Below are 230,686 nucleotides of genomic sequence, written 5' to 3'. Positions count from 1 at the left end.
AAAGGATAAATTGGCCAATGCAAAAGATGGTGAAAAAGTATTGGTTGAAATTACAGATTGGCCAGATGATGTAGATTCTCCTTTTGGTAGAATTTCTCAAGTTTTAGGTATTCCTGGTGAACACGATACGGAAATTCACTCCATTTTGGCGGAGTACGGTTTGCCCTATTCTTTCCCGGAAGATGTACAAAAGTTTGCAGATGGTTTAGATACCAGTATTAAGGAGGAAGAGATTAGAAAGCGTAAAGATTTACGCAACGTACTTACTTTTACCATAGATCCTAAAGATGCTAAGGATTTTGACGATGCATTGTCGTTTCAAAAATTGGAAAATGGTAATTATGAAATAGGTATTCATATTGCAGATGTATCACATTACTTACAAAAAGATACCATTTTAGATGATGAAGCTTACGAACGTGCTACTTCGGTATATCTAGTGGATCGTGTAGTGCCTATGTTACCAGAGGTGTTGTCTAATAATGCTTGTTCTTTAAGGCCTAATGAAGAAAAATATACATTTTCAGCAATTTTTGAATTGGATGAAAATGCCACTATTAGAAATCAATGGTTTGGTAGAACGGTAATAGATTCCAATGAGCGTTTTGCTTATGAAGAGGCGCAACATATTATTGAATCAGGTAGTGGAGAAATACCGGAGGAAATTTCTATAAGAGAAACTGCATATAAGGTCTCTGATGAAGTTGTTGAAGCTACTTTAAAAATGGATGAACTTGCGAAGATCATGCGTGATAAACGTATGGATCAAGGTGCTTTATCTTTTGATAAGGTTGAAGTACGTTTTAATCTTGATGAAAATAACGAACCGGTAGGTGTATACTTTAAAGAATCTAAAGATGCCAACAAACTTATAGAAGAGTTTATGCTTTTAGCAAATAGGAAGGTTGCCGAATTTATTGGTAAACAAAAACCTAAAAAAACCTTTGTTTATAGAATTCATGATGATCCAGATCCAGATAAATTAATGGCTTTAAATAGTATTGTTTCAAGATTTGGACACAAATTGGATTTTAAGGATAAAAAGACCATTAGTTCTTCTTTGAACAAATTATTGGAAGATGTAAAAGGTAAAAGAGAGCAAAATATGGTGGATACACTTACCATACGTAGTATGAGCAAGGCTATTTATACCATTGATAATATTGGTCATTATGGATTGGCTTTCGATTATTATACACACTTTACTTCCCCTATTCGTAGATATCCAGATGTAATGGTGCATAGGTTATTACAACATTATTTAGATGGTGGTAAATCTGCAAATGCGGAAGAATTTGAGAAAAAATGTAAGCATTCTTCCGATATGGAATATTTAGCATCAAGTGCTGAGAGAGATTCTATTAAGTATATGCAGATCAAATTTATGCAAGACCATAAAGATGAAGAATTTAGAGGTGTTATAAGTGGGGTTACCGAATGGGGAATATATGTTGAAATTATTTCCAATAAATGTGAAGGTATGATTCGTATAAGGGACATCAAGGGAGATTATTTTATCTTTGATGAGAGAGAATACGCAATTATTGGTGAACGTACCAAGAAAAAATATACCTTAGGTGATGAAGTAACCGTTATGGTTAAGAATACGGATCTAATAAAAAGACATTTAGATTTTGCTTTAATTCCAGAGGACACTAAATAATTTGGAATAGATTTTGGTATTCATTGGCAGAATTGATAAAATGTATTGGACTTAATCAATGCATTTTATTTAAAAATTACATAAATAGGAATGAAACAAGTTTTATTAATAATGTTTCTCTTTGGATGTTTTATGGTCAATGGCCAAGATGTCAAAATAACTCAAAGTATAGAACCTTTTAAAGAAGTAAAAGGATTTGATGGTCTATCTATAAATCTTATTAAATCATCTGAAAATAAGGTGGTTATTTCTGGAGAGAATACGGATAAAGTTGCTGTTGTTAATAATGATGGTATCTTAAAAATAAGAATGCAAATTGGTAAAATCTTTAGTGGTTATAAAACCTTCGTGGATTTGCATTACGCTCAAGATATTTTGATTATAGATGTTAATGAAGATGCAAGAATTGTTACGGAGCAAATGATTGAGCAAGATGTACTGGAATTAAAAGCTCAAGAAGGTGGTGAGTTGGTTGTGAATGCAATAGTTGAACAAATGTTGATCAAATCCGTTTCTGGCGGAATTATAAAAACCAACGGTTCTTCAAACGTACAAGATGTGCAAATAAATACTGGTGGAGTCTATGAAGGTAAATCTTTTGAGACTAACTTTTCTACGATTAATGTAAACGCCGGTTCTCGTGCGGAAATTAATGTTAGAGACTATGTAAAGGCTACCGTAAAGGCAGGTGGAGAGGTATTGGTTTATGGTAATCCTAAAAAATTAGAAGAAAAGACCGTTTTTGGCGGTACTATAACTAGAATGTAATAGGTAATGTTAGAAGATATTCAAGCGGCAGTTCCTTTAGGATTTTTTCTAAGTTTTATGGTAGGTCCTGTGTTTTTTGTCCTTTTACAAACTAGTGCAGTTAAAGGTTTTAGAGCAGCAATTACCTTTGATTTAGGCGTGTTATTTGCAGATGTTCTATTTATTTTAGTAGCTTACTTTAGTAGTTTTCAGTTACTTGAAAATTTAAGTAATCAACCAGGACTTTATGTTTTTGGCGGTGTTATTTTATTGGTATATGGTTTGGTAACGTTTTTTAGAACTGAAAAGAAAGAAATTCCTATAGAGTCCAAAAAGATTAGAAAATCGGATTTTTTCGGACTTTTTATAAAAGGCTTTTTATTGAATTTTATCAATATTGGTGTGCTGGTATTTTGGCTTGGTATAATTATAATAGTAGGCCCTAGTTTAGATAATCAACCCAATAGGTTTTTTACTTTTTTTGCAACCGTACTACTCTCCTATTTTGTGACTGATGTTTTCAAAATTTTATTGGCTAAGCAATTAAAAAGAAAATTAACCCCAGAAAGAATTATTTGGGTGAAGAAAGTAATAGGAATTATTCTTATTATTTGTGGAGTTGTTCTAGTAGTAAAAGGCTTTTTACCCAAGGATCAATTTAATTTGGAACATGAATTAGAACGTTTTGAACCTAATTTAATAGAATAAAAAAAGCCGGGGTTACCGGCTTTTTTTAAAATAGAAATCTAATTTTATTTCTTGTATTTATCATTTAAGATTTTAACAATTTCATCGGTAAGATCATTTGCTTCTGTACCGTAAAGAACACTACCACCATCTCCTCCGCCTAAGATATAGGAGTAGCCGTTTGTTTTTCCGTATGCTTTAATTTCTTCTTTTACTTTAGAGACTATACTATCCATTTCAGTTTGTCCTTCCATTTGTAATTGTTGGTCTTGTTGTTGTAATTGCTGACCAATAATTTGTCCCTTTTGTTGCATAGCGGCATATTCTTCTTGTGCTTTAGATTGAGACATGGATTGTGCTTTAGTTTGAAAAGCTTGAGCTTCCATTTGAAATGCTTGCGATATGCTATCTCTTTTTTTTGCTAAAGCATCTGCCTTAACTTTGAATTTAGATTCAACATCAATTTTTTGTTGATACTCATCCATTAATTTAACGTTATCTACGTATCCAATTTTTTCTTGTTGGCAAGATGCTAATAATACAATAGCAAAAATTACAATTATGTTTTTCATTTTTTCATTTTTATGAGATGCAAAAGTAATAAAGCTTTTAGAAGGATTTTGTTTTTAAATTGATATTAATAATTTGATTTTTATAACTATAAGAATTACTTATTCTTTTTATATTTTTTATAGTTACAACTTATAATATTGACCTATTTTTAGTATGTTTTACTTCGTTTAAATTTATTTAAGGTCAAATAGTATCACTTGGTGATTAAAATACTTTAAATCGCTTTAAATTGGTAAATTATGCTTTTTGAAGTACATATATAAGTGAAGAATACTCTCCTGTACGTTTGGCCTTTAAATTTGAGAGCATTCCCCTATAGAATGCTTTAAGGTAGTTGGATTTTCCAGTTTTATATTTTTCTGATAATAGCGAAACGTAATAGGAATCATAATACATTGGTAATGTTCTTACCACTTTTAAATTATGGTTTTCGAATATTGTGGAAATTGATTTTTGGGAAAAATGCCATAGATGTCTAGGTGTATCATATGCTGCCCAATATTCTTTATAGTAGTTAGCGTCGTAAGATTTATAATTTGGCACTGCTATGATTAAGGTACCGTCAGTATCTAATAGACTGGATATTTTGGTTATAGTTCCATTTAAATCTTTAAGATGTTCTAGTACATGCCATAATGTTATTATATTAAATTGACTTGATTTTACTTCTTCTATAAATTTGTATGTTGTAATATTTTTCTTACTTGATTTATTTCTTGCCTCATCGTTTATTTCTACTCCAAGGGTATTCCAATTATTTTTTCTAGCGGTTATTAGAAATTCTCCAGTTCCGCAACCTATATCTAATATGGTTTTACTTGTATTAGCATACTTGTTTATGAGTTCTAGTTTACGTTTTAGGGCAATTTTTTTTACTGTTTGATATACCTTTTCAAGCAAGGTTTTTGCTTCATCTGTGTGTGATATATAATTATTAGATTCATAATAGTTGTATAGATTTTCGGGTATTGGTTGCGTAACCAACATATCGGTTTCTGTTAAATATTCAAGTCGAAACTTTTCCTTACTAACTAAATGGTCCGTAGTTTCTAGATAGATTTTATTGTTATTCATACTGTGATGTTGGATTTAGGTAGTGAACATTTTTAGTTGTTCCACGTGGAACAATTTGCCCTACCTTCCTAGAAAAACTAAAAGTACACTGATATCACTTGGGGTCACCCCACTTATTCTTGATGCTTGAGAAATGGTTACCGGTTGAATTTTAGTTAGTTTTTCCCTTGCTTCAAATGATAAAGATTTTAGTTTAGAATAGTCAAAGTTTTCAGGAATTTTAACGGCTTCCAATCTATGAAGTTTATCAGCGTTTAGTTTTTCCTTTGCGATATAACCAGAATATTTTATCTGTATTTCTGCCTGTTCCAAAATTTCATTATCAAAATTATTTTCTTCAACAAAGGTAGATACATCCTTCAATTGCAACATGTGATCCATAGTTACATTTGGTCTTGAAAATGCTTTATACATTTTATCTGATTGTTTTACTAAGGCAGAATCTACACTGGATAGTATAGGATTTATGTCTTTTGGTAAAACACTAGTTTCTTTGAAAAATTGAACTAATGATTCTGATTGTTCTAATTTCTCTTCCATTCTTTTCATTCGTGAATCCTTAGCTAATCCAATAGAATGACTTAAGGGAGTAAGACGTAAATCAGCATTATCTTGTCTTAATAATGTTCTATATTCTGCGCGGGAAGTAAACATTCTATAAGGTTCCTCTGTTCCTTTTGTAATTAAATCATCTATTAAAACACCAATATAAGCTTCATCTCTTTTTAGTATTAATGGTCCCTGTTCTTTAATTTTAAGATGTGCATTAATACCAGCCATCAATCCTTGGGAAGCAGCTTCTTCATAACCTGTGGTTCCGTTAATTTGACCAGCAAAATATAAATTATCAACTAACTTTGTTTCTAGTGTATGTTTCAATTGTGTAGGCGGAAAGTAGTCATATTCTATGGCGTAACCTGGTCTAAAAAATTTTACGTTTTCAAAACCTACGACTGAGCGCAATGCTTTAAATTGAACATCTTCCGGTAATGAAGTTGAAAATCCGTTTACGTAGACTTCTACGGTTTCCCATCCTTCTGGTTCAATAAACATTTGATGGCTATCCTTATCAGCAAACCTGTTTATCTTATCTTCTATAGATGGACAATATCTTGGTCCTAAACTTTTAATTCTTCCATTAAACATGGGTGATCTATCAAAACCTTCTCTTAGTAAATCATGAACCAGAGCACTTGTGTGAGTCATAAAACAATCACGTTGTTGCGCTAAGGGTTTTGTTTGGGAGTATGAAAATTTCTCTGGAATGGCATCTCCAGGTTGAACGATCATTTTGGAATAATCTAATGATCTTCCATCAACTCTTGGTGGCGTTCCGGTTTTCATTCTACCACTTTCAAATCCTAATTCTACAAGTTGTTCTGTAATGCCAGTAGCCGCTTTTTCTCCTGCCCTACCTCCGCCAAATTGTTTTTCACCAATATGAATTAAACCATTTAAGAAGGTTCCATTAGTTAAAACAACTGCTTTTGATTTTATCTCAATACCTAGGGAAGTTTTAACTCCGACAATTTTATTGTTTTCAACTAAGAGTCCAGAAACCATTTCTTGGTAGAAATCAACATTAGAAGTACGTTCTAACATTAATCGCCATTCCTCTGCAAACCGCATTCGGTCGTTTTGAGTTCTTGGACTCCACATTGCTGGTCCTTTGGATTTGTTCAGCATTTTAAATTGTATGGCAGATTTGTCAGAGACTATACCACTATATCCTCCAAGTGCATCAATCTCTCTTACAATTTGTCCTTTTGCAATACCTCCCATTGCTGGGTTGCAAGACATTTGACCAATGTTTTGCAAATTCATGGTTACTAATAGGGTTTTAGAACCCAAGTTTGCAGCTGCTGCTGCCGCTTCTGCACCGGCGTGTCCTCCGCCAACTACAATTACATCATATTCTTCTCCAAACATACCTTCTATTGTTCCACGTGGAACAGCTTTATTTTTTCTTCTTCTTTAGCGCGCATTTCGGCAGTAGCTGTTTCCGATTTATCCGAATAGCCCATTAAGTGTAAAACACCGTGAACCATTACACGCTTTAATTCATTTTCAAATGAGACATTAAAGTCTTCTGCATTTTCTTTTACGCGATCTATAGAGATGTACAAATCTCCAGATACATTTTTACCTGATACATAATCGAAGGTAATAATGTCTGTTAAATAATCGTGTTGTAAATAATCTTGATTGATTTTAAGCAAGTATTCATCATCACAAAAAATGTAGTTTAATTCTTGAACTGAAAAACCTTCGGTTTTGCAAGAATTAATAATCCATGAATCAAAATGTGTTTCTTCTACTAGCTTAAAATCGGTTAGGTAGTTGTAATTAATCATTTGCTTTGAAGTACTCTTTAACCTTTGTTTGAAAATTTTGCCGCAAAGGTAAGCTTTGCCTATTTAAAATTTCCACTTCATTATGATAATTCTCTAATAATGAGGGTTTAGTAGTAATAGGATTTGTGAAGTCTTTTGTATTTCTATTACTTTCTCGCTCAGATTTTTCTCCTTGCTTTAGTGCTGCGTTCTCCAGCTTCAATAATTCGTACTGTATAGTGTTGGCTTTGTTGATGGTACGTTCTGTAATTCCATTTTCAAGTAAATCATTCTCAAAATCCTCCATCTGCTTAATCAGCTTTTGACCCAATTTTTGGTCTCCGCTATTAATCATGTTTTCTAATTGTTTTTCTAACTCTTGACGAATTTTTTGTTGACTTTGATAAATTTCATAAATCTCTTTTAGTCCTGCTTCACTCATCTGTCCATTTCCTTGTCCTCCATTTCCGTTAGAGTTCCCTTTTCCGTTTCCTTGACCATTTTCTCCTTTTTGGCCACCATTACCATTTTTTCCATTCTGGCCATTTTCTCCTTCACTTCCGTTTTCTCCAGATTTTCCGTTTTGACCTTGCTCCCCATTCTCTCCTTGTTTTCCTCCTTCTCCTTGTTCGCCCTTACTTCCCTTTTCTCCTTCTCCACTTTTACCTTTTTTTCCGGATTGGCCTTGTTGACCCATTTTTTCCCCAAGTTGTTGTTGTCCTTTGATAATATCTGGTAGTTGAAAACCTCCTTCATTTTGACCGGAACCTTTACCCATTTGCATACTTTCTTGCATATTATCCATAACATTTGCTAAAAAATCTGCTAAGCTGTTTGAAGCGGTCAATACATATTTTTGATGTGAAATTCCTTGAAACAATTGTCCATCTGCCATTGTTTCTAAAGATTTATCAATGTTATAATATACTTCGGTAATTTGTTCATTTACAAATTCTGAAAGTTCTGCTTGTCGTAAAGACAAGGCAAAAAGACTATCGTCAACATGTTCAAATAACCCTCTTAATTCATTTTGGTCACGAACTGTTTGTGAGTATTGCGTTTGATCTTGGTCTTGTTTAGCCGATAGTTTATCAAATAAAGATTCTTGCTTAAATGAAAATATAATGAGGTTATCCAATATTTGTCTTAGCATTTCTGCATCTTCGGCTACTGATGATCCTCCACTACTACTGGAAGAAGATGAGCTGAGCTGCTCACTCATTTCTTTCATTTTCTGCGCAGCGGATTTTTGTTTCTTTGAAGCATTGTTTTGATCGCTTTCCGGGGTTGATTTTGATTCTGAATTTTCTTGTTTTTGTAGTTCGTCTAAAGCTTCATTCTGATCTTCTTTAATAGCTTCTTTTTTATTGGTATCTAAATTTAAATCAATTGGTTTTTTTAATTTTTTATTATCATTTTTTAGCCCATCCATTTCTTTGGACAATTCATTAAAAGCTTTATTTAATTGTTGCTGCTTAATTGAACTATTTTCTTCTTTATTCTTTTTAGAAAGTTCCTCTTGCTTTTTTGCCAGTTCTTCAAGATCACGTGCTAGCTGAGACGCTTTTTCTGTGACATAATAGCGCTTGGTCAATTCTAATAATTGTTCTAGGCTGCGTTCGCTATTTTGTTGCTTTTTACCTAATTCTTCAAGCTTTTTAGTAAGCTCTTCTTTTTTAATTTTATCTGCTACTTTATTAAGTTCTTCTAGCAGTTGCTGGTTTTTCTTGGCTTGTTGTTCTTGTCGCTCCAATCGTTCTTGTAACAATTGGTTTAATTTATCATCCTTGTTTCCTTTGTCTAGGTTTTCCTTTAACTCTTTGCTGAACTTTTGCATTAATTGCTCTTGTTGTTCTTGCTTTTTTAAATAGTCTTTAATTTGATTTTGATCATTAAAATTTAAACTACTTTTCTCTTTTTGATTTTGATTTATTTCCTCTAATGATTCTTTCTGTTGTTTTGCACGTTCTAAAGATTTGTCTAAATCCTTTATGAGTGATTGTTGAGATTCAAGATCTTTATTCTTGAGTTGATTTTCATTTAATAATACCTGTTGGAATATTTGACTTTTTATAGCCTTTCCATGGTGTATGGCATCGTTATCGGTTACTTGGAAATAGAAAGCATATTGTTTACCGGATTCTAATGCCAAACCTGATGGAAAGGTGTAGTAAAACTGTTCAAAATTTGAACTGGGTTTTGCAAGGTCTATTTTCTGCTCTTGATTCTCTTTACCAACTTCAAAGTAAACAAGTTCAATTTTTGAAAGACCATAATCGTCACTTGCATTTCCTGTATAGTACGAAACATTTGGATTCAAGGAATCTAAAACCTGGTTCACCTTTAATGTTGGATAAGCATCTTTAATTACTTTGAACGAGTATTCTAAACGTTCATAATTTTGGACATTTACATTGGTTGTGGTAAGTTCATAATCTAGGTCGTTGTATATTTTCCGTTGAATTGTAAAAGTGTTTTTTTCTTTTATAAAAGATTGAACGGTATCTTTTGTGTTTAGATTAATCTTTTCGGTATTTTCTCCTTCAATGTTCCATGTTACTTGGGTTCCTTCCGGTAAAATCGCATTACCCGTACTTTTGATTGTTTCATTTGGTTTGTTCAGGTAAGTAGGATATTTTAAATCCATTGAAAAATCTAATATTGAAGGAGTTTTCAATGCGATTAATGAGTAGGATTTTGAATTAACTTCATTGGCCAAAAACGTAAAATTTGTAGATTGTATGGGTGGTGAAAAGGTGTATTCATAAATCCCGTCCTGTTTTTGCATCAATATGGGTTTACCGTCTACTACGATGTACACATTTTCTGGTTTAACTTTACCATTTGTGGAAACTTGAATGGTGAATGATTCATTTTGCAAAGCACTTAATTGATCGGTAAGTACATGAAATTGAAACGGTGCAGGTTTTTCATATGCCATTTCATAATTTACAACTCTTTCATATGTACCAAAAAATGAACTCCAATTACCGGTGAGGTAAAGTAAACAGACAATAACAATCGGTATAATAGAATACTTTACATATTTGATGGCGTCTTTAAAATCAATTGCGCTTGAAAATGGAACGGAATCCATTTGTTTGGAACGCTGTGCAATACTAGCTAGTAATAATTCAGACTGTTCAGAATCTTCTGCTAAGTCCAACAAATTTGTGAGTTTATCCCCTACTTCTGGAAAATGCTTGCCAATCATATTTGCGGCTTCTTTATTTCCTATACCCTTTTTTAATTTAAGAAGATAGAAGACCGGTATTAAAATGTATTTATAAAGCAATAGAACTTCTACTGCTATGAACAAGGTAAATAATACCGTTCGGCCCAAAGAGTTTAACCAAAGAAAGTACTCTATAGCTAAGATGGTGAGGAAAAACAAAAATCCTAACGCTATAAAAAGCAAAATTCCCTTTAGAAGAATTTGAGAATAATGTTTTTTTATAAATTGATTTAACCGGTGTAATATGTGATTATAGTCTTGCAATTACCTTTTTTATACCAAGATAACGGATATTAAGATGGTTTGTTGGGAAATATTTGTTAAATCAAAATCCTTTAATGCTGTTTATTACAGTGAAAATGCGCTTTACTTAAGTGAAATCCTATTTCGTATTCTATATTTAAAAACACTTGGTTATGTATCTTTGCGCAATCAAATAATCATTATGTCGAAGAAAGTTCGTGTGCGTTTTGCACCAAGTCCTACAGGACCATTACATATTGGCGGTGTGCGCACGGCCCTTTTTAATTATTTATTTGCCAAAAAACATGGTGGCGATTTTATACTGCGTATAGAAGATACCGATCAAAATAGATATGTGGAAGGTGCGGAACAATATATAATTGATGCATTGAACTGGTGCGGAATTCCTTTTGATGAAGGTGTTGGTAAAGAAGGTAGTTTTGGACCGTATAGACAGAGCGAGCGTAAATCTTTATATAAGAAATACGCAGATGATCTAATTGCGAAAGGTAAGGCATATTATGCTTTTGATACTTCAGAAAGCTTAGATGCTCATAGAAAAGAGCATGAAGAAAAAGGTAAAACTTTTATATATAACTGGCATAACAGGTTAAAGTTGGATAATTCTCTTTCATTAATGCCAGAAGAAGTTAAAGAAAGGTTGGCCAATGGTGATGACTATGTTATTCGATTTTTAACGCCGCCAGATGAAAAATTGCAATTGCAAGATTTAATTCGTGGTACAATACAGATAGATACAAATGTGCTAGATGACAAAGTTCTTTTTAAGAGTGATGGTATGCCAACGTATCATTTGGCAAATATTGTTGATGACCATTTAATGGAAATTTCTCATGTAATTCGTGGCGAAGAATGGTTACCTTCTTTAGCATTACACAAACAGTTGTATGATGCATTTGAATGGAATGCTCCAGAATTTGCTCATTTACCATTGATTATGAAACCTGTTGGTAAAGGTAAATTGAGTAAGCGTGATGGTGAAAAAATGGGCTTTCCGGTTTTTCCTCTTTCTTGGAACGATTCTGTTGGTTATAAAGAATCAGGATATTTTCCTGAAGCAGTTGTTAATTTTTTGGCTTTATTAGGATGGAATCCTGGTACGGAACAAGAACTATTTTCTTTAGACGAGTTGGTGAAAACCTTTAGTTTAGATCGTGTAAATAAATCTGGAGCGCGTTTTGACCCAGAAAAGACCAAATGGTACAATCAACACTATTTACAGGAAACTGCCGATACAGAACTGGCTAATAGCTTCTTACCCATTGTGAAAGAGCATACTACTGATGAGGATAAGGTTAATCTGGAGTATGTAACCAAGGTGGTAAGTTTAATAAAAGAACGCGCAGTTTTTGTTTCCGATTTTTGGGATCTGTCAGATTATTTTTTCGTAGCTCCCACTGAGTATAATGCAAAGGCTGCCAAAAAGCAGTGGAAAGAAGATACTGCAGTCATCATGAATGAATTGATTTCTGTAATAGAATCCATTGAAGATTTTTCATCGGAGAATAGCGAAACCATGGTTAAAGCATGGATCGGTGAAAAAGAACTTTCTTTTGGTAAGGTTATGCCTCCCCTACGTTTGTTCTTAGTTGGTGATATGAAAGGTCCCCATATTTTTGATATAATGGCAATGGTTGGTAAAGAAGAAAGTATTGCCCGAATTAAAACAGCGCTAGAAAAACTGGGTTAAAGCTTATTTATTAGAAAATTCTTGCAGAATGCTCATGGCTTTAGTAGCGTCTTTTGTGGAGACAAAAATATGGTCATGATAAAATGCGGCAACCACGTTACAGCTAATATTATGTTTTGTCAACGCATTGGCAACTGCAGCGGTCAACCCAACCGCATCTAAAGCGGAGTGTACGGTCAATGTAATCCAAGAGGCAATGAATTCATAAGCTAGTTTATAATGCGCTGCTTTTTCTTTTGTCAATATTATGGTGATGCCTTCGGCTTCTTTAAATTCAAAAAGAATATCAGCTCTTGAAATATGGCCAATTTCGGGGAGACTTATAAAAACATAGTTCCCTTCGTTTAATTTAGGTTTTAAACTTTGTAAAAGAACTTCTAGATTGCTTTCTCCGGGCATAGTATCGATTTTAAGGGATTTAAAAATAAAAATCGACCCTTCGGGTCATATTTATCAAATAAAGGGTTTAATAAGCTACAAACGTATTATTATAAACCAGTCTTTACTTCAATAATTTTTAAAGTTGATATTTATTCGCTTTTCCAACGTTCGTTAGCCCATGCGTTCATTTCTACATCGGTCAAAAAAGTCCAAACAACCAACCTGCTCATTTTGTTGCCCTGTCCCATAGGTACGGTTTTATGGGCAGTTGCTCCAATTTTTTCCAGTCGGTCATAAAAGGATCTCAAATTTGATTGTTTACTTACCAAAGTAGAATACCAAGCAGAATTTTTTGAAAACTGTGCACTTTCATTAATCATGTTTAATACAAATCGTTTTTCACCACCATCGGTCCAAAGCTCTCCTCCTTGCCCTGCAAAATTAAGAGCCGGTTTTTTAATTCGCTTCTTTTTTAAATTGCTCAATTTACGCAAAGTTCCAGCTTCGGCCTCGGCTTGGTTCGCATGAAATGGCGGATTGCATATAGTGAAATCTACTTTTTCATCAGCCTTTAAAATTCCAGAAAATATATGCTCAGGTTTTTCTTGTAATCTAAATTTTACCTTACCAGTTAGATTGGCGTTGTTTTCTACAATTTTTTGTGCCGCCTCAATGGCTTTTGAGTCAATATCCGAACCTAAAAAAGACCAACCATAGACGCTGTTTCCAATTATTGGATATACACAATTTGCACCTACTCCAATATCTAGACACTTAATTTTATCACCTTTGACTAAAGTTCCATGATTACTGTCTGCCAAAACATCTGCAATATGGTGTATATAGTCTGCCCTACCAGGTATTGGCGGACATAAAAAACCATCTGGTATGTCCCAATATTCAATACCGTAATGTGCCATAAGTAATGCCTTGTTTAGCGCTTTTACGGCAATAGGGTTAAAAAAATCAATAGATAAATTACCGTGTTTATTTTTGGCTACAAATGGTTTTAAATCTGGATTGAGCAGCTTTAGTGCCTTAAGGTCATAACGACCGGTATGTTTATTTCTTGAGTGTAAACTAGGCTTTTGTAAGGCATCTTTTTTCTTGTATTCTGGCATGTCTTTATAGCTTATTGAAGATTTCAAAGCTAAGCCTAATTTTTAAGTACTTGCATTATTTTTACGCATTCGCTTAGGTCCATACCAAAGCCAAAAGCCTGTAATGGTAAAAAGTAAAAGGGCAAGACCCATTACCGTAGTATAGAATACCTTTATTTGATTATCACTTGTACCTAAATAATCATCTAAAATGGAACCATCATGAATATGTTCAATGATATCAGAATACCGGCGTTCGGTGTGTAAGACAGTACCTGTGGCCCCATCTAGTTGTAAACCCCAATAATGATCTTCATATACAAATTTTACGATACCTTTTTCTTTTCTAATATCTATGCGATCTATTTTGGTGGATAGTTCTGGCGATACATGTTCCAAGATATAGGTGTTGGCAATGCTATGTAAACTATCTACGGGTAGCCAATCTTTTAAATCAGTGGAAGTGCCTTTATACGTTTTAGACAGAATTACTCCTCCACTATGCTTTTTCCAACCTAAAAGAAGACCAGTAATAGAAATGAAAAAGAAAAAAATGAACAGAGCCGCACCAGTTGCACGATGTACTTTGCGAAATATTCGCAACCATTTTGCTTGGCGTTGTCTTTTGGTGATTTTAGGCATTTATTTGGTCTGGTGAACCTGCAATATAGCTAGTTTTAGAAGGTAGGATTATCAATGATTTGTTAAATTAATTTTTGAGTGTAGGCTTTGTTCAAAGGCATACAGGTGAATTTTTAGTGTAATCATTAACGTAATACAAGTACTATTTTATCTCAATGGTAGATTTTTGGTCCATCCCTCTTTATGCATTATACGTTGATAGTTCTTGTGACTTATAGCTTGGTTTACTAAACCATTAATTAATGGTTGTTTGGTATCAGATTATACTATTATCTTTTTATCTTTATGATATTCTAAGATTTAGTGGCTTTTATGAAGTGGTTCTGCAACCGAATTGAATAATTGCTAAACGTTTTATAATCGCATCATAGATATTTTCTATTGTAATTGAATTTTCGATAAATTAATTATTGATAATTTTACCACTGAAGAACTAAAAACAACAATTAAACTATTATAATCATGAGTAGTACTAACGGAAAAGGTGAAGCTTGGGACGTGAATGATTCGTCAGCAGCAAATTGTCCATTTTTAAATGGTGAAATGCATCAAGCAGCAGGTGGTGGAACCACTAATAAAGATTGGTGGCCAAATATGTTGAACCTTAATATACTGAGGTTACATTCTAAAATGGCAGATCCAATGGATGATGATTTTAACTATACTGAGGAATTTAAGTCTTTGGATTTAGCGGCTATAAAAAAGGATTTGACCGATTTAATGACCGATAGTCAAGATTGGTGGCCAGCAGATTATGGTCATTATGGTCCGTTTTTCATCCGTATGGCTTGGCACAGTGCTGGTACCTACCGTATCTCAGATGGTAGAGGTGGTGCAAGTTCAGGTAACCAACGTTTTGCTCCTTTAAATAGTTGGCCGGATAACGCCAACCTAGATAAGGCACGTTTGTTATTATGGCCTATTAAACAGAAATATGGTAAAAAAATATCTTGGGCAGATTTATTGATTTTAGCAGGTAACGTGGCCCATGAAAGTATGGGATTACCAATGTTTGGTTTTGCTGGTGGTCGTGAAGATATTTGGCAACCGGAAGAAGATGTGTATTGGGGTTCTGAAACAGAATGGCTGGGCAACAAACAAAGATATGATGAGGATGGAAATGAATTGGAGAATCCTTTAGGTGCTGCCCACATGGGATTGATCTATGTAAATCCTGAAGGCCATAATGCAAATCCTGATCCATTAGAAGCTGCTCACTATATAAGACAGACCTTTAAGAGAATGGCCATGGATGATTATGAAACTGTTGCATTGATTGCCGGTGGACACACTTTTGGTAAAACGCACGGAGCTGCAAGTCCTGATGATTATGTAGATGTTGAGCCAGCTGCAGCAGATATTACGGAACAAGGTCTTGGGTGGAAAAGTAGTTATGGCAGTGGTTTTGGTGCAGATACAATTACCAGTGGTCTAGAAGGTGCTTGGTCACAAACTCCTACAAAATGGAGCCATTACTTCTTTGAGAACCTATTTGGTTTTGAATGGGAGTTAACTAAAAGTCCCGCTGGTGCATGGCAATACAAACCAGTAGGTGATGCAGGCGCAGGTCAAATGCCAGATGCGCATATTCCAGGAAAAACTCACCAACCATTCATGTTGGTAACAGATATGTCTTTGCGTGTAGATCCGGAATTTGAAAAGATTTCAAGAAACTTTTTAGAGAATCCAGATGAGTTTAAGGATGCCTATGCTAGAGCTTGGTACAAATTAACACACCGTGATATGGGGCCTAAAGAGCGTTACTTAGGACCAGAGGTGCCACAAGAGGAATTGCTATGGCAAGATCCTGTACCAGCGGTAGATTTTGAATTGATCAATGATTCTGATATCGCCCAATTAAAGAAAACTATTTTGTCTTCTGGACTTTCAACGGCAGAGTTGGTTAGTGCAGCATGGGCTTCTGCTTCTACTTTTAGAGGTTCGGATAAAAGAGGTGGTGCAAATGGTGGTCGTGTTCGTTTAGCTCCTCAAAAAGATTGGGAAGTAAATAACCCTACTCAATTGGCCAAGGTTACAGCAACTTTAGAAAGAATTCAAAAAGAGTTTAATGAAGGCCAATCTGGCAATAAAAAGGTTTCTTTTGCAGATTTAGTTGTATTAGGTGGTACTGCTGCAGTAGAGAATGCCGCTAGTTTAGCAGGTTTTGCTACGAATGTGGAATTCAATGCAGGTCGTACCGATGCTACTCAGGAGATGACAGATGCCGAAGCGTTTGATGCATTAGAGCCTTTAGCGGACGGATTTAGAAATTATACTAGAAAAAAATTGTCTGTACAGGCCGAAGAATTATTGATCGATAGAGCTAATCTATTGACTTTGACTGCGCCAGAAATGACAGTTCTTATAGGTGGTCTACGTGTATTAGGTGCAAATTATGATGGTTCTAATAACGGCGTGTTCACAGACAAGCCAGGTGTATTGACCAATGATTTCTTCTTAAATCTTTTAGACATGGGCACAACATGGAAAGCTGCTTCTAACGATGATACTGTATTTGAAGGTAGCGATCGTAAATCTGGAGCGGTTAAGTGGACAGGTACAAGAGCAGATCTTATCTTTGGTTCCAACTCTGAACTACGTGCTTTAGCGGAAGTATATGGTACGGAAGATGCTAAAGAGAAATTCGTTAGAGATTTTGCGAAGACTTGGACAAAGGTTATGAATTTAGATCGTTATGATTTAAAGTAATAACACTTCAATATTAAATTAAAGGGCAGCATCCAACTTGGTTACTGCCCTTTTTTATGGTAGAATTTAAGTTGTAGATTCACCAAATGTCAATAGATTATTGTCTGGATCTAAAAGGGAAAATTCCGTTTGACCCCATGGTTTTACTTCTAGTTTACCATTAGGATGAATAGGAACTTTGTTATTTAATAATGATTGGTATAATATTTCTATGTCTTTGGTTCGTATATATACCTGGCCATAATTTTCCTTTACTTCAAGTGTTTTGAACAAGAAGAAATGAATTTCTACATGCTCTTTTACAAGCATTAAGTAATCCGGATACGTGGTAGTGCCCAACTCTTTAAAACCTAGCATATCTATATAATAAGCCTTGGTCTTAGACTTATTTCGCATAGGTAGTTTTGGTTGTATGGCTAATAGCATTGAAATAACTTTATAGCTTTAAATGTACAGATAGTTAGTTAATTATCAATACGGTGTAACGTTTGAATTACCCGTTATAAATTAAACAGGAAATTCATGTAACAAATGTGGCTATTTGACAACTAATGTTAAGAAGGCTTTTAGTATCTTCCATTATTAACTTAAAAATCAATTATTATGGGCTCATTTATTTGGATTCCAATTTTGTTTCTGGTCATTGTGACCATCTTATCCGGTGTGTTTATTGTTAAGCAGCAAACGGCGGTTTTAATAGAAACATTTGGAAAATTTACTAGTGTTAGACAATCGGGTATTCAGTTTAAAATTCCTTTTGTACAACGTATAGCAGCAAGAATAGGTTTAAAAATTCAGCAGCTAGATGTAATTATTGAAACTAAAACGTTGGATGATGTTTTTGTTAAGCTGAAAGTATCGGTACAATATGTAGTAATTAGAGAAAAAGTATATGATGCTTACTATAAGTTGGAGTATCCGCACGAGCAAATAACATCATATGTATTTGATGTCGTACGTGCAGAAGTGCCAAAAATGAAATTGGATGATGTCTTCGTTAAAAAAGATGATATAGCAATTGCGGTAAAATCAGAATTACAGGAGGCCATGTTGGATTATGGTTTTGATATCATAAAGACCTTGGTAACGGATATTGATCCAGATCCGCAGGTAAAAGAGGCCATGAATAGAATTAATGCTTCTGAGCGCCAAAAAACAGCTGCCCAGTTTGAAGGTGATGCTGCTCGTATATTAATAGTTGAAAAGGCAAAAGCCGAAGCGGAAAGTAAAAGGTTACAAGGACAGGGTATTGCTGATCAAAGAAGAGAAATTGCCCGTGGTCTAGAAGAATCTGTAGAGGTATTGAACAAGGTAGGTATAAACTCGCAAGAAGCTTCTGCATTGATCGTAGTAACACAGCATTATGATACACTTCAAAGTATAGGTGAAGAAACCAATACCAATTTAATTCTATTACCTAACTCACCACAAGCCGGTAGTGATATGTTGAATAATATGGTGGCAAGCTTTACGGCAAGTAACATGATCGGAGAAAGCATGAAAAAAACCAACAAGCCCAAACCAAAAGAATAATTTAAAGACCAATTTTAAAAAAGCTCGAAAAATTTTTTTCGGGCTTTTTTTATGTCCGGCTTTTTTTGATAGCAAAGGTTCTTACTTGTATAGGTTTTCGCTAAATACACTCTTTTAAAGGGGTTTTGTCGGCTAAACAATATCAATAGGTCTTTAATTTATAAAGCGCCGTTAGAACGTATATCTAACGGCGCTTTTGTATAAGACTTATTGATTAAACTGATGAGTCTTTATAAGCAATGATTATATTACTTTTTTTCCTGAATTTTAGCCCAAGAATCTCGTAAACCAACAGTTCTGTTGAAGACTAATTTATCTGTGGTGGTATCTGGATCAACACAAAAATATCCTAGTCGTTGAAATTGAAAACGATCACCTGGCTTCGCATCCTTTAACGCAGGCTCTACATATCCTGTTATTACGGTTAAAGAATCTGGATTAATAAACTCCAAGAAATCCTTGTCCTTGTGAGCATCTGGACTTTCATCTGTAAATAGCCTATCGTATAACCTAACTTCCGTCTTTAAGGCATGTGCTATTGAAACCCAATGTAAAGTCCCTTTTACCCTACGCAAACTTTCTTCCGTACCACTACCACTTTTACTTTTTGGGTCATATGTACATTGGACTTCTGTAATATTACCATCGGTATCTTTTGTGCAACTTTCAGCTTTTATGATATATCCGTTCTTTAAACGAACCTCTCCGCCCAATTTTAAACGAAAGAACTTTTTATTGGCAGACTCCCTAAAATCCTCTTGTTCTATATATAGTTCTCTTGAAAAAGGAACTTGTCTTGAACCTGCATTTTCATCTTCAGGGGAATTTTCTGCTTCTAGCCACTCGGTTTCTCCTTCTGGATAATTGGTAATAACCAGTTTTAATGGATTTAAAACACCCATTACTCTATGCGTGGTTTTATTTAAATGTTCACGTATGTTGAATTCCAATAAAGAAACATCAATTAAGTTGTCCCTTTTAGCAATTCCAATGGTATCCGCAAAATTACGGATAGACTCTGGCGTATATCCTCTTCTACGCAGACCTGATATGGTTGGCATTCTTGGGTCGTCCCACCCATTAACAATGCCCTTTTCTACCAGCTGGGCTAATTTTCTTTTACTAACTACGGTATGGCTTAAGTTACGACGGGCGAACTCACGTTGTTTAGGCCTTACCTTATCTTGATCATATACCTGATCTAAAAACCAGTTATACAATTCACGGTGCATGGCAAATTCTAACGTACAGAAGGAATGAGACACTTGTTCTATGTAATCACTTTCTCCGTGGGTCCAATCGTACATAGGATAAATACACCAATCGGTATTTGTTCTATGGTGCGCTTTATGCAGTATCCTGTACATAATAGGGTCGCGCATTAGCATATTTGAAGATGACATATCAATTTTTGCCCTAAGTACATGTGTCCCCTCTTCAAATTCGCCATTTTTCATTTTTTCAAAAAGCGCTAAATTCTCTTCTACCGATCTATTTCTAAATGGACTATTTGTACCGGGTTCTGTAGGCGTGCCTTTTTGTGCGGCCATTTCTTCAGAAGATTGATTGTCCACATATGCCTTTCCTTTTTTGATCAATTCAATTGCCCAGTCATATAATTGTTGGAAATAATCAGATGCATACCGTTCGGTATCCCACTTAAAACCTAACCATTCAACGTCCTTTTTAATGGCATCTACAAACTCTTGTTCTTCTTTTGCCGGGTTGGTGTCGTCAAAACGCAGATTTACAGGCGCATTATACCTTAAACCTAAACCAAAGTTTAAGCAAATGGAACTTGCATGACCTATATGAAGGTATCCATTAGGTTCTGGGGGAAAACGAAATCGTAATTGATCTTTGGTATAACCATTTACCAAGTCCTCTTCAACAATTTGTTCAATAAAATTCAAAGACTTTGTTGTCTCGCTCATGTCAATATATTTCAAGCTACAAAAGTAGCAAAATTGCCTTAAACGACAGGTTTAAATAAAGTACACCTTACATAAAATGAGTTTCACAACATAAATCTTCCTTCCGACAACAATAAATTCCTCTTCGTCGGATTAAATAACATATTTGTCTATGAAATGATGGAAAAGTAAAATAATTTATTAACCAACTTTTCAACCGTAGTGGCCCCCATAACTACAAATACTTATGAAAACCTTGACCAAAATTACCTTTTTTACCGCATTTTGTATGCTATTTAGTGCCTATCAATTATCGGCACAGGCAATAGTGCTCAATGCCCCAGAACCTGCAGACAATCCTAATCTGTCAGGAAGTACGCCATGGACCGCCGTTTGTGCGGGAAACTCTGGTTTCAATGAATATTTTGTGAATATCACGTGGATTGGTACCGCCAATGCAGGTAATGAGTTTATTCTCGAATTATCTGATGCCACTGGTAGCTTTGCTAATGCGCAAACTTTACAAACCATTAGTGATAAAAATACTGTAAAGGACTTTGATACCAGTTTTGCCATACCAACTGATACGCGTGGCGAAGGTTACAAAATGAGGGTTCGTAGTACCGATCCAGAAAAGATTGGTAACGAATCTCCCGCATATAACATGTATTACATGGATGTAACTTCTAACTTGAACATTAGTGAACAAGGTGATGGCGTGCCTCCAGGTACAGTGTGTAGCACCGGTCCTATTACCTTGCAAGTAGATAATATAAGCAACCCAGAAACCTACCAGTATATTTGGTTTAGAAGCGGAACTGAGTTAACAGGTGAAACAGGTCATACATTAAACGTAACCCAGTCTGGTATGTATAATGTTTATATTGATTACGGACCACGTTGTACAGGTTCCGGTAATACAGATTCTAATATTGTTGATGTAACGATTGGAGGTTCTGGTACGGGGATAGCTGTAACGGCACCAAGCAAAACTGCTTTGTGTAGTACAGATTCTGAAACACTTACTATAGATCAAACAGATGCTTCATGGAGCTATCAATGGTTTAAAAATGATGTGGCTATATTAGGTGCTACGGCAACTTCTTATACCGTTGATGCATCCGCTGCCGGATTTGAAGGTGACTATGCCATAGAAATTTCGGGTACGGGTATCTGTAATGAAAGATCTTCTGCGATTACTATAACAAATGCAGATGTATATACGGTAGATGTAGAAAACGAAATTAATATGGTGCTTTTGCCTACGCAGAGCCAAACCTTATCAATTAGTACAACGGCTAATACACCTAGTTATAAATGGTATAGAAATGGAATAGAAATAGCTGGCGAGACCAATAGTGCTATAACTATTTCACAAGACGGAGAGTATTACGCTGAGGTAACCCAAACAGGGGGGTCGTGTTCTGTATCCTCAAAAAATTCTGATGTGACTACGGTTGTGTCACCTGCTTCTTTTGAAATGACCATTAATTATACCGATGCGTATACTTCATGTGAATCAACAAGTACTATATTGGGTGTAGAACAAATTAATGCGGTTGCTACCGATGGTACTAAAACAGATGTTACCAGCGCCTTAGTAAATGGGTTCACCTATCAATGGACCAAAGATGGTACAGCTGTTAGTGGTGCAACAAGTAGTACTATTAGTTTGGCTTCTAATGCTGAAAATGGAACATACGATCTTAACGCATCGGTAGATAGTTTTACTGTAGATTCCAATTCGTTAACTGTTCAGTTATTAACTAGCGAGAGCATTTCTATAGCAAGTTCAGGTACTGTATTCTGTTCTGGTGGCGAAACGATAACTTTAAGTACCTCTAGTGATCTAGGTTCTTCCACTTTTGAATGGCAACTAGATGGAGCACCTGTAAATACAACAGATACATCACTAACGGTAACTACTGCAGGTAGCTATAGATTGGCAGTAAACCGAGATGGTTGTGCTTTATTATCCAATGAAATAGTCATTAGTCCTCTTGATGAAAACTTGATTACGCTTGATCCGGGAACTGAGATTGTAATGCCAGAAGGCACTACAAAATTAGTGACCGCAAGTGGAGGTACTGCATATAGATGGCTAGATGCCAATGCCGTTGAAATAGGCAATGTGGATAGTATAACTTTTACGGAAGCTGGTAGCTATACATTGATCGCTTCAATTGATAATTGTGAGATCATTAGACAAGTGGAAGTCTCGTACTTAGATACGTTTAAAGTACCTAATGTAATTACGGTAAACGGAGATGGAATCAATGATCAATGGGTAATCCCTAACTCATATTCTAATAAGGCCGATGTTAATATCATAATCTATAATGAACAAGGTCAGGAAATTGTAAACGAATTCGACTATAAAAATAATTGGCCGCAGTCAACTACGGCTTTCACCAAACAAAATATGGTATTCTATTATAAAATTAGGAATGCCAGTGAAGTACTAAAACAAGGTACGATCACAGTAATACGTTAAGCTCACCATGCTAAAGAAAAGTGTTTTATATCTATTGTTATTTGTGTTTGCTATCATGAAGGTTAGTGGGCAAGAGGAAAGTCCGTTTGTATCATATGATGTTCCTGCCCAAAACTTATTGAAGTATAACCGATTCTTAATTAACCCTACGTTTTCAACGGTTAGGGAAGATAAATCATATATCAATTTGTTACACAGAAACCAATCGGTACAATTTGATGATAACAATCAGAACTATTTCTTAAGCTATAGTGGACGTATTAGTGATAGAACCGGACTTGGTTTAAGTCTGTATTCACAAAGAGAAGGTATTCTAAGTAATTTTGGTGTACTTGCAAACTACGCTTATGGCGTTAAGTTGAACGATAAGAGTAATTTTACCTTTGGTGCTAACGTATCGTACTATCAAAGTGGATTTGATAACGGTAGGGCTTCAACGGTTGAAGAAGATCCTTTTTTGGCGGGTTTACAAGATCAAAGCCTATTATCGTTTCAACCTGGTTTTAACCTTTCTTATGGAAAGTTTGATGTAGGTATGTTTGCAGAAAACCTATTTGACTACAATTTAAAGAATAGCGAGTCGGTAACCGAATTTAAGGATAAAACATATTCTGCCCACTTACAATATACCCATCAGTTTGAAAATAAAAAAGGAATTTTTGAAGAAGCTAGATTAATGCCGTTGGCAAGGGTTAGAAAAGTAGGTGAAGAAGATGTTACCTTGGGTGGTAGTTTAATACTTGATCTTCCTAAATTAGGTTGGATCCAGGGTGGTTATGATAGTTTCTATGGAGCTGCGGCAGGTGTTGGTTTTAACTTGAATGAAAGAATATCATTAGGGTATACCATGGAAAAAGGCCTGTCCAATAATTTTGACAATTTTGGTCTTACGCATGAGATATCCGTTGCATATTCATTCTCTCCTAACCTAACCGAAGATAGGGTAATGTTAGAAGATGATTTTGAAGATGATCTGGTAAAGAACGATGAAGAGCCTGAGAACGTTGCAACCAATGAAGAAATTGAGGAACTTAAAATGAAGCTGGCCGAAAATGATGCTATAATTGAAGAGCTGATGTTTCGTCAGGATTCTTTGGAAGCTATTCGCCAGTCTGACCTAGAAAGACGTTTTGCCATGGTTATGCGAATGGTACGTAACGAGACCAACGGTGAAAGACCAGATTTAGAGCAAAGGGCAAAGGAACTTTTCTTAGATGAGAATAGTGATACTGAGATGGCATCTAGTTATAACCCTAGCAACACAGGACAACCCATAAATTCGAATAAAGTAGTAAATGAAAGTCAACAAGATAGAGTAGTTGTTGTAGCTAATAACACTAAAGAACCTGTTATTAAAAGCGAAGCGGTTGTGGCAACCAATACTACCGATAGATCATCCGTTGACCGCGAATATCAAAAGCAGATACAACCTAAAGATGCAGTTGTGGCAAGTAGAAGAAGAACAACTACCACAACACCGACTGCTACGACTACAGAGATTGTACAAGATGGAGTTAAGAGTAGAAGATTTAAAAATTTACCAGATGTTACCGATGGATATTACGTAGTAGCCAATGTGTATAAAGGTGGGCAGTACATGAACAACTTCATAGATGACCTTAATGCAAAAGGGATACAAGCCGATTATATTGATAACCCCAACACTGGTTTAAAATATGTGTATTTACAACGTTTTGAAACTTTTGAAGATGCTGTTGCCGCACATGACTCAAAATTAAATGGCGCTTATGATGGTGCCATGTGGATCATGAACGTTGATAATAAGTACTCTAATGAGGCCTACGCCAGTAATGTAAACAAACTAAAAGAGAAGTCTTCCAAATATGATTCTAATGTTTTAACCTCCAATGAGGTGGTGAGAGACAATGTAGATTCTAGAGAGATCGATTCTAAATCTTATGTGATAGAAGGAGCCGGTTCTGGTTACTACTTAATTGCAAATGTATTTGCAAACCCAAATAATGCTAAAAAGTTTGTGGCGTTGCTAAATTCATTTGGACTAAGCGCTAGCTACTTTATCAACCCTAAGAACAATTATAGATACGTATACCTTAAAAAGCACGACTCTTGGACCAATGCCCTTATATCCTATTACTCTAAGCTAAATGATGCCTATGATGACAAAATGTGGATTATGCGGGTCAATCAAGAGCAGATGGCATAGAACCACTATAAGATAATTCTACGATATTGAATCCCTTGTCATTACATTGACAAGGGATTTGTTGTTTTTACTTGTTTTTATTTTTAAATGACAATCTATCATATACCAATCGTTATATGTAGTATAGGTTATAATAAACCATTTTTACACAGAAACTCTATCTGTCATTTTTTTACAAAATATACACATGGGTATATTTAAATAGTTTGGATTAGAATGTAACTGTCTATACCGGTCATTTTTACTTCATAGTTAATTTCAAAAAAGTAGAATGGAGACCTGTGGAAAGTACTTACTTAACGTTGTATGCACAACATCCGTTTTCTTGGTAAATAACTCTATGTTCAGATAATAGCTGTGCTATTATTTCCCTTGTCTCCTCTTCTTCCAATTGAATCTTTTCTCCTAAATCAATCTCATTTAATTGACCACGGTTTTCAATGAGGGCTTTTAAGTATCTGTCTTTATTTTCCATGTGTTTCTTTTTTTACTGCTATCATCATATGTGGACTAAAAGGTAAAATGTAGCTGTCGTTTTCCGTGATTTTAAGTAACGCTATTAAAGTCTTTCTTTTTTTGACATTTTGAATGTTGACAAAAAAGTCTTTGTCAAGCCATGCCATACCTTCCACTGCATAGGTTTTTAAATAGGCTAAACCTTGATTTTCAAATTCTGATTTTAATTGATCTGGTTTATGGTAATAAGCCTCTGTCATGAGCCAAGGAAGATCATCTGGCGGATTGTGTAAGCCCGTTGTCAATTCACTTTTGCACATCTCAAAAAATGACCTTTTGTGAATGAGACCATTTAAAAGTCCTACCACGGTTGAAGCTGTATAGTTTATGGCAAAACCCAAAATGATTCCGCCATTTTTCAAGACACGTTTAGCTTCTATAATACTTGATGCTCTATCTTCTTTTCTTTGAAGATGGTAAAGTGGACCATGAATTATGATCAAGTCGGCAAAATTATCTGGAAAATTAAGACTTCTAGATTCTCCTAAATGCACTTTAAACTTGTTCTTAAGTCTTTTTGATCTTTGGTTTGCTAAGTGCACATGTTTTTCAACAGGCTCTATTAAATGAACCTTATGACCTTTTTTTGATAGCCACTCCGCGTATTTTCCTGTTCCTCCGCCAACATCTACTATTTGTAAGTTTGGTGCGGTTAGATATGCTTCAATTAGTAACTTATTTCTTTCAAATTCAAATAACCCCATTCCACTTTCAAGTCGGGTTTCCTCCGAGGCTTGATTGTAGAATGTTTCAATGGTTTTAGATATTAATTGTTTGTTCATTTCATACTACATGTTTTGGCACAAAAGGTTAAAATGCAAAATTATATAGTGCTTAAAACCTAAAGCTTCGTAATAAAAATTCTAATAAATAATTGGCTGTAATTAGCTAAGCCTTGAAAGGGCTCAAAGCTTTTTTACTCGCTTTAAGAGAAAGTCTTTTAGAAAGACATTGCTAATATGTAGTATGAATATAACAGGCTATAAATATAGTAATTCTTATCTCGTACTCATTTGAACTTCTAAAGAATTTTTGTTTGGGTACATTAAAATAGAGGTTCAAAGGCTCAGTTTTAATAGTAGATATACAATATAATAGTTGCTCATGGCAGTGCCTTTAAAGAATTTTGATTTTAAAATGTGGGGGAGCAGCACATGGTTTGTAGTTGTAGTAAAGTGCTTGAAAACTATTAGTGCCCTACAGCTTTATATAAGCTATTTTAAAGACTGTTTTTTTTGCAGAAGACCACATTGCTTTTAAAATTGTTTAAAGCGCTTTAATGCACTCCAAATAACATTTTTCATTTTGATTTTAAGCGCCTTTTAATATCAGAAAAACAGCTAAATGTCATTAAAAAATATCTTGAAATACAATTTTTGAAACGTTTGGTTCAGATGTTTTGTGTTCATTTTTAAACATAAAATAGCATTATTTTACTCATTTAAAATTGTTGTTAGTGCATTAAAATTGAGTTAGAAATCCATGAAAAATTTACTCTAAATATAGAAAAAATGACACCGATTTTTATCCCTGAAAAAGAGGTGTTTACATAAAAAATCTGACAAAATTTTTATTAGGATTACCTCAATCGATGCATTTTTAAAGTCGTGCCTATGTGTGTATTATCGTTGAAATGCACACTTTTAGACAAAAACAAACCCATTTTATTTGCTGTTTCACAACAGAAATCATCGTTACCACAACAATAAATTCTTCACGTTACTACTAAGGTTAATATTTGTTATTGGAGAATTCCACGTGGACCGATGGGTAATCGATGTCGAGTGAAAGGAATGCTTCAACAATTTTAGGACATGACAAAGCTGACCACATTTTTAGATTTCAACAAACACATTTCTCTTATGGGAAAACATTACTCAAAATGTTTATTTTTCATTTTATTCTTGGCACTTGGTTTACAAACTGCGGTTGCTCAGGTTAAAAATGATTTTGATGTTCGTTACGAAGCGGATATTCGAGGTGAACTTACATTCATTGCTAATAACATTGTAAATAGAAGAATACCAGAGACCACAAGTAGACAATGGGTTTATAGAAATGGCAGATGGAGACGCGAAACTGTAACAATTCCTGAAGTTTCACCTAATGAACCACTTAACGCTACCGGAAGTTCTTCAGATTATAATGATAATTACGACATGCAGTATATTGATGTCGATAATGATAACAGCACATTCAGTTCTAGTAGTGCTAACTTAGAAATACCGGATGTTGATTGTTCATTGGTACGTTATGCAGGTCTTTATTGGTCAGCCGTTTATGTAAATCCAGATAGAAGTACTATTGATGATATTAAGTTTAGAACTCCAGGAGGAACTTACCAAGATATTACTGCAGATGAAATAATTTTTGATGGTAATGGTGATGTAGATTTTGGGTATTACAGCCCGTATGCAGCATATAAAGATGTCACTTCTATAGTAGCTGGTTTAGGAAATCCAAATGGAGATTACTTTGTAGCCAATGTTAGAGCTAGTACAGGCAATAGTATTTCAGGTGGTATTTCCGGTGGATGGAAAATGGTCATTGTATATGAAAACCCAAATTTACCTGGTGATAAGTTCATCACCACTTTTGATGGTTATGCAGGTGTAAAATCCGGGGAAAGTATTGACATACCAGTAAACGGATTTACAACCTTGCCAGCACCTTTTCCTGTGTATGCAAATATGGGTGTTGCTGCCTTAGAAGGTGATAATAGAATTGGTGGTGATGCTTTGCAAATTAATGCCAACGGCTCTTTTACTACATTGTCAAATGGTCAAAACCCAGCAAATAACTTTTTTAATTCAAGTATTACTCAGTTCGATGCTCAGTATACCAATAGAAACCCTAATAGTGTAAATACACTGGGTTGGGATGTCGATCTTTTTGAAATACCTAATGGTGGTGCCAGTAATACCGTAATACCTAATGGTTCTACAAGTGCTATTTTAAGGGCAAGTTCTTCACAAGATAAGTATGATATCTTCTTTACTTCTTTTGATGTCGATATTATTGCGCCAAACATTGTTTTGGAAAAAAGAGTACAAACTCCAGGCGGTGTTGACATTACAGGTCAAGGGGTAAACTTAGGTCAAACATTGGATTATGTATTGACATTTGAAAATATTGGTAATGATGATGGGGTCAACTATACCATTAGAGACGTATTGCCAGTTAACGTTTCTCCACCAGACGGACGTAGCTTTTTTAATGATACTGATTTTTCATTTCCCGCACCTATATGTACGGGAACACCTAGAACATGTTATGAAATTACGTATACCTATGATCCAGCAAGTAGGGAAATAGTTTTTAATGTTCCTGATGTTTATGTTGAGGATGAAGATGGGGAATATTCAATTATTTTTAGAGTTCAAGTTGCTGAAAACTGTTTTGACTTTATAAACGCATGTTCAGATTTAATAGAGAACTTGGCTTATAGCTCATATAGAGGTGAAAACAACTCTGCCCAAGTTACAGATGACCCAAGTGTTACAGATTTTAATTCTTGTGGATTTGTTGTTCCGGGAGCTACCAATTTCCTATTGGATGATTTGTCCGACTGTAATTTTCAAAGAACCATAGAACTTTGTGGTACAAGTACTATTTTAAATGCAGGTGATGGTTTTGATTCCTACGTATGGTATAGAGATACAAATAGTAACGGTGAAATTGATGCTACCGATATTGAAATTAATGATGGTGATCCAGATAATGACCCAAGTACACAAGTAGTAACACTTGTTGGTCAATATATAGTAGATAAAATTGTTGCCGATCCATGTAAAGGGTTTAAAGAAATTATAAATGTAGAGCCATTTGGTTCGGGTAATTTACCAAACCCTGTTACGGAATACTTTAATGAAGTAAATGGTGATGCCGACCCTAGTAATGACATACCTGGCGAAATAGTTTTCTGTTCAGATGATAGCTCTTTTTTACCTAAAATTTTCTTGTGCGGTATTAACGATACCCAACCATTGGCTGTTAATATTGTTGATGCTCAAAGTGTCACTTGGGAGATTTTGGATGAAGGTAGTTGCGGTGTTACTGTTGGTGAGGATTGTGCCAACAGGGCCCTTACTTGTTCTTGGACAGAAGTAGGTACCGGTAGTAATTATTTATTAAATGCACCAGGTGAATATAGGCTATCCGTAGTGTATCAAAATGGATGTACTAGCAGTTTCTATTTCAAAGGTTTTCAGAACAATTTAGATATAGATTTTAATAATAGGGATATTGTTTGTGATACTGATGGTAATATTACCATTACAAATATTGGAGCGGGTTACGGTTATCAATTGGTAGATAATGACACTAATAATGTTATTGTTCCATTTAGTGCTAACAACGGTCCAAGTTTTGATTTTGCTTCTGGTGAGAACGGTTCTTATAGAGTTGAGGTTACTCAATTAGATACAAACGGTGATCCAATTCAAGATGCATGTATTTTTTCAACTCCGGTTATAGGTATTAGAGAAAGAGCGGTAACATATGACGTAAGTGTAACTCCAGAGACGTGTTTCAATTTAGGTACTATTACGCTTCAGATTACAGATGCTGATTCTCCATATGATTTTGAAATAAGACTAGATGATGGCACTAACGGTGGATTGGGTACATTAGTAGATAGCCAAAATGGTCATGCAGATAATAACTATCCTTTTACAGATGTAAGTGCCGGTAATTACATCGCCTATATTTCTACAGATGATGGATGTTCTTATAGTGAAGCGGTTATTGTTTTAGATGAGAACGATTTAGAACTTACCGCTAGTGTAGACCAACATATTACTTGTGAAGATGGTATTATTTCAATGAATGCTAGTGGTGGCAACCCAGATTACTCTTATGTAATTTGGAGCTATGTTGATGAGGGAGGAGCTACGGTTACTTCTTATTCTGATTTTGCGGATATTCCTGCAACCAATTTCCAAACAGAGACTACATTCAATGTTTCTGGAGCTGGAGATTATGTTTTCTTGGTATTGGATAGAACAGGCTGTTATGTAGAATCAAATACGGTCTCTATAGAATATCACCCAACTGCAGATTTTGACCCAACTACTGTTACAGATGTACTTTGTTTTGGTGAAACTACCGGTAGAATTCAGTTTAATGTAACCAACCCTAATGGCTATACTTTAGATTTCGCATTATTTGATGATACCGATCAACCATTAGCAGATAACAGTACAGGTAGTTTTCCAAACTTGGCAGCAGGAGACTATAGAGTTGAAATTACCCAAACAAGGGGTACGGCAACTTGTATTTCAGAAGAAAGTTTTAGTATTGACGCACCAACGGCTGCAATTAGTGGTGATGCTATTTTGGTTCAAGATTATACCTGTTTACAAGAGGGTATAATTGAGGCACAAAATGTAATAGGAGGTACCGCACCATATTCATACAGTATTGACGGTATTAACTTTGTTCCCGATACGACAGCAAATGCTAATCGTTTTGAAAACTTAACAGATGGTTCTTATACCATTACTATTAGAGATGCTAATAACTGTACTTTTGTAACCAATCAAATTGTTATTGATAGACCAAATCCACCAACGGATTTAACTATTACTGAATCTCAAATTACATGTCCTGCTGGAACATCTAACTTAACTGTTAACGCAATTAATGGTACAGCACCTTACGTATATTCCATTACTGCACCTTCTGCCATTGGCCCAACAAGTACCTCAGGAAATGAGGCTGTATTTGAAGATTTGTCTCCAGATACCTATACGGTTAGAGTTACTGATGCGGATGGCTGTTTCTATGAAGAAAATTATACGATAAATGCAATCAATCCAATATCGGCTAGTGGAGCAACCACACAGCCTATTAGTTGTTTTGGAGCTGCAGACGGGGTTATTAGGTTCAATGTAAATTTCCAAGCAGGTCAAAACTTTACTTATACAATCACTGGTCCTACAGGTGTTGTTAGAACTGGTGGTACAGAAGCTGTCATTGACAACATCAACAACTTGGTTGCCGGTGTTTATACCATAGACATTGTAGATACGGATACTAACTGTACCTATTCAGAAACACATGAATTGGAAGGTCCTGCCTCGGCGTTGACCATTTCTAACCTAACTGAAACACAACCTAGTTGTATAACAGATGGTAGTGTTAGTGTAACCGCAACTGGCGGATGGGGAAGCTATGTATATGAATTGAACAATCCAGATACTTCGGTTTTTGGGTCTAACTCAACAGGTTCTTTTACAGGATTAACCCAGTCTGGTACATATAACGGTACGGTAACAGATGCTAATAACTGTAGCGTTCCGTTTACTTTTGACCTTAATCCTGCAACTGCTCCGGTATTGGTTATTACACCAAATCAAGATTGTTTTGATGATGCCGTGTTATTGACCTTGACCGCAAGTGTTTCTTCTGGTGGTGACGGTACTTTTGAATATAGTTTAAATGGCGGTCCTTTTAGTACAACCAATGTATTTTCTGATCTTTCAGCAGGAACATATACGGTTGAGGTAAGAGATGGTAATAATTGTACAGACACTGAAAGTATTACTGTAAATCCTGCACTTACGGTAACTGCAAGCGCAAGTAACATTACTGCCTGCGGCACCGATACCGATATTACTATTAGTGGTGCAGGTGGCGATGGTAATTATGTATATGCAGTAGTTGCTGACGGGGTTACCCCAAATGCTGGAGACTTTGATCCAAGTACTACGGTGACGGTTACCGGCGCAGGTAATTATGATGTTTACATAAGAGATAATAACGGTAATGCTGATTTCTGTGAATCTAATTATGACATCACTATTGACCAAGATGATCCATTAGCATTATCTATTTCTAATACAGATATACTTTGTAGTGGAGAAAATCAATCTACTTTAACAATAGTTGCTTCTGGTGGTGAGGCACCATATACCTATAGTATTAATAATGGGGCAAATTATCAAACTCCGAATACTTTTAATAACCTTGGTGCAGGTTCATACAACATTAGGGTAAGAGATGCTAACCTTTGTGAGGTAAATCAGATTTATAGCATATCAGAACCATTAAATTTATCTGCTTCGGCTGCAGTTGCGGCTTTAGTTGAATGTAATCCATCTGATGGCGCTGAGGTACGTATTACAAATGCTCAAGGTGGTAGAGCACCGTATACATACAGTTTTGATGGCGGTAATACGTATGATACTAGTGCTATTGGTTACCTTTTAGCGGGATCGCACACCGTGTATATTCAAGATGCTAACAATTGTACCTTTCCAATGGATATTACTATTGAGCAAGCACCTACACCACCAAATGTAGAATTAACGCCTAGCGTAGATTATTTATGTGATGGTACGGGTATTGTTACCATATCTGCAGATAATCCTAATCTAGAATATACTTATAGTATTGACGGAGTAGAAAACATACCAGCTAATTCTAATGTTTTTGATGCCGTATCTGTTGGTACACATACAGTTTCTGTAGATTATATAAGTAGTACACCACCATCGGTTAGTACTTTATTAGAAGAAAACTTTGGGTCTGGTGTAAATACGAGTATTTCTCAAATTGACCCTTTATATTGTTATGAACCACAGGATGGTAGCGAAAGTCTTTGCGGATTTGGGACGGATACACATATTCAGGATGGAGAATACTCTGTTACCAGTGTTATTTCAAACCCATACGGAAGCTGGTTAAGTCCTAATGATCACACAGGAATAGCTAATGGTAGATTTTTAGCAATTAATGTTGGAGGTGCTGCTGGTGTTGGTGGTATTATCTATGCTAAAAGAGGAGTGGAAATTATTCCAAATAGAGATATTACCATCTCACTTTATGCATTTAACTTGTTGCGTAATGGAACTTCGGGAGGTGACCCCACGATTGAAATAGAACTTGTAGATGCTGGGGGTAATGTAATTGCTAGCACAGCAACCGGAAATATTCCTAAAAATAATGGAATAAATGATTGGCAAAATTATAGTGTAACTCTAGATCCTGGGTCTAATTCTAATTTAGATATTGTTATTAGAACAAATTCTGCAGTAGTTAATGGAAATGACATTGCCATTGATGATATTTCAGCAACACAAACTCCAGAACAGTGTTCGCAGACAGTTACTATAGATGTTACGGTAGAAGATGGTAATGCATTTGAAGCTAGTCTTCTTTCTTCTGAGGATTTAGATTGTAATGGTGATAATTCTGGATCAATTACTTTTGAAGTAGATAACTATGGCGCAAGCGGATTTGAATATAGCTTAGATAATTTTGCTAGTATTTTAGGTAGTACAACGGTATCGCCACAAACTATATCTGGACTCTCTGCAGGTACGTATAGAGTATATGTTAGAGACGCGGCGAGTTCTTTACCTGGTTGTACAACATTTTTTGATCATACTATTAATGAACCAACAGTTGTGGTTGCTGATGCTGACCTTTCACAAGAATTTACTTGTAATAATGGCGGAGCAGAAATAACAGCGAGTGCTACAGGTGGTACTCCAGGGTATGAGTACCAATTAGAAGATACTTCTGGCGGAACAATAACTGCATATCAAACGAATACAGTGTTTAATGGCTTATCGGCAGGAACATATAATATTCGTGCTAGAGATGCCAATGGTTGTTCAGATTTAATTGACACCCCAATTGTAGTTACGGCTCCGGAAACACCAGCTTTTACATTATTGGAAACAACGTGTTATAGTGGTAGTAATGATGCAACTATTGTTGTAGATGTTACCGCCGGTAATGGTGATTATCAGTTTAGAATCAATGGAGGAGCGTTTGTTACCCCTACACCAATTGATGCAACCACATATACATTTACAGGTCTTTCAAATGGAACGTACACTATTGAGGTTACCGATGCTTATGGTTGTGATGCTCCTGCCCAAACCGTAACCATTGAACAACAAGTAACGGTCAGCGCAAGTGCAAGTACTATAACAGCTTGCGGTACCGATAGTGAAATTAATATTACAGCAGCAGGTGGTGACGGAAATTATGTTTACGCAGTAGTTGCTGATGGTGTAACGCCTACAGCGAGCGATTATTCAGCTACCAATCCGGTTACCGTTAGTGGTGCTGGGGATTATGATGTTTATGTTTTGGATAACAATGGAGCGGCAGATGCATGTCCTGCCATGTACGACATCAATATTGATCAAGATGCTCCAGTAGCTGCTGTACCAACAGTAGTAGATGTAACTTGTTTTGGTGGAAATGACGGTAGTATTTCTTTAGCCCCTAGTGGTGGTGAGGCTCCGTATACTTTTAGTATAGATGGCGGTGCAAACTTCGGGTCTGTAAGTTTATTCAATAATCTAACTGCAGGCACATATGATGTTCGAGTTAGGGATGTAAATAATTGTGAGCTAACGTTGTCTGTTGACGTAGATCAATTACCCGAAATTGTCGCTGAGAGCCAACAAACACAAGATTATACCTGTAATCAACTGGCAGAAATTTCGGTAGGTAGCATTACACCTACTGTGGGCGGTTCTGGTTTTTATCAATATAGCTTAAACGGTGGTTCTTGGACAACTGCTACTACAGGTGGTACGGTTTTCACAGGATTAACCGATGGTGCGTATACTGTGCAGGTTAGAGATGCAAATAATACAGGTTGTGTTGTTGACCTTCCAAATATTGTTATAGCTCCATTACCAACGGAACCATCTTTAAGTAGTAGTGTTACTTATAATTGTGACGGTACAGGAAATATTACAGTTCTTCCTAATGATGCTACATATACATACAGTATTGATGGCAATACGCCACAGACAAGCAATGTATTTAACAACACATCTGTTGGTCAACATACGGTTACCGTGGATTATGGTAGTGACTGTACAACAGATATTATTGTTAATGTTCAAGACGGTAATGCTTTTGAAGCTGCAATTCTATCTTTTGAAGATTTGGATTGTAATACAGATAATAGTGGTACAATTACTTTTGAAGTCGATAATTTTGGAGCTGGTGGTTATGAATATAGCTATGATAGTTCTTTTGCAACTATAGTAGGTAGTGATACCGCAACAACACATCAAATTACGGGTCTAGCTGCCGGTACTTATACTATTTATGTTAGAGACGTAGATAACCCTATTGCAGGGTGTACGGTTCCTTTAACACAAACAATAACAGAACCTGCAGCACTTGTAGTTTCAAATACACCTGTTCAACCAACATGTGATGATGATGGTTCGGTAACTATTAATGTAACCGGCGGTACTTCAGCATATTCTTATGTAATAGAACTGCCAGACGGCTCCAATACGGCTGCACAAAGCACGGGGGTATTTACAGGTTTGGATCAATTAGGTTTACATACGATAACGGTTACCGATGCAAATGGCTGTACGGAAACGGATACATTTACATTAACCGCTCCTGTAGCCCCTGTAGCGAGTATTTTACCAAGTTCATATGTATGTTTTGATTCTTCGGTTACCGGATCAGCTACTATAGAGGTAGGCGCATCAGGTGGAATGGCACCTTACACTTACAGAATTGGAACGGGTGCATATAGAGCATCGAACAGTTTTACAAGTCTTACCCCAGGTAGTTATACTTTTGAGATTAGAGATGCCAATGGTTGTACAGATACGGTAACTTTTGATGTTGAACCTCAATTAACGGCGAACCTTACCCTAACAAAAGATTTGGATTGCTCGGTATCGCCAGATGCAACTATGGATTTACAGGTTGCTGGTGGTTATGCTCCTTATACTTATGAGTTAGATGTAAATAGTGGTGGTTATACCGTTTTTACGGGAACATTCCCATATACCACTTCTACAGCAGGTACGTATAGGTTTAGAATAACTGATAATCAAGGTTGTACAGCTGTTTCTAATATAGTTACGGTTACACCAACAGTAAACCCTGTTGCAACGGAAACCGTTACCAACCCTACGTGTTTTGGAGATACCAATGGTTTCGTTGAAATCAATGTGGATCCTAACTTTGGTTCATCACCTTATGAAATTAGTTTTGCCGGCAGTGCCTTTACAAGCCAAAGGGTTTACACAGGTCTGGCCGCTGGTACTTATAATTATATAGTTAGAGATTCTAAAGAATGTACGTATAATGGCAGTGCAACTGTTGTTGATCCAGTATTGTTTGATGCAAATGTTGTAGCTACAGACGTTAGTTGTGGTCCTTCTGGTGATATTCCAGGTAGTATTGAAATTACGATTACAAGTGGTGGGGTCCCTAATTTTACATACACCCTATATGATAATCTTAATAATGTTGTTCCTACGACAGGACCAAACCCTGTGGTAAATACGACAGCAACTACGGTAACTTTTGACGGATTAGCTTTCGGAGACTACTATGTTCGTGTATTGGATGCCAATGGTTGTGAGTATTACGAGAATCCGGTTAGGGTTTTGTCTAGTCCATATTTATCGGTTGACCCGGTTTTAATGCCAGTTAGTTGTATTGCTGGTGGTACCGCTGAACTTACCGCAAGTGGAGGTTCAGGAAATTACGATTTTACTATTTATGGTACAGGTACCGCACCAGATGCTGAGGCGGCGGGTGCTACAGCTGATGAGGAAGTTGCAACGTACAACGGTCTAAACCCTGGTGCCAGTTATGTTTTTCAAGTAATCGACACGACAACAGGATGTTCTAGTTTTGTTGAAGTTGATATTCCTAATGTATCTGCTATTGATGTAGTTGCAGATCCAACGGTAACAGATGTTTCTTGTTATGGAGATACAGATGGGTCTATTTCTTTCCAGTTTGAAGAATATGATCCTAATGTAACTACTATAAATTATGAAATAAGAGAAAGCATTAGTAATACACCATTAGGTGGTGCATATTCAGGTAGTGTTACAGGTCCAATAGGTCCTGGTCCAACACCGTTGGAAACGGTTTCAAACATTCCTCCTGGAGATTACGTACTATTTTTCCAAGAAGCAGCTAGTCCTGAGTGTACAAATACTTTCGAATTTAGAATTTTAGAGCCTAATCCGGTGACTTTGACCTTGGCGGATCAAAATAACGGATACTGTTCTGAAGATGCTAATGTAACCGTAATTGCAGGCGGTGGAAATGGCTCTTATACGTATGCCTACGTTGAAAATGGTGTTTCTCCTGTTGCTGGTGATTATGTTACTAGTAACTATGCGGAATTAGACCCTTCGGTTAATACAGAGTGGGATATTTATGTGATGGACGGTAACGGTTGTTCTACGCCACTACCATTGGATGTTACTATTGCAGATGACCCAACACCGGCTATTTCTGGTGTCGTAATCAACCAATGTACGGCAGATGAAGGTGACTTTATTATAGAAATTACCTTGGACGGAGAAGGTATTCAACCTTATACTTTGAGTATTAATAGCGGTTCTTACCAATCATCTACGTTGACCACTGCAGGCTCAACACATCAGTTTACAGATTTAAGTTCTGGAAATTACACCGTTCAAGTTCGTGATTTTAACGGTTGTGGAAATGTAGAGACGATCGAAATTTTTGCGCCTACTTCTATTTCGGCAGAAGTTACTACCCAACCTTCATGTATGGAAGGCGATGGAGAAATAGTAATTACGGCATATGGTGGATCTACATTCTATGAATATGAATTATTCGATAATGGCGGAGTTAGTGTAACTGGAAGCCCTCAACCTTCACCTATTTTTACAGGATTGGATTCAGGCATTTATACTGCTCATGTTTATGATACGGTTTTGGGTGGTTGTACTGCACAAACAGACGTAGAATTAGAGTTGGCAACCCCTGTTTTATTTACGACAGATATAACAGATGTAACTTGTTTTGGAGCAACAGATGGTTCTATAGTGGCCATTTTAGGTGCATCTATGGATAACCCACCGTACGTTTATCAATTATTTATTGAAACTGCACCTTCAGTGTTAACTCCTGCAAGTGCCCCTCAAACAACAGGAACATTTACCAATTTAGCTGCAAATGATGATTACGTGGTTAGGGTAACCTCTGGTCGTGGTTGTGAATTAGAGGTAGATAGTCCTGTAGGTACTCCGTTACAAATTGCAAATGTAAATGCAGACGTTGTTGAATTTGGTTGTACAGCTGGTAACAATTCAAATAATGCAACAATAACCGTGGATACGGCAGCAATTACAGGAGGTAGCAATACCTATGTAACTTACGAATTTATTGATAGCAGCTCTGCTGTTGTTCAGTCTGGATCATCTAATGTTTTAACGGTTACCGATAGAACGGGTGAAACATATACCATCAATGTTTATGATGATAATGGATGTTCCGGTAGCACTACGGCTACTGTGCTTCCGTATGACGAATTAACAGGAGCAACGGCCGCTGTGACCAATACGGTTACGTGTACGCCTGGTGCTGATGGTGAAATTACCGTAACGGTAACTTCTACAGCTAGTGATAGTTCTAAATACGAGTATAGTATTGATAATGGTGTTACATACCTTTCTACTAATGTTTTTGGCGGATTGTCTGCTGGAAACCATAACTTCTTGATAAGACATACAGATACGGGTTGTATTATAACTGCTTCGGCTAGAATTGAAGAGCCAAACACGTTTACGATTGATGTTGTTAAAACAAGTGATGTTATTTGCTTTGGAACAGATACCGGTGAAGTAACTTTTGAATTGATAGATGCTACATACAGCACAGGTTTTGATTGGGAAATCTTCCGTACTGATAATACTTCTGTTCTTAGTGGTTCTGAAGCTGCGAACGGTCCTACACCAATAATTAATTTAGGTGTTGGTGAATACTATGTTTCTATTTCACAAACCAACAATCCATTCTGTACCAATGTTGAATTTTTCAATATTGCAGGTCCAGATGCAGCTATTACGGGTAATACAGTAGTAACTGATATTACTTGTGTACCAGGAAATGATGGTACCATAACCATTACCGATGTTGATGGTGGATGGGGTGGCTACACCTATTATGTTGGCACAAGTGCTCCTGCAACTACAGATTTCGTAGCTAACGCTACTTTTGATTCGTTACCTGCTGGTACATACCAAGCTTGGGTTCGTGATGCTGAAGGTTGTGAGCAATTAATACAAGATAATATTGTGCTTGATGTTCCAGACCCAATTGCGGCAACATTAGCAGTAAACATAGAGAATTGTACAAACTTACAGGGAGAAATAGAAGTTAGTGTACCAACCGGCGGTCAAGGAAGTAACTATACCTACCAATTGGTAATGGATGGGTCTAATTTCCGTGCTCCGCAGAACACTAGAGTTTTCTCAGGTTTAGGAGCCGGAGCATATGAAGTGATCATTACAGATCAATGGGGATGTACATTTACAACTGCTCCAGTAGAATTATACGAACAGTTAAGTGCAACTACTACGGTAGACAAAGCTATTGATTGTACGGGTACACCAGGTGGTACTATCACTATCAATGTAACCGGTGGTTCATCAAACCTAGAGTTTATAATGACACCTCCAACAGGTGCTGCGGTTACGCAAACCAATAATGCAACATTTACGGACTTAACCATTGATGGAACGTATAGTTTCTTAATAAGAGATTTAGATACTACAAATCCTGTTTGTGAAATTACGGTAACGCAAGAGTTGGCTCCTGCTATTCAACCTGTTTTTACAGATTCGCATATAGATATTACTTGTTTTGGAGCTAACGATGGGTCAATCACTTTGACACAAGTTGAAAACGGAGTAAATCCGTTAACATTTACGATATCTCCAGTAGCAGGAACATTCAATGCAAGTAACAATACATTTGAAGGCTTACCTCCAAATACATACGTTGTAACGGCAACAGGAACTAACGGTTGTACTACGGCATCAGGTAACATTGTAATAGACGAACCTGCAGTAATATCGAACATAGATACTACAGTTGTAGAATTCGGTTGTACTGCTGGTAATAATCCTAACAATGCTACAATTACAGTTGACGAGACTGCCATTACCGGTGGTAGCGGTAACTATGTAATCTATGAATTTGTGGATAGCAGTTCGGCTGTGGTACAATCTGGTGCATCAAATGTATTAGTGGTTACAAATAGAGCTGGTGATACTTATACCATCAATGTTTATGATGACAAGGGTTGTTCTGGTAGCGCAACAGCTACTGTTCTTCCTTTTGATGAAATTACCGATATAGACGCTTCGGTTTCAAATACGGTTACATGTGCTCCTGGTAGCGATGGCGAAATTACGGTAGTGGTGACATCTACTTTAAGCGACCCAACTAGGTTTCAATATAGCATTGATAATGGTGCTAACTACCAAACTTCTAACGTTTTCGGTAGTTTGTCTGCGGGATCGTATACGATATTGGCAAGACATATTGATACGGGTTGTGTGGTTTCTGTTGCAGAAACTATAGAAGAGCCAAACACATTTACTATCGATGTTGTTAAAACAAGTGATGTAATTTGTTTTGGAACCAATACAGGTGCTGTGAACTTTGAATTAGTTGATGCAACCTACCCTGGCGGATTTACTTGGACTATTTATGACACTGAGGGAACATTAGCAGATACTAGTGATGATACGGTTGTTATTTCTGGTTCAGAAGCAACAACAAATGGACCTACAGCAGATATTGACTTATTTGCAGGTAGTTACTATGTTTCTATTACACAAGACAACAACCCGTTCTGTACAAATACAGAAGCGTTCACTATTAACGGTCCTACAGCTGATATCAGCGGATCTACGGTAGTAACTGATATTACATGTGTACCAGGAAATGATGGTTCAATTACCATTACCGATGTTGAAGGTGGTTGGGGTGGTTATACGTATTTTGTTGGTACAAGCGCTCCTGCAACTACAGATTTCGTAACTAACGCTACTTTTGATTTGTTACCTGCTGGTACTTACCAAGCATGGGCTCGTGACGCTGAAGGTTGTGAGCGATTAATTCAAGACAATATTGTACTTGATGTTCCAGACCCAATAGCAGCAACATTAGATGTAAACATAGAGAACTGCACCAACTTACAAGGAGAAATTGAAGTAAGTGTGCCTACTGGCGGTCAAGGAAGTAATTATACATACCAATTAAGATTAAACGGTACTGATTTCCGTGCACCACAAAACACTAGAGTATTCTCAGGTCTTGGTGCTGGTAGTTATGATGTTACTATTATAGACCAATGGGGCTGTACTTTTACAACTAATGCGGTGGTACTTTATGAACAAATGGATGTTTCTACGACAGTAGATAAGTCTATTGATTGTACGGTGACTCCGGGTGGAGAAATAACGGTTAATGTAACCGGTGGTTCAACAAACCTTGAGTTTGAAATGAATACTCCATTAGGTTCTGTGGTAACTCAAACAACAGGTGTGTTTACAAACTTAACAGAGGCTGGAACATATACTTTTGTGGTTAGGGATTTAGATACGACAAATCCAGTTTGTGAAAGAACGGTAACTCAAGTTCTAGATGCTCCAGTAGACCCTGTATTATTAGATGCAACTATTGTTAATGTAAGTTGTTTTGGGGATAGTAACGGTAGTATTAGAGCCAATATTGATCCGGCAACAGATGATAATCCTATTTATCAATATGAATTATATGATATTGCAGATTTGGTAACGCCAATTGTGCCAGCTCAAAACGATCCGTTGTTTACAGGTTTAGCTGCAGGAGAATACCAAGTAAGAGTAATTTCTAGTAGAGGCTGTGATGCTGTTAAGAATGAAACCATTACTCAACCAACGCAATTAACCGTTTCTGCAACAGCAACAGAATTTAGTTGTGCGGCAGATAATAGTGTAAATACTGCGACTATAACAGCTACGGCTGGTACAGGTACAGGAACCGCACCATACCTATACAGTATTGATAATGTTATTTTCCAAGCGTCAAATACATTCAATGTTACGGACGATGGAAGCGTACAAACCATAGATGTTTACGTAAAAGATGCCAATGGTTGTACCACTTTCGATACCGTTACAATTCAACCTATAAATACATTTACGGCTACAGTAGCTCAAGATGTCGTAATTACATGTACAAACGATGAGAGAATAACAATTTCAGTAGTTGATAATGGTTTGGCACATAACTATGGTTATGAATTGTTACCAATTGGTAATGCCACAGGTACTTTGGTTAGTACAACAGCAACATCTGCAACTTACGATTTAAATACTGTTGGTTCCTATGTATTTAGAGTTACAGATTTAGATACGGGTTGTTATGTTAATACGGAAAGTTATACGATTGCTCCGTTCGATTTTATAACTGCTACGGCAACGGCTATAACAGAAGTTACATGTTTTGGTGATACCAATGGAAGTTTGGAAATTGATATTGACGGGTATACCGGAAATTACACTTATGAAGTGTTCAACGCCGCAGGAGCATCGGTTATAGCAGCAACTGCTTCGGATACCAGTGTTAATCCAAGAACAATAACAGGATTATCCGGTGGTAGCTACTATGTTACCATTACAGAAACAGATGTTCCCTTTTGTTCTGAAGATACAAATATGGTGACAATAATTTCTCCGGATAGACCACTGAGCGGTGTGATAACGCCTTTGGCAGAAGCTACTTGTACAGATGATCAAGGGGTTATTAGAGTTGAAATAGAGGGCGGCTATAGTCCTTATGATATCGTATTGACCAACACTACAACTGGTGATGTTTATACCATGGACGATGTAAATGAAGGAGTCTTTACAGATTTAGCTGCGGGTGCTTTCACAATAAGCATTACCGATGATGCCGGATGTATTGTAAATTATACTGAAACATTAACGCCAGCAACACCTATAGTGGCTAATGCAACTCCGCTTGTAACAGACCTAGCTTGTTACGGTGATACAGGAGCGGTTGTAACTGCAAATGTAACAGGTGGCGGTAGTGGAAATTATAGCTATCAGTTGAATTTCTATAATGAAACCGGTACTACGATTACTACAACGACTGGTGTTCAAACCAATCCTAATTTTACGGATCTAGGCGCAGGTTTCTATAGCGTTACCGTAGTCGATGGGTGGAACTGTGATACCACAACAAATGTTGTTGAGGTAAGAGAGCCAACAGAAGTACAGGCAAGTTTAATTAGAACAGATGCATTGACCTGTACTACTGGTGCTGAGTTTGAACTTACTGCCACAGGTGGAAGCGGAACATATGAGTATAGCGTTGATAACGTCAACTTCTTGCCTATGACCAGTAATCCGTTAGGGCTACCTGAAACAGGTATGTATCCTGCCGGTAGATATCAATTCTATGTACGTGATGCTATTAACGGTTGTGAGTCTGCAGTTTCAAATGCAATTACAGAAAGTGAGATTCCTGCTTTAGAATTAACGGTTGATACCTCTGCTGCGGTACTGAACTGTACAGGTGAAAGCACGGCTATCATTTATGCAACTGCAGATGGCGGATTAGGTAACTACCAATATGAGTTGTTTACAGATAGTTCTTTAAGCGTAGCTTCTAGAATTGCCGGTCCACAATCTCAAGGTGTGTTTAGAGATTTGGGAGCAGGTACGTATTATGTAACTGTAGTTAGTGATGATTGTACAACAACACCAAAAGAGGTTATTATTGTAGAACCTACACCTCTTTCTTATACAGACAATGTTGTTGATATTACTTGTGAAGGAGAGAACAACGGTGAAATAACGGTTACATTATCTGGTGGAGCAGGTGGTTATCAATATGCAATTTCACCAAATCTGAACCAATTCTATGATGAAAACACGTTTACAGAATTGGGTCCTGGAGAGTATACTGTTATAGCTCAAGACCAAAATGGTTGTTTTGAATACTTAACGTATACTATTTCTGAACCATCAAGTTTGGTTGTTGAAGTAGAGACTACACCGGAAATTTGTGTTGATAGTCAAGATGGTACTATAATTCTTGATATCTCAGGAGGTACGGCACCATATAGTACAGCGTTGAATTCTAATAGCGATGAAGATTTTGTACTGAACAGAACTGAATTCTATGATATGGCAGCAGGTAATTACATCATTGTAATTAAAGATGCCAATGGTTGTGATACCAATGTTGTAGTTGATATTGAATCGGGAGTAAACCTTAATGCAACGGTAATTCCTGTTTACGAATGTTCGGGTAATGTGCCAGATAATTTTGTGAACATCACATTAGAAGATGATAGTGTAATTGGAGATGTGTTATACGCAATAGATTCTGTGGACCCTGCAGATCTTCAATTGAATCCTGATTTTAGAAACTCGGCACCGGGCAACCATTACATTACTATTGCCCATGCTAACGGGTGTTTTGTAACTATTGATTTTGTAATTGAGGATTTTGAGCCATTGACTCTAGCATTGGAACAAAATAACATGAACGAAATAACAGCTGTTGTTGAAGGTGGTAGAGAAGGTTACACCTATTATTTTGATGGAATAGATAATGGCGATAGCAATACCTTCTATATCACTAGAACAGATACCTATGAAGTTCGTGTAGTTGATGAGAATGGATGCTCAAGGGTAGCAAATATATTTATGGAGTTTATAGACGTGGAAATACCTAATTTCTTTACCCCAGATGGAGATGGGCAGAACGATTTATGGATCCCAAGAAATATTGAGCAATACCCAGAAATACTAATAAAAATATTTGATCGTTATGGTAGAGTGGTTTCTGAACAATCTGTTGATTCTGAAGGTTGGGACGGAACATATTTAGACAATGAATTGCCAACGGGAGACTACTGGTACGTAGTTAAACTAAATGGCGATAGAGACGAAAGAGAATTTGTTGGACACTTTACCCTATACCGTTAAAAACTTAACCTAAAAATGATGATGCGGAACAGTCTATTGACACTGGTATTATTTATAAGCGTGCTCACCGCAAGAGGGCAAGAGCTTACTATACCTCAATTATCTCAATATCTTGCCGATAACCCCTTTGTAATGTCCCCAACTTACGCAGGTATCGGTGACCATGTTAAAATAAGATTGAATGGTCTTACCCAATGGGTAGGTATTAAAGATGCGCCAGATACCCAATCTCTTGCAGCAGATATGCGAATAGGAGAAAAATCGGGTATTGGTATGGTCTTGTATAATGACAGTAATGGTGAAACCAAACAACAGGGTGCAAGATTATCATTTGCACACCATTTGACTTTAGATCGTTATGATGATGAGTTTTTATCTTTTGGATTGTCTTACAACTACAATCAATTTAGAATAGACAATTCTAATCCAGATTTAATTGCGGATCCGGCGTATGTTGGAGATAAGGCAACCACCAACCATAACTTTGATATTGGTGTATTGTACAGGTACGATAAGTTTTATTTCAGTGCCAACGCATCAAACATTTTAGATAAGGATCTAAGTAATTTTAATGAATTATATGAGCCTAATAGATTAAGAAACTACTATATCTATACCGGATATAGATATATGAAGAAAAGAACTAGTAAAGTAGAAGTTGAGCCTTCTGTATTGTTTCAGTTATTTGAGAGTGATGGTAGATCTGTTACGGATCTAAACTTAAAGTTCAGGTTTTATGATTTTGAAGATTACTTTTATGCTGGGGTGAACTATCGTTTCTTGAACGATCAAATAGGAAACCCACTTTACATAGCTCCTATTGCAGGTTTAAAGAAGAGTAATTTTTACTTCGGATATTCTTATCAGGTAATTTTAAACGAACTTCTTGGCTATAGTTCAGGTACACACGTAATCACCTTAGGGGTAGATTTATTTCAAGGGATCAGTAATTGTCGTTGTACATACTAAAGCTACAGGGAGATTCATTAAATTTGTACTCCAGAATATAAGTAATGGGTAAAGTACAATTAGAGAATATAAAAGCATACGCCCATCATGGGTGCTTGCCACAAGAAACTAATATTGGCAGTGATTATTTGGTCAACGTTTCCGTAGATACGAATTTATTAAAAGCTTCGGTCACAGATGAATTAAAGGACACGGTAGACTATGTTCATATCAACAGAATTGTAAAGCAAGAAATGGCAATACCATCAAAATTGTTGGAGCATGTTGCCAAAAGAATCATTGATAGAATTTTTATTGAATTGCCTACCGTAGACACTGCAATGGTTTCTGTTTCCAAAATCAATCCGCCCATTAACGGAGATGTAGAAAAGGTAACCGTATCATTGAATTTGCAACGTGGTCAATTGGTAAACTAGAATCATCCACCTTAAATATTATAATTTACTACAATTTCTTGGTTGTGAATGCAGCTTAGATTGGTATAAATTGTTTATTTTTGCTCTCGCTAAAAAAGGGCATCGTGGCCGAGTGGCTAGGCAGAGCTCTGCAAAAGCTTGTACAGCGGTTCGAATCCGCTCGATGCCTCAAAAAAACCCTCCAACTTGGAGGGTTTTGCTTTTTTAATAAATGAACCTTTTTTTTATAGGCTATACTTCCTTAAGATTGTAGCAAAAACACCAATAATATTGTAGGTATAAAATAAACGGCAATAGTTTTAGCTCCTTCGTAATCCTTGGCCACACGTTGCCCAAATAACAACATTAAAAGTGTTATACTTGATAATACTGCGCCATACATTGCAAAAGTGGTATTACCAGAACTCAAAATTTGGTAAGTGCCAATAACGCATAAAAGTCCTGCAATAACTTCTGTTACCAAAATTATCCCAACCAGCAGTGGAACACTATTTTTAAACGGGGTTTTAGAAAAATGCTCTTTAAGCCATGAGACATTTCCGTTCCAATCGGTAATTTTATCAAAACCACTTTGTAAAAAGGTAATGATTAAAAATAATAGCAATAAAACTTCTGTAGCGTTGTTCATTAATATCTCCATTTAGGTTTATTTAAGTTCGGTCTTTTTTTTGTGAAGTAACCGTGTAAGTTTAATAGATAGATCGGTAAATATAATTTTTGAGTTACCGTTACGCTCCACATGGTAAATGGCATCTTCCAATTCTTTGGTAATGTCAAGAATATTATTCTCGTGAACAAAGGGAGCAAATTTTTTCAATTGAAACCCTTCTGCATGTATTCTTAAATAAGCTAGTTCTTCTGCACCATAGTTGATCATTAGGGCTTGCCGCATAACAGTAATGCAATAACTTAAAAAGTTTTTCTGTGTTTCCCTACCTGTTTTCGCTACTTCTTCACTCCACAATAAAAGATCATGAATTGCAGCTTTATTACCTTTTGCCTTAAATGCAGTTCTAACCCATTGTACAAACCAATTTTCAAAAACCAGATCTTCAGAATCTTTATTTAAAAGATCTAGGGCCTTGTTGAAATTTCCATTCGCCTCATGTGCCAAAAGCATAGCTTCTGGTTTATTGGCTCCCTTTTCAACTAATGCCGTAGCAATGGCATCTTCTGCTAAAGGAGGAAAATGTACTACTTGACATCTAGATTTAATGGTCTGTATGATCTGTTCCTCATCTTCGCAAAGTAACAAGAAAATTGTTTTTTCTGGCGGCTCTTCAATAAGTTTCAATAATTTGTTGGATGCGGCGGTGTTCATCTTTTCTGCCATCCAAATGATCATGACTTTGTAGCCTCCTTCGTATGATTTTAAAGAAAGCTTTTTAACAATGTCCTGAGCTTCGTCTACTCCTATTTGCCCTTGTTTTTTTTCAATTTCTATATGTCTGTACCAATCGAATAAATTGCCATAAGGTTGCTCCATGATAAATTCACGCCACTCTTTCATATAGTGGTTGCTCACTGCATGTGATTTTACTTTGTTAGAATTGGAGACCGGAAAAGCAAAATGTACATCTGGGTGGGCAAATGATTTAAATTTTAGATTACACGCTTCATTACCACCATTGTTTTCGCCATTGGAGTTTTGACATATTATATATTGGGCGTAAGCCAAAGCCATAGGCAGCAGTCCGCAGCCTTCTGGACCCACAAATAGTTGCGCATGGGGTATTCTACCAGCATCTGTACTTGAAGACAGATGATTTTTGATATGGGAAAGCCCTAAAATTTCTTTGAATAACATAGATTCAAATATAGTTGTTTATAGCACAACAAATTTAAGGGTATTGAGTGTAAATTATCCTTATTAGCACTTTATCACAAACCTTTTAATCTTTACATTTGTTAACTAACAAAAGGATAAATAGATGAAAGTATTAAATGACTTTAATTTTGAAGATAAAAAGGCGTTAATAAGGGTAGATTTCAATGTACCACTTAACGAAAACTTTGAAGTAACCGATACCAATAGAATTGAGGCTGCAAAACCTACAATTATAAAAGTGTTGGAAGATGGTGGTAGTGCCGTTCTTATGAGCCATTTAGGTAGACCAAAAGGAGAACGCAATCCAGATTTATCATTGAGCCATATTGTAGATGCAGTGTCTGAAATTATTGGTGTTGCCGTTAAATTTGTTAGTGACTGTGTTGGTGATGAAGCTGAAAAAGCCGTTGCGGAATTAAAGAACGGAGAAGTACTTTTATTAGAAAACTTAAGATACTATAACGAAGAGGAAAAAGGTGATGAAGGTTTTGCTGAAAAACTTTCCAAACTTGGTGATGTTTATGTCAATGATGCTTTTGGTACTGCGCACCGTGCTCATGCATCAACTACAATTGTTGCTAAATTTTTCCCAGAAGCTAAATGTTTTGGCTATTTATTGGCAAAGGAAATAGATGCTATTGAGAAAGTTATGGCTACTGGTGAAAAACCTGTATTAGCTATTCTTGGTGGTGCAAAAGTATCTTCTAAGATTACGATTATAGAAAACATTTTAGATAAAGTAGATGATTTAATTATCGGTGGGGGTATGACTTATACCTTCATTAAGGCTCAAGGTGGTAAAGTTGGAGATTCTATTTGCGAGGACGATAAAATGGATCTTGCAATGGAAATTCTTGAAAAAGCAAAACAGAAAAATGTAAACGTCCATATTCCTGTAGATGTGCTTGCTGCCGATGATTTTGATGCAAATGCAAACACCCAAATAGTGGATGTAGACAAAATTCCTGATGGTTGGCAAGGTTTAGATGCCGGACCTAAAACCTTAGAGATATTTAAAAACGTCATTTTAAATTCTAAAACCATTCTTTGGAACGGACCGATCGGTGTGTTTGAAATGGAGAAATTTGCAGGTGGTACCATTGCAGTTGGTAATTATATTGCTGAAGCTACAAAAGCGGGAACATTCTCGTTAGTAGGTGGTGGAGATTCAGTTGCTGCCGTTAAACAATTTGGCTTTGAGGACAAAGTTAGCTATGTATCAACAGGCGGAGGGGCAATGTTAGAAAGTTTAGAAGGCAAAACCTTGCCAGGGATCGCTGCAATATTAGCGTAGTCAGGGCGTTATCGACAAACGGTATATAACGAAAATTTGTGCATTTTAAGAGAATATATTTTATTCTCAGTAAAAAATGTACGATTTTCGTTTGTTCCGTTAAGATATTTTTGCCCCATGATGAATAAAATAACCTATAATTGTTTTTGTTTTGGATTGGCACTGTTTCCTATTATAGGTGCTGCCCAACAAAAAGATACCGGCACTACGGTACAAGACTCTTTACAAAGTAATTTAATTGTAGCTCAAGATTCTACAGATAGTGTAGTACCATTAGAGCAACTGAAAATAGTTAAAAGCTCCAATACAGAGTCTTTGGCATTGTTTAAGCCAACGGAATCATCCACCTATAACCTTCAAGACAATGCACTTGCTGCAAAGTTTGATAGTCTTTGGATGAAAGAGCTTGTAGATGCCGCACCACTTTTCAACGAAATGTACCAAGAGGTACTAACGGAACCAGATACAACAACGACTTTTGTTTTGGACCTACCTACCGATACTTTGAGGATGCGGTTGGCTAGAATGAACGAAAGAACACCGTTCAACATTGAATATAACTCATCATTGGAAAGCGTAATAAAATCTTTTCTTACCAGAAAAAGAGATTTAATGGAACGCATGCTTACCATTAGCCAATTTTACTTTCCTTTATTTGAACAGGAATTTGACAATAATAATATTCCATTGGAGATGAAGTATTTGTCAATCGTAGAATCTGCATTGAACCCCAAAGCACGTTCTAGGGTAGGGGCAACGGGATTGTGGCAGTTTATGTACGGTACCGGTAAAGAAATGAAGCTTAATATCAATAGTTATGTTGATGAGCGTAGCGATCCTATTAAGTCTACCGCAGCTGCCGCCAATTATCTTAATAGATTGCATAGAATTTATGATGATTGGGATTTGGCTTTAGCAGCGTATAACTCTGGTCCAGGAAACGTAAACAAAGCTATTCGTAGAAGTGGCGGACAACGAAATTATTGGAATATTCGAAGAAATCTACCACGTGAAACGGCGGGGTATGTTCCTGCTTTTCAAGCTACCATGTATATATTTGAATATGCCGAGGAACATGGTTTAAGATCTAAAAAAGTGGATCGTGCCTATTTTGAAACAGATACTGTTCATGTTAAAAGCCTAATAACATTTGATCAAATTTCTGAATTGGCAGCTATTGACAAGGAGGAATTAAAAATACTTAACCCGCATTACAAATTAGATGTTATTCCTTTCGTAGAAGGAAAACCTAACGCATTGAGGTTACCCGTGCGAGAAATGGGAAAGTTTGTTGCTAATGAAGAAGCAATTTATGCCCATGTAAAAAATGAACTTAAAGAGAAAGAGAGTATTGTTGCTGAGATTCAAAAACAAGCAGAACAGAACAGTATTCGATATAGAGTAAGAGATGGCGATTTTCTTGGTAAAATAGCAGAACGCTACGGTGTTCGTGTAAGTCAACTAAAGCAATGGAACGGTTTGCGAAGTAATAATTTACGCATAGGCCAAAGATTGACCATTTACCCACGAAAAAAACCTACTTCATCTGTTAAACCTAGGGAAACCCCTACTAGAACTGCGGTTGCCAACAATTCAAAAATTCATGAAGTAAGAAGTGGAGACTCATTATGGACCATTTCTAGAAAATATCCTGGAGTTACTATTGAAAATTTGCGAAAATGGAACGGTATTAGTGGTAATAATTTAAAACCTGGCACAAAATTAAAACTGTGCGACTGTTCATCGTAAATTAAAACACCAAATGAAAAAAAGAATATTACTTTGTTTTTTAGCAACTTTAGGATTATCAATAGCTTGTAAAGAAGAAGGCAAGGCAGATTATTTACCAGAATCTGTAGGTGCCATGAATACCCTTACGGTTGTAATTGATAATGATTTGTGGAATAGTAACGTAGGCGATGCCATACGAGAAAATTATACGGCAGCGGCACAGGGCTTAACATGGGACGAGGCGCTTTTTAGCGTAACCCAAATTCCCCAACAGATATTTAGTGGCGCAATACGTAATACGAGTTCTGTATTATATGTTATGGAAGACACTCTGAACATTGCCCACATGAAATCTAACATGTATGCCAAACCGCAAAAGGTAGGTGTTATTAAGGGGCATAATAAAGAAGAGCTTATTGAGAACATCAATAAAACGGCAAAAGAATTTATAGCGGAATATAAAGCTCTGGAAATTGGTAAGGCTCAAAAACGTTTTGAGAAATCATTGAATAAGGAAAAGGCTCTTGAAGATAAGTTTAATATTTCAATGAAAATTCCTTCCATTTATAGAGTAGGTAGAGAAGAGGATAATTTTGTATGGATCGATCGCCAAATTCAAAAAGGGAACATGAATATTATTGCGTATACCATGCCTTGGGACAGCTTTAAGAACGATTCTACCTTTGTTCAAGACATTGTTAAGATGAGAGATTCAATAGGCGGTCTTTATATTGGCGGGGAAGATGTACCTGGTAAAAAGAACCACATGATAACGGAGAAGGCTTTTTCCCCATATGTCTTTCCTGCTGAGGTTTCTGGTAAAAAGGCAGCAGAGGTAAGGGGAATCTGGGAAATGTCTGCATACCCTATGGCAGGACCATTTTTGACCTATATTATAAATGATAAGGAGAACAACCGTAAGTTGGTCTTGGAAGGCTTTGTTTTTGCACCGGCAACTAAGAAAAGAGATTACATGTTCGAGTTAGAGGCGATATTGAAATCGGTTCAATTCAATGTAGGAGATCAAAAGAATTAATTTCCATTTCATTATGATATAATAAAAAAGGCTCAGGAAACTCCTGAGCCTTTTTTATGTGAATTAAGTTCAACTATTCAGAACCTAAAATTATACAGTCTTATAGATTACTAAATGTAAAACCGGTAGATACTCTGTATATCAATGCGTACATGGCAAAAGCAATCAACACAAAACATAACCAAGAGAATACTTTGAAGTAATGCTCTAAGATATAGCTTTTCCAATTTCTAAAAGCTTCAATGTATATTTCCTTCACTAGAGTAATTTTTTCCATAATCAATATATTAGTTGTTGCTGGGTGTAAAGTTCACCATAATAGAAAGTTATATGGAATAGTTTAGGTGAAAGGATAATTATTACTACCAACTGTACCCTTTTAAAACCAAAATCTATGAACGGTTATTAGATCAGATGAACGACCGGTGTCATTATTTTATTGGATCGATAGAATGTATATTAAATGGGTTAAAGTGGCTTTTAGAGAGATTAGAAAAGAGTTTAAAAACAAAAAACCCGCTATTTAGCGGGTTTTATTATTTTAGTTAAAGTTGTATTACATATTCACGATAATGAATTCTGATCTACGGTTTAGGTAGTGTTCCTCCTCTGTACAACGAACAGAACCATCACATTCATTGATTAAGCGTTCTTCTCCATAACCAATAGCACTTTCTATACGTTTTGGATCAATACCTTGAGCTATAATATAGTCTCTTGTAGATTTTGCACGTTTATCAGATAGGTATTTGTTGTATACGGCATCACCCCTGGAATCTGTATGAGATTCAATTTTAATGACCATGTTTGGTGAATCGTTCATAACGGCTATTAATTTATCAAGTTCTAGAGCAGCATCTTTACGAATGAATGATTTATCAAAGTTAAAGTGGATCATCTCTGTTTTGAGTTTCTTAATACCATTTTCAACAGCAATCATATCGTTCAGTTTTCTCATGGAAACATCTACATTAACAATTTCATTTTCTTTAGTAGCGGCTTCTCTGGTGTCATCAAAATAAGAACCCTTTGTTGTTCTTAATACATACCTAGTATCGGCATCCAAGTCTTCAAAAATGAAGTTACCATTCTCGTCGGTCTCCATTTCTTTTAGTTTAATATTGTTTTCATCTAGTAGTTCTACCAATGCGTTAGGCATTAAATCTCCAGTAATCAACTCCGTAACAATACCTGAGATAGCGTTAATACTGGTTGGTATTTTCTCAATCTGTAAGGTTTTAAATGAGTAGATATCATCATCTCCCTTACCGCCACTACGATTAGAAGCAAAGTATCCCTTTTGTGTTTCTTCATCAACAATGAATGAAAAGTCATCTTTTTTACTGTTGACCGGTTTACCAACGTTTCGTACTTCCAAGAAACCAACTTCATCATCAAAAGCTACTTCAAATACATCTAATCCGCCTAATCCTACATGACCATCTGATGAAAAATACAATTTCTTGTCATTAATAAATGGAAACATTTCTTTATGTTCGGTATTTATTTCTGGACCTAAATTTCTAGGCGAAGAAAAGCTGCCGTCTTCTAATACGTCTACTACGAAAATGTCAGTTTCCCCTATGCTACCAGGCATATCCGATACAAAGTATAATTGTTTTCCATCTGGACTCAATGCTGGGTGACCAGTGGAGTACTCATCACTATTAAATGAAACTTCTTCTGCCTCTAACCATTCGCCATTTACCTTCCTAGATCTATATATCTTTAAGTGATTAATGCCGTTTTTATCTCGTTTTAGTTTTTTACCGTAATTGTTTCTGGTAAAATACATAGTCTCATTATCCGGTGAAAAGGCAACTGAGGCTTCGTGATATTTAGTATTTATTTTTTTTGAAAATTTAAGTGCATTCTTAAAGTCTTGGGTTTCATCATTTACCTTAGCTACAAATAAATCTAAATAGGGCTGATTGTTCCATTTATACCTTCTGGTATTAAAAATGGATGAATCTTTTGCTGAGGCATATACCATCTGATCACCACCATAATACATTGGTGAGAATTCTGAATACTTTGAGTTTATACTAAGGTTATTTATATCAAATTTCTCTTCCATTCTAAGAAGTCCGTCCAACACAATTTCATTATGCTTGGTTTGCTGCTCCACTTCCTCACCGGCAAGTTTTCTATTGTATAACTTTAAAAGTCTTTTAGATCTTTTGTAGTTACCAATACCTTTTAGAGAATGAGCATACTTAAATAAATAATCTAAGCCCATGTCAGATTCATATTTGGTATAAAGTATATTGTACCACTTATATGCATTCTCCATGTCAGTATTGAAGTAATGCGCATCTCCTGCTTTTTTTAATACGTCATAAGAATATGATTTTTCTCCTTTTGATAATGCCTGTTCGTATAACTTAGCTGCTTCAGCATACCACATTTTATCAAAATATTCATCGGCTCTTTTAACAAGTTTGGTTTTAGATTCAGTATTTACCGTTGTAGTTTCTTTAAGCATATCATAAGTAACATCTTCAACAGGTACAGTTTCTATATTGAGCAAAGACTCCGTTTCTCCGTCTAGTATCTTAAGTACCCAAACTTGATCTTCATATCTGCCGCCAAATTTTGAAGAGCAGTCGTCCAAAGCGTCGCGCCAAGAGTCATAATGATTTAGATAAACGTAGTAAAGTTGATTTTCAGGATTTTGAAAGTAACCGGCATTAAACCCCTTCTTGTTAAGCTTTCTTACTTGAGACTTTAAATTTTTACTTTTTGAGAAGGTACCAGAGATAACGTAGTAGCCATTTTCTGTGTTCTCCACCTTATTAAAAGCTCTGTAGGGAACCGGTATTGCTTCTGCAGCTTTTTGAAATTCTTTCTTATCTTCCTCTTCAAAATCTGATACCATTCTTGTACCATATTCCTTTTCTTGAGATAAATCTGCTTCTATATTATCTCCAAAATTCTGAGCTTGGGCAAATAGAACAAATACTAGAAAAAATAAATTTAAAACACTTCTCATAAATATAAATCTAAGCTGAATGAATAATTCAACAGGGGGTTAAGTATAGTTCAAACGGTTAGCCATAGGTTTTTAGTACCGTTTGTTTAACGAAATTAGATTTATAGGGGTATTCTGAATACTAATTGTTGTGAAAGAGGTATTTTTTGTCGTGTATGTAGATTATTCAGTAGCTACCTACGTTGTAAGGGCGCTGTTAAACGCTTGATCAATAAACCCTTGTACAAATTAATTGAAGGTGTAGATTGAATATTAAAAATACAAAAAGCCCTGTTTAACAGGGCTTTATAATGATTGACAAGAAGTTTATTTTGTAATTACTCCTTATTCTTTTCTCCTAATTGTTCATCCTCTTTAGAGGCATCTTTAAATTCTTTGATTCCACTACCTAAACCTCTCATAAGTTCAGGAATCTTTTTTCCTCCGAATAATAGCAGAATTACGACTACCACTAATATTATTTGTGGAGCGCCTATGGCCAAAAATGTAGATAAGAATGTCATAAGACTATAATTTAAATATGGATTTCAAAGATACTAAAAACTACTGTAGAAATCTTCAGTATATCCAAATACGTTTAATGGTTTGTATATTTTAACTATAATTTGGGTATATACGAACAAAAAGCTATCGTAATTGCCGTTATATTTCTTAAGTGAATAGGTTTAAAATTAAATTCTAAGTTTATCTTTGTTAAGATGGCCAAAAAGAAAGTCAAAAAAAGAAAGGAGATAAAACGTAAATTGCTGCATAAGTACCGTTTGGTAATACTAAATGAAAGTACTTTTGAAGAAAAGATTTCTTTTAAATTAAGTAGGCTCAATGTATTTGTTACGGGATCTCTTTTTATGATCGGTCTAATAGGGCTTACCACCTTATTGATAGCCTTTACACCGTTAAGGGAATATATTCCAGGGTATTCATCTACCAGGCTAAAAAAGGAAGCCACTGAACTGACCTATAAAACGGATTCACTCATTAGAACCTTAAATTATACCAATAAGTATTTAGATAATATACGTATGGTTTTAAAGGGAGATATAGAGAATACCGTAGTTAATAGAGATTCACTATTTCAACAATATAAACTAGATCCGGCATCAGTAGATTTAAGTCCGATAAAGGAAGATTCCTTATTACGTGCCGAAGTTGCTTTAGAAGATAAATACAACTTGTTTGAGCGTACAATAGATAAAAAGAATTTGGTTTTGTTTACTCCGGTCACCGGATCAATATCTATGGGGTTTAACCCCAATGAAAAGCATTATGCAGTAGATGTTACTGCGGTTACCGATAGTCCTGTAAAAGCTGTAGCAAATGGAACCGTAATATTTTCAGAGTGGACCGCCGATACTGGTTATGTTATTATTATAGAACATGAAGGAGGACTGTTAAGTGTGTATAAGCATAATGGTTCTTTATCTAAATATCAAGGTAATATCGTAAGAGGGGGAGAGGTAATTGCCGCTGTTGGTAATACGGGAGAACTTACTACCGGACCACACTTACATTTTGAAATTTGGGACAATGGTACACCTATTGATCCAACCAATTATATTGACTTTAATTAAAAAAAAATGTCCTTAAAGACCATTGCTGCTAAAATATTTGCGCACCGTATTGCCAAAAGGACCAATAAATGGGTAAACAACCCCATTGAGACCCAAGAAAAGGTTTTTAAAAGTTTAATTGCCAAAGGAGCGGAAACAAAGTTTGGTAAAGACCATAATTTTAAAACCATTAAAAAACATAGCGACTTCATTGCCCAAGTACCCGTACGTGATTATGAAGAACTAAAGTCATATGTAAACTTGGCGGTAGAAGGACAAGAAAATATACTTTGGCCCGGTAAACCACTTTATTTTGCCAAAACCTCTGGTACCACTTCTGGTGCAAAATATATTCCTATTACTGAAGGGAGTATAAAAGAACAGGTTAAAGCCTCTAGGAATGCCATACTCAATTATATACATGAAACCGGGAATGCCGATTTTGTAACTGGCAAAATGATTTTTTTACAAGGAAGTCCTGTATTACAAGAAAAGAACGGTGTGAAGTTGGGTAGACTTTCAGGTATATCTGCACATTACGTTCCTAATTATTTACAGAAGAATAGAATGCCCAGTTGGGAAACTAATTGTATTGAAGATTGGGAAACAAAGGTTAATGCCATAGTAGAAGAAACCAAGAATGAGGATATGACCGTTATTGCGGGTATACCATCTTGGGTACAAATGTATTTTGAAAAACTTAAAGAAAATACCAATGAGTATGTTGGTGATCTTTTCAAAAATTTTGAACTCTTTATTTACGGCGGAGTCAATTATGAGCCTTATAGAAAGAAGTTTGAAGCCTTAATAGGTAGAAAAGTAGCCAGCATAGAACTTTTTCCGGCAAGCGAGGGTTTTTTTGCTTATCAAAATTCGCAGAAGGAAAGCGGAATGTTGCTACTCCTGGATGCGGGAATATTCTATGAATTCATAAAGTCAGATGAATTCTTTAATGAACACCCCAAGCGAATTACGTTAAAAGATGTAGAATTAGGTGTAGATTATGTAATGATTATTTCCACAAATGCGGGACTATGGGGCTACAATTTAGGAGATACCATTCGGTTTATTTCAAAGGACCCTTTTAAAATTGTAGTATCGGGACGTATTAAACATTTTATTTCAGCCTTTGGAGAACATGTAATCGCTAAAGAAGTTGAAGAAGCAATGTTGGTTGCTACGAATGCTACAGATGCAAGTGTAAGCGAATTTACGGTAGCTCCACAAATTGTTCCTCAACATGACGAATTGCCCTATCACGAATGGTTCATTGAATTTGAAAAGTTACCAAGTGACATGGAGAAATTCATTAATACGTTAGATGTGGCTTTGCAACAACAAAATAGCTATTACTACGATTTAATAGTAGGTAAGGTATTACAAACATTAAAAATCACACCTGTACAGCATGGGGCTTTTATGGAATATATGAAGTCCATAGGCAAACTTGGCGGACAAAATAAAGTACAAAGATTATCCAATGATAGAAAAGTTGCTGATGGTTTATCAAAATATAAGCTAAGCAATAGCTAACTTTTTAATAACAGATTATAAATCGTAATTTCGTTCGAAATATTCAATGGGAAAAGCAATTACAACTACTAGGGCGCAAGAGTCAACAAATGCAATTGAACGCATGTACATCACCATGCGCCATTTGTTCAATAGAGGTTTTTATAAACCGAACGGAGTATCGGGAGAAGCTTTAAAAAATGCACTCCTACAATTAAGACCTGAAATATATGGTTCCGTAGGTGAAGAAAAAGCAGAATTGAACGGACTCATTTATGTCCTAGAAAGATTGCCAGAAGGTATAGAACAGTGCTCATTTATTAATTTAACTTCAGATGAAGGGTATGGTATTTCACACATTAACCCAATAATACCACCAAAGAGAAGAAGAAATTGCTACCGAATAGATGAGGAGCAAATGAATATTGAAATTACTAGGGGGCGATCAGATATTTATGACATTCTAACTCACCTTACATTTTTGTTCATTGAATCTGAGAAAATATGTAAAAAGGTCCTTATAACAGATACAGATAAAACCATCAGGGATTGGACCAAGCTTGAAAATGCCGTACAAAAGGATGAATTGCCTCAATCTGAACGTGAAATTGCCATTATTCATACCGCTAATATCTTGGGCAGATCCTTTGAAGAGATATTGGAGGTGTATAAAAAATTCAGTACCAAAGACAATCCCGATCGTTTTTTAAAAGTAATTTATTGGTTAGGTAAATTAGCCTTAGATGAAGAAATAACAGGTGAAAAAAGAGCCATAACGTTCAGTGCATTGTTAAGAGAGCGTTTGGGGCATCATATTCATGGTGAACGATGGGCAAATAATATAAAAGAGGTACTGACCAAAAATAATTTATTGCAAAGACCAATTCATATTATCTCTGCCAATATGCACAGTGTAATGAATTCTTTATTTGCTAAAGTAGCCTTAAAGAGTGAATTTCCAAATACTGATTCTTTAGAGATTTTTGAAGCACTTAGTAGTTCTGGGAACACTGCTTTAAGAAAAAAGGTTATTGATTTGGCAGAAGAAAATGGTATGATCGCTATTGATGATACATCAGGAACCAATATTGATGTGCAAATTTTTGATACGGCGAAAATAAAAACCAATAACTGCTCGTACGAATTTTCAGAAAATCAAGATGATAAAAAACCTGTTATATTTGTAATGGATTACGCATTTGGCGAACAGGCTTATGAGACGATAGACGAGTTGTTGAAACCATATGTAACCAAGAAGGGAGGTTCGTCGTTGATTAACGTAGATTCTGTTTCCATTATGGGTAAGGCGGGTATACTAGAAGGCGGCAAGGGAGATTTAATGATTCCATCTGCACATATATTTGAAGGTACGGCAGATAATTACCCATTTAATAATGAACTTTGTGCCAAGGATTTTGAGGGTTATGGTCTAAAGGTTTTTGAAGGGACTATGGTAACCGTGTTGGGAACATCACTTCAGAACAAAGACATACTAAAGTTTTTTCACAAGTCTACATGGAACGTTATTGGACTGGAAATGGAGGGAGTACATTACCAAAAAGCAATACAGAGTGCTTCAAAAATTAGAAAGAGTATAGGAGAAGATGTAAAAGTACGTTATGCATATTATGCATCAGATAACCCTTTGGAAACCGGTAGTACATTGGCTTCTGGCGGATTAGGAACTACTGGGGTAAAACCAACATATCTTATTACAGATAAAATTTTAAAACAAATATTCAATACGTAAATGGCAAGCAATCAATCACCATCTACCCAGAACAATTCAGATGAAATTGACTTAGGGCAATTGTTTCAGTTAATAGGAAGGGGCTTTAATGCTGTTTTTTGTTGGTTTTTAAGAGTATTTCTTTATTTAAAAAAGAATCTACTCATACTTATTGGCCTGGTCGTTGTTGGTCTTGCAATTGGGTACGGTCTCAATCAAATTATATCTAAAAAGTATAAAACAGAGGTCATTGTTAAACCTCAATTGGAAAGCAAAAACTATTTATATGATGTTGTAACCGAAATACAATCTAATATACAAGCGAAAGATACTTTGTTTTTTAATACCATAGGTATAAATGAAGTTGATTTTACAGGTTTAAAAATTGAAATAGGTAGAGTCGCAGAGGTAAGCAATTCTGAAAGTGACTTAAAATATTTAGAACTGCTTCAAAGCTTTGAAAATACAGATGCTATTGCTGATATCGTTAGGGCCGAGTTACAAAACAAAAGCTCTTTCAACCATAGAATTACTTTTTATTATAACAATGCTGCATTTGGTAAGCAGTTTTCAAAAAAGGTTTTAGATTATATTAACTCCAATACCTATTTTAACGGGCTATTAGAAATATATAGAAACAATGCCCAAGATCGTATTGAACAAGACGAGAAATTATTAAAACAAGTAGATGAGATTATAGTTAATTATACAAGTGGTCTAGCTAACAAAGGTAATAGTACTGCAACTAATAAGATTATTCTTGATAACCAAGAGCAAGTTAACATTGCTGATATTTTTGAATACAAAACAGGACTGATCAGAGATATAGAATCCAAAAAAATAGAACTAGAAGAACGTACTGTGCCAGTAAGTGTTATCAACCTTGGGGAAACACAAGTAGAGCATAAGTCGTTTTTTGGGAAGAGTATTGTGTTGATTCCATTATTACTTCTTTCTGGCTTCTTCGTTTTTTCAGCACTCCTTTATTTGAATAAGAAGGCAAAATCTTTAATGTAGTGTATGATAGACCAGCTATCTGACAACACAATTTTAATCACTGGTGGTGCTGGTTTTATAGGGAGCAATTTTATTGTTTACTTTTTAACGAAATACCCTAATATTAGAGTAGTTAACTTAGACAAACTAACCTATGCTGGTGATATAAACAATTTGAGTGAATTAAGTAATAATCCTAATTACACTTTTATTGAAGGAGATATTTGCGATGCAACCTTAGTTTCAAAACTATTTCATAAGCATGAAATAAAAGGCGTAATCAATTTTGCCGCAGAGTCACATGTAGATAATTCAATTAACTCTCCAGGGCAATTCATAAAAACCAATATTGAAGGTACTTTTACGTTATTAGAGGCAGCTAGAAACTATTGGAAAGGTGAAAATTATAGATTCCATCATATTAGCACAGATGAAGTTTATGGGTCTTTAGGTGAAAATGGTTTTTTTACAGAAGGGTCAAATTACCAGCCAAATAGTCCTTACAGTGCATCTAAGGCTTCATCTGATTTTTTGGTTAGAAGTTATCATCATACTTATGGTATGAACGTAGTCACCAGTAATTGCTCAAATAATTATGGACCGAAACAGCATGATGAAAAATTAATTCCTACAATTATTAGATCAGCTATAAAAGGATTGAAAATTCCAATTTATGGTAATGGTAAGAATGTAAGGGATTGGTTATTTGTAGAGGATCATTGTAAAGGAATAGATCTTATCTATTTTAACGGCGTTGATGGTGAAACCTACCTTTTGGGAGGAAATAATGAATATGATAATTTAACGATAGCTGAAAAAATTTGTGAATTTATAGATTTAAAAATACCCAAAAGCAATGGAGGTTACAAAGACCAAATTAAGTTTGTTGATGATCGATTAGGTCATGATTTTAGGTATGCCATTGATGCATCCAAAATTAAAAAAGAACTAGGATGGAATGCTTTAGAAAGTTTCCATACTGGTTTAGAGAAGACAGTTGACTGGTATTTAAAAAAGTATCAATCCAAATAATTATGAAAGGAATTTTACTTGCAGGAGGTACGGGATCGCGACTTTGGCCTTTAACAAAAGCATTAAGTAAACAGTTAATGCCAATTTACGATAAGCCAATGATTTATTACCCGTTATCTACGCTAATGATTGCTGGAATAAGGGAAATTTTAATAATAACTACACCAGATGATTTACCGTTATTCAAAAAACTACTGTCAGACGGTAAACAATTGGGTTGTACATTTCAATATGCTATTCAGCCAGAACCAAAGGGTTTGGCAGAGGCTTTTATAATAGGTAAGGAATTTATTGGTAATAGTAAGGTTGCTCTAGTTTTAGGAGATAATATTTTCTACGGTAATGGTCTGGAAAAATTATTAAAAGAAAATTCTAAGCCAGAAGGTGGTATAATTTATGGGTATCATGTAAATAATCCAAATAGATATGGTGTTGTTGAATTTGATGAATTTGGAAAAGCTATTTCAATTGTTGAAAAACCTCAAATTCCTAAATCAAATTATGCTATACCGGGAATTTACTTTTACGATAATAATGTAGTAGAGATCGCAGAGCAAATAAAACCTAGCAAAAGAGGAGAACTGGAAATTACAGATGTAAATATCGCTTACTTAAATAAAGGTAACTTGAAAGTAAGTGTTCTTGATAAAGGAATTGCTTGGTTAGATACGGGCACCTTTAGTTCTTTAATGAACGCATCTCAGTTTGTGCAAGTAATAGAAGAACGTCAAGGATTAAAAATAGGTTGTATAGAAGAGGTAGCATATACCCAAGGCTTTATTGATGCAAAACAACTAGAAAAGTTAGCTGAGCCGTTATTAAAAAGTGGATACGGAGAATATTTAATGCGCCTGATTAAATGAAAATATCTGAATCAAAACTAAAAGGATGTTTAATCTTGGAACCCCAAATTTATTCAGATGAACGAGGGATGTTTTTTGAGGTTTTCAGAAAAAAGGAATTGGAGGCTTTTTTAGGCCATAATATTGACTTTGTCCAAGAAAATACCTCTATTTCCAAGAAAGGGGTTTTACGTGGTTTGCATTACCAAAAAGGACTAGGGGCACAGGCTAAATTAGTTTCCGTCCAAAGAGGAGAAGTATTAGATGTGGTGGTAGATTTAAGACCAAACAGTGAAACTTTTGGACAGCATATCAAGGTTAATCTATCTGATAAAAACCGCACAAGTCTTTTTATACCAAAAGGTATGGCCCATGGTTTTGTAACACTTACCAACGAAGTAATTTTCACTTATTTATGTGATAATTATTACGACCCTGAATTGGAATCGGGCATTTTATATAGTGATCTAGATTTAGGAATAGACTGGAGCTACCCGATTTCAGAACTGACCGTATCAAAGAAAGACATGCTTCTGCCTAGTTTCAAAGATTTAGAAAAATGAAGAAAGTATTAGTAACAGGAGCCAATGGGCAACTAGGTCAATGTTTGCAAAAAATAGCTCCATCATATAACGAATTGAATGTTATATTTAAAAGTTCCAAGGAGTTAGATATCACTGATATTTTAGGAATAGAGGAAGCATTTGTAAAGGGCAATTTTAATTATTGTATTAACTGCGCCGCATACACAAATGTAGAACAAGCCGAGAAAACACCAGATATTGCTTATAAGGTAAATGCAGAAGGTGTTAAGAATTTAGCCAATGTTTGTAAAAGTTATAATACGACCTTAATACACATTTCTACCGATTATGTATTTGATGGTGAAAAGGATGAACCGTATACCGTAAAGGATGTGCCTAACCCAATTAATGAATATGGTAAATCTAAATTACTAGGTGAAAAGCATATTCAAGAAATAATGGACAACTATTGTATTATAAGAACATCTTGGTTGTATTCTGAATTTGGCAAGAATTTTTATACTACTATTCTGAAGAAGGCTAAAACAGATGATATTCTTAGAATTTCTAATACTCAATTAGGATATCCCACAAATGCTATGAATTTGGGTGAATTTATCATTGGGGAAATAAAGTTGAATGAATTTAAATATAGAGTTTACCATTTTACCGATAAAATTGAAATGACTTGGTACCAGTTTGCAGTAAAGATAATAAATGACAAAAAGCTTTCAAATAAGGTCCTTATATTTGATAATAACACAGCTTATCTTGCTTCTAGACCAAAAAATAGTAGGATTAATTGATCTTTTTTAAGAGGGTTACAATGAAAAATTAATTAATGAAAAAGTTCAAAATTTTATTAGACAAATATAACAACATTGTCCAAAATTTTTCTTATTTAACCTTACTACAAATATTCAATGTTTTTTTTCCCATTATAATTTACCCTTTTTTAATTGATATGTTCGGGTTAGAATTATGGGGAAAAATAGTTCTAGCTCAATCTTTAGCGCTTTATTTGTCATTATTTATTGATTTTGGATTTGACCGATTTGCAGTAAAGGAAGTTTCTATTTATAGAGAAGATATAATAAAGTTATCTGAAATTGTTTCTTGCATTGTTCCAATTAGGCTATTTCTTGGTATAATAGTATTCTTTATTTATTTCATAGTGGTTATAAACGTTCCTTTCTTTAAAGGAGATGAAATCTTGTATTTATTATTTTACGCCTTGAATTTTAATTTCATTCTTTTTCCAAAGTGGTTTTTCCAAGGGATAGAAGAAATGAAATACATAGTTATCATCAATGTGTCAGTTAAAATTGTTTTCGTTGTTTTAATGTTTTTAACCATTAAAAGTGCTGCGGATTATTTGAACGTGCCTATTTTTTTCGGAATTGGTGCATTTGTTGGTGGTCTAATTGGGTTATATGTAATGTTTAATCATGAAAAAGTTACTTTAAAATTATACAGTTGGGATAAGTACTTTTTTTACTTAAAAAGTAGTTTTTATCTTTTTGCATCAACCTTTGTTATTTCTATTAAGGATCGTTTTAACGTATTTATTGTTGGATATTTTTTAGGAATGCAAGAAGTAGCTTTGTATGATATTTCGATTAAACTTATTTCCTTTATAACGCAGCCAATAGAGGCTATAAATGGAGCAATTTATCCAAAGGTTGCAAAAGATTTAAACATGGGTTTTGTTAAAAAGGTTGCTTTTTACAGCTTTTTGTTAGTATTATCAATGGTAGTAGTTACACAATTTTTTTTAACAGAGATTTTTCATTTTTTGAATATTGAAGAGTTGAATAATGAGAAAGAAATTCGGCTATTTTTATTTAGTTCATTATTTCTTACGTTATCTGTTTTTTTAGCGCGAAATTGTTTTATAGTATTTGATAAGTTTAAACTACTTTTTCATACAATGCTAATGTCATCTGTGTTTTATTTGATATTAATCGTTCTATTGTACTTCTTAAATCAAATAACTTTCAAGTATATTGTTCTAGTAGTGTTTATTGTTTATATTTTTGAATTTTTATATCGCTATTATCTAGCAATTAAATACAATCTTATATCCATGGGCATTAGATCAAAATTGGGCAAATATTATTATGGTGGAGGCTCTTTTAGCTACTTAGCAAAACCTTTAGTTTATCTGTTTGACTTTTATAGGCATAGAATTGTTAAAGAAAAGGCTTTTACCGAAAACCGTTTTAAAAGAAGAATGGGCTATGATTTGGATTTAAACAATCCAAGAACCTTAAATGAAAAAATACAGTGGCTAAAACTCTATAATAGAACACCCTTACATACTATATGTGCCGATAAAATTGCGGTTAGAGATTATGTGGCGGATAGGGTTGGTGCAGAGTATTTAGTTCCTTTAATTTTGGTTACAGAAAATGTCAATGATATAAATTATGAAAATTTACCAGAGGAGCCGTTTATTATAAAAACAAACCATGATTCTGGAAGTTATAAAATAGTAAAGGATAAAAATGATATTAATGATTGGAATGAACTTAGGCGTTTTTTTTCAAAAAGCTTAAAGTCTAATTTTTACTACAAATCAAAAGAATGGCAATACAAGAACATACCACCAAAAATTTTAGTTGAAAAGCTTTTAATTACAAAGAATGGAAGAATACCTGAAGATTATAAGATTCATTGTTTTAAAGGTGAACCCAAATATATACAGTTAGATGTAGACCGAGGTAAGCAGAATCATTCTAGAAATTGGTATGATATAAATTGGAAAAGAACACAGTTTCATTGGTCTACTAAGCTGAAGACGGGAGGAGAAACATTACCAAACAACTTAAATATTCCTCGACCCAGTACTTTAGACGTCATGATTGAATTAGCAAGAGTTTTAAGTGACGCATTTCCGTATGTAAGAGTTGATTTTTATTCATTAGATGATACTAAAGTATATTTTGGTGAGATTACTTTTAATCATGACTCTGGTTTTAGACCGATTATTCCTAAAGAGTGGGATTACAAGTTAGGTGAGTTGGTAACGTTGCCAGTTGATAATAGAAAATAATATAAATATGAAACTGAGAGTCGTTTTTTTACTACCATCACTTGGCGGAGGCGGTTCTGAAAGGGTTTTCATGAATTTGTGCAAGTATTTCAATAAAGATAAGTTTGAAGTTACTTTGTGTCTCTTAAAAAAAGAAGGTGAGTTTTTGCCTCAGATTGAGGAGGACCCAACTATTTCCATACATGATTTAAAAGTGTCAAGAGTTCGTTATTCGATTTATCCAATCATAAAATTTATCAGAAAGGAACAACCGGACATAGTTTTATCTACATTGGGTCACTTGAATGCAATGATATCAGCTGTTTCTTTTTTAATTCCAAGAAATGTTAAGGTAATTGGTAGAGAATCTAATATTGTAAGCAAAAGCAATCATAATAGAATCACGATTCTTTTTTATAAAATGTTTTATAAGAATTTTGACAAAATTATAGTTCAAAGTGATGATATGGAGATAGATCTAAAAAATCTTGTAAGAAATTTAAAAGAAAATCAAGTTGTAAAAATTAATAATCCAGTTGATTTAAAATATATACAAAGTCTTAAGCAATCTACAAGCGTTTTGCTTCCTCAAGACAAAATTAATTTAATATCTGTAGGTAGTTTAACTTATCAAAAAGGATATGATTTGCTTTTTAAATCTTTTGCGAAATTTGAGGATAAAGATAAATATCATATTTCTATTATTGGAAAAGGTAAGTTAAAGAATGAGTTAATTGAATTATTAAAAATATTAAACATTGAGAAACATGTTTCGTTACTTGGTTTTCAAGATAATCCTTATAAATACATATCACAATCATCAATATTCATTTCAAGTTCTAGATTTGAGGGTTTTCCAAACGTTGTTTTAGAATCTCTCATCTGTGATGTTCCGGTTATTGCAAACAATTATAAAGGCGGTATTAATGAAATTATAAATAAGCCAATTTTTGGTCAAATTATAGATATAGAAAATTCTGAATTATTAGAAAGAACTTGTAACAAGATACTTTCTAAAGACCATTCAAAAGATAAAATTAGCGAAGAAGTGAATCAAAGATATGGTATAACTTCTATTGTAAGCAGATATGAAGATTTAATACTGAACATGTAAATTATTGCACATGATAAATTACATTGTTCTTTACTTATATTTTTTTTCAAATTCTCTGCTCCAAACGATTTTAAATAAAAGAATTAAGGGATTAATATTCATTGCTTTTATAGCTATAGTTTTTGTGCTTACTATAAGAGGAAGCCATGGTGTTGATACTGAAATTTACTTGACATTTTTCAATGATATTGGCAAAAGGGTAAAGGGTTATGACGGTTTGGACTTGGGCTTTTTATATATTTCAACGTTGATTAAAAAAATTTATAATAATGAAATTTTCTTTTTATTCTGTATTGCTTTCATTTCAGTAAGTTTAAAATTAAAAGCGGCCCATAAATTATCCCCATTGCCTTTGGTCACAGCATTTGTGTTGTTTGGAACGTATTTTTTATCGCTTGAAGCAAATCAGATTAGACAAGCAATGGCACTTGGAATAGGTCTTTTTTCACTTCATTATGTGATAGAAAGAAAGAAGACTTCGTTTTTTATATGTATCATCTTAGCTGCAACATTTCATGTTTCGGTCATCATATTTTTACCGGTTTGGTGGTTATATGATTTAAAAATCAAAAGAACTACTCTTTTAGCAATACTTGGTATTTCATTTTTATTTGTCTTTATATCCTTAATTGAGGTATTTCAATTTGCTGTCAGGTTCAGCTTTTTTTGGGGAGAATTTATTTTTTCGAAACTTTTGAATTATGCTTCTAAAATGGAAAGAGTAGGTTTTTCTCCTATTCAAATTTGGTATATTTTAATATCTATTATTTTTATTACAGAAAAGAAAAAAATCAACGATCCCAAATATTCGTTTTTATTGAACTTGTTCATAATTGGAATATCGCTCAATTTTTTCTTAAATAGTTTTTCCTATATGATACGAATTACTTATTACTTCATAGCTGTTGAAGGTTTTTTGTTGGCATATTTAATTAAAAAATCTGAAATGGTAACCAGAATACTATTGTTTCTATTAGCTGCTATTATGCTAGCGCTAAAAAATTATAAGTACATAAATGCTAACTTAGAATATTTTCTATGAAGAAGGTACTTCATCTATTTCCTGCGTATAAAATAGGAGGCGCCCCGGTAAATGTTTTAAGATTCATTAAAGGAAGTAAAGATAAAATTCGCAATTATGCTGCTGCCTGCAATATTGATGGAAATTTGTTTAACAAATATGTTGAAGCTACTGATGATAGCTTTGATGTAAATTTAACTAGTATTAAACTAAGCTCGTATCTTAAATTGCTCCGAACAGTAAAAAATGTCAAGCCTGATATTATACATGCTAATGGTAAAGGCGGGGCATTTTATGCGTTTTTAATTTATATATTCTATAAGGTAGATATTTATTATACGTTTAGGGGATTTCATATTAAGTATTCTGGAATTAGACATACATTTCATATGCTTTTTGAAAAATTATTTTCTTATTGTTATGTAAAGGCTATTGCAGTTAGTCATTCTGAAAAAGAATTGTATTTAAAGACTACTGGGGTGAATGATATAAAGGTAACGGTAATCGGTAATGGAGTAGACATTTCTAAAATGCAATTACCAAGTGAATTACAAGGTGTTTTAGATAAATATAAAATTAACATTGTAAGCTTATCTAGAATAGACCCTGTCAAGGACATTGTTACAATGTTAAAGAGCTTTGCATTACTGAACAATCAAGATACGGCTTTGCATATTATGGGCGGATTTTTAGATGGTGATATATTGTATAAGGAAAAAGTGGAAAGTACAATTAAATCATTAAAATGTAGCGATAGGGTGTATTTGTGGGGGGATATGCCTAGTGCGGGTAATTATATACATAATTTTGATTTATATTTGTCAACCTCCTTGTCAGAAGGTTTGCCAACTTCAATAATAGAGGCTGGACTAAGCAAAATACCAGTAATTGCATCTAACTGTAATGGGAATATTGATTTAATTAAAGATTTTGAAACAGGATATTTGTTTTCTAAAAAAGATATAGCAGGTCTTGTTAGTAAACTTCAATTAGCTATAGATCAACTAGGATCTGTTGAACAATCAGAGATTTTAATTAAAAATTTGAATCAAATGCATTCATATTCTATAGATTCTCATGTTAATAAATTAATAGAATTATATATTAATAAAGGTATTGAAGGTTTTACAAGTAAATAAATATTATTATCCAGATATTGGGGGTGTGGAGACTGTAGTAAGTCAATACGCTCAAGCTTTAAAAAATCTACACAAGGTCAAGGTTTTGTGTATTCATAAAAATTTTACTTTTAAGACGGTAAAGGAAAATATTGATGGGGTTGAAATAGTGAGGTGTTCTTCTTTTGGAACTTTTATGTCTATGCCACTTTCAGTTTCTTTTTTTTATCATTTCTTCAAATTATATAAATCTCATGATTTATTTCATTTTCACGAACCGTTTCCATTGGCATCTTTACTTTCGTTGTTTATTAGTAGTAAGAGAAAGATTGTTGTTACATGGCACAGTGATATTATAAAGCAAAAATCTTTAAAACGACTTGTAGAGGTTTTTCAATCACATTTATGCAAGAAAGCATCTATTATAACTACAACGTCCCCTAATTTGCTTAAATTCTCGAAGGTTTTGAAAAAATTTGAGAATAAAGTATCAATATTACCTTTAGGGATTAATTTGAATCCAATAGATGAAAAGTTATCAAAAGGAGAGTATATTTTATGTTTAGGAAGACTCTCGTACTACAAAGGTATTGATGTCTTATTACAAGCCTATTTGAAAGCTAAAACAAGAAAAGAACTATTTATAGTAGGTGATGGAGATAAAGATATAGTGGAGTTGATCACAAAGTATCAAAATAAATCCACAAGAAAAATCAAGTTTATAAATCAATTTGTCAGTGAAGAAGAGAAACGGAATTTATTAAAAAAATGTTTGTTTTTCGTTTTTCCCTCAATTGCTGCTAGTGAAGCATTTGGGATTATTCAATTGGAGGCGATGTCTTATGGCAAACCTGTAATTAATACTAATTTGCCAACTGGGGTCCCTTTTGTGAGTCTTGATAATGTTACAGGAATTACAGTTGAACCTTCCAATATAATAGAATTAGCTCAGGCTATTGATAAATTGTCTTTTGATAATCAATTGGTTGATTTAATGGGAGAAAATGCAAAAAAAAGAGTAATCTCTCATTTTTCAAATGTAAAAATAATGACAAAACTGCTTAGAATCTATGATAGTTTATGAAGCTAGATAAGAACTTTATTGGGTTTTACATTTTTGCATTAGTTTTACCCTTGCCCTTACCTTTGATTGTATTGTCAATTGCTGCAGGTTTATTGATTTTAAACTGTTTTTTTTTAATAAAAAAACCAATTGGTATTGATTCTTTGTCTTTGTTGTTTCTTTTGTTTTTCCTGTCTGATTTATTGTCCTTGGTATTTTCTGGTAGGAGTTTTTTTGAAAACACTATTATAAATGATGTGAAGATTATTTGTTCTGTTCTTCCAATATTGATTTTTAATATTAAGGATAAATTAAAATTAAAGTCAATACAAAAATCTATTTTAGATATTTTTACAGGTGGTGTTTTAGTTTACATAGTATATTGTATACTTTATTATTTCTATTTTATTTATACGCACCCAAGGTATACGGTTCAAATTGACAATTATTTATTTTGGGCAATAGAAAATAATTTTCCTGGTACTTTTCATAGATCTTATATTGGTGCTTATATAGTTTTTTCATCTGTATATGTGTTAAGAAATTTTCTTAGGCTAAAGAATGTTAAGTTAAAAGCGCTATATGGTCTTATTTTTTTACTTGAATTATGTGCTATATTTTTTTTAGGTTCAAAATTAACCATGGGTATTTTTTTATTAGTTAATACGCTCTTGTTATTGAAAAACTACAGGGTCTTGGTAATCCCATTATTTTTAAGTGTTTTGGTTGGTTTCTTTCTTATTAAAGAATGGATTTTCAAATCACTAACAAAATCATATTATGACAGGACTGTGTTTTTTTCAAGATCTGTTGAAATAATAGACGAGAATTTTTTATTTGGAATAGGAGAAAAGAATATTTTAAAGCATACGGTTACAATAAACGATGTGGTTACAACACTAATTCCACATAATTCATTTTTAAAAGAACTTTTGTCGAACGGATTTTTAGGGTTTTCTATATTAACTAGTTTGTTGGGATATGTAATTTATTTAGCATTTAAAACCAACAATTCATTGTTTCAATATTTTTTAGTTTTAGTAATAAGTTTATGTTTAATTGAAGATTTTATGTATTTGCAAAGAGGTCTTTTCTTTTTTATTTTCTTTACTGTTTTCTTTTGCAATACAAGTATTAGGAAAAATTTAGTATAAATTGCGAATCTTTAATTAGTGTTATGCCCAATCCTTCAATTTTAAATTCAATAGAACGTAAGTTTATTCTCTTAGTTGGGGATTTGGTTATTATAATAGCAAGTCTAAATGTTTTTATCAATAATGCTATTGATATTGAATTTGCGTCTTTTAAATTAAAGGTTATAATAACTGTATTTGGAGTGTTTTCGTTTCTAACGCTTTCTTACATTTTGGATTTATATAATCTACAGAAAACCTTAAAAAGAAAGTATGTTGTTTCACAGGCACTGTATATTACTGCTTTATTTGTTTTCACTGTTTTTATATTTTCTGTATTGTTTTTTGACACTAGTTTTTGGAGAATTCCATTGCTGGTCTTCCTAATTCTAACACCAATAGAAGTTGCTCTTTGGAGATTGTTCTTTGTAAATGTTTTTAGAGTTATACCTACGACTAAAAATGTATTACTAATTTATGATAAGGAAACAGAAAAACATTTTAGGGAAGTAACCTCTTCTATTGATGGCGGCGATGTTGAAACTTTTTATAAGGTAAAACTGACATATAATCTTAATCAGCACAATGAAATAAGAAATAAGTTTTTTGTTGCAACAGAAAAAGTCGACTCTTGGATAGTGAATATTAAAAATTATAGTGATTTTCCGGATGATTTGGAAAAACTACTTTTAAAATCCATTTTAAAAGGCAAAGAGGTTATATCCTATACTTCTTTTTATGAAAATACTTATGAAGCATTACCTATACAATCTCATAATGACAGTTTTTATGAAATATTGCAATTAAGAAATAGAAAAATTAGGTATTTACATACAATATTTAGTTTTATTGTGAATCTTATTCTATCGATTTTTGTTGGTTTGGTCTTATTGTTCTGTATTCCGGTGGTTTTTATTTTGAATTTCTTTTTTAATAGAGGACCTTTATTTTATACTCAAAAAAGAGTTGGGCTTCATGGAAATGAGTTTAAAATTTATAAGTTTCGATCAATGGTAGTTAATGCTGAAAAGGAAGGGGCCAAGATGGCGGTAAAGAATGATGCTAGAATAACTCCATTTGGAAGAATATTGAGAGTATTTAGAATTGATGAGTTACCTCAAATATTATCGGTTATAAAGGGCGATATGCAATTTATTGGACCAAGACCTGAGAGAAGAGTTTTTGTTAACCAGTTGAATTCGTTAGTACCTTTTTACGGTACTCGTCACCTTATTAAGCCCGGTATTACAGGTTGGGCTCAAGTTAAGTATAAGTATGGAGAGAATCTTGAAGATTCTATCAAGAAGTTGGAATATGATTTATATTATATTAAAAACCGTTCGATAACTCTCGATTTAAGAATTATTTTTAAAACTGTAACTACAGTTCTTTTTTCAAGAGGTATATAACTAAAATAATATGAAAAAAATACTAATAACAGGCGCTGCAGGGTTTTTAGGTTCTCATTTATGCGACCGTTTCATTAGTGAAGGGTTTCATGTCATCGGGATGGACAACCTTATTACAGGTGATTTAAATAACATTTCTCATTTGTTTCCATTATCAAATTTTGAGTTTCATCATCATGATGTAACAAAGTTTGTTCATATTTCTGGTAAATTGGATTATATTTTGCATTTTGCCTCTCCAGCAAGCCCCATAGATTATTTAAAGATTCCAATTAAGACATTAAAGGTTGGTTCTTTAGGTACGCTAAACTTACTTGGACTTGCAAAGGAAAAGGATGCAAGAATTTTGGTGGCGTCAACTTCTGAAGTTTATGGAGATCCGTTAGTACACCCTCAGAACGAAGAATATTTTGGTAATGTAAACCCAATAGGACCGCGTGGAGTATATGATGAAGCCAAGCGCTTCATGGAGTCCATTACAATGGCTTATCATAGACATCATGGACTAGATACTCGTATTGTTCGCATATTTAATACCTATGGGTCTAGAATGCGTTTAAACGATGGTAGAGTGGTTCCAGCATTTATGGGTCAAGCGTTACGTGGAGAAGATTTAACGGTTTTTGGAGATGGTTCTCAAAGTCGTTCATTTTGCTATATCGATGACCAGGTAGAAGGAATATACCGATTGTTATTCAGTGATTATACAGATCCTATTAATATTGGAAACCCGCACGAAACTACCATTAAGGAATTCGCCGAAGAGATTATAGCATTAACAGGAACTAAACAAAAAGTTATCTATAAGCCTCTTCCTCAAGATGATCCTACGCAGAGGCAACCTGATATTAGTAAAGCTAAAGAAATCTTGGGGTGGGAACCAAAGGTACATAGGGCAGAAGGACTAAAAATCGTATACGATTATTTCAAATCGTTGTCTACAGAGGAATTACAGAAGAAAGAACATAGGGATTTTTCGACGACAAGATAAATTATGCAATAAACAAGGTTATTTATAAAATGAATATTTTAATATTAGGATCGGGAGGTCGCGAGCACACATTCGCATGGAAAATAGCACAAAGTGAAAAAATTTCTAAACTTTTTGTGGCGCCAGGAAATGCAGGAACTAATAAAATCGCAACGAATGTACCAATTGGTGTAAATAATTTTGAAGAAATCAAAAAATTGGTTTTAAAAGAAAATATTCAATTGGTGGTAGTTGGTCCAGAGGATCCTCTAGTTAATGGAATCCATGACTTCTTTTTAGATGATAACGAGTTAAAAAATATTGCTGTAATTGGTCCGGAAAAGTTGGCGGCTACTTTAGAGGGTAGTAAAGAATTCGCCAAAGAATTTATGATGCGCCATCAAATTCCTACCGCTCAGTATAAAAGTTTTACTTCAGAAACAGTTAAAGACGGATTCAAATTTTTAGAACAGCTTAATCCTCCTTATGTATTAAAAGCTGACGGACTTGCCGCTGGTAAAGGTGTAGTTATTTTAAATGATCTTGATGATGCCAAAAATGAACTTAAATCTATGTTAGTAGACAAAAAGTTTGGCTCAGCAAGTGCTACTGTAGTTATAGAGGAGTTTCTAGACGGAATTGAGTTAAGCGTTTTTGTGCTTACAGATGGCGATTCGTATAAAGTGTTACCTACTGCAAAAGACTATAAAAGAATAGGAGAGGGTGATACCGGATTGAATACGGGAGGTATGGGAGCTATTTCCCCTGTTCCTTTTGCTAATAAAGCTTTTATGGACAAGATAGAGCAGCGAATTGTAAAACCTACCGTAGAGGGGCTTAAAAAGGACAATATGCCGTACAAGGGTTTTATCTTCATAGGTCTTATAAAAGTTGGAGATGACCCTAAGGTTATTGAATACAACGTTAGAATGGGAGATCCTGAGACAGAGGTGGTATTGCCACGTATTCAAAATGATATGGTCGATTTATTAAAGGCCGTAGCCGACCAGAAACTATCTGACATAGAATTACAATTGGATGAAAGAACCGCTACAACGGTTATGACCGTTTCCGGTGGTTATCCAGGGTCTTACGAGAAAGGTAAAGAAATTTCTGGTATTGAATCTATTGAAGATTCCTTGGTTTTTCACGCCGGTACTACGCTTAAAGAAGGTAAGGTCGTAACCAATGGTGGTAGGGTAATGGCAATAACTTCTTTTGGAAGTGATTTTAAAACTGCACTATCTAAGTCTTACGAAAATGTAGCGAAGCTTTCCTTTGAAGGTATGAACTATAGAAAAGATCTTGGATTTGATCTTTAACAATTACTTATTTCATCGGATTTCAATTTATAAAATCCGATGAAATAAATGTATTTTATTTATAGGTAAGAGTGAGAAGTACTTGACTTGTCTTCTTCTCCCTTTTCATTGTATTTTTTCAACTCTAGCATCCAATACACAAATGCTACTGAACCTATTAGCATAAATATCCAATTAAGAATATTTGCTAATGCCCAACTATCAGTAAAACGCAAAAAATCCAACGGTGCAAACAATACATTTACGAACAAATCCGCGATACCTTCAAAAAATGATTTCATCTTATTACTATATTTACCAGCAAAAATATAAAAAGCTTAGATGATTTCAAGCATTTTTGAGAAAACAAAACCGGTGAATTTCATAATTCTTCTGGTTTTTTTGTTTCTATTTTATTGGTCGGTTCAATTTTACTTGTTTGATTTTGAAATAAGTGAAGTGGAAATCATGCCATCTATTGGTATTTTAGCCATTCTTCTTTTCAGTGTATTCGTTGTTGATTTCATTGTAAAACGCAATAAACTTACTGGTACGAATTCTTATGCCATATTATTTTTCACGTTACTTTTTGTGGTCTTTCCAGAAACTTTGGGTGATAGTAAGGCTATTTTAACCAGTTTTTTTCTTCTATTGGCCATGAGGCGTTTGCTGAGTATTAAATCCTTGAAGAATATTAAGCTAAAGATTTTTGATGCAGGTCTATGGATCTGTATTTCAAGTGTCTTTTACGAATGGGCACTGCTATATTTACTTTTAGTATTCGCGGCAATTTATATCTATGAGCCTAAGAATATTAGAAATTGGATGGTAATTTTATCTGTTGGTTTTTGTTTTTTTATGATTCTTTATGGAGTTGTCTTACTTCTTGATAAGCCTAATTTTATAGCTGAGCATTATGATTTTGCAATTGATTATGATGCCATTTTTCCAATAAAATGGTGGACCAGCTTAAAAATGACGCTTTATGCTCTATTGAATATGGCAATGGCATTTTCTGCATTTATTCACCTAAGTAAATCTGGTGTCGGTAAGGTTATTGTTATGAGGTTAATTGCATTTTCATTTATCATTGGTCTGGTAGTGAATATTTTAGTGACCTCAGATAACAACAATGCGGTCATAATAACTTTTTTCCCATCGGTTATCTTTATTGTAAATTATCTTCAATCTATTAAAAAACCTAAGTTTTTAGAGCTTGTAATCATTTCTAGCATTGTAGTTCCGTTAATAGTCTATCTGGTCAAATTATAGGTTACAACTATAAACTTTATCTTTGTAAAAAAGGCTCATATGTTTAGCGAATTCGCGTTTAAAATTTTTAATGACAGTATTGAAAAATATCATGTAAAAGATGATGTTTACCAAAGTTTTGAAAACCCCTATTCCAAGGAGGAGATTGAGCATTTATTATATAGAAAAAATTGGATCGATACGGTTCAATGGCATTATGAGGATATCATTAGAAATCCGGACATTGATCCTACCGATGCTTTGGTTTTAAAACGTAAAATTGATGCCAGCAATCAAGATAGAACAGATTTGGTAGAATTTATAGATAGTTATTTCTTGAAAAAATACCAATCGGTAGAAGTTAAGCCAAACGCTACTATCAATACAGAGAGTCCGGCTTGGGCAATTGATAGATTGTCCATATTGGCATTAAAGATCTATCACATGAAAGTAGAAGCAACAAGGTCAGATGCTGCTTTGGCACATAGAGAAAAATGCCAGGCCAAGTTAGAAGTTTTGTTGGAACAAAAAAGTGATCTTTCACAAGCTATAGACCAGTTACTTGCTGACATTGAAAGTGGCATTAAGTATATGAAGGTCTATAAACAAATGAAGATGTATAATGATGAGGAACTAAACCCCATCCTTCGTGGCAATAAATAGTCATAAACACATTTTGGTCATCCGACTCTCCGCTATGGGAGATGTTGCTATGTCGGTTCCTGTTATCACAGGTATTGTTAAAAAATATCCTCAGGTAAAAATCACTGTTCTAACAAAAGCATTTACTGTTCCTATATTCAATAATATATCTAATGTTTCAGTTTTTAAGGCAGATGTAAAAGGTAGGCATAAAGGAATTTTAGGTCTTTGGAAATTATACAGAGAGTTACAATTATTGCAGATTGATGCAGTTGCGGATATTCATAATGTTTTACGAAGTTCAATACTAAAACAGTTTTTTAGGTTATCAGGTATTCCATTTGTACAATTGGACAAGGGTAGGGCAGAAAAGAAAGCCTTGATAAATGCCGATAGAGATGTTTTTAAGCCGTTGAGATCCACTTTTGAAAGATATGCCGATGTATTCGGCAAACTGGGCTATCCCATTGGTAAAAACGAAATGGAGACCATGTCTAAAAAACCCATGTCTAACGATTTTGCCACTTTGCTTGAAAACCATACCCGGAAAGTTATAGGTATAGCCCCTTTTGCTGCTTTTAAAGGAAAAATGTATCCTTTAGACTTAATGAAAAAAGTGGTTTTACAATTGGATCGTTCAGAGAGCTATAAACTGGTGTTATTTGGCGGTGGTATCAGCGAAATAGAAATTCTTGCTTCATGGGAAAAACAGTTTAAAAATTGTATTAGCGCTGCGGGAAAGCTATCATTTTCAGAGGAACTCGGCTTCATATCCAATCTTGACCTTATGCTCGCCATGGATAGCGGAAATGCGCATTTGGCAGCCATGTATGCTGTGCCAACCGTAACAATTTGGGGGGTTACCCATCCTTATGCTGGTTTCTCACCTTTTAATCAGCCTCAGGAAAATGCCCTTTTATCCGACAGGAGTCTGTATCCTGCTATACCAACTTCTATTTATGGAAATAAGTACCCTGAAGGTTATGATAAGGTCATGGAAACCATAAAACCAGAAACCATCGTTCAGAAAATAGTTGATATTTTAAAACCTACAATTTAAGGGGTGGTAACCTTTGCTTCTATACTTTTAAAATATTGTCTTAATTGAGACATGAATCGGTATTTTTTAGCAGCAGGAGCAGAGCTGGTCATTAATGTGCGTACTCCAAAATAAGAACTCATTAAAAAGGTTGCAGCGGCTTCGCAATCTACATGTCTGTCCAAAAAACCGTTGAATTTTCCTTTTTGTAAGGTAGTTACCAAGTTAACTTCCCAAACCGTTACAATTTCATTTAAATGTTTCATGATGACTTCGTTCTTTCCATTGAATTCAGATAAGAAGTTACTTAGAATAAAACCATAATCCATTTCATTATGTACAGCGGTTTCCATAGCATCGTCAAAACATTTTGTAATCAGCGTTAAAGGGTTCTCATGACCTTCAATGGGCTCTATTAATGTGCTGTAAATTTTACGGGCCAATAAATTCTGTATGATTTGAACAAAGAAATCTTCCTTAGAATCAAAATGATAATAAAAAGCACCTTTAGAGAGGTCTAGTCTTTTTAGGATATCGTCTATACTTGTATTATAATATCCTTGGGAATAGAACAATTCTAATCCTGTAGTCTGCATACGTTGCATGGTAGCCATGCGCTTTAAGCTCTTGTTCATAATACTGAGATTTGGGTATTTAGACCATATGGTCTGTTTATAGAACTTGAGATTTATATAATTGAATGGAATTTATAGATGAGATGCATTTTTATTCGGTAAACGCACCGTTTACAATTGAAAAACAATACTATAGCGTTAATAAACATACTCCTTGGTTGGTTGTGGCTATAAAAATAAAAAGGTTTGTAAAAGAAAAACCGCTCAATGCATTCACTGAACGGTTCATTTATTATCGGTAATTGTTACTAAGCAACGGTACCTTGGCAGCTACTACCGGCACCCGCTGTACAGCCATAGCAATGTTGTGATATTATAATGTTTCTATCGTTTAAGATATCTTCATTATAATCTTTTATATGCTTTACCTTACTGGCTACTTTTAAATCTAACATTTGGTTAAAGTCACAATCGTACAACCAACCGTCCCAGCTAATGGAAATGGTATTGGTACACATTACATTTGCCACTGCAGACGGATTGTATGCTTCTACCAATGCATACATGTAATCTTCATAATTTTCGGATGCGATCAAATAATCCAAGAAACGCGCAATGGGTAAATTGGTTATTGCAAATAAGTTATGAAAGTCAATATTAAAATCTTCTTTAAGCGCTTTTTTAAAATCTTTCTCCATGGCAGCTTGATCTCCTGGTAAATATGCGCCAGACGGATTGTAGACTAAATCTAATTTTAGATCACTGTCAGGCATGCCATAACCCCTTTCGTTCAATTCCTGCAATGCTTTTATCGATTTGTCAAAAACACCGTCGCCTCTTTGTTTATCAGTTTTTCCACGAGTATAGTGGGGCATTGAAGAAATAACATGCACGTTGTGCTTTTTAAAGAAATCTGGTAGGTGATAATATTTCTTGTTAGCTCTAATTATAGTCAAGTTGGAACGTACAATAAAATCTTTAATACCGGCTTTAGCAGCTTCTTCTACGAACCACTCAAAATCAGGATTCATTTCTGGTGCACCACCAGTTAAATCTAAGGTGTGTGCTCCAGTATTTTTGATGACCTCTAAACATTGCTGCATGGTTTCACGGGTCATGATTTCTTTACGATCTGGACCAGCATCTACATGACAGTGTTCACAGACTTGATTGCACATATAGCCTACGTTTATCTGTAAGATCTCAAGTTTCTTGGGGCGTAATGGAAAATGCCCAATATCTGCGATTTTGTCTTTAAAATAAGGAAGCTCTCCATCAGCAAATATGCCTCCGTTCAATATTTCTAACTGCTTGTTGGAAACTGCTAAATCGTTTCCTTTTGCTTTTAATGATTTTGTAGCCATTTTTTAGTTGTTCGTTGTTCGTTGTTCGTTGTTGGCATTTTGTACAAATGCATTAAACTCTAACTTCACAACATTTAATTTCTTTTTTTGCATGGATATTCATAGCGAATATTCCATTTGCACTTTTTTTTAAACCAGCTTTAATTTCATTGTATTGCTTATTGAAGAAGGCTGTTACGAACATCCATCAACGCACAACCAACAACGAAATTTACATTGACAATTTGTTATACTTGTTCATCATTTGTACTCCATGCACCAAGGTGGCACCACCTTCAATAGCTGCTCCTACATGCACCGCCTCCATCATTTCTTCTTTGGTAATGCCTTTTTGTAAGCCGTCTTTAGTATAGGCGTCAATACAATATGGACATTTGACAACATGAGATACCGCCAATGCAATTAAAGACTTTTCTCTAGCACTTAGTGCGCCTTCTTCGAAAACCTTACCATAATAGTCAAAAAATTTGGTACCAAGCTCTTCGCTCCATTCTGTAATTTTTCCAAATTTTCTTAAATCTGCTGGGTCGTAGTACGTATTTGCCATTTTTTTCTGAGTTTTAGTTTGTATCGTATCTTTTTGTTCTTGGTTAAAATATATTGGAATTCCCTGTCCCATTTTTTCCAGTTCAGGAAGTATTTCCATATTATCCCATATACCAGATGTAAGCGTGTCTCCATATGCTTCAGGTAAATGGTTTTTGTACATTAATTTTTGAGCGGTTTCGGCATCATATTCAAATGAATGATGGGCATAAGCAACTTCACCATCTATAATATCCAATATCATATACCATACCCTTGGAGTACCATCATTTGCAGGCATACCTATTACACCTGGGTTTAGCCATACATTTTCCTTTAGAGTTTGATGAAAAGGTAACCCGCAATGACCGGCTATGATAATAGTACTATTAGTCTCTTTAAAACAGTTTTCTTTACTATCCGTGGCGTTCGACTTAAAAATGAATTCAGAGGTATTTCCATAATTTCCATGGACTACCGTTACTTTTTTACCACCATAATCAAAACTGATGTATTCAGGAATTTCATGCATCCATTCTAATGATTGCTGTGATAAATGCCCTTTGGTGTACGGAAACCACATTTTTGAAAAATCGTCGCATCGGCTACCGCTTTTAAAATCGCACCCACAATCTTCACTATCATTTGCCAATTGCAATTCTACATTGCCCGCAATACTTAAAGCGCCCCATTTTTGAAACAACTGTACCGTTTCTTCCGGTTGTGCGCAATAACCGGTAATATCACCGGTACTAATGCAGTTTTCTGGTGCAATACCGGCATCTTTGGATATGTAAATTAGTTTTTCCAAAGCTTGTAGGTTGCTGTACACACCTCCAAAAAGCAACAGCTTTCCTGTTTTAGTGCCCAAATGTTTTATTTCTTTATCCATGTAGGTATCATATAAACGAAAAGGCAGCATAAGATGCCCCAAAAATTAATCCATAATAAATTGGCATACTTGCCAGTGGTAAATATTAAGCTATCTGGAAACCAATTGAAAATCAATAAAAAACCGAATAACAATCCGCAGAAAACACTTAAATGAAAACTGATTTTAGGAGCACTACCTTTCCAAAATAAAAAAACGGGGGTTAAACCGATTACCATTGTACCGCTAATGGTGGTGGCAGATAATATTTCAGCATCTAAAAAGACCGGAACCGTACCCAATACTGCTACAGCGACCATTGACCAACGACCAAATTTAACCGTGTTGCCAAGGTTTAGGTCAAGAGCCAATAATTTGGAAAAAGATGAAAAGGTAGAGTCCAAGGTCGATGCTGCCGAAGTGATCATAATAAAATTGATGACCAATAGTATAACCGTACCAAATGCCTTACCTACTTGAACAGCTGCCTGGCCCTGCATACCCTGCGATTGTGCATAAACACCTATAATGCTGAATAGAACAATGCAAATAGCTCCAAGTACACTTGCCCACAGAAAACTTTTCAATGTTACTTTAGGACTGCTAATAAAACCTCTATCGGTCAACACGGGATCATGAAAAGGGTAGCTGAACGATTGCAACAAGGCAGCGAACAATAAATTCAGCCCGGTTTCAAAAGACCATATGCCAGAATTTACTACTTCGGATGTGGTTATAGCATTGTCTTTACCAAAGATGGTGAACAATATTACCGCTAATAGTATTGAAAATAGCCCCATTTGGACAACATCGGTAAAAATGGAACTGCTCATGCCGCCTTTTAGAACATAGGCAAGGGTTAAACCTGTAAATACTAAAATGGACCAATAGTAGGCGGTAGTGCCCATATCACCAAAGTAAGAACCTATGACCATGGTATTGCTCCATACTTCATTGAACAAACGAAAAGCAATCAATATGGAGAATATAGTTACGGCAGTTTTACCAAATTTTGAGGTTAAAAAATGATGTATGCTAGTATACTTACCGTGTAGCCTCATTTTATAAATGACAATACCTGCCACGGCAAATGATAAATAATAGCCTGCATAGGCTACACCACCAACAATACCAAAATCCAGACCTAAATTTGCAGCGTTGGTGATACTTTTGGCAAATATCCATGAGATGATAAGGCTGCCCATTAACATAAAGGTATTGGGCGCTTTCTTCTTTTGCACGGCTTTAAAAAACTGATTGGTATCTTTTGCCCACGGTGACAGTAAGAACAACACCAAACTAGATGTGATCACCAATCCCCATTGCCAAATTTGTACTTCAGTCATAAATTTAATTTATTCGTAATTTTAAGCTTCAGCAAAAAATTCCTTTTTTTCCTAACTCCTAACTCCTAACTCCTAACTCCTAACTCCTAACTCCTAACTCCTAACTCCTAACTCCTAACTCCTAACTCCTAACTCGGTTATTCATCCCACCACACAGGTACATTAATACTATTACCATCCGTGTTATTTGAAGCTTGGGTATAATTGGCATTATTTAATGCTTCTTCTTCAGATGGATAAGGCATACGGGTAGGTATCAAATTATTGTTTAAACTGGCCGATATTGTTTGCAATTGCGGAAAACCCGTTCTTCTATACTCTATCCAACCTTCATAACCGTTTATTGAATTTGCAATCCATTTTTGAGTAATGATGTTCTCTATAGTATTGCCGTTATCAAACGGGGCATCTTCTGTTAGGTAATTTTCAGGTAGTTCTACCTGCCAGTAGGCAAATGCCTGTGTTACGCCGGTATTGTATAAAGTTTGGGTATCTGCAGAAATGAATCCTCTTTCAGCAGCTTCGGCCAACAAAAAGTGGGTTTCCATACTGGTCATAAAATTCGCATCCAATAAACCGGTGTTTTCCCTAAAAATGGTACCTAATAATGAGTAGTCTGCCAATGATACCCCAACTGATGCATCTATACCGTTTAAAAGCCCATTGTATTCACCATCTGCACTGTTGGCAAAAGGTTGGTACAGACGACCAATACGAGGATCGTTCAAGTTGGTCAAAATTTCATCCATAGTTTCAGAAAGTACATAGTTGTTAAAGTCCCCAACCCTAAGTTGCGCAAGTCTAAAACTATTAGGTTCACCATCGGTAAAGTTGAAAATGGCATTTTCTTCATTATCATCAATGAAATTACCTTCACTTACTATGGTCTGTAATTGCGATGCAACATCTATTTTATTAGAAACCCTCATCAAGTATTTTATCTTCAATGAATTTGCAAAACGAATCCATCCATCTAAATCACCATTAAAGAGAATATCTCCCTCTAAAGCTATGGTACCTGAATAATTCTGAATGGCTAAAATCCCTTTGTCAAGATTGTCAAAAACACCACCTTCATCCATGTAAATTGACTCCTGAGTGTCATAGGACGGAGTAACCGTTTCTGTATCTCCTTGAAATGCTTCTGAATAGGGAGCATCACCAAATAAATCTGTTAACCCGGCCGCCATGTATGCCTTCATAATTCTTGCCGGACCTTCATAAACGGCATATGCAGCATTCTCTTGGGACAATTTTAATATGATTTCATTATCCCTTAAGTTTTGATAGAATATAGGCCACGGATTACCACCTAATTGGGGTGACTTTAAATCATGCCTGTCAAATAAGTTAAAGTCTAGAGCGGTACTATATTGTCCTAGTAGGTTACCGGCAGTAAAACCTTCATATGACATTTGTTCCCCATAGTCATAAATTACCTGTCTTAACAAAAGACTAGGTTGTACGGTTACGGGATCATTTGTGTTCGTATTAATTTCCTCAAAATCTTTTGTGCAGCCAATGACCAACAATAAGATTAAAATGCTATATATATGTTTCATCTTTTCTTTCTTAAAAATTAAATCCGGCTTTAAAACCTATACTTCTTGTTGTGGCATATGACATATCTTCAACACCACTAATAAATCCTTGTCCCTGTACTGCTAACTGCTCTGGGTCAAAATGCGGATTCTCTGTTATAGCAAATAAGTTCTTTCCTATTAATGATAAACTCAACGTAGCATCTTGGTTGAACAGGCTAAGGTTGTTAAACGTATAACCAATAGATAGTTGGCGTAGCTTTAAAAATGATGCATCATAGGTGTTGTTTTCCTCATGATTTCTATCATAAAACTGGCGATAGTAACTTTCTGCGGAAACCGCTACAGTATTTGCTTCATAAACCGGATTGTCATCGGTGCCTGTATTTACTACACCCTCTGGTACAATACCTGTTTCTGGTCTAAAGGCCGTTTCAGCCAACTGACCACCAACATTTCCTAATGCCCTTGTTCTAGAAACTATGATTCCACCTTGTCGCCAATCTAATAGAAAGCTCATATTCCAATTTTTATAATTGAATTGGTTGTTGAAACCCAGCATAAAATCAGGATTATAATTACCCAATTTTTGTAGTTCATTGTCCGGTATATATCTACCCTCATCGGTTAAAATGAAATCTCCATTTTCATTTTTTAAGTATCCGGTTCCATATAGATCTCCTACTCGACCACCTTCTTCTGCCTGTAAAAATACCGTTTGGTTTTGACTGTCGTAGATTCTAGAGTACGCCAATGTTAACCTACCTTCATCTTGCGGTAAACTTTCAACGGTTGATCTATTGGTACTAAAATTTAAGGTGCTGTTCCATTTAAAATTTTGACTTATTACAGGGGAAACACCTACTATGACCTCAAGTCCTTTAGAGCGAACTTCACCTCCATTGACCACTTGTTGTGTATATCCTGAAGAAATGCCTATAGGTAATGAGATAATTTGATCCTTCGTCAAAGCATTGTAATAGGAAACATCAAAGCGAAGTTGATCATTGAAAAAGCGTAGATCAGCACCCACTTCAAATGAGGATGTCAACTCAGGAACAAGATCGGCATTTGCAATAGTGTTTGAATTGCTGAATGTTGGTTGCCCATTAAATGGCGTTTGTGCAACAAATGCCCCTGTAGTTTGGTATGGGTCTGTGTCATTACCAACTTGTGCCCAACTTGCTCGTAACTTGGCAAACGAAATTACCTCAGGTAAATTGACCACTTTGGATACTATAAAACTACTGGATACCGATGGATAAAAGAAAGAGGTATTATCTACTGAAAAAGGGGTAGCCAATGCGCTAGACCAATCGTTTCTTCCGGTGACATCCAAAAATAGAAAATCCTTATATCCAATTTTTGCTAAGCCATAGAAGCTGTTGATTCTCTTGTTTGATTCAAATTCGAAAACTTCAATAGGTGATGCTGCGTTAGATAACCTAAAAATACCCGGTTGTGCCAAACTTGTAGTTTGCGATTGTGAGGTAAATGCTTTTTGGTCTAATCGGTTTCCACCTAAAGAGACATCTATATTAAAATCATTGAACTGATTGGTATAATTTAATAAAAAATCTGTGTTTACCTCCCTATAGAATACATCGTGCTCCGCATAACCACCATTTGCGAAACGATTAGAACTATAGGCTCTTCGCAATTGGCGTAGTTCACTGGAATAGTCCATCCCTGTTCTAACTGTTGCCGTTAAATGATCTGTGATATCATAGCTAGCGGAAATATTTCCGAATACCCTATCTCTATTGAACGAGTTTCTGTTTTCATTAAGAATGAAATATGGATTATCAAAAAAGGTATAGTTGTACGAGTATTGATGTATACCCTCTAAACCTGGTTGCCAGTAATTTTTTAGATTCTCTATATTCAGTGAGCGCGGTCCCCAAGCAACCAAAGAATAGTTTGCGTTTTCTGAACCATAACCGTTAGACGGTCTGTTGTCAGAATTAGAATTGATATAACTTATAGATGAATTGATGCGTAATTTACTTATTGGCTGAAAATTGAGTCGTGCACTCACCGTTTGCCGGTCTAAATCAACACCCGGTATAATTGATTCGCTTCGTAAATCTGTAAATGAAAGTCGGTAATTACCGGTATCAAAACCGTTGGAAATAGCAATATTATTAATTAACGTAGTACCGGTTTCATAGAAGTTCTTTAGGTTGTCCGGTTGTGATCTAAATTCTGTAGGGGTGATAGGTATACCACTGTAAAGAGCGGTGTCTCCACCTCTTACAACGGTACCGTCTGGCAAGGTAACCGGACTATCATATTGCGGAATAAGATTACCAACATCTAAACGTGGTCCCCAACTGTACGTAATAAGGTCATTGGTGCCACCACCTAATCCGTCTACAAAGGCGAACTCTCCTGAATTTCCTTGTCCGTATTCATTCTGAAAATCGGGCAGCTGAAAAGCTGAATCTACAAAAAAGCTGGTGTTGTAACTAATGCCCAATCCTTTTGAATTCTTGCCGCTTTTGGTTTCAATAATGATCACTCCGTTAGAAGCTCTAGTACCATATAATGCCGCAGCACTTGGTCCTTTTAAAACGGAAACCTCTGCAATATCATCTGGGTTTACCTCCATGGCTCCGTTTCCAAAATCGATTTCTTGAAATCCGGCTGCCGCTTCATTGGTGAAATTAAAGACCGAATTATTGTTGATAGGAACGCCATCTACAATAAATAAGGGATTATTGTTAGAGAAAGAAGCTTCTCCACGAATGGTAATTTTAGAGGAAGATCCTACACCCGTAGCACCTTGGTTGATGGTTACCCCTGCCAATTTACCCGAAAGGTTGTCTAGAAAATTGACCGATTTTACCTCGGTAACTCCTTTGGCATCTAAGCTTTGAACTACATAACCTAATTCTTTGGTTTCTCGTTTAAGACCTAAAGCCGTTAATACCACTTCATCTAAGACCTCGGAAGAGTCGCCTAGGACTATATCAATTGTTCGTCTGTTATTTATGGTAATTATTTTGGTTTCATACCCTAAAACGGAAAATTCAAGAGCACCGGAAAGATTGGGTACATCAATGGTATATATGCCGTTTTCGTTAGTGGTAGTGCCGTTTAGCGTGCCAGACAAAACAATGTTGACATAAGGTATGGTATTTCCATCGGTATCTTTTACAGTACCGGTAATTGTTTCTTGAGCATTGACCATAGTACATATAAACAAGGTCAACACTAGTAATAAGTGTTTCATATATAGTTTTTCGACTGGTTTTTCATTTATCCAACCATTGAATAAAGGGGGATCTAGATAAATGAAACCAAAGGCGAGCCCTTGTTGTATAGAAAACTGTTTGGAAATAGACGAAAGAAGTGCTGGTTAGTGTAGTATAGACTTCTGTTTACTCGTAATATTGCTATTATCACCAATAGCAGGGTAGTGGGTAAGTCTTTTGAGAATGATAAAATAGCCTTTAGATCTTTTTCAGTATCCAGATCCTGTAAAACGGGCAATTTTACCAATGCCGTTGATTCTTCTTGTAGCCACATGGTAATTTTGTGGTACAAGCCAAAGCGTTGCCAAGGTAGATCTTGAAATTCGCCTACCTCAAAATTCGATTTTTGTAAACCTAAAAGGTAAAACCCGCCATCAATTGATGGTCCAATAACGGACTTGCCCTTTGCCAATTGCTTGGCAGTATGTTTAAGTTGTTGTGTTTTTAAGTGAGGAGTATCGTTCCCTATGGTAATAACACTTGTAAAACCTTTTTCAAAAACGGAAGCTATGGCATTCGTGAAACGTTCGCCAAAACTGTTGCCAATTTGGTTTTCATCGGAAAAATGAAAAACGGGCAAACCTGTATTTTTTGCTTTACGAAGTGTGGCCGTGTTAAGAATGTTAAACAATTGTTCACCTTTGGCAATACCCTTATTGGCTAAATCTTCCTTAGCGGAATTAGCAAATACCAATATAGCAGTAGTACCTAGTGAATTCAATTCAATTTTCTTTCTCGTTGTTAAACTTACGTAAAAATATGGCAAAGGTTTTTTAACTATACATAAATTGTATCATTAAAATATAAGAATCGCCTTACTTTAAGTCAAAATGTCAGTTTTAGACCAAGCAGTTTGTTTCTCTAAAACATTTTAGGGTTTACAAATTGCAAAAGCCTATAAACAAGCTATAATATCAGTTGAAGAGCATAATTTTTATGCTTCAAGTAATGTAATTTTAAGGTTACAGACCACTTAGTCTAAAAAATCCCTTAAAATTTCAAAAACTTTTAATTTTTTTTTAGCAATGACATGGCTATACATGGCATAGCTATTGACACTAGGCAGTTAGAAGAATATTAAAATTTATATACATATGAAATCAAACACAAATTCTAGAGGAGCTTGGAAGGTATACTTCTTCTCAGCTATTATTGCCCTTGTCGTAAGTTACGGGGTAATTCATTTCAACAAAAAAGATGTAAAAGAGTCTAGCGGTGTAACCGTGGTAGAATCTATACCCGGGGCACAGGCATTATATACCAAAGACAACGATGGTAACATTAAACCATTGGATTTTACAGAAACTTCAGAGAAAGTTTTAGATGCCGTTGTACACATTAAATCTACACAAACGGGATCATCATATCAAAATCAAGGTGCTCGTGAACTGCCTGATCCGTTCAAAGAGTTTTTTGGTGATATGTTCAAGGGGCAGTCTCCACAAGGTTCCTCATCTAGACCTAGAGTAGGTACGGGATCTGGCGTGATCATCAATGATCAAGGATATATTGTTACCAATAACCATGTCATTGACAATGCGGATGAAGTTGAGGTAACTTTATATAATAATCAATCGTACAAGGCTACGGTAATTGGTACGGATCCTACTACAGATTTGGCGCTATTACAGATCAAAGCAGATAATTTAAAAACCATGTCTTTGGTAAATTCCGATGATGTTGAAGTAGGTGAGTGGGTATTGGCCGTTGGTAATCCTTTAGGGTTGAACTCTACGGTTACTGCAGGTATCGTTAGTGCCAAAGCAAGAAGTATACATATAAATACCGATAAGTTTGCGGTAGAAAGTTTTATTCAGACAGATGCTGCCATCAACCCAGGTAACAGTGGGGGTGCATTAGTAAATTTAGACGGAAACCTAGTAGGGATCAATACGGCCATTGCTAGTACAACGGGTACGTATACAGGGTACGGATTTGCAGTGCCTAGTAATATTGTCACCAAGGTAGTAGAAGACCTGTTAAAATTCGGTAATGTGCAACGTGGTATGTTGGGGGTAACCATTAGAACTATGGATAGCAACTTGGCAAAAGAAAAAGATGTTGATTTTACCAAAGGTGTTTGGGTAGAGCAAGTTGGTGAGGATAGCGGTGCAGATTTAGCGGGAATGGAATCTGGTGATATTATCGTAAGCGTTAATGGAAAGGAAACGGCAACATCACCTAGACTTCAAGAAATTATTGCCGGTAAAAGACCAGGTGATAAGGTAACTATTGTGGTAAATAGAAACGGAAAGGAAAAAGAGTTTGAGGTTGAGTTACATAATTCTCAAGGCGGGACCAATTTTATCAAAAAAGAAAAGAAAGAGGTATTTAACCTTTTAGGAGCGGATTTTGAGAATGTGGATAAGGAAATCGCTAAAAAACTGAAAATAGATGGCGGTGTTAAGGTTTCTAAACTTTACCCTGGTAAAATTAAGAAGGAAACCCAAATGCGAGAAGGGTTTATCATAACACATATAGATGGTAAACGTATCAATGATATTGAAGATGTAGCCGATGTTTTGGAAAACAAAAAAGGCGGAGTAATGTTAGAGGGCGTTTATGAAGACGGAAGTAAATATTATTATGCCTTCGGATTGGATTCTTAGTCCGTATTTATGATTAATTTTATGCCAAGCGAATAATAGTATTCGCTTGGCATTTTTTTTGAAATTAATTTTAGATAGATGCAAATAGGTTCTAAGTCCATAGGTTTGGTACTTTCGGGCGGAGGTATTAGAGGCATGGCGCATATAGGTGTGATTAAGGCAATGCAAGAATTCGGTCTTGAGGCCAATGTGGTTTCGGGTAGTAGTATAGGCGCCTTGGTAGGTGCTTTGTATGCTGCGGATAAGTCCGTAGAAGATATGCTTCGATTTTTTAAGGAAACGCCACTCTTTAAGTATAATTACTTTGCGGTTGCCAAACCCGGTTTGCTCAATAGTGAGAGTTATATTACTTCTTTTAAACAGTATTTTCCAGAGGATAGTTTTGCGGCCTTAAATAGGGAACTACATGTTGTGGCAACCAATTTACAGAAAGGTGAAGAGCTGTTTATTCATGAAGGCGAGCTTATAAAACCCTTGTTGGCCTCCGCTGCATTACCACCTGTTTTCAGTCCGGTGGAATATAAGGGAGAATTATATGCAGATGGAGGGATCATGAACAACTTTCCTTCTGAACCGGTTTTGCCCAAGGTAGATTTTGTTATTGGAAGTAATGTATCTGTCGTATCTCAATTGGAGAAAAAGCACTTAAACAACTCATTTCAATTAACGGGCAGGGTTACCGGATTGATGATCTATGCCATCAACCGACAAAAGATCAATAATTGTCATTTGGTGCTTGAATCTAAAGAATTGGAACATATTGGCTTGTTAGATAGAAGGGGTATAGAAAAAGCCTACGCCATTGGCTATGAAGCTGCTGTTAAAAAGTTCGAGGAGGTATTTACCAAATAGTTGATTACAACATAGCACTTAAAAGTAAGGTGCCCACGATCCAAAGCACTACGGATATAACCCCGCCGATTACTAAAAAGTGTTTGAATTTATAAATTCCCATACTGTAGATCAGCGCATTTGTTTGATATCCTAAGGGAGTAAAGAAACTGAAATTTGCCGCAAACATTACACAAAGAATAAATGGCTTGGGATCAAGACTTAATCCGCTGGCCAATGATATTCCAATAGGTGCCATTATAATTGCCGTAGCATTGTTTGATACTACACTACTGAGTATCATGGTCGTTAAAAACAACAATCCGATAATGAATATAGGTTGCTCACCGGACATTAATGCCAACAGTTCTTCCGTGATCCATGTATCTGCTTTGGCATTGCTCATTGCTATACCTAGTGGTATCATACCTGCCAATAAGAAAATAATTTGCCAATTGATCTTCTCATAAATACGATTTAACTCTACGCACTTAAAAAGGAGCATAGCTAAGGTTCCAGTAATTACACTCGTCATTACTTCAAAAACTCCGGTAGCTGCCATGGCAATGGTGGCAATTAATATAAGGATGGATAAGTTTCTTTTAAACGGCGTGGCAGGTACACGACCTTCATATTGGTTTAATACCGCTAGGTTATTGCTGTTTTCAAAATTAGATACGTACTCGGGCTTGGTTTGTATCAATAATCGATCTCCTACATGAAGCTTTGTAAACTCATGATTGCTTTGATGTAGTCGGTTCTGAAGAATACGTAGCTTCTTTCGCTTGTTTACCGCTAAAGGGATTGCCCTTGGTATCAACATGGTTTTTAATTCAGATAGGTTTCTGCCTAAAAATTTAGAACCGGGTAACAGCAATAATTCTAACAAAAGGCTTTCATCATCTTCCTCATTATTTTCATCATTCTTTACTTGGGCATCACTAACTTTTTTGATTTGGGTATTTTTAGTAGATGTAAAATGGTCTTTGTCTTCCGAATCCACTTCAAAATAACCTTCGGCACGCATTTTTTGAAGGTTTTCCAAACTACAGTGCAGAAGAATTACATCATTAGGTTGAATTAACAAATCATGATTCAATAAGTTTTGGTCAAAGCCTTTTCGTGTTAGTCGCAAAACGGTAATGTCAACTTCTTTGAACATGAAACTTTCACCTATTGGTTTATTTACCAAAGGAGAATCACTTTCTACCGACACCGTCAAGAGATATCGATCAAGGTCATAATTATCTGAAAGTTTACCAGTGTCTTTTGGCAAAAACCGATAAAAAAGGGCAATAATCCCCATTGAAATTCCTAAAAAAACAATGCCGGTCAATGTAAATTCAAAGAAACCCAATTTTTCACCGGTATACCTTGCGGCTATATTACTTACCAAAAGGTTGGTAGATGTTCCCATTAGGGTACAACTGCCCCCTAAAATACTTGCAAAAGATATAGGCAATAACAATTTGCCTGGGGGTAATTGATATTTTTCGCGTAGTTCTGCAACAATTTTAATAAAGACAATGACCACGGCAGTAGAGCTTACAAAGGCAGAAATACTTCCCGCAATCAGCATTATAGCGACCATGGCCAGGACAACCGGCCAGTTCTTTAGCACCTTTAAGCCTTTTGCGAGATAAGAAATGGCCCCATTTTCTTCAAGTCCGATCGCTAAGATCATTAAACATAGAATGGTGATTACGGCTTTGTTAGAAAATCCGCTGACGGCTTCTTCGGGTGAAACCAAGCCGGTCAATAGTAATGCGGCAATAATGCAGAAAGCGATTTTATCCATCGGAAAAACCTCAAAAGCAAATAAAATTATAACTACCGCAATGATGATAAAAACACCAATGATTTCTATAGACATACCTTTAGCGAATTGAAAATACTATTAAAGGTATTTTAACCCCCTAAAAACAATAACGCAATCCAATTTAATTTTACCTTTGAAAAGGTAGCCCAAGAAATAAAAAACGCCATTACTATGTTATAATAATGGCGTTTTTTAATTATACTAATATAGTTTTATACATCATCAAAATCTACCTTTATTGTAGGTGTGGTGGCATGGGCTTGACAGGTTAAAATAAATCCGTCCGCAATTTCCTTATCGGTCAAAATTTGGTTCATGACCATTTCAGCACTTCCTTCGGTTACTTTGGCTATACAACTGCTACATACCCCACCTTGGCAAGAATATGGTGCATCAATGTTTTCTTTAAGAACGGCATCAAGAATTATGTTTTTCTTGTCCATCGTAAACTGAAATTCCTCATCATCAACAAGTACGGTAACTGCTGTTTGACCATCGGCCTGTATAGGTAATTCCTCTTTTATTTCAGTGGGTGTAAAGAGCTCAAAATGGATTTTATCCTTATCTACTTCATTCTCTATTAAAGTATCTTGTACCAAACGGATCATCTCCTCTGGTCCACATAAATAGTATCCATCAAAATCAACGTCCTTATGCTTGTTCAATAGTGCATAATTTACCGTTGAGGTATCTATTCTACCGAATAAAGCCTTGTCTTCACGAGTTTGACTATTGGTAAAGTACACAAAAAACCGATTGGCATATTCTAATTCCAATTTCACCAAATCTGTATAGAACATAGTCTCTTCGTAAGATTTGTTTCCGTAAACTAAAACAAATTTGTTTTTTGGGTTACTATCTAAAACAGACTTTACAATACTCATAATAGGGGTAATACCACTACCTGCAGCAAATGCTGCTATGTTCTGTACTTCTTTAGTAGTATTAAAAACGAAACGACCTTCTGGTTCCATAACCTCTAATGTATCGCCTACTTTTAATTCTGAGTTGGCGTAATTTGAGAATCCACCATTATCTACTTTTTTGATCCCAATGGTGATACCATCTTTGTCCGTAGATGAACTAATAGAGTATGCTCTTCTAAGTTCTTTGCCCTTTATTTCTTTTTTTATGGTGATATACTGACCCGCCGTAAAGGTGAAAGTCTGTGCCAATTCTTTAGGAATTGAAAATGTAACGGCAACAGATGTTGGCGTTAATTTCTTAATATGTTTTACCGTTAATGGGTGAAATTGCGACATATGTTCATTTCTTTAAATCGATCTACAAAATTAAGCATGCTTTTGCGATATCATATGACATTTGTCAAAAAAGTCTAATGTTCAATGGTATTTGAAGGGTTTTTATCATATTAAATAATTCTTAACTTATCTTTTTTTGAAAAAAACCTATAAAAATTGTCCCTAATTTGATTTCGGTAACGTCATGGAGTAAACAATAAGAACTTAGAGTAAGTTCTATGAACAACTAAAACAGTTAAATTATGAAAGATTTTATGATGATTTTTATTGGTGCAGATTACCAGGAATTAGGTTTATCACCAGAACAATTACAGGAACGTATGGGGAAATGGTTTGCTTGGAACGAAAAAATGCAAAAACAAGGTATTGTTAAATCTGGCGATGCATTAATGCCCCAAGTAAAAAGAGTATCTGGACCAAACCGTACCGTTACCGATGCCCCTTTGATCGAAGGTAAAGAATTGATTGGAGGTTACTATATTGTACAGGCAGAAAGTGCAGAAGCTGTAGTTGAAATCGCTAAAGATTATCCAGATTATGATTTAGACGGTACTGTTGAGATTAGGGAAGTAATGGTTTTTGAGCAGTAAACTAAATGGAACATAAAGTAGTAGATCATCTTTTTAGACATCATTACGGAAAGATGGTCGCTATTTTAACCCGTTTTTTCGGGTTGTCATATATAGAAACCATTGAAGATGCGGTACAGGATACCTTTATAAAAGCAGCTTCGCAATGGCGGACTAAAATACCCGATAATCCAGAGGGGTGGTTGAACCGTGTCGCCAAAAACAGAACCATTGATATTCTTCGAAGTATACATGCAGAAAAGAATAGAAACCTTAGCATTACAACTGGAGCATCATCTTTACAAATTGAGGAACTGTTTTTAGATCATGAAATTGCAGACAGCCAGTTGCGAATGATTTTTGTTGCCTGTCACCCAAGTTTACACCCTAGCGAACAAATAGCCTTTGCACTTAAAACTATTTCCGGTTTTAGTATCAAAGAAATAGCCGCTGCCTTATTGACCAAAGAGGAAACTATCGCTAAGCGATTACTCCGAGCAAGAAAAACCATTCAGGATAAAAATATTCAGTTTCAATACCCAAGTCCTGAAACTGTTCATGAACGAATGGCACGGGTTATGGAAGTCATTTACTTAACCTTCAATGAAGGCTTTCATTCTACAAACAAGGAAAAGTTAATTAAAGAAGATTTATGTGGCGAAGCTATTCGCCTTTGTCAATTACTTTTAAAAAAGGAGCAATTTAGAAGTGGCAGTTTGTATGCACTTTTTGCATTGATATGTTTTCATATGTCACGTCTAGAAAGCAAAGTTTCTTCAGAAAATCAAATAGTTAATTTGCGGTGCCAAGACCGTACCAAATGGTATTTTCCATTGATAAAGATGGGAAACAGTGCCATGCTTAAAGCTACGGAATATGAAGATACCTCTGTGTATCATTATGAAGCTGCCATAGCCTCTGAGCATTTAAATGCCAAAACATTTAAAGATACCAATTGGAAAAACATCTCTTATTGGTACGAACAATTGTATATGTTTAAACCCAATATGTTTACGTTGTTAAATCATGCAACAGTATGTCTTCAGTTATCTGATTTTGAAAAAACACATCAATTGTTAAAGCACATTGATGCTGCAGAACTTGGTCAAAGGGCTTATTTATATTACGGTTGTTATGCGGAATATTATATGAAAATAGGAAAGAAACAATTAGCGATTTCTTTTTTAGATAAAGCATTGGCTGAGACTACGAATACGTTAGAGAGAGATTTTTTGATGGGGAAGAAAGAGGGATTAATATGATAGAAAGGTAAACAAACTAAATATAATAACAGCTTATCGAGGTTTTCAACACTATGAAGTATTTTACTTACGTTATGTGTTGTAATAGTTACATTAGCTTTAAATCAAATAACCTACTTGTACTTGAAAAAGTTACTTTCCTTATTCATCTTATTTATATCAGTATATACCTTACATGCCCAAAAAGAAGCCGCTATTTGGTATTTTGGCGAAAATGCGGGGCTTGATTTTAATAGTGGGGCACCGGTAACTTTACTAGATGGCGCCTTAAATACTAGGGAAGGTTGTGCAACCATTTCAGACTTTAACGGCAATCTTTTATTTTACACAGATGGTATTACGGTCTGGAACCGCAACCACTTACCTATGCCAAACGGCAATGGTTTATTGGGTGACCCGTCTGCAACACAATCGGCTATTATAGTTCCCAATCCCGGTGATCCTAATCTATATTACATTTTTACGGCAGACAAACTAAAGTTAGAAAATGGTATTAATTATAATGTTGTAGATATATCCCTTAATGGTGGACTAGGTGATGTCATTCAAAAAAACATACAATTGGTTACACCGGCATCAGAAAAACTTACTGCCGTTACCCATGCCAACGGTACCGATGTTTGGGTGCTTACCCACGATGCTTTTGGAGATGCATATTTGGCATACCTAGTTACAACGGCAGGAGTAAATTCTACTCCTGTTATCTCTAATCTAGGAATACACTTAACCAACTACTTTTATGAAGATGATTACCATGCCATAGGATATATAAAAGTTTCGCCTAATGGTGAAAAAGTTGCAGCTGCACACGCCGGTTTAAATGTTGACGTAATGGATTTTGATACCGCTACCGGTGTCCTAACTAATGCGGTTGCCATATTAGAAGCTAGCGAGGAATATAAAGGATTTTTTGGAATAGAATTTTCTCCCAATAGCAGATTTTTATATACAAGTAGCTCTAATTTTACTGAGTTATATCAATACGATTTGGAAGCGTTAGATATAATGAATTCAGTAGTTAGTTTAAATACAACAGAAATTACCTTTGGCGCACTTCAATTGGGAATAGATGGTAAAATTTATATAACGGAGTATCTAAGACCAACTTTAAGTGTAATTGAAAACCCTAATGAAAAAGGTGTTGCAAGTAACTTGAATTATAGTTCAATTGATTTAGGGGGTAGGTTAGGGGTTTTTGGTTTACCACCATTTATAACCAGTTACTTTTTAGTGGATATTGAGATTGATGGTTTTTGTGAAGGAAGCCCAACTACTTTTGAAAGCGCTATTAGTGCCAACCCAGTTTCTACTTTATGGGATTTTGGAGATGGTAACACATCTACCATAGAAAACCCAAGTCATACATATGCGGCTGCTGGAGACTACACGGTATCTGTAACAGTAACCACAGCATCCGAGACCAAAACGGAGACTAGGGACATCACAATTTTTGAAACTCCTATTACCACCACTCAACCAAATATTGAGGTATGTGTTACGGAGGATAGCTATATTTTAGATTTGACCACGCTAAATACTGCAATTTTAGGCACTCAAAATCCATCAGATTTTGATGTAACCTATTTTTCATCACAAATTGATGCAGATGCAAATAGTAATCCGTTAGCATTAAGTTATGATTTTCCACTAGGGAGTACGGCAGTATTTGCACGAGTATCTAATAGTAGCAATACAGCTTGTTATAATACAACCCAATTTAATGTTATTGCTCAGCAAGAACCAACATTAGGAACTGTAACCGATTGGACCATTTGCGACGATGACCTTGACGGATTTTACACATTTGATTTAACCGAAAAGAATACTGAAATTTTTAATGGTCAAGATGAAACTGTTTTTGATGTTGCCTATTTTGCTTCTCAAGCGGATGCCGATGCCAACATTAATCCCTTGCCATTCAACTATACCAATACTTTAGCCGTTGAAGAAATATTTTTTCGCTTTCAAAATAGCACTCATGCCAATTGTTATAAAACGGATAGTTTTACAATAGAGGTCAGTTCCGGTATTGTTGCAAACACCCCTAATAACTTAGAGGTTTGTGATGATAATAATGATGGTTATGCAGCATTTTTGTTAAGCGATACAGAAGCGGAAATCATTAGAACACAAAGCTCAACTAGTTTACTAGTAACATACCATACCACTATGGTAGATGCAGAAAATGGCACTGATGCACTAACCAATAGCTTTACAAATACTATAAGTTACAATCAAACAATATACGTTAGAGTGCAAAATGCTACTGATGCTAGCTGTTATGCCATTACCAATTTTGAATTACAAGTTTTTGATGCTCCAAACAATCCACCGGTCACAGATTGGAATGTGTGTGACAATGATAACAATGGTGTTGCCGTTTTCGACCTTACCGAAAAGAATGCGGAAATATTAGGAAGTCAAAATGCTGCTAATTTTACGGTGCGTTATTATGAGAATGCGGTAGATGCCAATTTGGCTCAAAATGAAATCAATGGTTTGTATCAAAACACAACAAATCCTCAAGCTATATTTTACAGTATTGAAAACAATAGAAATGCAACTTGTATTGTGACAAATAGTTTTGAGATTGAAGTGGATAACACGCCGTTTGCACAAGCTCCAACACCAATAATTCTATGTGATGATAACGAAACAGGTATTCAAACCATAGATTTGACCCAAAAAGATGTAGAGATTTTAGGTAATCAATCTGTCAATGATTTCAAGGTTACTTATTTCGCTTCCCCATCTGATGCTGAAAACAATATAAATACTTTAGATTCATCGGTATATACTAATGTATTGAATCAAGAAACTATTTACGCTCGGGTTCAACCAAATAATTTAGATAATTGCTACGCCACGACATCCTTTGAAATTACTATCAACTCTCTACCACAACCTAATATAGAAGAACGTTATGTTATTTGCCCAGATAGTCCTGCTTTGGTTATTGACGGAGGAGATTTTGAATCGTGGTCATGGCAAAATTCTGATGGTGTAGAATTAAGTACTAACAGAAATTTTAATGTTTCTAATTTAGGTTCATATCAATTAACCGTAAGCCAAACTACAAACAGGGTACGTTGTGAAAACTCCCGATTATTTGAAGTATTATCATCTGGTGCACCAGAAACAATGGAAGTTGAGGTTAACGGATTTTCAGATCAGATAGATATTACGATTAACGCGACAGGAACGGGACCTTTTGAATATTCGGTAGATGGTGAAAACTATCAAGCTAGTAATGCATTTGTGGTCTTCCCTGGAGAACATACAGTATTTGTTAGAGATTTATTGGAGTGCAGGGTTATATCGGAAGATGTTATTGCCATTGGTTATCAGCGATTTTTTACTCCCAATGGAGATGGAAATAATGAATTTTGGAATATCATAGGTGGTGAACTGTATCCAGATTCTCAACTATTTATTTACGATAGATATGGTAAATTTCTAAAACAGATGAATCCAAGCTCCAAAGGATGGGATGGTACCATAAACGGAATCTCATTGCCAGAATCGGATTATTGGTTTAAATATGTCTATTCAGATAATCAAAGAATTACAGGTCATTTTACTTTGAAAAGATAACTAGGTTTACTGCGGTTTTGAAGGTTTAGAAATATAAATTCGATTCATCTTGTAACAAACTCAAGATTTTTCTTACTTATATTTAGAATACTAAAACCAACCGAATGTTTAAACGATTTTCTTCCTTACAATGGAAATCTTTTTTTAGATCCTCTAACCTTGGAAAAAGTTTAGGGATAAAAATAGTCATGGGTTTTTTTGCGGTGTATATGTTGATATCGCTCGCCGTAACCGGTGGGGGTATGTATTTTTTACTCCGCAAGTTCTTTCCGGACCAAAGCCCGCTATGGATTGTTAGCCAATATTTTATCTACTGGATTTTGATGGAATTAATGCTCAGGTATTTTATGCAGAAATTACCGGTAATGGACATTAAACCTTTTTTGACCACACCGGTAAAGAAAAGCACCATTGCACATTATATTTTAGGTAGATCTGCCGCATCTATCTATAATTTACTCACATTATTTTTCATTGTGCCATTTGCCGTCGTTTTGCTGTTTAACGGTTACCCTGCATTAAATGTATTGTTATGGGTAGTTGCCATTATTGCAATTGTTTTGAGCATAAATTATGTAAACCTTTTGGTGAATAAAAACGATAAGGTTTTAATAGGTATTGTTAGCATACTTGTTTTAGGCTACGGATTGGATTATTTCGGTGTGTTTTCTGTAAAGGCCTTTTTTGCTCCTGTTTTTCATGCACTTTACGCATACCCAATTACGGTTTTGATTCCTATTGCGCTTGCAGTCGCTATGTACTATGTAAATTATAAATACTTAAAAGATAAAATTTACCTAGATGCAAAGCTCAAAGCAAAATCGGTACAGGCAAATACCTCAGATTTAGCTTGGACCAAACGCTTTGGCGAAATGGGCTCTTTTCTTCAGTTAGATCTTAAGATGATTTGGAGAAATAAAAGAACCAAGTCACAAGTGTATATTTCGCTATTGTTTGTCTTTTACGGTCTGGTATTCTATACCCAGGAGATATATAGTAGCATGATGCCTATGAAAGCCTTTGTGGGTATATTTATGACAGGTATTTTCTTAAGTAATTTCGGTCAGTTTATTCCGGCTTGGGATAGTAGTTACTATAGTATGATGATGTCGCAAAACATACCCATGCGAAAGTATCTGGAGTCAAAGGTTTCACTAATTACAGTGAGCATAGTAGCTATGTTTTTATTGACGATACCTTACGTTTACTTTGGTTGGGATGCCTTGGCAATTAATTTTGGATGTGCCTTATACAACTTGGGTGTAAACATACCCGTCATATTATATTTTGGTTCGTTTAATAAGAAAAGGATAGAGTTAGATCAGAGTCCGTTTGGTAACATGCAAGGTGCAAGTGCTACTCAGTTTTTGGTTATGCTTCCGGTATTAATTGTACCAATCATTATATTTTCCATCTTTTACTACATTTTTAATTTAGAAGTGGCGGTAGGAGTACTATCAGTGATGGGAATTATAGGCTTTGCCATGAAGAATTACTTATTAGGTTTAATTACCAAGCAATACAAGAAAAAGAAATATGGAATGATTGCAGGTTTTAAAGAAAAGGCGAGTTGATTGATAAGTACCGAGTATTAAGCAATAAGTACAAAGAAAAAAGCTTATTAGGAAAGCTTAAAGAATTCAGTAAGGAATATAAAGTTGCAGGAATAAGGACATTAAATGTCGGCTAGTTGTTAATAAGCTATTCAGACAGATAATTTGGATTTATTTCTTTTAACCAATAACGAACAAAACGGTTGCTGAGCGTAGCCAAAGTAAATAACACGATTATGATTACAATAGAAAATTTATCAAAAATATATGGTTCACAACAAGTATTGAATATAGAGAACCTAGAAATACCAACAGGACAAAGTTTTGGATTGGTAGGTAATAACGGTGCAGGTAAAACAACCCTTTTTAGTTTGTTGCTAGACCTAATACAACCAACTACCGGTCATATTATTAATAACGAGGTACAAGTAAACACCAGTGAAAATTGGAAACCGTTTACCTCTTCCTTTATTGATGAAACCTTTTTGATCGGGTATTTGACTCCAGAAGAATATTTTTATTTCATAGGGGACCTACGTGGACAAAATAAAGCCGATGTAGACGCACTCTTGGCACAATACCAAGACTTTTTTCATGGAGAAATATTAGGTCAAAAGAAATACTTGAGAGATTTATCTAAAGGAAACCAGAAGAAAGCCGGTATTGTAGCTTCATTTATTGGGAACCCCAAAGTTGTTATTTTAGACGAGCCGTTTGCAAATTTAGATCCCACAACACAAATACGTCTTAAACAGATCATTAAAGATTTGGCTGCACAGCAAGATGTAACGGTATTGGTTTCTAGTCATGATCTAATTCATGTAACCGAAGTATGTGAGCGTATTGTTGTACTGAACAAAGGTGAGGTAGTCAAAGACATTGAAACATCTGCCGAGACTTTGAAAGAATTAGAAGTCTTTTTTGGGTCTGAAAAGGCTGAGGTTGTTGTGGAATAATTTAAAAATATATGTCCGCGTAGAGCACAGTTAAGAACTACATATGGTAAAATTTAACTGGTTTTCAATAAGAAGTACTACAGTTAGTACAAAAACTTAAAACCGACCATTAGGTCGGTTTTTTTATATCTACATTTCGTCGCTGATCTTATAAAATCCGACGAAGTTGCATTGGATCAGATTATCTGCAGTAAACTCATAAGCTCTTGATCATTTTATTGTAAAACAAACTATATGGTCGGTAAAAATTTGGTATAGCGGTTCATAAATGGTGACACGGCTTAAAAATAAATATGCAGTTTACCGATTAACGGTATAATAATCTGGTTGTTTTTAAGTTAATCATACATACGTAGATTATCTATTTTGAATCTTAGAAACAAACTTATTTTATCCGGTGTTTTAACGAGTATGCTTTTTAATGCATGTTCCGTTAAGAAAGACAAGTTCGTAAACCGAAATTGGCACGCGCTCAATACCAAGTATAACACCTTGTATAATGGTAACATTGCTTTTGAACAAGGGCGAGAAACGTTGAACGATACTTATCAAGATGATTACTTTGAAGTGTTGCCCATAGAACGTTTAGAAGTTAGCGGCGAAATAAAATTAGATTCAGAAGACAACAATCCTAATTTTCTTATTGCAGAGGAAAAAGCTACAAAGGCTATTCAAAAGCATAGTATGGATATTAAGGATGAAGAACGCAACCCTCAAATAGATGAGGCTTTTCTATTGTTAGGTAAAGCCCGTTATTTTGATGAACGCTACATTCCTGCATTGGAATCCTTCAATTACATTCTTAATAAATATTCGGAAAGTGATAAGCTTAATGAAGCAAGTATTTGGAGAGAGAAGGTAAATATTAGATTAGAAAATGACGATTTAGCGATAAAAAATTTAAAGCGCTTAATGAAATATGAGCGTTTAAAAGATCAAGAGTATGCAGATGCAAGGGCTATGTTGGCTCAAGCTTATATAAATCTTAATGCTCCGGATACTGCGGTTCAAAACCTAAAAATTGCATCGCATTACACAAAAAAAAATCCTGAAAAAGGAAGGTACTATTATATTATTGGTCAGTTGTACAATCAATTGGGTTATAAGGACAGTGCCAATTATGCTTTTGATAAGGTGATTGAGTTGAATAGAAAGTCCCCTAGGATTTATATGATCAACGCCAAAATCGAAAAATTAAAGAATACCCAAGTCACTGGTGAGAATAAAGAAGAAATCTTGGAATATTTAACCAAGATGGAGCTAAATAGGGAGAACAGACCTTACTTAGATGGTATTTATAGACAATTGGCAGAGTTTCACTTAGAACAAGAATCCGATAGTTTGGCAATATTGTATTTCAACAAATCGCTCAGGGCATCGCAGAACAAGCCAAAATTGAATGCGCTCAACTATGAGAATTTAGCAGAATATAATTTTGATGAAAGCATTTATAAGCCCGCAGGTGCCTATTATGATAGTGTATTGACCAACCTTAACGAGAATACCAAGAAATTTAGGGCAATCAAGAAAAAAAGAGATAACCTTGAAGACGTTATTAAGTATGAGGATATTGTGCATTATGCAGATAGTGTAATTACGGTTTACCAAATGCCAAAAGATGAGCAATTGGCATATTTTGGTAAACATATTGAAGAGCTACAAAAAGCTAAGGAAGCTGCGCAGAAAAAAGAGAAGGAAAGAATTACAGATGGTTTTGCTGCTTTTAACAACAGCAAGGGCGGTAAAGAGAATAAAGGCAAATTCTATTTCTATAACATTACTAGTTTGGGCTATGGTCAAAACGACTTTAAAAACCGTTGGGGCAATAGAGAATTGACAGATGATTGGCGATGGTCAGACAAGTCGCTTATTAATAGTGAGAATATTGCATTACAGAATGCTCCGGGAGCAAATGATAGTATTAGTGTAGTTAGTGAAGATGAGAAATTCTCGTTAGACTATTACATGGATCGTTTACCTACAGATGTTGCTATTATAGATAGCTTAAAGACAGAACGTAATTTTGCCAACTATCAATTAGGGCTTATCTATAAGGAAAAGTTCAATGAAAATCTTTTAGCGGCAGAGAAATTGGAAAACGTTCTAGCCTCAAATGCCGAAGAGCGTTTGATCTTACCTTCTAAATATAACCTGTACAAGATATATGAAGAAGTAGATAGTCCGTTGAAAGAGACTATGAAAGCAGATATTATTGCCAACCACTCAAATTCTAGGTACGCGGAAATATTGTTAAACCCACAAGCGGTTCTGGCAGACAGTTCAGATAGTCCAGAGAAACGCTATGAGAATTTGTTCAAACAATATCAAGAACAACACTTTTTGCAGGTAATTACAGGTGCGGAGGAAAACATCAATAGATTTACAGGTGACCCTATTGTTCCAAAGTTTGAAATGTTGAAAGCAAATGCCATTGGTAGGCTGCAAGGTTTTGAGCTTTTTAAAGAAGCGTTGAACTATGTGGCTTTGACGTATCCTAATAATCCAGAAGGTAAAAAAGCCGAGCAAATGATAGCAGAGCAACTTCCTAAACTGGAGCAAAAAGAATTTTCACCGGAAACAGACTCCAAGGGAACCTCTAACTGGAAAGTTGTTTTTCCTTTTAAGAGAAGTAATAATGAAAAGGCGCTTAAGCTGATGGAACTGTTAGAGAAATCAATTACCGATCTTAAATACAAGAACAAGATTTCTAAAGATATTTATAACCTAGAAGATCAATTTGTAGTAGTTCATGGGTTTAAGTCAAAAGATTATGCACTTGGCTATGCAGAGCTATTAAAAAATAATAAGGATTACCGAGTTGCTGATGAGAATTTTGTAGTTTTATCAGAGAACTATAAGATTATACAAGTACACAAAAATATAATCGATTATAGAAATACGCTTTTAACCCCAAAACCGTGAACAATGTTTTCAGACAGACAAAAACCTAAAGCTATGAATGAAATAGGAGGACAACCCAACAGAATAGAGAAGAATACCAAAATCAAAGGAGATATCATCTCAGAAGCAGATTTTCGTATAGATGGAAAGTTAGATGGTAATGTAAAAACCTCTGGCAAAGTGGTCATTGGCAAAGACGGCTATATTCATGGTAAAGTAGAATGTGTAAATGCAGATATAGAAGGTAGTTTTAATGGCGAATTATTGGTATCTGATCTGTTATCCTTAAAATCATCTGCTGTAATAGAAGGTACGGTATCTGTAAGTAAGCTGGCAGTAGAACCAGGTGCTACTTTTAATGCTTCTTGTAACATGGGCGGTAAAAAAGGAGGAAGTAACCCTGCAGGTTTTAAAGCACCGAACAATGGAGCCGCAAAAGCCTCGTAAAGACAATGATAATTCTGAGCTTTTAAGAAACGCCGCAAGCTTATCTGGTGTTGCCATACAAATGGGTGTCACTATATTTTTGGGCAATCTTTTAGGAGAATGGTTAGATGAAAAATATGAAAAAACGTTTTTAGAAGATACATTTACTTTACTTGCAGTATTTTTGTCTATCTATTTGGTCATAAAAAAGGTTATGGCATTAAATAAATAAAACGTTGCTAAAAAATATCATTTTATATATAGTCGTGTTCACTGTTGTGGGCGCGACTTCTTTTTTTTTACAAGATCAGCTTTTAAGCAATGCTGAACCTTATTTTATTCCATTATTGAAAAAAGCCTATACATTTCATTATGTGTTTTCACTCGTATTGGTGATTGTCTTTTTCATTGCGGCTAAAAACAATTCATTTTTTCAGCAATTAGGGTTTCTATACATGGCGGCACTTGTATTTAAGATTACGTTGTTTGCTATGATCTTTTACCCATACTTACTTGGAGAACGTATTATGCCTCAGTTATATAGAGGAATGCTGTTGATTCCGATTTTAATTTTTCTATTTCTAGAGGTGTTTTTTATTGCCAAAATAATGGGGAATAAAAGTCTGTAAATTTTAAAGCTTTAAAATTGGGATGGTTATGTTATTATTGACTACTTTTGCGCAAAATTTCTAGGAGCTTAATTTTTTGATAAAGAACTAATGATGCAAGTTTCAAATACGATTAAAACCTTATTACAACTTCTAATACTTTGTTTTTCATTGCAAAGTTTCGCGGTATCAGACACAGCACCTGAAGGAGCGGTAAGTGGTAAGGAGCAGGTAGATGAGTATATTTTACATCACCTTAAGGATTCTCATGATTTTCATTTATTCTCCTATACCAATGATGCTGGAGAAAGAAAGCATGTTGGTTTTCCGCTTCCGGTAATACTTTGGTCAAGCAATGGTTTGGTGACTTTTATGTCATCAGAATTTCATCATGACGATAACGGACACGTAATTGTTGAAAAGAACGGTTCTAAATTTGTAAAACTTCACAGTAAAATTTATGAGTTGGAAGCTGGTGCTTCATCTGTAAATTTTGACGAAGAACATCACGCAACAAATGCGCATAAAGTTTTAGATTTTTCTATTACTAAAAGTGTTGTTGGTATCTTGTTGGTAGGTTTGTTATTGTTGTTTGCATTTTCTTCTTTAGCTAAACAATATACTAAGAAAAGTGTACCAACTGGTTTTGGTAGAGTGTTGGAGCCTCTTGTTTTATATGTTAGAGATGAGATTGCTAGACCTAACATTGGAGAAAAACATTACAGAAGATTTACAGGGTATCTTTTAACGGTATTCTTTTTTATATGGGTGTTGAACTTGTTGGGGCTTACTCCATTTGGGTTCAATGTAACTGGGCAAATAGCGGTTACAGCTTGTTTGGCAATATTTACCTTGATCATATATACGGTTAGCGGTAACAAAGATTACTGGATGCACATTTTGTGGATGCCAGGTGTACCGGTTTTCGTAAAACCAATTTTGGCGATTATAGAATTGGCAGGTGCTTTTATCATTAAGCCTTTTTCATTATTGGTACGTTTGTTCGCAAACATATCTGCAGGGCATATTGTTGTAATGAGCTTAATTGCGATTATGTTTACGCTAAAAGAAAGTTTAGGTGTGGCAGGTGCTACGGGTCTTTCATTGGTTTTATCATTCTTTATCACGCTTATTGAGGTGTTGGTGGCCTTTTTACAGGCATATATTTTTACGGCACTTTCAGCTTTGTTTATAGGTATGGCGGTAGCGGAACATGATCACGACCATGAGCATGATTCTCACGGTCATGAAGTGGCAGATGTAGAGGATGTTAGAGGGGATTTTATTTAACAAGAGTTTTTTTAATTTAATTATATAAATCAATTAGTATGGTAACTTACAATTTAATTGGAGCAGGTTTAATCGTTATCGGAGCAGGTTTAGGTCTTGGTCAAATCGGTGGTAAAGCAATGGAAGGTATTGCTCGTCAGCCAGAAGCGGCAGGAAAAATTCAAACTGCGATGATTATCGTAGCTGCACTTTTAGAAGGTTTAGCATTCGGTGCTTTGTTCTTAGGAAAATAAGAACACGAAAACCCAAAGACATCTTCCTGTAACGGTTGGTTACAGGAAATGTTTTTAATTATTGATTTAGATTTTAAAGATTAGAATATGGAAGTTTTATTGAATGATTTTTCACCAGGATTGTTTATCGTACAAACAATTCTATTATTAGGTTTAATTTTCTTAATGGTAAAATTTGCTTGGAAACCTATCTTGAACTCTTTGAACGAAAGGGAGACAGGTATTCAAGAAGCATTGGCCGCAGCTGAAAAAGCAAAAGCGGATATGCAAAACTTACAAGCGGATAATGATAGAATGTTGCAAGAGGCACGTGCTGAACGTGAATCTATGTTGAAAGAAGCTCGTGAGATCAAAGAAAAAATGATAGCTGATTCTAAAGAGCAGGCAAAAGCTGAAGGCGACAAAATGTTGAAACAAGCGCAAGCTGCTATAGAAAGTGAGAAAAAAGCTGCTGTTGCCGATATTAAAAGTCAAGTTGCAGAATTGTCTGTAGCAATAGCTGAGAAAGTTATAAAAGAGGAGTTATCTAGCAATGACAAGCAATTGAAGTTGGTAGATACCATGTTGAGCGATATAAAACTTAACTAAAAGAAATAATGAGCGAATCTAGAGCTGCATTACGTTACGCAAAGGCAATATTGGACATGGCCAAGGAAAACAAAGCCTTGGATGCTGTTGAGAAAGATATGCGTTCAATCGCCACTACTATTTCAGATAGTAAAGAATTAAAAGATGTATTGGCAAGTCCGGTGGTTTCCGGTACTTCTAAAAAGAGTGCATTACTTGAAATTTTCAAAGGATGTAATTCAATTACGGAAGGCGCTATAACAATGTTGGTAGACAACAAGCGTTTAGGTATGTTAAATGAGGTAGCCTTAAAATACATTATCCTAAATGAGCAATTAAAAGGTAAGAATGTTGCTTACGTAACAACCGCTGTACCTTTAAATGCCGCGATGGAGAAAAAAATATTAAAGCAGGTTGCTACTATTACTGGTGATGAGGTTACCATTAAAAGTAAAATTGACGAAAGTATTATTGGAGGTTTCATCTTAAGAGTTGGAGATTTACAGTATGATGCTAGCGTAAGCAACAAGCTTAATAACTTAAAAAGAGAATTTTCAAATAGTCTATAATAACAATATAAGACCACGAATGGTTACATTCATTGTCTAATATCTTATATCTAATTAAAAATGGCAGGAGTAAAAGCCGCTGAAGTATCAGCAATTTTAAAGAAACAATTATCAGGATTCGATGCTACCGCTACTTTAGACGAAGTAGGTACTGTATTACAGGTTGGTGATGGTATCGCTAGAGTTTTCGGACTAGCTAATGCTCAATATGGAGAATTGGTTGAATTCGAAGGCGGTCTTGAAGGTATCGTTTTGAACCTTGAAGAAGATAACGTTGGTGTGGTTCTTTTAGGACCTTCTAAATCTGTTGGTGAAGGAGATACGGTTAAGCGTACACAACGTATTGCTTCTGTAAAAGTTGGTGAAGGTATTGTTGGTCGTGTTGTGGATACCTTAGGTAACCCGATCGATGGTAAAGGACCTATTGCCGGTGATACTTATGAGATGCCACTTGAGCGTAAAGCTCCAGGTGTAATCTACAGAGAGCCTGTAACAGAGCCAATGCAATCTGGTATTAAGGCAATTGATGCGATGATCCCAGTTGGTAGAGGGCAGAGAGAGCTTGTTATTGGTGACCGTCAAACTGGTAAGACTACGGTTTGTATTGATACCATTCTAAACCAAAAAGAATTTTATGATGCTGGTGAGCCTGTTTACTGTATCTATGTTGCCATAGGTCAGAAAGCATCTACCGTTGCCGGTATTGCTCAAGTATTGGAAGATAAAGGTGCAATGGCATATACTACCATTGTAGCTGCTAATGCATCTGATCCTGCGCCAATGCAAGTATATGCACCGTTTACCGGAGCATCTATTGGTGAGTATTTCCGTGATACAGGTCGTCCTGCATTAATTATATATGATGATTTATCAAAACAAGCGGTTGCTTACCGTGAGGTGTCTCTTTTGTTAAGAAGACCACCAGGACGTGAGGCTTACCCAGGTGACGTTTTCTACCTACACTCTAGATTATTGGAGCGTGCTGCAAAAGTTATCAATGATGATGATATTGCAAAAGAAATGAACGATTTGCCAGAGGTGTTAAAACCAATGGTAAAAGGTGGTGGTTCTTTAACGGCTTTGCCAATTATTGAAACTCAAGCAGGTGATGTTTCTGCATATATCCCAACGAACGTAATTTCTATTACTGACGGACAGATATTCTTAGAGCAAGATTTATTCAACCAAGGTGTTAGACCAGCAATTAACGTAGGTATCTCTGTATCTCGTGTTGGTGGTAACGCTCAGATTAAATCAATGAAGAAAGTTGCCGGTACATTGAAACTGGATCAAGCACAGTTCCGTGAATTGGAAGCCTTTGCTAAATTTGGTTCAGATTTAGATGCTGCGACATTGAACGTAATTGAAAAAGGACGTAGAAACGTTGAAATATTAAAACAAGCTCAGAATGATCCATTTACGGTAGAAGATCAGGTAGCTATAATCTATGCAGGTTCTAAAAACTTGTTAAGAGATGTTCCTGTTGAGAAAGTAAAAGAATTCGAACGTGATTATTTGGAGTTTTTGAACGCTAAGCACAGAGATGTTCTAGATACCTTGAAGTCTGGTAAGCTTACAGATGAAGTAACAGATACCTTGACTTCTGTTTGTAAAGAGCTTTCTGCGAAATATAAGAACTAAAAAAGTACTGAGTACTGAGTAAAAAGTACAAAGTGTTGAAGCAACTTAATACTTTGTACTTTTTACTAAATACTGAATAAAATGGCAAATTTAAAGGAAATACGAAATAGGATTTCATCGGTTTCTTCAACGATGCAGATTACCAGTGCCATGAAAATGGTTTCTGCTGCAAAATTGAAAAAGGCGCAAGATGCCATTACGGCAATGAGACCTTATGCCGATAAACTGACCGAATTACTACAAAACCTAAGTGCTAGTTTAGAAGGTGATTCTGGTAGTGTTTATGCCGATAATCGTACGGTGAATAAAGTTTTGGTCGTATCGGTTACTTCTAACAGAGGTCTATGTGGGGCGTTTAATACCAACATCTTAAAGCAATCTGTTAACCTTGTTGAAAATGTTTATGCAGGTAAAGAAGTTGATTTTGTTGCGGTAGGCAAAAAAGCTAATGATTATTTAGGTAAACGCTATAATGTTATTGCTAACCATAGTGGTGTATTTGATGATCTAACCTTTGATAATGTTGCAGCAATAGCAGAGAACTTAATGGAATTGTTCACGGCTGGCGCATATGACCGTATTGATATTGTGTACAACAAATTCAAAAATGCGGCTACCCAAATTGTTATGACCGAGCAGTTTTTGCCAATTGTACCATTAGAGGTAGAAGAAACGGCAAGTGCAGATTATACTTTTGAGCCTTCTAAGGTTGAAATTATAGAGCAATTGATTCCTAAATCCTTAAAAACACAATTGTATAAAGGTATTAGAGATTCTTTTGCTAGTGAACATGGTGCTCGTATGACTGCAATGCACAAGGCTACAGATAATGCAACTGAGCTACGTGACCAATTGAAATTGACATATAACAAAGCAAGGCAAGCAGCAATTACTAATGAAATTTTAGAAATCGTTGGTGGTGCAGAGGCATTGAACAATTAAAAATGTTCACATATAGATGACTTCATGTTGTCTAAAGCTTAAACGCTTTAAACTATATATAAAAACCCCACTAACCAGTGGGGTTTTTGTTTTTATTGCTTTTATTTTCCTTTTTTTACCCGACTTTTGTCATCACCATGAAATCCAATAAAACCGCCTTACTTTTTATATTCATAACTATTCTTGTTGATGTCATTGGCATTGGTATAATTCTACCAATTATCCCTGATTTGATTATGGAATTAACGGGTGAAGGCAATCATATGGCTATTATCTATGGTATGTGGTTAACAACGGCTTTTGCAGGTATGCAATTTCTGTTTTCGCCTGTATTGGGTGAAATATCCGATAAATATGGTAGACGTCCCATATTGCTTATCGCCTTGTTAGGGTTAAGTATAGACTATTTAATCCACGCTTGGGCACCTTCTATTGTTTGGTTGTTTTTGGGTAGGTTTTTAGCGGGAATTACTGGTGCAAGTTTTACCGTGGCATCCGCCTATATTGCTGATGTAAGTACCAAAGAAAACAAAGCAAAGAACTTCGGATTAATAGGTGCTGCATTCGGAATAGGTTTTATTATAGGTCCGGGTATAGGTGGTTTTTTTGGTGAAATAGATATACGTTTGCCTTTTTATATAGCTGCAGGGTTAACATTTGCAAACTTTTTGTTCGGATATTTCTTTGTTCCAGAATCATTGACCATGGAGAACAGAAGACAAATTAACTATGCAAAGATGATTCCTGGGGTTTCATTGTTCGCATTGCGCAATTATAAGGGAATTCTACTGTTGATTTCTGCATTTTTCTTGGCAAACCTTGCTGGTCAGGCATTACCTTCTACATGGTCTTATTACGGGATAGAACGGTATGATTGGAACCCGAGACAAATAGGATTGTCTCTTATGGTAGTTGGCTTATTGGTTGCCGTTGTTCAAGGGTTTTTGGTTGGTAAATTAGTGACAAAATTTGGAAAACGTAAGGTTATCATCTATGGCTTTTTATTGTGGACAGTGGGTATGTTCTTGTTTTCTTTTGCCCATGAACCTTGGATGCTGTATGCATTCTTGATTCCATATGCATTGGGTGGTATTGCCGGACCTACCGTACAAGGTGTTATTTCTAATCAAGTATCGGAAAAAGAGCAGGGAATTTTACAGGGCTCTATAACCGGTCTGGTTAGCATAACGGCCATTTTAGGGCAATTTATATTTGCGCCCGTATTTTATTATTTTATTAGGCCTGAGACTTCAATTTATTTTCCTGGCGCTCCATATGCCCTTGCCGCGGTTCTTCTCTTAATTGCCTTTATTTTGGCTACAACGGCTATAAAAAGGATGGATGTAGAACCAGAATAATATTTTTTCAAATAAAAAGGTAACATTTTTTAATTCTTGAATCTAAAGGGTGAACAAAACAAAAACTCTTACGATGAAAACAATTAAATTATTAGTATTCGCATTATTTTTTATTTCCTCCTTTTCAATAACTGCTCAAGACAACCCTTTTAAAGTTGAAGTCATTGGTAAAGGTGAACCAATACTTTTATTTCCGGGCTTTGCCTGTACTGGTGATGTTTGGGAAGCTTCCGTTGCTGAGCTATCTAAAGATTATGAATGTCATGTATTTACGTTTGCCGGTTTTGGCGATGTGCCCGCTATAGAAAAACCTTGGCTACCAAAAATTAAAGATGAATTGGTTAAGTATATTTCTAGTAACAAATTAGATAATGCTGTTCTGCTTGGGCACAGTTTAGGCGGTGCATTAGCACTTTGGATGGCTACAGAAAATAGTGCTTTTAAAGAATTGATCATAATTGATGCTTTGCCCTCAACCGGTGCTTTAATGATGCCTAACTTTAAAAGTGAATATATGGTTTATGATTCACCTTATAATAAGAAAGTAATGGGCATGAACGATAAGGATTTTGAGTCTATGGTCAGTCAAATGGCAAGCGGAATGGCTTTAGATGCATCAAACCAAGAAATAATAAAAGATTGGATGATAAAAGCTGATCGAGAAACATATGTCTATGGTTATACTGATTTATTGAAATTGGATTTGCGTAACGACCTTTCTAAAATTGATATACCTGTAACCATTTTAGCGGCAACTGAACCTTATGGGATAGAAATGGCTAAAACCACATATAATAGTCAGTATAAAACCCTTAAAGAATATAACTTGGAATTTGCCATGGGATCTTCGCACTTTATAATGTTTGATCAACCAGATTGGTTCATTGAAAATGTACTTAAAGCATTAGAGGATTAATGACACCTAAGGAGACAACATATAAAAATATATATGAGATTAATTACCCTAAAGTAATGCGTTTATGCATGGGGTATACCGGAGGTAATGATGTACTGGCCAAAGATTTGACCCAGGAAACGTTCATTAAAGTTTGGAAAAACTTAGATACGTTTAGAAATGAAAGCGGAATAGCTACATGGATCTATAGAATTTGTGTGAATACTTGTTTGGCAGAAATACGTAGGGAGAAGAAAGAAGAGAAAAAACTACAAATTGATGATTTGCAAATAAGTGAGAGTAGTGAAGATTCTGTAGAAAAAGAAGATATGCTTTTTCAATTGTACAAATGCATCAACCAATTAAGTAACACTAACAAGGCTATAATTTTGTTGGAACTAGAAGATGTGCCACAAGTAGAGATCTCAGAAATCATAGGGATTAAGCATGACGCTATCAGAACTAGAATACATAGAATAAAACAACAACTTACAAAATGTGCAAATCATGAACAATTTTGAAGATTTACAAAATACATGGCAAAACCAATCTAAGATATCTGCAACTGAAGAGAGTTTTAAATCACTCTTGAAAAGTGTAAAATCCATTGAAAACAAACAAAGAACAGGGAATGCAGTTTTAACAATTACAATCATAACATTGTTCGCTTTTCTACTGTACGTTTCCGGCTATAAAAATGCGACATTTTTATTGGGGATCGCTTTAATGATCGGTAGTTTAATGGTTAGAATAGGTATTGAGCTCTTTAGTTTAAGAAGATTAAGATCTATCAATTTTAGTGCTGACTATAATACGTTTAAACAAGATTTGACTACATACTACTCCTTCAGAAGGTTTACACATTTTATAATTACTCCATTGGTGATTATTATTTATACCGTTGGGTTTATTATTCTGTTACCTCTGTTCAAAGCATCGCTGTCACCTGGTTTTTATGTATATATACTATGTTCATCCATAGTTTTTTTAACGGTTTTCTGTGTATTTATTTACAGGCAGGTAAAAAACGAGCTTAATAAATTAAGGCAATTGCAAAAGGCGGATTAGTGCATTAAATTGTGATAGCCATGTTAAATGACGTATTAAACCCATATTACTTATTATCTTTATAAGTATAATATGGTCTAATGAAATATCTTAATACTTATTTTTTACTTTTTTGTCTTTGTTTAACTAGTTGTACTTCTCAGAAAAAGTTGCAAGCAGAACCTTCATTTGATATAGGTAAAGCGTCTTGTCAGGAATATGTGAGTGGTCGTGAAGAAAGCGGTTCTGGTACAGAATTGAGAATTCCGGTTACGTTGATTGAGAATTCCGATATTCAAATGAATCATGTTTATTTTAGGGAAAAACAGGTAGATGCCATCGTCAATTCAGTGAATGGCGAAAATGTGATCGTTGTCAGAATACCTAATACTGCTTTAAAGTCTCCTGAAGCTATAGATTTAAACCTAGGTAAAGATGAGGCCGTTGTGAGTTACAGCGAAAATGGAAAGTTGAAATATGCAAAGGTATCAGACATAAAACAAAAACAACCCCTAATTTATAAAGGCGCACCCAAAAACTAACTTTGTAACTAGGCTTTTAATAGGTACTTTTATCGCCTTAATGTACAGTGCTTGAATCCACTCAAAAAACTTTTTAAACAAACTGCGATCTATGGCTTGGCAACTGTCTTGCCAAGGATGATTTCATTTTTACTTGTACCTATTTATACCGATGTAATGGCACCGGGCAAATATGGTGAGGTTACTTTGATATTTTCTTGGTTTGCAATTTTCAATGTTTTTTTGGCATACGGTATGGAAACGGCGTTTTTTCGTTTTTACAAGGAATCAGAAAATAGAAAAAAGGTAGTTAGCACTTCGTTATTATCTATAATGGGCTCAACCGCTTTATTAGTTTTAGTGGGCATATTATTTAAGACGCCATTGTCCACTGCGTTGAATATTGACTTGCCTTTTATGAATTATGTATTAGGGATATTGGCATTAGATGCTTTAGCTATTATTCCTTTTGCTTGGTTAAGGGCTAACGAAAAGCCAATGCGATACGCCATTGTTAAAATATTAAATGTATCTCTTAACCTAGGGCTCACCTTATTTTTCTTGATCTTTTTACCTAAGATAGCTACAGGCTCATCAACAGGTTTTTTCAACTCGTTATATAAACCAGATTATGAGATACCTTATATTTTAATTGCCAATTTAATTGCTAGTGGTGTTACATTATTATTGATGATTAGGGTTTACATCCGTAAGCCATATGTTTTCGATAAAGAACTCTGGAAAAGGATGGTCCGCTATGCTATGCCGGTTATGGTTGCCGGTATTGCTTTTACCATTAATGAGGTTTTTGACCGTTATCTGTTATCAGAGTTATTGCCAATAGATATTGCCAAAAGTGAAATGGGAAAATATTCAGCATGCTATAAACTTGCGCTGTTTATGACACTTTTTGCGACTGCTTTTAGAATGGGAATTGAACCTTTTTTCTTTAGTCATTCAGATACCAAAAATCCCCAGAAAGCATATGCTCAGATTACAAATTATTTCGTGGTTTTGGGCAGTATTATTTTATTGTCAGTTGTGGTTTTTTCTGATGTTCTAAAGCGTTTTCTTGTTCTAAATGAATCATATTGGGATGCCATGCCTATAGTTCCATTAATTGTTTTGGCAAGTTTCTTCTTAGGAATTTACCATAACCTGTCCGTTTGGTATAAAGTTACGGATCGCACCAAATTTGGCGCTTATATTTCAATGATAGGTGCCGTACTGACTATAATTATCAATTTGATTTTTATTCCGTATTTCGGCTATATGGCATCAGCAGTGGCTACATTAATGGCATATGGTACTATGATGATGCTTTCTTTTTATTTTGGGCGTATGTATTATCCCATTCCATATAATTTTAGAAAAATTATCTTTTATTTAGGAATGTCCATCTTGTTTTCTACGCTTTCATTTTACATTTTTGATAGGAACCTATTTATAGGTATACCTTTGTTATTAGTATTCTTGGGCTTGGTATATAAGCTGGAATTTGAAAATCTTAAAAAATTATATCTAAACAGATGAACATAAAAATTATCAATAAGTCAGGTCACGATTTACCCAATTATGAGACCAATGCGTCTGCTGGTATGGACTTAAGAGCTAATCTTGCCGAAGCGGTTACACTGCAACCTTTAGGAAGAGCTATTATACCAACTGGTCTTTTCATTGAATTACCTGTAGGTATTGAAGCTCAGGTAAGGCCAAGAAGTGGTTTGGCGGCTAAAAAGGGAATAACCGTACTTAATGCACCTGGCACAATTGATGCTGATTATAGAGGAGAAGTAGGTGTTATTTTAGTAAACCTGTCCAATGAAGATTTTGTAATTGAAAGCGGCGAACGTATTGCTCAAATGGTCATTGCAAAACACGAACGTGCAGAATGGAACCAAGTAGAAAGTTTGTCTGAAACTGCTAGGGGAGAAGGCGGTTTTGGTAGTACAGGTGTAAAATAGAAATCTGATAAATAGTATGGTAAAGGCGGTGTTTTTGGGTTTTGTTATCGGGGTTTTATGTACCCCCTTAACCATTTGTGCACAAGAAACGCCTGAATTGGATATTGAACAAAGTTCAGAAGTTTTCCTTGAAGAGTATTCCGATACTTTTCAAGAAAATTTTTTCGAAGGCTTAAAGCAGAAAGGCATTAGAAATTATGACCGTGCAATTACGTATTTCTTGGAATGTAAGCGTTTACAACCTCAAAATACCGTTGTTTCTTTTGAGTTGGCCAAATTTCATTTGTACGAGAAGCAATACATCAATGCACAAGAGTATGCTGTGGAGGCATTGAACGGAGAACCAGAAAATTATTGGTATGCAGAAACACTTGTAGATGTTATTAACGCCAAAAAAGCCGTAATAGGCGATGTTAGAGAAGAATTACCATGGAACAATGTTCAGATGAGGGTGAATTTAGCAGAGATCTATTATTTGAACGAAGATTATGTTACCGCACAAACGCTGTTAAAAGGTGTAAACATCTCTAAAAAGCAAGAGTATTTGGCAAAAAAGATTACGGATTCTATTGCTAACCAGAAAAGGACTTTTGTACATTCAGTTAGAGCCGTAAATACTGCACCTAATAAAGATTTAAACAGTATAGAAGGTTTTAAATCTAGAATAGAGGCAATGCTCAAAACAGATACGGGAAATGATATGTTGTTAAAAACTACGGAAGAAGCAATGGAGAGTTTTCCGTCGCAACCCTATTTTTATTATGCCAACGGAGCTGCTTTGAACAATTTACAAAAGCATAAAGATGCTATTGAAATATTAGAGGGTGCGTTAGATTATTTAATAGATGATATTCCTTTGGAAAATGCCATTTATAAAGAATTGGTCAAAGCCTATACCGCAACCAATAATACGTCTAAAGCAAATATGTACCTTAGTAAAATTAAATCTTGATGTATAGATGATGAAGTTTTTAAAAATAATAGAAATGAAATATGCCTTACCTATGGTCATGATAATTTTCATGGTATCTTGTAAAAGTACAAAGGTGATTTCTGGGGGTACGGTAGATGCTAAGCTATCATCCAAATCAGTTATAAAGGCACATTATCAAAATGAAGCTGGATTTAAAACATTGGCAGGTAGGGTAAAAATTAGTTATTCTGATGGTGAAACCTCACAGAACGTATCAGTGAGCCTACGTATGGAAAAGGACAAGGCAATATGGATGAGTGCTCCTCTTGGCATTGTTAAGGCATATATTACTCCAGATAGGGTGTCTTTTTATAATAAATTGGAAAATGAATATTTTGATGGCGACTTCTCGTATTTAAGTGATTTATTGGGTACAGAAGTAGACTTTTCCATTTTACAAAATTTGCTCACTGGGCAGGCAATTATAGATTTAAGACAAGGAAAATACGATATAGGCATCTCAAATGAGAGTTATCGTTTAACGCCTAAAGAGCAAGACGTTTTATACAAAACATTATTTCAGGTAGAGCCAAAGAACTTTAAGATGGCTTTACAGCAACTTTCGCAACCGCTGGAGAAAAGAGTTTTAGAGATTGCCTATAAAAATTATCAAAGTTTGGATAATGAAATTTTACCTAATGAAATTATGGTAAAAGCAATTACTAAGGATAGTGAAAATAATATAGACCTTGAATTTAGGAATTTGGAGTTGAACGGCACGGTCAATTTTCCATATTCAATTCCTAAGGGTTTTAATGAAATAGAGCTTTAAACAGATGTTGTTCAGATTTAAACCTAGTGTTTTGTTACTATTATTGTTTACTTCGGTAAACCTAATAGCGCAGACTAGCGAACAAAAAGCTTTAGAGGAAAAACGCGAACAACTTCAATCTGAAATACGCGATATCAATAGATTGCTATTTGCTGAGAAAAAGGAGAAAGGCAATGTTCTGGATCAGATGGAAGCCTTGGATAAAAAAATTACGGTGCGCCAACAATTAATTCGGGTAACCAATCAACAATCTAATTTGTTGAACAGGCAAATTAATACCAACATCAGAAATATTGGCAAATTAAAAACCGAACTACAAGAGGTAAAGGATGAATACGCTAAGATGATACAAAAGTCTTATCAGAATAAATCCAAACAAAATAGATTAATGTTCCTGCTATCTTCAGAAAGCTTCTTTCAAGCCTTTAAAAGGCTTCAATATATGAAGCAGTATACAGATTACAGAAAAGAACAGGGAGCTGAGATATTGGCTAAAACTGATGAGCTTTCACGGTTGAATGCCGACCTTAACGAGGAACGAAAAGTAAAAGAGGTATTATTGGCCCAGAACAAAAAAGCAAAGAATCAATTATTTGCCGAAATTCAATCTCAAAAAGCACTTCTAGGAACTATTCGTAAAAATGAAAGCAAGTATGCAAGTGCAATCGAAGCTAAAAAGAAAGAGGCAAGAAAGATCGATCAACAAATAGAAAAATTGATACGAAGTGCTATTGCTGCTTCTAACAAAAAATCTGGTAGCACTTCCAAGAATACCAGCAAATTTGTTCTTACCCCCGAAGCTTCTAGAATAGCCAGCAGTTTTTCAGCGAATAAGGGAAAGCTGATCTGGCCAGTTGAAAAGGGAATTAAGAGTCAGGGGTTTGGAGTGTATGCGGACCCGGTTTACCCAGGGATCAAGCACCAAAGTAATGGTGTGATCATTGCCACGGATGAAGGAGCCAAAGCCAGGGCGATTTTTGAAGGCGAGGTCATTGCAATTTTAGCAGTACCCGGTGGTAACAAAGGTGTTCAAATTAAGCATGGTAACTTTATAAGTACGTATTACAATCTATCTGAACTTTATGTGAAGAAAGGTGATAAGGTATCAAGCAAGGAAGAGTTGGGTATCGTATATACCAATAGGAACAATGGCCAGACCAGGTTAAAATTTTATTTATATCAAGATACGTCTCGTTTAAACCCAGAAGAATGGGTGTACCGTCTTTAAACTGTATTCAAATGGAAAAACACATCAATATTACCGATCTTACAGGGAGTTTTACATTACATAACGGAGTACAAATGCCGTATTTAGGCTTGGGTACTTATCAGTCAGATAATGATCAAGAAGTGGTTAATGCCGTTAAAAATGCACTTGAAATTGGTTATAGGCACATAGACACTGCTGCAATCTATAAAAACGAAGAAGGGGTTGGTAAGGGTATTCGAGAAAGTGGTATAGACAGGAAAGAAATATTTTTGGTTTCTAAAGTTTGGAATGAAGATCAAGGCTATGATGAAACGCTAAAAGCATTTGATGGGAGTTTAAAACGTTTGGGTGTAGATTATCTAGATCTTTACCTTATTCATTGGCCGGTTAGTGGTAAGTATAAAGAAACTTGGCGTGCTTTAGAGTATTTGTATGCTCAAAAAAAAATAAAGGCCATTGGGGTAAGTAACTTTCTTAAACATCATTTAGAAGATATTTTGCAGGATTGTAAGGTGGTGCCTATGGTAAACCAAATGGAGTTTCATCCACATTTGGTACAACAAGATCTTATTGATTTTTGTGCGGATAAAGGAATTCAATATGAATCTTGGTCTCCCTTTATGCAGGGTAAGGTTTTTGAGTTGGATATTTGTGCAGATTTGGCGAAAAAGTACAATAAGAGCGTAGCGCAGATTATTCTACGTTATAATCTTCAAAAAGGTATTGTCGCTATTCCAAAATCTGTTCATGCAAAACGTATAGCGGCTAATGCGGAAATTTTTGACTTTGAACTATCATCTGAAGACATATCCTTTTTAGATGGGTTGGAAACTGGTGAACGTATTGGTCCTGATCCCGATAACTTCAATTTTTGATACCCTATTTTGTGATAATGATTTTTATGTTATTTGAATAATACCATTTCTTTAAAAATTAGTTATTATACTGATTTACATATAGTTATGTTTAGATAATTTCATTTTTTTTGCGAAATTTGGTTAACTGATTAAAAGGAGACTATTATGGAAAATACCTTTACATTACATTCGACGACTACCGATAAAAATTATAATAAAAGAAGTACAAAGTTAAAAGCAGAAACCTATGAGGGTTTTAGATCATATATTCCTATGATGGTCTATGCCATATTTCTTATGGTAAGTTTAATGATTGCCCTATTTAGTTCATTGTTGCTCTCCAGTATTTTCTTTATAGTAGGCAGTATAGTCCTAGCAGCACTTTATGTTTGGGTCAATACAAAAGGTGCGGACATGGAAGTTTCTTTTCAAATTGATGTTGATCAGTCTGAATTGGAAAGGGAGTTATATGAACAAGTGGCTTAAAGTAATTATTTGGTAAATAGAGCCTTTAATTCTGTGGCATTGTCCGGTTTCATTTTACCTGCTAAAACCAAACTTAACTGTTTCCTGCGAAGGGCACCCTCAAAACGAGTGATCTCTAAGGGTGTTTCAGGAACCAACTCTGGTACCTCGGTGGGTTTACCGGTTTCATCTACGGCAACAAAGGTATAAATTGCTTCATTTGCCTTAGTTCGTTTTCCGTTATAGCGGTCTTCTATCCAAACATCTATATACACCTCCATAGAAGTATTGTAGGCTCTAGAAACGGCTGCTTCAACAGTAACTACACTTCCTAATGGAATGGCCAAATTAAAGGCAACGTGGTTTACAGATGCGGTAACCGTTATTCTACGGCTATGTCTTCCTGCGGCTATACTAGCGGCACGATCCATACGGGCCAATAATTCACCTCCAAATAAATTTTGTAGGGCATTGGTCTCACTAGGGAGTACCATATCTGTCATTGTAGTACGAGATGCTGAAGGCGATTTTGCTTCCATTAAATAGAAATTTTCCGCAAAGATACGGGCATCAATGATACTTATAAAATGTGTGCAGGTTTATTTTTCAGATAACAACCAAGCGTCTTTGGACTGTGTAAGCTTAATTTCACGCAGTGCTTTTAAAGCATCGTTTGCATTTGTAAAGCTATCGAATGTAACCATGTGCAATCCATAAGCATTAGTGCCATAATAGCCAGCATTAAAGCCAAGTGACTTTAGCTGTTCTATTTTTCTGTCCGCATTTCCTTTAACTCTAAAGGCACCAGCAACAATATAATGCATTTCTTCACCTTCGTTAACTGTTGGTCGTGTAGTTGAAGTAGAAGAGGCATCAATGGTTACCGTTGGTAATTCTAATGGTGAAAGATCAAAAAATGTAGCTTCCTGTATTTGCTTGTTAACATACTCTTGGGCATCTTGTCTTGCAACTTGCTCATTGGTACGTTGCTGCTGGTATGCTCTGTATCCTGTAATTCCTGTTGAAAAGGCCAACATTAAAATAGCAGCATATTTCAAGTATGGTCTAAAACGACCGCTTTCTCTACGCTCAGGACTAATAACGAACGGTATTTTTTCTTCAATTTCTATGATTTCCTCTTTTAGTTCTTCCCTTAAGACAGGAATTGAATTGAAATTGGAAAGTCCGAAAGAGGACGTTAAATAGTTGGTCTCGTTTGCAGGCTGAAACAATATTTTGTCTTCGTTGTTCCTAGTAAGAGATCCTATATTCTTTAAGTGCAATGACGTTTCTTGTATCAAGGCCTCTTGCCAAATTTTCACTTGGTTTTCTATTTCTACCAATGCAGTTTCATAAGAAACTTTCTCGGCATTGGATACATAAGAAACCAAAAGCCCGTCATTTGAAACCAGTAGTCTATTGAAAACAATGGACTTATTGGGTGCGCTGAACGTATTGGTAACTACGTTTAATTTCGCAGAATTTTTTTGGGTAAGGAACGCTCCAAACCCTGGGACAACAACACAGTTGTACCTATAAAGTAAATCGCTTATATAGTGTTCTAAAACCATAGTTGCGCAAATATGGAAAAAATAAAGAGGTATAAAAACCTCTTACGTAACTTTTTATTAACATATTTTTTCACCTAATTTGTGAACAAGAAATGAAAACTACACAACATACTGCCGATGAACTTGTTGCAATACTTCGTTTGCAACATGTCCCCAATATTGGAGATGTCCTCGCGAAAAAATTAATTTCACATTGCGGGAGTCCAACAGCAATTTTTGAAGACAAAAAGCAAAATTTATTAAAAATTGATGGTATAGGTACCCATACAATTAAACATCTTTTTGATCTTGAGCATTTGGTAGCTGCTGAGGCAGAATTCAATTATATTACTAAAAATGATATTGAATGCACATATTTTTTAGATGATCACTATCCTAAATATTTAAAGCATTGCATTGATGGACCTATATTATTATTCAAGAAAGGAAATATTGACCTAGCCCAACGAAAAATTATTAGCGTAGTAGGTACCCGTAAAATAACGAGTTATGGAACGGCTTTTTGTGAGCAGTTTATAGAAGATGTGGCACCACTGGATCCTGTAATCATAAGCGGTTTTGCGTACGGAGTGGATATTTGTATTCAAAGGGAAGCAATAAAACATGGGCTACAGACTGTAGGATGCCTAGCGCATGGTTTAAATCAAATCTACCCTAAAGTTCATGCAAAATATCAAGCTGAAGTGCTTAAAAATGGCGGATTCTACACTGAATTTTGGAGTACAAGTAATCCTGAACGAGAAAATTTTTTAAAAAGAAACCGTGTAATCGCTGGTATAAGTGAGGCTACAGTAGTTGTAGAATCTGCTGAAAAAGGTGGGAGCTTAGTTACAGCTGATATTGCCAATAGTTATAATAGGGATGTATTTGCTGTTCCTGGAAGAACTACGGACAAGTACAGTTTGGGTTGTAATAATTTAATAAAGCAGCAAAAGGCACATGTAATGACCGCAGCGGCAGATTTGATTTATTTGTTAGATTGGGATATAGGAAAAAAGGAAACCAAGCCTATTCAAAAACAATTGTTCATTGAGCTTGATGAAATTGAGCAAGGCATCTACACATATTTACAGAATAATGGCAAGCAGTTATTGGATAGTATTGCCTTAGATTGTAAACTGCCAATTTTTAGAACGTCATCTACCTTATTGACTATGGAAATGAAAGGGGTAATACGACCATTGCCAGGGAAATTGTTCGAGGCTATATGAAGTTATAGCAAACTACTGGGTCTGTTTTTCTAGGTTTGTTGCGTATTTTCTTTAGGTTCTTGTACTTTATCGTGAAATGACTTTATGATGACGATGATTTTAAGACATGGGATAAGTATATTAAAGACAAAAACCGACCATTTGGTCGGTTTTTGTCTTTTGTAGTTTTTTAAACTACTCGTTAATAACCTAACTTTTCACGAACCCTTTCTAGTACTCCGTCTGCAACTTTTCTGGCTTTTTCAGCTCCTAATGCCAATGCATCATCAATCTCATTAAGGTTGTTCATGTAGTATTCAAACTTCTCACGTGGTTCTTCAAACTTATTTACAATGACTTCATAAAGTGCTTGTTTGGCGTGCCCATAACCATAATTTCCTGCTAAATAATTAGCACTCATTTCTTCAATTTGAGGCTGACTAGCTAAAAGTTTATATAGCGCGAAAATGTTATCGTTAGCAGGATCTTTTGGTTCTTCCATGGGAGTGCTATCTGTTTGTATTCCCATAATCTGCTTGCGTAATTTCTTATCTGTCTGAAACAAGCTGATCAAGTTGCCCTTACTCTTACTCATTTTGGCACCATCTGTGCCAGGTATATACATGGTTTCTTCTTGTACTTTTCCTTCTGGTAATACAAAAGTTTCACCTAATTGTGCATGAAAACGAGATGCGACATCACGCGTCATTTCAATATGTTGCATTTGATCCTTACCTACCGGTACTATATTGGCGTCATATAATAGGATATCTGCCGCCATTAACATAGGGTAGGTAAAAAGTCCGGCATTTACATCGTCTAACCTATCTGCCTTATCTTTAAAGGAATGGGCAAGCGTTAAGCGTTGGTATGGAAAAAAGCAACTAAGGTACCAAGCTAATTCTGTGGTTTGCGGTACATCGCTCTGTCTGTAAAAAACGGTGTTTTCTATATCCAGACCAAATGCAAGCCATGTTGCTGCAACTGCATAAGTGTTATGGCGTAATTGTTCGCCATTTTTTATTTGCGTCAACGAATGCATATCCGCAATGAACAGAAAAGATTCGTTAGACGGATCATTGGCCATATCTATTGCCGGTTTGATCGCTCCTAGAATATTTCCTAAATGTGGTGTTCCCGTACTTTGAATACCTGTTAAAATTCTTGCCATTTTCTTTAATTGTATCAAGCAAAGGTAAAACAATACAAAAAAACTATCCTAAATAACTACTTTTGATTTATGCTTAAAGTCGTTAGACAAATTGGTCAAACCTTATATCGAATTTGGTTTTATATTCTAGTAGCCATACCTATCATTATATTTTTCCCTGTATTGGTCGTTTTTGCCTCAAAAGAGACTTGGTATCCGCAGTTTTTTTGGATGGCAAGAAACCTATGGGCAAAACCGATACTGTACGGTATGTTTTGTTTTCCAAAAGTGACTTATGAGCAACGTTTGATTAAGAAGAAGAGCTATATGTTGGTGGCCAACCACACCAGCATGTTAGATATAATGTTAATGCTTGTGGTTAGTAAAAATCCGTTTGTATTCGTTGGTAAAAAGGAGTTGGTGAAAATACCACTTTTCGGATTCTTCTATAAACGAGTTTGTATTATGGTAGATCGGGATAATACCCAAAGTAGGACAGGAGTGTACAGAAGAGCACAGAAAAGGCTTCAGCAAGGGTTAAGTATTTGTATTTTTCCAGAAGGCGGTGTTCCAGAAGAACATGTGTTGTTGGATAAATTTAAAGATGGGGCATTTAAAATGGCCATTGCCCATAAAATACCCGTAGTGCCTATGACATTTTATGATAACAAAGAGCGTTTTTCCTTTACGTTTTTTAGTGGTGGCCCTGGTAAATGTAGGGCTAGAGTGCACAAGTTTGTAGAGACCCACTCATTGTGCCCAGAAGATACGGCAAAGTTAAAAACAAATATTAGGGAGACAATACTTAACGACTTATCAACAAACAGCTAGAATCTGTAACCTAAATTTTTTCATATTTATTTTTAAAACTTGAAGGTTAGTCCACTATAAACGCCAACAGAATACGGTCTAAATGTTCCATTTACATCAGAAAATGTGTTGAGCTGGTATTTAAAAATGGGTTCAACATTAAAACGGACTTTTTGTGAAAAATTATAATTTAACCCTAGACCCATATTGGCACTAAAATTAAGGTCGTTAATATTGTTTGCCTCTCCAATTTCAGTAGTTAGATCTCCAGATGTTAACGATACGGCATTATCTATTAAGAAAAGTGAACTGACACCGCCAATAATGTTTACTCCGAATTTTTTATCCAATAGGGCATAATTCAATTCTACAGGAAGCTCTAAATAGCCAAACTGTTGAGACATAAACCCATCTCTTGTAGGGCTTTTTGCTGTAACATCTTGGGCTAAATTGGTAGTGGTATACTTTTCAGAAGTAACAATGTTACTTGCAATTGTCAATGTATTTGAGGTTTCGGCATAATTAATTGTGGATAATTGACCACCTTTAGAAGCTAAACTGGAAGAAGAGGAAAATGCTACATCTTCCGTGTCATAACCATAATCAACTTTATTGATCCCAGAACGAATAGTTAGTTTTTTAGTCACGGCATAAGCCACGGTTACACCGTAACTCATATTTATATTACCACTTTTGGTATTAGGAGTAAAAATAGAATTGACTGGAGAACCTTCACCAAGTGCATTAAAATATACTGGTGCAACATTTGGACCTGCGGACCATCTATTGGTCGCTACTTTTTCCTTTTTCAATTCTTCTTGGTGTTCTATTTCCTCAAAAATTGATTTTTTGTTGGGTTCAACCGTTTCAGTAGTTTCTTCAATAGGGGTGTTGGCAGTAACGGTATGTTCTTCTTTAAGATTATCCGTGTTTAGAGATTTAAAGGATTCTCTTTTATTGATTGCCATGGCTTCGCTTGAATTCAAATCTTCGTTTAGCAGATTTTCCGTGTTGTTTTGATCAAAGCCTTCTTTAGAGATGTTTTCGGCAATTAAAGTTTCTTGTGATGAAGCATTGGTTTCTTGGTCAATAGTATTGTTTTTGGCAATATGGTCTGTGGTTTGAGCCTTTTTATCGTTGATTTTTTTGATTAAAACTGTAGATGTATTGGTTTGTTTTTCCGGGTTTAATGAACTGTCTTCAGGATCATTTACAGATCCTTCATTAGTTATGCCTTGCTCAACAATGGCATTTGAATTGGTAGTTATGGAGTCGATAAAAACCTCATTTTTGGTGTTCGGTTGAATGTCATCAATGGTTGTAGGGGCATTGTCAGTTTCCACCAAAATCTCATTGGTAGTTGATTCTTCTGTAAGCGGATTAAAAATCAATAATCCGATCAATAAAGCTGCCGCTATTCCACTTAATGACCACCATATAGGTATAACCCTTCTCTTTTTTCTTTTGTCCAATGACGCATCAATCGCACGCCAGACCTTATTGTCCGGTGCTTGTTTGAAGTCCGAGAGTTTATCTCGAAAAAGTTCGTCTATATTTTTTCTCTGCATCTAGTACTATTTCAGTCTATAATCATGTTAGATTATAAAAAGTGATTTGATATTATGATAAGGACACTAATAATGGACTGTGTTACCTTTGTTTCTATTTTTTCTTTTAATAATGTGCGCGCCCTTGCGAGATTGGATTTTGAAGTACCTACCGAAGTACCCAGTATTTCGCTGATCTCTTTATGGGTGTATCCATCCAAAACATATAAATTGAATGTAGCTCTGTATTTGTTGGGCAATTCTTGTATGTAGCCCAAGAGGGTTTGTAGACTTATATCGCTAAAGGCGTCATCTACGGTTACTTCTTCTTCTGTGTTATCCGTAACTACATTTAAATACTCTTCTTTTCTATATTTTTGAAGAGCGGTATTGACCGTAATTCTTTTCATCCACCCTTCAAAAGAACCTTTGTTTTTAAACTGACCTATTTTGTCATAAATGGTCATAAAGCTATCATGTAGGGTGTCTTCTGCTTGAGATTTGGATTTTGAATATTTTAAACATATGCCAAAGAGGGTAGTTGCGTAGGCTCTATACAATAGTTCCTGCGCTTTGCGGTCTCCTTTTTTGCAATTATGTATGAGTTCTTCTAGACTCACAAATGGTCGGTTGTTTTTAAGGTTTGTTTACTGGAACTACAATTTCCATATATTCTGCCTCTCCGTCACTATTGTTTCCGGTATAAAATTTAAATGTATATGGTTTATCATAGATTACCTGAAAGTTAAAAGATGCAGTTTCCTGTATTAATTCTTCAGTGCAATCATCGAAATCTGTTCTTACGGTGCCTATGGCAACTACGCTTCTAACGGTCAAGGAATCCTTTACAACATCAAACCCTTCGTAATACGTACAGCTATCTGGTTTTAAATAATCTACAGATATTTTGTAGGTTTCGTTTAAATCAAACGATTCTGGTACTTCTGCTTCTACAATTTCCAGCGCTGTAAAATGGAAATTGGCGCCATCATCATCAATAGAACAACCATTGCATAGAAATGCCATGACAGTTGCCAGCAGCATTATCTTTTTTCTCATCATATAACAGTTTTGTTTATAAGATGAAAAGTAAGTGCAATGGTTGCGTTAAGTTACTTTTGCTAAAGTATTTTTATTGAATTTATGCATTTAAGGCTGCAATGGCTTCTCTGATCTTGCCATCTAATTCCTCAAATAATTCAGGATTATCCAATAATAGGTTTTTAACCGCATCACGACCTTGACCTAATTTTGTGTCGCCATAGCTAAACCAAGAACCACTCTTTTTTACTATTTCATATTCAACACCTAGGTCTATTACCTCGCCAACTTTAGAAATTCCTTCGCCATACATAATATCAAACTCTGTAGTACGGAAAGGTGGTGCAACCTTGTTCTTTACAACTTTAACCCTTGTTTTGTTTCCTTGTACGTTACCATCGGTATCTTTTATTTGAGTAGATCTTCTAATATCTAAACGAACGGAAGCATAAAATTTAAGAGCGTTACCACCAGTAGTGGTTTCTGGGTTACCGAACATAACACCAATTTTTTCACGTAATTGGTTAATGAAAATTACGGTACAATTTGTTTTGCTGATAGAACCGGTAAGTTTTCTAAGCGCTTGTGACATTAAACGTGCATGAAGCCCCATTTTAGAGTCACCCATTTCACCTTCGATCTCACTTTTTGGGGTTAATGCCGCAACGGAATCCACAACAACAATATCAATAGCCCCAGAACGTATTAGATTGTCTGCAATTTCTAGTGCTTGCTCCCCATTATCTGGTTGAGAAATAATTAAATTGTCAATATCTACCCCTAATTTTTGAGCGTAAAAACGGTCAAAGGCATGTTCTGCATCAATAAATGCCGCAATACCTCCATTTTTTTGAGCCTCGGCAATGGCATGTAGGGTCAAGGTGGTTTTACCAGAAGATTCCGGTCCGTAAATTTCAATTACCCTACCTCTTGGGTAACCGCCTACACCTAAGGCAATATCTAAACCTAATGAGCCAGAAGGAATCACTTCAACATCTGCAACAACACTATCCCCCATTTTCATTACAGCGCCCTTTCCGTAGGTCTTATCCATTTTGTCAAGGGTCAACTTTAATGCTTTTAATTTTGCTTCTTTTTCAGAACTCATTTTAATAATTTTTTGGAAAGCTAAATTACCAATTCTTTTTTGAACTATATAATATTGAAACCGTTTACGCAACCAATTTATGTATTTGACATCTATTTAAAAATAGAAGTTGCTTTATTGGTTATAGATCGCTGTTTAGTGTTGGCGATTATTGGTGGCTATTTCCTTTTGTACTCTCTAAGAATGTTATGAAAAAGAAAAAATGGGATAGCCTTTAAAGAGCCTTGTTTATAAACAGGGCTCTTTTTAATTTATATAAGGTGTTAAACCTTAATTAAATAGGGGTTTCTTCAGAATTATCGTTATTTTTGCCCTTCAAAAATTTTCTATAACCTTCTGCCTATGGGCAGGCTTAAATTATTAGTATAGCATGCAACTGTACAATACGTTAAGTGCAATAGAAAGAGCGGCTTTAATTGAAGAAGCGGGCAAGGAGCGCCTTACGATCTCTTTCTATACCTATGCACACATTGGTAATACCACTATTTTTAGAAATCACCTTTTTATCCATTGGAATGAAATGGACGTTCTTGGGCGAATTTATGTTGCCCATGAAGGTATAAACGCCCAACTTTCTGTTCCTGCAGAAAACTTCAGTGTTTTTAAGGCACATTTAGACAGTATTTCATTTTTGGAGAATGTAAGATTGAACATTGCCATAGAACAAGACAACCTTTCTTTCTTGAAACTAAAAGTAAAAGTGCGCAAGAAAATTGTAGCCGATGGATTAGAGGATAATTCTTTTGATGTAACCAACAAAGGTATTCACGTGGGAGCGGAACAGTTCAATGAGCTTATTGAAGATCCAGATACTGTGCTAGTGGATATGCGTAACCATTATGAAAGTGAAATAGGTCATTTTAAAAACGCCATAACTCCAGATGTTGATACGTTTAGAGATTCGTTGGATATCATTGAAAAGGACTTGGCAGATCATAAGAAAGACAAGAAACTTGTAATGTACTGTACCGGTGGCATTAGATGTGAAAAAGCCAGTGCTTATTATAAACATAAAGGTTTTGAGCAGGTTTATCAGTTAGAAGGGGGTATTATTGAATATACCAGACAAGTGGAACAAAAGAAACTTGAAAATAAATTTAGAGGTAAGAACTTTGTTTTTGACCACAGAAGGGGAGAGCGTATTAGTGATGACATCATTGCCAATTGCCACCAATGTGGCGCACCTTGTGATGATCACGTGAACTGTGCCAATGAAGCTTGCCACTTATTATTTATTCAATGTAAGTCTTGTGCGGAAAAGATGAATAATTGTTGTTCAGATGCTTGTAAGGAAGTACATGAGTTACCATATGAAGAGCAAAAGGGGCTAAGAAAAGGTAAGGTAGTCAGCAATAAGATATTCAAGAAAGGACGGTCTGAGGTATTGAAGTTTAAAAAATAGAGCTTCGTTTGTATAGTAAACGTCAGAGCTAAGGCTGTTTTAGGTGTTTAAAGCTTGCTTTTTGAACGCTCTTTTGTTGTGACAACCCTATGGGCGACTAATAATTATTGAAGCTTTTTAAAACGGTTAGAGAGAACTTAGCTTTTATTTCACATTAAAAAAACTGTATCTTTACCTATAAGTTTTTTATGAACCTTTTTTGGTGAATTTTAGAAAATTCGACCAAATCAATATATATAATATGGGTTGTAGTAGTTGTTCTACCGGTAAGGATGGACAACCAAAGGGATGCAAGAATAACGGTACTTGCGGTACAGATGGTTGCAATAAACTGACAGTTTTTGACTGGCTTTCAAATATGTCGCTCCCAAATGGGGAACGACCATTCGATTTTGTTGAGGTAAGATTTAAAAATAGTAGAAAAGAGTTTTTTAGGAATACTGAAAATCTCTCACTTTCCATTGGCGACATAGTTGCCACACAAGCACAGTCAGGTCATGATATTGGCATGGTTACCTTAACAGGTGAGCTTGTTCGTGTGCAAATGAAACGAAAAAAGGAATCCTTTAAAGAAGAAGAGGCTCCTAAAATCTATAGAAAAGCCAGCCAAAAAGACATTGATATTTGGCAAAAATGTAGAGATCGAGAAGAAGAAATTAAGAAAAGAGCACGGGAAATAGCTATTATCTTAAAACTTCAAATGAAAATTTCTGATGTTGAGTTTCAAGGTGATGGCTCTAAAGCTACGTTTTATTATACTGCAGATGAGCGTGTAGATTTTCGTCAGTTGATAAAAGACATGGCCAAGGCCTTTGGCATTAGAATAGAAATGCGTCAAATAGGCTATAGGCAAGAAGCCCAACGTCTTGGTGGTATAGGTTCTTGTGGTAGAGAATTATGTTGTTCTACTTGGTTGACCGATTTTAGATCGGTAAGTACCTCTGCGGCACGCTACCAACAATTATCATTGAACCCGCAAAAGTTGGCAGGTCAATGTGGTAAGCTTAAGTGCTGTTTAAATTATGAGCTAGATGTGTATTTAGATGCACTTAAAGACTTTCCTTCCCAAGATACAAAGTTGTTTACGGAGAAAGGTCTAGCTTTCTGTCAAAAAACGGATATTTTTAAAGAAATGCTTTGGTTTTCTTATAAAGATGATCCGGGCAATTGGCACGTGCTTTCTAAAGATCAGGTCAATGAGATCCTTCAAAAAAATAAAAAGAAGGAAAAGGTAGCTAGCCTTGAAATGTACGCAATGGAAATTGTGGTAGAGGAAAAAGTAGTTTTTGAGAATGTTGTTGGTCAAGATAGTCTTACCCGTTTTGATAAGCCTAAAGGCGGAGGAAACAGGAACAAGAACAGAAACAAGAACAAGAATCGAAACCGTAATAAGAACAAGAATAGAAATCGTAATAGAAATCAAAAGAAGAATGCGTAGTATATTTTGTTGTTTTTTAGCACTTGTGCTCTTTGCTTCTTGTGACAGCAATATTATAAAATCTGAATACCGAACATTGGAAGATGGTGTTTGGAACAAGGATAATGTTTTAGAGTTTTCTCTAAGTGAAATGGATACCGTTACGGAACATGATATCTTTATCAATGTAAGAAACGACAATACCTTTCCATATAGTAATTTATTTATTATTGCAGCTCTAACTACACCTGAAGGTGAGGTTACTAAAGACACACTTGAATATGCCATGTCTTTACCAGACGGTACATGGTTGGGCAAGGGTAATGGTAGTATAAAGGAAAGTAAATTGTGGTATAAGGAAAACATCGTTTTTTCCACTTCTGGCGTATATACTATTGAGGTATCCCAAGCAATGCGTAAAAACGGTAATGTTTCTGGTATTATTAACCTAGAAGGTATTACCGATGTAGGTATAGAAGTAACAAAAAGCACCCCTTAAAAAATGGCAAAAGCGGTAAAAAAGAAAACAACCAACAATTTTTCCAAATTCATCTTGTGGTTTTGGATCTTATTTGCATCTGGTATTGCCTTAGTGGCACTAATATTTTTATCTGCCTCATGGGGGCTGTTCGGTGAATTGCCACCCTATGAGTATTTGGAGAATCCACAAACCAATTTGGCATCACAGATTATATCTTCAGATGGTAAACTTTTGGGTAAGTTCTATTTAGATGATAACCGTACAGATGTAAAGTTTGAAGAACTTCCGGATAATTTGGTGAATGCACTTATTGCAACGGAAGATGCTCGTTTTAGAGACCATTCGGGTATTGATGCTCGTGGTACAGTAAGGGCATTCGCATATTTGGGAAGTAAAGGTGGTGCCAGTACCATTTCGCAGCAATTGGCGCGTCAGCTTTTCGTTGGGGTTCGTTCTAGAAGCAAGTTCGATGCTATAAAACAAAAAATAAAAGAATGGGTACTTGCTATTCGGCTAGAGCGTAGTTATACCAAAGAAGAAATCATAAGTATGTATTTCAATATCTATGATTTTGGTAACAACGCAGATGGTATTAGATCGGCTGCTCGTATATATTTTGGTAAAGAACCTAAGGATCTTAAAATTGAAGAATCTGCTATGTTGGTGGGTATGTTCAAGAACTCATCGCTTTTTAATCCATTGCGTAGAGAAGAAATGGTAAAGACCCGTAGGGATGTTGTTCTTGCCCAAATGGCAAAATATGATTACATCACCGAAGTGGAGAAAGATTCGCTTCAAGCTATGAAAATGGATATCAATTACAATCCTGAAACACATAGCGTAGGTCTAGCTACTTATTTTAGAATGTATTTGCAGCGTTTCATGAAAGATTGGATCGATAAAAATCCAAAGCCGGCCATTGGTGATGAACCGGACAAGTATAATTTGTATTTAGACGGACTTAAGATTTACACTACCATTGATTCAAAAATGCAGGCTAATGCAGAAGAAGCGGTCAATGAGCATATGACAAAATTGCAAGCGGAGTTCTTTCATCAAAATACACCGGATAGAAATAAAACCGCCCCTTTCTTGGATATTACACCAGAAGAAACGAAGGCAATTATGGAACGGGCTATGAAAAATTCCGATCGATGGAAGATTATGAAAAGCGAGGGTAAATCTGAAAAGGAGATTCGAGAGTCTTTTGATAAGAAAACAGAGATGACCGTTTTTGATTGGAAAAGTCCAACAAAAGAAAAAGATACTATTTTAACTCCGCGAGACTCTATTCGTTATTATAAAGCATTTTTAAGAACGGCAATGATGTCCATGGAACCACAAACGGGTCATGTTAAAGCATGGGTAGGTGGTATTAATTACAAGCATTTTCAATATGATAATGTAATTCAAGGAGCAAGACAAGCAGGTTCTACGTTTAAACCTTTTGTATATGCTGCCGCTATAGACCAGTTAAGGCTATCTCCTTGTGAAACTCGCCCAGATACACAATATTGTATAGAAGCGGGCAAACACGGTAACATGGAGCCTTGGTGCCCAAGAAACTCTAACCTTAAATATTCTGGTAATAGCTATTCTTTAAAGAAAGCCTTAGCAAATTCTGTAAACACCGTTACGGCACAATTGATTGATGAGGTGGGACCAAAATCTGTAGTGAGCATGGTACGTAATCTTGGTCTTACGGGAGATATTCTAGAAGTACCTTCAATTGCTTTAGGTACGTTAGATGTTAATGTATATGAAATGGTTGGTGCATATGGTGCCTTTGCAAATCAAGGTGTATATGTTAAACCTGTTATGGTTACACGTATTGAAAATAAAGATGGTACCGTATTATATGAGTATGTACCAGAAACAAAAGATGTTTTAAGTAAAGATGTTTCTTATGCTATTTTAGACCTAATGAAGGGTGTAACCCAAGGTGGTTCAGGTACACGTTTAAGAACAACTGGGTTTAATAAATGGAGACCGGAATATGATGAAATTATAACGGGCTACCCTTATAAGTTAACCAACCCTATTGCGGGAAAAACAGGTACTACTCAAAACAATAGTGATGGTTGGTTTATGGGTATGGTGCCTAATCTTGTAACCGGTGTTTGGGTTGGCGGTGAAGAAAGATCGGTTCACTTTAAAAGCATCACATATGGTCAAGGTGCCTCTATGGCTTTGCCTATATGGGGGCTATATATGACCAAGAATTATGCCGATGAGGAGTTGGGTATTTCAAAAGAAGACTTTGTTAAACCTGAAAATATGTCCATTGAAATTGATTGCGATAAATTTGTAGAAGGTACTAATACTGATTCGGACACAGATGATGATCTAGATGATTTGGATTTTTAAGAGATAATGTAAAGTACTTAAAAAAGGTCTTGGCGTACGCTAAGACCTTTTTTTATTTTATCCCATTTATATTCGGTATTTTAGTAACAAGATAATTAATAACGAAATGATACGTAAAACTGTAAATAATGTAACCGAAGCATTAACGGGTGTTAAAGATGGAATGACCTTTATGTTGGGCGGATTTGGTCTTTGCGGTATACCCGAAAATGCAATTACTGAACTAGTAAGATTGGGTGTAAAGGATATTACCTGTATATCCAATAACGCGGGAGTGGATGATTTTGGCTTGGGATTATTGTTGCATCAACATCAAATTAAGAAAATGGTATCTTCTTATGTTGGTGAAAACGATGAATTTGAAAGACAAATGTTAAGTGGTGAGTTAGAGGTAGAGTTGACACCACAGGGCACATTGGCTGAAAAATGTAGGGCTGCTCAGGCTGGTTTTCCCGCATTTTATACTCCTGCTGGATATGGTACAGAAGTAGCCGAAGGTAAGGAGGTTAGAGAATTCAATGGTAAAATGTACATTTTAGAAGAAGCATTTAAGGCAGATTATGCTTTTGTAAAAGCTTGGAAGGGAGATGCTGCCGGAAATTTAATTTTTAAGGGTACGGCACGTAATTTTAATCCTTGTATGTGTGGAGCCGCTAAAATTACCGTTGCGGAGGTAGAAGAGTTGGTGCCCGAAGGTGAGTTGGATCCAAACCAAATACATATACCTGGTATTTTTGTGCAACGCATATTTCAGGGTAAGGGTTATGAGAAAAGAATAGAACAAAGAACAGTACGTCAAAAATAAGCTCATGTTAGATAAAAACGGAATTGCAAAAAGAATTGCACAAGAAGTAGAAGACGGTTATTATGTTAATCTAGGTATTGGTATTCCTACCTTGGTCGCAAATTATGTACGAGATGATATTAGCGTGGAGTTTCAAAGTGAAAACGGAATTTTAGGTATGGGTCCCTTTCCAGTGGAAGGAGAAGAAGATGCAGATTTGATCAATGCAGGTAAACAAACGATAACAGCATTACCTGGAGCTTCTTTTTTCGACTCGGCCACAAGTTTTGCCATGATAAGGGGAAAGCATGTTGATTTGACTATTTTGGGGGCAATGGAAGTGGCTGAGAATGGCGATATAGCCAATTGGAAAATACCCGGTAAAATGGTGAAGGGAATGGGTGGCGCTATGGATCTTGTAGCTTCAGCGGAGAATATCATAGTTGCGATGATGCATACCAATAGAGCTGGGGATTCTAAACTGTTAAAACGTTGCAGTCTGCCATTAACGGGTGTGGGTTGCGTAAAAAAGATAGTTACCAACTTAGCTGTTCTAGAGGTAACCGAGAACGGATTTCTATTGTTAGAGCGCGCGCCCGGTGTTAGTGTTGATGAAATTAAGAAGGCTACGGAGGGTCAGTTAATTGTACCTGATCAGGTTAAAGAAATGGAGGTTTAGAATAATGTGAATTCATCGGTGAAATGTGCTTTTTATTTTTTTCACAACAGGTTATATTCTATACACAACAATTTTTGTTAGAATTGGGGGAAACAAATATATCTTTAGGTCTCAATAAAACCCTTAATCTATTAATTACTTAGCCACCATGAATTCTCAAACAAACAACATTACACCAGAACATAAGGTACAGGTTTACAGAAATGACTTTTTAAGCGGATTTCTTAGACTTACTAAAAAGCTGTTTATGCTATAAATAAACTGTAAAGAATTAAAAAAAGAGCGACATATTAGTCGCTCTTTTTTTTTGCACCATGTCCAGATATTTCTTTAAATATTATTACGGTGCTCAATTCATAAACCAATCAGTAAAAGTTCACAACAGTTTTGCGAAGTTTTACCACAAATATTATTTTGTAAGAAAAAGACTACATATATTTGTATGGTAATTAAGAGTGAATCCCAAATCGCTTTTGAAACTTAACCTAATATGAAGTATGTATTCAACTACCTGGTTCTGATGGTACTGGTTACCTCATGTTCCAAAATAGAGGAGAACAATGACCCCATAATCGGTATTTGGCAGCATACAGTGAAAACTGCTACCAATGAAAATAAAATGGTGGTTGATAATGAGGAATGGATTTTCAATGACGTCTATTTAGGTAGGTTTCATGGCTATAACAAGGGTCAAGTGGTTTACCTAACAGATTTCAGTTGGCGTGTTCACGACGGAATTTATATAGTAAGCTATCCAGGTACAGATTTCCCCGATGATTTTGTAAAAATGGAAGAAACCGACGATGGTACTATTTTAATGAGAACAGAAGGAAAATTATTTGCAGAAAAACAATAAAAGTTCGCATATGAAAAATGCCCGCGAATAATAATACCGCTTTTGTAGAGCGGTGTTAAAAACAGATAAGTTATCAAATCAACCTTTTTATAGAATTTCCCCCGATTAGGAGCAAAGTAATTTGCTCCTTTTTCTATTTTAGTAATATGGAACTCACATTTACCAAATGTTCTCTTCAAGATGCGGCACAATTAAGATTAATTTCTGAGCAGACCTTCGTAAATGCTTTTGAAAAAGATAACGACCCGGCAGATTTTAAAGATTATATAGAAAAGGCTTTTGCCTTTAATAAAATTAAATCTGAACTTTTAAATGCCAACAGCGAATTTTATTTCGTATTCAGAAATGATATGTTGGTGGGTTATTTTAAACTCAACGTGCTTTCTGCGCAATCAGACGTTAAAAGAGCTGATAGCATAGAGTTAGAACGCATCTATGTTTTAAAGAAGTATCAAAATTTAGGTTTAGGGAAACAATTTTTGCATCACATTAAAAATATAGCATTAATAAAAAATAAGAAAATGCTATGGTTAGGGGTATGGGAAGAAAATGTAAGGGCAATTAAATTTTATAAACGTCACGGTTTTATAAAATTTGATACCCACCCGTATTTCATAGGCTCAGATGAACAGACCGATTGGTTAATGCAATTCGATTTAAGTACCTTGTAACTTTAAACCAACATTTATGAAATATTCTCTTATCATCTTTTTGACTATTTTCTTAATTGGAAATATTCATGCTCAAGATTATTACTTTCCCAATGCGAACGCTTCTTGGGAACAGCGTGCTCCAAAAGATTTTAAAATTAAAGACGCATTATTGCAAGAAGCTATTGCTTTTGCAGAAGATAATGAATACTCTGGATCTAGAGATTTACGTATAGCAATTGTTAAGGGTTTTGAGCGCGAACCTTTTCATAAAATATTGGGACCTACAAAGAAAAGAGGCGGACCTGCTGGTATGATTTTAAAGAATGGCTATGTGGTTGCACAGTGGGGAGATACAAAGAGAGTGGATATGACCTTTAGTGTCACTAAAAGCTTTTTAAGCACCATGGCCGGTCTTGCAGAAGACCAAGGTCTCATTGAAGACACCAAAAATTTGGTGGGTGATTACGTATGGGACGGTACTTTTGATGGTGCCCATAATTCCAAAATTACATGGGAACATCTGCTACAGCAAAACTCGGCTTGGTCAGGTGAGCTATGGGGAGGTAAGGACTGGGCAGATAGACCGCCGAGTACTGGAAATATTGATGACTGGAAAATGGAAATGCCCAAAGAGCCCGGTACTGTTATGGAATATAATGATGTTCGTGTAAATGTTTTGGCATATTCCCTAACCCAGGTTTGGCGTAAACCAATGCCGTTGGTGCTAAAGGAAAATATTATGGATAATATTGGGGCATCTACTACATGGCGTTGGTATGGCTATGATAATGCATGGACAGAGATAGATGGTCTACAAATGAAATCGGTCACTGGAGGAGGTCATTCAGGGGCAGGAATGTTTATCAGTACCCAAGATATGGCACGTTTTGGTCTGTTGTTCTTAAATAATGGTAGGTGGGAAAATAAACAATTGATTTCCGAAGAATGGATTAAAAAGGCAACAACACCATCCATACCTAATAGTAACTATGGGTATATGTGGTGGTTGAATAAAAAGGGTGAAAGACATTGGGAAGGATTATCTGAAAACATTTATTACGCTGCCGGTTTTGGAGGTAATTTTATAGTTATAGATAAAGAAAATGATCTTGTAGTCGTTACACGTTGGTTAGAACCGAATAAAATTGGAGCATTTATGAAGAAAGTAAACGCTGCCTTATAAATTCTAGCTTATAGGCTGTTCAAAATCTCAATTGCCTTTTCAAGGGTAGCTGTCTTTTTTGCAAAGCAGAATCTGAGCATATGGTCATTTCTATTTTCAACATTGAATGATGAAATAGGAATTGAGGCTATACCGTTTTGTTTAATTAAGCGTTCACCCATAGCTTCATCAAATTCCGTGGATATAGCGGTGTAATCCAATAATTGAAAATACGTTCCTTGTGATGGCTTATATTTAAACTTGGACGATTTTATCCCATTAAGAAATAAATCTCGTTTTTCCTGGTAAAAATCATTCAAATGTAGATAATTAGAAGGGTTTTGTAAATAAGTTGCCAATGCACGTTGAACAGGATGATCTACACAAAATACCGCAAATTGATGCACCTTTCTAAATTCGGCCATTAGTTCATTTGGTGCTACGCAATACCCTACCTTCCAACCGGTAACATGAAAAGTTTTGCCAAAAGAGGCACACACAAAACTTCTATGGGCAAGTTCTGGATATCTTGATGCGCTTTCATGCTCTTGATCATCAAAAGTGATATGTTCATAAACTTCATCACTTAATAATATGATGTTGGTAGGTTTTAAAATGGTCTGTAGTTGCTCCATATCCCATTTAGATAAAACCGTTCCACTGGGGTTATGGGGTGTATTTAAAATCACCATTTTAGTTTTACTGGTAATTTTTTCCTGAAAGACTTCCCAATCTATGCTATAGTCTGGTGCATTGAGTTGTACATACACTGGAATGCCACCATTAAGAAGAATAGCGGGCTCATAACAGTCGTAAGCAGGTTTTATAACGATAACCTCATCACCTTTGTTAATAAAGGCTGTAATAGCCGTAAAAATAGCTTCAGTTGCACCTATGGTTACGGTTATTTCTTTTTCAGGGTTGTAATGTTTGTTATGTAGTGTGTTTATTTTATCGGAAATAATTTCTCTTAAGCCAAAATAACCAGGCATGGGTGCATATTGGTTATAGCCTTGATGTATAGCATGGCTTACCAAGGATTTTAGTTTCTCATCTGCCTCAAAATTTGGGAATCCTTGAGAAAGATCAATGGCATTATGCTTTCTTGCAAGATTGCCTATTGTTGTGAAAATCGTCGTCTTTACATCTGGTAATTTTGATGCGTTTATAAGATGTTCGTAGTTCATAGAAGTAAATGTATGAATTTTAACTACGGACATAAAAAAAGCCCAACCAAATGGCTGGGCTTCTACATTCCACTTCAGATGAATTATGCATGTTGCATTTCATGCTTTCCTTCTTTTATTTCTTCAATCAATTTAGAATTAAAAGCAGGTAAATCATCCGGATTTCTGCTTGTCACGAATCCTTCGTCAACAACAACTTCTTGGTCTACCCAATCAGCTCCTGCATTTATTAAGTCATCTTTAATGGAGTGAAATGAAGTCATTTTTCTTCCTTTTACAACACCTGCACTAATCAATGTCCAGGGTGCATGGCAAATAGCTGCTACAGGTTTTTTCAATTTAAAAAAGTCTCGTACAAAATCTAAAGCCGTTTCTTCCCTTCTAAGTAAATCTGGGTTAATTACTCCGCCAGGTAATACCAATGCGTTATAATCCTCAGCTCTAACTTCGTTCAAGGTTTTATCTACGGTGTAACTGTTAGACCAGTTGCCGTCTGCCCAACCTTTTATTTCTCCTTTTTCTAAACTTACAATGTCTACGTTAAAGCCTTCTTTCTCCATGGCTTCTTTTGGAGATTTTAATTCACTTTCCTCAAATCCATTTGTAGCTAATATTGCTATCCTCTTCATAATATATAGTTTTTAACGATTAATAATTTCTTTGATACTAAGTTACACACCAAAGGGAGTAATGTCCGTTAAAGCCTTACTAATAAAGGGATTTCAAGGGTTAAACATTTGCTAAATGAACTTTATACATTTTATTTTGTGCTCTTTTCAAAAGAATTTAGATGGCTTATAGTTATCTGTAGGCAGTTTTCAAGATCTTTTTTCACTTGGGTTTCCCAAAACCTAAAAACGGTGTATCCTAATCTTTTTAGTTCTTGGTTGACTTCTTGATCGCGTTGTATATTACGTTCAATTTTTGCAATCCAAAAATCACGATTGGTCTTAATTTTTGGTTTACGCTCTTCCCAATTTTTACCATGCCAATATTCACCATCAATGAATATTACTGTTTTGTACTTTGGCAGGGCTATATCTGGTTTGCCTATTAGCTTTTTATAATCAATGCGATATCTATATCCAGCGGCATAAAGGGCTTTTCTAAAGGCAAGTTCGGGTTTGGTGTTCTTACCCCGTATTTTGCTCATTATTTTAGAGCGTTGTGGAGTAGTGTAAAAACCAGATTCCTCATTGAATCGTGGTACTTTAATTCGCTCTTGTTTATAGTCTTTTGACATATCTTAAAAATAAAAAATCCCGAACCTTAATGGTCGGGATTTTTAAAATTTTATGATTTTTAAGTCTAACTTTTAACGTTAGCACTTAAATATTCGCGGTTCATTCTTGCAATATTCTCTAAAGAAATTCCTTTAGGACATTCAATTTCACAAGCACCGGTATTGGTACAGTTACCAAAACCTTCCAAATCCATTTGTGCTACCATGTTCTTCACACGATCTACGGCTTCTACTTGACCTTGAGGTAATAAAGCATATTGTGATACTTTTGCGCCAACAAATAACATTGCAGAGGCATTTTTGCAACTTGCTACACAAGCTCCACAACCAATACAAGTAGCGGCATCCATAGCTTCATCAGCTGCGTGCTTTGAAATAGGAATGGCATTTGCATCTTGGGTATTACCTGAAGTGTTTACAGAAATATATCCACCAGCGTGCTGAATACGATCAAAAGAACTTCTGTCTACCACTAAATCTTTAATTACAGGAAATGCCTTTGCTCTAAATGGTTCAATAGTGATAGTATCGCCATCTTTGAACATACGCATGTGTAATTGACATGTTGTAACACCTCTGTCAGGACCGTGGGCCTCACCATTGATGTACATTGAACACATACCACAAATACCTTCACGACAATCATGGTCAAAAGCTACTGGTTCTTCTCCTTGGTTGATCAATTGCTCGTTAAGAACATCCATCATTTCTAAGAAAGACATATGTTCAGATATATCCGTTACCTTATAATCGACCATAGAACCTTTATCTTTTGGTCCCTTTTGTCTCCAGATTTTTAATGTCAGATTCATAATTATTTCGTTTTTGGTTGTTCGTTGTTCGTTGTTGGTTCATTAAAACCAGCAACTAGCAACCATCAACTACTTATAACTTCTTTGTTTTAATTCTATTTCGTTGAACTCTAATTGCTCTTTATGCAAAACAGCATCACCAGGTTCTCCTTTATATTCCCAAGCCGAAACAAAGGCAAATTCAGCATCGTTACGTTTTGCCTCACCTGCTTGTTCCCCGCCAATTTCAACGGATTCTTCTCTAAAGTGTCCTCCACAAGATTCTTCTCTTACCAAGGCATCTTTTGCGAACAATTCACCCAACTCCAAGAAATCTGCAACACGACCCGCTTTTTCCAATTCAGGGTTCATTTCGTTGGCAGCACCTGGAACATTAACTTCTTTCCAGAAACTTTCTCTTAGTTCCTTAATTTCTTTTGCAGCTTCTTTTAAACCTTCCGCATTACGGGACATACCACATTTATCCCACATAATCTTACCTAGTCTCTTGTGGTAATAATCAACAGAATGTTGTCCCTTATTATTGATGAAGAAATCAATTCTATCTTTTACAGATTTTTCTGCTTCATCAAACTCAGGGGAATCAGTAGCAATTTTACCTGTTCTAATTTCATTGGATAAGTAATCGCCAATGGTATATGGTAAAACAAAATAACCGTCTGCAAGACCTTGCATTAACGCAGAGGCACCTAACCTGTTGGCACCGTGATCAGAGAAGTTAGCTTCGCCAATACAGTAAAGACCGTCAACAGTAGTCATTAAATTATAATCAACCCAAACACCACCCATGGTATAGTGTACTGCAGGGTAAATCATCATTGGTGTTTTGTACGGATCTTGATCTACGATTTTTTCGTACATCTGAAAAAGGTTACCGTATTTAGCTTTTACTATAGCGGCACCTAGTTCATATATTTTGTCAGCAGAAGCATTGTTGATGTTATGAATTTTAGCTTGCTCTTTACCATATCTTTCAATAGCAGAGGCAAAATCCAAATAAACAGCTTCACCGGTAGCATTTACACCATAACCGGCATCACAACGTTCTTTTGCTGCTCTTGATGCAACATCACGTGGTACTAGGTTACCAAATGCAGGATATCTTCTTTCTAAGTAATAATCTCTTTCGTCTTCAGATAGATCTGTAGGTTTCTTTTTGCCCTCGCGAATAGCAATTACATCGTCCATATTTTTAGGAACCCAAATACGACCATCATTACGTAAAGATTCTGACATCAAAGTCAGTTTAGACTGATAGTCACCTGAGCGTGGAATACAGGTTGGGTGAATTTGAGTATAGCAAGGGTTGGCAAAGAACGCTCCTTTTTTATGGATTTTCCAAGCAGCCGTTGCGTTAGATCCCATTGCGTTGGTCGACAGGAAATATACATTACCATATCCACCAGAGGCAATAACCACTGCATGTGCAGAGTGGCGCTCAATTTCACCGGTAACCAAGTTACGGGCAATAATACCACGAGCCTTACCATCAACTTTTACTACATCTAACATTTCATGACGATTGAACGGGGTAATTTTACCACGGGCAATCTGTCTGTTCATTGCAGAATAAGCACCTAATAATAATTGTTGTCCGGTTTGACCTTTGGCGTAAAAAGTTCTTGAAACCAATACACCACCAAATGAACGGTTGTCTAATAGTCCGCCATAATCACGTGCAAAAGGAACCCCTTGTGCCACACACTGGTCAATAATATTTGCAGAAACTTCTGCTAATCTATATACGTTTGCTTCTCTTGAACGGTAATCACCACCTTTTACGGTATCGTAAAATAAACGGTATGTAGAATCACCATCACCTTGGTAATTTTTTGCTGCGTTAATACCACCTTGTGCAGCAATAGAGTGTGCCCTTCTTGGAGAATCTTGATAGCAAAATGTTTTTACATTATAGCCTAATTCTGCTAAAGTTGCAGCAGCAGAACCACCCGCCAATCCTGTTCCAACTACAATAACATCTATATTACGTTTGTTGGCAGGGTTTACCAAATCTATATGGTTCTTATAATCGGTCCACTTCGTTTTCAACGGACCTTTAGGTACTTTTGAGTCTAATACAGACATAAGTAATAGGTATTAATGATGATTAAAATGATGAAAAAGTGCAATGAAAATAAATCCTAATGGAATTATTATAGCATACGCTTTACCAAACAATTGTAATTTTTCTTTTCTCATGCTCGTTGCACCGGCAGACTGAAATGCAGAACTAAAGCCATGCATTAGGTGTAACGATAAGAATACGAAGGCGATTACATAAGCGCCAACACGTAATGGGCTTTCAAACTTATGGGCAAGTTCCTCATAATAACGAAAGCCTTCACCGTTACCCAATAAACCAGACATATCGCCTTGAATATATTTTGTATTGATTTCTGGGATCCAGAAATCAATAAAGTGAAGTACCAAAAATGCCAAAATGCACAAACCGCTGTAAATCATATTACGGCTCATCCATGATGAATTGGCAGCACCATTGTTTTTTGCGTATTTTTTTACCCTAGCACTTCTGTTTTTGGCTTCTAAGATGAAACCCATCACAAAATGATAGATTACACCGAAAATTAAAACAGGCTGCAGAACATATTGTACGGCCCAAAATGTACCCATAAAGTGCGAAGCTTCATTGAAGGCATCTGGACTGAAAACCGATAAAATGTTAATTGCAAAATGCTGAAGTAGAAAAAACATTAAAAAGAAAGCAGAAAGTGCCATTGCGTACTTTCTACCAATCGAAGATTTAAAAAATCCGCTCATTAGTTGATAATTTTATATGCGAATTTACATCACAAGCTAGTTATTAACAAGAATTAACAGGATTTAGTATGTCTATTTAGACTGATTATAAAATCTATTTTGAAGATGTTTAAGATTTTTTTGTAAATAAGGCTTTCAAATAATTAATCTTTCAACAAAATTATAATATTAAATTACTGATTCTGTAGATTTTTCGGAAATTTCAGTTGCCCAAGCCACAGCTTTGTCTAAATCTACGAACCTTTTTATCCTTTTTGGGAAGATTAATTTTTTTAAGAACATGCTTAACGCATGACCTTTTAAAGGACCTACCGCAGCAATATGTTGCATATCGAACCTATTTTTGTAGAACTTGAACCAGTCAAAAGGAGCTACATGATATCTATTGATTCTATTGGCAATATAAATGAATGGAATATGATCGTCGTAAATTTCTTGAGCGGCATAAACGGCTTTTTTTGCATTATTCCATCTGAAGAGAACGCCTTCGTGCATTTCAGAAATAACAATACCGCCTTTAAAGAAATAGAATACGCCAAATTCAAACTCCCTTATTTCCCGTATTTGATTAATTAATTCGAGATCTCGAACTTTTTTCATGCCAATTAATTATCGGACGGCAAATATACTGGATATTAGTTAAATAGCTTATAAAAACATCGACGAACGGTAAGGTAATTAGTTTGGGGTTCTTTAAACAAGTAGCTCGATTAGTTCTCCATATCCTTTAGCTGAATTTCTAGTGCTTTTGTCGATAGCTGCACCTCGATCAAGGATAAAACCAAAGACACCATTAGCGCAAATAAACTAATGCTAAATATCAAATTTGCCCAAAATGTAAGTTCTACATAAATAAGGGTCATTGTAATTACTGCCAATAAAAAGCTGAAGATAGCAGTGGCTTGCATGTTTTTTATAATGGTGAGTCGTTTACGTAATTTTTGAACTTGTAGGCCAACGGATTGCGATGCAGTTTCTTGATATTTTTGATGTAATTGGCGTATTAATGCGGCAATAGCCAAGTATCTTGCATTGTATGCCAACATTGTCAATGAAATGGCAGGGAAAAGGAGCGCTGGTATGCCTAAAGTGAGTTCCATAAATAATAATTATTAATCCGTAGCTATCCCAAAATAGGTCCAAGTTACATTTTGGTCAAATGGGTTGTGTTGGGCATGTATTTCACCAGGGGCTATAGTAATGCATTTTCCAGGACCAACCTCATAATCCTTTCCTGAAATAGTAAATACGGCTTTACCGGTCTGTATATGAAAAACTTCAAACATCGTATCATGTTTATGAAGCTCAACTTTTTGACCAGGTTTAAAAACAGCGGTACCGTACATCATTAATTGTGGTATTTCACCACGATTTATCAATGTCTTTTTCTTAATACTTGGGTCATGACTGACACCTAGTTCCGGTAGCTCGTTCCAATCTACTATTTTCATTGTGCTATTCTATATCAAAAGTTGCTTTTTCAACAATTCCGTTTCCTTTGATTTCTATGGTATAGGTTCCTTTAGGTAGATAGGTGCTCCCATTATCAGCTTGGTTTAAAACAGTTTTGTGTTTTTTAAGGTAATTCATCTTGCCAATTTTAGAGAAAGCAACATCATAGGATAAAACATTTAAACCTTTGTCTGCAATAATTTCAGTTTCACTCACTACGATATCATCTGAAGATATTATTTTGGCTTCATACACATCATCACTATCAGAGTAGAAGGTGATGTCTAATCCTGGTGTTCTAGGTTTTGACCAAGAGCTCCAAGAATTACCCCAACGTGAAGAATGTTTAATATTTTCTAGCGCATATACGTGCAGTGCTTTGTTCTGAACTTCTGAATTCAAATTTTGAAGCGCGGCTATATTTGCGGTATAAATACTTCTACCATGCGTACCCACCACTAAATGTTTAGCATCTTGTTGTATGACTAAATCATGAATGGCAACATAGGGCATTCCATTTTGTAAAGACTGCCATGTTGTTCCCCTATCCAATGAAACGTATAAGCCATTATCCGTACCAACAAATAAAAGGTTTTCATTTTCCGGGTCTTCTACTATAACATTCACGGCAGATGTAGGTATGTTATTAGAAATGTTTTTCCAAGTAGACCCTTTGTCATCACTTACAAAAACATAGGGAGTAAAGTCGTCTGAACGGTATCCGTTTAATGTAGCATATACTCTATTTTCGTTATGTTTTGAAGCAATGACCCTGCTTACCCATAAATTTTGAGGTAGGTTATTAGATACGGTTATCCAACTACCACCACCGTTATCAGTTCGTTGAATTAAACCATCATCACTACCGGTATATAACAATCCGAATTTATAGGTAGATTCAGAAATTGTGGTCAAGGTACCATAGGCTACATTACCTTGTTTTCCTCCTTGGGTCAGGTCAGCTGAGATAGTTTCCCATGTGTCTCCTTTATTTAAGGAACGATGCATTTTATTACTGCCTATATATAAAATATCTTGGTTATGGGGAGAAAGTAAAATAGGAGTTTGCCAGTTGAAACGGTAAGGAGCCTCCCCTAGCTCATGTTTTGGTTGAATATAATTTCTTTGGTCTTTTTCTAAATCGATTCTAAAATAATTTCCGAATTGATATCCCGTGTAAACGATATTAGCGTTGCGATCGTCAATCTCTACCTGCATACCATCTCCGCCTAAAATAGATTTCCAAGGGTATTGCCCTGTTTGCTGCCATTCGCTGTTTTCCTCGGCATTGTGTGGTCCCATCCAAACTCCGTTATCTTGTAATCCACCATATATGTTATATGGTTTTTCATTATCTACGGCAATGGCATAAAATTGACCAACTGTGGGAGAGTTGTTCTTAAACCAATTTTTACCGTCATCGTAGCTCGTGTTAACTCCGCCATCATTCCCGTTAATGAGATGACCGGGTAATTTTGGATTGATCCATAATGCATGGTGATCTGCATGAACGTTATCACCATTTATTGACGTATATGTTTTGCCGCCATCTTTAGAAGCTATAATGGGTACACCGGCTAAGTAAATGGCATCAACATTATTAGGATCAACAGTAACCTGGGCAAAATAATACCCGTAGCTATAAAAAAGGTCGTCTATATAGTCTTCGTTTTGTTTTGACCAAGTTTTACCGCCATCATTACTTCGGTAGACTTCTGCACCAATAACCGGCGTATCGAACAACATACTGTTGGCATCTTCTAAATATAACGCCAAATCTGCCGGTTGTACGGCATTACTACGAACCATTTGCTTGACATTGGCAGCTCTATATTTTTCGTGAAAATTATTGGTTTTTAGAAATTCGTTCAGCTCTTTGTCGTTCAGCTTCAAGAACTGTTCTTTGGAGAGCGATTTAAAATCATCTTTTGTTAAGCCCGACTGTTTCTCTTTTTTTTCTTTGGATTTTTCTCTTCTAAATTGATTGTCATGAACGGCATAAAGAATGTTGTCATCAAAAACGGCCAAGCCAATTCTACCAACTCCTTCTCCTGTAGGAAAGCCACTTGAGGGTGTTGAAATTTTTGTCCAAGTGGTGCCGGCATCTGTACTTTTATATATGCCAGAACCTTCTCCGCTACCGCTAAAATTCCATGCTTTTCTATCTTTTTGCCATGCTGCCGCGTATTGCATCTGATAATTATTAGGGGAAACCGCAACATCGATGATGCCTGTATTGTCATCAATGAACAAAGTTTTTTTCCAAGTTTTACCACCATCTGTGGTTTTGTAAATGCCGCGTTCTTTGTTAGGAGAATATAAATGACCAGTTACGCCTACGGTTACTTCATTTGCATTATCAGGATTTACCACAATGCGCCCAATATGGTGCGAATCTGATAAGCCCATATGTTGCCAGGTTTTACCCTTATCGGTAGACTTTAAAATTCCGATACCGGCGTATGAGGAGCGCGATGAGTTATTTTCTCCCGTACCTGCCCAAATGGTTCCGCTTTGCCAATGAACTGCTATGTCACCAAGGTTTTGGGTTTGGGTTTCATCCATTACCGGAGTAAAGGTGTTACCGTTATTGTTGGTGTACCACAATCCGCCAGAAGCGTATGCTACGTAATATTCTGTTGGGTTGTTGTCGTTGACCGCTAAATCTACTACACGACCACTCATTACAGACGGACCTACATTTTTTAATGGAATATTTTTGACTAGTGAATTGGCATCCATAGCCTGTTTGGCAATCAATGATTCCTCTATTTTTTCAGATGTAGTTGGTTGAACCTGTGCCGATACTATAGAAATACCGGTTAGTAGTAGAAAGTATAATTGTTTCATTATAATGTTTTTGATGCTGCAGATGGTAAGTTACTGATTAGTTTTTAGAGCTGGTATTCAAGTTCTTGATCAATTCTTGTGATTTTAATGTTAGCCTTGTTTGTGATTCTTTTATGGCGTCTTTAATATTGCCGTTTGATTTTGAAACTACATCGTTGGTGGTTGAGATAGCTTTAACGTACCAATCTTCCCAAGCTTCTAGAATAGCCTTTTCATTCTCAATGGCGTTGCCATTTTTAATAGCGTTTACGCTTAACTGAAATTCGGTTTGTAAACGATCTATGGCTTTTTGTTCCAATAAAGATATTTGTTCTAAGGCAAATGCGGTATTTGAATTTACTAGGGTGAGTCCGCTCACTAGTGCCGCAGTACCCACATTTTTCATGGTTTCTTTTGAAACCTTGTCTATACGGTCATTATCGGTATGGTAAAATTGGTCTGTAAAATGCCAAAGTAAAAGTCCGGGTATATCAGCTTGTAAAAAAGGAGTGTGGTCACTTCCACCTTCAAACGGGTTGGTTTCTACCACCCAATTCGCAAAATTGCCCTGTTTTTTAAAGGTCGATGTTATAAAATCATTCAAATAGTGTGGTTTCATGTCTTCTAACTTTAAAACATCACCGCCCCATTCACTGTGTTTATCATTGCCACGAGTCCAAATAGCACTTGGGTCTGGCATTTTTTCAATCAAGAAAGTGCCGCCTGTTATTGTAGTATTTTCGCCTACCATATCAAGACTAATTCCCCATTTAATTCCTTTTGCACGTTCAGGATCTTCTTGAATATACCGGTTGGTAGAAACAATTTCATCGCCCCATAAAAAAGTCATGGTTCTTTTAAATGCTATTTTATTTTCGCCGAATAATTTGGCTGCGGTTTTAGCCATTTCTAATTGCGTGCCAACACCCGTTGCGTTGTCATTTGCGCCGGGTTCTTGAACATGTGCGCTGTACACCAAACGTTCATTGGGCAATTCACTTCCTTTAATATCAGCAACAATGGTCAGTTCTTCGGATGGATATCTTTTGGTTTCTATCTTTACTAGAACTTCAGTAGCACCTGTTTTAAGTTGCGCCACTAATTTTTCTTTTGCTTCATATGACAGGGCAATGCCCCAGAAATCACTATCAGATGGTGAAGGAAGACTTCTAAATTGAATTGAAGTGGTATTTTTCTCTGGTTGTAAATACCCAGGGTTGTCGTAGGTGAGAATTCCTATTGCCCCGTTTTTCATTGCGGTTTTGTACAATTTTCTAGCACTCATTTCTGCAAAAACTACTTTGCCTTTCATGGAGGCGGACTCCATATCTTCAACAGATGTTACCCATAGAACATCTGCCTTAATACCTTCTTTTGAGGTAGAAGCCGAATTTAAATAGGTCATGTTTCTATTGGTTTGCGAAAGTAGTAAGGGCATTTCTTGACCTACAATTTGTAATGATGCCGAAACAGGTTCCCAGGTTTGGCGGCTCATTGCTCGCTTTTCAATACGGTAGGTAAACCGGTCACCAGTTGTTGCTTCCTCTTCTAATACATAACCTGCTGCTTTTAGACGATCTGCAATAAGGTGAATTGTTTTATTAAAACCGGTGTTGCCCACAACACGCCAATAATCTTCTACAAAATCTGTAGTTTCATAGGCAAGCTTGCCAGTGAATTCTGGACGAACAAGCTCAAAATAATCTACTGGTTTTTCTTCAGGCTGCTGAGAGCATCCTGCTAAAAAAGAAAGGCAGAGTAATGCGGGTACAATGCCCTGCCTTAATAATATTCTTTTGATGGAGATTACTCTTCCCATTTCCATTCGTTGCCAATGATCAATTTCTCTTTTAAATCATTTTTGATCATGAATTCTTTGGTAGTTTCACTATCCATTTTTGTTGCTGGTAAAGTATCGGCATTTGCTAGAGCATACAGCATCATTGTGCCAAAACGTGCCGTATTTTTCATATGGTCTTCATTCACCAAATGAAAATCGTCACAATCAGAATGGTAACATCCGTAGATAGAACGGTCTAAATTACTATGTACCGATAAAATGGGCACACCTTCAAGCATAAATGGTTGGTGATCGCTATGTAGCCCAGATTTGTTGGAGAATTTGTTTTGATAAATAGTATCCTGTTTTTGAATGGCAGCACCTAAATCTTTAAAAAACTGTTCATTATCTAATTTACCGCCGGCATTCATACCTATTGGGTTACCGGACATATCTAGGTTCATCATATATTTAATGTTCTCAATGGTATTGTTTTCAACAGCTTGTTCTACCAAATATTTAGAACCTAGTAAACCTTGTTCCTCTCCCATGAACATAACAAACTTCACGGTTCTTTTTGGTTGTAGATTATTAGCCTTGAAGGCTCTTGCAATATCAAGCACCGCAAATGAACCAATACCGTTATCTATGGCACCGGTAGCCAGATCCCAAGAATCTAAATGACCACCAATGACAATTTCTTCTTGAGGTATTTCTGTACCTGGTAATGTTGCAACTACGTTTCTTGCCTTAATCATATCGCTTGTATTGGTCATATCAATTTTGGCGGTAGCTTTTTTGGTCTTCAACGTTTCTTTTAATGCCATGCCATCTTCCTTGCCAATACATACGGCAGGTATTGGAATTAACTCTCCGGTAACGGAAGCTGTACCTGTAAGTAAAACGCCATTATCCACTTGGTTAATGATAATAATGCCAATAGCACCATATTTTATGGCTAAAGCCGTTTTCTCGCTACGGTGTAAATTGCTTAACCCTTCTTCGCTACCTGGTAGAATATTAATATATACCAAAGCTATTTTTCCTTTTACGGCATCTGGGTTGGCAGCGTAGTCTGCATCCAGTCCATTGCCCATGTCTACAATTTCACCGGTAACGTGTGCCTCTACAGGTGCATGACCTAAGGTCACTACCTTAACATCATCCTCGTTGATGGTTAAAGAAACTTCGCCTCTTGCCCATGCCTCAACTTCAAAAGTTTGGTAAACAACATCTTCAAAGCCATATTCCTTGAATTTGTTATAGGTGTATTCTTCTGCCTGTGCACCGTTGGTTGATCCTGTTAACCTATGACCTATAGTTTCTGTAGCTTCCTTTAATGTGTTATAGCCTTTGGAATTTTGTTTTATTTCGGTATCAATACGGGCAAAAAGATCGGATTGTGTTTCTTCTTTTGGTGTTTCTGAACATGCCTGTAGGCATAGTGCACCTAAGATGAGGTAAGCAATTTTTCTCATGAGTTGTCTTTGTTTGGTTTAGGTATACAAGTTAGCCATTTTGTAGCTAAGAAGTTGTGCTAACATTCTTGTAAATTTTATAATTCCATGCCCTATTTTTTAAGGAAACAACACATAATGCGTAATTTTATATCAAAATATAAATTCATGAAATACGATCAAATACCTAACTCCCTATTTATAAAGAACCGTAAGAAGTTTATGGACCGCATGCAACCTAAAAGTATTGCAGTTTTTAACTCTAACGATATTTACCCGATAGGAGCCGATAGTGTTTTGCCTTTTGAGCAACATAGAGATATATTTTACCTATCTGGTGCTGATCAAGAAGAAACGATACTGGTGTTGTTTCCCGATGCCATTAATAAAAAACATCGCGAAGTTTTGTTTGTTCGTGAAACCAATGAGCATATTGCCATTTGGGAAGGTGAAAAATTAACCAAAGAAAAGGCTACGGAAGTGTCTGGTATAGAAACCATTTGTTGGTTGCAAGATTTTGATAAAATCTTCTTCGATCTCATGACCGAAGCCGAGACTATTTATTTCAATACAAACGAGCATTACAGGCAGGCGGTAGAAACACAGACTAGAGAAGATCGGTTTATTGAAAAATGTAAGCGTGAATATCCTGCTCATCGCGTAGCAAAGAGTAATCCTATTTTGCAGGAAATTAGAGGTGTAAAAGAGCCTGAGGAAATTGATATTATGCAAACGGCATGTAATATCACTGAAAAAGGATTTCGAAGACTACTAAGTTTTGTGAAACCAGGGGTGATGGAGTATGAAATTGAGGCAGAGTTGCTACATGAGTTCATAAGAAACAAATCTAAAGGTTTTGCTTATCCGCCAATTATTGCATCTGGTAATAATGCTAATGTGTTACATTATTTAGAGAATAACAAGGCATGTAATGCTGGTGATTTAATTTTGATGGATACTGCTGCAGAATATGCCAATTATTCTAGTGATCTTACTAGAACTATACCTGTAAGCGGAAAATTTACCAAACGCCAAAAAGAGGTGTACAATGCTGTTTTACGTGTAAAAGACGATGCTACCAAAATGTTGGTGCCGGGTACGCTTTGGGCAGAATATCACAAGGAATGTGGTAAAATAATGACCTCAGAACTTTTAGGTCTTGGTTTGTTGGATAAAGCCGATGTACAAAATGAAAATCCCGAATGGCCTGCATACAAGAAATACTTCATGCACGGTACAAGTCACCATATTGGTCTGAATACGCATGATTATGGGGCTTTGAAAACACCAATGACAGCCAATATGGTATTTACCGTAGAGCCGGGTATTTATATACCTGCAGAAAATATGGGTATTCGTTTAGAAGATGATGTGGTTATTCAAGAAAAAGGAGAACCTTTTAACTTAATGGCGAATATTCCGATTAAGGCAGATGAGATAGAGGAATTAATGAACAACTAAATAGCAAGCATGAAATTAGTATCGTGGAACGTTAATGGAATTAGGGCTTCGGTTAAAAAGGGATTTGAGGATATTGTAAAGGAATTTGATGCCGATGTGTTTTGTGTTCAAGAAACCAAGGCGCAAGATGATCAGGTTGCCGAAGCATTGAAAGAAATTACAGATTATGAACTGTTTAGTAATAGCGCCGAAAGAAAAGGATATTCTGGTACTGGAATTCTTTCTAAACAGAAACCCGTGGCGTTCAACAACAATATGGGGGTAGAAATTCATGATTTAGAAGGAAGGATTACCCATTCTGAATTTGAACACTTTCATTTGGTGAACGTCTATATTCCAAATAGTGGTAGTGGACTAAAAAGATTGGATTACCGTGCAGGATGGGATAAAGATTTTACCAATTACTTAAAAGAGCTTTCAAAATCAAAGCCGTTGATCATTACAGGTGATTTTAACGTGGCACATACTGAGAACGATTTAGCCAACCCCAAAAGTAATTACAACAAAACTTCTGGATTTACCCAAGTGGAGATAGATGGGTTTGACCATATGTTGAAAGAGGTCAATTTAGTTGATAGTTTTAGAAAACTACACCCTACTACGTTCAATAAATATACTTTTTGGAGTGCACGTGGTGGTGCAAGGGGTAGAAACGTGGGCTGGCGTTTAGACTACTTTTTGGTAAGTGAATCTATTTGGGACAAAGTAAAGTCCTCCGAAATTCATGATCAGATTATGGGCAGTGATCATTGCCCTATTAGTTTAGAAATAGATTTTTAAAAAAAGAACGGCCCATTTTTAATGGGCCGTTCCTATAAATTGGGGGAATATTAATTCTTACATACCTGGTAAAACCACGGCATCAATAACATGAATTATTCCATTTGATTGGTTTACATCTGCAATTGTCACAGTAGATAAATTACCCGCGGCATCTTTTAATTGAACCTTCTTTCCTTTTAGCATTGCAGTTAAAGTGCCACCGTTTACTGTAGTTAATTCAGCTTTTCCGTTACCATCTTTAATCATCTTCATTAAATCCATAGCGCTGACTTTTCCAGCAACTACATGGTATGTTAAAATCGATTGTAATTTCGCTTTGTTTTCAGCCATTAACAAGGTCTCAACAGTCCCTTTTGGTAATTTCTCAAATGCTTCATTTGTAGGAGCAAAAACTGTAAATGGACCTTCACCTTTTAAAGTTTCTACTAATTCTGCTGCTTTTACTGCTGCAACTAGAGTTGTGTGGTCTTTTGAGTTCACTGCATTTTCAATGATGTTTTTATTAGGGTACATTTCAGCGCCACCGACCATTTTGGTCTCCATCATCATTTTTTCCTTTTTCATCATTTTCTTGTCCTTCTTCATTTCCATAGCACCATCTTGAGCGAAGGATGAAGTAGTAAGTCCTAAAGTTAAGGCAAGAGTGGCAAGTTTAATCGTATTTGAAATTTTCATAATCTAATTTTTTAGTATACCTCACTTACGGAAACCAATTGACGAAGGTTTGGTTTTTGGGTATGAATTAGATGAAATAAGTTTTCAGTAATTTATTTTTTGTTGACGTTTATATAAATATTGAAAATTACGAACACAATCAAAGCTGGCAAGACCCAGCCTAAACTATACTGCTGAAGCGGAATCCACGAAAACGTATTTGCTTCAGGTGTTAATGCTCCAATACTTCCCAAGAAATCAGGAATACTAAATAGTATGGTGGCTATGGTTACCGCTCTAAATACCAAAGACGATGCATATTTATCTGGCACTACATTCAAAACAATGAGTATAATGGTAATGGGATAAATGAACATTAAAGAGGGTATGGCTACGGCAATAATATAAGCTACATTGAACTGGCCAACAAGAACACCTAATACACTACCAATAATAGCCATAATGGTATATGCCGATTTTGACTCATTAAATCTTGATGCTACAAAATCTGCCGTACCGGTTACGATACCTACTGCGGTGGTAAAACATGCTAAACCTACCAGTATACTTAAGAACAAATTGCCGATGTTACCTAAACTCTGTTTTGCTAAACCGGATAATATTTCGGTTCTGGTCGTTTCTGCATTAAAAACAGCATGAGACAAGGCTCCAGAAAGAATAAGACCCATATAAATTAAAAACAAGGCTAAACCGGCAAACCAGGCAGCATTTCTAATTAATGTTTTCTTTTCGTCATAGGTTGCATCAACATATTTTAGGTTGATGGATATGATGATTACCCCACCAACAACTACAGCGCCAATAGCATCAAATGTTTGGTAGCCTTCCAGTATTCCGTTGGCAAACGGACTGGCAATCGTAGTGCTTCCAAAATCAAAGGGAAAAGAGAAAATCGTTATTCCTATTACCAAAAGAAGAATTAAAATGATAGCCGGCGTCAATATCTTGCCCAGTATATTCAATATTTTAGAACGGTTAAGCGCAAACAATAACACTAATGCAAAATAGATGCTGCTGGTGTACCAAGAAGATATATCCCAAAATGGCTGAATGGCCATTTCATGCGTTACAGATGCTGTTCTAGGGCTGGGGAGTGCTATGGCAATAGCGTATATGAAAAATGCATATACTAAGCTGAAAATAGGTGAGACCTTATTGCCAAAGTCTATAAGGGAACCTTGTAATTTTGCATGAGCCAAAATTCCGAGAACGGGAATGGCCACGGCAGAGAGTCCAAAACCGATAGTAACTACCAACCATTGATTTCCAGAATTAAACCCTAATAGGGGAGGTAAAATAAGATTGCCCGCTCCAAAAAAAAGAGAGAATAGAGCAAAGGCGGTTACAAGGGTTTCCTTCTTTTTAAACATAGGTACAAATTAAGTGAAAGATTATTAAATAACAGGTAAGCCAAGCTTTTTCATTTTTTGAAACCGCAAAAAAAAGAGCATTGACAACAGCATAGGTGAAACTCACAACAATTAGTGGTTCAGTCCTTTAATATACTGTACTTTAACAAAAGTAAAATAAGCGTATGCTAATTTCCTTGAGTTTCAACCTAATATATTAACCGCATTTTCTCGATCACCCAAATCGGAATTCTTGCAATAAAACCTACAGCATGAAAAAAATATTCTGCAGCATCTTTGGCCATCACTATTCCATTTCTAAGAAAGTGACATCTCACATTAAGGAGTACAAATGTATTCATTGTCAAAAAGAAGTAACCACAGACGTAAGTGGCAACCTGTCTATATTGACACCTGAATTACAAGATATCAATAGAACATTAGAACATATTTACCAAAGAAGACATACGGCTACGCAACAACAGGTAGCATAGTCATAATAGGTATTTATTAGTCAAATGAATTCCAACCCTGCGCGGTTAACGGAATCTTCGTATTATTCCTAGAAATTAAGTAAGCCCCTTCGTCTTTTCCCGTGGTATGCCCTATGACGGTAAGGTTAGGATTGCCTTTAATTTTTGGGAATTCTTTTTGGTCAATAGTGAACAATAGCTCATAGTCTTCTCCACCGCTTAACGCTACAAGGGTACTGTCTATCTTGAATTCTTCACAAGCAGATATTACGGTAGGGTCTAACGGAATTTTGTCTTCGTACAAGTCAATTCCCAATCCGCTACTTTTACTCAAATGAAGAATTTCTGAGGATAGACCGTCGCTAATATCTATCATTGATGTAGGATGAACTTCCAATTTTTTTAATAACTCAGGTATATCCTTTCTTGCTTCAGGCTTCAACTGTCGCTCTACGATATAAGAATAAGGTTCTAAATCGGGTTGACTATTAGGGTTTACTTTAAAAACCTCTTTTTCCCTTTCTAGAACTTGCAAGCCCATATATGCCGCACCCAAATCACCGGATACAACCAATAAATCGTTTGGTTGTGCACCTGATCGGTAAGCAATATCTTCTTCATTGGCAATACCTATTGCGGTAACACTGATCATTAAACCTGTTTTGGAAGAGGTAGTGTCACCACCCACTAAATCAACATTATATGTTTTGCATGCCGTAGCTACGCCAGCATATAATTCTTCAAGAGCTTCTAGCGGAAATCTATTAGAGACTGCAATAGAAATGGTTACTTGGGTAGCCGTAGCGTTCATGGCATAAATATCGGATAGGTTTACCATGATAGATTTATACCCTAAATGCTTCAGTGGCATATAGGCAAGATCAAAATGAACGCCTTCAATTAAAAGATCGGTACTTATTACAGTCTTTTTATCCTTGAAATCTAAAACTGTGGCATCATCACCAATTCCTTTGAGTGTAGATGCTTGTTTTATTTCAAAACCCTTGGTAAGGTGTTCAATGAGCCCAAATTCGCCCAGTTTCTCCAATGATGTTCTTTCTTGTTCTTTATCTTCTAGCATGTTGCAAAAATAAGAAGTAAAATAAGATGTATGGCATAAAAAAGACCGAAGCTGAAAAGCATCGGTCTTAGTACTGAAATTATAAAGTTGTTGAGTGCTTATCCTAAAGAATAACCATCTCTGTATGTGCGTTTTACGTATTTATTTGCGGGTTCAAAATTAGTGATTTTCATATTTGCGGCATCCCATTGTAAGCGTTTTCTACCGTGGTATTGTTTACCACCGCCCCAAAAGCTTTGGTTCTCTACCGTAGGGTCTACTTCAAAATAAGATTTTAATGCTAAGTTACCAATTAGGATACTTTCTGTAAATGGTCCGGCATAATCAAAGGATGAACTGGTCTCTGCATTACCGTAACCGGCCATACAAGCGTTTACCCATTGTAAGTAGTGCCCTTCTGGTACACGAGCAATGGTTTGTTCAACTTCAAACTGTTCGTTAAGGCTCAGTGGAAGTAAACGCGGATTTGCACCATAACAATCTGCCATTAACTTTCCTTTGGTACCTATGAACAATACACCACCATCCCAGTTTCCTAAAGCTTCATCATCACCTAGTTCCTCTGGTCTTTCAGGTAATAGTCCGCCATCCATCCAGGTCACTTTTATTTTTCCTTTGCCATCCGTTCTTGGGTAGCTTAAATGTATTTTACTGGAATTTGGGAAACTTTTAGGGTAATCTTTATATTGGAAATTGCCACTGAAGGAGTCAGATACACTACACTCTACGGTATCAGGATATAAAATCGGAAGAATTCTATATACCGGATCCATAATATGGCAGGCCATATCACCTAGTGCACCTGTACCGAAATCTGACCAACCTCTCCAATCAAATGGTAGGTAGGCATTGTTATAATCTCGCATTTGTGCGGTACCTAACCAAAGATCCCAGTTTAGACCTTTAGGAATGCGATCTTTTTTAGTTGGTGTTTGTAATGCCTGTGGCCAAATTGCTCTGTTGGTCCAACATTTTACGGTATGTACCTCACCTATAATTCCGGTGTCATAAATTTCTTTCATGGTACGTACACCGTCACCAGAACCACCTTGGTTACCCATTTGAGTAACAACTTTGAATTTTTTGGCAGCCTCTGTTAACATTCTTGCTTCCCAAATATCATGGGTCAAAGGTTTTTGTACATACACGTGTTTGCCCATTGACATTGCCTGATAAGCTGCAACGGCGTGGTTGTGATCGGGTGTAGAAACAGAAACGGCATCAATGTTTTTACCTTCTTTATCTAACATTTCCCTAAAATCATTGTAATAACTGGCTTTTGGGAAGTTTTCTCTAGAAGTAACCGCTTGCCTATCATCTACATCACAAAGCGAAACAATGTTAACGTTGGGGCTCTCGGCAAACGATGCAATATCGCTTTGCCCTTTACCTCCTGCGCCAATACCTGCGATGTTAAGTTTATCGCTGGGAGCAATAAAGCCCGTTCCTCCAAGTACATGTCTTGGTACGATCATAAAACCGGCTGCCGCCATACCGGTATTCTTCATAAATTTTCGGCGGGTGTTCTTTTTGTCGTTGATTTTGTTGTTTGACATAAGTTGTTGTTGTTTGATTCGGTAATGAAGATAATCGAATTCTTTTGAAATTTAAATGGTTAACGGATTTAATACATTCTGTATGAATGCATTTAGTATCTTTAAGTGTTGACTATAAATTGATTGCATGAAAAAGGTGATTTGGTTTTTAACATTTTCTTTGCTTTTTAGCTGTTCTTCAGATGATAGCGCCAATTTAGAGCTAGACGATGAGGTAGAAAATGAAACGCCTTCCAACATACCTAACGAAATAGGAAGTTTACCATGCAATAATGGAATGGCAGGTATTTACCCTTGCAATGGCTATGATTTGGTAGCGCATATTTCTTTAGACGATTTTTCTGCTAGCGAGGCTAATGATATATGGGGGTGGACCGATGCCGAAACAGGTAAGGAGTATGCCATAATGGGCTTGGATAATGGTACGGTATTTATAGATATTTCCGATGCTGAAAACCCTATGTACTTAGGAAAACTACCAACAGCTACAACTGCCAGTTCCTGGAGAGATGTAAAAGTGTATGAAGATTTTGCTTATGTGGTCTCAGAGGCTAATGGTCATGGTGTTCAGGTGTTTGATCTAAAGCGGTTGCGAAATGTTGTTGGCCCTCCCCAAGAATTTACGGCGGACGGGCGTTATACCGGACTTGGAAATGCACATAACATCGTAATAAATGAAACCTCTGGTTTTGCCTATCCGGTCGGTACTGATAGGGATGATGAGTTTAACGGCGGAGTGCATTTTCTTGATCTACAAAATCCTATTGTTCCTGTACTTGCAGGTGGTTGGGGTTTAAATGGATATACGCATGATGCCCAGGTGATTACATATAATGGACCTGATGCTGATTATCAAGGGGCGGAAATATTTGTGGGTGCTAATGAAGACTTAGTGGTAGTCGTGGATATATCGGACAAGAGTGCACCGATAACCTTGGCTACATTGCCATATTCTAATATTGGATATACACACCAAGGTTGGTTTACGGAAGATCAGCGTTTTTTTATCCTAGGTGATGAATTGGATGAGGTGAGACAAGGTTTTCAAACACGTACGCTAATTTTTGATATGGCAGATTTAGAGAATCCCGTGTTGCATCACACGTATTTAGGTCCTACGAATGCCATAGATCATAATGGTTATGTATTGCAAGATGAGTTTTTCTTGGCCAATTATACTGCCGGTGTGCGAATTTTGGATATTTCTGAAATTGAGAACAGTGTGGTTGTTGAAACAGGGTATTTTGATACCTACCCTGAAAATGATAATACGCAGTTTTCAGGTGTTTGGAGTGTTTATCCTTATTTTGAAAGTGCCAATATTGTTGTAAGCGATATCAATAGCGGTTTCTTTATTATTAAAAAATCGAACTGATGATAAGACGAATTCTTTTGTTCTTGGTGCTGTGTGTTGTTTTTTCTTGTGCAAAAGAAGATGCAGAAGTTGCTTTTAACGGGCTAGAATCTGAATTTGTAGGGGAGTTGGTTTGGGTCAAAAATTTTGGCGGTAGTGGAAACGAAAGTGCTCAGGCAATTATTGGAACAAACGATGGGGGTTTTGCCGTTTTAGGATATACAGGTAGTATTGATGGTGATATTGCTGCAAAGTTTGAGGAAGAAAATGATTATTGGTTTTTAAAATTTGATGCCAACGGAGTTTTACAATGGAACAAAACTTATGGCGGTAGTATGGACGATATCGGTCAGAGTTTGGTTCAAACTACAGATGGTGGTTATGCGCTAACGGGTTATGCCATGAGTAGTGATGGTGATGCTACCAATAATCAAGGTTTTCATGACAACTGGATTTTAAAATTAGATGCACAAGGTGTTTTGGAATGGGAGAGCAGCTACGGCTTTTCTGGACATGATCATTCATACGATATTCTTGAGGCGTCACAAGGTGGGTACTTTTTTACGGGTTTTTTAGATATTACCTCGGCCAGGGCCGACGGCAATACTGAAAAAGGAAACGGTCTTACCAGCCATGGTGTGGGTGAATTTTGGGGCACCAAAATAGATGAAAATGGAAGTATTCAGTGGCGAGGTTATTTTGGTGGAACAAACAATGACCGTGCTCACAGCGTGGTTCAGAGTAATGATGGCGGTTTTGTAATGGCCGGTTTTACTGAAAGTGATGATTACGATGTTAGCAGCACCAATGGTAGTTATGAGTTCTGGGTAGTTAAGGTAGATGCATTTGGCAATCTGCTTTGGGAGCATTCATTTGGGGGCGATGGTATTGAGGTTGCATATGATATAGCAAAAACCTCAGATGATGGTTATGTTGTGGTAGGAAATACATTTAGTAACAATGGAGATGTATTGGTCAATCATGGAGGGTCTGATGTGTGGATGATCAAAATTGATGCCGAAGGCAACCTCGTATGGGAACAGACCTATGGCGGATCGGAGTTTGATCTGGCACAAGCTGTTTTGCAGAGTAAAGATGGCGGTTTCTACATTACCGGTAATTCAAAAAGTGATGATAAGGACAGTTCGTTTAATTATGGTGAAAATGATATTTGGCTGGTGAAAACCAATAGTGTAGGAGAATTGGTCTGGGAGAAATCCTATGGTGGGTCGGGACTGGATTTTGCATATGATCTCATTGAAAATGAGGACGGAAGTGTAATGGTGGTGGGAGAAACGGCAAGTACTGATTTTAATACCTTGACCTCTAAAGGAAATACAGACCTTGTACTTCTAAAAATTAAATAACCTTCAACAGTTGATCATAGGATTTCTCTATTGACTTATACGTTATAATAATGTAAGGTTCTATGGTAAAAACCTACTTATAACGTATATTTGTAAACTATTTTTAGATTAAATCGAGATATTATGATTCAAGTATCAGAAACGGCTAAACAGAAAGTCATCAGCCTCATGACAGAAGAGGGTTTTGATGCTTCTAAAGATTTTGTGCGTGTTGGTGTAAAGAGTGGCGGGTGTAGTGGATTATCTTACGAGTTAAACTTCGATAATAAGAAAGATGAAGCTGATAAAGTGTTCGAAGACAATAATGTACGAATTATCGTAGATAAGAAAAGCTTTTTATATTTAGTAGGAACTGTGCTGGAATACTCAGGTGGTCTAAACGGAAAAGGATTTGTTTTTAACAACCCTAACGCACAAAGAACCTGTGGTTGTGGCGAAAGTTTTTCATTATAAATTAAAGTAAAAAGAGAAAAAAGGAAATAAGTAAAGGTGTTTATGTATAGTTCTTTTGAAGATTTAGAAGTATACAAATTATCGATAACGTTTACAGGGAATATCTATAGTTTGCTAGAAAGGCAACCTCTGAAAAATGATTTTGCAATGGTTGATCAATTAAGAAGAGCAACAATTTCAATTTCAAATAATATTTCCGAAGGTTTTGAACGAGAAACGGATAAGGAATTGATTAGGTTCCTATATTTTGCGAAAGGATCTTCAGGAGAAGTGAGAAATATTTTCAATGTAATGGAGGAAATAGGATATTTTGATAAAAGGGAATTAATAGAGTATAGAGCGCAAATTGTGGTTATTTCAAGGCAGCTAGCAAACTATATTAAATATGTTAAGAAGAGATGTAGTTAGTTTTAACTCGTTATCTTTTAACTTATTAACTATAAATATATGGCATATACAGAAGAAGAATTAAAGAAAGAACTGGAAACCAAAGAATATGAATACGGTTTCTATACAGATATTGAGTCCGAAACGTTTCCCAATGGTTTAAACGAAGAGATCGTTATTGCTATTTCTAAGAAAAAAGGAGAGCCGGAATGGATGACGCTTTGGAGATTAGAGGCTTTTAAGTACTGGAAAGAAATGGAAGAGCCAGAATGGGCTAATGTACATTATCAAAAACCAGATTTTCAAGCGATATCGTACTACTCTGCCCCAAAGAAAGCAGATCCGAACAAAACTTTAGATGATGTTGATCCAGAGTTGTTGGAGATGTACAAAAAGTTGGGAATATCTGTAGATGAGCAAAAGAAACTTCAAAATGTAGCGGTAGATATTGTAATGGATTCGGTATCCGTAGCAACTACATTTAAGAAGACCTTGGCAGAAAAAGGTATTATTTTCTGTTCCATTTCTGAAGCTATTAAAGATCACCCAGAATTGGTGAAAAAGTATATTGGTTCTGTAGTTCCAAAAAGAGATAATTTTTACGCAGCCTTAAATTCTGCGGTTTTCTCTGATGGTAGTTTCTGTTACATTCCAAAAGGTGTTCGTTGCCCAATGGAACTTTCTACTTATTTTAGAATAAATCAAGCAGGTACAGGTCAGTTTGAGCGTACCTTGGTTATTGCGGATGAAGATAGTTATGTAAGTTACCTTGAAGGTTGTACTGCACCTTCTAGAGATGAAAACCAATTACATGCAGCCGTTGTAGAGCTTATTGCTTTAGATGGTGCGGAAATTAAATACTCAACGGTACAAAACTGGTTCCCTGGAGGAAAAGATGGTAAAGGCGGAGTATTCAATTTTGTTACCAAAAGAGCATTGGTAGAAAAGAACGCCAAAGTTTCTTGGACACAGGTAGAGACAGGATCTGCCGTTACCTGGAAATATCCTTCCTGTATCTTAAAAGGAGATAACTCCATAGGGGAATTCTATTCTATTGCAGTAACAAACAATTACCAACAAGCAGATACGGGAACTAAAATGGTTCATATTGGTAAGAACACCAAGAGTACTATTATTTCTAAAGGTATTTCTGCAGGTAAATCCCAAAATAGTTACCGTGGACTGGTACAGGTGAACAGCCGTGCAGAAGGTGCACGTAATTTCTCTCAATGCGATTCTTTGTTGATGGGTAACGAGTGTGGTGCACATACCTTCCCGTACATTGAGGCAAAGAACAAAAGCGCCATGATAGAGCACGAGGCTACAACAAGTAAAATTGGTGAAGATCAAATTTTCTACTGTAACCAAAGAGGTATAGATACTGAAAAGGCAATTGCATTGATCGTAAACGGTTTCAGTAAAGAGGTACTGAACAAACTACCGATGGAATTTGCTGTAGAAGCCCAAAAGCTATTGGAAATTAGTTTAGAAGGTTCTGTAGGATAAGAAAAGTCAATATTAAAAAAAAGCCATAGGCACCAGAATATTTAAAGTAACATATTATGTTGAAAATTAAAGATCTACATGCTAGTGTAGAGGATAAGGAAATATTAAAAGGAATTAATCTAGAAGTTAAAGCAGGAGAAGTTCATGCTATCATGGGACCAAATGGTTCAGGTAAGAGTACATTGGCTTCTGTAATTGCAGGTAATGAGAACTTTGAAGTTACCCAAGGTTCTATTGAACTAAGTGGAGAAGATTTAGAGGATGTATCTCCAGAAGAAAGAGCGCATAAAGGTGTTTTTCTTTCTTTTCAATACCCAGTGGAAATTCCAGGCGTTTCTGTAACCAACTTTATGAAAACTGCCATTAACGAATCTCGTAAGGCAAAAGGTTTAGAGGACATGCCTGCCAAGGATATGTTGAAATTAATTCGTGAGAAATCTGAATTATTGGAAATCGACCGTAAGTTCTTATCTAGATCTTTGAACGAAGGTTTCTCTGGTGGCGAGAAAAAGAGAAACGAAATTTTTCAAATGGCAATGTTAGAACCAAAGGTGGCTATCTTAGATGAAACCGATTCTGGTTTGGATATTGATGCCCTAAGAATTGTTGCTAGTGGTGTAAATAAGTTAAAGAGCAAAGACAATGCAGTTATCTTAATTACACACTACCAACGTTTGTTGGAATATATAGTGCCTGATTATGTACATGTATTGCATAATGGTAAAATCGTAAAATCTGGTGGTAAAGAACTTGCTTTAGAGCTAGAAGAGAAAGGATACGACTGGTTAAAGCAAGAAACAGCGGTTTAAAAAATTAGTACTAAGTACAAAGTACTTAGTATAGAGTACTTATTACTTTGTACTAAGGACTTAATACTAAAGATATATGGATTTAAAAGATAAATTGATTTCCTCTTTTATGGCGTTTGAGAACAACGTGGATGTAGAGCATCCGGTACACGATGTTCGTATGGCGGCTATAAAGAACTTTGAGGAAAAAGGGTTTCCTTCCAAAAAGGAGGAAGCATGGAAATATACTTCGCTTAATAGCTTACAGAAAATTGATTTTAGCATTTTTCCAAAGGAGGATAATGCGTTGGAATATAAAGATGTAAAGCGTTACTTTTTACACGAGATCGATTCTTATAAGATTGTTTTCGTAGATGGTATTTACAGTTCTTACCTTTCTGAGACCACGCATGACGGTGTAGATATCTGCTTAATGAGTGCTGCACTTACTAAACCAATGTACAAACCGGTTATAGATGTGTATTTCAATAAAATTGCATCTAAAGACGAGTCATTGACATCTTTGAATACTGCATTTAGTAGAGAAGGGGCATATATCTATATTCCTAAGAACAAGATGCCTAAAAAACCTATTGAAATTTTACATTTCTCCACAGGTAATGAGGCTTCACTAATGCTACAACCACGTAATTTGATCGTTGTTGAAGAAAATGCCGAAGTACAAATAATTGAACGTCACCAGAGTTTAACCTCAAACGAGGTACTTACCAATGCGGTTACGGAAATTTTTGCCGCTAAAAGTGCTATCGTAGATTTTTATAAGATTCAGAACGATGTTGAATCTGCGTCATTAATCGACAATACCTATATTGATCAAAAAGACAAGAGTGTTGTTAAGGTTCATACCTTCTCCTTTGGGGGTAAATTAACTCGTAACAACCTTAATTTTTATCAGAATGGGGAGTATATAGATTCTACCATGAAAGGTGTTACTATATTAGGTGAAAAGCAACATGTAGATCACCATACCTTAGTGCATCATATTGAACCTAATTGTGAAAGTCACCAAGATTACAAAGGTATTTATGGTGATAGTTCAACTGGGGTGTTTAATGGTAAAATTATCGTTGATAAAATTGCTCAAAAGACCAATGCTTTTCAGCAGAATAACAATATTTTAATCAGTGACAAGGCTAGCATCAATACAAAACCGCAATTAGAGATTTTTGCCGATGATGTAAAATGTTCTCACGGTTGTACTATTGGTCAGTTAGATGAAGATGCATTGTTTTACCTGCAATCTAGAGGTATTCCACAGAAAGAAGCAAGAGCATTATTAATGTATGCCTTTGCAAATAACGTATTGTCTTCTGTTCGTATTCCGGAATTAAAGATTAGAATAAATAAATTGATAGCAAAGAAGCTAGGGGTGAACCTTGGGTTTGATTTGTAATATATTTTCAATTCAAGATTATTTAAAATTAACGGTTCGTTAGGTTATTCTTAACGAGCCGTTGTATTTTCTTACACTGCTATTAAGCTATTTTCGTCTTATAAATATTTAACTGGAATTTTATGAAACGACTTTTACTTACCTCATTTTTAGCTTTTACCTGTATTGTTTTACATGCTCAAGATCAGAAATGGAGTGTTGAGGCTAATTACCCATTCACATTAGATGATGGTACATTTTCCAATAATGATGGAGCAATTGATTTAGGTATAAAATACCGCTTTTTTAGAACAGACTTAGTTCGTTTGGGTTTAGACCTTAATGGTGGTTTTGTATATGACAAAGCAGGTAATAATAATGAAGATACGTTCAAGTCTAAAACATATCTTTTTCAACCGAAGTTGTTTGCGGAGTTTAGTGTGCCATTTGCACCAAAATGGCATCCTATGGTCGGTGTTGGTTATTCTGTTGTGAGTAATAATTTTAGTGGATCAATTTCAGGTACAGATTTTTCAGATCGCAGTGGTGCTGATGGAGGATTCAATTTTGATATCGGAATCTCCTATGATATATCATCAAGATTCTTTTTACAATTAAAATATGATATGATTTTACTTCAAGTTAAAGATGAGGTTGTATTTGATAATGAAAGAATAAACATTGATTTTAGAGAAAATATAGATCGCCTAAAAATAGGAGTAGGATTTAGATTCTAAAATTACATATTACAATACCCTTCATACCCGATATGTTTTCATTATCGGGTATCTTTGTATATAAGAAGATTGACTATGTTAGATATTAAAAAGATAAGAGAAGATTTTCCAATTCTTAAGCGTGAGGTAAATGGTAAGCCATTGGTCTATTTGGACAATGCCGCTACATCGCAAACGCCACAACAGGTTATTGATGCTATTGTAGATTATTATCAGAACTATAATGCCAACATACATCGTGGGGTGCATACGCTTTCACAAGAGGCCACAGATAAATATGAGCAGGCTAGATTAAAGATTCAGAAGCATTTTAATGCCGCCAAATCTTATGAAATCATATTCACGTCCGGAACAACGCATAGTATAAATCTTGTTGCCAACGGATTCTCTGCATTGATCAAGAAAGGTGATGAGGTTATAGTTTCTGCCATGGAACATCATTCCAATATTGTGCCTTGGCAAATGTTATGCGAGCGTACTGGTGCAATTTTAAAAGTAATTCCAATGAATCAAGAAGGGGAATTACTGATGGATGTGTACGAAGAGCTGTTGTCCAATAAAACGAAATTGGTTTTCTGTAACCATATTTCAAATGCGTTAGGTACCATTAATTCTATTGAAGAAATAATAGAAAAGGCACATAAGGTTGGCGCTGCCGTATTAATTGATGGGGCACAGGCAGCTCCGCATTTAGTGGCAGATGTACAAGCTTTAGATGTTGACTTTTATACCTGCTCCGCTCATAAAATATGTGGACCAACGGGAGTTGGTATGCTATACGGTAAAGAAGAATGGTTGAATAAGTTACCACCATACCAAGGTGGTGGCGAAATGATCGCGGAGGTTACTTTTGAGAAAACTACCTATGCGGATTTGCCACATAAATTTGAAGCGGGTACGCCTAATATTTGTGGTGGTATTGCTTTTGGCGCGGCATTGGATTATATGAATGCCATAGGTTTTGAGGAAATTGCCAAGTATGAACAAGCATTATTAGAGTACGCTACGCAAGAACTATTGAAGATAGACGGACTTAAAATCTATGGTACAGCTAAGAACAAAACTTCTGTGATATCATTCAATATAGAAGGTATACACCCTTATGATATGGGTAGCATTTTAGATAAATTGGGTATTGCGGTACGTACAGGTCATCATTGTGCTCAACCCATAATGGACTTCTTTAAAATACCGGGCACGGTGCGTGCAAGTTTTGCATTTTATAATACCAGAGATGAAGTAGATGTGCTTATCGCCGGTGTTTTAAAAGCTAAAAGCATGTTGTTGTAACACAAAGTTTCATTGGTAATGTAAAGGTTTGAAATGCATCAATTGTTATCGTATTTTTGTATAAAATAAAGCAATGGAAATAAAAGAGATTCAAGAAGAGATAATAGACGAATTTTCCATGTTCGATGATTGGATGCAACGGTATGAATATATGATCGAGTTGGGCAAATCTTTGCCATTGATCAAAGAAGAATTCAAGACCGATGATAATATTATAAAGGGTTGTCAAAGCAAGGTTTGGGTACATGCGGAGCTTGAAGATAATAAGTTGGTTTTTACTGCGGATAGTGATGCCATTATTACAAAAGGTATTATTGCCATTTTAATTAGGGCGTTCAGCAATCAAAAGCCTCAAGATATTTTAGATGCGGACACAGAATTTATTGATGAAATTGGATTAAAAGAGCATTTATCGCCCACAAGGGCAAATGGTTTGGTGAGTATGATCAAACAACTGAAGTTATACGCAGTGGCGTATCAAACACAAATTGAAGAATAGAAATTATGAGTGACGAAAATATAGCAGAGGATAGTGCAGAATTAGGGGAGAAAATTGTTCGTATTTTAAAAACAATATATGATCCGGAAATTCCTGTGGACATCTATGAATTAGGCTTAATTTATGATGTATTGGTGAACGAGGACAATGAAGTAAAGATTTTAATGACCCTAACTTCTCCTAACTGCCCTGTAGCGGAAAGCTTGCCTGCAGAGGTTGAAGAGAAAGTAAAATCTTTGGATGCCATTAAAGATGCAGAGGTTGAAATTACTTTTGATCCACCTTGGACCCAAGATTTAATGAGCGAAGAGGCTAAATTAGAATTAGGTCTACTTTAATTAGACCAAGCAATTGATAATGTGCTTCTATGGAAGATGAAATTGTAAATAAAGTTGCCCAGAGCAAATTGATCACCTTTAATCTTGAGGATTACTATCCAAAAGGTGAAAGAATGGTTTTGGACATCAAAGATTGGCTGTATGAAGGCTTTATTCTCAAAGAAAAAGAATTTAGAGCCTTTGTTGATGCCCATGACTGGTCGCAATATAAAGATGCATACGTTGCCATGCATTGTTCCACAGATGCTATAATTCCTGGCTGGGCTTACTTATTGCTAAGTGTAAAGCTTAGCGGTATTGCCAAAAAGGCGGTACAGGGTTCATTGGTAGATCTGGAAACCAGTATATATCAATCCGTAATTGAAAATATAGATATATCAGAATATCAAGATAGATTAATTATTATAAAAGGTTGTAGTAAAAAACCTGTTCCTGCCAACGCATATCTTTTTCTGGCTGAGCGTTTAAAGCCTGTAGCAAAGTCTATCATGTACGGTGAGGCATGCTCTTCTGTGCCTTTATACAAAAGAAAATAACATTTTCATTTTTATAGATGGCGTCAATAATATTACCTTTGCGCCACTATAAACTATAAACATTAAGTATTATGAAGAAAATTGTATTAACCCTAGCTCTTGCTTTTGTAGCAACCGTTGGTTTTTCTCAAACGGAAGAGGAATTAAAAACGCAGTTAGGTGCAGCTAAAGATTCAATAGCGGCTATACAAGGTAGAGCAGATGCTATACAAGGTAAAATTGACGCCTTGCCAGGTTGGAAAAAAGGTGCCTTTGGTACTATTGGTGCAAACTTGAGCAGCTTTAACAACTGGTATGGTCAAGGAACTCCAGATTTAGCTTCTGGTAACATTGGTGTAACCGTAAATGCGTTTGCCAACTTAAAGGAAGAAAAATTCTTTTGGAGAAATTCTGCTAATGTAAACCTTGGATGGGTAAAGTTCGATGATAAGAACGACGATACCGATGATGATAGCTTTCAAAAAGGTACCGATGTATTTAACATCACATCTCTTTACGGTAGAAATATTAGCAAAACTTGGGCCATTTCTGGTTTAGGTGAATATAGAACAACTATATTAGATAACTTCAACGATCCAGGATACCTTGATTTAGGGGTTGGTGCTACTTGGAACCCTAATGCCAATTTGGTGGTTGTAATTCACCCATTAAACTACAACTTTGTATTTAGTGATAACGATGCAGTTTTTGAGTCTTCTTTAGGTGCTAAGATCGTTGCCGATTATACCAAAAAATTTGGAGCGATCAATTTCAAGTCTAACCTTTCTATGTTTCAAAGCTACAAGAGCGGAGACCTTTCTAACTTAACTTGGATCAATTCTTTTGGTTACACGTTATGGAACGGTATTGGTTTAGGTTTTGAATTTGGTTTACGTGATAACAAGCAAGAAGCTTTAAATTTCGCATTAGCTGACAACCCTGCTGAAACGTTTGATACTGTAGATAACAAGTTACAGACATACTTCTTGGTAGGTCTTAACTATGCGTTCTAAGTATAAGAAGTTTTAAGTGTACAAATTAAAAAAGCCCTCTGTTTAGAGGGCTTTTTTTGGTTAAGTAATTATCGTAAAATTTGGGGTTTTACTTTTTGTTTTCATAAGTAAAATATCGATTTGGGGTCAATACCTTTGCTTAAGTACACTGTAAAATTAATGCATAAGGTCTTGCTGAAAACAATTTATGTTGTGAACTGATCGCATTGTGTGGTGAGATTTACCATCGGTTTCATTTCATCGATGAACTACATCAATTCTATTAAAATTGGTATTTAGTATTCGTCCAAATGCTCTGGATAAAGAAAATTATTATAAGGAAAACGGGTTACATGAATGTCTCTTACCTCATCATAAACACGTTTTCTAAACTCATCTAAATTTTCTTTGTTCAATGCAGAGATAAAAATAGCACGGTCACCCACTTTTTCCATCCAGGTATGTTTCCAATCATTAATGGTAAAATGCCTTCCGGTACGCTCGGTAACTAAATCGTCTTCATCAATGGTTTCATGCTCATACTGATCAATTTTATTAAAGACCATGATAGTTTTTTTATCCGAACTTTTAATATCCGATAGAATATTGTTTACAGAGTCTATATGCTCTTCAAACTGTGGATGAGAGATATCTACAATATGTAAAAGCAAATCTGCTTCACGAACTTCATCTAAGGTACTTTTAAAGCTTTCTACCAATTGCGTAGGTAGTTTTCTAATAAATCCTACCGTATCACTTAAAAGAAAGGGTAAATTGCCCAGAACTACCTTTCTTACCGTGGTATCCAAGGTGGCAAACAGTTTGTTCTCGGCAAAAACATCGCTCTTACTAATAACGTTCATTAGGGTAGATTTGCCCACGTTGGTATACCCTACCAAAGCAACGCGTACCAAAGCGCCACGGTTACCTCTTTGGGTTTCCATTTGGCGGTCTATTTTCGCCAACTTCTTTTTAAGCAGTGTTATACGATCACGTACAATACGTCTATCCGTTTCAATTTCGGTTTCTCCGGGTCCACGCATACCTATACCACCTTTTTGTCGTTCAAGGTGAGTCCAAAGTCCGGTAAGTCTTGGCAGCAAATATTCATATTGTGCCAGCTCTACTTGGGTACGGGCATAACTGGTCTGTGCACGTTGTGCAAAAATGTCCAGGATTAAACTTGTTCTATCAATGATCTTACAGCGTAATATTTTTTCAATGTTACGTTGCTGTGCAGGTGATAGTTCGTCATCAAAAATAACAGAACCAATTTCGTTCTCTTGAACATAACGTTCTACCTCTTCCATTTTACCACTGCCGATCAGTGTTTTTGGATTAGGTACATCCATACGTTGTACAAACCTTTTGGTTACTTCTCCACCAGCGGTGTAGGTAAGGAACTCTAACTCATCTAAATACTCAGTTACCTTTTCCTCATTCTGTTCCTTATTGATAATACCAATAAGAACCGCTTTTTCATAATCTATACTCTTCTTTTCTATCATAATACCTTAAAGTGCAAAATTAAGCAATTACCCATAAGCTATTTCGTATTTTTATTGACTCGATAATCAAGAGTACGTGCTCGGAAGTAGTTTACTCATTAATATTATACATGCGATTACCATTTTTTAAGAAAAAGACTAAAAAACAGCGCTACACGGTTGCTTTCTACAATTTAGAAAATCTATTTGATCCAGAACGCAACGTGAACATTTTGGACAAGGATTTTACCCCTAATGGAGTAAAAAAATGGACCGTTGAAAAATACCAACGTAAACTTCAAAAACTTGCAAAAACTATTTTTAAGATAGGGGATGAGGAACACCCATACCCACCTGCCTTAATAGGTGTGGCAGAAGCAGAGAACAATAGTGTGCTCAAGGCATTGTTAGATACCGATCCTTTAGATGATGTGGACTATGGTTTTATACATTTTGATTCTCCCGATGAACGTGGTATAGATACTGGACTAATTTACCGTAAACGCTTTTTTAAAGTGTTGCATGCAGAACCATTGGCTTTGTTGGTAGATAATGTTGGGGGCGTAAGGGATACCACTAGGGATATACTATATGTAAAGGGAGAGTTGAATAAAGAGTTGGTGCATGTATTTGTAAATCATTGGCCGTCTAGAAGAGATGGCGGTGTTGAGACGGAATATAAACGCGTAATTGCGGCAAAGGAAATAATTCAGCGTATTGAAGCTATTAAAATGGAAGAATTGGACCCCAATATTATTGTCATGGGCGATTTTAATGATGATCCATCTTCTTTAAGTATGCAAACCTTAAAAGATGAAGCCGGACTATTTAACCCTATGGAAACTTTGCATATTCCAAATAGCCGAGGGTCTTCCGTGTATGGAAGCAAGTGGAATATGTTCGATCAAATTTTGGTCTCCAATTCATTTTTCAATTATGAAAAGAACACCCATAGTTTTGATAAGGCGGATATTTTTGACCATAAATCGCTTCGGGAAAAGAAGGGAAAATATAAAGGTACTCCGTATAGAACGTTCGTTTCTGACAAATATCTAGGGGGTTATAGCGATCACTTTCCGGTCTATGCTATGTTTACTTTCAACTCTTAGCAGGGAAATAATTAGAAAGAAAAATCTTACACATCAAAAAATAGCGTTTTCACAACAGGTTCGCTGTAATGTTTAGGTAATTCATCGAATAAAAGTGTTCATTCACCGAACACTGCCCATGGTTATTATATTTGTAGTCCAAATCTTACAATAATAACCTAACGATGACTACCTACAAATCTACCTACCGTGCTAGTAGTATACTTTTGCTACTATTATTTGTGTTCACTATGGGCCAAATGGCCATGGCACAAACCTCTCAACAACGTTTGCAAATTTCGGAAAACAATAAGAAAACGGCTTTGGCAAGTTTCAGGTCTAACTTAATTTCTGAATACGCTCTTGAAAGAACAAAATTAAAAGAGGTGGCCAAACTGAACAATTGGAAAATTAAAGAAACGTTGGCCAATGGTAAAAAAATTGAATTACAGGGTATAGGTGCTGATGGTAGTCCGCTATACTATGAAACATATTCAGATGAAGCAGGTTTGGTGTCAAGAGCAAGTACTTTAAATACAGATGGTGTAATGGGTTTGGATTTAAACGGTGATGGTATGAAGGTTGGGGTTTGGGATGCCGGTATTGCATTACAACATCATGTAGAGTATACTTCTAGAATTGCGATCGGAGATGAGAATTCTGAAGTAGATACCCATGCCACCCATGTTACGGGCAGTATTATCTCTACAGGTCTTAAAAAAGATGCTAGAGGTGTTGCCAATAAGGCCAATGTTATTTCTCACGATTGGACAAGAGATAAAATAGAGGTAGCAGAAGCAGCTGCCAATGGTCTTTTGCTTTCTAACCATTCTTACGGGATTAAGGCTGATCGTGTACCAGATTGGTATTTTGGTGCCTATACCAAAGTTGCTCAGGACTGGGATAAAATTATGTACAACGCTCCTTATTATTTAATGGTTACCGCAGCTGGAAATGCTCAAAAAAGCATGGATAATGACACACCTACATACGGTAAAACTGCAGACGGATTTGATGTGTTATTGGGTTTTACAATTTCTAAGAACAATATTACGGTTGCTGGTGCCAATTCTAAAATAGATAACAACGGAAACCTTAAAAGTGCCGATGTTTCCGCATACAGTAGCTTTGGTCCTGTTGATGATGGTAGAATTAAGCCAGATTTGGCAGGTAACGGTGGTGCTGTGTTGTCTACAGATGCTGCCAGCAATACTAGTTATGAAACATCTTCGGGTACGTCAATGGCTACACCTGGGGTTACGGGCTCGTTATTATTGTTGCAACAATATCATGAAGAGCTTTACGGTGCGTACATGAAAGCCGCTACATTAAAGGGTTTGGCTTTGCATACTGCAGATGATATAGATGCTGAAGGTCCTGATTACAAAATGGGATGGGGTATCATGAATGCTAAAAGTGCTGCCGAGTTATTGAACAATAAAGATTTTACAAGCTACGTGGCAGAAGAGTCTTTACAAAACGGCGATTCTTTTTCATTTGAGGTTACTGCCAATGGTGATGACACATTGATCGCTTCTATTTCTTGGACAGATGTACAATCTAGCGTTGTAAATACGGGTGAGCTGAACAGCACAACGGCTGCCTTGGTAAACGATCTTGATATAAGAGTTACAAAAAACGGACAAACCTTTTTACCTTGGAAATTGAACCCGGCTCAAGCCAATAGTGCAGCTACCAAAGGGGATAATAAAGTAGATCCTTTTGAAAGAATTGAAATCCCCAATGCAAGTGGTACGTATACCATTACGGTTACCCATAAAGGAGAACTTGTTAACGATGCTCAAGATTTTTCCTTGATAGTATCTGGCGTTTTAATGACTTCTTGTTCTATTGATGCCCCTGAAGTTGCTTTAGAACAAGCAGAAGCAGCTCAAGTAACATTAAATTGGAATGATAGTGATGATGCCTTATATGAAATTCAGTACAAAGAAATATATCAGGAAGAATGGACTACCAAGTATATTTCTGTCAATAGCTTTATTTGGAAGGGATTGTCATTAGATCAAACCTACTCTTTTAGATTAAGAACATTCTGCTCACAGAACATTGCTTCTGAATATAGTGATGTAGCTACGTTTACTTTTATGGGTGAGGAGACCCAATTGGAAACGTTAAGCGCTTTAAGTGCCGATTCTCAAATTCCTTTTAATGTTTACCCTAACCCTGCGGTAGATGAAATTCAGTTGAACGTAAAAACATCGGATACGGCGGTTTATAGAATAATGAGCACTAGCGGTGTGGAATTAAAAATGGATGCGGCCACAAACTCAAGAATCAATGTTTCAGACCTACCTTCTGGTCTTTACGTTTTACAGATTCAAGATTTTGATGTTAATAAGAGTACTAAGTTCTATAAGTACTAAATAGCTTTAGTTAATTCTTCTGGATTGTGTGGTAAACGAAAGTCCTTGTTGCCCAACAGTGGAATTCATTACGCCTTCAAATAATGGTTCTGGGGAATTTTTGGGTGCATGCCATTCAAAAATAAAATTAGAACCTGTACCGCCTTCAACATCCATTTCATCAATAATGATTTCTACGGTTTCAAGAGGTGCCAAATATATTGGGTGATTAAAGTAGTTGCGTAATGATACGCCATGGGTATCAAAATACTCGGCTTTGGTCAAGTATATGGTGTCTACATCACTGGTATTGCGTAAACTTACCATAGCCGTTAAATTATGGGTCTTATGTTCAGAGCTGCTATATATTTGGGAATAGATAGATAAGTAAGATTTACCATGTTCTAAAGAATCCACCGTTTTTATAGTCGCTTTTCTCTTGGTCCAGTTTTCAGGATTTATAGAGCTTATTTCCTTTTCTTGCACACAGCTTGCTACTAAGACAATTATCGAGAATAATAGGATGCACTTTTTCATAAATAAGTCGCTTTTAAAACAATGATGGTACAAACAAAATTACATCATTAGTCATGTATTTATATCGTTAGATGCTTTTTTTAACTCAAATCTATTATTTGGCTACTTTCTTTACTTCATCATCTTTTAATACCGGTTGGTTTCTTAGTCGTAAATAGACCTGGGCAGTAGTAAGCACATCTAATTCGCAATAGGTGATAATGCGGTTTAAATCGTTCTGTTCATAATAGACCACGCGTACCATACTGCCATCAATATCCTCTTTGGGTGATGGAATGCCCAGCACATGTGCCATTAATTTTAAGGAGGTATAATGCTTGTAATCACCAAACTTCCAAAGCTCCATGGTATCTATGTGTGGTACTTCCCAGGGTTTTTTGCCGAACAAGTCTAGTTTCTGGGGCAATGATATGCCGTGAATAATCATTCTACGGGCAATATAGGGGAAATCGAACTCTTTACCGTTATGGGCGCAAAGCACATGCTTGGCATGGTTAAAATGCTCGTCCAATAGGTCTTTAAAATCCTGTAGAAGCTTGTTTTCTTCACCGTAAAATGTGGTGATCCTAAAACTTCTTCGGTCACCTTGAATAATAAAATAACCTACCGAAATACAAATGATTTTACCAAACTCCGCCCAAATACCGGCACGTTCATAAAAATCCTCTGCCGTAATTTCGTCTTTTCGTTGGTATTGAGATTTATGAGCCCACAGTTCTTTGGTGGTATCATCCAACTGGTCAAAAGCACTTTTTTCTGGCACGGTCTCAATATCTAAAAACAAGATATTTTCAAGATGTATTTTATCGGGCATAGAAAGGTAAGATACTAATAAGTAAGAAATTATGGTAATTTCATGATCGTCTTACTTACAATAGCTGTTTTTTAATTCCGGTATAGGTTTAAAGCAAGTGTATAATAAGGTACTCCCTATATTTTTGCAATGGTATTGATATCATTGCCTTCCAATAATTTTAACTCTTGCGGGTGATCTATTAGATTGATCATGGCCTTACCTATTCTTGTGGTCGTGGTAACAGATTTCATTTTCCTGAACAATGGAAAAATAGGTCTAGTGATCACATACATGAGGTTATATATTTTGGTCTTTGATTTTACTCCGCGTTCCGGTAATATCATTCCGGGTCTAAAAGCATAGGCATCTTTAAAACCTTTGTTGAAAATCATGTTTTCGGTTTTGCCTTTTACTCTTGCCCACATGGTGGTACTTTTTTCACTGCTATCAGTGCCTTGTCCTGAGACATAGGTAAATAGTATGTTAGGGCTAGCATTATAGGTGGTATTCACCAATTCTTCGGTAATGGTATAAGTCAATTTATAATAGGCTTCATCACTTAATCCTGCAGATGAAACGCCCATACAATGAAAACAGGCACCGAGATTTTCAAACTCACTTTGAATAGGGCTAAAATCCGTAAAATTGTCATGTAACACTTCTTTGATTTTAGGATGATCTATAGTTATGGAGCTTCTATTGATCAAAAGAATTTCTTTAATGTTTTTATCATCCAAACATTCTAACAAAACCCCTTTACCTACCATTCCCGTAGACCCTGTTATCATTACTTTCATGATCTATTCGTTTTTATGTTCGGAAACTTCGACCATAACTACCCTAATAGAGCCTGGTTTAAAAAGGTTCTTTTCGTCTTCATTGATCTTTGCCTGAATTTCCGTGTTATTAATGTCTTCTAGAAATTGATTGAATGCTTCTGGGTTAGACCAAATAGATTCTGTTACCACGTCATATTCTAATTCACCTGAAAAGCCTTGAGGATAAATTATCTGGTTACCCAGAAGAAAATTTCTTCTTATTGTACATTTTTTTAAAATAGGAAGAAGTTCAACACATAGAGGTGTATGTTGATTTGCATAGTAGTTTGCAAAATCTTCGTGCGACATTCCGTCTTTTCGCTTTGCGAAGGTTAAATATTTTACCATTGTTTTTTTGCTTTAGAATTAATTTAATTGTCTGTATTTATTTGGTGACATACCAACTTTCTTTTTAAAAAGGGTTCCAAAAGACTGTGGATACTCAAAACCTAAATCGTAAGCAATACCACTTACGGATGCATTTGATGATAATAATAGATTTTTAGCTTTTTCAATAAGGTGAAAATGGATATGCTCTTGCGTATTCTTTCCTGTCTCTTTTTTCAGTAAATCACTCAAATAGTTTGGTGAAAGATTCACTTGGTCTGCACAAAATTTTACAGTTGGAATCCCTTGTTGTATGGAATTGTCCGTATTAAAGAAATTGACCAATAATTCTTCGATTTTTTCTACGACATCTTGTTGGTGTGTACTACGGGTATAAAATTGCCGGTCATAAAATCTATTGCAATAGTTAAGTAATAATTCCAAATTTGAAACAATTACGGTTTGACTATGCTTGTCTATATTTTGCTGACATTCGTCTTCTATTGCATCTATGCATCGTGAGATTTTTTCCTTTTCCTTTTCCGATAGATGTAAGGCTTCATTGGACTTATAAGAAAAGAATCCATAAGATTTTATGTTCTTGCCTAAATCAGATTTTTGAATTAAATCTGAATGAAAGTATAATGCCCAACCGTTTTCATTTAATGTTTCGGGTTGTTTTTTTGCTTCGAATACTTGTCCGGGAGAACTAAAGACCAACGTTCCTTCTTCAAAATCGTAGTATTGTCTGCCATACTGAAGTTCACAATTCTCGAATTTTAAAGAAATCATATAAAAATCCCAGATGTATTTTTGATTGAACAGCTCTTTAGAGAGTTTTACATCCTTCATATTTACTAATGAAATTGCCGGATGCATAGGCTTGTTCAATCCTAAAAGGTGATGCATCTGACTAATTGATTTTATTTCCCTAAATTCTTTCATCTTGTTAATATAATGATTTACACATCAGATTTCTTTGAATCAATTATCCGAAAAACACATCATTTGCGTGCATGGTATCCATATATTCCTTCCATGTACAAACCTTTCCGTCTTTAATTTCCATTAGAATATGAAAATGGTTGTTGTACGTTTTACCACTAATATGTTTTCCAAGAGATTCAGCTTCAATGGCAACCCGATTACCTTCTACGGTCATGGCTTTTGCAGTAAGAATTAGACCTTTAGGAAAACCTTCTCTTGTTCTTTTACCAGCTACGATTACAAAATCTTTGGTATGTGTACCTGAAATGGGCATACTACCAGCTACCCAGACCACAGCATCTTCTGCAAAAACTTCATTCACGTATTCCCAATTGTCATTACTAATTGCTGCTATGACTTTCTGTGCTAACACTCTATTAGCTTCAGTGTTTTTTAGATTTTCCATTTAGTTAGATTTTTATATTAAAAATTGTTCAATTGTAATTTTATAACCATTGTTTTAATGCCTTTACAGTAATTTGTTCAAGCTTTTCTCTTTTTGATTTTATTTGAGCTTCGCTATGTGGTGGCGTAATTTGGTCTTCTGTTACATATACTCCTGTAACATCTTTATATTCAGAAGATATGGCTAGTCTTACGATTCTGTCTGCTCCCACTTCGGTTGGTGATGCCATAATATTCATCATAAATTGCATTAGTTTCGCTCCTCCTTTCAGGTGTCGCAATAAGTTCGATTTAATGTAGCCTGGATAAAGATAATTTACCGTGACAGCAGTATTTTTAAGTCTTTCAGCTAGATCAATGGAGAACATATTCAATGATAATTTAGATGCGGAATAGTTATCGTCCGTATCAAAATCAGATTGTTTTTCAATGTCATCGAAGTTGATTTTTTCCAAAAAATCGGTGTTGGTAGTTACATTCACTATTCGGGCAGGTGCCGATTCTTTCAGCCTTTCTAAAAGCAGATTGCTCAAAAGGTATGGCGCTAAATAATTGATAGCCCAATTCAATTCAAAACCATCTTTACTAACTGATTTATCGGTAGAATTGATCCCTGCACAATTTACCAGAACATCTATGTTGCCGTATTTCTTTAAAATACGATGGGCACAATCTTTTACACTGCTCATAGATGCCAAATCACAAACTTCAAAATCTATTGTATTTTGCCTTTTTGGCAACTTCAATTCTTCAATTTGTTTTTGGACTTTCTTGCGATTCCTAGCTAACAATACAAGGTTAGCATTCATTTTATAAAGCATTTCAATGGCTACCCTTCCTATGCCGTCTGTTCCACCTGTGAGGACAATGGTTTTCCCGGACAGATTTTTATCTGACTCGGGAATTGCATATTTAGGATTGGCTTTTTTTCGCTGAGGAAGAAAAAGTTTGAGTAAAATTCGCGTCTTTGCGCTTATTAATTTCATGGTTGGCTATTTACATTGTGATATGCATTATATCCTTTCTCCCATACAGGAAGTTGTGATTTCATCCTGGATTTTAGAAACCATTTAAAAAACCAACCTGTACCAAAATATTTTGGCTCAAAGCTTCCTTTGTATTTCCATAACATACCGCCATTTTTGGATTCGTAGAAAAATTCTCCTCGGTATCTGTTTACGGGCATACCGCCTTCATGTACGGCATAACTGAAATAATTTGGTGGGTCAAAACCAACAATATCTTCGGTAAGATTTATATTTCCAATCAAAATTTTTCTAACGGCTCCCAATCCCTGTGGATGGTCTTTACCTTCTTTAACAACAACAACTTCTCCTGCCATAATATCAGATTGAGAATACCATCTATGGTCAACAAAGAACTCCCAGAATTTTTGAAGTTCTATATTTGGATAGAAGTGTGAAAGTTCGAAAGAAATTAACTTTGAATTTGCCATTTCAACTGTTTGTGATTTTATACCACAAAATTGCAGGCATTTTATTGAAAGGAATTAAGCAGATTACTGATTGTTTAAATCAATTTACTGTTTTTGACTTTATAGCGGTGCATACAATGGAACCGGGTATGGTATGTTTTGTGGATTAGTACGTAATTAGACAAACAAAAATTAAATAGAAAATACTAGATGATTTTCAGAAGTATACGAGAACTAGCTATATACGTTCTTGTACTTCCTTTATTCTTTCTCTTGCAGTTCAGATTCAATCAAATTCAATATCTCAGTGGAGTAATCTAACATTTTTAGATGTAGTTTAGATATTTTGTCCAGAATTATAAACTACAATGTCACAACTTATATCTTTTGGCTAGTAGAGTAATATTTTTTCTTTAAGTAAACATAAGTTGGCAAGGTCAGAACTAATAAAATCCCGATTACTTTAGTCAAATCGGTTATTATAAAACGTCCAGTTTTCCATTCTATGTTTTCTGATTTGCCCTCAGAGATTTCTATTCCGCTATACACAAATAATGAAAATAGAATTATAATTAAAATCAGAAATGCTAGATTAAAATTTGCTTTTTTCATAGGTTCCTCAAATGACGCTCAACGTGTTTGGCTATGGTTTGCTGCGTGGTTAAGTACCTAAATTAGAAAATAAAAACTGAATAGGCAATCTGTATGAATTTTGGTAAGTAGACTAGAACCAGCAATAAATTATTTACGTTGAAGGTAACTGGCTTTTTTTTAAAGTATTTGTTTTTCTTTAGGCCACTTCCAAGCATACCAAACAATTAATGCGGTAATGATACTTTCTAAAAATGCCAAGAACACATAGAAACTATACCACTCGGTATTTGAATTGAAGCCAATAAATAGCATCATTGTTGTAAACAATATTCCAAATACAATATTTAGAATACGATTTATTTTCGGTTTTAGGAGAATTGAAAGTGCAACCATTACTGATGAAGTTGCCAAAATCATTGAGGCTAATAATAATTTAGTGGGACTATCTAGAATATTTTCTCCGGTAAGTAAACTGTTTATTTTTCCTGGTGTGTAGAGTTCAAAATAATCTCCATATAAATAACAGAAAGTTGCTGAAGCCCATAAAGCAGCAAGTTTAATTTTGATATTCACCTTTGGGTTTTCTAACATGTCCTTTAAAGTTTTAGATTTCAAGTGCCTTTGTATATATAAAGACGCAAAATCTAATTAAATGGTTGCCTGAATTCTAAATCTTGTTAGGTTTTTAGCTTGTAGCCATCCGTTTGGTGAAGTTTAGTACATGGGCAAGGAAACCTTATGTTACCTTCTTAGCACGCAGCTAAAGCTTATTGTTTAGTTTTATTTTTTCTTATCCAAAGCTAAATCTATTCCCGACAGCTATCGGGGTAGCGACTTTATAAATATATACAGACTTTTCGATTAAGCTCTAAACTCTGCATTACGTTCAGACTTTGTTGTTTGCTGGCTTTTTTCATCCGATTATTCTTTCGGGAAACGATTCTAATTCTTTCGTCAATTCCTTCGCAACTTTTTTTAATTCCGCATTGTCCATTTCGCAGTCAACATAATATTCTTTATTATCATTTGCATTTTGCGGTCGAGATTCCAAGTCAAATATTAGTCGGACAGTTTTTAAATCTGATTGATTTTTTATTAATTCAAATTTCAAATTCGGTTCCATAAACACAAGCGAATCAGAATCCGTTTCAATGTCATTTGAAAGTTTTTCAAACCATTCGATTATTTCTTTTAAATCTTTTACCAAAAGTGAAGGATCAATCGTTTCCCAATTTCCATAATCACTTTTTACTTTTAAATAAACCAACAACCAATTTGAGTCATATTCGCAATCACTTATTTCAGGAAACTGGTAGTTAGTTATGCTAAATTCAACAGTTTGGTCATTAATTCCTTTAAATATCATTTATTTCAGATTGGTTTTTTTCAGTTAGCGTCTACGGTCTTGTATATGAAAAGTAGCGGATTTTAAGTACTAACTTTTCGGATTATAACTAACCTTTAATTTGTTCATTTTGTAATGATTAAGCGATTAAACCGCTATTTTTTATATACGTTTTTGTGCGTTCGTGTTTATTCTATATTTCAGGTGCTGACGAATAGTTTTCTCTATCTGGAAAATTCCCTCTGTGATGCCATTTGTCTCCTCCTTTATGAGTACTATATACCTTTGCTCCATGCTTTTTTAGACAATTGACTAAAGCTCTTCTCGGATGTTTATGTCCTCCTTTGGCTGAAACATAACATACATTAGGTGACATAGTTTCAATAAGTCTCGAGGATAGATTTCTTCTAGAACCATGGTGAGGAACATCTAACCAATGAATATTTTCCAGATTAAATCTATTTTCAACATCTTCAAATGCTTGTACTCCTGCATCTCCAGTAAATAAATATCGACTATTTTCTTTTGCGATTATTTCAAGTATAACACTTGAATTATTTGTAGCCGAAGTGGAATTTTCCTCATCAACTATTGGACATGGCGAATTTTTTTCTAAAGTTTCGTTAACTATCGCTGTTCCAAAAATTGAGTTGAATGCATAAGACGCTTCAGATGAAACGTAATTCTCTATATTTCCCATACCAGGAAGTAGCGAGTCATAAAATTCTTTCGAAGGTCCTAATATTTTTATTACACCGTTGAAAAGCGATTGACCATAAAGAGCATTTTCTCTAGTAATACCCTTGGAATCAACTAAATTGATAAAATCATCTACATTAGTTAAGGATTCAAGTATTACTTGATACTGTTTATTTGCAGATTTTAATTGAAAATGTTTTTTAAGAGTTTGATAGGTTGCTGAACTAACATGTTCCGCTGGATTATTTATCCATACTTGCTTTATCTTATTACCATAATGTTCAACAACTTTAATAAGTCCTCCAATATGGTCTTTATCGTGATGAGTGCAAATAACTAAATCTGGCGCAAACTTACCTGCATCTTTCAAAATGTATTTGTCCATATGGTCAATTACCTTATCACCATCGCTTTTATTTCCACCATCAATGAGAATTACAAAATTGTTATTATTATGGTCTTTGAGCCAAACAATTATTGAATCTGCATTCCCTAAAGAAAGCATATCTATACTTATATCTATCATACTTTATTAGATGTTTCAAGAGCAAGAACGTTACAAACGAATCTTTTTCCATGGTTCTGAGTCACAATAGCCAAAATGAAAAATTGAAAAATAGTAAAAAACAAATACCACCATTTGGTATTACTTGGCATCATAAATAATCCAATTATACCTCCAAAAATTAAAAACAATAAAGCGATTGAACACATATCTCTACCAAGTAAGAAGTCTTTATGACTCTTTTTTACTAAAGGTTCTTCTTGATAGGTTTTATAAATTTTATACCATAATGAGTTTTGTTCTTTTGCAAGTTGAGGAAGAGGACTATAATTTAATTCGAGGTTATTTAGGTCAATCCTATCATCTTTTTTGGAATAATGAGAAAATGCTCTACAGGCAGGTAAAGGATTTTTAATTCTCCAAAATGTAATTATAGCTTTCTGATTACTACTAATCAAGCCATTTATTATAAATAATAATAGTGGAGTTATTAAAAGCCAAATACCTTTGCCTGTAACAAATTCTTCCCAATCAAATTCATTTATTTCGAAGCTAGGTACAATAGCTAAAGTGTAAAATAATAAAGCATTGAAGGAAAAAAATGTCCAAATCAATTTTGCATTTTGTTCTTTTAATGTTTTTTGGTTATTCATCTATATTGGTTTTTCGACATGACGCACAACGGTCTCGGCTCGTATGTTTGATTTTCAGTTTGAATATACTATTAATTATATAAATAAGGAGAGAGATTAAGAGGTTGAGCTAGATACATTTTTCGATGATGTCGTTTCATAGATTGACAAATCTTCTTAAGCTACTACTTTTATAAAAGTAGTAGCTTGAATATTAACAACAGCTAAAATAGGAGGGACAGAGAGGTCTCGGCTAGATACACTTTAGGGTGATATCGTTTCATAGAAATCCCGCCCTTCTATAATTTTCTTGGAATCCGGACAGTACCTAGGTCCTTTGGATAGAGACCGAATCAAGTGCGAGCAAGGATGATAAAGGGAATTATAGCTTAAAAACCGAATAAATGGAAAAGCGTTTAAAACAGAGTCTTGGTATCGATGTTTCAAAGTTGAACCTGTCATTGTCACTAGGGTTTCTAAATGAAAGGCTGGTCAAGGAATTCAAGTCCCGTCCCGACGTTTCCAATGATCCAAAGGGTTATAAGATGCTCTTGAAATGGATAAAAACATCCGTAGATCCCGATGTGGAACTGTTGGTGGTGATGGAGGCGACGGGCGTGTATCATCAAGGTATAGCACATTATCTATACGAACATGGCCATAGCGTTTGTGTCATGCAGTCCGGTCGTGTAAAGCGCTATGCGCAGAGTTTGGACCAACGCTCCAAAACGGATGCGTTGGATAGTAGGATGCTCAGTATGCTGGGCCTGGAAAGAAACATTCGTCTATGGCACCCGCCCAGTGAAGAGTTGCAGGAGCTAAAAGGGCTGAGCAGGGAACGTAGTTCATTGCTCAACGACAGAACGATGGAGACCAATCGGCAAGGAGCGATCGCATCGAGCGTGCATAGCAATGTAAGAGCACTAAAAAGGCACAAGATCAGGTTAAAGCTTCTCAATACACAGATAGAGGCAGTTGAAGAAGAGATGCGGTCATTGATAGCGGACAACGAAGAATTGAAAAGGAAACTTGAATATTTGACAAGCATACCTGGTGTATCGTTCATATCTGCGGCTACGGTAATCGGGGAAACCTTAGGTTTTGAATCGATAGTCAACGCCAAGCAGTTGGCCAGCTACGCCGGTTACGATGTAGTATTGAGGGAGTCCGGCAACTACAAAGGGAAGACCAGGATCAGTAAAAAAGGGAACAGCCATATCAGGGCGGTACTACATATGCCCTCGATGACCTGTGTACGCTGTAACCCTACATTGAAACAGTTCTATAACAGACTAAAGCCAAACAAAGCAAAGCCTTTGGTGGCACTTGTAGCGGTACAGAGAAAATTATTGATATTGATGTACACCTTGTGGAAGAACGAACAGTTCTATGATGCTGAATTTGAAATAAAAAAGCAGCAAAAGCATGAAGCCCTTGCTGCGCGGGATAACAACTTGATAAATCAATCTGTTTCCTAAATTATTAAAGAAAAAACTTGTTTTTTGACACAGTACCTATGAACAGTTGCGTAGGTTAACACGGACTTTTGTAAGTATACTATATTCTGAAAATTCCTATGGAATTTTCAGAATATGCCTGTAATAGCAATTGTTAGCAACTGTTATTTTACTGGAAATCCAAATCCGCTTGCTGTTTCATCGTCACTATCTAACTTCGCTTTTCTTCTTTCTAAAAAAGTAGTTATTCCACTTGCTAATTGATTGTTGAACTGTTTAAAATCACTATCTAAAAAATCTAAATATTTCTCGATTGTAGCAAGATTGTTATCAAATTCCGCTCTCAATCCAGAACTATCTCGTCCATTTGGGACTTCGTAACTAATTGAGATTTCATTATTTCCAGCATTTCCATATGGTACAACACTCAAAAATTTTGTTGGTGTAATTCCAAAATAGTATGAGTCGCCTTTAAATGGGATAACAAACGTAAATTCAGTTCCATCTACTTTTGTTGTTCCTCCGCCATAAACACCTCTTCTTCCCACAGTTATTTTGATATCTTTTGGTTGTTTTGTGTAAATCTCGTCTTTAGATAATTCTGGAATTGAAATTTCAAATTCTGCTCTTAACTTTTCTGTCAGCTCCTCAATTGTCGAATTATTAAAATCCGAACGAGTCATTTTCTTTATTTTACTCTCTAATGACGAGATATAAGAACTTGTTAAGTCATATATTTTTCTGTCTGTAAATAGATGTTTAATTTTCATATGCAGGTTTGTTTTAATAGTTGCTAACGGTTTGGTATATGAAAAGTAGCGCTAAAAATAAGCGATAACTTTTCGGATAAAACACAAGCCGAATTTTTAAATTTTACTATTTATTTTTACTTGGAAATCGTCAAATTTAAAAATTTGGCGACTTCGCAAAAATGCCTGAACCTTTTTGTTAGCAGCGACTCGCGCTATTTTTTGTATACGTTGTTAGCAAACGTTATTTCTTTTTCGTTTGTTCGATTTTTTTAACTTTAGATTCAATACTTGGAAGTTCAGAGATGTCTGGGAATTCCTCTGCAACTTCCTCGGAAGCTTCTAAAGATGGCTTAATTGTTCCTCCTTTATTGTACAAATCAGCAATTTCTTTTAGAGCCATTTTTATTCGAGCAATTTGTTCTGGGTCTTTGCCTGAAAAATATTTGTTATAAATAAATTGAGCTTCTTTTTCAGCAATTTCATTTACGCCTTCTTTTGACTTTTCAACAACTTCCTCAATTGCATTATTAGAAATTTTCATTTCTCTAACCTTTTGTTGCACTAATAGACCTTCTTGTAGTTTTTTGAAAACAACTGCACCTGACCACGCAAGTCCTCCAATAGTTTGAACAATCGCTGTAGAAGTTGCAAGAATATCAATCCAGTTTGAACCAGAGTCAAAACCTATAATTTTAAATCCACCTTCAATTTCATTAGATAATAATGTTTGACCAAAAATTTTTGTTAGTTTAGAACTTACTTTCTCTAATTCCTCAAAATCAGAAATCTCTGGAATTCTTATACTAATAACCAAAGCACTATCTATTTCGTGATTTTGCGCTTTTTCAATTGATTCAGCTGTTGCTTCTAAAATAATTTTTAATTGAGGAATCGTTTTATTCAGCACATTATATTCTTGCTGTTGAATTATAAGGTTATCTCCATTAAAACTATAAAAACTTTGGTCTTGAAGCTCACTTAACAAATCAGGCACCAAGTCCAATTCTTCAATTTCCAAAACCGCATATTTCAAATCTTCAGGATTCGTTAATTGAAATGTAGGTGGTGAAGAATTTCTTTTAGTAGCATTAACTTCTAATTCAGGTAAAATCTCCTCAATTTTGTGTCTAATAGTTCTTAATCTCATTGTTGGTTTTAATGTTTGCTAACTATTGTGTATGTACACAATTGCACATATTCTCCAATATAGCGGAATATGTACAATTGTTTTTCTGTTCACTAATATAGTATTAAAGAATAAACCTACAATAATCATCTTAATCTCCATTACGGGAAACCATAAAAGCTATAAATTTTATCATAGTAATGAGTCAATTATAGAAATTTGAAGCGAATTGCCTTTAAAATAACGAACCGTCCAAGTAGTCGGTTTTTGATCGTAAAATGGGTTGTAATTTGTTGAAAGTAACGACAGCAATCGTAATTGTATCGGAACCATTTAAATGGAAAAATTAGATAAGTATGTTGGAAGCTTGACCTGGTTCAATACCTGAATAGTTCTCCTTAGGTGTACTGAAAATTGACGTTCAACTACTAACAGGCCAAAGAAGCCCCTTGAAGAGGCAATCGTATTAATTTCTAATCAATAGCTTGTACAACGGTTACTGTTATTTTATACCGTATTTTTAATTTCCTGATTGCAAAATCTTTATGCCATCAAAATAATTGCCATCTTGTAGTCCAATTATTAGAATCCTTTCAGATTCAGTTGGGTTCGGTTGCATTGAAATAAAAATCTCCGTTGAGTTTTTTCTTTCAAAAGAGAATTCCGTTTTTTCAATGGTGAAATTTTCCTTTGTTGTGTCAATGCCATCTAAGTCTAGCATTTTTCCATTCAGGGAAACTTCACTAACCCACCACCAAGTGCCTTCAGTTGTTATAATCACAGAATCTGATTGTGCACTAAAATTTACTTCTTTTTTTGAAAGCTTAATACTGTCGTCCCATTTACCAACAGGCTCATCAGATTCACACGATACAAGGTTTAAAAACAAGATAGCGGCAATTCCGAATATTAATTTTTGTTTCATATCGCCTGTTTTTTAAAGGTTATATTTGAATCCCAGATATTCTTTATCAGTGAACGTTTAAGGTAAATAACTCTTATATTCTGAGTAATTTTCACCTTGGTACAAACCGAAAGTATTTGTTATGTTAGTTAATTACCGTTACATAAGAACAAAGCCTATTTTTCAGCATTAGCCTTTTTCTGAATTTTTGATATATCGTAATTGATTTCACCAGATTTGTCTATATTTTGAATGAACATTTCAGGGGTAATAAAATAGCCTCCTGATTCTTGAATCACTTCGTTATCTTCATTTAGTACAATTATGCGAGGTACAGTTCTGATATTAAATTTTTTAAAGTATGTGTTACCGGCAAAACAATCTTTAGTTAATGCTGTCACACTATAAACATTTTTACAGAATTTTCTAAACTCAATACTCTCCCTAAATGTTGAATAAAATTGTTTATCCAATTCAGAATCAGATAAAAAAAACAATATTCTTGGTCTATTAACTGAGGCCCAAGTTTGGTTTTGGTCACATTCAAGGTTTTCGGAAAAGTGATAATTAAAATATAAATCGTCTACACTATTATGTAAGGGCCAAAAAAGCAAATTGAATGGTTTGGTAGTTTTATTTCCAATTTCTCTAAGTAAAACAGTATTTATCGCGTTGGTATTATGTTTCTGCAGGTTGTTTACATTAATAAAACTCAAAGTTTCTTTAATAACATCATTTTTTGAGTCGTTAATGGATTTATAGTTAATTTTCCATTCATCATTTTCTTTGTTAAAATCAAATTTTAGCCCATTATTCAGTGTGAGAACTCCTTTATTTCCATTGAAACTTGTTTTCATAATATGATAATCTCTGAAAAGAGTTTTTTGATATTCAAAACGACCATTTGAAAATAAAGTTTCAAATAAATCTATTGTTTTGAGGCTTAATAAGGAGTCGTTTGGTAATAGTGATCTTGCTGAAAGTATATTAAACCTATCTATATATTTTATTTTTGATATTTCAAAAGAATCGGATGAAATGATTTTAGCATGTAAGTTTTTAAGATATACATGAGAACTCTTGTCCAGAAGATTGACAATTTTTTGCCCATCGTCTATTTTAAGAGCATTTTTATATTCTAGATAGACACTCTCTATTTCATCCTTGTCATTGGTGCAAGAGACAAGAATTAAAGATAGAATGATGAATAGGTATTGAGATAGTTTCATAATTAATTTTAACGATCATGCATAAGTTCAATTACATATATGCTCAAATATTCATGAGTATTTATATAATTGATTTGTAGAATTCATCACTAATATACTACTTAAGAATAAACCTACAAATATCACCTCATATTCCAATACTGTAAACCATAATCACCATAAATTGATCGAGTCTACCTAAGAAATGACTAAAAACAGCGAACCAACCAACCAGTCTGTTTTTTGCTTGTAAAGAGGGTTTAGAGTTACAGAAAGTAACGACAGCAATCACAATTGTATCGATAAAATACTAGATGTATGAAGTTAAACGAGTTTTTTGGGTATGGAACAAACCAAGTAGTTTGTTTTTTGATGAAATAAAGAAGCTGATTTAAAACAAACTTTGCTGTTTTACGGGGCTTTCGTGGTTCAATAACCACTGTTTTCTGTGTAGACCGCCGGCGTAACCGGTAAGTGAACCATCGGTACCGATCACTCGGTGGCAGGGCACTACGATCCATAACGGATTTCTGGCATTTGCAGATGCTGCGGCACGGGTTGCATTGGGATCTCCCAACGCCTTTGCCAATTCTAAATAGGATTTTGATTTCCCGTAGGGTATGTTCTGTAATTCTACCCAAACCTTCTTTTGAAATTCTGTACCCACGGGGTTCAAGGTCAAATTGAACTCGGTTCTTGCCCCCTCAAAATATTCGTTGAGTTGGAACACGGCATCTTCTAAGGATTCCGGAATCACATCGGTTAAAGGTTCATCGAAGTTGAGTACGGTAATGGCGGACACTCCTTCCGCATCGCCTACAATTTTGGCAACGCCTAAAGGGGTTTTTATGTACGCAATATCCTCCATGTTCCCAATTATTCGTCCGGCGACGTGGGTTTTTCAATCACTCCCGTGGCTTTTGCACGTGTTTCCCAGTTTTTTCGGGCAAGACTCTGCAGATCGGCAATATTATCGCTCTCGTCCATGATTTCAAGTCCCAGTAGGGTTTCTATAACATCTTCCATAGTGACCAAACCACTTACGGAGCCATATTCATCCACTACAAGGGCAATGGCTTCACGCTTTTGAATGAATATCTCAAACAAAGTAGGGATAGGCGTGCTTCTACGTGTAACCAGGATTTCTCGTTTGATCTCCTTTAAAGGAATGTCACCGTTCTTATTGATCATCTCTTCAAGAACGTTGTCCTTAAGAACAAAACCGGTAATGTTATCTATTTTGTCCGTATACACGGGTATTCTAGAGAAGCGTAGTTTAGGGTTGTCCTCAAAGAAATCTGCAATGGTCTTTTCATCGGATGCAATTTTCATGACGGCACGTGGTGTCATAATATCCTTCACCAATACTTCATCGAATTTCAATAGGTTTTTGATGATGGTAGATTCCGATTTTTCAAACACACCTTCTTCATGTGCCATATCTGTCATGGCATGGAAATCTTCGCGACTCAATACACTGCCATGGTGATTGCCACCGCCTACCATTTTGGTAAATAGGCGCAACAACCAAAGTAGACCGGTGTATTTAAGCCCCAGCACCATAATGTTCAATGCCTTGGTAGAAAAATTCGCCAATTGTTTCCAGTAGGTTGCCCCAATGGTCTTCGGTATTATTTCAGAGGCTACAAGAATAAGTATGGTCATGATGGTAGATACCACACCTACCATAACATCCTCAGTAAATTCTATGCCAAAAATAGAACTGGTTTCACTACCGTACAGCTCCGCATACGCCGCTTTTGCCTGTACACCTACCAAAATTGCACCTACGGTGTGGGCAATGGTATTGATGGTCAAAATAGCGATCAAGGGTTGATCCACATCTTTTTTCAATGCCTCTAGCGTTGTTGCATAGCTTTTGCCCTCCTTCATTTTTACATTGATGAACGTTGGGGTAATACTCAGTAATACTGCTTCTAGAATAGAACACAGGAACGAGAAAAAAATGGATATGAATGCGTAAAATATAAGTAAGCCCATAGGGTTGTTTTAGAAATCTAAGATATTGATAAATATACTAATGATCGTGCTGTTTTGATCTATCAAATGCGCTATAAAATATTTGTTGAATGGCGGGGCGTATATTTAGGTCGTAAATATTACGGTTTTCACGGGTTGGAAATACCCTGTTCGATAGAAAAATATATACTAATTGATGTTCCGGATCTGCCCAAACAAAAGTGCCGGTAAAGCCGCTATGACCAAAACTGGTGGCACTCACTTCTGGCGCCGGATAGGCATTTGCCAGGGTAAACTGATCATTTTTTAAATAAGGCTTGTCAAAACCTAAACCTCGCCTATTATCATTTGCAGGATATTGTACACTTGTAAATTCTTGCACGGTGTTCTTGGAGAGGTACTGCTTGCCATTGAAAAGGCCGCCCTGTACATACATTTGCATAATGATCGCTAAATCTTGCGCTGTACCAAATAGACCGGCATTCCCTGAAATACCGCCTAGGAGCGATGCATTTTCATCATGCACCCAACCTTGCGTTAGGGTATGTCTGTATAGGGTATCTATCTCGGTAGGTACAATGTTGTTGCTAAAGTTCTTGGTGCTGGGTAAGAACCCGAAGGTTTTCATACCAAGTGGTTTATAAAATTGCTCCTCCAAATATTGCTCGTAGGGCATGCCCGTTAGTTGAGATATCAGTTCTGGAAAAATGAGAAATGATAAACCGGAATATTTATATTTTTTGTCAGCAGCTACTTCAGAACGATTGATGATGCGATACATTTTTCGGTTGAATCTATTTTTAACATAGATGTCTTCAAAAGCCCTATTGCTGAAGTGGCGATTTGCTTTATTACGAAGGAACCTATTTTTAAACCGACCGTTATTTTTTAAGGTCTTGCTTAAGAATACAATGTAAGGTGCTAACCCCGCTTGATGCGCCAAAATCTCCCGTAGCGTTATGTTTCTTTTGTCTTTATGCCTTTTCCAAGGTTTCCAATAGGTGCTAAAAGGTTCATCTAAATCCAACTTGCCCTCATCTACCAATTTCATGATGGCAGGTAAGGGACCTAATATTTTGGTGACCGATGCTAGATCATAAATATCATCCAATGCAACAGGCTGAATGCTGTCATAGGTATGAAATCCGTAGGCATGGTGAAAAATGATGTTTCCTTCTTTAGCCACTAAAACCTGTGCACCAGGGAAAGCGTTATTCTTTATACCATTTGTTATAATACTATCTACCTTGCGATATACAAAGGCAGAATCCAATGCGTAGGCCTTGAAGGAAGATTCTTGTAAACGAGAACCCACCGGAAGCAGCAACGGTGTAGTGCGCTCAACCTGTGCAAAGCCAACAGCGTAAAATAAACCGAAAAGTATATATAAATAATTACGCATGTAAACTATTCTTTAACCTAACAATTTAACGGCATCTTTGGCAAAGTAACTAGCTATAATATTGGCACCCGCTCTTTTAATTGCGGTCAATTGTTCCATCAATACGGCATCATGATCTAACCATCCTTTTTCTGCGGCTGCTTTTACCATAGCATATTCACCTGAAACTTGGTATACGGCAACGGGAACATCAACCTCATTTTTAATTTCACGAACAATATCCAAATAGCACAATCCTGGTTTTACCATCACGATATCCGCACCTTCATCAATATCCAACTGCGTTTCTCGAATAGCTTCAAACCGATTCGCATAATCCATTTGATAGGTCTTTTTATCCTTAGGTACATTTTTGATATCTACAGGGGCGGAATCCAAGGCATCCCTAAACGGACCGTAAAAAGCACTGGCGTATTTAGCGCTGTAAGCCATAATACCGGTATTTAAGTAACCTTCGTCTTCCAATGCTTCACGAATGCTGAGAATACGACCGTCCATCATATCACTAGGGGCAACAAAATCTGCACCTGCCTTGGCATGGGATACGCTCATTTCGGTCAAGACCTCAATACTTTCGTCGTTCAATATTTCGCCATCGGCTACAATACCATCATGACCGTAAGAGGAGTAGGGATCCAGGGCAACATCTGTCATCACCAACATTTCAGGACATGCATTTTTTACGGTTTTGATCGCCAATTGCATTAATCCGTTTTCATTTAAGGCCTCAGAACCTTTGTTATCCTTTAAGTTATCTGGAACTTTAACAAATAATAGCACCGAATGTAAACCCATTTTCCAAAGCTCTTTCACTTCTTTGGTCAAATTATCTAAACTAAGTCGGTAATAATTGGGCATAGAAGGTATTTCTTCCTTAATTCCCTTACCTTCCACTACAAATAACGGTACTAAAAAATCGTTTGGTGAAATAATGGTTTCACGAACCAAACTGCGTATAGCTTCTGAACTTCTTAATCTTCTGGGGCGTATAAGTGGGTACATAATTCTATTTTTTGTTTCCTTTATTTTTTAGATTCTTGACTTTTTTTAATGATGCTCTTTAACCGTTCTTTTCTTAGTGCAGCTTCCTTCTTCAATTTGTTCTTCTTTCTATCCATGAGCTTGGCATGCTTTGCTTTGTTCAACGTGTTTTTGGCCTTGCCTTTTTTTGCCATATTCGAATATTTAAATTCAATCGCTTTAAAGCCTTAGTTGTTATGCCATAAAACGTGCATCTCTTGAAGTTTTACAAAAATAGGGGAATTTGAAGAATAGCTACAGTGGTTATTACTTATTTTTATGGGCTTAGCCGATAATTGATTCTTGATGCAAAAATTCAGAGAACTATTAAAGTTCAAATATACATGGCGTAGCTATCAACAAAAATTTTTGGATGGTTTTCAAAGCCATATTAAAGACGAGCATTTACATGTTGTTGCACCACCGGGATCGGGTAAAACCATACTTGGCTTAGAAATTCTAATTCGTATAGGTAAACCAACTTTGGTTTTGGCGCCTACATTGACCATACGTAACCAATGGCGTTCTCGGTTATTAGATTTTTTTGCGGTTCATGAAGATTTTGATCAGTATTCCTTAGACCTAAAAAAACCTAGCTTAATTACTTTTTCAACTTATCAGTCGTTATTTGCCTTAACCAAGTCTTTTGATGAAAATGAGAAACAACAGCTGTTAGATTTTATCAAATCCCATGGCATTAAAACCTTGGTTTTAGATGAGGCGCATCACCTTAAAAATGAATGGTGGCAATGCCTTTATCATTTAAAGCAAATAGAAGGTCTAACGGTGGTCTCGTTGACCGCAACTCCGCCTTACGATAGTTCTACAACTGAAATCAATCGTTATTTTAGTTTATGCGGTCCTATTGATGATGAAATTGCAGTACCTGATCTTATTAAGAACGGAGACCTTTGTCCGCATCAAGATTTTGTGTATTTCTCCAAGCCTGAGGAGGCACAGATCAAATACATTGTAAACTACCGTGAGCAGATTTTAAATTTTACCAATCAACTACTTACAAATAAGGAGTTACAAGAAGCATTGATCACTCAGGACTTCTATGTACACCCAAAGGAATCTTTGGAATATATCTATCAAAACCCTACTTTTTTCAGTTCGGTTATTATTTATCTGAATGCTTGTGGTTATGCCGTAAATGAGCAGAACTTAAAAATTCTTGGTTTTTCTAACAACGATGTAAACTTTCCCAGTTTTACCTATGAATGGTCAGAAGCATTGTTACAGCATTTATTGGTGGATCAGCGGGAAGCATTTAGTGCTCTTGAAGCAATTTTATTGCCTTTGGAAAAGGAACTAAAGCGTATAGGGGTTCTCGAAAATAAGCGGGTAAATTTTGTTGGTGATGAGGTTTTGTATAGAAACTTATCCAATAGCCCTAGCAAGCTTGAAAGTATTTATCAAATTGTAAAAAGTACCAATGCCAATTTGGGCGATACTACTAGAACGGTCATTTTGGCTGATTTTATCCGAAAGGAGTTTTTAAATTTTGAAGGAAGCGATACTAAAGCTTTAAACAAGCTTGGGGTAGTGCCTATTTTCAAATACATTTTGGCCAAGCAAAGTAATCATACACAACTTGGTGTGTTAACAGGGTCATTGGTGCTATTGCATGAAACTGTTTTGCCAAATTTAAAAGCGCTTTTAGCTATTGAAAAGCTGCAGGTGCAGGTTGTTGAGGGTGCTGAAGGGTATCTTTTTATACAAGTGCCCGATACTCTTAAACATAAAATAGCAGAGTCTATTACGCAGTTATTTCAAGATGGAGCAATAAAAACCTTGATCGGTACAAAAGCTTTTCTAGGCGAAGGATGGGATGCTCCTTGTATTAATACCTTGATCTTGGCGTCTTATGTAGGTTCTTTTGTTTCTTCCAATCAAATGCGAGGTCGCGCCATTCGTGTAGATGCAAATAATCCTGATAAAACAGGTACTATATGGCATTTGGCCTGTTTGGACCCAACTGCTACCGATGGTGGTAAAGACATGGAAAAACTGCAGCAACGTTTTGAAGCCTTTACAGGGGTGTCGCTTCGTGATGAAATTTATATTTCTAACGGAATAGACCGATTGGTATTGCCTCCGAAATGGAATGAAACTACCCATTTAGCAACGATTAACGCAGAAATGCTAGAAACGGCACAACAGAAATCTGACTTTGCATATAGATGGAATCACGCCATTGAAAAAGGCTCCATTTTGGTGCGCGAACTTAAGATACCATCTGCCGGTGATCAGCCTTTTGCCAAAACAAAAAAATTACATGCCTTAAATGCAGGTAAGTATGTGATGCTAGAAGTAGTTTTAGGGGTGTCTATGTTTGTTCCTGAATTTTTAATTAAAAATATGGGTGCCGTTTTGGGCAAAGGCATTTTGCAGGTTTTTTATATATTCTGCGCAGCCCTTCTTCTTGGTTTTGGACCCAAAACATTTAAAGCATTAAAGCTTTACTTTCTATTTGGCAATCAATACAAGAAAACAAAGAAGATAGCAAAAGCGGTGTTGGGGTATTTGCTAGATGATAAGACTCCGTACTTTGAATCTAAAAAGGCTACCATACATGCCGAACAGGATTTAAAAGGAACTTTTTCTATCTATTTAAAAGATGCTAGCCAACATGATAGTAATGTATTTATCTCTCTTTTAGAAGAGATTATAGCGCCCGTTGACAATCCACGTTATCTATTGGTAAACAGTAATTGGTTTAAGCGAAAGTTGAACATTAGAAATTACTACGTAGTTCCAAAGGAAGTAGCTAAAAACAAAACCGAAGCTTTGATTTTTCAAAAACATTGGAACGCACATGTAGATGGCTCTAAAATACTTTTTACGAGAACCTTAAAAGGTAGAAAAGTGCTGTTAAAGGCTAGATTTGCCCATCTAAAATATCAATTTGAGGAGGTATCTAAAAAGACCATTACCTGGAAATAACATTAAAGGTGTGCAGATACGTGAAGTGGTTAACTTACTTTCTAAAACTTAATGAGTTCTAAAAATTGTCATTTGGTAGGTTCAGGTTTGAGGTTTATTTAAGTAGTGGTTCAATAGGTTGTTATATTTTATTTTTTCTAATGAATTTCTATAATGTTTTATTAAAAAGGTTAACGCTCTTAGTTATAATATTTATTTTTAGATTGATGAAAAAGTTACTATTCTTATGCGGTTGTCTTTTTCTGTTTACTATAAACAGCACCGCCCAAAAAAAATCAAATAAAAATTCTGAATCAACAACTACAGCCGAACCTAAAGCTAAAAAAGGAATTAAGCCGTATACCAAGGTAATTACTAAAGATGCTGTCGCCGATGAAGGTGTATTTAAAGTATTTAGGGTAAAAGACGATTATTTTTACGAAATACCTTTCACCCAACTAGGTCAGGATATGTTGTGGGTTAGCCGTATTGCACAATTACAAAATGGTGTTGGTGGCGGTTATGTAAATGCTGGTAGCAAAACTAATGAGCAAGTGGTTCATTGGATACGTTTCAGGGATAAAATTTTACTAAAATCCAAATCGTTCATAAATGTAGCGGATAGTACTAAGGCAATTAGCAGTTCGGTGAAAGTAAATAATTATGAACCAACCATTTATGCTTTTGACATAGAGGCCTTTTCTCCAGATTCTACAGCTGCTGTGGTTAATGTTACTAAGTTTTTTAATTCTGATATTCCTGCTATTAGTGGTCTTTCTGCCAAATTGAGAAAAGAGTATAAAGTAAAAAAATTAGATGGGTCTAGAAGTTTTATACATAGTGTAAATAGTTTTCCGGAAAATATAGAAGTAAAGCAAGATTTTACCTATGAAGCTGCTGAACCACCTAGCTTAGAGCAAGCACAGGCTATTAGTTTACAAATGAATCAATCTATGATTTTGCTACCTAAAAAGCCAATGAAGCCTAGAATTTATGATCCAAGAGTAGGCTTTTTTACCATTTCACAGTATGATTATGGGAGTGAAGCACTTAAAGCAGATCAGAAAACCTTTATCAGAAGGTGGCGTATGGAGCCTAAAGATATTCAAGCCTATGAGCGAGGGGAAATAGTAGAACCGGTAAAACCAATAGTGTATTATTTAGATCCAGGTACTCCAGAGAATTTACAAAAGTACATAATACAAGGTGTAGAAGAATGGCAAAAGCCATTTGAGGCAGCAGGTTTTAAGAATGCGATAATAGCTAAACAGGCTCCTACAAAAGAAGAAGATCCTGATTTTAGTCCAGAGGATGTTCGTTACAATATGGTACGTTATGTGGCCAGTACAACTAGAAATGCCGTTGGACCAAGTGTATCTGACCCGCGTAGCGGTGAAATTGTTTCCAGTGATATTATTTGGTACCATAATCATTTACGAAGCTATAGAAATCGCTATTTATTGGAAACGGGAGCCGCAAACCCTTCTGCAAGAACTTTAAATACTGATCCAGAGGAGATAGGAGAGATGATGCGTATGGTAATTGCTCATGAAATTGGTCATGCCTTAGGTTTTCCACATAATATGGCAGCGAGCTTTTCTTATCCAGTAGACTCCTTAAGAAATGGAGCATTTACCCAAAAATATGGAATTGCATCAAGTATTATGGATTATGCCAGATACAATTATATAGCTCAACCAGGTGATGAGAATATTCGTTTTATCAGACAAATTGGACCATATGATTATTATTCAGTCAATTGGGGGTATCACTGGTTTTCAGAAGATAAGGATGAAAGGGATGTACTTAATTCTTGGGTTATTGAAAAGGCGAACGACCCCAAATATAAATTTGGGAGACAAAGCAGCCGTTTTGACCCTCAATCACAAACAGAAGCTATTGGCGACGATCCACTTAAGGCTAGTACATATGGTATAAATAATTTAAAGTATGTGATGACTAACCTTCCAAACTGGACATCGGATATTACCAATGATTATCAAGATTTGGAAGAATTGTACGGAGAGTTATTGGGAGTGTTCAATAGGTATGTAGGTCATGTGACTACTACAGTTGGTGGGGTGTTTGAAAATTTAAAAACTCCTGAACAGGGAGGTGTCGTTTATAGCCACTATGATGCTAGCAAACAAAAGGAAGCGGTAAAATGGTTAAATGTTAATTTGTTCCAAACTCCAAAATGGCTCTTAGAAAAAGATATATTAAAAAATATAGATCATTCAGGATATTCCGAAAAAATAAGAAAGGTACAGGTAAGACAATTAAATTCACTTTTGTCTTTTGAACGTATAGGAAGATTAATAGATGCTGAAAGTTTTGGAGAGCAAAAATATTATAGTGCTTTAGAAATGTTAACGGATATTAGGGCTGGTATTTGGAAAGAATCTTATAGAGATAAAAGTGTTGATTTGTTTAGAAGAAACTTGCAACGTTCTTATATAGATAGAATGGAGTTTTTAATGAAAGAGGAAATAAAACGCGGGAATGTAAGAACAGGTTTTGAAGGTGCCCTTTCTTACGATGTTAATACATCTGATGTAAGAGCTTTGGCAAGAGGTGAATTAACAGCCGTTAGAACAAAGTTAAGGTCCGCTAAAAATAATACTATAGATAAAGTAACGAAATACCATTACGAAGATATAATAGCTCGTATTGATGCATTATTTAAAGAAATTTGATTTAATGGAAATTAAGTTGCGGCCTGTTTTAAATTTAAAGCAGGCTTTTTTTAGTTCAATTATTAGGTTGTAATCTCACCTACCAAATAACAAACCCCGTTACCCGATATTTTTACGCGGTCTCCATGATATTCACATTGTAAATCGCCACCACGCTCAGACAATTGTTTGGCAGTTAATTTTTTCTTGTTCAATTTCTCTGACCAATATGGGGTTAAGGTGGTATGTGCAGATCCGGTAACAGGATCTTCTGGAATACCACATTGCGGAGCAAAAAAGCGTGATACAAAATCTACATCGTTACCCTTTGCAGTAATAATGACACCTCTACAATCCAACTCGTTCAACAAATGAAAATTTGGTTGCATGGCTTCTATTTCCTCCTGGGTTTCATAAATAATCATGTAATCGGTTTTGCCTTTAAAAATTTCCAAAGGTTTTTTTCCTATTGCTTCCGTGATATTTGGTTGTTCTGTAACAGAAGTTATAACGTCAGTAGGGAAGTCCATTGTTAACAAACCCGAGTCGTCTTTTTGCACCAATAATTCCCCACTTCTTGGGGAAATAAACCGTAGGGTATTTTCTTTGAAAGCATAGTAGTTGTAGAGTACAAAGGCTGTTGCCAACGTGGCATGACCACAAAGATCAACTTCAACTTCTGGTGTAAACCAGCGTAACTCATAATGATCATCTTTGGCAACGGCAAAAGCAGTTTCGGCTAAATTATTTTCAGCGGCTATCTTTTGCATGGTATCATTTGCTAACCATTTTTCAAGAATACAAACTGCTGCAGGATTGCCACCATATAATGTGGTAGTAAACGCATCGATCTGATAAATTTTTTGCTTCATGGGATAAAGATTATCATTCTATACCAAATTTACGACTTATCTCATCGGCTTTAGCGATCCATTTTTTAGGGGCATCAAATCTATACCCTACATAAAACTCTAAAAAACTGATGGAATCGTCCAAAATAAAATTCTCATCGGAAGTATGACTCAATAATTGCGTATTGATATTTACACCGCCGAAGAAGGATTCGGAATTATATCCGCCCGTCATTCTGAAAACTAATTGTGCCAAGCCGTTAAAAGATTTCTCACCGTCCGTACTTGAATAATTGAAACCTAAACCACCGGTTGCACCAGCCGAAAGCAGGTAATTTTCGTCAAATATCCAGTTGTAATAGTACCCCGGACCAATAGCCATTTTGAACGATTTTTCCAGTTGATTCTCTATCAGCGGATCTTCCAATTTAAATTTGGTATAGTAATACGTTATGCTGGGAATAAAGCTACCGACGCTTTGTTTTTGCCATTCGTTCTGAAAACCGATGGCTCTAAATGAAAAATCCGGATTAAATATGTAGCTAGAACTTCCGCCTATTTTTAAGGTCTTTAAGTCATCTATGGGCAAGGTAATATCTTGCGTGCGTATAAAGAACCCCTTTTGCTTGTAATAATCTATGGTCTGCATGTACTGCCCAAAGAATGTTCTAATATTAAAGGTGATTAATTTGGAGTCTCCGTTATCCTTATTTTCCGAGAGGAAATTGGGGGCATAACCCAAATCAACTTCTAAAAACCGAAATAAAATGGACAAGCCCAAATAGCTCTTGTCATTGGGTATAAACTCCGTTTTGTTACGTGTTATCTTATCTCTAAGCGTAAAACTATTGGAAGTTGTCTGTAACGCTAGTCGAAGTGTAATTTTATCAGGGAAGTCTTCCTTGTAATGAGAGTTTTGAGCGGTACACCAGCTAATTGAGCAACATATACCCAAAAAAAGCAGTACCCTTAAACCCATGCTTTTGGTGCTTTTAAAACATGTAGTAAACGTTCTTCTTCACTGCCTTTTTCGGGTTGGTGATCATAACGCCATTGTACATGCGGTGGCAAGCTCATTAAGATACTTTCTATTCTTCCGTTCGTCTTTAGTCCGAATAAAGTTCCTTTGTCATGGACTAGATTAAATTCTACATATCTTCCTCTTCTAATCTCTTGCCAATCTCTTTGTTTCTTGGTGTAGTCAAGGTCTTTACGTTTTATAACGATTGGTACATAACATGATAGGAAACTGTTGCCAACTTCCGTAACAAAGTCATACCACTGTTGCATATTCATCTCAGGAGTAGCTTTGCAATAGTCAAAAAATAAACCGCCTAGTCCACGTGCCTCATTTCTATGGGTGTTCCAAAAATACTCATCGCACCTTTTTTTATAGGTATCATAAAATGTTGGCTGATGTTTGTCGCATGCTGTTTTGCATACTTGGTGAAAATGAACGGCATCTTCATCAAAAAGATAATACGGAGTCAGATCCTGACCACCACCAAACCATTGATCTACAATTTCACCTTGCTCATCATACAATTCAAAATAACGCCAATTGGCATGAACGGTAGGCACCATAGGATTTTTTGGGTGCAAGACCAAGCTTAATCCACATGCAAAGAAATTACCTTCCTTCACTTTAAAATATGCCTTCATGCTATCGGGCAATTCGCCATGAACACCAGAAATATTTACCCCTCCTTTTTCAAACACTGCCCCATTTTCTATAACACGGGTTCTACCACCACCACCTTCCGGTCGTTTCCAGATATCTTCTTGAAAAGTAGCTTTACCGTCTACTTCTTCTAATTTGGCGGTTATCGTATCTTGAAGTTGTTGTATGTATGCGTAAAATTTATCTTTCATTTTCTAAAACGTAAAGTTCCATATCTAACGGTTCTTCGTTAGGTGGGGTAAAGGATTTTTTTAAGGTTTCTTTCCAAAGATAACCACATTTTTCTGCGACCCTAATGCTACCAATATTCGTTTTGTGTACAAGAATCCGTAACGTATTCATATTCGGTACTTGTAATGCCCATTTAGAAATGGTTTCTACCGCAATAGTGGTGTATCCTTTATTGGCTTGGTTATAATCTATACAATAGGCTAATTCTGCTTCATTTTTAGCAAGATCAATAGCTTTTACATACACCAGCCCTATTATTTTACGGTTTTGAGGCTCTTTTAGGGTGAATAGATATTCCTCGTGTTTAATAAACTCTCTGACTTTCTTTTCAACAAAGAGATTGGACAGGGTCGGATTTAAATTTGACGCAAGTGTACTAGGGAAAAATCTGCTTAAGTGATTTTCGTTTGCACAGCAAAAATCACATAATCGCCACCCGTCTCGCTCAGATATAGGATTGATTTCGAAATCTGGTAGTTGAAAAGAATTCATGATGCTACTGTAATTTCGGCTATATGTTACAAATGATTGGAATTAAGCCGGCTTATATTCTTTTACGGCGTCAATAAAGGCTTTCGCGTTTTCTACTGGAACATTGGGTAAAATACCGTGCCCTAAATTAACCACATAGCTGTCCTTGCCAAACTCGTTAATCATTTGGTGAACCATTTTCTTGATTTCTGCCGGTGGAGAAAGCAATCTGGCAGGATCAAAATTTCCTTGAAGGGTAATTTTGCCACCACTTAAATAACGTGCGTTTCTTGCCGAGCAGGTCCAGTCCACACCCAATGCAGATGCACCTGATTTTGCCATATCGCCCAAAGCGAACCAACATCCCTTACCAAAAACAATGACCGGAGCCTCGTCTTTTAAAGCATCTATAATCTGCTGAATGTACTGCCAAGAAAATTCTTGATAATCCGTTGGTGATAACATGCCACCCCAAGAATCAAATACCTGTACTGCATTTACACCAGCAGCTACTTTAGCCTTTAAATAGGCAATGGTGGTATCGGTAATTTTTTGAAGCAATTCATGAGCAACCACGGGCTGTGTAAAACACAATTCTTTAGCCTTGTCGAACGTTTTGCTTCCTTGACCTTGTACGCAATAGCATAAAATAGTCCAAGGGGAACCTGCAAAACCGATCAAGGGAACTTCATCGTTCAGCTTTTCTTTGGTTGCTTTTATAGCTTCCATTACATACCCTAAGGTTTCATGAACATCTGGAACAATAACGCTATCCAAATCTTTCTGATTACGAATAGGATTTGGCAAATACGGACCAAAATTCGGTTTCATCTCCACATGAATGTTCATGGCCTGTGGTATCACTAAAATGTCACTAAAAAGAATAGCGGCATCCATGCCATATCTACGAATAGGTTGTACCGTAATTTCAGATGCCAATTCAGGAGTCTGACATCTTGTGAAGAAATCATATTTTTCCTTGATTGCCATAAACTCAGGTAAATATCTACCCGCTTGGCGCATCATCCACACTGGTGGTCTTTCTACAGTCTCACCTTTTAATGCTTTTAAAAATAGGTCGTTTTTTAAGCTCATAGTTTATGTTGTTCGTCATTGCGAGGAGCCTTTTTGCTCCGAAGCAATCTGTTTGTTGGTGTTCCTAAGAAACAGATTGCTTCGCTATGCTCGCAAAGACGTTAATTTTTAATTTTTTAGCCAACAGCCATTGGCTAATCTTCATAATCCGCATTCACCAATTCAATAACACTTTCTACCGTTGGTATTTTGGCAACTTTTACTTCTGTGAAATGTTCCCTGGCCGCTTTTGCAGTGGTTTCGCCTATGCAATACGCAATTTTATCTGCTGAATTTTCTTTTAAATAACTTTCAACGTTAGACGGACTAAAGAACATGATGCCTTTTACGGATTCTGATATGGACTTACCGGATAATTTTGTTCTATATGCTTCAATGGCATTGACCGTAATATTGTTTTCCTCTAAAATAACAGGCAATTCTTCCAAGCTAAGATTTCCGTGAAAATAGGTTACTTCTGTACCATCAATAAATTCCACTAAGTGATTGGCCAGGTCTTTCGCATTGTTTTCGTAATGCGTTATTTTGCCAAACTTATTTTTTATAAATCGTCTTGTTTTTCTACCTACACAATAGATATTCTCAAAATTTAATTCGGACACATCTCTACTTGCCAATACTGCTTCAACGGCATTTTTGCTGGTGAAGACTACATTCTTATGCTCCTTTTTGAGAACAATCGGAGAAATACGATTAAAATTGATTTTTATGAAATCATCTGAATCCGCATGTACAGAAATATTAAGGCTAAGTTGCTGTTGAGGTGTAAGTTTCTTTGTAGAAAAAATGTTTACCTCGGTTCCGGCACTTGCCAATTCTGTCATTAAACGTCTACCACCACGTGCTAAAATCGTCTTGGCACAATCTATACCTAAATTTTGGTGTTTGCCTAGTGGTGCAGTTAGCTCTGTTTCTAATTTTTTACTTCCATCAACATTTAACAATACGCCTTTTAGCGTTACAATATTTTCTTTGTTGATATAGGATAGTGCCCCTATAGGTGCGCTACAACCACCTTCCAGTTCCCTAAGAAATTGTCTTTCCAAGGTAACACAGGTATCGGTTTCCTCATGGTTCAGTTGTGCACATGCTTCACGAACTTCTTCATTGTCCTCCATGGCTACTACCATAATAGCTCCTTGGGCAGGTGCGGGCAACATCCAGGTAAGACCAATGGTATTCTCCGGTTCTAAACCAATACGTTCCAAGCCTGCAGCGGCAAAAATGGCACCGTTCCATTTATTATTGTACAACTTTTCCAAACGGCTGTTTACATTGCCCCTTAAATCTACAACAGTGTGTGTTGGGTATCTGTTGAGCCATTGTGCCTGTCTACGTAAACTACCGGTAGCGATAACGGCATCGCGTGCTCCCAAAAACTCTTCATTGTCCTTAAATGCCATGATATCCATGTAATTGCCACGTTTTAAAACGGCGGCCTTTACAATCCCTTGCGGCAGGGCAGTGGGTACGTCTTTCATGGAGTGTACGGCAATATCAATATCACCATTGATCATGGCAACATCCAATGTTTTGGTGAACACCCCGGTGATACCTAATTCATACAAAGGCTTATCTAAAATTAAATCTCCCGTAGATTTTACAGGGACTAATTTTACGGTATGACCTAATGCTTGTAGTTGGTCTTTTACGGTATTTGCCTGCCATAGCGCTAACTCGCTATCGCGTGTGCCTAATCGTATTACTTTACTCATTTCTCGTCCAATTCTAATTGAAAAACTTTTTGGATAAATTCTAAACTTGAATTGGAATCTACCGAGTCATCTTTAAGATGATTTGCAAATTGTTTGGTTATTTTTTGAATGATGCGATTGGTAACCACATCTGCCTGGTGCGAATTGAAATCTACCGTTTTTTTAGATTGATAGTCAAGCTCCTCATCTTTAATGGTCTTCAATTTCTTTTTTAAAGCTTTAATAACAGGAGCAAATTTTCTGGTTTCTAACCACTGGTTGAAATCATGCTTTACTTCTTCATTTATAGCTTCTGCATCTGGAATGTATTGTTTTCTGCGTTCCAAGGTTTCATCTGTCATTTGAGATAAATGATCTAAATGGATTACGGTTACGTTTTCCATATTGGAAACGGAAGCATCAACATTTTTAGGAACGGACAAATCTAATATCAATAAAGGTTTATTGGTATAGATCAATTCTTTGGTAATCGTTGGTTTTTGTGCACCTGTGGCAACCACCAGAATATCCGATTTTCTTATTTCAGATTGTAAATCGCCATAATCTTTTACCATAAGGTTGAACTTCCCTGCAATTTGTTCAGCTTTACCTTTGGTTCTATTGATAAGGGTGATATGTGAATTTTTGGTGTGCTTTATTAAATTCTCGCACGTATTGCGGCCAATCTTACCAGTACCAAATAATAAGATGTTCTTATCCGATACATTTTCAACGTTTCGCATAATGTATTGTACGGACGCGAAGGCTACCGATGTGGCTCCGGAAGAAATCTCAGTTTCGTTTTTAATACGTTTACTGGCTTGTATGATGCTATTGCAAAGACGCTCAATGAACGGATTGGCAATACCAAATTCTTTAGATCGCTTAAAACTTTGCTTTAGTTGGCTAATGATTTCAAAATCCCCAAGTATCTGACTGTCCAAACCTGTACCTACACGAAACAAGTGATTGATCGCTTCTTTATTTTTATACACATAAGCTACTTCTTGGAAAGCTTCAACGGTACCATTAGAATGATCACATAAAAGTTTGATCAATTGAAAAGGGTGTTGGGCAAAACCGTGTAACTCGGTTCGGTTGCACGTAGAGGTGGCCAATAAACCATCTATTCCCTGCTTTTTAGCTTCGGTAAGTAATTTACCAATGGCAATTTCGTCTAAACTAAATTTACCACGGGCCTCGGCATCGGCCTTTTTATAGTTAAGGCCAATGGTGTAAAAGGAGTTGTGTTTAGAAATGTGATAGTCCTTCATAAAGCGGGTACAAAAATATGGTCATCAATTCAATAAAAACAACGCTAGAGGTACAATTAATGTCGTCTGCCGAATTTTTAGATAAAAAATGACATTTATCAGTTAATTAGCTATAATTTTATAGTGTTATCAGCGAATAGTAGGTGTTTTATTTAGATGCTTTCTAAATAGAATAAAAATAGAAATTGAAAAATGGAAGATAAAAGTAACGCTCAAGGGTCATACGATGAGGTTTTGATAGAAGACGGATTTTATGTGCTAAAGTTTCAGAATGAGGAGGATAGGATGGTACAGTATACCCGTGATATCAATAAGCGGTTCATACAGTTTCACTTCTGTCTTAAGGGAAGCGGAGCCTATAATTTTAATCAAGGAAATTATAGCCTAGATGTTAAGGAAGAGAATTCTTTACTGTTGTATAACACCCAATTAGACCTTCCTTTAAATTTGGACCTTAATCCAAAATCCTCATTGGTTTCTGTGGTGATGACCTTACGAAAATTTCACTCCCTCTTTACGGCAGAGGCAGATTATATTCCGTTTTTAAGTGCAGATAACAAAGAAAAAAAGTACTATGCGCAAGAACCTTTTTCACCCTCTATTGCCGTTATATTAAGTCAGATTGTGAATTATAATCTACATCCTTCTATAAAATCGTTGTACGTAAAAGGTAAGATTTATGAATTGATTGCCTTGTACTTTAATAGAAGTCCTAATGCAGATATTGAACAATGCCCGTATTTGGCAGATGAGGAGAATGTAAAGAAAATCAAGAAAGCCAAAGAAATTATTTTGGCGAATATGGCCGAACCACCAACATTGGCAGAACTGTCAAGTGAAGTAGGACTGAGTTTAAAACGTTTAAAAGAAGGTTTTAAACAAATTTACGGCGATTCTGTATACAGCTTTTTATTTGATCATAAGATGGATTATGCAAAGCGGTTATTAGAAACCGGTCAGTATAATGTGAATGAAATAGGGTTAAGGGTTGGGTATAGCACCTCTAGTCATTTTATTGCGGCATTTAAGAAAAAGTATAATACAACACCTAAAAAATACTTGTTGGCCTTGGCGGGTGGTACTGCTTAAAGAGGTCTTGCCACCATAATACCCGTATTGCTTTTAATGCCCTTTAGATAATCTGCCAGCGGTTTTTTTGATACTTCAACCTCCATAGACCCGGTTGATGCATGTAGTAAGTGAATTCTACCATCTTTTTCTCTGGTGGCAATACCCGTATGGGTTACATCTAAACCGTTAATGGAAGTTGCTAAAGCAATAATATCACCTGTTTGTATTAAATGTTCGTTGGCTGCAATATCATCCTGGGCCAGTACACAAATAGCCTGATTATTTAAATAGTTCTCTGAAGCTTTAATTTTTGAGAAATTGGAATCATCTGCCAAGAAGGGATATAAATCCCTGTGCGTACTCATAAAATTGATATCCTTTGTGATTGCTGCGCCACCAATTTCGCCTGTTATGTCTTTAAGAAGTCCTTTTTCGGCATTGTTGGCAATCCACTCAGAGAAATAATGAAGGCGAGAAGCATAACCATTTAAAGAACCATCTTTATATCTAATAATTTCGAGATTTTTTAAGTAGGCATCAAACGATTTTTCATGTTGGCGAAGTAAAAGTGTAAATGCAAGCACGTTTTCCACAAAAGTGGTGCAATCCAATCCTTGTAGATTTACAACCAAGGTTTCTGTATCACCAATTTCTAAGGTTTTGGCAACATACGGTGTTTTCAAAAACGTTTTACCAACGCTGACCATGGTGGCGCCAATATCATTCTGAAACATACCGTCTATTTCAACTAGTTTACTCTCAACGGCCGCTCTGTCTTTTGGGGAGCAGGTGATTTGTTGGGCTTGAACTGAAATGCACACACAAAGAAAAAGAATCAAGAATATATGTTTCATTAAGCTAAATTATGAATTGTTATTTTCTTCCGTAGATTTTTCCAATAAAACCCTATTCTTGGCAATACTCTCAGGATAATTTTCCTGTAAAAAGGTAATGAGCTTTTCACGAACATGAACACGTAGGTCCCAAGCAGTGGGCGAGTCCTTAGCGCTCATAAGGGCTCTTATTTCTACACAATTTTGTTTGCTATCGGTTACTTGAAGTACATTAACCTCTTTGTCCCATAAATCTGTACTTTTTAAAATCTTGGTCAGTTCTTCACGCAAGGCATCAAAAGGTACAGTATAGTCGGTATAAAGAAAAACGGTTCCTAAAATATCAGATGAGGTTTTGGTCCAGTTTTGAAATGGTTTTTCAATAAAATACGTGGTGGGTACGATCAACCTTCGCTTATCCCAAATTTTAACCACAACATAGGTCAATGTTATTTCCTCAATACGCCCCCATTCACCTTCTACAATGACCACATCATCAATTTTTATGGGTTGCGCAATGGCAATTTGAATACCTGCCAAAACGGTACCTATCATTTTTTGTGCTGAAAAACCTATAATAATACCAGCAACACCTGCAGAGGCAAAAATACTGACACCCAGCTCACGTATACTTTCAAAGCTCATAAGAACTGCGCCAATGGCCAATATAATGATGGTAAAAATAAATATACGTTCCAGTATGTTGAACTGTGTGTAGATTTTTCGGGCTTTCAAATTATTTTCTACGTGAACATCATAGTTACTGACAATTACAGTTTTTATAATCTTTAATAAATTGAGCAACAACCAGGTTAAAGATGCAATAAAGAGAATAGTACTTGTTTTCTTAAACCAGTAATCATGCTCTTCTAATTGTAATAAAGTTCGTATAGACTCCGATCGCAACCAAATCGAGAATATGATCAAGAAAATGGGTCTACTAATTTTTTTGAATGCTCCGTTTGGTAGTAGATATTTAGGGTCTTTACCATATTTTTTGATGAAAAAGGAAATGACCCAATAGGCAATTAGAACGCCAAGGGTAGAAGCTATAAAGAAGTAAAGTGCACTTTTTGGTACCGTATCAAAAAAAGTATTCATATAAAATGGGTTATAGATCTCTATGCTCTACAACTTACTAAAACAAAATAACACTAAAAATTTATTGGCCTGTTATTAGTTTGCTTTATAGAAGTATAGAAAAACTATTGTCAAAAATTAAAATATCATCTATGTTCAAGTGTTATTTTTGCATTTGAAAAATAAACACATACGCTATGAAAGGAGTTTTATTGGTTAATTTAGGTTCGCCTGATAGTCCTACCCCAAAAGATGTTAAGCCTTATTTAGATGAATTTTTAATGGATGAGCGCGTTATAGATGCGCCCAAATGGCTAAGAACAATTTTGGTAAGGGGAATTATTTTACAGACCAGACCAAAAAAATCTGCTGAAGCCTATGCTAAAATTTGGTGGGAAGAAGGTTCTCCTTTAATAGTAATCTCTGAACGATTTACCAATAAATTAAAGACAGAGACCAAAATGCCAGTTGCCTTGGGTATGCGCTATGGCACCATGACCATTAAAAACGCCATGCAAGAATTAAAGGATAAAGGTGTGGATGATGTGCTTTTAGTACCACTTTACCCTCATTATGCCATGTCTAGTTTTGAAACGGTAGTGGTAAAGGTACTTGAAGAGCAAGAAGCTTCATTTCCTGGAATGAAAATAACTACCTTGCCTGCTTTCTATAAACATCCGGAGTTTATCAAAGTGTTATCGGAAAGTATTAAAGACGGGCTGGAAGGCTTTGATTACGACCACGTATTATTCTCTTACCACGGTATTCCAGAACGCCATATCCGTAAGAACGATCCAACCAGTTTTCACTGTAAAATAGATGGTACATGTTGTAATGTTAATTCCGTAGCTCATAATACCTGTTATAGGCACCAAGTTTATGACACAACCAAAATGGTCAAGGAATATTTAGGGTTACAAGAAGAACAAGTGAGTACTTCTTTTCAGTCGCGTTTGGCGGGTGACCCATGGCTAAAGCCTTATACCGATTATGAGTTTGAACGATTGGCGAAAGAAGGCAAGAAGAAATTGGCTGTTATTACTCCCGCTTTCGTGAGCGATTGTCTTGAAACGTTAGAAGAAATAGCTATGGAAGGCAAAGAACAGTTTTTAGAAGCTGGTGGAGCTGACTACAAACATATACCTTGTTTGAACGATAATGATGCTTGGGTAAAGGTCATGGCCAAATGGGTCAATAATTGGGAAGAGACCAGTAAGTTAGATGTTGTTCCAAGTACGTAAATTTTAATAATTCTAAGAAATCACCGCTATGAAAATCGAAGAAATAGAAATTATATTAGAGCCTTTAAGAGAACAATTAAGAAATCATGTCCTTTATAACAAATTGAAGTCTGTTGAGGATATCCAAATATTCATGGAAAGCCATGTATATGCCGTATGGGATTTTATGTCGCTCTTGAAAGTGTTACAAATTAACCTTACCTGCACAACATTACCGTGGAAACCGGTAAAGAATACAAATACCGCTCGGTTTATTAATGAAATTGTTTTAGAAGAGGAAACAGACGTAAATGAATTGGGAGCATTAAAAAGTCACTATGAAATGTACTTGGATGCTATGGTAGAAGTAGGTGCGGATACTAGTAAAATAACTGATTTCCTAAGTAAAATTGATTCGCTTGATACGGTTTTAGCAACAATTGGTAATGCCAATTTAAATGATGCCGTACAATCATTTTTGTCATTTACTTTTAAAACGATACAAACGCAAGAACCACATAAAATTGCAGCTGCATTTACTTTTGGTAGGGAAGATTTAATACCTGATATGTTCTTGAAAATTGTAGATCAGGCTGGTAATAATGCATACCCTAAATTAGAATACTATCTAAGAAGGCATATAGAATTGGATGGGGATGAACACGGTCCGCTTTCTTTAAAAATGATTCAAGAATTGTGTGGTGATAATGAAGCCAAATGGCACGAAGTATTAGAATGTTCTGAAAAGGCATTAAAAGAGCGTATTAATTTGTGGGATCATATAGCAGATTCCATTGTTAAGAACCAAGCATCAGTAGTGTAGCACCATTATTTCTTCTAAGAATGAAAAATTAAAAGTTAAAACTCAATGCAATGGCAAACGTTTCCGCAGAACAATTAGGAACGGAATCAATATCTAGTTTGCTTATAAAACAAGCATTACCTGCCAGTATCGGTATTTTGGTAATGTCACTCAATGTTCTAGTAGATTCTATCTTCGTTGGTAATTGGATAGGGTCCATTGCTATTGCAGCTATAAACGTAGTTTTACCCATTTCTTTTTTTATAGGTGCTTTAGGTATGGCCATTGGTATTGGCGGTGCCAGTATTATTTCAAGGGCCTTGGGTGCCGGAAATAAAGAGAAGGCATTACGCACTTTTGGTAATCAAATTTCATTTACCATTTTGATCACCACAACAATGGTTGCCGTAGGGCTTACTTTTGTAGATACCCTAATCCCTGCATTTGGCGGTAAGGGCTCTATTTTTGAGTTGGCTAAAATCTATTATGTTATTGTACTGTATGGTGTCCCTTTCTTGGGTCTTAATATGATGGGCAATAATGTGATCCGATCGGAAGGCAAACCCAAATTTGCCATGATCGCCATGATAATTCCGTCAATTGGGAATTTGATTTTGGATTATTTGCTTATTAACGTAATGGATTACGGTATGGAAGGGGCCGCTTGGGCCACAACCATAAGTTACTTGCTATGTTTTCTGTACATCGTTTATTTTTTTCTGTCCCATAATTCAGAATTAAAACTGAGTCCAAAATATTTACGCATCAAGTTTTCAATAATCAAGGAAATAAGCTCACTTGGGATGGTGACCCTTTCTCGACAGGCTGTAGTGAGCGTGATATATCTATTGATGAATAACATTCTTTTTGATTTGGGAGGTGAGGCAATGGTAGCGGTATATGCTATAATTGGTAGAATGTTAATGTTCGCCCTTTTTCCGGTATTCGGTGTTACACAAGGCTTTTTGCCTATTGCAGGGTTTAATTATGGTGCTGAAAAGTACGATAGGGTAAAAGAATCTATATACACCGCTATAAAATATGCGGCAATATTGGCAACAATCGTTTTCGCCGGACTCATGATTTTTCCTGCTGAAATAGCCGGACTCTTTTTAAGCCATAAACCAAATATGAGCGAATTGGAATTGGCAACCAATGCATTTGTTTTGGAGAATACCCCTTCTGCCATGCGATGGGTATTTGCCGCTACTCCCATTATTGCCTTACAGCTTATTGGTGCGGCATACTTTCAAGCCATAGGTAAAGCTGTGCCGGCATTGTTATTGACCTTATGCCGACAAGGGTTCTTCTTTATTCCCTTAATACTGATCCTACCAAATTTTCTAGGCGAACTAGGTGTTTGGATTTCCTTCCCCATTGCAGATGTACTTGCAACCATTGTTACGGGGTATTTTTTGAAAAAGGAAATTGATAAGAATTTGGTTTAATTCAATAGTAAATCAAACCTTACAAAACATATTCCGTAAGTAGCGTTAGAAACGCTAAAGAATACGAATATGATTTTTATTTTATCACAATTAATTGCGGTTGCCATATTTCTATTGGTATGGAAATTGAAAGAGTTGATTTCCAATCAAAACACATATATGAAGCTGCTAAAGGAAGAAGTTCCTAAAGCAGCTAAATTGAGAAATTAGGTTAGTTTGCAGGTTGTGCATGTAACAATTCCATTCCGGTAGATGACCTAGGTTTAAAACCTGTCCAGTCTTTTTCGTTGGAATCTTCCTGAACTTCTAAAAACTTGGTGCTGTCTTGGTTTTTTAAATGCTTACCTATGAAGGCAGTTACAAAATGCTGGTTTATATTGTTCATTTTGCGCTGATCCCAAGATGGCTCTGCGTATCTGTAATATTCATCTATATGTAGACCTGGAGCCAAAGCTTCTGCTGGTGGTGGGTTAGGGGCTACATTATGTCTCGCATTCATATAGGTCAGCAAATAACGGTCGGCATTTACTGCACCTTCGTATATGGCTTTAATTCCCTTTTCATAACCAGAGATATCATCTTGGCTGCCGGCAATAAAGAAAGTAGGGGTTTTTAATCCTTTTAATCCTTCGGCATCCCAAACACCACGTTCCATTCCCCATGGTGCAAATGCTACGATTGCCTTAATTCTGGCATCGGTCATTTTTTCGTATGCAGCATTTCCGTCTGTATGTACTGAGATTGCAGTGCTGCCACCGGTCATTCCTGTAAAGAACTGTGCCAGACCAGTGCTATAACCGGCCCCGCCAACATTTAATACGCCGTAGCCTCCCATGGAGTACCCTATAATTGCGGTATTGTTAGCGTCTACTACACCTTCTAAATTATTTTTAGAGCCTTTTGCACCCATTTTTTCCATTTCATTGATTACAAAACGAATATCCTTTGGTCTATTCAATAATGTGCTTTGAAATGCATTGGCGTCTTTGAAAGTAGAATCGGTATGATCTATGGCGGCAACGATATACCCTTTAGATGCAAGGTTTTCGGTTAAATAGGTCATTAAGTATCTAGAGCCAACATAACCGTGAGAAACAACAACTAAAGGAAACTTATTTCCGGTCTTTGGTGTGGCATCTCTGTATGCGCGTCCCTTAAAGGTAAATGGGGTTAAAGGTCTTAACGAATCTCCCCTAGTCCCCATGACTTCATCATATACAACGGTTTTAGCATCGTAGCCTACATTGGCAGGATACCAAACTTCAATCGTAATTGGTCTGTCATACGTTGGGTCGTTACCTTCTTTTGAATTTAAAATATCTACTTGGTTGGGGTTAACAAGGTTTACCGTCTTTACACCTACCTTATATTCCCCTCTGGCACTTAGTTCTGGTGCATCTGGTAATTGGTCTCCGTAAAGAAAATCATTGGTTTGGGCATTAACCGTATTTATTGTCAATCCGTTGAATAGAATGGCAATTAACGATGCCGAAAATAATAGTGCTCTAAATTTCATAATTGTTAGTTTGTTGCTCTAAATATAAGAATACTTTAATTGTTCGCATATTTTATTGTTAATGTTACAGAACTGTTTTTTTTCCTTTCTAGGAATACTTAATTATTTAACTAGGAATAGTTAGCCTTCTTTTTGAAGATTGAATTTGTAAATGCCTAGTAAATTTTCATTTTGATAATAATCCTGTTCTAGAGATGCTAATAAAATCTTAAAATCAACATTTGCTCAACTAATTGTTTAATTTTAGAGAAGACTAACTTCAAACTATCAAAATGAAAAAGCACCTTACCAATGCTGGCATACTCTTGCTGGCATGTTTGCTATTGCCGTTATCGGTACTATCTCAAAGAAGAAACAAATCACAAAGTACTTTACCGACCTACCCAGAAGAATTATATTCTAGTTTAGATTATAGATTGATAGGTCCGTTTCGTGGTGGTCGTTCTGCAGCGGTAACGGGAGTACCCGGGGAACCAAACTTGTTTTACTTTGGCGCAGCTGGTGGCGGAGTATGGAAAACACTGGACGGCGGGCGTACTTGGGATAATATTTCCGATGGATATTTTGGTGGAAGTATTGGAGCCGTAGAAGTTGCAAAAAGCGACCCTAATGTCATTTATGTTGGTGGTGGTGAAAAAACCTTAAGAGGTAATGTATCTTCTGGTTACGGAGTGTGGAAAACCGAGGATGGTGGTAAAACTTGGGCTACCGCCGGATTGGAAAAAAGCAGGCACGTACCTCGTCTTCGCGTGCACCCTACAGATTATAATACAGTTTATGCTGCTGTGCTTGGTGATATTTATAAACCAACTAAAGACCGTGGTATATATAAAAGTACCGATGGCGGAAAAAATTGGAAGCAGGTACTTTTTGTAAACGAACAGGCCGGTGCGGTAGATTTGACTTTTGATCCTAACAACCCAAGGATTTTATATGCATCTACATGGCATGCACAACGTACGCCTTACAGTTTAATTAGTGGTGGCGATGGATCTGCGCTTTGGAAAAGTATGGATAGTGGTGAGACCTGGACAGAGATTTCCAAGAATGATGGTTTTCCTACCGATACTTTAGGTATTATAGGAGTAGCTGTTTCGCCAAAAAACTCGGAAAAAGTTTGGGCAATTGTTGAAAACAAAGATAAAGGTGGATTATATCGTTCAGAAAATGGAGGTAAAACATGGTCTCTTGTAAATGAAGAACGTAAAATTCGTCAGCGCGCATGGTATTACACTAGAGTGTACGCCGATACTCAAGATGAAGATGTTGTTTATGTGCTGAATGTAAACTACCATAAGTCTACCGATGGTGGTAAAACGTTCAATACCTTCAATGCTCCGCATGGGGATCACCATGATCTGTGGATTTCTCCTGAAAATTCTCAACGTATGATCATTGGTGATGATGGTGGTGCACAAATTTCCTATGATGGCGGAGAAACGTGGAGTACCTACTACAATCAGCCCACAGCTCAATTTTATAGGGTCACTACGGACAATTCTTTCCCGTATAGAATTTATGTGGCACAACAAGATAATTCAACCTTGCGGATAGAGCATAGAAGTGATGGTCGTACTATTGATGATAACAACTGGGAGGAAACTGCAGGAGGTGAGTCTGCATGGATTGCCGTAGACCCAACCAATGATGATATTGTATACGGTGGTAGTTATGACGGATTTCTAACTCGTGTTAATCATGAAACGGGTTCTGTAAGAGGAGTCAATGTATGGCCGGACAATCCTATGGGAGCCGGAGCAGAAGCAATGAAGTACCGTTTTCAATGGAATTTCCCTATTCTGTTCAGTAGACATAATCCTAAGAAACTATATACCTTCTCCAATTATGTACATGTAACGGAAAATGAAGGCCAAAGCTGGGAAGTTATAAGTGGTGACCTTACAAGAAATGACCCTACAAAATTAGGTTCAAGTGGCGGTCCTATTACTCAAGATAATACCAGTGTTGAATATTACTGTACCATTTTTACGGCAAACGAGAGTCCTTTAAAAGAAGGTTTGCTTTGGGTAGGTAGTGATGATGGATTAATACATGTTTCAAAAGATGCCGGTGCAACGTGGGAAAATGTTACTCCGCCGAATATGCCAGAGTGGAATATGATCAATAGTATTGAACCTTCTAATTTTGATGAGGGTACCTGCTATGTTGCGGCAACGAGATATAAGCTGGGCGATTTTCAACCCTACCTTTATAAAACAACGGACTATGGTAAAACATGGTCAAAAATAACGAACGGTATACCTGCTGAACATTTCACAAGGGTGCTTCGTGAAGATCCTAAAAAGAAAGGTTTGTTATATGCCGGTACAGAAACCGGTATGTATGTTTCGTTCAATGACGGGGCAAGCTGGTCTTCTTTTCAAATGAATTTGCCAATTGTGCCAATTACGGATTTAACGATAAAAGATGATAACTTAATAGTAGCTACACAAGGTAGAAGTCTATGGATTATTGATGACCTTACTGTTTTACATCAGTTAGATGAATCTAAGAAAAGTGCAAGTACCGTATTATTCAAGCCAAAGGATTCTTACCGAACTAAGGGTATGGCAGCTAAAAAGCCCTCCAAAACATCAGGACAGAATTTAGAGAACGGTGTAATTACTCATTTTTTACTTAAGAATTATTCAGAGAAAGATACGGTTCAGTTGACCTATACCAGTATGGCAGGTGATACCTTGGCGCTATATAAAAATCATTTGAAGAAAGATGGGTCGCTGAGCGGAGTCGAAGCGAAAAAACTTGAAGTTAAGAAAGGCGGGAATACTTTTGTTTGGGATACGCGAGGTAAAGGAGCTACCATATTGGATGGTATGATTTTCTGGTGGGCTAGTTTAGACGGGGCAAAAGCAGTGCCTGGTGATTATAAAGTGCATTTGAACGTAAATGGTACCAATAGTAGCGAAACGTTTACCATTTTGCCAGACCCAAGAGCGGAAAGTTCAGTGGCAGAAATGCAACAGCAATTCGATTTTATTACCGATATCAATACTACCATTGAAAATGCGCATCAATCTATAAAGAAGATTAGAGATGTTACCAAGCAACTGAATTCATTTACGGAGCAGTATAAAGATGACGCTAGAACCAAGGATTTGATCAAAAAGGCAAAAGTGATGAAAGAGAAACTTGGCGAGGTAGAGAAGGCGCTGTATCAGACCAAAAATAGAAGTAGACAAGATCCTTTGAACTTCCCTATTAAGTTGACCAATAAATTGGGTCATTTGAACAGTTTGGTTTCTATAGGAGACTTTCCACCAACTGAACAAGATATTGCCGTAAAGAATGAACTAACGGCCAAAATCAATAAAGAGCTTCAAATTTTTAACGAGGTAATATCATCTGAACTTAAAGAATTCAACAAAGGTTTTAATGAATTGAACTTGAACTATTTGTTTATTGAAGAGGGAAAGTAAAAATCCATCAACAAAAACCTCTCTATTTTTTAGGGAGGTTTTTACTTTTCAAATAAAATCTAACAGCCACACATGAAAAAACAATTACTCTACTTTGTAACGATACTGGCAACGACCTTAACTTTTGCACAAACTGCCAATGATTACTTTGAGCCTTTAAAATTTAGAAATATTGGTCCGTTCAGGGGTGGGCGATCGGTAACTGCTACGGGCGTTATTGGCGACCCCATGACGTACTATATGGGTACGACAGGTGGCGGAGTTTGGAAAACAGAATCTGCAGGGCAACGGTGGGAAAATATTTCTGACGGATATTTTGAAATGGGTTCCGTTGGTGCTGTTTCGGTATCGGCATCTAACCCTAATATTGTATATGTTGGTATGGGTGAACATGCGCCACGTGGGGTGATGACATCTTACGGAGACGGTGTATACAAATCTACGGATGCTGGAAAAACATGGAAGAAAATGGGACTTGAAAAAACCCAGCATATTTCACGAATTATCATTCATCCTACAAATCCAGATATTGTTTATGTTGCCGCCCAAGGAGCTCTTTTTGAAGGCAATGCGGAGCGTGGTATCTATAAATCTACGGATGGAGGCAAAACGTGGAAAAATACGTTGTTCGTAAACAACTTAACCGGTGCCTCTGAACTGTCTATGGATGCCAATTATCCAGAAATTATGTATGCTGCCATGTGGGAACATCAACGTATGCCCAATATGGTGGTAAGTGGCGGACCGGGTAGCGGACTTTATAAATCTACCGATGCAGGTGAAACATGGCGAAAAATACACAATGGACTACCTGAGGAAAAAGGGAAAATGGCTATTGCCGTTAGTCCGTCTAATTCCGATAAAGTATATGCATTAATTGAAAGTGATTCCAATGCGGACAAAGGTGGTCTGTTCGTTTCAAATGATGCTGGGGAATCTTGGAGTATGGTCAGTGGTGATAATCGTTTGGTACAACGGGCATGGTATTACATAGAGGTTTTTGTAGACCCTAATGATGATGATACTGTTTATGTATTGAGTGCTCCTGCTTTACGATCAGAAGATGGTGGTAAAACCTGGGAGGATCTAGATATTGCACATGGCGATACCCACGATTTGTGGATCAACCCTAATAACTCTAAAAATATGATCTTGGCAGATGACGGTGGCGCATCTGTTTCTTTTGATTATGCCAAAACTTGGTCCACTCAGAACAATATGCCAACAGCACAGTTTTATAGAATTAGTGTAGACAATCTATTTCCGTATAATATTTATGGTGGTCAACAGGATAATACCTCTGTAAAAATTGCAAGTTTGTCTACAGGTAGTGGTAGTATTACAACAAGGGATTGGACCGATTCTGCCGGTGGTGAAAGTGCTTTTTTGGCGTTTGACCCAGATAACCCAAGGTATGTTATGGGGGGTCAATATTTAGGTACTGTTGAGGTAATGGATATGGTGTCAAAATCGGCTACCCAAATTATGCAAGCGCCTATTCAGTATTTAGGTCGCAAGGCTAGGGATATGAAATACTTGTTCAATTGGAACGCCCCAATTATAGCTTCGGTACATGAACCCGGAACTTTTTACCATGGTGCCCAATATGTTTTTAAAACTATGGATATGGGTATAACCTGGGATATCATTTCACCAGACCTTACGCGTGATATCGATGCAAAACAAGGAAACGGTGGTGGTCCGTATACCAATGAAGCTGTTGGTGCGGAAAATTACGGTACGTTGGCATATATCTTGGAGTCTCCACACGAAAAAGGATATATCTGGACCGGAAGTGATGACGGATTGGTGCATTTGACCAAAAATGATGGCGAAACTTGGGAGAACGTCACGCCTAAAGGGCTAAAGGAATGTTTGATCAATGCCATTGAAGTTTCTCCGCATGATCCTGCTACGGCTTATATTGCTACCACAAGGTATAAGTTTAATGACTACACGCCTGGCTTTTATAAAACAACCGATTATGGCAAAACATGGACGGCAATTAACTCAGGGATTCCGTACGGCGCATTTACACGCGTAGTTCGTGAAGATGAGTTTAAGAAAGACCTGTTATATGCAGGTACCGAAAAAGGATTGTACGCATCATGGAACGGAGGTAAATCTTGGGAGCCTTTTCAATTGAATTTGCCAAAAACCCCTATTACCGATTTAAAAGTTCATCAGGGGGATTTAGTAGTAGCTACTTCTGGACGCTCGTTTTGGATTTTGGATGATATCATTGCCTTAGGCCAATATCAGCCATCTAAAAAAGGACTTCAGATGCTAAAGCCAAAAGAAGCTTACAACGGTTCTTGGGGCAGTCCTTTAAATGGTAATTCTTCAAAATTTACAGGCAGTGATCCTTTTGAAGGTATCAACCCTGCAAATGGGGTGGTATTGTATTATGAGCTTCCAAAATTAAAAGATAGTACGGCTATAACTTTGGAAATCACAGATGCTAAGGGAAAAATAATCAGAACCATTAGTTCTGAAAAAGATCCTTCTTACAAGCCTCATAATGGTGGTGGTGCTCCACCGGCACCGGTTTTAAGTAAAAATGAAGGTTTAAACCGTTTTGTTTGGGATATGAAACATCCTATCATGCCAGGTATACCAGATGTCTATATTGAAGCTGGTTTTACAGGTCATAAGGTTTCTCCCGGTAACTACACGTTTACGTTAAACGTTGATGGTCAAAAAGTGACTACTACGGGTATTATAAAAGAATTGCCTACCTATGAAACAAAACCTGGGCAATACGAAGAGTTCGATGTATTTATGACCGCTGCCGAAGCAGAATTGACCGTAATGCACAATATGGTCAATCAATTATATGCTGCTCAAAAAGAGTTGACTGCGATTTTAAAGAAAGTAACGGATCCAACGGTGAAAACTGCCGGTGAAAAACTACTGACCGATATGAAGGCCTGGGATGCTGAAATGGTGCAACGTAAATCCCAAGCTTATGATGATGTGGAGAACTTCCCAAATAAATTTACGGCTGAATACCTGTTCATGATCAACCAGACCAATAGCAGTATCCCCAGGTTGAATAAGTCTAGTATAGACAGAAAGACTGAGTTAGATGCGCAATGGATGGGTCTAAAAGCTAGGGGAACTCAATTAAAGAATACGGCAATACCTGCTTATAATAAAACCCTGTGGGATGCAGGAATTGGAGCAATAAGATTATAATATGAGTTTTATGCGCTTTTGCTAACTTTGAACTTCATTATAATAAGAAATGAGCATTGAGCTTGAACTTGATTTTTGCTCTTGAACTTGTTTTTTGAACTTGAGTTTGTTTTTATAATCATATGTCAGAATATTACAATTATATAAAGTCCTTGCATCTCATCTTTGTCATCACATGGTTTGCAGGGCTTTTTTATATACCTAGGTTATTCATTTACCACATTGAGGCGAATGCTAAACCATCACCTGAAAAAGAGATTCTTTCCAAACAGTTGAAGTTGATGGCCAAACGCTTGTGGTATATTATTACATGGCCATCGGCGGTATTGGCAGTGTTCTTTGCTATTTGGTTGCTGGTCATTTATCCAGGATGGTTATCACAGCCTTGGATGCATGTTAAACTAGGTTTTGTGGTCGTATTGATTTTATATCACTTAAAAAACCATCAGATTTTCAAGAAGTTTCAACGCGATGATATTCAGTATACCTCTAAATTCATGCGAATATGGAATGAAGGTGCTACGTTGATTTTGTTCGCCATTGTATTCTTGGTGATTTTAAAGAGTTCTTTTAACTGGATTTTCGGAGTAATGGGTATTATCGTTTTAGGTATCCTTTTAATGCTAGGCATAAGACTATACAAAAAGATTAGAAGCAAGAATCCTGAAGCTTAGTGGACGACAGCTAAAAGAATTGGTAAGGATATACAGCTAATTCTGAAAATAACAAGTTGGTTATACGCTAATTTTTTATTTCGTATCCAAGAGTTCCTGTTAAATTCGACTAATCTTTATTGGTGTGCTCTATTCACTGAAAACCTACTACCATTCACTGAAAGTCTATATTATACGGAAAACTATTATTCATCTTTGTGGTTAAATGGAAACCATGAAAAAAACATATTTAATTTTGACGGGACTACCCATGTTATTTCTTGTAACACTATTATTGACAAGTTGTTCAGATGAAGACTCTACAACAAGCAATACAACGTATGAAACAACAGATGATGACATTGCCGAAGATGGCGATAGCTTTACCTTGGACTGTTCCACATCCGATGCAGAACAGTCAGCTAATACTGAAATAGAGACCATGCGACAAGCCGTGGTAGATTTTAGAAACTCTCTTTCTAATACACTTTTGGAAGAGGTCTCTGTCTGTTTAGATGATGAGCGTTTTTATCTTTGGCACAATACTCCTGCAAATAATGATAACAGAGACGGTATTACATATGGCGATTTATCAGACGATCAATTAGTTGCATTTAAAGATATTCTACAATTGTTTTTAAGTGCAGGAGGGTATCAAAAAGTATATGAGATAACAGAGCTTTCAGAAGGCTGGTTACATGATGTTCAAAGTACCGTTTGGGATCCGGATTTTTATTCTATAGATATGTTCGGTGATCCTGAAACAAGTGGTTCATGGGGTTTTCAGTTAGATGGGCACCATTGCGCTATAAACTTTTTAGTTCATGGTGATAATGTCTCAATAGTACCGGCATTTTTAGGAGGCGAACCCGCGGCAGATACATGGAATGGTATAGAATTTGATATTTTTTCCGATGAAAGAGATTTAGCTCTCAACCTTTACAATAGTTTAGATACTTCAGAACTTGCATCTGCATCTTCAACATCTTCTTCACATTCATTAGAGGTGGGTCCTGCAGATATGAACGGTGATCCTGATCCGTATATAGGAACTTATGATTATTCTGGTTTTGCTACAGGATTAAAATATTCTGATATGTCTGCCACGGCACAGGCAAATCTTATCTTGGTGATGCAAGAATACGTATATAATTTAACAGATAATTTTGCCGATGTCTGGTGGACAGATATTATAGAAAATATTGACGACACATATTTTGTTTGGATAAATGACTCTGGTACTTCACCAACTGCAACTTCTCAGTTCTACTATCGAATCTACAATCCCTATTTATGGGCTGAATTTAATACGGAAGGTTCTACAGGAGCTAATGCCAATACCATTGCGGATTATAATCACGTACATACCATTACTCGTATACCCAATAACCCATCTACGGATAATGGAGGTGATTATGGGATTTTTGCTTATTTGATCAACCAAGATGGACCAAAAACACTTTTAGAGCATTACGCATCGGCAGACCATCATAAATCAAGTAAATTTAAATTTGATTATCAACTAGCTGCCAAAGCAAAAGTAACAACTCATACCCATGATGGACATACCCATTCGCATGAAGGCTAAAAAATAACATTTTCATTATTAATAAAATCGCGGAGAAGTTTGCATATATTTAATTTTGCTCTTTTCCGCTTTTTGTTTGAAGGTGACGTTCAATAATGATTTGAAATATTTATAATGTTAAAAACTGATGATATGAGAAATTTAATGGTAGTAGGGTTTGTGATTCTCTTTGTACAGTTCTCTAAAGCACAAACGGACAACTTAAAATGGCTGGATATTGAACTAGCTAATTATGAATATCCTTATGAAGTTTCGGTTTTAAACTTAAAGGTTCAAGGTCAAGATGTACAAATGGCCTATATGGATGTAAAACCTAGTAAGTATAACGGAAAAAACATTGTCCTTTTACATGGCAAGAATTTTAATGGAGCGTATTGGGAGACAACCATAAAGGCATTGAAAAAAGAAGGGTACCGAGTTATAGTACCTGATCAAATAGGTTTTGGAAAGTCTACCAAACCTCTACATTTTCATTATACTTTTCAACAACTGGCACGTAATACAAAAGAGTTATTAGATACTTTAAACATAGATAAAACGGTAATTTTAGGTCATTCTATGGGTGGTATGCTAGCAACTAGATTTGCATTAATGTATCCGGAAACTACAGAAAAATTAGTTTTGGAAAACCCTATAGGACTTGAAGATTGGAAATTAAAAGTACCTTATAAACCAGTTGACTGGTGGTATGCCAATGAGCTTAAAAAAAGCTATGAAGGCATTAAAAATTACCAATTGGTGAATTATTATGATAATAAGTGGAAAGATGATTACGATCAATGGGTCAATTTATTAGCCGGGTGGACTTTAAATTCTGATTATAAAAGAATTGCGTGGAATGCCGCTCTTACTTATGACATGATTTTTACTCAACCTGTAGTGTATGAATTTGAAAAGATTAAAGTTCCTACGCTTTTGATAATTGGAACAAGAGATCGTACGGCACTTGGCAAACCATTGGTTTCTGAAGAGGTAAGAAAAACTATGGGTTTATATGATACGTTGGGAAAAACAACAAAACAGAAAATTAAAAACGCTCAATTAGTTGAAATCGAAAATATTGGTCACTTACCACATATTGAGAAGTTTGAAAGTTTTATTGATCCGTTGATCAAGTTCATGAAAGAATAACGGTTTACTTTTGTTCATTACCAATTGAAGGTAAATTAATACACGTGTTGATGATTAGTTTCTTCACCTTAAGAAGTAAGATTCTTTTTAGCTTGTTTTGCAGCAATTTTTGCTTTTGGTAGTATGAGCTTAAATGTGGTTCCTTTTCCTTTACCTTTTGACTCTGCGGTAATAGAGCCCCCATGTGATATGGCTATTTTTTTAATCATATAAAGACCAAGACCGGTACCTTCTACATTTTGATGAAAACGCTCAAAAGGAGTAAACAATTTTTTTAAATCAGTTTTGCTGAGACCTGAACCGTTGTCGTGTACTAGAAAACTATTGGTTTCATCATGCTCTTCATAATCTACGATTATTTTAGGATTTGGTTGGTCTCCCATGTATTTAACGGCATTATCTAAAAAGTTACCAAAGACTTGAATAATTCTATTACGATCCCCATAAATGGGCGGTAAATCATTAGCTATAGTAAGGTTTATGTTTTTCTTGCCAAGTTTACTTTTAATTAGATCTCTTGATAAATTTAAAATTTCATTGGTTTTCAGTAACTCGTTCCTATTTTCTATTTTTCCTAACCTGGCAATTTCAGTAATATCAGAAATCAACTCGTTCATGTTATTGCAAGAAATATCTATTAAGTTTAAATACTCTTCAACAAGTGGATGTTCTTCAATGGGCATCTCGGAAGGTATGAGACTTGCAAGCCCTTTAATATTGCTTAACGGACTCTTTAAATCATGGGATACTGCGAAAGTAAATCGCTGTATTTCTTGATTCATTGTTTCTAAATGGTCTGCAGCTTTTACAAGCTTATTTTTTTGGCATTGTAATTCATTAGTTCGTTCGGCTACTTTTAATTCTAACCTTCGTTGGTTTTTTTTGATGGTTCTTAATTTAATATAATGTGCAACATAAAATAACATTAGCAATAAGAAAACCATCAGTAGTTTAAACCACCATGTTTGCCAATAAGGAGGAGTTATTATAAGGGTTTTGCTGATTTCATTAGCTGTCCAAATACCATCTGAATTGGTAGATTTTATTTTTAATGTGTAATTACCAGGGTTTAGATTGGTATAGGTTGCGGTAGGTTTGTTACCTACATAATTCCAATCTTTTTCAAATCCCTCCAAATAAAAAGCATAATTGACACTTTCAGGATGTCTAAAAGTGAGTGCCTTAAAGTCAATATTAATAACAGATTGATCATAACTAAAAATCAACGTATCTACTTGGCTCACATTTTTTTTCAATACTCCAAACTCATCATTAGGTAGAACAGGTTTATTAAAAATCTTTAATCCTGATACAAAAAGAGTAAGCGTGTCTTTTCGTTTTTCAACATCTTTGGCTGTGAAAATGTTAAATCCGTTTATGCCACCAAATACATATTCCCCCTTACTAGTGGTTAATGTAGAACTTGCAATAAATTCTTTGGCTTGTAGACCTTCGTCAACATCATAATTTAAAAAATCGCCCGAGCAAGTGTCATATCTCGTAACTCCGTTTTCTGTACTTAACCATAAGTGGTTATAAGTGTCATCAATAATACCCTTAATAGCATCGTTTCTAAGACCGTCTATTTCGGTTATTGGTTTAAATGAGTCGCTTTTAGAATTATATTTGTTCAAGCCACCTTGGGTACCTACCCATATAGTGCCTTCGCTATCTTGAATAATGGTATTGACAAAATTATTACTCAAAGAATTGCTTGTACTATAATGTTTGCTTATCCAGTGATTTTCGTTTTTAGTTAATTTAAACAGTCCCGAATTTAAAGTTCCAATCCATATATGACCTTCCTTGTCTTCAAAGATTTGATAAATTGAATTTACTTCAGCACCAACTATATCCGATATTAGTTTAATGTTTTCATGAGTGTTGGTTTCAGGGTCAAATATCTGCACTCCCGCAAAATAGTTTATGATCCAAATGCGCCCTCTTTTATCTTTTAAAAAATCGACTATAATGTTCGAGTTTAAAAACGAGTTTTCCGTATTGAGTTCCTTGTATTTCTTGGTTTTGGTATTGAATATGGTAATTCCATTGGTCCAAGTGCCAAGCCACAATTCATCTTCTTTATTTTGTAATATAGATAGCACAACATCAGAATTCAATGTTTTGTTCTTTAATGCATAATGTTCAAAGGAATCGGTGGTCCTTTTCCAATAATTGAGCCCTCCACCATCTGTACCGATCCATAGATTGCCTTTAGGGTCTTCAATAAAACAATTGACCAATTTGTTGCTTAACGATTTGGAGTTAAACGGATCTGTATTGATATGTTTGAACTTAAAATACTCAGGATCATAAAAATTGAGACCACTTTTATAGGGTGCTACCCACATAACGCCATTTCGGGTACATAATAGCGACCAAATGGAGTTTCCGGAAATTGAGCTGGGTTTAGAAACATTATACTCTAAATGTCTTTTAAACTCAAGCTCGTTAGAGTATATATATAGCCCATTGTTTTCAGTGCCTATCCAAAAGTCGTTATTTAAATTTTTAGCTAGTGAACGAATGCCAAATCCGGGACTAACCGGTTTTTTTTCCTTTTCAATTTCGGATGTAAGACTAACGTTTAGGCGAATTAGTGAACCATTATTTGTTCCAAGTAAAAACGTATTGTCGTCTAGGACAATGGTAGAAATTATGTTCTCTATTTCTTGAACCTCGTTTAGAATTTCTAAATCATTATTGGTGACAATGATATTGTATGATGAAATAATGAGCACTCTATTATCATCCAATTGCGCAATTTTGATAATTCTGTTTATTCTTGGGTTCGCAATATCCAAGTTATTATTTACCGGCAAATGCTTGAGGATTCCGGTATTTTCATCGTATTTATAAACACCAGAAGATTCTGTGCCTAGCCATAAACTTCCATTTATTCTTTTAACCGATTGAAAACTGTGGTCTTTAATTTGTAGACCTTCATTTTTAAAAGGAA

188 protein-coding genes, 1 tRNA gene and 1 pseudogene (2 of these 190 only partly in view) are annotated in these 230,686 nt (G+C 35.9%); 106 read left to right on the top strand and 84 right to left on the bottom strand.

Translation table 11 applies throughout. The features are described from left to right. The 3 genes from rnr to I600_RS11025 all read left to right on the top strand — a co-directional run. Nucleotides 1-1,663 carry the 3' portion of a ribonuclease R gene (gene rnr, locus I600_RS11035; RefSeq protein WP_058104592.1) on the top strand. Its footprint begins 530 nt before the window's first position, so only the last 1,663 of its 2,193 coding nucleotides appear in the window; its start codon lies off the left edge, out of view; its stop codon occupies nucleotides 1,661-1,663. Nucleotides 1,664-1,753: 90 nt separating this feature from the next. Continuing rightward, nucleotides 1,754-2,431, top strand: a complete 678-nt coding sequence (locus I600_RS11030; protein ID WP_058104591.1) for a head GIN domain-containing protein — start codon at nucleotides 1,754-1,756, stop codon at nucleotides 2,429-2,431. 6 nt (nucleotides 2,432-2,437) lie between these two features. After that, complete coding sequence (locus tag I600_RS11025) at nucleotides 2,438-3,118, top strand: LysE family translocator (RefSeq protein ID WP_058104590.1); 681 nt, start codon at nucleotides 2,438-2,440, stop codon at nucleotides 3,116-3,118. A gap of 44 nt (nucleotides 3,119-3,162) precedes the next feature. Here I600_RS11025 and I600_RS11020 read toward each other — a convergent pair whose 3' ends face one another. The 5 genes from I600_RS11020 to I600_RS11000 all read right to left on the bottom strand — a co-directional run bounded on the left by I600_RS11020 (nucleotide 3,163) and on the right by I600_RS11000 (nucleotide 10,420). Beyond that, nucleotides 3,163-3,669, bottom strand: coding sequence for an OmpH family outer membrane protein (locus tag I600_RS11020; RefSeq protein ID WP_058104589.1), 507 nt, complete (start codon nucleotides 3,667-3,669; stop codon nucleotides 3,163-3,165). Nucleotides 3,670-3,907: 238 nt separating this feature from the next. After that, on the bottom strand, nucleotides 3,908-4,744 hold the full coding sequence (locus I600_RS11015) for a class I SAM-dependent methyltransferase (RefSeq protein WP_058104588.1): 837 nt from the start codon (nucleotides 4,742-4,744) through the stop codon (nucleotides 3,908-3,910). A gap of 60 nt (nucleotides 4,745-4,804) precedes the next feature. Beyond that, on the bottom strand, nucleotides 4,805-6,673 hold the full coding sequence (gene mnmG / locus I600_RS11010; protein ID WP_058104587.1) for a tRNA uridine-5-carboxymethylaminomethyl(34) synthesis enzyme MnmG: 1,869 nt from the start codon (nucleotides 6,671-6,673) through the stop codon (nucleotides 4,805-4,807). 5 nt (nucleotides 6,674-6,678) lie between these two features. Next, nucleotides 6,679-7,098, bottom strand: a complete 420-nt coding sequence (gene ybeY, locus I600_RS11005) for an rRNA maturation RNase YbeY (RefSeq protein ID WP_058104586.1) — start codon at nucleotides 7,096-7,098, stop codon at nucleotides 6,679-6,681. After that, nucleotides 7,091-10,420, bottom strand: a complete 3,330-nt coding sequence (locus I600_RS11000) for a DUF4175 family protein (RefSeq protein WP_245188881.1) — start codon at nucleotides 10,418-10,420, stop codon at nucleotides 7,091-7,093. The genes ybeY and I600_RS11000 overlap by 8 nt, the downstream gene beginning before the upstream one ends. Nucleotides 10,421-10,757: 337 nt before the next feature. Between I600_RS11000 and gltX the strand changes: the two genes are divergently transcribed. Then, nucleotides 10,758-12,266 carry a glutamate--tRNA ligase gene (gene gltX, locus I600_RS10995; RefSeq protein ID WP_058105116.1) on the top strand — a complete coding sequence of 503 codons (1,509 nt, stop codon included), beginning with the start codon at nucleotides 10,758-10,760 and terminating at the stop codon, nucleotides 12,264-12,266. Nucleotides 12,267-12,269: 3 nt separating this feature from the next. Here the strand turns inward: gltX and I600_RS10990 are convergent, their stop codons facing one another. The 3 genes from I600_RS10990 to I600_RS10980 form a co-directional block, all read right to left on the bottom strand. Then, nucleotides 12,270-12,665 carry an ACT domain-containing protein gene (locus I600_RS10990; protein WP_058104584.1) on the bottom strand — a complete coding sequence of 132 codons (396 nt, stop codon included), beginning with the start codon at nucleotides 12,663-12,665 and terminating at the stop codon, nucleotides 12,270-12,272. 131 nt (nucleotides 12,666-12,796) lie between these two features. Continuing rightward, a complete protein-coding gene (gene rlmF, locus I600_RS10985; protein ID WP_245188880.1) occupies nucleotides 12,797-13,795 on the bottom strand; it encodes a 23S rRNA (adenine(1618)-N(6))-methyltransferase RlmF in 999 nt (332 codons plus the stop codon). A 15-nt stretch (nucleotides 13,796-13,810) separates the two neighbouring features. Continuing rightward, complete coding sequence (locus I600_RS10980) at nucleotides 13,811-14,389, bottom strand: PepSY domain-containing protein (RefSeq protein ID WP_058104582.1); 579 nt, start codon at nucleotides 14,387-14,389, stop codon at nucleotides 13,811-13,813. A 462-nt stretch (nucleotides 14,390-14,851) separates the two neighbouring features. On the opposite strand from I600_RS10980, the gene katG reads away from it, so the two are divergent. Continuing rightward, the gene (katG, locus tag I600_RS10975; RefSeq protein ID WP_058104581.1) at nucleotides 14,852-17,098 is read left to right on the top strand and encodes a catalase/peroxidase HPI; all 2,247 of its coding nucleotides are present in this window, start codon (nucleotides 14,852-14,854) and stop codon (nucleotides 17,096-17,098) included. A gap of 66 nt (nucleotides 17,099-17,164) precedes the next feature. On the opposite strand, the gene I600_RS10970 is transcribed toward katG, so the two are convergent. After that, nucleotides 17,165-17,524: a bleomycin resistance protein gene (locus tag I600_RS10970; RefSeq protein ID WP_058104580.1), complete on the bottom strand. Its 360-nt coding sequence runs from the start codon at nucleotides 17,522-17,524 to the stop codon at nucleotides 17,165-17,167. 177 nt (nucleotides 17,525-17,701) lie between these two features. Between I600_RS10970 and I600_RS10965 the strand changes: the two genes are divergently transcribed. Beyond that, on the top strand, nucleotides 17,702-18,631 hold the full coding sequence (locus I600_RS10965) for an SPFH domain-containing protein (protein WP_058104579.1): 930 nt from the start codon (nucleotides 17,702-17,704) through the stop codon (nucleotides 18,629-18,631). A gap of 248 nt (nucleotides 18,632-18,879) precedes the next feature. Here the strand turns inward: I600_RS10965 and I600_RS10960 are convergent, their stop codons facing one another. Next, the gene (locus I600_RS10960; protein ID WP_058104578.1) at nucleotides 18,880-20,565 is read right to left on the bottom strand and encodes a glutamine--tRNA ligase/YqeY domain fusion protein; all 1,686 of its coding nucleotides are present in this window, start codon (nucleotides 20,563-20,565) and stop codon (nucleotides 18,880-18,882) included. Between the two features lie 226 nt (nucleotides 20,566-20,791). Here I600_RS10960 and I600_RS10955 point away from each other — a divergent pair, with 226 nt between their 5' ends. Then, complete coding sequence (locus tag I600_RS10955) at nucleotides 20,792-23,038, top strand: T9SS type B sorting domain-containing protein (RefSeq protein ID WP_082642955.1); 2,247 nt, start codon at nucleotides 20,792-20,794, stop codon at nucleotides 23,036-23,038. 7 nt (nucleotides 23,039-23,045) lie between these two features. Next, nucleotides 23,046-25,223, top strand: coding sequence for a PorP/SprF family type IX secretion system membrane protein (locus I600_RS10950; protein WP_058104577.1), 2,178 nt, complete (start codon nucleotides 23,046-23,048; stop codon nucleotides 25,221-25,223). Between the two features lie 292 nt (nucleotides 25,224-25,515). Here I600_RS10950 and I600_RS10945 read toward each other — a convergent pair whose 3' ends face one another. Both I600_RS10945 and I600_RS10940 read right to left on the bottom strand, forming a co-directional pair. Beyond that, entirely contained in the window at nucleotides 25,516-25,698 is a 183-nt protein-coding gene (locus I600_RS10945; protein WP_058104576.1) for a hypothetical protein, read from the bottom strand. Next, nucleotides 25,688-26,521, bottom strand: coding sequence for a class I SAM-dependent methyltransferase (locus I600_RS10940; protein ID WP_058104575.1), 834 nt, complete (start codon nucleotides 26,519-26,521; stop codon nucleotides 25,688-25,690). The genes I600_RS10945 and I600_RS10940 overlap by 11 nt, the downstream gene beginning before the upstream one ends. 1,080 nt (nucleotides 26,522-27,601) lie before the next feature. Between I600_RS10940 and I600_RS10935 the strand changes: the two genes are divergently transcribed. From I600_RS10935 to I600_RS10920, 4 genes are all read left to right on the top strand, one after another. After that, a complete protein-coding gene (locus tag I600_RS10935) occupies nucleotides 27,602-45,511 on the top strand; it encodes a T9SS type B sorting domain-containing protein (RefSeq protein ID WP_167342560.1) in 17,910 nt (5,969 codons plus the stop codon). 18 nt (nucleotides 45,512-45,529) lie between these two features. Then, entirely contained in the window at nucleotides 45,530-46,480 is a 951-nt protein-coding gene (locus I600_RS10930; protein WP_449405318.1) for a PorP/SprF family type IX secretion system membrane protein, read from the top strand. 44 nt (nucleotides 46,481-46,524) lie between these two features. After that, nucleotides 46,525-46,896, top strand: coding sequence for a dihydroneopterin aldolase (gene folB, locus I600_RS10925; RefSeq protein WP_058104573.1), 372 nt, complete (start codon nucleotides 46,525-46,527; stop codon nucleotides 46,894-46,896). A gap of 98 nt (nucleotides 46,897-46,994) precedes the next feature. Continuing rightward, nucleotides 46,995-47,065, top strand: a tRNA-Cys gene (locus I600_RS10920). A gap of 72 nt (nucleotides 47,066-47,137) precedes the next feature. Here I600_RS10920 and I600_RS10915 read toward each other — a convergent pair. Both I600_RS10915 and I600_RS10910 read right to left on the bottom strand, forming a co-directional pair. Continuing rightward, nucleotides 47,138-47,536, bottom strand: a complete 399-nt coding sequence (locus tag I600_RS10915) for a DoxX family membrane protein (RefSeq protein WP_157490888.1) — start codon at nucleotides 47,534-47,536, stop codon at nucleotides 47,138-47,140. A gap of 6 nt (nucleotides 47,537-47,542) precedes the next feature. Continuing rightward, nucleotides 47,543-48,703 (bottom strand): DNA polymerase III subunit, encoded by a 1,161-nt coding sequence (locus tag I600_RS10910; protein ID WP_058104571.1) that lies wholly within the window; start codon nucleotides 48,701-48,703, stop codon nucleotides 47,543-47,545. Nucleotides 48,704-48,827: 124 nt separating this feature from the next. Here I600_RS10910 and I600_RS10905 point away from each other — a divergent pair, with 124 nt between their 5' ends. From I600_RS10905 to I600_RS10895, 3 genes are all read left to right on the top strand, one after another. After that, the gene (locus I600_RS10905) at nucleotides 48,828-50,018 is read left to right on the top strand and encodes a phosphoglycerate kinase (RefSeq protein ID WP_058104570.1); all 1,191 of its coding nucleotides are present in this window, start codon (nucleotides 48,828-48,830) and stop codon (nucleotides 50,016-50,018) included. Nucleotides 50,019-50,135: 117 nt separating this feature from the next. Continuing rightward, the gene (locus I600_RS10900) at nucleotides 50,136-51,767 is read left to right on the top strand and encodes a LysM peptidoglycan-binding domain-containing protein (protein WP_245188879.1); all 1,632 of its coding nucleotides are present in this window, start codon (nucleotides 50,136-50,138) and stop codon (nucleotides 51,765-51,767) included. A 13-nt stretch (nucleotides 51,768-51,780) separates the two neighbouring features. After that, nucleotides 51,781-52,785, top strand: coding sequence for a DUF4837 family protein (locus tag I600_RS10895; protein WP_058104569.1), 1,005 nt, complete (start codon nucleotides 51,781-51,783; stop codon nucleotides 52,783-52,785). A gap of 100 nt (nucleotides 52,786-52,885) precedes the next feature. On the opposite strand, the gene I600_RS19330 is transcribed toward I600_RS10895, so the two are convergent. The 3 genes from I600_RS19330 to I600_RS10885 form a co-directional block, all read right to left on the bottom strand. Beyond that, a complete protein-coding gene (locus I600_RS19330) occupies nucleotides 52,886-53,062 on the bottom strand; it encodes a DUF6747 family protein (RefSeq protein WP_164674209.1) in 177 nt (58 codons plus the stop codon). A gap of 279 nt (nucleotides 53,063-53,341) precedes the next feature. Beyond that, nucleotides 53,342-55,777: an OmpA family protein gene (locus I600_RS10890; RefSeq protein WP_245188878.1), complete on the bottom strand. Its 2,436-nt coding sequence runs from the start codon at nucleotides 55,775-55,777 to the stop codon at nucleotides 53,342-53,344. 317 nt (nucleotides 55,778-56,094) lie between these two features. Further along, nucleotides 56,095-56,280, bottom strand: a complete 186-nt coding sequence (locus tag I600_RS10885; protein WP_058104567.1) for a twin-arginine translocase TatA/TatE family subunit — start codon at nucleotides 56,278-56,280, stop codon at nucleotides 56,095-56,097. Nucleotides 56,281-56,475: 195 nt separating this feature from the next. Between I600_RS10885 and I600_RS10880 the strand changes: the two genes are divergently transcribed. Genes I600_RS10880 through purD form a run of 17 tightly spaced genes read left to right on the top strand, consistent with a single transcriptional unit; the run spans nucleotide 56,476 to nucleotide 76,146 of the window. Continuing rightward, on the top strand, nucleotides 56,476-57,348 hold the full coding sequence (locus tag I600_RS10880) for a M23 family metallopeptidase (protein WP_058104566.1): 873 nt from the start codon (nucleotides 56,476-56,478) through the stop codon (nucleotides 57,346-57,348). 6 nt (nucleotides 57,349-57,354) lie between these two features. Next, entirely contained in the window at nucleotides 57,355-58,860 is a 1,506-nt protein-coding gene (locus I600_RS10875; RefSeq protein ID WP_058104565.1) for a GH3 family domain-containing protein, read from the top strand. A 46-nt stretch (nucleotides 58,861-58,906) separates the two neighbouring features. Further along, nucleotides 58,907-60,589, top strand: coding sequence for a DUF6909 family protein (locus tag I600_RS10870; protein ID WP_058104564.1), 1,683 nt, complete (start codon nucleotides 58,907-58,909; stop codon nucleotides 60,587-60,589). Beyond that, nucleotides 60,590-61,585, top strand: coding sequence for a hypothetical protein (locus tag I600_RS10865; protein WP_058104563.1), 996 nt, complete (start codon nucleotides 60,590-60,592; stop codon nucleotides 61,583-61,585). A gap of 3 nt (nucleotides 61,586-61,588) precedes the next feature. After that, a complete protein-coding gene (gene rfbB / locus I600_RS10860; RefSeq protein WP_058104562.1) occupies nucleotides 61,589-62,596 on the top strand; it encodes a dTDP-glucose 4,6-dehydratase in 1,008 nt (335 codons plus the stop codon). Between the two features lie 2 nt (nucleotides 62,597-62,598). Then, nucleotides 62,599-63,459 (top strand): glucose-1-phosphate thymidylyltransferase RfbA, encoded by an 861-nt coding sequence (gene rfbA / locus I600_RS10855; RefSeq protein ID WP_058104561.1) that lies wholly within the window; start codon nucleotides 62,599-62,601, stop codon nucleotides 63,457-63,459. After that, on the top strand, nucleotides 63,456-64,001 hold the full coding sequence (rfbC, locus tag I600_RS10850; protein WP_058104560.1) for a dTDP-4-dehydrorhamnose 3,5-epimerase: 546 nt from the start codon (nucleotides 63,456-63,458) through the stop codon (nucleotides 63,999-64,001). The genes rfbA and rfbC overlap by 4 nt, the downstream gene beginning before the upstream one ends. Next, nucleotides 63,998-64,768, top strand: coding sequence for a dTDP-4-dehydrorhamnose reductase (rfbD, locus tag I600_RS10845; RefSeq protein ID WP_058104559.1), 771 nt, complete (start codon nucleotides 63,998-64,000; stop codon nucleotides 64,766-64,768). Before rfbC ends, rfbD begins: the two co-directional genes overlap by 4 nt. Nucleotides 64,769-64,803: 35 nt before the next feature. Beyond that, entirely contained in the window at nucleotides 64,804-67,017 is a 2,214-nt protein-coding gene (locus I600_RS18990) for an ATP-grasp fold amidoligase family protein (protein WP_082642954.1), read from the top strand. A gap of 7 nt (nucleotides 67,018-67,024) precedes the next feature. Further along, nucleotides 67,025-68,110: a glycosyltransferase gene (locus I600_RS10835; protein ID WP_157490887.1), complete on the top strand. Its 1,086-nt coding sequence runs from the start codon at nucleotides 67,025-67,027 to the stop codon at nucleotides 68,108-68,110. A gap of 10 nt (nucleotides 68,111-68,120) precedes the next feature. Further along, nucleotides 68,121-69,152, top strand: a complete 1,032-nt coding sequence (locus tag I600_RS10830) for an EpsG family protein (RefSeq protein ID WP_058104557.1) — start codon at nucleotides 68,121-68,123, stop codon at nucleotides 69,150-69,152. Further along, complete coding sequence (locus tag I600_RS10825) at nucleotides 69,149-70,270, top strand: glycosyltransferase (protein WP_058104556.1); 1,122 nt, start codon at nucleotides 69,149-69,151, stop codon at nucleotides 70,268-70,270. Before I600_RS10830 ends, I600_RS10825 begins: the two co-directional genes overlap by 4 nt. Continuing rightward, nucleotides 70,248-71,333 carry a glycosyltransferase gene (locus tag I600_RS10820; RefSeq protein WP_058104555.1) on the top strand — a complete coding sequence of 362 codons (1,086 nt, stop codon included), beginning with the start codon at nucleotides 70,248-70,250 and terminating at the stop codon, nucleotides 71,331-71,333. Before I600_RS10825 ends, I600_RS10820 begins: the two co-directional genes overlap by 23 nt. Next, nucleotides 71,330-72,466 (top strand): hypothetical protein, encoded by a 1,137-nt coding sequence (locus I600_RS10815; protein ID WP_058104554.1) that lies wholly within the window; start codon nucleotides 71,330-71,332, stop codon nucleotides 72,464-72,466. Before I600_RS10820 ends, I600_RS10815 begins: the two co-directional genes overlap by 4 nt. A gap of 23 nt (nucleotides 72,467-72,489) precedes the next feature. Continuing rightward, the gene (locus I600_RS10810) at nucleotides 72,490-73,854 is read left to right on the top strand and encodes an exopolysaccharide biosynthesis polyprenyl glycosylphosphotransferase (RefSeq protein WP_058104553.1); all 1,365 of its coding nucleotides are present in this window, start codon (nucleotides 72,490-72,492) and stop codon (nucleotides 73,852-73,854) included. A gap of 10 nt (nucleotides 73,855-73,864) precedes the next feature. Then, nucleotides 73,865-74,845, top strand: a complete 981-nt coding sequence (locus tag I600_RS10805) for a UDP-glucuronic acid decarboxylase family protein (RefSeq protein ID WP_058104552.1) — start codon at nucleotides 73,865-73,867, stop codon at nucleotides 74,843-74,845. 29 nt (nucleotides 74,846-74,874) lie between these two features. After that, on the top strand, nucleotides 74,875-76,146 hold the full coding sequence (gene purD / locus I600_RS10800; RefSeq protein ID WP_058104551.1) for a phosphoribosylamine--glycine ligase: 1,272 nt from the start codon (nucleotides 74,875-74,877) through the stop codon (nucleotides 76,144-76,146). A 59-nt stretch (nucleotides 76,147-76,205) separates the two neighbouring features. On the opposite strand, the gene I600_RS10795 is transcribed toward purD, so the two are convergent. Further along, a complete protein-coding gene (locus I600_RS10795; RefSeq protein ID WP_058104550.1) occupies nucleotides 76,206-76,427 on the bottom strand; it encodes a DUF6341 family protein in 222 nt (73 codons plus the stop codon). Between the two features lie 40 nt (nucleotides 76,428-76,467). Between I600_RS10795 and I600_RS10790 the strand changes: the two genes are divergently transcribed. From I600_RS10790 to I600_RS10780, 3 genes are read left to right on the top strand one after another with little or no spacing between them, the layout of a single operon-like run. Further along, the gene (locus I600_RS10790; RefSeq protein ID WP_058104549.1) at nucleotides 76,468-77,397 is read left to right on the top strand and encodes a DUF6427 family protein; all 930 of its coding nucleotides are present in this window, start codon (nucleotides 76,468-76,470) and stop codon (nucleotides 77,395-77,397) included. Between the two features lie 39 nt (nucleotides 77,398-77,436). Further along, the gene (locus tag I600_RS10785; RefSeq protein ID WP_058104548.1) at nucleotides 77,437-78,039 is read left to right on the top strand and encodes a DUF4254 domain-containing protein; all 603 of its coding nucleotides are present in this window, start codon (nucleotides 77,437-77,439) and stop codon (nucleotides 78,037-78,039) included. Beyond that, entirely contained in the window at nucleotides 78,026-79,078 is a 1,053-nt protein-coding gene (locus I600_RS10780) for a glycosyltransferase family 9 protein (protein WP_317038730.1), read from the top strand. The genes I600_RS10785 and I600_RS10780 overlap by 14 nt, the downstream gene beginning before the upstream one ends. On the opposite strand, the gene I600_RS10775 is transcribed toward I600_RS10780, so the two are convergent. The 8 genes and pseudogenes from I600_RS10775 to I600_RS10745 form a co-directional block, all read right to left on the bottom strand. Next, a complete protein-coding gene (locus I600_RS10775) occupies nucleotides 79,075-79,692 on the bottom strand; it encodes a TetR/AcrR family transcriptional regulator (RefSeq protein WP_058104546.1) in 618 nt (205 codons plus the stop codon). The two genes, I600_RS10780 and I600_RS10775, sit on opposite strands and share 4 nt — an antisense overlap. Before the next feature lie 248 nt (nucleotides 79,693-79,940). Next, a complete protein-coding gene (gene arsS, locus I600_RS10770) occupies nucleotides 79,941-80,996 on the bottom strand; it encodes an arsenosugar biosynthesis radical SAM (seleno)protein ArsS (RefSeq protein ID WP_058104545.1) in 1,056 nt (351 codons plus the stop codon). Between the two features lie 211 nt (nucleotides 80,997-81,207). Continuing rightward, nucleotides 81,208-81,543 (bottom strand): arsenosugar biosynthesis-associated peroxidase-like protein, encoded by a 336-nt coding sequence (locus I600_RS18985; RefSeq protein WP_082642972.1) that lies wholly within the window; start codon nucleotides 81,541-81,543, stop codon nucleotides 81,208-81,210. A gap of 240 nt (nucleotides 81,544-81,783) precedes the next feature. Further along, nucleotides 81,784-82,413 (bottom strand): annotated as a pseudogene (locus I600_RS10765) (metallophosphoesterase family protein); the annotation flags it as partial. Beyond that, complete coding sequence (locus tag I600_RS10760) at nucleotides 82,398-83,738, bottom strand: SLC5/6 family protein (protein ID WP_058104544.1); 1,341 nt, start codon at nucleotides 83,736-83,738, stop codon at nucleotides 82,398-82,400. The pseudogene I600_RS10765 and the gene I600_RS10760, both read right to left, overlap by 16 nt. Nucleotides 83,739-83,875: 137 nt before the next feature. After that, a complete protein-coding gene (locus tag I600_RS10755) occupies nucleotides 83,876-85,300 on the bottom strand; it encodes a SusD/RagB family nutrient-binding outer membrane lipoprotein (RefSeq protein WP_058104543.1) in 1,425 nt (474 codons plus the stop codon). Between the two features lie 10 nt (nucleotides 85,301-85,310). Continuing rightward, nucleotides 85,311-88,514, bottom strand: a complete 3,204-nt coding sequence (locus I600_RS10750) for a SusC/RagA family TonB-linked outer membrane protein (RefSeq protein WP_058104542.1) — start codon at nucleotides 88,512-88,514, stop codon at nucleotides 85,311-85,313. A 53-nt stretch (nucleotides 88,515-88,567) separates the two neighbouring features. Next, on the bottom strand, nucleotides 88,568-89,257 hold the full coding sequence (locus I600_RS10745) for a TIGR04282 family arsenosugar biosynthesis glycosyltransferase (RefSeq protein ID WP_167342551.1): 690 nt from the start codon (nucleotides 89,255-89,257) through the stop codon (nucleotides 88,568-88,570). Between the two features lie 373 nt (nucleotides 89,258-89,630). Here I600_RS10745 and I600_RS10740 point away from each other — a divergent pair, with 373 nt between their 5' ends. Next, the gene (locus tag I600_RS10740; protein WP_058104540.1) at nucleotides 89,631-91,145 is read left to right on the top strand and encodes a Do family serine endopeptidase; all 1,515 of its coding nucleotides are present in this window, start codon (nucleotides 89,631-89,633) and stop codon (nucleotides 91,143-91,145) included. A gap of 78 nt (nucleotides 91,146-91,223) precedes the next feature. Beyond that, nucleotides 91,224-91,997, top strand: coding sequence for a patatin-like phospholipase family protein (locus I600_RS10735; RefSeq protein WP_058104539.1), 774 nt, complete (start codon nucleotides 91,224-91,226; stop codon nucleotides 91,995-91,997). A gap of 4 nt (nucleotides 91,998-92,001) precedes the next feature. On the opposite strand, the gene I600_RS10730 is transcribed toward I600_RS10735, so the two are convergent. Both I600_RS10730 and I600_RS10725 read right to left on the bottom strand, forming a co-directional pair. Then, nucleotides 92,002-93,849: an SLC13 family permease gene (locus tag I600_RS10730; protein WP_058104538.1), complete on the bottom strand. Its 1,848-nt coding sequence runs from the start codon at nucleotides 93,847-93,849 to the stop codon at nucleotides 92,002-92,004. Between the two features lie 158 nt (nucleotides 93,850-94,007). After that, nucleotides 94,008-95,057, bottom strand: coding sequence for a ferredoxin--NADP reductase (locus tag I600_RS10725; protein WP_058104537.1), 1,050 nt, complete (start codon nucleotides 95,055-95,057; stop codon nucleotides 94,008-94,010). 242 nt (nucleotides 95,058-95,299) lie between these two features. Between I600_RS10725 and I600_RS10720 the strand changes: the two genes are divergently transcribed. The 27 genes from I600_RS10720 (at nucleotide 95,300) to I600_RS10590 (ending at nucleotide 122,251) form a co-directional block, all read left to right on the top strand. Next, entirely contained in the window at nucleotides 95,300-95,647 is a 348-nt protein-coding gene (locus I600_RS10720; protein ID WP_058104536.1) for a YciI family protein, read from the top strand. Between the two features lie 5 nt (nucleotides 95,648-95,652). Continuing rightward, on the top strand, nucleotides 95,653-96,888 hold the full coding sequence (locus I600_RS10715) for an RNA polymerase sigma factor (RefSeq protein WP_058104535.1): 1,236 nt from the start codon (nucleotides 95,653-95,655) through the stop codon (nucleotides 96,886-96,888). 123 nt (nucleotides 96,889-97,011) lie between these two features. Beyond that, nucleotides 97,012-100,482, top strand: a complete 3,471-nt coding sequence (locus I600_RS10710) for a T9SS type B sorting domain-containing protein (RefSeq protein ID WP_058104534.1) — start codon at nucleotides 97,012-97,014, stop codon at nucleotides 100,480-100,482. A gap of 104 nt (nucleotides 100,483-100,586) precedes the next feature. Beyond that, the gene (locus tag I600_RS10705; protein WP_058104533.1) at nucleotides 100,587-102,056 is read left to right on the top strand and encodes a DUF5687 family protein; all 1,470 of its coding nucleotides are present in this window, start codon (nucleotides 100,587-100,589) and stop codon (nucleotides 102,054-102,056) included. Nucleotides 102,057-102,271: 215 nt separating this feature from the next. After that, nucleotides 102,272-102,991, top strand: coding sequence for an ABC transporter ATP-binding protein (locus I600_RS10700; RefSeq protein WP_058104532.1), 720 nt, complete (start codon nucleotides 102,272-102,274; stop codon nucleotides 102,989-102,991). A 411-nt stretch (nucleotides 102,992-103,402) separates the two neighbouring features. Next, nucleotides 103,403-105,913 (top strand): type IX secretion system periplasmic lipoprotein PorW/SprE, encoded by a 2,511-nt coding sequence (gene porW, locus I600_RS10695; RefSeq protein WP_394364958.1) that lies wholly within the window; start codon nucleotides 103,403-103,405, stop codon nucleotides 105,911-105,913. Between the two features lie 3 nt (nucleotides 105,914-105,916). Then, entirely contained in the window at nucleotides 105,917-106,339 is a 423-nt protein-coding gene (locus I600_RS10690) for a bactofilin family protein (protein WP_058104530.1), read from the top strand. Then, on the top strand, nucleotides 106,317-106,550 hold the full coding sequence (locus I600_RS10685) for an AtpZ/AtpI family protein (RefSeq protein ID WP_058104529.1): 234 nt from the start codon (nucleotides 106,317-106,319) through the stop codon (nucleotides 106,548-106,550). Before I600_RS10690 ends, I600_RS10685 begins: the two co-directional genes overlap by 23 nt. 4 nt (nucleotides 106,551-106,554) lie before the next feature. Further along, on the top strand, nucleotides 106,555-106,947 hold the full coding sequence (locus tag I600_RS10680; protein WP_143751722.1) for a DUF6168 family protein: 393 nt from the start codon (nucleotides 106,555-106,557) through the stop codon (nucleotides 106,945-106,947). Between the two features lie 90 nt (nucleotides 106,948-107,037). Then, nucleotides 107,038-108,216 (top strand): F0F1 ATP synthase subunit A, encoded by a 1,179-nt coding sequence (gene atpB / locus I600_RS10675; protein WP_394332403.1) that lies wholly within the window; start codon nucleotides 107,038-107,040, stop codon nucleotides 108,214-108,216. Nucleotides 108,217-108,254: 38 nt separating this feature from the next. After that, nucleotides 108,255-108,449 (top strand): ATP synthase F0 subunit C, encoded by a 195-nt coding sequence (gene atpE, locus I600_RS10670; RefSeq protein WP_027065438.1) that lies wholly within the window; start codon nucleotides 108,255-108,257, stop codon nucleotides 108,447-108,449. Nucleotides 108,450-108,536: 87 nt separating this feature from the next. Then, on the top strand, nucleotides 108,537-109,037 hold the full coding sequence (locus tag I600_RS10665; RefSeq protein ID WP_058104527.1) for a F0F1 ATP synthase subunit B: 501 nt from the start codon (nucleotides 108,537-108,539) through the stop codon (nucleotides 109,035-109,037). Nucleotides 109,038-109,045: 8 nt separating this feature from the next. Next, the gene (gene atpH, locus I600_RS10660; RefSeq protein WP_058104526.1) at nucleotides 109,046-109,585 is read left to right on the top strand and encodes an ATP synthase F1 subunit delta; all 540 of its coding nucleotides are present in this window, start codon (nucleotides 109,046-109,048) and stop codon (nucleotides 109,583-109,585) included. 60 nt (nucleotides 109,586-109,645) lie between these two features. Further along, nucleotides 109,646-111,226: a F0F1 ATP synthase subunit alpha gene (gene atpA / locus I600_RS10655; protein WP_058104525.1), complete on the top strand. Its 1,581-nt coding sequence runs from the start codon at nucleotides 109,646-109,648 to the stop codon at nucleotides 111,224-111,226. A gap of 81 nt (nucleotides 111,227-111,307) precedes the next feature. After that, nucleotides 111,308-112,168, top strand: coding sequence for an ATP synthase F1 subunit gamma (gene atpG, locus I600_RS10650; RefSeq protein ID WP_058104524.1), 861 nt, complete (start codon nucleotides 111,308-111,310; stop codon nucleotides 112,166-112,168). 137 nt (nucleotides 112,169-112,305) lie between these two features. Continuing rightward, on the top strand, nucleotides 112,306-113,526 hold the full coding sequence (locus tag I600_RS10645; protein WP_058104523.1) for a TCR/Tet family MFS transporter: 1,221 nt from the start codon (nucleotides 112,306-112,308) through the stop codon (nucleotides 113,524-113,526). Between the two features lie 73 nt (nucleotides 113,527-113,599). Next, entirely contained in the window at nucleotides 113,600-114,442 is an 843-nt protein-coding gene (locus I600_RS10640; protein ID WP_058104522.1) for an alpha/beta fold hydrolase, read from the top strand. After that, nucleotides 114,442-114,942 (top strand): RNA polymerase sigma factor, encoded by a 501-nt coding sequence (locus I600_RS10635; RefSeq protein ID WP_058104521.1) that lies wholly within the window; start codon nucleotides 114,442-114,444, stop codon nucleotides 114,940-114,942. Before I600_RS10640 ends, I600_RS10635 begins: the two co-directional genes overlap by 1 nt. Further along, nucleotides 114,929-115,489 carry a hypothetical protein gene (locus I600_RS10630; RefSeq protein WP_058104520.1) on the top strand — a complete coding sequence of 187 codons (561 nt, stop codon included), beginning with the start codon at nucleotides 114,929-114,931 and terminating at the stop codon, nucleotides 115,487-115,489. Before I600_RS10635 ends, I600_RS10630 begins: the two co-directional genes overlap by 14 nt. A gap of 149 nt (nucleotides 115,490-115,638) precedes the next feature. After that, nucleotides 115,639-116,010: a hypothetical protein gene (locus I600_RS10625; RefSeq protein ID WP_157490886.1), complete on the top strand. Its 372-nt coding sequence runs from the start codon at nucleotides 115,639-115,641 to the stop codon at nucleotides 116,008-116,010. Between the two features lie 51 nt (nucleotides 116,011-116,061). Further along, the gene (locus I600_RS10620; RefSeq protein WP_058104518.1) at nucleotides 116,062-117,522 is read left to right on the top strand and encodes a lipopolysaccharide biosynthesis protein; all 1,461 of its coding nucleotides are present in this window, start codon (nucleotides 116,062-116,064) and stop codon (nucleotides 117,520-117,522) included. Continuing rightward, a complete protein-coding gene (gene dut, locus I600_RS10615) occupies nucleotides 117,519-117,953 on the top strand; it encodes a dUTP diphosphatase (RefSeq protein ID WP_058104517.1) in 435 nt (144 codons plus the stop codon). Before I600_RS10620 ends, dut begins: the two co-directional genes overlap by 4 nt. A 16-nt stretch (nucleotides 117,954-117,969) precedes the next feature. Next, entirely contained in the window at nucleotides 117,970-118,905 is a 936-nt protein-coding gene (locus tag I600_RS10610) for a tetratricopeptide repeat protein (RefSeq protein ID WP_058104516.1), read from the top strand. 7 nt (nucleotides 118,906-118,912) lie between these two features. Next, nucleotides 118,913-119,698, top strand: a complete 786-nt coding sequence (locus I600_RS10605) for a DUF4292 domain-containing protein (protein WP_058104515.1) — start codon at nucleotides 118,913-118,915, stop codon at nucleotides 119,696-119,698. 4 nt (nucleotides 119,699-119,702) lie between these two features. Continuing rightward, nucleotides 119,703-120,926 (top strand): murein hydrolase activator EnvC family protein, encoded by a 1,224-nt coding sequence (locus tag I600_RS10600; RefSeq protein WP_058104514.1) that lies wholly within the window; start codon nucleotides 119,703-119,705, stop codon nucleotides 120,924-120,926. 11 nt (nucleotides 120,927-120,937) lie between these two features. Then, nucleotides 120,938-121,783 carry an aldo/keto reductase gene (locus I600_RS10595; protein WP_157490885.1) on the top strand — a complete coding sequence of 282 codons (846 nt, stop codon included), beginning with the start codon at nucleotides 120,938-120,940 and terminating at the stop codon, nucleotides 121,781-121,783. Between the two features lie 147 nt (nucleotides 121,784-121,930). Next, nucleotides 121,931-122,251 (top strand): hypothetical protein, encoded by a 321-nt coding sequence (locus tag I600_RS10590; protein WP_058104513.1) that lies wholly within the window; start codon nucleotides 121,931-121,933, stop codon nucleotides 122,249-122,251. A 5-nt stretch (nucleotides 122,252-122,256) separates the two neighbouring features. On the opposite strand, the gene I600_RS10585 is transcribed toward I600_RS10590, so the two are convergent. Together I600_RS10585 and I600_RS10580 are read right to left on the bottom strand one after the other, a co-directional pair. Continuing rightward, a complete protein-coding gene (locus I600_RS10585; protein ID WP_058104512.1) occupies nucleotides 122,257-122,769 on the bottom strand; it encodes an acyl-CoA thioesterase in 513 nt (170 codons plus the stop codon). 60 nt (nucleotides 122,770-122,829) lie between these two features. Further along, nucleotides 122,830-123,801, bottom strand: coding sequence for an HU domain-containing protein (locus I600_RS10580; protein WP_058104511.1), 972 nt, complete (start codon nucleotides 123,799-123,801; stop codon nucleotides 122,830-122,832). Between the two features lie 92 nt (nucleotides 123,802-123,893). On the opposite strand from I600_RS10580, the gene dprA reads away from it, so the two are divergent. After that, nucleotides 123,894-125,012, top strand: a complete 1,119-nt coding sequence (dprA, locus tag I600_RS10575) for a DNA-processing protein DprA (RefSeq protein ID WP_058104510.1) — start codon at nucleotides 123,894-123,896, stop codon at nucleotides 125,010-125,012. A 181-nt stretch (nucleotides 125,013-125,193) separates the two neighbouring features. On the opposite strand, the gene trpS is transcribed toward dprA, so the two are convergent. Continuing rightward, nucleotides 125,194-126,162, bottom strand: a complete 969-nt coding sequence (gene trpS / locus I600_RS10570) for a tryptophan--tRNA ligase (protein ID WP_058104509.1) — start codon at nucleotides 126,160-126,162, stop codon at nucleotides 125,194-125,196. A gap of 69 nt (nucleotides 126,163-126,231) precedes the next feature. On the opposite strand from trpS, the gene I600_RS10565 reads away from it, so the two are divergent. Next, nucleotides 126,232-126,972: a lysophospholipid acyltransferase family protein gene (locus tag I600_RS10565; RefSeq protein ID WP_058104508.1), complete on the top strand. Its 741-nt coding sequence runs from the start codon at nucleotides 126,232-126,234 to the stop codon at nucleotides 126,970-126,972. A 32-nt stretch (nucleotides 126,973-127,004) separates the two neighbouring features. Here I600_RS10565 and I600_RS10560 read toward each other — a convergent pair whose 3' ends face one another. The 4 genes from I600_RS10560 to recA form a co-directional block, all read right to left on the bottom strand. Continuing rightward, entirely contained in the window at nucleotides 127,005-128,519 is a 1,515-nt protein-coding gene (locus I600_RS10560; protein WP_058104507.1) for an outer membrane beta-barrel protein, read from the bottom strand. 32 nt (nucleotides 128,520-128,551) lie between these two features. After that, the gene (locus I600_RS10555) at nucleotides 128,552-129,118 is read right to left on the bottom strand and encodes an RNA polymerase sigma factor (protein WP_058104506.1); all 567 of its coding nucleotides are present in this window, start codon (nucleotides 129,116-129,118) and stop codon (nucleotides 128,552-128,554) included. Nucleotides 129,119-129,134: 16 nt separating this feature from the next. Then, nucleotides 129,135-129,560, bottom strand: a complete 426-nt coding sequence (locus I600_RS10550) for a hypothetical protein (protein WP_071340870.1) — start codon at nucleotides 129,558-129,560, stop codon at nucleotides 129,135-129,137. 79 nt (nucleotides 129,561-129,639) lie between these two features. Then, a complete protein-coding gene (gene recA / locus I600_RS10545) occupies nucleotides 129,640-130,647 on the bottom strand; it encodes a recombinase RecA (protein ID WP_058105109.1) in 1,008 nt (335 codons plus the stop codon). A gap of 370 nt (nucleotides 130,648-131,017) precedes the next feature. Here recA and trhO point away from each other — a divergent pair, with 370 nt between their 5' ends. From trhO to I600_RS10500, 9 genes are all read left to right on the top strand, one after another. Then, nucleotides 131,018-132,049 carry an oxygen-dependent tRNA uridine(34) hydroxylase TrhO gene (gene trhO, locus I600_RS10540; RefSeq protein WP_058104504.1) on the top strand — a complete coding sequence of 344 codons (1,032 nt, stop codon included), beginning with the start codon at nucleotides 131,018-131,020 and terminating at the stop codon, nucleotides 132,047-132,049. 241 nt (nucleotides 132,050-132,290) lie between these two features. Continuing rightward, complete coding sequence (locus I600_RS10535) at nucleotides 132,291-133,487, top strand: PSP1 domain-containing protein (RefSeq protein ID WP_058104503.1); 1,197 nt, start codon at nucleotides 132,291-132,293, stop codon at nucleotides 133,485-133,487. Further along, entirely contained in the window at nucleotides 133,480-133,965 is a 486-nt protein-coding gene (locus I600_RS10530; RefSeq protein ID WP_058104502.1) for a gliding motility lipoprotein GldH, read from the top strand. Before I600_RS10535 ends, I600_RS10530 begins: the two co-directional genes overlap by 8 nt. A 3-nt stretch (nucleotides 133,966-133,968) precedes the next feature. Continuing rightward, a complete protein-coding gene (locus tag I600_RS10525) occupies nucleotides 133,969-136,314 on the top strand; it encodes a penicillin-binding protein 1A (protein WP_058104501.1) in 2,346 nt (781 codons plus the stop codon). Nucleotides 136,315-136,420: 106 nt separating this feature from the next. Continuing rightward, nucleotides 136,421-137,119, top strand: coding sequence for a CoA transferase subunit A (locus I600_RS10520; RefSeq protein ID WP_058104500.1), 699 nt, complete (start codon nucleotides 136,421-136,423; stop codon nucleotides 137,117-137,119). 4 nt (nucleotides 137,120-137,123) lie between these two features. Next, nucleotides 137,124-137,777: a CoA transferase subunit B gene (locus tag I600_RS10515; RefSeq protein ID WP_058104499.1), complete on the top strand. Its 654-nt coding sequence runs from the start codon at nucleotides 137,124-137,126 to the stop codon at nucleotides 137,775-137,777. 490 nt (nucleotides 137,778-138,267) lie between these two features. Then, nucleotides 138,268-138,633 carry a hypothetical protein gene (locus I600_RS10510; protein WP_058104498.1) on the top strand — a complete coding sequence of 122 codons (366 nt, stop codon included), beginning with the start codon at nucleotides 138,268-138,270 and terminating at the stop codon, nucleotides 138,631-138,633. A gap of 146 nt (nucleotides 138,634-138,779) precedes the next feature. Continuing rightward, nucleotides 138,780-139,304: a GNAT family N-acetyltransferase gene (locus tag I600_RS10505; RefSeq protein WP_058104497.1), complete on the top strand. Its 525-nt coding sequence runs from the start codon at nucleotides 138,780-138,782 to the stop codon at nucleotides 139,302-139,304. Between the two features lie 16 nt (nucleotides 139,305-139,320). Next, the gene (locus I600_RS10500) at nucleotides 139,321-140,469 is read left to right on the top strand and encodes a serine hydrolase domain-containing protein (protein ID WP_058104496.1); all 1,149 of its coding nucleotides are present in this window, start codon (nucleotides 139,321-139,323) and stop codon (nucleotides 140,467-140,469) included. An 8-nt stretch (nucleotides 140,470-140,477) separates the two neighbouring features. Here the strand turns inward: I600_RS10500 and I600_RS10495 are convergent, their stop codons facing one another. The 12 genes from I600_RS10495 to I600_RS10440 form a co-directional block, all read right to left on the bottom strand. Next, nucleotides 140,478-141,635 (bottom strand): methionine aminotransferase, encoded by a 1,158-nt coding sequence (locus I600_RS10495; RefSeq protein WP_058104495.1) that lies wholly within the window; start codon nucleotides 141,633-141,635, stop codon nucleotides 140,478-140,480. Nucleotides 141,636-141,718: 83 nt separating this feature from the next. Then, nucleotides 141,719-142,264 (bottom strand): type 1 glutamine amidotransferase domain-containing protein, encoded by a 546-nt coding sequence (locus I600_RS10490; protein WP_058104494.1) that lies wholly within the window; start codon nucleotides 142,262-142,264, stop codon nucleotides 141,719-141,721. A 131-nt stretch (nucleotides 142,265-142,395) separates the two neighbouring features. Beyond that, nucleotides 142,396-142,878 (bottom strand): very short patch repair endonuclease, encoded by a 483-nt coding sequence (locus I600_RS10485; protein ID WP_058104493.1) that lies wholly within the window; start codon nucleotides 142,876-142,878, stop codon nucleotides 142,396-142,398. Nucleotides 142,879-142,943: 65 nt separating this feature from the next. Then, a complete protein-coding gene (locus I600_RS10480; RefSeq protein WP_058104492.1) occupies nucleotides 142,944-143,690 on the bottom strand; it encodes a succinate dehydrogenase/fumarate reductase iron-sulfur subunit in 747 nt (248 codons plus the stop codon). 69 nt (nucleotides 143,691-143,759) lie between these two features. Further along, nucleotides 143,760-145,775, bottom strand: coding sequence for a fumarate reductase/succinate dehydrogenase flavoprotein subunit (locus I600_RS10475; protein ID WP_058104491.1), 2,016 nt, complete (start codon nucleotides 145,773-145,775; stop codon nucleotides 143,760-143,762). A 12-nt stretch (nucleotides 145,776-145,787) separates the two neighbouring features. Continuing rightward, nucleotides 145,788-146,468 carry a succinate dehydrogenase cytochrome b subunit gene (locus I600_RS10470; RefSeq protein WP_058104490.1) on the bottom strand — a complete coding sequence of 227 codons (681 nt, stop codon included), beginning with the start codon at nucleotides 146,466-146,468 and terminating at the stop codon, nucleotides 145,788-145,790. A gap of 168 nt (nucleotides 146,469-146,636) precedes the next feature. Further along, nucleotides 146,637-147,068: a hypothetical protein gene (locus tag I600_RS10465; protein ID WP_058104489.1), complete on the bottom strand. Its 432-nt coding sequence runs from the start codon at nucleotides 147,066-147,068 to the stop codon at nucleotides 146,637-146,639. A gap of 110 nt (nucleotides 147,069-147,178) precedes the next feature. Then, nucleotides 147,179-147,568: a DUF2721 domain-containing protein gene (locus tag I600_RS10460; protein ID WP_058104488.1), complete on the bottom strand. Its 390-nt coding sequence runs from the start codon at nucleotides 147,566-147,568 to the stop codon at nucleotides 147,179-147,181. 12 nt (nucleotides 147,569-147,580) lie between these two features. Next, on the bottom strand, nucleotides 147,581-147,919 hold the full coding sequence (locus I600_RS10455; protein ID WP_058104487.1) for a cupin domain-containing protein: 339 nt from the start codon (nucleotides 147,917-147,919) through the stop codon (nucleotides 147,581-147,583). A gap of 4 nt (nucleotides 147,920-147,923) precedes the next feature. Further along, a complete protein-coding gene (locus I600_RS10450; protein ID WP_058104486.1) occupies nucleotides 147,924-150,770 on the bottom strand; it encodes a WD40/YVTN/BNR-like repeat-containing protein in 2,847 nt (948 codons plus the stop codon). Nucleotides 150,771-150,807: 37 nt separating this feature from the next. Further along, nucleotides 150,808-152,568 carry a M28 family peptidase gene (locus tag I600_RS10445; protein WP_058105108.1) on the bottom strand — a complete coding sequence of 587 codons (1,761 nt, stop codon included), beginning with the start codon at nucleotides 152,566-152,568 and terminating at the stop codon, nucleotides 150,808-150,810. Next, nucleotides 152,556-154,007 (bottom strand): M20/M25/M40 family metallo-hydrolase, encoded by a 1,452-nt coding sequence (locus I600_RS10440; protein WP_058104485.1) that lies wholly within the window; start codon nucleotides 154,005-154,007, stop codon nucleotides 152,556-152,558. The genes I600_RS10445 and I600_RS10440 overlap by 13 nt, the downstream gene beginning before the upstream one ends. Nucleotides 154,008-154,154: 147 nt before the next feature. Here I600_RS10440 and I600_RS10435 point away from each other — a divergent pair, with 147 nt between their 5' ends. Beyond that, entirely contained in the window at nucleotides 154,155-155,447 is a 1,293-nt protein-coding gene (locus I600_RS10435; RefSeq protein WP_058104484.1) for an aminopeptidase P family protein, read from the top strand. A gap of 9 nt (nucleotides 155,448-155,456) precedes the next feature. After that, nucleotides 155,457-156,227, top strand: a complete 771-nt coding sequence (locus I600_RS10430; RefSeq protein WP_058104483.1) for an exodeoxyribonuclease III — start codon at nucleotides 155,457-155,459, stop codon at nucleotides 156,225-156,227. 57 nt (nucleotides 156,228-156,284) lie between these two features. On the opposite strand, the gene I600_RS10425 is transcribed toward I600_RS10430, so the two are convergent. Then, entirely contained in the window at nucleotides 156,285-156,905 is a 621-nt protein-coding gene (locus I600_RS10425) for a fasciclin domain-containing protein (RefSeq protein WP_058104482.1), read from the bottom strand. A gap of 92 nt (nucleotides 156,906-156,997) precedes the next feature. Next, nucleotides 156,998-158,275: a branched-chain amino acid transport system II carrier protein gene (gene brnQ, locus I600_RS10420; RefSeq protein ID WP_058104481.1), complete on the bottom strand. Its 1,278-nt coding sequence runs from the start codon at nucleotides 158,273-158,275 to the stop codon at nucleotides 156,998-157,000. Nucleotides 158,276-158,526: 251 nt separating this feature from the next. Here brnQ and I600_RS18980 point away from each other — a divergent pair, with 251 nt between their 5' ends. Next, nucleotides 158,527-158,748 carry a hypothetical protein gene (locus I600_RS18980; RefSeq protein WP_074670994.1) on the top strand — a complete coding sequence of 74 codons (222 nt, stop codon included), beginning with the start codon at nucleotides 158,527-158,529 and terminating at the stop codon, nucleotides 158,746-158,748. Between the two features lie 16 nt (nucleotides 158,749-158,764). Here I600_RS18980 and thiL read toward each other — a convergent pair whose 3' ends face one another. After that, nucleotides 158,765-159,808, bottom strand: a complete 1,044-nt coding sequence (gene thiL, locus I600_RS10415; protein WP_058104480.1) for a thiamine-phosphate kinase — start codon at nucleotides 159,806-159,808, stop codon at nucleotides 158,765-158,767. A gap of 98 nt (nucleotides 159,809-159,906) precedes the next feature. Further along, complete coding sequence (locus I600_RS10410; protein WP_058104479.1) at nucleotides 159,907-161,364, bottom strand: Gfo/Idh/MocA family protein; 1,458 nt, start codon at nucleotides 161,362-161,364, stop codon at nucleotides 159,907-159,909. A 127-nt stretch (nucleotides 161,365-161,491) separates the two neighbouring features. Between I600_RS10410 and I600_RS10405 the strand changes: the two genes are divergently transcribed. The 13 genes from I600_RS10405 to I600_RS10345 all read left to right on the top strand — a co-directional run bounded on the left by I600_RS10405 (nucleotide 161,492) and on the right by I600_RS10345 (nucleotide 173,004). Beyond that, nucleotides 161,492-162,739 carry a choice-of-anchor B family protein gene (locus tag I600_RS10405; protein ID WP_058104478.1) on the top strand — a complete coding sequence of 416 codons (1,248 nt, stop codon included), beginning with the start codon at nucleotides 161,492-161,494 and terminating at the stop codon, nucleotides 162,737-162,739. Next, nucleotides 162,739-164,085 carry a hypothetical protein gene (locus tag I600_RS10400; RefSeq protein ID WP_245188877.1) on the top strand — a complete coding sequence of 449 codons (1,347 nt, stop codon included), beginning with the start codon at nucleotides 162,739-162,741 and terminating at the stop codon, nucleotides 164,083-164,085. The genes I600_RS10405 and I600_RS10400 overlap by 1 nt, the downstream gene beginning before the upstream one ends. Nucleotides 164,086-164,208: 123 nt before the next feature. After that, nucleotides 164,209-164,538 carry a HesB/IscA family protein gene (locus I600_RS10395; protein WP_058104477.1) on the top strand — a complete coding sequence of 110 codons (330 nt, stop codon included), beginning with the start codon at nucleotides 164,209-164,211 and terminating at the stop codon, nucleotides 164,536-164,538. Nucleotides 164,539-164,580: 42 nt separating this feature from the next. Further along, a complete protein-coding gene (locus I600_RS10390) occupies nucleotides 164,581-164,946 on the top strand; it encodes a four helix bundle protein (protein WP_058105106.1) in 366 nt (121 codons plus the stop codon). A gap of 39 nt (nucleotides 164,947-164,985) precedes the next feature. Further along, a complete protein-coding gene (gene sufB, locus I600_RS10385; protein WP_058104476.1) occupies nucleotides 164,986-166,431 on the top strand; it encodes a Fe-S cluster assembly protein SufB in 1,446 nt (481 codons plus the stop codon). Between the two features lie 56 nt (nucleotides 166,432-166,487). Then, a complete protein-coding gene (gene sufC / locus I600_RS10380) occupies nucleotides 166,488-167,240 on the top strand; it encodes a Fe-S cluster assembly ATPase SufC (protein WP_058104475.1) in 753 nt (250 codons plus the stop codon). Nucleotides 167,241-167,316: 76 nt separating this feature from the next. After that, nucleotides 167,317-168,633 (top strand): Fe-S cluster assembly protein SufD, encoded by a 1,317-nt coding sequence (sufD, locus tag I600_RS10375; RefSeq protein WP_058104474.1) that lies wholly within the window; start codon nucleotides 167,317-167,319, stop codon nucleotides 168,631-168,633. 122 nt (nucleotides 168,634-168,755) lie between these two features. Further along, a complete protein-coding gene (locus tag I600_RS10370; RefSeq protein WP_058104473.1) occupies nucleotides 168,756-169,349 on the top strand; it encodes an outer membrane protein in 594 nt (197 codons plus the stop codon). A gap of 75 nt (nucleotides 169,350-169,424) precedes the next feature. Next, nucleotides 169,425-170,639, top strand: coding sequence for an aminotransferase class V-fold PLP-dependent enzyme (locus I600_RS10365; protein WP_058104472.1), 1,215 nt, complete (start codon nucleotides 169,425-169,427; stop codon nucleotides 170,637-170,639). Between the two features lie 73 nt (nucleotides 170,640-170,712). Next, entirely contained in the window at nucleotides 170,713-171,138 is a 426-nt protein-coding gene (locus tag I600_RS10360; protein WP_058104471.1) for a SufE family protein, read from the top strand. 5 nt (nucleotides 171,139-171,143) lie between these two features. After that, on the top strand, nucleotides 171,144-171,476 hold the full coding sequence (locus I600_RS10355; protein ID WP_058104470.1) for an SUF system Fe-S cluster assembly protein: 333 nt from the start codon (nucleotides 171,144-171,146) through the stop codon (nucleotides 171,474-171,476). 29 nt (nucleotides 171,477-171,505) lie between these two features. Beyond that, nucleotides 171,506-172,012 carry a DUF2480 family protein gene (locus I600_RS10350; protein WP_058104469.1) on the top strand — a complete coding sequence of 169 codons (507 nt, stop codon included), beginning with the start codon at nucleotides 171,506-171,508 and terminating at the stop codon, nucleotides 172,010-172,012. A 71-nt stretch (nucleotides 172,013-172,083) separates the two neighbouring features. Beyond that, a complete protein-coding gene (locus I600_RS10345) occupies nucleotides 172,084-173,004 on the top strand; it encodes a DUF3078 domain-containing protein (RefSeq protein ID WP_058104468.1) in 921 nt (306 codons plus the stop codon). 275 nt (nucleotides 173,005-173,279) lie between these two features. Here I600_RS10345 and hflX read toward each other — a convergent pair whose 3' ends face one another. Next, nucleotides 173,280-174,491 carry a GTPase HflX gene (gene hflX, locus I600_RS10340; RefSeq protein ID WP_058104467.1) on the bottom strand — a complete coding sequence of 404 codons (1,212 nt, stop codon included), beginning with the start codon at nucleotides 174,489-174,491 and terminating at the stop codon, nucleotides 173,280-173,282. 110 nt (nucleotides 174,492-174,601) lie between these two features. Here hflX and I600_RS10335 point away from each other — a divergent pair, with 110 nt between their 5' ends. Next, complete coding sequence (locus I600_RS10335; protein ID WP_058104466.1) at nucleotides 174,602-175,579, top strand: endonuclease/exonuclease/phosphatase family protein; 978 nt, start codon at nucleotides 174,602-174,604, stop codon at nucleotides 175,577-175,579. 164 nt (nucleotides 175,580-175,743) lie between these two features. Next, on the top strand, nucleotides 175,744-177,942 hold the full coding sequence (locus I600_RS10330) for a S8 family serine peptidase (RefSeq protein ID WP_058104465.1): 2,199 nt from the start codon (nucleotides 175,744-175,746) through the stop codon (nucleotides 177,940-177,942). 6 nt (nucleotides 177,943-177,948) lie between these two features. On the opposite strand, the gene I600_RS10325 is transcribed toward I600_RS10330, so the two are convergent. From I600_RS10325 to I600_RS10270, 12 genes are all read right to left on the bottom strand, one after another. Beyond that, nucleotides 177,949-178,458: a DUF3124 domain-containing protein gene (locus I600_RS10325; protein ID WP_058104464.1), complete on the bottom strand. Its 510-nt coding sequence runs from the start codon at nucleotides 178,456-178,458 to the stop codon at nucleotides 177,949-177,951. A gap of 94 nt (nucleotides 178,459-178,552) precedes the next feature. Next, complete coding sequence (locus I600_RS10320; protein WP_058104463.1) at nucleotides 178,553-179,272, bottom strand: 3'-5' exonuclease; 720 nt, start codon at nucleotides 179,270-179,272, stop codon at nucleotides 178,553-178,555. A gap of 116 nt (nucleotides 179,273-179,388) precedes the next feature. Next, the gene (locus I600_RS10315; RefSeq protein WP_058104462.1) at nucleotides 179,389-180,051 is read right to left on the bottom strand and encodes a Rossmann-fold NAD(P)-binding domain-containing protein; all 663 of its coding nucleotides are present in this window, start codon (nucleotides 180,049-180,051) and stop codon (nucleotides 179,389-179,391) included. Nucleotides 180,052-180,054: 3 nt separating this feature from the next. Beyond that, nucleotides 180,055-180,420, bottom strand: coding sequence for an EthD domain-containing protein (locus I600_RS10310; RefSeq protein ID WP_058104461.1), 366 nt, complete (start codon nucleotides 180,418-180,420; stop codon nucleotides 180,055-180,057). 18 nt (nucleotides 180,421-180,438) lie between these two features. Further along, complete coding sequence (locus tag I600_RS10305) at nucleotides 180,439-181,308, bottom strand: helix-turn-helix domain-containing protein (RefSeq protein WP_244745262.1); 870 nt, start codon at nucleotides 181,306-181,308, stop codon at nucleotides 180,439-180,441. 79 nt (nucleotides 181,309-181,387) lie between these two features. Continuing rightward, a complete protein-coding gene (locus I600_RS10300) occupies nucleotides 181,388-181,792 on the bottom strand; it encodes a nuclear transport factor 2 family protein (protein WP_058104459.1) in 405 nt (134 codons plus the stop codon). A 40-nt stretch (nucleotides 181,793-181,832) separates the two neighbouring features. Further along, nucleotides 181,833-182,777, bottom strand: a complete 945-nt coding sequence (locus I600_RS10295) for an SDR family NAD(P)-dependent oxidoreductase (protein WP_058104458.1) — start codon at nucleotides 182,775-182,777, stop codon at nucleotides 181,833-181,835. Then, on the bottom strand, nucleotides 182,774-183,247 hold the full coding sequence (locus I600_RS10290) for an SRPBCC family protein (RefSeq protein WP_058104457.1): 474 nt from the start codon (nucleotides 183,245-183,247) through the stop codon (nucleotides 182,774-182,776). Before I600_RS10290 ends, I600_RS10295 begins: the two co-directional genes overlap by 4 nt. 750 nt (nucleotides 183,248-183,997) lie before the next feature. Continuing rightward, nucleotides 183,998-184,435: a DUF6326 family protein gene (locus I600_RS10285; RefSeq protein WP_245188876.1), complete on the bottom strand. Its 438-nt coding sequence runs from the start codon at nucleotides 184,433-184,435 to the stop codon at nucleotides 183,998-184,000. A gap of 298 nt (nucleotides 184,436-184,733) precedes the next feature. Then, the gene (locus I600_RS10280) at nucleotides 184,734-185,186 is read right to left on the bottom strand and encodes a WapI family immunity protein (RefSeq protein WP_058104455.1); all 453 of its coding nucleotides are present in this window, start codon (nucleotides 185,184-185,186) and stop codon (nucleotides 184,734-184,736) included. A 172-nt stretch (nucleotides 185,187-185,358) separates the two neighbouring features. Continuing rightward, on the bottom strand, nucleotides 185,359-186,390 hold the full coding sequence (locus I600_RS10275; protein WP_058104454.1) for a ComEC/Rec2 family competence protein: 1,032 nt from the start codon (nucleotides 186,388-186,390) through the stop codon (nucleotides 185,359-185,361). Continuing rightward, complete coding sequence (locus I600_RS10270) at nucleotides 186,387-187,022, bottom strand: hypothetical protein (protein ID WP_058104453.1); 636 nt, start codon at nucleotides 187,020-187,022, stop codon at nucleotides 186,387-186,389. Before I600_RS10270 ends, I600_RS10275 begins: the two co-directional genes overlap by 4 nt. A 383-nt stretch (nucleotides 187,023-187,405) precedes the next feature. On the opposite strand from I600_RS10270, the gene I600_RS10265 reads away from it, so the two are divergent. Beyond that, nucleotides 187,406-188,479 carry an IS110 family RNA-guided transposase gene (locus I600_RS10265; protein WP_058104452.1) on the top strand — a complete coding sequence of 358 codons (1,074 nt, stop codon included), beginning with the start codon at nucleotides 187,406-187,408 and terminating at the stop codon, nucleotides 188,477-188,479. A gap of 143 nt (nucleotides 188,480-188,622) precedes the next feature. Here I600_RS10265 and I600_RS10260 read toward each other — a convergent pair whose 3' ends face one another. The 9 genes from I600_RS10260 to I600_RS19325 form a co-directional block, all read right to left on the bottom strand. Then, nucleotides 188,623-189,228 (bottom strand): hypothetical protein, encoded by a 606-nt coding sequence (locus tag I600_RS10260; protein ID WP_157490884.1) that lies wholly within the window; start codon nucleotides 189,226-189,228, stop codon nucleotides 188,623-188,625. A gap of 223 nt (nucleotides 189,229-189,451) precedes the next feature. Next, nucleotides 189,452-190,357 carry a hypothetical protein gene (locus I600_RS10255; RefSeq protein ID WP_058104450.1) on the bottom strand — a complete coding sequence of 302 codons (906 nt, stop codon included), beginning with the start codon at nucleotides 190,355-190,357 and terminating at the stop codon, nucleotides 189,452-189,454. 499 nt (nucleotides 190,358-190,856) lie between these two features. Then, a complete protein-coding gene (locus tag I600_RS10250; RefSeq protein ID WP_058104449.1) occupies nucleotides 190,857-191,261 on the bottom strand; it encodes a hypothetical protein in 405 nt (134 codons plus the stop codon). A 155-nt stretch (nucleotides 191,262-191,416) separates the two neighbouring features. Continuing rightward, nucleotides 191,417-192,469 carry a hypothetical protein gene (locus I600_RS10245; RefSeq protein WP_058104448.1) on the bottom strand — a complete coding sequence of 351 codons (1,053 nt, stop codon included), beginning with the start codon at nucleotides 192,467-192,469 and terminating at the stop codon, nucleotides 191,417-191,419. Between the two features lie 370 nt (nucleotides 192,470-192,839). Continuing rightward, nucleotides 192,840-193,316 carry a methylated-DNA--[protein]-cysteine S-methyltransferase gene (locus I600_RS10240; RefSeq protein ID WP_058104447.1) on the bottom strand — a complete coding sequence of 159 codons (477 nt, stop codon included), beginning with the start codon at nucleotides 193,314-193,316 and terminating at the stop codon, nucleotides 192,840-192,842. A gap of 8 nt (nucleotides 193,317-193,324) precedes the next feature. Beyond that, entirely contained in the window at nucleotides 193,325-194,449 is a 1,125-nt protein-coding gene (locus tag I600_RS10235; protein ID WP_058104446.1) for a CNNM domain-containing protein, read from the bottom strand. A gap of 37 nt (nucleotides 194,450-194,486) precedes the next feature. Further along, a complete protein-coding gene (locus I600_RS10230; RefSeq protein ID WP_058104445.1) occupies nucleotides 194,487-195,830 on the bottom strand; it encodes a serine hydrolase domain-containing protein in 1,344 nt (447 codons plus the stop codon). Between the two features lie 12 nt (nucleotides 195,831-195,842). Continuing rightward, nucleotides 195,843-196,832: a porphobilinogen synthase gene (gene hemB / locus I600_RS10225; RefSeq protein WP_058104444.1), complete on the bottom strand. Its 990-nt coding sequence runs from the start codon at nucleotides 196,830-196,832 to the stop codon at nucleotides 195,843-195,845. 20 nt (nucleotides 196,833-196,852) lie between these two features. After that, on the bottom strand, nucleotides 196,853-197,005 hold the full coding sequence (locus tag I600_RS19325) for a hypothetical protein (RefSeq protein WP_167342549.1): 153 nt from the start codon (nucleotides 197,003-197,005) through the stop codon (nucleotides 196,853-196,855). A gap of 151 nt (nucleotides 197,006-197,156) precedes the next feature. Between I600_RS19325 and I600_RS10220 the strand changes: the two genes are divergently transcribed. Together I600_RS10220 and I600_RS10215 are read left to right on the top strand one after the other, a co-directional pair. Further along, nucleotides 197,157-199,799 (top strand): DEAD/DEAH box helicase family protein, encoded by a 2,643-nt coding sequence (locus tag I600_RS10220; RefSeq protein ID WP_058104443.1) that lies wholly within the window; start codon nucleotides 197,157-197,159, stop codon nucleotides 199,797-199,799. Between the two features lie 206 nt (nucleotides 199,800-200,005). After that, on the top strand, nucleotides 200,006-202,474 hold the full coding sequence (locus tag I600_RS10215; protein WP_058104442.1) for a zinc-dependent metalloprotease: 2,469 nt from the start codon (nucleotides 200,006-200,008) through the stop codon (nucleotides 202,472-202,474). Nucleotides 202,475-202,536: 62 nt separating this feature from the next. On the opposite strand, the gene I600_RS10210 is transcribed toward I600_RS10215, so the two are convergent. From I600_RS10210 to hemA, 7 genes are all read right to left on the bottom strand, one after another. Then, nucleotides 202,537-203,325, bottom strand: coding sequence for a PhzF family phenazine biosynthesis protein (locus I600_RS10210; protein ID WP_058104441.1), 789 nt, complete (start codon nucleotides 203,323-203,325; stop codon nucleotides 202,537-202,539). A 13-nt stretch (nucleotides 203,326-203,338) separates the two neighbouring features. Continuing rightward, on the bottom strand, nucleotides 203,339-204,283 hold the full coding sequence (locus I600_RS10205) for a DUF4421 family protein (RefSeq protein WP_058104440.1): 945 nt from the start codon (nucleotides 204,281-204,283) through the stop codon (nucleotides 203,339-203,341). Beyond that, nucleotides 204,274-205,176 (bottom strand): oxygen-dependent coproporphyrinogen oxidase, encoded by a 903-nt coding sequence (gene hemF, locus I600_RS10200; protein ID WP_058104439.1) that lies wholly within the window; start codon nucleotides 205,174-205,176, stop codon nucleotides 204,274-204,276. Before hemF ends, I600_RS10205 begins: the two co-directional genes overlap by 10 nt. Next, nucleotides 205,166-205,708 (bottom strand): GNAT family N-acetyltransferase, encoded by a 543-nt coding sequence (locus tag I600_RS10195; protein ID WP_058104438.1) that lies wholly within the window; start codon nucleotides 205,706-205,708, stop codon nucleotides 205,166-205,168. The genes hemF and I600_RS10195 overlap by 11 nt, the downstream gene beginning before the upstream one ends. A gap of 42 nt (nucleotides 205,709-205,750) precedes the next feature. Continuing rightward, nucleotides 205,751-206,782: a uroporphyrinogen decarboxylase gene (gene hemE, locus I600_RS10190; RefSeq protein WP_058104437.1), complete on the bottom strand. Its 1,032-nt coding sequence runs from the start codon at nucleotides 206,780-206,782 to the stop codon at nucleotides 205,751-205,753. 134 nt (nucleotides 206,783-206,916) lie between these two features. After that, nucleotides 206,917-208,497, bottom strand: coding sequence for a hydroxymethylbilane synthase (gene hemC, locus I600_RS10185; protein ID WP_058104436.1), 1,581 nt, complete (start codon nucleotides 208,495-208,497; stop codon nucleotides 206,917-206,919). Further along, complete coding sequence (gene hemA, locus I600_RS10180; RefSeq protein WP_058104435.1) at nucleotides 208,494-209,750, bottom strand: glutamyl-tRNA reductase; 1,257 nt, start codon at nucleotides 209,748-209,750, stop codon at nucleotides 208,494-208,496. The genes hemC and hemA overlap by 4 nt, the downstream gene beginning before the upstream one ends. A 192-nt stretch (nucleotides 209,751-209,942) precedes the next feature. On the opposite strand from hemA, the gene I600_RS10175 reads away from it, so the two are divergent. Next, a complete protein-coding gene (locus tag I600_RS10175; protein WP_058104434.1) occupies nucleotides 209,943-210,839 on the top strand; it encodes a helix-turn-helix transcriptional regulator in 897 nt (298 codons plus the stop codon). Here I600_RS10175 and I600_RS10170 read toward each other — a convergent pair. Further along, entirely contained in the window at nucleotides 210,836-211,675 is an 840-nt protein-coding gene (locus I600_RS10170; RefSeq protein WP_058104433.1) for an N-acetylmuramoyl-L-alanine amidase-like domain-containing protein, read from the bottom strand. The genes I600_RS10175 and I600_RS10170 overlap by 4 nt on opposite strands. A 9-nt stretch (nucleotides 211,676-211,684) precedes the next feature. After that, nucleotides 211,685-212,755, bottom strand: coding sequence for a mechanosensitive ion channel family protein (locus I600_RS10165; protein WP_058104432.1), 1,071 nt, complete (start codon nucleotides 212,753-212,755; stop codon nucleotides 211,685-211,687). Between the two features lie 176 nt (nucleotides 212,756-212,931). On the opposite strand from I600_RS10165, the gene hemH reads away from it, so the two are divergent. The 4 genes from hemH (at nucleotide 212,932) to I600_RS19200 (ending at nucleotide 216,414) form a co-directional block, all read left to right on the top strand. Further along, the gene (hemH, locus tag I600_RS10160; RefSeq protein ID WP_058104431.1) at nucleotides 212,932-213,975 is read left to right on the top strand and encodes a ferrochelatase; all 1,044 of its coding nucleotides are present in this window, start codon (nucleotides 212,932-212,934) and stop codon (nucleotides 213,973-213,975) included. Between the two features lie 28 nt (nucleotides 213,976-214,003). Next, nucleotides 214,004-214,777, top strand: coding sequence for a DUF3050 domain-containing protein (locus I600_RS10155; RefSeq protein WP_058104430.1), 774 nt, complete (start codon nucleotides 214,004-214,006; stop codon nucleotides 214,775-214,777). Nucleotides 214,778-214,827: 50 nt separating this feature from the next. Then, nucleotides 214,828-216,204: an MATE family efflux transporter gene (locus I600_RS10150; protein WP_058104429.1), complete on the top strand. Its 1,377-nt coding sequence runs from the start codon at nucleotides 214,828-214,830 to the stop codon at nucleotides 216,202-216,204. 69 nt (nucleotides 216,205-216,273) lie between these two features. Continuing rightward, nucleotides 216,274-216,414, top strand: a complete 141-nt coding sequence (locus I600_RS19200) for a hypothetical protein (RefSeq protein WP_156894553.1) — start codon at nucleotides 216,274-216,276, stop codon at nucleotides 216,412-216,414. A 1-nt stretch (nucleotide 216,415) separates the two neighbouring features. Here I600_RS19200 and I600_RS10145 read toward each other — a convergent pair whose 3' ends face one another. Then, complete coding sequence (locus tag I600_RS10145) at nucleotides 216,416-217,720, bottom strand: alpha/beta hydrolase family protein (RefSeq protein WP_058104428.1); 1,305 nt, start codon at nucleotides 217,718-217,720, stop codon at nucleotides 216,416-216,418. Between the two features lie 272 nt (nucleotides 217,721-217,992). Here I600_RS10145 and I600_RS10140 point away from each other — a divergent pair, with 272 nt between their 5' ends. The 5 genes from I600_RS10140 (at nucleotide 217,993) to I600_RS10120 (ending at nucleotide 227,727) form a co-directional block, all read left to right on the top strand. Beyond that, a complete protein-coding gene (locus I600_RS10140) occupies nucleotides 217,993-221,157 on the top strand; it encodes a WD40/YVTN/BNR-like repeat-containing protein (RefSeq protein ID WP_058104427.1) in 3,165 nt (1,054 codons plus the stop codon). 72 nt (nucleotides 221,158-221,229) lie between these two features. After that, nucleotides 221,230-224,355, top strand: a complete 3,126-nt coding sequence (locus I600_RS10135; RefSeq protein ID WP_058104426.1) for a VPS10 domain-containing protein — start codon at nucleotides 221,230-221,232, stop codon at nucleotides 224,353-224,355. A 122-nt stretch (nucleotides 224,356-224,477) separates the two neighbouring features. Next, nucleotides 224,478-225,029, top strand: coding sequence for a CopD family protein (locus tag I600_RS10130; RefSeq protein ID WP_058104425.1), 552 nt, complete (start codon nucleotides 224,478-224,480; stop codon nucleotides 225,027-225,029). Between the two features lie 214 nt (nucleotides 225,030-225,243). Then, complete coding sequence (locus I600_RS10125; RefSeq protein ID WP_058105105.1) at nucleotides 225,244-226,596, top strand: DUF3500 domain-containing protein; 1,353 nt, start codon at nucleotides 225,244-225,246, stop codon at nucleotides 226,594-226,596. Nucleotides 226,597-226,728: 132 nt separating this feature from the next. Next, a complete protein-coding gene (locus I600_RS10120; RefSeq protein WP_058105104.1) occupies nucleotides 226,729-227,727 on the top strand; it encodes an alpha/beta fold hydrolase in 999 nt (332 codons plus the stop codon). Between the two features lie 68 nt (nucleotides 227,728-227,795). Here I600_RS10120 and I600_RS10115 read toward each other — a convergent pair whose 3' ends face one another. After that, on the bottom strand, nucleotides 227,796-230,686 hold the 3' portion of the coding sequence (locus I600_RS10115; protein ID WP_058104424.1) for a sensor histidine kinase. It continues 358 nt past the right edge of the window; 2,891 of the gene's 3,249 nt are visible here — the last part of the coding sequence; the start codon falls outside the window, past its right edge; its stop codon occupies nucleotides 227,796-227,798.

Origin of the sequence: Maribacter dokdonensis DSW-8 (genome assembly GCF_001447995.1) — a bacterium.
In the GTDB taxonomy this organism is placed as follows: domain Bacteria; phylum Bacteroidota; class Bacteroidia; order Flavobacteriales; family Flavobacteriaceae; genus Maribacter; species Maribacter dokdonensis.
Note: the sequence above shows the minus strand (reverse complement) of the source record. Positions and strands in the feature narration are given on the sequence as shown.

Bases quoted from the DNA above. Each gene is read 5' to 3' on its own strand.
- I600_RS11030 (WP_058104591.1), top strand. From the start codon at position 1,754: ATGAAACAAGTTTTATTAATAATGTTTCTCTTTGGATGTTTTATGGTC.
- I600_RS11025 (WP_058104590.1), top strand. From the start codon at position 2,438: ATGTTAGAAGATATTCAAGCGGCAGTTCCTTTAGGATTTTTTCTAAGT.
- I600_RS11020 (WP_058104589.1), bottom strand. From the start codon at position 3,669: ATGAAAAACATAATTGTAATTTTTGCTATTGTATTATTAGCATCTTGC.
- I600_RS11015 (WP_058104588.1), bottom strand. From the start codon at position 4,744: ATGAATAACAATAAAATCTATCTAGAAACTACGGACCATTTAGTTAGT.
- mnmG (WP_058104587.1), bottom strand. From the start codon at position 6,673: ATGTTTGGAGAAGAATATGATGTAATTGTAGTTGGCGGAGGACACGCC.
- ybeY (WP_058104586.1), bottom strand. From the start codon at position 7,098: ATGATTAATTACAACTACCTAACCGATTTTAAGCTAGTAGAAGAAACA.
- gltX (WP_058105116.1), top strand. From the start codon at position 10,758: ATGTCGAAGAAAGTTCGTGTGCGTTTTGCACCAAGTCCTACAGGACCA.
- I600_RS10990 (WP_058104584.1), bottom strand. From the start codon at position 12,665: ATGCCCGGAGAAAGCAATCTAGAAGTTCTTTTACAAAGTTTAAAACCT.
- I600_RS10980 (WP_058104582.1), bottom strand. From the start codon at position 14,389: ATGCCTAAAATCACCAAAAGACAACGCCAAGCAAAATGGTTGCGAATA.
- katG (WP_058104581.1), top strand. From the start codon at position 14,852: ATGAGTAGTACTAACGGAAAAGGTGAAGCTTGGGACGTGAATGATTCG.
- I600_RS10970 (WP_058104580.1), bottom strand. From the start codon at position 17,524: ATGCTATTAGCCATACAACCAAAACTACCTATGCGAAATAAGTCTAAG.
- I600_RS10965 (WP_058104579.1), top strand. From the start codon at position 17,702: ATGGGCTCATTTATTTGGATTCCAATTTTGTTTCTGGTCATTGTGACC.
- I600_RS10960 (WP_058104578.1), bottom strand. From the start codon at position 20,565: ATGAGCGAGACAACAAAGTCTTTGAATTTTATTGAACAAATTGTTGAA.
- I600_RS10955 (WP_082642955.1), top strand. From the start codon at position 20,792: ATGAAAACCTTGACCAAAATTACCTTTTTTACCGCATTTTGTATGCTA.
- I600_RS10950 (WP_058104577.1), top strand. From the start codon at position 23,046: ATGCTAAAGAAAAGTGTTTTATATCTATTGTTATTTGTGTTTGCTATC.
- I600_RS10945 (WP_058104576.1), bottom strand. From the start codon at position 25,698: ATGGAAAATAAAGACAGATACTTAAAAGCCCTCATTGAAAACCGTGGT.
- I600_RS10940 (WP_058104575.1), bottom strand. From the start codon at position 26,521: ATGAACAAACAATTAATATCTAAAACCATTGAAACATTCTACAATCAA.
- I600_RS10935 (WP_167342560.1), top strand. From the start codon at position 27,602: ATGGGAAAACATTACTCAAAATGTTTATTTTTCATTTTATTCTTGGCA.
- I600_RS10930 (WP_449405318.1), top strand. From the start codon at position 45,530: ATGATGCGGAACAGTCTATTGACACTGGTATTATTTATAAGCGTGCTC.
- folB (WP_058104573.1), top strand. From the start codon at position 46,525: ATGGGTAAAGTACAATTAGAGAATATAAAAGCATACGCCCATCATGGG.
- I600_RS10915 (WP_157490888.1), bottom strand. From the start codon at position 47,536: ATGGAGATATTAATGAACAACGCTACAGAAGTTTTATTGCTATTATTT.
- I600_RS10910 (WP_058104571.1), bottom strand. From the start codon at position 48,703: ATGTTATTCAAAGAAATTTTAGGGCTTTCCCATATCAAAAATCATCTG.
- I600_RS10905 (WP_058104570.1), top strand. From the start codon at position 48,828: ATGAAAGTATTAAATGACTTTAATTTTGAAGATAAAAAGGCGTTAATA.
- I600_RS10900 (WP_245188879.1), top strand. From the start codon at position 50,136: ATGATGAATAAAATAACCTATAATTGTTTTTGTTTTGGATTGGCACTG.
- I600_RS10895 (WP_058104569.1), top strand. From the start codon at position 51,781: ATGAAAAAAAGAATATTACTTTGTTTTTTAGCAACTTTAGGATTATCA.
- I600_RS19330 (WP_164674209.1), bottom strand. From the start codon at position 53,062: ATGGAAAAAATTACTCTAGTGAAGGAAATATACATTGAAGCTTTTAGA.
- I600_RS10890 (WP_245188878.1), bottom strand. From the start codon at position 55,777: ATGAGAAGTGTTTTAAATTTATTTTTTCTAGTATTTGTTCTATTTGCC.
- I600_RS10885 (WP_058104567.1), bottom strand. From the start codon at position 56,280: ATGACATTCTTATCTACATTTTTGGCCATAGGCGCTCCACAAATAATA.
- I600_RS10880 (WP_058104566.1), top strand. From the start codon at position 56,476: ATGGCCAAAAAGAAAGTCAAAAAAAGAAAGGAGATAAAACGTAAATTG.
- I600_RS10875 (WP_058104565.1), top strand. From the start codon at position 57,355: ATGTCCTTAAAGACCATTGCTGCTAAAATATTTGCGCACCGTATTGCC.
- I600_RS10870 (WP_058104564.1), top strand. From the start codon at position 58,907: ATGGGAAAAGCAATTACAACTACTAGGGCGCAAGAGTCAACAAATGCA.
- I600_RS10865 (WP_058104563.1), top strand. From the start codon at position 60,590: ATGGCAAGCAATCAATCACCATCTACCCAGAACAATTCAGATGAAATT.
- rfbB (WP_058104562.1), top strand. From the start codon at position 61,589: ATGATAGACCAGCTATCTGACAACACAATTTTAATCACTGGTGGTGCT.
- rfbA (WP_058104561.1), top strand. From the start codon at position 62,599: ATGAAAGGAATTTTACTTGCAGGAGGTACGGGATCGCGACTTTGGCCT.
- rfbC (WP_058104560.1), top strand. From the start codon at position 63,456: ATGAAAATATCTGAATCAAAACTAAAAGGATGTTTAATCTTGGAACCC.
- rfbD (WP_058104559.1), top strand. From the start codon at position 63,998: ATGAAGAAAGTATTAGTAACAGGAGCCAATGGGCAACTAGGTCAATGT.
- I600_RS18990 (WP_082642954.1), top strand. From the start codon at position 64,804: ATGAAAAAGTTCAAAATTTTATTAGACAAATATAACAACATTGTCCAA.
- I600_RS10835 (WP_157490887.1), top strand. From the start codon at position 67,025: ATGAAACTGAGAGTCGTTTTTTTACTACCATCACTTGGCGGAGGCGGT.
- I600_RS10830 (WP_058104557.1), top strand. From the start codon at position 68,121: ATGATAAATTACATTGTTCTTTACTTATATTTTTTTTCAAATTCTCTG.
- I600_RS10825 (WP_058104556.1), top strand. From the start codon at position 69,149: ATGAAGAAGGTACTTCATCTATTTCCTGCGTATAAAATAGGAGGCGCC.
- I600_RS10815 (WP_058104554.1), top strand. From the start codon at position 71,330: ATGAAGCTAGATAAGAACTTTATTGGGTTTTACATTTTTGCATTAGTT.
- I600_RS10810 (WP_058104553.1), top strand. From the start codon at position 72,490: ATGCCCAATCCTTCAATTTTAAATTCAATAGAACGTAAGTTTATTCTC.
- I600_RS10805 (WP_058104552.1), top strand. From the start codon at position 73,865: ATGAAAAAAATACTAATAACAGGCGCTGCAGGGTTTTTAGGTTCTCAT.
- purD (WP_058104551.1), top strand. From the start codon at position 74,875: ATGAATATTTTAATATTAGGATCGGGAGGTCGCGAGCACACATTCGCA.
- I600_RS10795 (WP_058104550.1), bottom strand. From the start codon at position 76,427: ATGAAATCATTTTTTGAAGGTATCGCGGATTTGTTCGTAAATGTATTG.
- I600_RS10790 (WP_058104549.1), top strand. From the start codon at position 76,468: ATGATTTCAAGCATTTTTGAGAAAACAAAACCGGTGAATTTCATAATT.
- I600_RS10785 (WP_058104548.1), top strand. From the start codon at position 77,437: ATGTTTAGCGAATTCGCGTTTAAAATTTTTAATGACAGTATTGAAAAA.
- I600_RS10775 (WP_058104546.1), bottom strand. From the start codon at position 79,692: ATGAACAAGAGCTTAAAGCGCATGGCTACCATGCAACGTATGCAGACT.
- arsS (WP_058104545.1), bottom strand. From the start codon at position 80,996: ATGGCTACAAAATCATTAAAAGCAAAAGGAAACGATTTAGCAGTTTCC.
- I600_RS18985 (WP_082642972.1), bottom strand. From the start codon at position 81,543: ATGGCAAATACGTACTACGACCCAGCAGATTTAAGAAAATTTGGAAAA.
- I600_RS10760 (WP_058104544.1), bottom strand. From the start codon at position 83,738: ATGACTGAAGTACAAATTTGGCAATGGGGATTGGTGATCACATCTAGT.
- I600_RS10755 (WP_058104543.1), bottom strand. From the start codon at position 85,300: ATGAAACATATATATAGCATTTTAATCTTATTGTTGGTCATTGGCTGC.
- I600_RS10750 (WP_058104542.1), bottom strand. From the start codon at position 88,514: ATGAAACACTTATTACTAGTGTTGACCTTGTTTATATGTACTATGGTC.
- I600_RS10740 (WP_058104540.1), top strand. From the start codon at position 89,631: ATGAAATCAAACACAAATTCTAGAGGAGCTTGGAAGGTATACTTCTTC.
- I600_RS10735 (WP_058104539.1), top strand. From the start codon at position 91,224: ATGCAAATAGGTTCTAAGTCCATAGGTTTGGTACTTTCGGGCGGAGGT.
- I600_RS10730 (WP_058104538.1), bottom strand. From the start codon at position 93,849: ATGTCTATAGAAATCATTGGTGTTTTTATCATCATTGCGGTAGTTATA.
- I600_RS10725 (WP_058104537.1), bottom strand. From the start codon at position 95,057: ATGTCGCAATTTCACCCATTAACGGTAAAACATATTAAGAAATTAACG.
- I600_RS10720 (WP_058104536.1), top strand. From the start codon at position 95,300: ATGAAAGATTTTATGATGATTTTTATTGGTGCAGATTACCAGGAATTA.
- I600_RS10715 (WP_058104535.1), top strand. From the start codon at position 95,653: ATGGAACATAAAGTAGTAGATCATCTTTTTAGACATCATTACGGAAAG.
- I600_RS10705 (WP_058104533.1), top strand. From the start codon at position 100,587: ATGTTTAAACGATTTTCTTCCTTACAATGGAAATCTTTTTTTAGATCC.
- I600_RS10700 (WP_058104532.1), top strand. From the start codon at position 102,272: ATGATTACAATAGAAAATTTATCAAAAATATATGGTTCACAACAAGTA.
- porW (WP_394364958.1), top strand. From the start codon at position 103,403: ATGCTTTTTAATGCATGTTCCGTTAAGAAAGACAAGTTCGTAAACCGA.
- I600_RS10690 (WP_058104530.1), top strand. From the start codon at position 105,917: ATGTTTTCAGACAGACAAAAACCTAAAGCTATGAATGAAATAGGAGGA.
- I600_RS10685 (WP_058104529.1), top strand. From the start codon at position 106,317: ATGGAGCCGCAAAAGCCTCGTAAAGACAATGATAATTCTGAGCTTTTA.
- atpB (WP_394332403.1), top strand. From the start codon at position 107,038: ATGATGCAAGTTTCAAATACGATTAAAACCTTATTACAACTTCTAATA.
- atpE (WP_027065438.1), top strand. From the start codon at position 108,255: ATGGTAACTTACAATTTAATTGGAGCAGGTTTAATCGTTATCGGAGCA.
- I600_RS10665 (WP_058104527.1), top strand. From the start codon at position 108,537: ATGGAAGTTTTATTGAATGATTTTTCACCAGGATTGTTTATCGTACAA.
- atpH (WP_058104526.1), top strand. From the start codon at position 109,046: ATGAGCGAATCTAGAGCTGCATTACGTTACGCAAAGGCAATATTGGAC.
- atpA (WP_058104525.1), top strand. From the start codon at position 109,646: ATGGCAGGAGTAAAAGCCGCTGAAGTATCAGCAATTTTAAAGAAACAA.
- atpG (WP_058104524.1), top strand. From the start codon at position 111,308: ATGGCAAATTTAAAGGAAATACGAAATAGGATTTCATCGGTTTCTTCA.
- I600_RS10645 (WP_058104523.1), top strand. From the start codon at position 112,306: ATGAAATCCAATAAAACCGCCTTACTTTTTATATTCATAACTATTCTT.
- I600_RS10640 (WP_058104522.1), top strand. From the start codon at position 113,600: ATGAAAACAATTAAATTATTAGTATTCGCATTATTTTTTATTTCCTCC.
- I600_RS10635 (WP_058104521.1), top strand. From the start codon at position 114,442: ATGACACCTAAGGAGACAACATATAAAAATATATATGAGATTAATTAC.
- I600_RS10630 (WP_058104520.1), top strand. From the start codon at position 114,929: ATGAACAATTTTGAAGATTTACAAAATACATGGCAAAACCAATCTAAG.
- dut (WP_058104517.1), top strand. From the start codon at position 117,519: ATGAACATAAAAATTATCAATAAGTCAGGTCACGATTTACCCAATTAT.
- I600_RS10610 (WP_058104516.1), top strand. From the start codon at position 117,970: ATGGTAAAGGCGGTGTTTTTGGGTTTTGTTATCGGGGTTTTATGTACC.
- I600_RS10605 (WP_058104515.1), top strand. From the start codon at position 118,913: ATGATGAAGTTTTTAAAAATAATAGAAATGAAATATGCCTTACCTATG.
- I600_RS10600 (WP_058104514.1), top strand. From the start codon at position 119,703: ATGTTGTTCAGATTTAAACCTAGTGTTTTGTTACTATTATTGTTTACT.
- I600_RS10595 (WP_157490885.1), top strand. From the start codon at position 120,938: ATGGAAAAACACATCAATATTACCGATCTTACAGGGAGTTTTACATTA.
- I600_RS10590 (WP_058104513.1), top strand. From the start codon at position 121,931: ATGGAAAATACCTTTACATTACATTCGACGACTACCGATAAAAATTAT.
- I600_RS10585 (WP_058104512.1), bottom strand. From the start codon at position 122,769: ATGGAAGCAAAATCGCCTTCAGCATCTCGTACTACAATGACAGATATG.
- I600_RS10580 (WP_058104511.1), bottom strand. From the start codon at position 123,801: ATGGTTTTAGAACACTATATAAGCGATTTACTTTATAGGTACAACTGT.
- dprA (WP_058104510.1), top strand. From the start codon at position 123,894: ATGAAAACTACACAACATACTGCCGATGAACTTGTTGCAATACTTCGT.
- trpS (WP_058104509.1), bottom strand. From the start codon at position 126,162: ATGGCAAGAATTTTAACAGGTATTCAAAGTACGGGAACACCACATTTA.
- I600_RS10565 (WP_058104508.1), top strand. From the start codon at position 126,232: ATGCTTAAAGTCGTTAGACAAATTGGTCAAACCTTATATCGAATTTGG.
- I600_RS10560 (WP_058104507.1), bottom strand. From the start codon at position 128,519: ATGCAGAGAAAAAATATAGACGAACTTTTTCGAGATAAACTCTCGGAC.
- I600_RS10550 (WP_071340870.1), bottom strand. From the start codon at position 129,560: ATGATGAGAAAAAAGATAATGCTGCTGGCAACTGTCATGGCATTTCTA.
- recA (WP_058105109.1), bottom strand. From the start codon at position 130,647: ATGAGTTCTGAAAAAGAAGCAAAATTAAAAGCATTAAAGTTGACCCTT.
- trhO (WP_058104504.1), top strand. From the start codon at position 131,018: ATGCAACTGTACAATACGTTAAGTGCAATAGAAAGAGCGGCTTTAATT.
- I600_RS10535 (WP_058104503.1), top strand. From the start codon at position 132,291: ATGGGTTGTAGTAGTTGTTCTACCGGTAAGGATGGACAACCAAAGGGA.
- I600_RS10530 (WP_058104502.1), top strand. From the start codon at position 133,480: ATGCGTAGTATATTTTGTTGTTTTTTAGCACTTGTGCTCTTTGCTTCT.
- I600_RS10525 (WP_058104501.1), top strand. From the start codon at position 133,969: ATGGCAAAAGCGGTAAAAAAGAAAACAACCAACAATTTTTCCAAATTC.
- I600_RS10520 (WP_058104500.1), top strand. From the start codon at position 136,421: ATGATACGTAAAACTGTAAATAATGTAACCGAAGCATTAACGGGTGTT.
- I600_RS10515 (WP_058104499.1), top strand. From the start codon at position 137,124: ATGTTAGATAAAAACGGAATTGCAAAAAGAATTGCACAAGAAGTAGAA.
- I600_RS10510 (WP_058104498.1), top strand. From the start codon at position 138,268: ATGAAGTATGTATTCAACTACCTGGTTCTGATGGTACTGGTTACCTCA.
- I600_RS10505 (WP_058104497.1), top strand. From the start codon at position 138,780: ATGGAACTCACATTTACCAAATGTTCTCTTCAAGATGCGGCACAATTA.
- I600_RS10500 (WP_058104496.1), top strand. From the start codon at position 139,321: ATGAAATATTCTCTTATCATCTTTTTGACTATTTTCTTAATTGGAAAT.
- I600_RS10495 (WP_058104495.1), bottom strand. From the start codon at position 141,635: ATGAACTACGAACATCTTATAAACGCATCAAAATTACCAGATGTAAAG.
- I600_RS10490 (WP_058104494.1), bottom strand. From the start codon at position 142,264: ATGAAGAGGATAGCAATATTAGCTACAAATGGATTTGAGGAAAGTGAA.
- I600_RS10485 (WP_058104493.1), bottom strand. From the start codon at position 142,878: ATGTCAAAAGACTATAAACAAGAGCGAATTAAAGTACCACGATTCAAT.
- I600_RS10480 (WP_058104492.1), bottom strand. From the start codon at position 143,690: ATGAATCTGACATTAAAAATCTGGAGACAAAAGGGACCAAAAGATAAA.
- I600_RS10475 (WP_058104491.1), bottom strand. From the start codon at position 145,775: ATGTCTGTATTAGACTCAAAAGTACCTAAAGGTCCGTTGAAAACGAAG.
- I600_RS10470 (WP_058104490.1), bottom strand. From the start codon at position 146,468: ATGAGCGGATTTTTTAAATCTTCGATTGGTAGAAAGTACGCAATGGCA.
- I600_RS10465 (WP_058104489.1), bottom strand. From the start codon at position 147,068: ATGAAAAAAGTTCGAGATCTCGAATTAATTAATCAAATACGGGAAATA.
- I600_RS10460 (WP_058104488.1), bottom strand. From the start codon at position 147,568: ATGGAACTCACTTTAGGCATACCAGCGCTCCTTTTCCCTGCCATTTCA.
- I600_RS10455 (WP_058104487.1), bottom strand. From the start codon at position 147,919: ATGAAAATAGTAGATTGGAACGAGCTACCGGAACTAGGTGTCAGTCAT.
- I600_RS10450 (WP_058104486.1), bottom strand. From the start codon at position 150,770: ATGAAACAATTATACTTTCTACTACTAACCGGTATTTCTATAGTATCG.
- I600_RS10445 (WP_058105108.1), bottom strand. From the start codon at position 152,568: ATGGGAAGAGTAATCTCCATCAAAAGAATATTATTAAGGCAGGGCATT.
- I600_RS10440 (WP_058104485.1), bottom strand. From the start codon at position 154,007: ATGAGAAAAATTGCTTACCTCATCTTAGGTGCACTATGCCTACAGGCA.
- I600_RS10435 (WP_058104484.1), top strand. From the start codon at position 154,155: ATGAAATACGATCAAATACCTAACTCCCTATTTATAAAGAACCGTAAG.
- I600_RS10430 (WP_058104483.1), top strand. From the start codon at position 155,457: ATGAAATTAGTATCGTGGAACGTTAATGGAATTAGGGCTTCGGTTAAA.
- I600_RS10425 (WP_058104482.1), bottom strand. From the start codon at position 156,905: ATGAAAATTTCAAATACGATTAAACTTGCCACTCTTGCCTTAACTTTA.
- brnQ (WP_058104481.1), bottom strand. From the start codon at position 158,275: ATGTTTAAAAAGAAGGAAACCCTTGTAACCGCCTTTGCTCTATTCTCT.
- I600_RS18980 (WP_074670994.1), top strand. From the start codon at position 158,527: ATGAAAAAAATATTCTGCAGCATCTTTGGCCATCACTATTCCATTTCT.
- thiL (WP_058104480.1), bottom strand. From the start codon at position 159,808: ATGCTAGAAGATAAAGAACAAGAAAGAACATCATTGGAGAAACTGGGC.
- I600_RS10410 (WP_058104479.1), bottom strand. From the start codon at position 161,364: ATGTCAAACAACAAAATCAACGACAAAAAGAACACCCGCCGAAAATTT.
- I600_RS10405 (WP_058104478.1), top strand. From the start codon at position 161,492: ATGAAAAAGGTGATTTGGTTTTTAACATTTTCTTTGCTTTTTAGCTGT.
- I600_RS10400 (WP_245188877.1), top strand. From the start codon at position 162,739: ATGATAAGACGAATTCTTTTGTTCTTGGTGCTGTGTGTTGTTTTTTCT.
- I600_RS10395 (WP_058104477.1), top strand. From the start codon at position 164,209: ATGATTCAAGTATCAGAAACGGCTAAACAGAAAGTCATCAGCCTCATG.
- I600_RS10390 (WP_058105106.1), top strand. From the start codon at position 164,581: ATGTATAGTTCTTTTGAAGATTTAGAAGTATACAAATTATCGATAACG.
- sufB (WP_058104476.1), top strand. From the start codon at position 164,986: ATGGCATATACAGAAGAAGAATTAAAGAAAGAACTGGAAACCAAAGAA.
- sufC (WP_058104475.1), top strand. From the start codon at position 166,488: ATGTTGAAAATTAAAGATCTACATGCTAGTGTAGAGGATAAGGAAATA.
- sufD (WP_058104474.1), top strand. From the start codon at position 167,317: ATGGATTTAAAAGATAAATTGATTTCCTCTTTTATGGCGTTTGAGAAC.
- I600_RS10370 (WP_058104473.1), top strand. From the start codon at position 168,756: ATGAAACGACTTTTACTTACCTCATTTTTAGCTTTTACCTGTATTGTT.
- I600_RS10365 (WP_058104472.1), top strand. From the start codon at position 169,425: ATGTTAGATATTAAAAAGATAAGAGAAGATTTTCCAATTCTTAAGCGT.
- I600_RS10360 (WP_058104471.1), top strand. From the start codon at position 170,713: ATGGAAATAAAAGAGATTCAAGAAGAGATAATAGACGAATTTTCCATG.
- I600_RS10355 (WP_058104470.1), top strand. From the start codon at position 171,144: ATGAGTGACGAAAATATAGCAGAGGATAGTGCAGAATTAGGGGAGAAA.
- I600_RS10350 (WP_058104469.1), top strand. From the start codon at position 171,506: ATGGAAGATGAAATTGTAAATAAAGTTGCCCAGAGCAAATTGATCACC.
- I600_RS10345 (WP_058104468.1), top strand. From the start codon at position 172,084: ATGAAGAAAATTGTATTAACCCTAGCTCTTGCTTTTGTAGCAACCGTT.
- hflX (WP_058104467.1), bottom strand. From the start codon at position 174,491: ATGATAGAAAAGAAGAGTATAGATTATGAAAAAGCGGTTCTTATTGGT.
- I600_RS10335 (WP_058104466.1), top strand. From the start codon at position 174,602: ATGCGATTACCATTTTTTAAGAAAAAGACTAAAAAACAGCGCTACACG.
- I600_RS10330 (WP_058104465.1), top strand. From the start codon at position 175,744: ATGACTACCTACAAATCTACCTACCGTGCTAGTAGTATACTTTTGCTA.
- I600_RS10325 (WP_058104464.1), bottom strand. From the start codon at position 178,458: ATGAAAAAGTGCATCCTATTATTCTCGATAATTGTCTTAGTAGCAAGC.
- I600_RS10320 (WP_058104463.1), bottom strand. From the start codon at position 179,272: ATGCCCGATAAAATACATCTTGAAAATATCTTGTTTTTAGATATTGAG.
- I600_RS10315 (WP_058104462.1), bottom strand. From the start codon at position 180,051: ATGAAAGTAATGATAACAGGGTCTACGGGAATGGTAGGTAAAGGGGTT.
- I600_RS10310 (WP_058104461.1), bottom strand. From the start codon at position 180,420: ATGGTAAAATATTTAACCTTCGCAAAGCGAAAAGACGGAATGTCGCAC.
- I600_RS10305 (WP_244745262.1), bottom strand. From the start codon at position 181,308: ATGCATCACCTTTTAGGATTGAACAAGCCTATGCATCCGGCAATTTCA.
- I600_RS10300 (WP_058104459.1), bottom strand. From the start codon at position 181,792: ATGGAAAATCTAAAAAACACTGAAGCTAATAGAGTGTTAGCACAGAAA.
- I600_RS10295 (WP_058104458.1), bottom strand. From the start codon at position 182,777: ATGAAATTAATAAGCGCAAAGACGCGAATTTTACTCAAACTTTTTCTT.
- I600_RS10290 (WP_058104457.1), bottom strand. From the start codon at position 183,247: ATGGCAAATTCAAAGTTAATTTCTTTCGAACTTTCACACTTCTATCCA.
- I600_RS10280 (WP_058104455.1), bottom strand. From the start codon at position 185,186: ATGATATTTAAAGGAATTAATGACCAAACTGTTGAATTTAGCATAACT.
- I600_RS10275 (WP_058104454.1), bottom strand. From the start codon at position 186,390: ATGATAGATATAAGTATAGATATGCTTTCTTTAGGGAATGCAGATTCA.
- I600_RS10270 (WP_058104453.1), bottom strand. From the start codon at position 187,022: ATGAATAACCAAAAAACATTAAAAGAACAAAATGCAAAATTGATTTGG.
- I600_RS10265 (WP_058104452.1), top strand. From the start codon at position 187,406: ATGGAAAAGCGTTTAAAACAGAGTCTTGGTATCGATGTTTCAAAGTTG.
- I600_RS10260 (WP_157490884.1), bottom strand. From the start codon at position 189,228: ATGAAAATTAAACATCTATTTACAGACAGAAAAATATATGACTTAACA.
- I600_RS10255 (WP_058104450.1), bottom strand. From the start codon at position 190,357: ATGAGATTAAGAACTATTAGACACAAAATTGAGGAGATTTTACCTGAA.
- I600_RS10250 (WP_058104449.1), bottom strand. From the start codon at position 191,261: ATGAAACAAAAATTAATATTCGGAATTGCCGCTATCTTGTTTTTAAAC.
- I600_RS10245 (WP_058104448.1), bottom strand. From the start codon at position 192,469: ATGAAACTATCTCAATACCTATTCATCATTCTATCTTTAATTCTTGTC.
- I600_RS10240 (WP_058104447.1), bottom strand. From the start codon at position 193,316: ATGGAGGATATTGCGTACATAAAAACCCCTTTAGGCGTTGCCAAAATT.
- I600_RS10235 (WP_058104446.1), bottom strand. From the start codon at position 194,449: ATGGGCTTACTTATATTTTACGCATTCATATCCATTTTTTTCTCGTTC.
- I600_RS10230 (WP_058104445.1), bottom strand. From the start codon at position 195,830: ATGCGTAATTATTTATATATACTTTTCGGTTTATTTTACGCTGTTGGC.
- hemB (WP_058104444.1), bottom strand. From the start codon at position 196,832: ATGTACCCACTTATACGCCCCAGAAGATTAAGAAGTTCAGAAGCTATA.
- I600_RS19325 (WP_167342549.1), bottom strand. From the start codon at position 197,005: ATGGCAAAAAAAGGCAAGGCCAAAAACACGTTGAACAAAGCAAAGCAT.
- I600_RS10220 (WP_058104443.1), top strand. From the start codon at position 197,157: ATGCAAAAATTCAGAGAACTATTAAAGTTCAAATATACATGGCGTAGC.
- I600_RS10215 (WP_058104442.1), top strand. From the start codon at position 200,006: ATGAAAAAGTTACTATTCTTATGCGGTTGTCTTTTTCTGTTTACTATA.
- I600_RS10210 (WP_058104441.1), bottom strand. From the start codon at position 203,325: ATGAAGCAAAAAATTTATCAGATCGATGCGTTTACTACCACATTATAT.
- I600_RS10205 (WP_058104440.1), bottom strand. From the start codon at position 204,283: ATGGGTTTAAGGGTACTGCTTTTTTTGGGTATATGTTGCTCAATTAGC.
- hemF (WP_058104439.1), bottom strand. From the start codon at position 205,176: ATGAAAGATAAATTTTACGCATACATACAACAACTTCAAGATACGATA.
- I600_RS10195 (WP_058104438.1), bottom strand. From the start codon at position 205,708: ATGAATTCTTTTCAACTACCAGATTTCGAAATCAATCCTATATCTGAG.
- hemE (WP_058104437.1), bottom strand. From the start codon at position 206,782: ATGAGCTTAAAAAACGACCTATTTTTAAAAGCATTAAAAGGTGAGACT.
- hemC (WP_058104436.1), bottom strand. From the start codon at position 208,497: ATGAGTAAAGTAATACGATTAGGCACACGCGATAGCGAGTTAGCGCTA.
- hemA (WP_058104435.1), bottom strand. From the start codon at position 209,750: ATGAAGGACTATCACATTTCTAAACACAACTCCTTTTACACCATTGGC.
- I600_RS10175 (WP_058104434.1), top strand. From the start codon at position 209,943: ATGGAAGATAAAAGTAACGCTCAAGGGTCATACGATGAGGTTTTGATA.
- I600_RS10170 (WP_058104433.1), bottom strand. From the start codon at position 211,675: ATGAAACATATATTCTTGATTCTTTTTCTTTGTGTGTGCATTTCAGTT.
- I600_RS10165 (WP_058104432.1), bottom strand. From the start codon at position 212,755: ATGAATACTTTTTTTGATACGGTACCAAAAAGTGCACTTTACTTCTTT.
- hemH (WP_058104431.1), top strand. From the start codon at position 212,932: ATGAAAGGAGTTTTATTGGTTAATTTAGGTTCGCCTGATAGTCCTACC.
- I600_RS10155 (WP_058104430.1), top strand. From the start codon at position 214,004: ATGAAAATCGAAGAAATAGAAATTATATTAGAGCCTTTAAGAGAACAA.
- I600_RS10150 (WP_058104429.1), top strand. From the start codon at position 214,828: ATGGCAAACGTTTCCGCAGAACAATTAGGAACGGAATCAATATCTAGT.
- I600_RS19200 (WP_156894553.1), top strand. From the start codon at position 216,274: ATGATTTTTATTTTATCACAATTAATTGCGGTTGCCATATTTCTATTG.
- I600_RS10145 (WP_058104428.1), bottom strand. From the start codon at position 217,720: ATGAAATTTAGAGCACTATTATTTTCGGCATCGTTAATTGCCATTCTA.
- I600_RS10140 (WP_058104427.1), top strand. From the start codon at position 217,993: ATGAAAAAGCACCTTACCAATGCTGGCATACTCTTGCTGGCATGTTTG.
- I600_RS10135 (WP_058104426.1), top strand. From the start codon at position 221,230: ATGAAAAAACAATTACTCTACTTTGTAACGATACTGGCAACGACCTTA.
- I600_RS10130 (WP_058104425.1), top strand. From the start codon at position 224,478: ATGTCAGAATATTACAATTATATAAAGTCCTTGCATCTCATCTTTGTC.
- I600_RS10125 (WP_058105105.1), top strand. From the start codon at position 225,244: ATGAAAAAAACATATTTAATTTTGACGGGACTACCCATGTTATTTCTT.
- I600_RS10120 (WP_058105104.1), top strand. From the start codon at position 226,729: ATGAGAAATTTAATGGTAGTAGGGTTTGTGATTCTCTTTGTACAGTTC.